Source organism: Pleionea sediminis (genome assembly GCF_007570825.1).
In the GTDB taxonomy this organism is placed as follows: Bacteria; Pseudomonadota; Gammaproteobacteria; order Enterobacterales; family Kangiellaceae; genus Pleionea; species Pleionea sediminis.
On record NZ_SUNB01000003.1, the window covers coordinates 1 to 230,686 of the forward strand.

At 39.9% G+C, this 230,686-nt stretch carries 195 protein-coding genes and 1 tRNA gene (1 of these 196 cut by a window edge); 71 read left to right on the top strand and 125 right to left on the bottom strand.

Translation table 11 applies throughout. The features are described 5' to 3' along the window. A partial coding sequence (locus tag FAX86_RS13945) for a calcium-binding protein (protein WP_281286423.1) occupies positions 1-4,446 on the bottom strand: 4,446 nt, incomplete at its 3' end. Positions 4,447-4,723: 277 nt separating this feature from the next. Between FAX86_RS13945 and FAX86_RS13950 the strand changes: the two genes are divergently transcribed. Genes FAX86_RS13950 through ltaE form a run of 3 tightly spaced genes read left to right on the top strand, consistent with a single transcriptional unit; the run spans position 4,724 to position 6,704 of the window. After that, entirely contained in the window at positions 4,724-5,296 is a 573-nt protein-coding gene (locus FAX86_RS13950) for a tetratricopeptide repeat protein (RefSeq protein WP_144394051.1), read from the top strand. A 2-nt stretch (positions 5,297-5,298) separates the two neighbouring features. After that, the gene (locus tag FAX86_RS13955; protein WP_144394052.1) at positions 5,299-5,667 is read left to right on the top strand and encodes a hypothetical protein; all 369 of its coding nucleotides are present in this window, start codon (positions 5,299-5,301) and stop codon (positions 5,665-5,667) included. 23 nt (positions 5,668-5,690) lie between these two features. Beyond that, positions 5,691-6,704, top strand: a complete 1,014-nt coding sequence (ltaE, locus tag FAX86_RS13960; RefSeq protein ID WP_144394053.1) for a low-specificity L-threonine aldolase — start codon at positions 5,691-5,693, stop codon at positions 6,702-6,704. Between the two features lie 124 nt (positions 6,705-6,828). On the opposite strand, the gene ligA is transcribed toward ltaE, so the two are convergent. Genes ligA through smc form a run of 3 tightly spaced genes read right to left on the bottom strand, consistent with a single transcriptional unit; the run spans position 6,829 to position 13,153 of the window. Next, positions 6,829-8,835, bottom strand: a complete 2,007-nt coding sequence (ligA, locus tag FAX86_RS13965) for an NAD-dependent DNA ligase LigA (RefSeq protein ID WP_144394054.1) — start codon at positions 8,833-8,835, stop codon at positions 6,829-6,831. Positions 8,836-8,858: 23 nt separating this feature from the next. Continuing rightward, the gene (gene zipA, locus FAX86_RS13970; RefSeq protein ID WP_144394055.1) at positions 8,859-9,641 is read right to left on the bottom strand and encodes a cell division protein ZipA; all 783 of its coding nucleotides are present in this window, start codon (positions 9,639-9,641) and stop codon (positions 8,859-8,861) included. A 17-nt stretch (positions 9,642-9,658) separates the two neighbouring features. Beyond that, entirely contained in the window at positions 9,659-13,153 is a 3,495-nt protein-coding gene (smc, locus tag FAX86_RS13975) for a chromosome segregation protein SMC (protein ID WP_144394056.1), read from the bottom strand. Positions 13,154-13,306: 153 nt separating this feature from the next. Here smc and cysZ point away from each other — a divergent pair, with 153 nt between their 5' ends. After that, positions 13,307-14,059: a sulfate transporter CysZ gene (gene cysZ / locus FAX86_RS13980; RefSeq protein ID WP_144394057.1), complete on the top strand. Its 753-nt coding sequence runs from the start codon at positions 13,307-13,309 to the stop codon at positions 14,057-14,059. Between the two features lie 148 nt (positions 14,060-14,207). Here cysZ and FAX86_RS13985 read toward each other — a convergent pair whose 3' ends face one another. The 11 genes from FAX86_RS13985 to FAX86_RS14035 form a co-directional block, all read right to left on the bottom strand. Further along, the gene (locus FAX86_RS13985; protein ID WP_144394058.1) at positions 14,208-14,648 is read right to left on the bottom strand and encodes a hypothetical protein; all 441 of its coding nucleotides are present in this window, start codon (positions 14,646-14,648) and stop codon (positions 14,208-14,210) included. Between the two features lie 166 nt (positions 14,649-14,814). After that, positions 14,815-18,747 (bottom strand): ATP-dependent RNA helicase HrpA, encoded by a 3,933-nt coding sequence (hrpA, locus tag FAX86_RS13990; protein ID WP_144394059.1) that lies wholly within the window; start codon positions 18,745-18,747, stop codon positions 14,815-14,817. 79 nt (positions 18,748-18,826) lie between these two features. Then, on the bottom strand, positions 18,827-19,648 hold the full coding sequence (locus tag FAX86_RS13995; protein WP_144394060.1) for an alpha/beta hydrolase: 822 nt from the start codon (positions 19,646-19,648) through the stop codon (positions 18,827-18,829). 227 nt (positions 19,649-19,875) lie between these two features. Continuing rightward, positions 19,876-19,952 (bottom strand) — tRNA-Asp (locus FAX86_RS14000). A gap of 167 nt (positions 19,953-20,119) precedes the next feature. Beyond that, a complete protein-coding gene (locus FAX86_RS14005) occupies positions 20,120-21,001 on the bottom strand; it encodes a hypothetical protein (RefSeq protein ID WP_144394061.1) in 882 nt (293 codons plus the stop codon). Further along, the gene (locus tag FAX86_RS14010) at positions 21,001-22,926 is read right to left on the bottom strand and encodes a vWA domain-containing protein (protein ID WP_144394062.1); all 1,926 of its coding nucleotides are present in this window, start codon (positions 22,924-22,926) and stop codon (positions 21,001-21,003) included. Before FAX86_RS14010 ends, FAX86_RS14005 begins: the two co-directional genes overlap by 1 nt. A gap of 149 nt (positions 22,927-23,075) precedes the next feature. After that, on the bottom strand, positions 23,076-23,558 hold the full coding sequence (locus FAX86_RS14015) for a YcgN family cysteine cluster protein (RefSeq protein WP_144394063.1): 483 nt from the start codon (positions 23,556-23,558) through the stop codon (positions 23,076-23,078). Further along, positions 23,551-24,225 (bottom strand): fumarylacetoacetate hydrolase family protein, encoded by a 675-nt coding sequence (locus FAX86_RS14020; RefSeq protein ID WP_144394064.1) that lies wholly within the window; start codon positions 24,223-24,225, stop codon positions 23,551-23,553. Before FAX86_RS14020 ends, FAX86_RS14015 begins: the two co-directional genes overlap by 8 nt. Next, positions 24,225-24,485: a YcgL domain-containing protein gene (locus tag FAX86_RS14025; RefSeq protein ID WP_144394065.1), complete on the bottom strand. Its 261-nt coding sequence runs from the start codon at positions 24,483-24,485 to the stop codon at positions 24,225-24,227. Before FAX86_RS14025 ends, FAX86_RS14020 begins: the two co-directional genes overlap by 1 nt. Positions 24,486-24,725: 240 nt before the next feature. Further along, complete coding sequence (locus FAX86_RS14030) at positions 24,726-25,853, bottom strand: ribonuclease D (RefSeq protein WP_144394066.1); 1,128 nt, start codon at positions 25,851-25,853, stop codon at positions 24,726-24,728. 6 nt (positions 25,854-25,859) lie between these two features. Beyond that, positions 25,860-27,527, bottom strand: a complete 1,668-nt coding sequence (locus FAX86_RS14035) for an AMP-binding protein (protein WP_144394067.1) — start codon at positions 27,525-27,527, stop codon at positions 25,860-25,862. A 220-nt stretch (positions 27,528-27,747) separates the two neighbouring features. Here FAX86_RS14035 and FAX86_RS14040 point away from each other — a divergent pair, with 220 nt between their 5' ends. Then, the gene (locus tag FAX86_RS14040) at positions 27,748-28,548 is read left to right on the top strand and encodes a response regulator (RefSeq protein WP_246128614.1); all 801 of its coding nucleotides are present in this window, start codon (positions 27,748-27,750) and stop codon (positions 28,546-28,548) included. A gap of 20 nt (positions 28,549-28,568) precedes the next feature. Here FAX86_RS14040 and FAX86_RS14045 read toward each other — a convergent pair whose 3' ends face one another. The 8 genes from FAX86_RS14045 to FAX86_RS14080 all read right to left on the bottom strand — a co-directional run bounded on the left by FAX86_RS14045 (position 28,569) and on the right by FAX86_RS14080 (position 36,377). Beyond that, a complete protein-coding gene (locus tag FAX86_RS14045; protein ID WP_144394068.1) occupies positions 28,569-29,411 on the bottom strand; it encodes an alpha/beta fold hydrolase in 843 nt (280 codons plus the stop codon). 18 nt (positions 29,412-29,429) lie between these two features. Continuing rightward, complete coding sequence (locus FAX86_RS14050) at positions 29,430-29,726, bottom strand: late competence development ComFB family protein (protein ID WP_144394069.1); 297 nt, start codon at positions 29,724-29,726, stop codon at positions 29,430-29,432. 78 nt (positions 29,727-29,804) lie between these two features. Next, entirely contained in the window at positions 29,805-30,671 is an 867-nt protein-coding gene (locus tag FAX86_RS14055) for an MBL fold metallo-hydrolase (RefSeq protein WP_144394070.1), read from the bottom strand. 33 nt (positions 30,672-30,704) lie between these two features. Next, positions 30,705-32,168, bottom strand: coding sequence for a Na+/H+ antiporter NhaC (nhaC, locus tag FAX86_RS14060; protein ID WP_144394071.1), 1,464 nt, complete (start codon positions 32,166-32,168; stop codon positions 30,705-30,707). 72 nt (positions 32,169-32,240) lie between these two features. After that, on the bottom strand, positions 32,241-33,635 hold the full coding sequence (locus tag FAX86_RS14065; protein WP_144394072.1) for a sodium-dependent transporter: 1,395 nt from the start codon (positions 33,633-33,635) through the stop codon (positions 32,241-32,243). Positions 33,636-33,969: 334 nt separating this feature from the next. Beyond that, positions 33,970-35,166, bottom strand: a complete 1,197-nt coding sequence (gene proB / locus FAX86_RS14070; protein WP_144394073.1) for a glutamate 5-kinase — start codon at positions 35,164-35,166, stop codon at positions 33,970-33,972. A 203-nt stretch (positions 35,167-35,369) separates the two neighbouring features. Further along, on the bottom strand, positions 35,370-35,639 hold the full coding sequence (locus tag FAX86_RS14075; protein WP_144394074.1) for a DUF4404 family protein: 270 nt from the start codon (positions 35,637-35,639) through the stop codon (positions 35,370-35,372). Positions 35,640-35,834: 195 nt separating this feature from the next. Beyond that, positions 35,835-36,377: a DUF3016 domain-containing protein gene (locus FAX86_RS14080; protein WP_144394075.1), complete on the bottom strand. Its 543-nt coding sequence runs from the start codon at positions 36,375-36,377 to the stop codon at positions 35,835-35,837. 214 nt (positions 36,378-36,591) lie between these two features. Here FAX86_RS14080 and FAX86_RS14085 point away from each other — a divergent pair, with 214 nt between their 5' ends. From FAX86_RS14085 to FAX86_RS14095, 3 genes are read left to right on the top strand one after another with little or no spacing between them, the layout of a single operon-like run. After that, complete coding sequence (locus tag FAX86_RS14085; protein ID WP_164503585.1) at positions 36,592-38,643, top strand: tetratricopeptide repeat-containing sensor histidine kinase; 2,052 nt, start codon at positions 36,592-36,594, stop codon at positions 38,641-38,643. Positions 38,644-38,665: 22 nt separating this feature from the next. Next, the gene (locus FAX86_RS14090) at positions 38,666-38,989 is read left to right on the top strand and encodes a DUF2288 family protein (protein WP_164503586.1); all 324 of its coding nucleotides are present in this window, start codon (positions 38,666-38,668) and stop codon (positions 38,987-38,989) included. A gap of 1 nt (position 38,990) precedes the next feature. Then, positions 38,991-39,617, top strand: coding sequence for a GDSL-type esterase/lipase family protein (locus FAX86_RS14095; RefSeq protein WP_164503587.1), 627 nt, complete (start codon positions 38,991-38,993; stop codon positions 39,615-39,617). Positions 39,618-39,786: 169 nt separating this feature from the next. Here the strand turns inward: FAX86_RS14095 and FAX86_RS22220 are convergent, their stop codons facing one another. The 4 genes from FAX86_RS22220 to FAX86_RS14110 form a co-directional block, all read right to left on the bottom strand. Further along, positions 39,787-39,945: a hypothetical protein gene (locus FAX86_RS22220; protein WP_164503588.1), complete on the bottom strand. Its 159-nt coding sequence runs from the start codon at positions 39,943-39,945 to the stop codon at positions 39,787-39,789. 71 nt (positions 39,946-40,016) lie between these two features. Continuing rightward, positions 40,017-40,889 carry a hypothetical protein gene (locus tag FAX86_RS14100; RefSeq protein ID WP_144394079.1) on the bottom strand — a complete coding sequence of 291 codons (873 nt, stop codon included), beginning with the start codon at positions 40,887-40,889 and terminating at the stop codon, positions 40,017-40,019. Next, the gene (locus FAX86_RS14105; RefSeq protein WP_144394080.1) at positions 40,886-41,743 is read right to left on the bottom strand and encodes an ABC transporter ATP-binding protein; all 858 of its coding nucleotides are present in this window, start codon (positions 41,741-41,743) and stop codon (positions 40,886-40,888) included. The genes FAX86_RS14100 and FAX86_RS14105 overlap by 4 nt, the downstream gene beginning before the upstream one ends. After that, positions 41,740-42,117: a GntR family transcriptional regulator gene (locus tag FAX86_RS14110; protein ID WP_144394081.1), complete on the bottom strand. Its 378-nt coding sequence runs from the start codon at positions 42,115-42,117 to the stop codon at positions 41,740-41,742. Before FAX86_RS14110 ends, FAX86_RS14105 begins: the two co-directional genes overlap by 4 nt. A gap of 313 nt (positions 42,118-42,430) precedes the next feature. Here FAX86_RS14110 and FAX86_RS14115 point away from each other — a divergent pair, with 313 nt between their 5' ends. After that, a complete protein-coding gene (locus FAX86_RS14115; RefSeq protein ID WP_164503589.1) occupies positions 42,431-43,366 on the top strand; it encodes a YeiH family protein in 936 nt (311 codons plus the stop codon). 21 nt (positions 43,367-43,387) lie between these two features. Then, a complete protein-coding gene (gene nudC / locus FAX86_RS14120) occupies positions 43,388-44,290 on the top strand; it encodes an NAD(+) diphosphatase (RefSeq protein WP_144394083.1) in 903 nt (300 codons plus the stop codon). A 42-nt stretch (positions 44,291-44,332) separates the two neighbouring features. Here the strand turns inward: nudC and FAX86_RS22225 are convergent, their stop codons facing one another. Next, positions 44,333-44,506: a hypothetical protein gene (locus FAX86_RS22225; RefSeq protein WP_164503590.1), complete on the bottom strand. Its 174-nt coding sequence runs from the start codon at positions 44,504-44,506 to the stop codon at positions 44,333-44,335. Between the two features lie 114 nt (positions 44,507-44,620). Between FAX86_RS22225 and FAX86_RS14125 the strand changes: the two genes are divergently transcribed. The 3 genes from FAX86_RS14125 to FAX86_RS14135 all read left to right on the top strand — a co-directional run bounded on the left by FAX86_RS14125 (position 44,621) and on the right by FAX86_RS14135 (position 47,496). Then, positions 44,621-45,181, top strand: coding sequence for a TlpA family protein disulfide reductase (locus FAX86_RS14125; protein WP_144394084.1), 561 nt, complete (start codon positions 44,621-44,623; stop codon positions 45,179-45,181). Positions 45,182-45,206: 25 nt separating this feature from the next. Next, positions 45,207-46,103, top strand: coding sequence for an ATP-grasp domain-containing protein (locus tag FAX86_RS14130; protein WP_144394085.1), 897 nt, complete (start codon positions 45,207-45,209; stop codon positions 46,101-46,103). Positions 46,104-46,341: 238 nt separating this feature from the next. Further along, positions 46,342-47,496, top strand: a complete 1,155-nt coding sequence (locus FAX86_RS14135; RefSeq protein WP_144394086.1) for a GGDEF domain-containing protein — start codon at positions 46,342-46,344, stop codon at positions 47,494-47,496. 24 nt (positions 47,497-47,520) lie between these two features. Here FAX86_RS14135 and yghU read toward each other — a convergent pair whose 3' ends face one another. From yghU to FAX86_RS14220, 17 genes are all read right to left on the bottom strand, one after another. After that, complete coding sequence (gene yghU, locus FAX86_RS14140; RefSeq protein WP_144394087.1) at positions 47,521-48,396, bottom strand: glutathione-dependent disulfide-bond oxidoreductase; 876 nt, start codon at positions 48,394-48,396, stop codon at positions 47,521-47,523. 188 nt (positions 48,397-48,584) lie between these two features. Further along, on the bottom strand, positions 48,585-49,580 hold the full coding sequence (locus tag FAX86_RS14145) for a hypothetical protein (RefSeq protein WP_144394088.1): 996 nt from the start codon (positions 49,578-49,580) through the stop codon (positions 48,585-48,587). Between the two features lie 367 nt (positions 49,581-49,947). Continuing rightward, on the bottom strand, positions 49,948-52,440 hold the full coding sequence (locus tag FAX86_RS14150; protein WP_144394089.1) for a hypothetical protein: 2,493 nt from the start codon (positions 52,438-52,440) through the stop codon (positions 49,948-49,950). Between the two features lie 351 nt (positions 52,441-52,791). After that, positions 52,792-54,411: a M28 family metallopeptidase gene (locus FAX86_RS14155; RefSeq protein WP_144394090.1), complete on the bottom strand. Its 1,620-nt coding sequence runs from the start codon at positions 54,409-54,411 to the stop codon at positions 52,792-52,794. Between the two features lie 326 nt (positions 54,412-54,737). Continuing rightward, a complete protein-coding gene (locus FAX86_RS14160) occupies positions 54,738-55,169 on the bottom strand; it encodes a 3TM-type holin (RefSeq protein ID WP_164503591.1) in 432 nt (143 codons plus the stop codon). Further along, entirely contained in the window at positions 55,166-55,678 is a 513-nt protein-coding gene (locus FAX86_RS14165) for a glycoside hydrolase family 108 protein (protein ID WP_144394092.1), read from the bottom strand. Before FAX86_RS14165 ends, FAX86_RS14160 begins: the two co-directional genes overlap by 4 nt. A 16-nt stretch (positions 55,679-55,694) precedes the next feature. Next, positions 55,695-56,624, bottom strand: a complete 930-nt coding sequence (locus FAX86_RS14170; protein ID WP_144394093.1) for a hypothetical protein — start codon at positions 56,622-56,624, stop codon at positions 55,695-55,697. Then, positions 56,596-57,216: a PASTA domain-containing protein gene (locus FAX86_RS14175; RefSeq protein WP_144394094.1), complete on the bottom strand. Its 621-nt coding sequence runs from the start codon at positions 57,214-57,216 to the stop codon at positions 56,596-56,598. The genes FAX86_RS14170 and FAX86_RS14175 overlap by 29 nt, the downstream gene beginning before the upstream one ends. A gap of 1 nt (position 57,217) precedes the next feature. Continuing rightward, positions 57,218-58,567: a PASTA domain-containing protein gene (locus FAX86_RS14180; RefSeq protein WP_144394095.1), complete on the bottom strand. Its 1,350-nt coding sequence runs from the start codon at positions 58,565-58,567 to the stop codon at positions 57,218-57,220. Between the two features lie 2 nt (positions 58,568-58,569). Beyond that, positions 58,570-59,244, bottom strand: coding sequence for a hypothetical protein (locus tag FAX86_RS14185; RefSeq protein ID WP_144394096.1), 675 nt, complete (start codon positions 59,242-59,244; stop codon positions 58,570-58,572). Between the two features lie 20 nt (positions 59,245-59,264). Beyond that, positions 59,265-60,287: a hypothetical protein gene (locus tag FAX86_RS14190; protein ID WP_144394097.1), complete on the bottom strand. Its 1,023-nt coding sequence runs from the start codon at positions 60,285-60,287 to the stop codon at positions 59,265-59,267. Positions 60,288-60,311: 24 nt separating this feature from the next. Continuing rightward, positions 60,312-60,848, bottom strand: coding sequence for a hypothetical protein (locus FAX86_RS14195; RefSeq protein WP_205859212.1), 537 nt, complete (start codon positions 60,846-60,848; stop codon positions 60,312-60,314). Between the two features lie 33 nt (positions 60,849-60,881). Further along, positions 60,882-61,586, bottom strand: a complete 705-nt coding sequence (locus FAX86_RS14200) for a hypothetical protein (RefSeq protein ID WP_144394098.1) — start codon at positions 61,584-61,586, stop codon at positions 60,882-60,884. A gap of 57 nt (positions 61,587-61,643) precedes the next feature. After that, on the bottom strand, positions 61,644-62,132 hold the full coding sequence (locus FAX86_RS14205; protein ID WP_144394099.1) for a hypothetical protein: 489 nt from the start codon (positions 62,130-62,132) through the stop codon (positions 61,644-61,646). A gap of 8 nt (positions 62,133-62,140) precedes the next feature. Then, positions 62,141-63,823 carry a hypothetical protein gene (locus tag FAX86_RS14210; protein ID WP_144394100.1) on the bottom strand — a complete coding sequence of 561 codons (1,683 nt, stop codon included), beginning with the start codon at positions 63,821-63,823 and terminating at the stop codon, positions 62,141-62,143. Positions 63,824-63,845: 22 nt separating this feature from the next. Next, a complete protein-coding gene (locus FAX86_RS14215) occupies positions 63,846-64,505 on the bottom strand; it encodes a peptidylprolyl isomerase (RefSeq protein ID WP_144394101.1) in 660 nt (219 codons plus the stop codon). Between the two features lie 16 nt (positions 64,506-64,521). Continuing rightward, positions 64,522-65,637 (bottom strand): hypothetical protein, encoded by a 1,116-nt coding sequence (locus FAX86_RS14220; RefSeq protein ID WP_144394102.1) that lies wholly within the window; start codon positions 65,635-65,637, stop codon positions 64,522-64,524. A 124-nt stretch (positions 65,638-65,761) separates the two neighbouring features. Here FAX86_RS14220 and FAX86_RS14225 point away from each other — a divergent pair, with 124 nt between their 5' ends. From FAX86_RS14225 to FAX86_RS14245, 5 genes are all read left to right on the top strand, one after another. After that, positions 65,762-69,802: a hybrid sensor histidine kinase/response regulator transcription factor gene (locus FAX86_RS14225; RefSeq protein WP_144394103.1), complete on the top strand. Its 4,041-nt coding sequence runs from the start codon at positions 65,762-65,764 to the stop codon at positions 69,800-69,802. 126 nt (positions 69,803-69,928) lie between these two features. Then, positions 69,929-70,654: a response regulator transcription factor gene (locus FAX86_RS14230; RefSeq protein ID WP_205859213.1), complete on the top strand. Its 726-nt coding sequence runs from the start codon at positions 69,929-69,931 to the stop codon at positions 70,652-70,654. A gap of 277 nt (positions 70,655-70,931) precedes the next feature. After that, positions 70,932-71,879: a GAF domain-containing protein gene (locus tag FAX86_RS14235; RefSeq protein ID WP_144394105.1), complete on the top strand. Its 948-nt coding sequence runs from the start codon at positions 70,932-70,934 to the stop codon at positions 71,877-71,879. A 227-nt stretch (positions 71,880-72,106) separates the two neighbouring features. Next, the gene (locus tag FAX86_RS14240) at positions 72,107-73,696 is read left to right on the top strand and encodes a M23 family metallopeptidase (protein ID WP_164503592.1); all 1,590 of its coding nucleotides are present in this window, start codon (positions 72,107-72,109) and stop codon (positions 73,694-73,696) included. A 53-nt stretch (positions 73,697-73,749) separates the two neighbouring features. Next, a complete protein-coding gene (locus FAX86_RS14245) occupies positions 73,750-74,472 on the top strand; it encodes a hypothetical protein (protein ID WP_144394107.1) in 723 nt (240 codons plus the stop codon). Positions 74,473-74,572: 100 nt separating this feature from the next. Here FAX86_RS14245 and FAX86_RS22525 read toward each other — a convergent pair whose 3' ends face one another. The 6 genes from FAX86_RS22525 to FAX86_RS14275 form a co-directional block, all read right to left on the bottom strand. Beyond that, positions 74,573-76,462 (bottom strand): lectin OAA family protein, encoded by a 1,890-nt coding sequence (locus FAX86_RS22525; RefSeq protein ID WP_205859214.1) that lies wholly within the window; start codon positions 76,460-76,462, stop codon positions 74,573-74,575. 281 nt (positions 76,463-76,743) lie between these two features. Further along, complete coding sequence (locus FAX86_RS14255; RefSeq protein WP_144394108.1) at positions 76,744-77,718, bottom strand: fumarylacetoacetate hydrolase family protein; 975 nt, start codon at positions 77,716-77,718, stop codon at positions 76,744-76,746. Between the two features lie 163 nt (positions 77,719-77,881). After that, on the bottom strand, positions 77,882-79,816 hold the full coding sequence (locus FAX86_RS14260; protein WP_144394109.1) for a methyl-accepting chemotaxis protein: 1,935 nt from the start codon (positions 79,814-79,816) through the stop codon (positions 77,882-77,884). Further along, entirely contained in the window at positions 79,806-80,816 is a 1,011-nt protein-coding gene (locus tag FAX86_RS14265; protein WP_144394110.1) for a DUF3616 domain-containing protein, read from the bottom strand. The genes FAX86_RS14260 and FAX86_RS14265 overlap by 11 nt, the downstream gene beginning before the upstream one ends. Beyond that, positions 80,816-82,048, bottom strand: coding sequence for an OprO/OprP family phosphate-selective porin (locus FAX86_RS14270; protein ID WP_144394111.1), 1,233 nt, complete (start codon positions 82,046-82,048; stop codon positions 80,816-80,818). The genes FAX86_RS14265 and FAX86_RS14270 overlap by 1 nt, the downstream gene beginning before the upstream one ends. A gap of 648 nt (positions 82,049-82,696) precedes the next feature. Then, complete coding sequence (locus FAX86_RS14275) at positions 82,697-83,194, bottom strand: hypothetical protein (protein ID WP_144394112.1); 498 nt, start codon at positions 83,192-83,194, stop codon at positions 82,697-82,699. Between the two features lie 335 nt (positions 83,195-83,529). Between FAX86_RS14275 and FAX86_RS14280 the strand changes: the two genes are divergently transcribed. The 3 genes from FAX86_RS14280 to FAX86_RS14290 are packed head-to-tail and all read left to right on the top strand — an operon-like array spanning position 83,530 to position 87,136. Continuing rightward, entirely contained in the window at positions 83,530-85,122 is a 1,593-nt protein-coding gene (locus FAX86_RS14280) for a response regulator (RefSeq protein ID WP_144394113.1), read from the top strand. Then, a complete protein-coding gene (locus FAX86_RS14285) occupies positions 85,119-85,769 on the top strand; it encodes a response regulator transcription factor (RefSeq protein ID WP_144394114.1) in 651 nt (216 codons plus the stop codon). The genes FAX86_RS14280 and FAX86_RS14285 overlap by 4 nt, the downstream gene beginning before the upstream one ends. Further along, positions 85,766-87,136 (top strand): sensor histidine kinase, encoded by a 1,371-nt coding sequence (locus FAX86_RS14290; protein ID WP_144394115.1) that lies wholly within the window; start codon positions 85,766-85,768, stop codon positions 87,134-87,136. Before FAX86_RS14285 ends, FAX86_RS14290 begins: the two co-directional genes overlap by 4 nt. Positions 87,137-87,291: 155 nt before the next feature. On the opposite strand, the gene FAX86_RS14295 is transcribed toward FAX86_RS14290, so the two are convergent. The 5 genes from FAX86_RS14295 to FAX86_RS14315 form a co-directional block, all read right to left on the bottom strand. Continuing rightward, complete coding sequence (locus FAX86_RS14295) at positions 87,292-88,425, bottom strand: porin (RefSeq protein WP_164503593.1); 1,134 nt, start codon at positions 88,423-88,425, stop codon at positions 87,292-87,294. Then, entirely contained in the window at positions 88,418-88,990 is a 573-nt protein-coding gene (locus tag FAX86_RS14300; RefSeq protein WP_144394117.1) for a DUF4956 domain-containing protein, read from the bottom strand. The genes FAX86_RS14295 and FAX86_RS14300 overlap by 8 nt, the downstream gene beginning before the upstream one ends. A gap of 2 nt (positions 88,991-88,992) precedes the next feature. Next, on the bottom strand, positions 88,993-89,772 hold the full coding sequence (locus tag FAX86_RS14305; RefSeq protein WP_164503594.1) for a polyphosphate polymerase domain-containing protein: 780 nt from the start codon (positions 89,770-89,772) through the stop codon (positions 88,993-88,995). Between the two features lie 59 nt (positions 89,773-89,831). Then, positions 89,832-91,595, bottom strand: a complete 1,764-nt coding sequence (locus FAX86_RS14310; RefSeq protein WP_144394120.1) for a CotH kinase family protein — start codon at positions 91,593-91,595, stop codon at positions 89,832-89,834. A gap of 168 nt (positions 91,596-91,763) precedes the next feature. After that, positions 91,764-93,788 (bottom strand): tetratricopeptide repeat-containing diguanylate cyclase, encoded by a 2,025-nt coding sequence (locus FAX86_RS14315; protein ID WP_144394122.1) that lies wholly within the window; start codon positions 93,786-93,788, stop codon positions 91,764-91,766. Positions 93,789-94,334: 546 nt separating this feature from the next. Here FAX86_RS14315 and FAX86_RS14320 point away from each other — a divergent pair. Then, positions 94,335-94,685 carry a DUF6559 family protein gene (locus FAX86_RS14320; RefSeq protein ID WP_144394123.1) on the top strand — a complete coding sequence of 117 codons (351 nt, stop codon included), beginning with the start codon at positions 94,335-94,337 and terminating at the stop codon, positions 94,683-94,685. A 322-nt stretch (positions 94,686-95,007) separates the two neighbouring features. Continuing rightward, complete coding sequence (locus tag FAX86_RS14325) at positions 95,008-95,691, top strand: CatA-like O-acetyltransferase (protein WP_144394124.1); 684 nt, start codon at positions 95,008-95,010, stop codon at positions 95,689-95,691. A 74-nt stretch (positions 95,692-95,765) separates the two neighbouring features. Here FAX86_RS14325 and FAX86_RS14330 read toward each other — a convergent pair whose 3' ends face one another. After that, on the bottom strand, positions 95,766-98,291 hold the full coding sequence (locus FAX86_RS14330) for a PKD domain-containing protein (protein WP_144394126.1): 2,526 nt from the start codon (positions 98,289-98,291) through the stop codon (positions 95,766-95,768). A gap of 523 nt (positions 98,292-98,814) precedes the next feature. Here FAX86_RS14330 and FAX86_RS14335 point away from each other — a divergent pair. Next, positions 98,815-99,384, top strand: coding sequence for an outer membrane beta-barrel protein (locus tag FAX86_RS14335; RefSeq protein WP_144394127.1), 570 nt, complete (start codon positions 98,815-98,817; stop codon positions 99,382-99,384). A 205-nt stretch (positions 99,385-99,589) separates the two neighbouring features. Next, positions 99,590-99,829, top strand: coding sequence for an HP1242/YdcH family protein (locus FAX86_RS14340; protein WP_144394129.1), 240 nt, complete (start codon positions 99,590-99,592; stop codon positions 99,827-99,829). A 345-nt stretch (positions 99,830-100,174) separates the two neighbouring features. On the opposite strand, the gene FAX86_RS14345 is transcribed toward FAX86_RS14340, so the two are convergent. The 8 genes from FAX86_RS14345 to FAX86_RS14380 all read right to left on the bottom strand — a co-directional run bounded on the left by FAX86_RS14345 (position 100,175) and on the right by FAX86_RS14380 (position 109,911). After that, on the bottom strand, positions 100,175-100,717 hold the full coding sequence (locus FAX86_RS14345; protein ID WP_144394131.1) for a hypothetical protein: 543 nt from the start codon (positions 100,715-100,717) through the stop codon (positions 100,175-100,177). Further along, complete coding sequence (locus FAX86_RS14350) at positions 100,708-101,355, bottom strand: lysophospholipid acyltransferase family protein (protein WP_144394132.1); 648 nt, start codon at positions 101,353-101,355, stop codon at positions 100,708-100,710. Before FAX86_RS14350 ends, FAX86_RS14345 begins: the two co-directional genes overlap by 10 nt. Before the next feature lie 14 nt (positions 101,356-101,369). Beyond that, the gene (locus tag FAX86_RS14355; RefSeq protein ID WP_144394134.1) at positions 101,370-102,326 is read right to left on the bottom strand and encodes a phosphatidate cytidylyltransferase; all 957 of its coding nucleotides are present in this window, start codon (positions 102,324-102,326) and stop codon (positions 101,370-101,372) included. Continuing rightward, positions 102,319-102,930, bottom strand: coding sequence for a CDP-alcohol phosphatidyltransferase family protein (locus FAX86_RS14360; protein WP_144394136.1), 612 nt, complete (start codon positions 102,928-102,930; stop codon positions 102,319-102,321). Before FAX86_RS14360 ends, FAX86_RS14355 begins: the two co-directional genes overlap by 8 nt. Before the next feature lie 281 nt (positions 102,931-103,211). After that, complete coding sequence (locus FAX86_RS14365) at positions 103,212-106,301, bottom strand: IPT/TIG domain-containing protein (RefSeq protein ID WP_144394138.1); 3,090 nt, start codon at positions 106,299-106,301, stop codon at positions 103,212-103,214. 301 nt (positions 106,302-106,602) lie between these two features. Continuing rightward, on the bottom strand, positions 106,603-108,087 hold the full coding sequence (locus FAX86_RS14370; RefSeq protein WP_144394139.1) for a M12 family metallopeptidase: 1,485 nt from the start codon (positions 108,085-108,087) through the stop codon (positions 106,603-106,605). A 404-nt stretch (positions 108,088-108,491) separates the two neighbouring features. Then, positions 108,492-108,965, bottom strand: coding sequence for a LabA-like NYN domain-containing protein (locus FAX86_RS14375; protein ID WP_342778960.1), 474 nt, complete (start codon positions 108,963-108,965; stop codon positions 108,492-108,494). Between the two features lie 76 nt (positions 108,966-109,041). Continuing rightward, the gene (locus FAX86_RS14380; protein ID WP_144394141.1) at positions 109,042-109,911 is read right to left on the bottom strand and encodes a hypothetical protein; all 870 of its coding nucleotides are present in this window, start codon (positions 109,909-109,911) and stop codon (positions 109,042-109,044) included. A 345-nt stretch (positions 109,912-110,256) separates the two neighbouring features. On the opposite strand from FAX86_RS14380, the gene FAX86_RS14385 reads away from it, so the two are divergent. The 3 genes from FAX86_RS14385 (at position 110,257) to FAX86_RS14395 (ending at position 112,866) form a co-directional block, all read left to right on the top strand. Then, positions 110,257-110,661 (top strand): hypothetical protein, encoded by a 405-nt coding sequence (locus FAX86_RS14385; RefSeq protein ID WP_144394143.1) that lies wholly within the window; start codon positions 110,257-110,259, stop codon positions 110,659-110,661. 145 nt (positions 110,662-110,806) lie between these two features. After that, the gene (locus tag FAX86_RS14390; RefSeq protein ID WP_144394145.1) at positions 110,807-111,649 is read left to right on the top strand and encodes an AAA family ATPase; all 843 of its coding nucleotides are present in this window, start codon (positions 110,807-110,809) and stop codon (positions 111,647-111,649) included. A 41-nt stretch (positions 111,650-111,690) separates the two neighbouring features. Further along, positions 111,691-112,866, top strand: coding sequence for a vWA domain-containing protein (locus FAX86_RS14395; RefSeq protein WP_144394146.1), 1,176 nt, complete (start codon positions 111,691-111,693; stop codon positions 112,864-112,866). A 38-nt stretch (positions 112,867-112,904) separates the two neighbouring features. Here the strand turns inward: FAX86_RS14395 and FAX86_RS14400 are convergent, their stop codons facing one another. The 4 genes from FAX86_RS14400 to FAX86_RS14415 form a co-directional block, all read right to left on the bottom strand. Further along, complete coding sequence (locus FAX86_RS14400) at positions 112,905-114,320, bottom strand: hypothetical protein (RefSeq protein WP_144394148.1); 1,416 nt, start codon at positions 114,318-114,320, stop codon at positions 112,905-112,907. 99 nt (positions 114,321-114,419) lie between these two features. Next, positions 114,420-115,997 (bottom strand): phospholipase D-like domain-containing protein, encoded by a 1,578-nt coding sequence (locus FAX86_RS14405; protein ID WP_164503595.1) that lies wholly within the window; start codon positions 115,995-115,997, stop codon positions 114,420-114,422. 182 nt (positions 115,998-116,179) lie between these two features. Then, the gene (locus FAX86_RS14410; protein ID WP_144394151.1) at positions 116,180-116,707 is read right to left on the bottom strand and encodes a CIA30 family protein; all 528 of its coding nucleotides are present in this window, start codon (positions 116,705-116,707) and stop codon (positions 116,180-116,182) included. Between the two features lie 71 nt (positions 116,708-116,778). After that, positions 116,779-118,050, bottom strand: coding sequence for an alpha/beta hydrolase (locus tag FAX86_RS14415; RefSeq protein WP_144394152.1), 1,272 nt, complete (start codon positions 118,048-118,050; stop codon positions 116,779-116,781). 602 nt (positions 118,051-118,652) lie between these two features. Between FAX86_RS14415 and FAX86_RS14420 the strand changes: the two genes are divergently transcribed. The 5 genes from FAX86_RS14420 to FAX86_RS14440 all read left to right on the top strand — a co-directional run bounded on the left by FAX86_RS14420 (position 118,653) and on the right by FAX86_RS14440 (position 125,807). Beyond that, positions 118,653-120,236, top strand: a complete 1,584-nt coding sequence (locus FAX86_RS14420; RefSeq protein ID WP_144394388.1) for an ABC-F family ATPase — start codon at positions 118,653-118,655, stop codon at positions 120,234-120,236. Between the two features lie 400 nt (positions 120,237-120,636). Next, the gene (locus FAX86_RS14425; protein ID WP_144394154.1) at positions 120,637-121,107 is read left to right on the top strand and encodes a hypothetical protein; all 471 of its coding nucleotides are present in this window, start codon (positions 120,637-120,639) and stop codon (positions 121,105-121,107) included. Between the two features lie 41 nt (positions 121,108-121,148). Beyond that, positions 121,149-121,523, top strand: a complete 375-nt coding sequence (locus tag FAX86_RS14430; RefSeq protein ID WP_144394156.1) for a hypothetical protein — start codon at positions 121,149-121,151, stop codon at positions 121,521-121,523. A gap of 251 nt (positions 121,524-121,774) precedes the next feature. Next, entirely contained in the window at positions 121,775-123,157 is a 1,383-nt protein-coding gene (gene dbpA, locus FAX86_RS14435) for an ATP-dependent RNA helicase DbpA (RefSeq protein WP_144394157.1), read from the top strand. Between the two features lie 268 nt (positions 123,158-123,425). Further along, entirely contained in the window at positions 123,426-125,807 is a 2,382-nt protein-coding gene (locus tag FAX86_RS14440) for a TonB-dependent receptor (protein WP_164503596.1), read from the top strand. On the opposite strand, the gene FAX86_RS14445 is transcribed toward FAX86_RS14440, so the two are convergent. Beyond that, positions 125,804-127,378 (bottom strand): tetratricopeptide repeat-containing sulfotransferase family protein, encoded by a 1,575-nt coding sequence (locus tag FAX86_RS14445; protein ID WP_144394160.1) that lies wholly within the window; start codon positions 127,376-127,378, stop codon positions 125,804-125,806. The two genes, FAX86_RS14440 and FAX86_RS14445, sit on opposite strands and share 4 nt — an antisense overlap. Positions 127,379-127,642: 264 nt before the next feature. On the opposite strand from FAX86_RS14445, the gene FAX86_RS14450 reads away from it, so the two are divergent. From FAX86_RS14450 to FAX86_RS14465, 4 genes are all read left to right on the top strand, one after another. Next, entirely contained in the window at positions 127,643-127,939 is a 297-nt protein-coding gene (locus tag FAX86_RS14450) for a hypothetical protein (RefSeq protein ID WP_144394161.1), read from the top strand. A gap of 606 nt (positions 127,940-128,545) precedes the next feature. Continuing rightward, entirely contained in the window at positions 128,546-128,980 is a 435-nt protein-coding gene (locus FAX86_RS14455) for a hypothetical protein (protein WP_144394163.1), read from the top strand. A gap of 212 nt (positions 128,981-129,192) precedes the next feature. After that, positions 129,193-129,390 (top strand): hypothetical protein, encoded by a 198-nt coding sequence (locus FAX86_RS14460; RefSeq protein ID WP_144394165.1) that lies wholly within the window; start codon positions 129,193-129,195, stop codon positions 129,388-129,390. 209 nt (positions 129,391-129,599) lie between these two features. Then, positions 129,600-130,364: a GEVED domain-containing protein gene (locus FAX86_RS14465; protein ID WP_144394166.1), complete on the top strand. Its 765-nt coding sequence runs from the start codon at positions 129,600-129,602 to the stop codon at positions 130,362-130,364. Positions 130,365-130,534: 170 nt separating this feature from the next. On the opposite strand, the gene FAX86_RS14470 is transcribed toward FAX86_RS14465, so the two are convergent. Both FAX86_RS14470 and FAX86_RS14475 read right to left on the bottom strand, forming a co-directional pair. Continuing rightward, the gene (locus tag FAX86_RS14470) at positions 130,535-131,452 is read right to left on the bottom strand and encodes a pseudouridine synthase (RefSeq protein ID WP_144394168.1); all 918 of its coding nucleotides are present in this window, start codon (positions 131,450-131,452) and stop codon (positions 130,535-130,537) included. 56 nt (positions 131,453-131,508) lie between these two features. After that, positions 131,509-131,865 carry a hypothetical protein gene (locus tag FAX86_RS14475; RefSeq protein WP_144394170.1) on the bottom strand — a complete coding sequence of 119 codons (357 nt, stop codon included), beginning with the start codon at positions 131,863-131,865 and terminating at the stop codon, positions 131,509-131,511. A gap of 173 nt (positions 131,866-132,038) precedes the next feature. On the opposite strand from FAX86_RS14475, the gene FAX86_RS14480 reads away from it, so the two are divergent. Next, on the top strand, positions 132,039-134,894 hold the full coding sequence (locus FAX86_RS14480; RefSeq protein WP_164503597.1) for a PA14 domain-containing protein: 2,856 nt from the start codon (positions 132,039-132,041) through the stop codon (positions 134,892-134,894). Between the two features lie 271 nt (positions 134,895-135,165). Here the strand turns inward: FAX86_RS14480 and FAX86_RS14485 are convergent, their stop codons facing one another. The 4 genes from FAX86_RS14485 to FAX86_RS14500 form a co-directional block, all read right to left on the bottom strand. Then, entirely contained in the window at positions 135,166-136,266 is a 1,101-nt protein-coding gene (locus tag FAX86_RS14485; protein ID WP_144394173.1) for an aminotransferase class I/II-fold pyridoxal phosphate-dependent enzyme, read from the bottom strand. 5 nt (positions 136,267-136,271) lie between these two features. Then, positions 136,272-136,943: an iron-containing redox enzyme family protein gene (locus tag FAX86_RS14490; protein ID WP_144394175.1), complete on the bottom strand. Its 672-nt coding sequence runs from the start codon at positions 136,941-136,943 to the stop codon at positions 136,272-136,274. Positions 136,944-136,969: 26 nt separating this feature from the next. Then, positions 136,970-137,401, bottom strand: a complete 432-nt coding sequence (locus FAX86_RS14495) for a hypothetical protein (protein WP_144394177.1) — start codon at positions 137,399-137,401, stop codon at positions 136,970-136,972. A gap of 441 nt (positions 137,402-137,842) precedes the next feature. Continuing rightward, on the bottom strand, positions 137,843-138,151 hold the full coding sequence (locus FAX86_RS14500; RefSeq protein ID WP_144394179.1) for a DUF1272 domain-containing protein: 309 nt from the start codon (positions 138,149-138,151) through the stop codon (positions 137,843-137,845). A 452-nt stretch (positions 138,152-138,603) separates the two neighbouring features. Here FAX86_RS14500 and FAX86_RS14505 point away from each other — a divergent pair, with 452 nt between their 5' ends. The 3 genes from FAX86_RS14505 to FAX86_RS14515 are packed head-to-tail and all read left to right on the top strand — an operon-like array spanning position 138,604 to position 141,172. Beyond that, on the top strand, positions 138,604-139,185 hold the full coding sequence (locus FAX86_RS14505) for an RNA polymerase sigma factor (protein ID WP_144394181.1): 582 nt from the start codon (positions 138,604-138,606) through the stop codon (positions 139,183-139,185). A gap of 1 nt (position 139,186) precedes the next feature. Further along, positions 139,187-139,813 carry a hypothetical protein gene (locus FAX86_RS14510; protein WP_144394182.1) on the top strand — a complete coding sequence of 209 codons (627 nt, stop codon included), beginning with the start codon at positions 139,187-139,189 and terminating at the stop codon, positions 139,811-139,813. A 24-nt stretch (positions 139,814-139,837) separates the two neighbouring features. Beyond that, positions 139,838-141,172 carry a S8 family peptidase gene (locus FAX86_RS14515; RefSeq protein ID WP_164503598.1) on the top strand — a complete coding sequence of 445 codons (1,335 nt, stop codon included), beginning with the start codon at positions 139,838-139,840 and terminating at the stop codon, positions 141,170-141,172. A gap of 26 nt (positions 141,173-141,198) precedes the next feature. On the opposite strand, the gene FAX86_RS14520 is transcribed toward FAX86_RS14515, so the two are convergent. Further along, positions 141,199-141,960 carry a hypothetical protein gene (locus FAX86_RS14520; protein ID WP_144394186.1) on the bottom strand — a complete coding sequence of 254 codons (762 nt, stop codon included), beginning with the start codon at positions 141,958-141,960 and terminating at the stop codon, positions 141,199-141,201. 228 nt (positions 141,961-142,188) lie between these two features. On the opposite strand from FAX86_RS14520, the gene FAX86_RS14525 reads away from it, so the two are divergent. The 3 genes from FAX86_RS14525 to FAX86_RS14535 are packed head-to-tail and all read left to right on the top strand — an operon-like array spanning position 142,189 to position 145,701. Further along, positions 142,189-143,781 (top strand): hypothetical protein, encoded by a 1,593-nt coding sequence (locus FAX86_RS14525; protein ID WP_144394187.1) that lies wholly within the window; start codon positions 142,189-142,191, stop codon positions 143,779-143,781. A 32-nt stretch (positions 143,782-143,813) separates the two neighbouring features. Next, positions 143,814-144,629: a hypothetical protein gene (locus tag FAX86_RS14530; RefSeq protein WP_144394188.1), complete on the top strand. Its 816-nt coding sequence runs from the start codon at positions 143,814-143,816 to the stop codon at positions 144,627-144,629. Further along, positions 144,604-145,701 carry a hypothetical protein gene (locus FAX86_RS14535; RefSeq protein WP_144394189.1) on the top strand — a complete coding sequence of 366 codons (1,098 nt, stop codon included), beginning with the start codon at positions 144,604-144,606 and terminating at the stop codon, positions 145,699-145,701. The genes FAX86_RS14530 and FAX86_RS14535 overlap by 26 nt, the downstream gene beginning before the upstream one ends. A gap of 107 nt (positions 145,702-145,808) precedes the next feature. Here FAX86_RS14535 and FAX86_RS14540 read toward each other — a convergent pair whose 3' ends face one another. Both FAX86_RS14540 and FAX86_RS14545 read right to left on the bottom strand, forming a co-directional pair. Next, positions 145,809-147,854: a TonB-dependent receptor plug domain-containing protein gene (locus FAX86_RS14540; RefSeq protein WP_144394190.1), complete on the bottom strand. Its 2,046-nt coding sequence runs from the start codon at positions 147,852-147,854 to the stop codon at positions 145,809-145,811. Between the two features lie 363 nt (positions 147,855-148,217). After that, on the bottom strand, positions 148,218-148,757 hold the full coding sequence (locus FAX86_RS14545; RefSeq protein WP_144394191.1) for a DUF2058 domain-containing protein: 540 nt from the start codon (positions 148,755-148,757) through the stop codon (positions 148,218-148,220). 406 nt (positions 148,758-149,163) lie between these two features. Here FAX86_RS14545 and FAX86_RS14550 point away from each other — a divergent pair, with 406 nt between their 5' ends. The 3 genes from FAX86_RS14550 to FAX86_RS14560 all read left to right on the top strand — a co-directional run bounded on the left by FAX86_RS14550 (position 149,164) and on the right by FAX86_RS14560 (position 154,191). Next, positions 149,164-149,646: a hypothetical protein gene (locus FAX86_RS14550; protein ID WP_144394192.1), complete on the top strand. Its 483-nt coding sequence runs from the start codon at positions 149,164-149,166 to the stop codon at positions 149,644-149,646. 38 nt (positions 149,647-149,684) lie between these two features. Beyond that, a complete protein-coding gene (locus FAX86_RS14555; RefSeq protein WP_144394193.1) occupies positions 149,685-150,062 on the top strand; it encodes a hypothetical protein in 378 nt (125 codons plus the stop codon). A gap of 358 nt (positions 150,063-150,420) precedes the next feature. After that, positions 150,421-154,191 carry a transporter substrate-binding domain-containing protein gene (locus FAX86_RS14560; RefSeq protein ID WP_144394194.1) on the top strand — a complete coding sequence of 1,257 codons (3,771 nt, stop codon included), beginning with the start codon at positions 150,421-150,423 and terminating at the stop codon, positions 154,189-154,191. A gap of 13 nt (positions 154,192-154,204) precedes the next feature. Here the strand turns inward: FAX86_RS14560 and FAX86_RS14565 are convergent, their stop codons facing one another. The 5 genes from FAX86_RS14565 to FAX86_RS14585 form a co-directional block, all read right to left on the bottom strand. Continuing rightward, positions 154,205-156,013 carry a protein kinase domain-containing protein gene (locus tag FAX86_RS14565; RefSeq protein ID WP_144394195.1) on the bottom strand — a complete coding sequence of 603 codons (1,809 nt, stop codon included), beginning with the start codon at positions 156,011-156,013 and terminating at the stop codon, positions 154,205-154,207. Positions 156,014-156,160: 147 nt separating this feature from the next. Beyond that, entirely contained in the window at positions 156,161-156,748 is a 588-nt protein-coding gene (locus FAX86_RS14570) for a hypothetical protein (RefSeq protein WP_144394196.1), read from the bottom strand. 64 nt (positions 156,749-156,812) lie between these two features. After that, positions 156,813-157,712, bottom strand: a complete 900-nt coding sequence (locus FAX86_RS14575; protein ID WP_144394197.1) for an ADP-ribosylglycohydrolase family protein — start codon at positions 157,710-157,712, stop codon at positions 156,813-156,815. Positions 157,713-157,937: 225 nt separating this feature from the next. Next, the gene (locus FAX86_RS14580; protein ID WP_205859215.1) at positions 157,938-158,915 is read right to left on the bottom strand and encodes a hypothetical protein; all 978 of its coding nucleotides are present in this window, start codon (positions 158,913-158,915) and stop codon (positions 157,938-157,940) included. Positions 158,916-159,217: 302 nt separating this feature from the next. Further along, the gene (locus FAX86_RS14585) at positions 159,218-159,787 is read right to left on the bottom strand and encodes a hypothetical protein (protein ID WP_144394198.1); all 570 of its coding nucleotides are present in this window, start codon (positions 159,785-159,787) and stop codon (positions 159,218-159,220) included. A gap of 136 nt (positions 159,788-159,923) precedes the next feature. Here FAX86_RS14585 and FAX86_RS14590 point away from each other — a divergent pair, with 136 nt between their 5' ends. From FAX86_RS14590 to FAX86_RS14600, 3 genes are all read left to right on the top strand, one after another. Next, positions 159,924-160,550, top strand: coding sequence for a hypothetical protein (locus FAX86_RS14590; RefSeq protein ID WP_144394199.1), 627 nt, complete (start codon positions 159,924-159,926; stop codon positions 160,548-160,550). Between the two features lie 401 nt (positions 160,551-160,951). Further along, complete coding sequence (locus FAX86_RS14595; protein ID WP_144394200.1) at positions 160,952-162,697, top strand: C1 family peptidase; 1,746 nt, start codon at positions 160,952-160,954, stop codon at positions 162,695-162,697. Positions 162,698-163,082: 385 nt separating this feature from the next. After that, positions 163,083-164,360 (top strand): receptor L domain-containing protein, encoded by a 1,278-nt coding sequence (locus FAX86_RS14600; RefSeq protein ID WP_144394201.1) that lies wholly within the window; start codon positions 163,083-163,085, stop codon positions 164,358-164,360. 75 nt (positions 164,361-164,435) lie between these two features. Here the strand turns inward: FAX86_RS14600 and FAX86_RS14605 are convergent, their stop codons facing one another. The 3 genes from FAX86_RS14605 to FAX86_RS14615 form a co-directional block, all read right to left on the bottom strand. Beyond that, on the bottom strand, positions 164,436-165,434 hold the full coding sequence (locus FAX86_RS14605; RefSeq protein WP_144394202.1) for a hypothetical protein: 999 nt from the start codon (positions 165,432-165,434) through the stop codon (positions 164,436-164,438). 4 nt (positions 165,435-165,438) lie between these two features. Then, a complete protein-coding gene (locus tag FAX86_RS14610) occupies positions 165,439-166,173 on the bottom strand; it encodes a hypothetical protein (RefSeq protein ID WP_144394203.1) in 735 nt (244 codons plus the stop codon). A gap of 192 nt (positions 166,174-166,365) precedes the next feature. Continuing rightward, positions 166,366-166,932 carry an outer membrane beta-barrel protein gene (locus FAX86_RS14615; RefSeq protein WP_144394204.1) on the bottom strand — a complete coding sequence of 189 codons (567 nt, stop codon included), beginning with the start codon at positions 166,930-166,932 and terminating at the stop codon, positions 166,366-166,368. Positions 166,933-167,278: 346 nt separating this feature from the next. Here FAX86_RS14615 and FAX86_RS14620 point away from each other — a divergent pair, with 346 nt between their 5' ends. Further along, on the top strand, positions 167,279-168,100 hold the full coding sequence (locus tag FAX86_RS14620; RefSeq protein WP_144394205.1) for a CPBP family intramembrane glutamic endopeptidase: 822 nt from the start codon (positions 167,279-167,281) through the stop codon (positions 168,098-168,100). Position 168,101: 1 nt separating this feature from the next. Here FAX86_RS14620 and FAX86_RS14625 read toward each other — a convergent pair whose 3' ends face one another. Then, positions 168,102-168,713, bottom strand: coding sequence for a MarC family protein (locus FAX86_RS14625; protein WP_144394206.1), 612 nt, complete (start codon positions 168,711-168,713; stop codon positions 168,102-168,104). Between the two features lie 258 nt (positions 168,714-168,971). Beyond that, the gene (locus FAX86_RS14630) at positions 168,972-169,715 is read right to left on the bottom strand and encodes a helix-turn-helix domain-containing protein (protein ID WP_144394207.1); all 744 of its coding nucleotides are present in this window, start codon (positions 169,713-169,715) and stop codon (positions 168,972-168,974) included. 192 nt (positions 169,716-169,907) lie between these two features. Between FAX86_RS14630 and FAX86_RS14635 the strand changes: the two genes are divergently transcribed. From FAX86_RS14635 to FAX86_RS14645, 3 genes are all read left to right on the top strand, one after another. Beyond that, complete coding sequence (locus FAX86_RS14635) at positions 169,908-171,434, top strand: FAD-binding protein (protein WP_144394208.1); 1,527 nt, start codon at positions 169,908-169,910, stop codon at positions 171,432-171,434. Further along, entirely contained in the window at positions 171,427-171,858 is a 432-nt protein-coding gene (locus FAX86_RS14640; protein WP_144394209.1) for a hypothetical protein, read from the top strand. The genes FAX86_RS14635 and FAX86_RS14640 overlap by 8 nt, the downstream gene beginning before the upstream one ends. A 209-nt stretch (positions 171,859-172,067) precedes the next feature. Then, positions 172,068-173,900 carry an acetyl-CoA hydrolase/transferase C-terminal domain-containing protein gene (locus FAX86_RS14645; RefSeq protein WP_144394210.1) on the top strand — a complete coding sequence of 611 codons (1,833 nt, stop codon included), beginning with the start codon at positions 172,068-172,070 and terminating at the stop codon, positions 173,898-173,900. Positions 173,901-174,132: 232 nt separating this feature from the next. Here the strand turns inward: FAX86_RS14645 and FAX86_RS14650 are convergent, their stop codons facing one another. Further along, the gene (locus FAX86_RS14650; protein ID WP_164503599.1) at positions 174,133-175,407 is read right to left on the bottom strand and encodes a sulfotransferase family protein; all 1,275 of its coding nucleotides are present in this window, start codon (positions 175,405-175,407) and stop codon (positions 174,133-174,135) included. Positions 175,408-175,541: 134 nt separating this feature from the next. Then, a complete protein-coding gene (locus FAX86_RS14655) occupies positions 175,542-176,600 on the bottom strand; it encodes a serine hydrolase domain-containing protein (RefSeq protein ID WP_205859216.1) in 1,059 nt (352 codons plus the stop codon). A 243-nt stretch (positions 176,601-176,843) separates the two neighbouring features. Here FAX86_RS14655 and FAX86_RS14660 point away from each other — a divergent pair, with 243 nt between their 5' ends. Together FAX86_RS14660 and FAX86_RS14665 are read left to right on the top strand one after the other, a co-directional pair. Beyond that, positions 176,844-177,314: a type III secretion system chaperone gene (locus FAX86_RS14660; RefSeq protein ID WP_144394213.1), complete on the top strand. Its 471-nt coding sequence runs from the start codon at positions 176,844-176,846 to the stop codon at positions 177,312-177,314. Positions 177,315-177,318: 4 nt separating this feature from the next. Beyond that, the gene (locus tag FAX86_RS14665) at positions 177,319-178,002 is read left to right on the top strand and encodes a protein-tyrosine phosphatase family protein (RefSeq protein ID WP_144394214.1); all 684 of its coding nucleotides are present in this window, start codon (positions 177,319-177,321) and stop codon (positions 178,000-178,002) included. A gap of 84 nt (positions 178,003-178,086) precedes the next feature. Here FAX86_RS14665 and FAX86_RS14670 read toward each other — a convergent pair whose 3' ends face one another. Continuing rightward, positions 178,087-178,935: a LytR/AlgR family response regulator transcription factor gene (locus tag FAX86_RS14670; protein ID WP_144394215.1), complete on the bottom strand. Its 849-nt coding sequence runs from the start codon at positions 178,933-178,935 to the stop codon at positions 178,087-178,089. A 172-nt stretch (positions 178,936-179,107) separates the two neighbouring features. Here FAX86_RS14670 and FAX86_RS14675 point away from each other — a divergent pair, with 172 nt between their 5' ends. Beyond that, positions 179,108-180,370, top strand: coding sequence for an acyltransferase family protein (locus tag FAX86_RS14675; protein ID WP_164503600.1), 1,263 nt, complete (start codon positions 179,108-179,110; stop codon positions 180,368-180,370). A gap of 188 nt (positions 180,371-180,558) precedes the next feature. After that, positions 180,559-181,488, top strand: coding sequence for an ankyrin repeat domain-containing protein (locus FAX86_RS14680; protein ID WP_144394217.1), 930 nt, complete (start codon positions 180,559-180,561; stop codon positions 181,486-181,488). 117 nt (positions 181,489-181,605) lie between these two features. On the opposite strand, the gene FAX86_RS14685 is transcribed toward FAX86_RS14680, so the two are convergent. Both FAX86_RS14685 and FAX86_RS14690 read right to left on the bottom strand, forming a co-directional pair. Further along, positions 181,606-181,830 (bottom strand): hypothetical protein, encoded by a 225-nt coding sequence (locus FAX86_RS14685; RefSeq protein WP_144394218.1) that lies wholly within the window; start codon positions 181,828-181,830, stop codon positions 181,606-181,608. 188 nt (positions 181,831-182,018) lie between these two features. After that, a complete protein-coding gene (locus FAX86_RS14690; RefSeq protein WP_342778964.1) occupies positions 182,019-183,728 on the bottom strand; it encodes a peptidase domain-containing ABC transporter in 1,710 nt (569 codons plus the stop codon). Positions 183,729-184,247: 519 nt separating this feature from the next. Here FAX86_RS14690 and FAX86_RS14695 point away from each other — a divergent pair. Both FAX86_RS14695 and FAX86_RS14700 read left to right on the top strand, forming a co-directional pair. Beyond that, positions 184,248-184,574, top strand: coding sequence for a hypothetical protein (locus tag FAX86_RS14695; protein ID WP_144394220.1), 327 nt, complete (start codon positions 184,248-184,250; stop codon positions 184,572-184,574). After that, complete coding sequence (locus FAX86_RS14700) at positions 184,574-186,421, top strand: M4 family metallopeptidase (protein ID WP_144394221.1); 1,848 nt, start codon at positions 184,574-184,576, stop codon at positions 186,419-186,421. Before FAX86_RS14695 ends, FAX86_RS14700 begins: the two co-directional genes overlap by 1 nt. A 57-nt stretch (positions 186,422-186,478) precedes the next feature. Here FAX86_RS14700 and FAX86_RS14705 read toward each other — a convergent pair whose 3' ends face one another. Further along, positions 186,479-188,854 carry a LemA family protein gene (locus tag FAX86_RS14705; RefSeq protein ID WP_144394222.1) on the bottom strand — a complete coding sequence of 792 codons (2,376 nt, stop codon included), beginning with the start codon at positions 188,852-188,854 and terminating at the stop codon, positions 186,479-186,481. 182 nt (positions 188,855-189,036) lie between these two features. Continuing rightward, positions 189,037-189,408, bottom strand: a complete 372-nt coding sequence (locus FAX86_RS14710) for an FAD-dependent oxidoreductase (RefSeq protein WP_205859217.1) — start codon at positions 189,406-189,408, stop codon at positions 189,037-189,039. A 167-nt stretch (positions 189,409-189,575) separates the two neighbouring features. Here FAX86_RS14710 and FAX86_RS14715 point away from each other — a divergent pair, with 167 nt between their 5' ends. The 4 genes from FAX86_RS14715 to FAX86_RS14730 all read left to right on the top strand — a co-directional run bounded on the left by FAX86_RS14715 (position 189,576) and on the right by FAX86_RS14730 (position 192,349). Beyond that, on the top strand, positions 189,576-190,145 hold the full coding sequence (locus FAX86_RS14715) for a TetR/AcrR family transcriptional regulator (protein ID WP_144394223.1): 570 nt from the start codon (positions 189,576-189,578) through the stop codon (positions 190,143-190,145). Further along, complete coding sequence (locus FAX86_RS14720; protein ID WP_144394224.1) at positions 190,135-190,932, top strand: alpha/beta fold hydrolase; 798 nt, start codon at positions 190,135-190,137, stop codon at positions 190,930-190,932. Before FAX86_RS14715 ends, FAX86_RS14720 begins: the two co-directional genes overlap by 11 nt. A gap of 146 nt (positions 190,933-191,078) precedes the next feature. Then, positions 191,079-191,879 (top strand): 3-methyl-2-oxobutanoate hydroxymethyltransferase, encoded by an 801-nt coding sequence (gene panB / locus FAX86_RS14725; RefSeq protein ID WP_246128617.1) that lies wholly within the window; start codon positions 191,079-191,081, stop codon positions 191,877-191,879. Between the two features lie 65 nt (positions 191,880-191,944). Beyond that, entirely contained in the window at positions 191,945-192,349 is a 405-nt protein-coding gene (locus FAX86_RS14730) for a PaaI family thioesterase (protein ID WP_144394226.1), read from the top strand. A gap of 57 nt (positions 192,350-192,406) precedes the next feature. Here the strand turns inward: FAX86_RS14730 and FAX86_RS14735 are convergent, their stop codons facing one another. The 7 genes from FAX86_RS14735 to FAX86_RS14765 form a co-directional block, all read right to left on the bottom strand. Next, positions 192,407-193,465, bottom strand: coding sequence for a glycerol-3-phosphate dehydrogenase/oxidase (locus tag FAX86_RS14735; protein ID WP_144394227.1), 1,059 nt, complete (start codon positions 193,463-193,465; stop codon positions 192,407-192,409). 150 nt (positions 193,466-193,615) lie between these two features. Further along, complete coding sequence (locus tag FAX86_RS14740) at positions 193,616-194,062, bottom strand: DUF2784 domain-containing protein (RefSeq protein WP_144394228.1); 447 nt, start codon at positions 194,060-194,062, stop codon at positions 193,616-193,618. A gap of 40 nt (positions 194,063-194,102) precedes the next feature. Beyond that, positions 194,103-195,188 (bottom strand): serine hydrolase domain-containing protein, encoded by a 1,086-nt coding sequence (locus FAX86_RS14745; RefSeq protein ID WP_144394229.1) that lies wholly within the window; start codon positions 195,186-195,188, stop codon positions 194,103-194,105. Positions 195,189-195,334: 146 nt separating this feature from the next. Beyond that, positions 195,335-195,724, bottom strand: a complete 390-nt coding sequence (locus FAX86_RS14750) for a hypothetical protein (RefSeq protein ID WP_144394230.1) — start codon at positions 195,722-195,724, stop codon at positions 195,335-195,337. Between the two features lie 115 nt (positions 195,725-195,839). Further along, on the bottom strand, positions 195,840-196,220 hold the full coding sequence (locus FAX86_RS14755; protein ID WP_144394231.1) for a TM2 domain-containing protein: 381 nt from the start codon (positions 196,218-196,220) through the stop codon (positions 195,840-195,842). Then, on the bottom strand, positions 196,213-196,452 hold the full coding sequence (gene yidD, locus FAX86_RS14760; protein WP_144394232.1) for a membrane protein insertion efficiency factor YidD: 240 nt from the start codon (positions 196,450-196,452) through the stop codon (positions 196,213-196,215). The genes FAX86_RS14755 and yidD overlap by 8 nt, the downstream gene beginning before the upstream one ends. 29 nt (positions 196,453-196,481) lie before the next feature. Next, positions 196,482-196,697 carry a DUF4177 domain-containing protein gene (locus tag FAX86_RS14765; RefSeq protein ID WP_144394233.1) on the bottom strand — a complete coding sequence of 72 codons (216 nt, stop codon included), beginning with the start codon at positions 196,695-196,697 and terminating at the stop codon, positions 196,482-196,484. 316 nt (positions 196,698-197,013) lie between these two features. Here FAX86_RS14765 and FAX86_RS14770 point away from each other — a divergent pair, with 316 nt between their 5' ends. Then, positions 197,014-197,316, top strand: coding sequence for a polyhydroxyalkanoic acid system family protein (locus tag FAX86_RS14770; RefSeq protein ID WP_144394234.1), 303 nt, complete (start codon positions 197,014-197,016; stop codon positions 197,314-197,316). A gap of 89 nt (positions 197,317-197,405) precedes the next feature. Then, positions 197,406-197,609: a DUF2897 family protein gene (locus tag FAX86_RS14775; RefSeq protein WP_144394235.1), complete on the top strand. Its 204-nt coding sequence runs from the start codon at positions 197,406-197,408 to the stop codon at positions 197,607-197,609. A gap of 89 nt (positions 197,610-197,698) precedes the next feature. Here FAX86_RS14775 and FAX86_RS14780 read toward each other — a convergent pair whose 3' ends face one another. The 11 genes from FAX86_RS14780 to FAX86_RS14830 all read right to left on the bottom strand — a co-directional run bounded on the left by FAX86_RS14780 (position 197,699) and on the right by FAX86_RS14830 (position 210,858). Beyond that, entirely contained in the window at positions 197,699-199,063 is a 1,365-nt protein-coding gene (locus FAX86_RS14780; protein WP_144394236.1) for a prenyltransferase, read from the bottom strand. Positions 199,064-199,151: 88 nt separating this feature from the next. After that, entirely contained in the window at positions 199,152-199,502 is a 351-nt protein-coding gene (locus FAX86_RS14785) for an energy transducer TonB (protein ID WP_164503601.1), read from the bottom strand. A 241-nt stretch (positions 199,503-199,743) separates the two neighbouring features. Beyond that, the gene (locus FAX86_RS14790; protein ID WP_144394238.1) at positions 199,744-200,229 is read right to left on the bottom strand and encodes a DUF6210 family protein; all 486 of its coding nucleotides are present in this window, start codon (positions 200,227-200,229) and stop codon (positions 199,744-199,746) included. Between the two features lie 45 nt (positions 200,230-200,274). Continuing rightward, on the bottom strand, positions 200,275-200,511 hold the full coding sequence (locus FAX86_RS14795; protein WP_144394239.1) for a hypothetical protein: 237 nt from the start codon (positions 200,509-200,511) through the stop codon (positions 200,275-200,277). A gap of 31 nt (positions 200,512-200,542) precedes the next feature. Then, positions 200,543-201,085 (bottom strand): hypothetical protein, encoded by a 543-nt coding sequence (locus FAX86_RS14800; RefSeq protein WP_144394240.1) that lies wholly within the window; start codon positions 201,083-201,085, stop codon positions 200,543-200,545. A 13-nt stretch (positions 201,086-201,098) separates the two neighbouring features. Further along, positions 201,099-201,500, bottom strand: a complete 402-nt coding sequence (locus tag FAX86_RS14805) for a hypothetical protein (protein ID WP_144394241.1) — start codon at positions 201,498-201,500, stop codon at positions 201,099-201,101. Positions 201,501-201,528: 28 nt separating this feature from the next. Next, positions 201,529-202,005, bottom strand: a complete 477-nt coding sequence (locus FAX86_RS14810; RefSeq protein ID WP_144394242.1) for a hypothetical protein — start codon at positions 202,003-202,005, stop codon at positions 201,529-201,531. Positions 202,006-202,023: 18 nt separating this feature from the next. Then, positions 202,024-202,521 (bottom strand): hypothetical protein, encoded by a 498-nt coding sequence (locus FAX86_RS14815; RefSeq protein WP_144394243.1) that lies wholly within the window; start codon positions 202,519-202,521, stop codon positions 202,024-202,026. A gap of 285 nt (positions 202,522-202,806) precedes the next feature. Then, on the bottom strand, positions 202,807-203,139 hold the full coding sequence (locus FAX86_RS14820) for a hypothetical protein (RefSeq protein WP_144394244.1): 333 nt from the start codon (positions 203,137-203,139) through the stop codon (positions 202,807-202,809). A 113-nt stretch (positions 203,140-203,252) separates the two neighbouring features. Further along, positions 203,253-203,786 carry an SMI1/KNR4 family protein gene (locus FAX86_RS14825; protein ID WP_144394245.1) on the bottom strand — a complete coding sequence of 178 codons (534 nt, stop codon included), beginning with the start codon at positions 203,784-203,786 and terminating at the stop codon, positions 203,253-203,255. Between the two features lie 10 nt (positions 203,787-203,796). Further along, on the bottom strand, positions 203,797-210,858 hold the full coding sequence (locus FAX86_RS14830; protein ID WP_144394246.1) for an RHS repeat-associated core domain-containing protein: 7,062 nt from the start codon (positions 210,856-210,858) through the stop codon (positions 203,797-203,799). Positions 210,859-211,368: 510 nt separating this feature from the next. Between FAX86_RS14830 and FAX86_RS14835 the strand changes: the two genes are divergently transcribed. Then, a complete protein-coding gene (locus tag FAX86_RS14835) occupies positions 211,369-213,093 on the top strand; it encodes a DUF5011 domain-containing protein (RefSeq protein WP_144394247.1) in 1,725 nt (574 codons plus the stop codon). A gap of 286 nt (positions 213,094-213,379) precedes the next feature. On the opposite strand, the gene FAX86_RS14840 is transcribed toward FAX86_RS14835, so the two are convergent. The 7 genes from FAX86_RS14840 to FAX86_RS14870 all read right to left on the bottom strand — a co-directional run bounded on the left by FAX86_RS14840 (position 213,380) and on the right by FAX86_RS14870 (position 219,882). Next, a complete protein-coding gene (locus tag FAX86_RS14840; protein WP_144394248.1) occupies positions 213,380-214,006 on the bottom strand; it encodes a hypothetical protein in 627 nt (208 codons plus the stop codon). Positions 214,007-214,327: 321 nt separating this feature from the next. After that, positions 214,328-214,816: a hypothetical protein gene (locus FAX86_RS14845; protein WP_144394249.1), complete on the bottom strand. Its 489-nt coding sequence runs from the start codon at positions 214,814-214,816 to the stop codon at positions 214,328-214,330. 436 nt (positions 214,817-215,252) lie between these two features. Next, positions 215,253-215,774: a DUF4403 family protein gene (locus tag FAX86_RS14850; protein ID WP_205859218.1), complete on the bottom strand. Its 522-nt coding sequence runs from the start codon at positions 215,772-215,774 to the stop codon at positions 215,253-215,255. Positions 215,775-215,879: 105 nt separating this feature from the next. Further along, entirely contained in the window at positions 215,880-216,065 is a 186-nt protein-coding gene (locus tag FAX86_RS14855) for a hypothetical protein (protein ID WP_144394251.1), read from the bottom strand. Beyond that, on the bottom strand, positions 216,062-216,379 hold the full coding sequence (locus tag FAX86_RS14860; RefSeq protein ID WP_144394252.1) for a hypothetical protein: 318 nt from the start codon (positions 216,377-216,379) through the stop codon (positions 216,062-216,064). The genes FAX86_RS14855 and FAX86_RS14860 overlap by 4 nt, the downstream gene beginning before the upstream one ends. Before the next feature lie 27 nt (positions 216,380-216,406). Then, entirely contained in the window at positions 216,407-217,828 is a 1,422-nt protein-coding gene (locus tag FAX86_RS14865) for a S41 family peptidase (protein ID WP_144394253.1), read from the bottom strand. Positions 217,829-218,271: 443 nt separating this feature from the next. Then, positions 218,272-219,882 carry a GMC oxidoreductase gene (locus FAX86_RS14870; protein ID WP_144394254.1) on the bottom strand — a complete coding sequence of 537 codons (1,611 nt, stop codon included), beginning with the start codon at positions 219,880-219,882 and terminating at the stop codon, positions 218,272-218,274. 668 nt (positions 219,883-220,550) lie between these two features. On the opposite strand from FAX86_RS14870, the gene FAX86_RS14875 reads away from it, so the two are divergent. Next, a complete protein-coding gene (locus FAX86_RS14875; RefSeq protein WP_144394255.1) occupies positions 220,551-222,629 on the top strand; it encodes an ankyrin repeat domain-containing protein in 2,079 nt (692 codons plus the stop codon). A 172-nt stretch (positions 222,630-222,801) separates the two neighbouring features. Here the strand turns inward: FAX86_RS14875 and FAX86_RS22230 are convergent, their stop codons facing one another. Further along, positions 222,802-222,996 (bottom strand): hypothetical protein, encoded by a 195-nt coding sequence (locus tag FAX86_RS22230; RefSeq protein WP_164503602.1) that lies wholly within the window; start codon positions 222,994-222,996, stop codon positions 222,802-222,804. A gap of 263 nt (positions 222,997-223,259) precedes the next feature. On the opposite strand from FAX86_RS22230, the gene FAX86_RS14885 reads away from it, so the two are divergent. From FAX86_RS14885 to FAX86_RS14895, 3 genes are read left to right on the top strand one after another with little or no spacing between them, the layout of a single operon-like run. Then, entirely contained in the window at positions 223,260-223,613 is a 354-nt protein-coding gene (locus FAX86_RS14885; protein ID WP_205859219.1) for a GntR family transcriptional regulator, read from the top strand. A gap of 1 nt (position 223,614) precedes the next feature. Next, a complete protein-coding gene (locus FAX86_RS14890; protein WP_144394258.1) occupies positions 223,615-224,541 on the top strand; it encodes an ABC transporter ATP-binding protein in 927 nt (308 codons plus the stop codon). Continuing rightward, a complete protein-coding gene (locus FAX86_RS14895; protein WP_144394259.1) occupies positions 224,538-226,154 on the top strand; it encodes a hypothetical protein in 1,617 nt (538 codons plus the stop codon). The genes FAX86_RS14890 and FAX86_RS14895 overlap by 4 nt, the downstream gene beginning before the upstream one ends. 87 nt (positions 226,155-226,241) lie before the next feature. Here the strand turns inward: FAX86_RS14895 and FAX86_RS14900 are convergent, their stop codons facing one another. The 3 genes from FAX86_RS14900 to FAX86_RS14910 all read right to left on the bottom strand — a co-directional run. Next, positions 226,242-228,854: an FAD-dependent oxidoreductase gene (locus tag FAX86_RS14900; RefSeq protein ID WP_144394260.1), complete on the bottom strand. Its 2,613-nt coding sequence runs from the start codon at positions 228,852-228,854 to the stop codon at positions 226,242-226,244. Further along, positions 228,854-229,339, bottom strand: coding sequence for a cyclic nucleotide-binding domain-containing protein (locus FAX86_RS14905; protein WP_144394261.1), 486 nt, complete (start codon positions 229,337-229,339; stop codon positions 228,854-228,856). Before FAX86_RS14905 ends, FAX86_RS14900 begins: the two co-directional genes overlap by 1 nt. A gap of 244 nt (positions 229,340-229,583) precedes the next feature. Then, positions 229,584-230,686 carry the 3' portion of an ABC transporter substrate-binding protein gene (locus FAX86_RS14910; protein WP_144394262.1) on the bottom strand. Its footprint extends 289 nt past the window's final position, so only the last 1,103 of its 1,392 coding nucleotides appear in the window; its start codon lies off the right edge, out of view; the stop codon is at positions 229,584-229,586.

Genomic DNA, 230,686 nt, shown 5'->3' on the forward strand with positions numbered 1-230,686 from the left:
ACCACCCAAAATCGTATCGTTACCGTCTCCACCAATTAATGTGTCCTGACCGTAACCACCGCTTAACGTATCATTACCGGTGCCACCCTCGATGGTGTCATTGCCGTGCCAGCCTTCAATCGAATCACTGCCGCCGTTGCCTAAAATGGTATCGTCTTGGTACAAGCCCATAATGGTATCGCCGGTGTCGGAACCGATCGCTTTAAAACCAGATTCAAATTGTTCCGTCGTCCACACCGTGCCATCGGCAAACTGAATTTCTTTCGGCCGATAACTGCTGTTGATAAAGTAACTTTTTAAAGTAATGGTATCGGGCTGACCGACAAAACTAACGCGTAAATCGTTGTAATTCACACGCTCAAACACCATTGCGTCTTTACGGTATTGCTCACTGGTGAAAACTAGCGTATCGGCACTGCTGATAACCACGGTATCGTTTCCGAAATTGTCACCGAAGTAATAGGTGTCGGCACCAGCATTCCCATCCAGCGTATCGTCTCCGCGACCTCCGGTAATATGGTCATCACCGTATCCACCCGAAATGTTGTCGTTGCCCTCACGACCCAGCAAATGATCATGGCCATAACTGCCACTAATTGTGTCGTTGCCTGAGTTTCCAACTAAACGATTTGGAAATGAATCACCAGTCAGTGTTTGTCCCGCTTCTGATTCACTCGCATATTCCGTCGTTGAAATTTCCGCTTCAAATTGCGAACTACCGCTATAGCGAGTTTCTTTGACAAGTTGTGAAGCTCCATCGTATTCAAATGCTGTGAAATTGCCCTCAGGATCTTCTGTTAAAACTAGGCGACCCGCTTTGTCGTAAACCTTTTTAGAAACGCGATCTCGATTGTGATCATTTGATAAGTTCAGAGCTTCCAGTGTTAATGTTGATACAACCGATGATCCTTCGTTTTCTGGACTTACGGCTACTACATCAGAAAGATTTATTCCATGCGCAGTTCCATCTTCGAATTGGATCGAAAGCTGACCAGAAGTCAAAGAGTTTGAAGCAAACTTTAAATTAATCTCTGACTCTTGAGTTAAAGTGAAACCAGACTCGATAGTAGCTTTAGTCGCACCCTTTAATAGGATTGTTCGATTATCTGCACTTAACTCTAAATTGCTTCCGGAACCCTCTGTTAGCTCACTTATATCTAGTGAATAATCAACTGAAGTCGATTGAGCCTCTTCTTCATAAATTTTAACATTTTTGAAACTACCATTAGAGTCCGTTGGAGATGCATCCTTATCATTAGCAAGAAACAACCTCGTCATCTTTTTAAGATAATTAGAACCTAACTGCCCAACCGGTATCTTGTATGATTGCCACTCACCAATCGTTTTATAAGATTCAGGCGCATTATGCCAAGTGCTCACATACTGTGTACCAAATAACTTAACATTCAAACCTTCACGCCGGTGATAGTCGACAGTATCGAAACCAATACCGTGAACTTCTGCTTGACTGTCTGTCTTAAAGTCAAATTCAACAACCGTATTTTCAGTAAAATTATAATCGATGGGAATACTGCGCCAGGTGTTCCCAACTAATTCAATTTCATTACCATCGGTAGAAACATTAATTAAACTATGAGTATCTTGACCGACAACGACGTCCAATTGACGGTCATTAAAGTTAATTGAATCTGGCTCGGGAACAACTTCATGAATTTTTACATTACGAAATGCGCTATGGCCACCTGCAACAAGTGCATCATTGTCATTTGCAAAAAATAGGTGAGTTATAGACGGGGCTATTTGACCACTGAGGGAACTTACTGGAATACGGTAAGTTTGCCATTCACCATTAGCTGAATATTGATCTTGGTGTGTTGTCCAACTTGAAGCACTTTGAGTTCCATATAATTTAATAAATTGACTCGATCCTTCATAAGTGCTTTTCGAATCAAATCCTATGCCCTGTATCTCAGCTTGACCATCACTTCTAAACTCAAACTCGATAACTGAGTAGGGAGTTAATTGATAATCAAAAGGAATGGCTTTCCATGTGTTGCCAGTTAACTCTAATGTATTACCATCACTTGATACGATAGCTTCATTCGACGTGTCTTGGCCATCAACGGAAATTAAATCAGCTTCATTAAAAATTAATGCTTGTTCTGCACCACCGACGCTTTTAAATGTGATGTCTTTGAATGCACCTTGAGTATCAATCGAAGCATCATCACCATTGCTCAATGATATTTGAGTAATCTTGCCCTCAGAAACAGCCAGTAAATTAGAAAGTGAGAACGATACATCTTTCCAATCACCGGCACTAAAACCAAATTCATCAATATTAAAAAGCGCGTTCTTTAATTCTCGAGTATTTATGCGATTAAAACGTTCAATAGTTTCAACCAACTGACCTTTCTCGTCGTACTTTAACTCAGTTATTGCACCGACTTCGTCGATTTTAGCAACAACACGATCAAGATCATCATACACGGTATAACTGAACGCACCGCTAGCATCTTGACGCGCTGTTTGACGACCTTTGTCGTCGTAGAAATAATTAACTTTGCCCAGTGAGGTGACTTCATCAGCGCTAAAGCTTTCGCGACTGATCATTTGTCCAAGTGTGTTATAAACCGTTTCTGTAGTAACGCCATTGATAGCTTCTACCGTTACCGTACGATTGGCATCGTCGTAAACCGAGATTTTAATTTCGCCATCGGGACGTGTCGTTGAAGTTAAACGACCCAGTCCATCGTATACGTTAGTGGTTTGAAACGTTAAGGGGTTACCGTCATCATCGGTATCGATGGAAGCATTACCCTCTGCGTCGTAGCTGTAGCGCGTGGGTAAAATGGTTTTTAACAATTGACCCTCTGCACTGTAAACGTAGCGCGTCGTTTCACTGCGTGCTGCGATGCCTGTTCCGTTGGAATCAACGCGATGATGTTGAGTGGTACTGGCCACTTGACCGCGAAAGTCGTAAACATTGCTGATTAAAATTTGTTGTGTTTGGTCGATAGAGGCAACCCAAGTTTCTAAACTCGTTTCACTGGGTAACGCATCAACGCTTAATCCACTGGTATCGAAAAACGCTTGGGTGAAGTGACGGGTATTCTCAAGTAAACCTTCAACAGTATAATCGAACTGTTTAACACGACCTTCTGCAGAAATACTGAATCGAAGATGACCTTCGTCGTCGTACACAAAATAACTGGTTGCTGCATTACCTGCAGTTTGCTCACCCGCTCCGTCAGGATCAGCAACTCGATAAACTGCTTCTGAGGTCATCAAGTTCAAGCTGTTGTAAGTTCGCGTGACGGTATTGCCTTCCGCATCGCGCTGAAGAATCAGATTTCCTTGATCATCGTAGTCAAAGAAAGTGGCATTGTTCTTTGCATCGTATACCGTTTGAACACGGTCGGACCCCGCATAATACTCGAAGCGCGTTTGCTGACGCTGACCATTAATTGTGGGAGATGTAATACTCGTTAAATTACCATCATTTGCGCTATCAAAAGTGACAGTTGTGACTCGACCATGCTGGTCAGTAATATCGGTGGATTCATTATTGTAGGTGAATGTTTGCGAATGGCCTTCGCTGTTAGTAATGGTTTTAACACGGTCGCTGTCATCGTAAGTAATCGATAATTGATGACCGTTACTTTGTGTAATCGATGATATGAAATTTGATGTTTCATCCCGATAGGTATAGGTAGTGGTGTAAACATTGCCATCGGTAATATCACTATCTTCCGGTGTTAAATCAATGGAGACTGCGCTCAATCGATTTTGCGCATCATAACTGTAGTGTGTGGTTTGATAGTCTTTTGGTGACCCAGTTTCAACGTCCTTTGTTACTAATGAGACGCTGCGCAGTAAATTACCGTCATACTGAAAGGTCATGGCTTGTTCTGTTGACTCGATGGATTGAATCAGTCCATTAACATCAAAGTTGAATTGGGTCGCGTTACCATCACGATCGTAAACTCGATTTAAAATACCGTCGCTGGTATAGACTTCACGACGTTGAGTGTTGCCATCCTGCCACTCAAGTTCGCCATTGTCAGTTACTCGAATGGTATCTTGCGCATCTGCCACATCTTCGTTGACATACTCGCCTGTCGCTTCATCATAGTTAAACTGCGTTACACTGCCATCTGCCGCTGTACGGGTGATGGAACTTCCGGCCGTGCCTAAAGTTCCAGTGATATCGAGTCGTCGGTACACGCCCATCATCCACTGGTCATTGTTATCGCCATCAAACTGACCTTGGCTGTTGTACGTCCGCAATGCCTGAGCATTAATGCCCATGCCGACTAAAATTTCATCCTGGTGTTGAATAACCAGGTTACCGGAAGCGGCATTAACGTAAGTTCGTTCGCCAGTTTCTCCGGCCTGTGCGCGCCCTAGTTGTCCTTGATTGCCAAGAATGTTGAGAGAAGAATTCAATAATCCTAAGTCGTTTGAAGTGATGATGGCTGACATTCAAAAATCCTTAAAAGCGATCCAATTTGAGAATTCGAAAAATTGACGGATAAAATGGACGGGTATTGTACGCGAAACTTATTATACTTATGAGATTTTTTGGCGTTTTTGAGGAATATTCACGTCATTTATGCGACGTTCGCGACAGCTAGATGCATAGATAACAACTTTTTATTCCTATCCCTTGCTGCCAACTATTAACACCAGTTTTGGTTGGTGTTTTATCGGACTGTTCGATAAAATAAGGGGATTTTTTATCAGGAGAGAATCCGTACCAATGGAAAACCTAGATTCCGAAGAGTTATTACACTTAGCGATGCATGCATCAAGTCAAAACCGCCATGACGACGCTATCCAACATCTAAAAACGGCTCTCAGCCAAGACACGAATAATGCCTTTGTTAATTACTTGCTAGCTGCAGAATATGCCTCAATTGCATTTTACGACAGAGCACTCACCTATTTTGAAACGACCGCTGAATTAGCACCTGACCTACATGTTGCTCGTTTACAGTGGGGACTGCTACTCACAGCTCTGGATCAAATCGATAAAGCTTCGCTGGTACTCGAGCCTCTCGTCTCGCTAGAAGAAGACAATTTCTATCGACAATTTGCAAACGGGCTCCAGCTATTAATCAAAGAAGACCTCGAATCGTCACGCGATGCGATCAAAAAGGCGATTTCATTGAACGATGAGAACGTTCCACTGAATCAGGATTTTGAAAAAATCGTTAAGGAAATAGAAGCTCGTTTATCGGGTGACAAACAGCAAGCTCAAACTGAAGAAGACGGCGACGACCAAGATAAAAGCGGCGTGAATTCATTTTTATTATCGTCTTACAATAATTAATTATGAGCCGCATCAACCGTACGGATCCAATATCCAGTCTGATAGAATCATTATCTGTGACTAAAAAGTCGGGCGACAGTCCGGCTCGCTCCTCAGAATCACAGGAGCGCATGACTCATGATAACGATATCGAGCAATTGAAAAAAGAAGTGGCAACTTCAGTTTCTAAGTTGTCGACCAAAACCGACGAAGAAAAAAACATTGCTCGAAAATTAGTCATCAACAAAATGATTCAGTGGCGTTTTCAATCCATTATTTCCAATGCGGCGCATATGAGTTATCTTGTTGAATCAGTCAACAAATCAATTCAACAAGATCCTGAAGCTGATAAACTGTTAAACCAATACATCAAAGAAGTTACTAAATCCTAAACACTAACTACAGATAATAACAAATGAAAAAAATTGATCTGCGCAGTGATACCGTAACCCTTCCCTCGCCAGACATGAAAGACGCCATGATGTCAGCTCCTCTCGGCGACGATGTTTATGGCGAAGATCCTACAGTCAATCAACTTGAAAGTTACTGTGCCGCATTGCTCAACAAAGAAGCGGCTATATTTGCTCCCAGTGGTACGCAATCCAATTTATTAGGTTTAATGTCACACTGTGAACGTGGTGATGAATATATTGTTGGACAAGATGCTCACACTTATAAATACGAAGGTGGTGGAGCAGCCGTTCTAGGGAGTATTCAGCCACAACCTCTTGAGTATCAAGCGCCTGGAATTATACCGATAGAAAAAATTAAAGCCGCTATCAAACCGAAAGACAATCACTTCGCTCGAACGCGTTTGGTGTGTCTCGAGAACACTCAGGCGGGTGTTTGTGTTCCGTCTGATTACACAAGTCAAATCGCTGATCTTTGTAAAACAGAAGGCCTTGCTTTTCATCTTGATGGCGCTCGGTTATTTAATGCGGTTGTTGCTACAGGAGAATCTATCGAGTCAATGACCCATACTTTTGACTCTGTGTCTTTATGTTTATCAAAAGGTTTAGGTGCGCCCGCGGGCTCAGTACTTGTTGGTTCCAAAACATTAATTGAAAAAGCTCGTCGCTGGCGGAAAGTGTTAGGTGGCGCAATGCGTCAATCAGGCATGTTAGCTGGTGCTGGACTATACGCGTTACAAAATAATATCGAGCGTTTAGCAGACGATCATCGACGCGCTAAATCGTTAGCTGATGCCTTAAGAAAAATTGGGGCTCTGACAGTCAGCGAGCACAGCGGCGTCACCAATATGGTATTTGTAAATGTTCCCACCGAAAAAGTCGCTCAGCTCCAGTTGAGCGCGCAGGAAAAAAACATTGTATTACCCGAAGGTGAGTCATTAAGACTGGTTACTCACTTAGATATTGATGATAATGCCATCGAAAAAGTGATTAATGTATTTACAAAAACCTTTAATTAATTTTTAGACTAATTAGATTTTGTTTTGAGTCTATAAAAAAGCTTGAGCGATTTAATCTTGTTATACTCAAGCTTTACACTAAGACTCAATAGTCAATTGAACTTTTGAACGTTACACTTCAATACTAAGAAATTACTTTTAATAAAGCTTCTTCGTCTTCCACGGGTATATTTAAGTCTTGTGCTTTTTTTAATTTAGAGCCCGCACCAGGGCCTGCATAAACCACAGAGGTTTTCGAAGACACACTACCACTCACCTTTGCACCGAGTTCGACCAACTTTTCTTTTGCAACATTACGAGACATCGTCTCAAACGTTCCGGTTAAAACAATCGTTTTTCCTTTGAGTGGCATTTCATCCGCAGACTTTTCGACTATCGCAGGCCAATGAACCCCTAATTCGATTAAATCTTCAATTATTTTGACATTTTCATCATTATCGAAAAATGAAACGATATGATGCGCTACCACAGGACCAATATCGCTTAACTCTAAAAGTTGTTCTTCTGTCGCTTGCGTTAATTGCTCAATCGTCTTTAACTCATTTGCTAAGGTTTGTGCTGTAACTTCGCCGACTTCACGAATACCCAAAGCGTAAATAAATTTACCAAAGGTAGTCGACTTGCTTTTTTCGATCGCTGCAATTAAATTCGATGCCGACTTTTCACCCATTCTTTCCATAGATTCGAGTTGTTCTTGCGTTAACCGATACAAGTCAGCCAATGATTTTATAACTTCTGCTTCAGACAGTTGCTCTACTAGTTTATCGCCTAAACCATCAATATCCATTGCCTTACGAGACGCAAAATGTTTGACCGACTCTTTACGTTGCGCAGAACAAAATAAACCACCAGTACAGCGATATATTGCTTGGTCCGCTTCGCGCTCAACCGGAGAATCACAGACAGGACAGTGCGTTGGCATTTCTACAGAACTTGCATTTTCAGGCCGACGCTCTAAAACAACACTCACAACCTGCGGAATGACATCTCCCGCTCGCCGAATAATGACGGTATCGCCCTGATGTACGTCAAGCCGCTTAATTTCATCCATATTGTGCAGTGTTGCATTACTAACGGTCACACCACCGACAAATACCGGCGTTAATCGTGCAACCGGAGTAATGGCTCCGGTACGTCCAACCTGAAACTCAACTTTTTCTAATGTTGTAATTTCTTCTTGCGCAGGAAACTTATGGGCAATCGCCCAGCGAGGTGCCCGTGCAACGAAACCTAGCTTTTCTTGCGCATCAATTGAGTCGACTTTATAAACCACGCCATCAATTTCGTAGGGTAAGTCATTCCGTTTATCTAAAATAGAATGATAATACTTGAGTGTTTCATTTATGCCATTTACGCATTTAATTTCAGGGCAAATAGGCAGTCCCCACTCTTTAATCTGTAGCAAGCGTTGGTAATGACTGTTTGCCAACTCGATACCTTCAGCTAAACCTAAGCTATAAACATAAATGGATAAATTCCGTTTTGCCGAGATGGAAGGATCTTTTTGTCGTAAACTTCCCGCAGCAGCATTTCGGGGATTAGCAAATACCTTTTCGCCCGACTCTCGAGCAAGTGCATTATGTTCTTCAAAAGATTGCTTTGGCATAAAAACTTCACCACGAACTTCAACCAGCTTTGGAAAATCACCGCGCAATGTTAATGGGACATTTTTAATGGTTCTGACGTTGGCCGTAATGTCTTCACCAACGCGTCCGTCACCTCGCGTTGCTGCTTTTACCAATTTTCCCTCTTCATAAATTAAACTAACCGCAGAACCGTCAAGCTTAGGCTCGCAAACATAAGCCACAGGGTCTGACGTAACAAGGCGTTCATTCACTCGTTTGGAAAAAGCATTGAGTTCATCATCGTTAAAAACATTATCCAACGATAGCATTGGCCGCAAGTGCTCGACTTTTTCAAAACTAGTTTCAACTTTAGCCCCAACTCGTTGCGTCGGCGAGTCTGAAGAAATAAGTTCGGGATGTTCTTGTTCTAATGCCTGTAGTTCACGCAGCAGACGATCGTACTCGGCGTCGGGAACTGAAGGTTCATCCAATACGTAATAGGCGTAATTGTGCTCATTGATTGCTTTACGCAATTCATTAACTCGTTGCTCAGGTGATAGCGTCATGAAATTAGTAAACTACTTTTGGATTAAGATTGTGTTAATTGACGGCGTTTGTATTCTTTGATTTGTTCTAATTCGTGCTGACGAGTTTGATCGGTAAACACACTGCGTGAGCTGTCCATTAATTTACCGCCAAACTCATCCTTTAGTGCACGAGCCGTATCAACCATCGTTTGATAAGCCGTGTCTGGTTCGTAACTACCAGGCACACCCATAAAAAAGGAAATGCCTTTGAAAGTTTCGTTTGCCATGGTTTGCACATCAAACGTACCCGGCTCAAATGCATTCGCAATGGAAAAATATTTTTTGTTCGTTGCCTGTGGCGATTTATAACGGTGAAAAATATTCATATCACCAAATCGGCAACCTCTTTCAATAAGAAGTTGCAACAGTTTTTCGCCCGCAAAGCCCTCTTCTGGCGCCAGCAATGTTACCGAAAAAATGAGCTCAGGTTCAACATCGGGATCAACCGGTTCTTCTTCCATAGCACTGAAAGAGTCTTGCTGCGAAGTTACCGTAATGGGATCGTCTCGAGTCGCTACAAGGGATTCAGTAGCTGAATTTTCTGTTTGATGATTTGTCGCAAAATCAGATTCTCGTTCACCCAGTTTTTTTACACGCACCTCACCGATTCCATCCATATCAAAGCCGCCGTTATCTCGAGCTTCTGATACATCCCGTGAATTACGCATTTCCGGAATCGAACTTTTCTGTTTGCCTTTTTGACTGCGACGCCATCCATCGTAGGCAACATAACCCACTACCGCAGCACCCAATACGCCTAAAATAATACGAAGTTCCCACTCCATGTGAAAATGCCTCTTCGTTACATAGCTGCCATAGCAGCAGCTTCATCAATATCTACAGCAACTAGCCGTGATACACCGGGTTCTTGCATGGTAACACCGGCAAGTTGATGCGCCATTTCCATCGCCACTTTATTGTGCGATATGTAAATGAACTGAACTTTTTCTGACATACTTTTTACCAGGTTACAGAAACGTCCAACGTTTGCATCGTCTAATGGAGCGTCAACCTCATCCAACATACAAAACGGTGCTGGATTAAGTTGGAAAATTGAAAACACCAACGCAATCGCTGTTAATGCTTTCTCTCCACCCGATAACAAATGTATCGTTGAATTTCTCTTACCAGGAGGACGTGCCATCACTGCAACACCAGTATCCAGTAAGTCATCTCCGGTCAACTCTAAATAAGCATGACCGCCGCCAAATACTTTGGGGAATAACTCTTTCAAACCCGAATTAATTTTTTCGAACGTCTCTTTAAATCGCGTTCTTGTTTCTTTATCAATTTTACGAATTGCAGACTCTAAAGTCTCCATCGCTTCCAACAAGTCAGCGTGCTGCTCATCTAAATAAACTTTACGCTCCGATTGTTGTTTGTGTTCTTCGATCGCCGCTAGATTGATCGCTCCGAGACGTTGAACCTTGCCATTGATCGCCTCTAACTTTTCTTGCCAATCGTGTTCGTTGGCGTCTTCCGGCAAACTTTCAGCGATAGATTCAATGGATTGCTCATCGTCAGCCAAAGACTCGGCCTGAGTATTTTGCCGAGTTTTGCATTCTTGCCATTCCATTTTCGAGCGCTCAAGTCGACTTCGAATGGCTTGTGCCGCCTGTTCTGCTTCCAAACGCTTTTTATCAATTGCACGAAGTTTGTTATCAGCTTCGGTCACTTTTTCTCGCGCTGTACGTAATTCTTCTTCGACTAACAAACGTTTCTCGAGCGCTTCTTCTAATTCAATCTTTTGATCATCACCCGGTTCTTCAAGTGTACTAATACTATCTTGCAACTCGACTTTACGTTGTTGCAACTGGGCTATTTGTTGATCCATTCTTTGGAAGTTATTCTTAGCGGAATTGATTTCAGTTCGCAAAGATTCCACACGTAACGCTAATTTGTGAGCAACGTCTTTTGCTTCGCGCGCTCGGTTTCGGGCCTGTTCCAGTTCGCTACGAATTTCCTCACGCGTTGCCGTTAAAGATTCCTTTTTATCCGTATCGCTGGCCATGTGTTCTACCAAGCCCTCAATCACTTTACGGCTGGCGACTAACGATTTTTCATCGTCATCCATTTGTCGAACGGCTTCAGCTCGTTCGCGTTTCAGCGTTTCAATTCGTTTGCGGGTTTGTTCCAGCTTGGCTTGTTGACTACCCACACGTGCACGCAACTCGCTGTACTTTTTATTGGCTTCTTTTAGCTCTCGCTGTTTTTGTTCCCAACTATTTTCTAAATCACGAATATTATCGCGAACTTCCGCTTCCTGTTCGTTTAGCTCGTCTAATAACAATTCCTTTTCTTCCAACAATACGACGAGCTCTTTTAATTCTGCTTCGCGTTCAACTAATCCGGCTTCATCTTTTGTCGCACGCGACACACGAATCCAATCCTTGCTAATCCAAAGACCATCTTTAGTGACGGCACTTTCTTTTCCTTCCAATTCATTTTGAATGGCTAACGCATCTTCTAATGTTTCTACACATCGAACAGAATTCAACAACCCCGTTAAATCGGCAGGACCTTGCACTTTACTGGCCAGACTATTGGGCTCACCTGATGAACCATTTGATGTTTTAAAAAATTGAAGAGAACCTTCGGTTAATTCCTCTAAGCGACTGGTTAAAGAAAAATCATCAACCAATACGGCTTGTAACGTTTCACCCAATACCGTCTCAACGGCTTTTTCCCAACCCGTGTCAACCTTTAGCGATTCGACCAAACGAGGTTGTGCTGCTAGGCCAGATTGCTCAAGCCATTGTTTGGTCTTTTTATTTTCACCACCCAATGCTGCGCTTTGTAGCGCTTCTAGCGAGACTTTACGCCCTTGCATTTTTTGCACTTCACGACGCAACTCATCAATTTGTTGACTTTTATTCCGGCGCTTATCGCGAAGATCGGAAATCTTCTCCACAAACTCGTCAACGGTTTCCGACAAGGTTGCGGCTTCTAATTCGACTTTCGATAATTCATTGGAAGCCTCTACCATTGACGCTTCCATCGGTTCAGCAGTCAAGTTTTCGAGTTCGCGATCCATATTGTCGATGCGTGACGACAATCGAGTGGAATGAGATTCCAAATGTTGTATTCGAGTTTTTTCAACTTCGAGCTTTTGCGTATTCCCTGAAGCCCCCTGATTAAATGCATCCCAATCTTGCTGCCATTGATTCATCGACTCTTCTAACTGGCTTAATCGTTCTTGCGAAGCTTCAACGGTTTCATTATGCATTTCGAGTTCCGGCTCAGCTTCCATCAACTCTTGCTGTAGCGTTTCCATGCGATCTTCATCGCTGAGTTTCTGCTCCATTTGTTGGGATAAAGAACTGGAGGTGCTTTGAAGATCTTCTAATAATTGAGTTTTACGCTCAGACTGATGTTTGATGGCTTGCTCTAAACGAGCGATATCGGCACCGATTCCATAGTAACGTCCTTGAACTTCGTTAAAATGGTCACTTAACTCAACGTGTAAATCTCGGGTTTGCTCAATCTCAGCATCCGCCCGACGTTGCTCTGCAATGCGCGACTCGAGTTCTGTTTCAAGCTGGTTAATGAGCGTTTCAAATTCTTTCATTTGCTGGTCAAATCGCTGCCATCTTAAAACTGACAATTGAGATTTCAGCTCACGCTCTTCACTCTTTAACTCTTTGTATTTCATTGCAGCGTTTGCTTGACGTTGCAAATGCGCCAATTGTTTACCCAGCTCTTCTCGAATATCCTCAAGACGCTCAAGATTTTCTCGAGTATGACGAATTCTGGTTTCAGTTTCTCGACGTCGATCTTTGTATTTGGAGATACCTGCGGCTTCTTCAATAAAAACTCTTAATTCCGCAGGTTTCGATTCGATTAAACGAGAGATCATGCCCTGTTCAATAATCGCGTAGGAACGTGGCCCTAGACCGGTGCCAAGGAATATATCGGTAATGTCTTTACGACGACATTTTGTTCCGTTTAAAAAGTAAGTCGATTGACCATCACGGGTGACTGAACGTCGAACAGAAATTTCACTATAAGATGCGTACTCACCAACCAATTTGCCTTCGCTATTATCGAAGACCAATTCAATACTGGCTTGACCAACAGGCTTACGTGCTGTCGACCCATTAAAAATAACGTCGGTCATTGAATCGCCACGCAAGTGCTTGGCAGAGGATTCTCCCATTACCCAGCGAACAGCATCGATCAGATTCGACTTTCCACAGCCGTTTGGCCCCACAATCGCAGTTAGATTTTGCGGAAAAGGCACAACGGTAGGATCAACAAACGATTTAAATCCTGCCAATTTTATCTGTTTTAAGCGCATAACCCTGAAATCTTTGTTTTTTATCTTTACAATGAGGGGATTAAATTTGAGAAAATACGTTAGCTCATTGCTTTATTGTATAGCCTTGTAGTTTAAATTATTTCACTTCTGAAACACACTACTGTTTCAAAAATAAGAGAATATTTTTAGTTTATGGTTAAAACAGGATTTAGTGGTGCTCAATATTTCACCAAAGGGTTGCATTTAGTACGTCAGAAAGGCATTCGGCATTATGTGATATTGCCTTTATTGATAAATTTAGTCTTATTATCGGCGGGCTGTATCTGGCTGTTTACTAGCTTAATGGAATGGAAAGACGATATCTATCAATCCAGTGGCAGCATTGTTCAGTGGTTTTTCGATAATTTGGGCTGGCTCATTTGGCCAATCGCCTTTATCGCTATTTTTATCACTGTGTTTTATTTTTTCGCCATAATCGCGAACTGGCTGGCAGCGCCTTTTAACGGCCTACTCGCCGAAGCCGTCGAAAGGCATCTTTCCGGAGAATCCATTAACGAAGACACCGGTGGATTTGTCGGGGCGATGAAAGACTTACCTAGAATTTTTGGTCGCGAGTGGGCCAAGTTTAAGTATTGGTTACCCAAAGCCATCGGTTGTTTGCTGTTATTTCTCATTCCTGGTGTTAATTTGATTGCACCGGTTGTCTGGTTCATTTTTAGCGCCTGGATGATGTCGGTCCAATACGTCGATTATCCCATGGACAATCATAAAATTAGCTTTCAAACCATGCTCGAACACTTAAGAGCAAAACGAGGTGGTCCACTTGGGTTTGGCTCGATGATTTTATTAGTTACGATGATACCGGTTCTTAATATTTTAGTGATGCCCGTAGCTGTTGCCGGCGCAACCGCACTCTGGTTTGAAAATTACCGCCAGGAATCTTAACCACCTTAATGTTCTAAATTCAGCCAAAGTCTTTTTGAGCGAGACTTTTTTGGGCAATATATTTTTGAACGATATTCAAAAGGTTATATTCTGGGCAAAAAAAAGCCGCTTACTCATGAGTAAGCGGCATAATTAACCAAGTTAAAAGTTAAAAATGTTGCGTAATTGACATTAGAAATCGAGGACGCCGAATCTCATCTTCAAGGCCTTTATCGAAAGAAAAATAATTTCTACCGCCTGGATAAGAATCGAACAAACTGTAGCCTTGAACGGTTATACGAAACACCAATGGCTTGGAATAACTGTAATCATTCAAACTGTAAGCAGCAAAATCATACAAACTCAGCAACGACAGCTCGTACATGTCGACGGGCGTTGGATTATTGTATTCTGCAACTTCAAAACCAAAGCGTTCGCCAATGGGAATCGTTAGGGCCATCGATTCCATCACGAAGGGCTCATAAGCGTGCGTTGGGTAGATGAGAGAATCATCTCCATCACAGTACGCATTTAGGGCAATTATCCCCGAAAATATTGCGACCGCACTCTTCTTCATCCGTGAAACGAGTGCGTTTAATGAATACTTCATAACACTCACACGATAACTCATATTTCGATAATTGAGATAAGTGTAACAAATTTGTTCAAAATTCCAACAATAAAATATTCAATTTGCGACTTATTCTGCAGAATTCCTAAATTTGCGTGATAAAAACAAGTTATTTATGTCGCCATTTAGTATCAAAAGTTAAAGTTCAATCTAAATACCTTAAACTATCCATTTGTTTTAAAAGCCTTTTCTCTGATATTGGATAGGCAGTCTTAATTCCCTGAGCGAATAAAGAGATCCGGTACTCTTGCAGCATCCAAAAGAGCTCTTTCTTAGCCAAAGAGTAGTCTTTATTATGAGGAGAATCAGGAATGCTTAAAATTCGGAGTTTTATGTCACTAAACTCCCTGAGTGAAGCCTCTTCGCGCGGAAAATTAACTTCCATTCGATCTAAACGGCGCTCAAGTGCGCTTAAATAGCGGCCAAAATCGCTTAAATGTTGCAATCCATGTTCAAATAAACAACCTTCAAACCATAAATCGTCCAGTTGCGATCGGATATCTTGATAAGATTTTAAATAACGGGGCTCAACCTTTTCGTACACCTTTTTGCTAATAACTTGCGTTTGTTTTAATAACGATAACAAGTGCGTCAGTTGTTCATTCATTTGTTCGGTAAAGCTTTCTGCAACCTGGGCAGAGAATTCATCAAAATCTTGACGATTTTCAATCGGCAATTGAGGCAATGAAGCAGCGACAACGGCCATTGCCATATCATCGATCAACTCATTATAGTTTTCGACCAAAGTCGACAGACGAGTTAGCTCTTTTCTATTTTGCCAAGACCGCTGAAAATACTTTACGGTCTTATCCAGAGAGAGAACGACCAAACGACAAATTGCTTGAGCATGTTTTTCTTCCGCCTGATATTTTGATTCACAACCGATCACAGTGACATGGTCTCGTCGGTCGCACAACGCTTGCAAAATGCGCGTTTTTTGTCGTTGATGACTGCGTTGCAATTCGAGAGGAAACTCATCGTTTTCAGGCCAAGCGGTAAGTTTTTCAATTTGAGGCTTACGCGACTCGGCAGCAGACGGTGTTGAGGATGTCGTTATATTTTGCAGTGACTGCTTAATTTGTTGATCTAATAATTGTTGTAACTCTTCTAAATTACGTCCTTTTCGAATGGGTTGTTTTCCATCACCAAAAATTTTAAAGTTCGGTGTTAAATGGGCCGGCAAAGCAATTTCTTTCCACAAATCAATATCAATACGAATTCCGGAAATTTGATACAAAACGGTAGCCAACTCCTGAAAAAACTCACCTTCCCCCCATTTATCTTTTAGTCGCTCATAACTGGCTTGAGCGTATTCCGGTGCAGGAATGAAATTTTTACGAATGGCTTTTGGCAGCGCCTTAATCGAGCACAAAATCTTTTCTTGTAATAATCCAGGAACCAACCACTCAAAATCTGATGGTTTAAATTGTTTTAACATTGAAACTGGCAAACAAACCGACACACCATCATCTTCATGACCGGGTTCAAATCGGTATTCGAGTTTTATTTCACTGCCACGAATTAACAGGTACTTAGGAAAAGCGGATTCATCCAATTCGGCTTCTGGATTCAGCACATCATTTTCGGTCAAAGTCAGTTGTTGATTTCTTGCGTGCCAGTCTTTCTTAACCCAACGCTCCAAAGCTTTTTGCGTGACTATCGACTTAGGCAAATGATCATCGAAAAACTCAACCAGCTCTTCATCACTTTTTAAAATATCAGTTCTTCGCTGACGCGTTTCTTCGTCACGATATTCATTGAGTAATTTTTGATTACTCAAAAAACACGGAAGCTTTGACTTCATTTCACCATCAATCAGTCCTTTTTCAATTAACCACTGCCGGCTTAATACTGGATCCTGATCGCTGTAACTCACCAGTCGATTGGCCACAATAATTAAACCAAATAATGATTTCTGCAAGTACGCTGCCGCTTCTCCTTTATTTTTTCGCCAATGAGGATCAAGGTAAGTGACTTTACTAATGTGTTCTGCTGCTGACTCAATCCACTCGACTTCAATGGGTGCTGTTGCACGCGCGTATAATTTACCCGTCTCCATTAGTTCAGCCGATAGTAACCATGCTGGTTTGTTTTTAAAGTTAACCGACGACGGATGAATAAAAACTTTCGTATTACGAGCTCCCTGATAATGAACTTCGGTCGTTTTGGTAATGATATTGGGCAACAACGCAGGAATAAGCGCTCGGTGAAGACCTTCATAATCCGCGGGATTTTTCTTAATTTTGAAACCCATGTCTTGCATTAACTGTTTTAGTTGCCGATACGTATTTCTCCAATCTAACCAGGCAGGAAAATTGATAAAGTGCTCAAAGCAATATTCTTTAAACTCCCGATTAGATCGAGCTTCCTGCTCTTTGTGTAACCCATTCCAAACGTTTAAAAAAGTAGCAAAATCTGACTTTTTGTCATTCCACTGCGCATGCGCCTGATCGGCCTTTTGTGCTTTATCATGGGGTCTTTCTCGTGGATCTCTTACGCTGTACAAACTCGCAATCACCAACATTTCTTGTAATGCGGACTCACGTCCCGAATACAACATGGCCGCAAGCTTAGGATCCACTGGCATTTTTGCAATGCTACGTCCCATTTCCGTCAGTTGGTTGTCCTTATCCAAAGCTCCCAGTTCAAACAACAGTGTCATGCCATCGCGCCAATGTTTGTCCTCTGCGTTTTCTATAAATGGAAACGCTTGTGGCTCATCAATGCCCATCGATTTCATTTGTAAAATAACGGAAGCTAAATTGGTTCGTTTAATTTCTGGTAGCGTAAACTCCAAACGACTGTCAAAATCTTGCTCATCGTACAACCGATAGCAAATTCCAGCAGAAACACGACCACAACGTCCTGCCCTTTGATTAGCACTGGCTTGAGAAATTTTTTCGACCTGCAATCGTTGAATTTTGCTGCGCATACTAAATCGACTGATGCGCGCGGTGCCCGGATCAATCACGAATCGAATTCCTGGTACCGTTAATGACGTTTCAGCAACATTGGTTGCTAATACAATTTTTCTACCTTGAGCCGGCTTGAATACTTTTTGTTGATCGCCAATACTAAGTCGTGCGTACAATGGAAGAATTGTCGTTTGACTTAAATTTAATTTGCGCAATTGCCGTGTGACTTGGCGAATCTCACCTTCACCTGGCAAAAATATTAAAATGTCGCCAGGCCCCTCTTTTACCGCTGCTTTTACCGCATGTTGTACTTGAAATATTTCCGGGCGCTCACCGTAAGGAATAAGATTGGGATCCGCGGGAAAATACTGAATATCGACAGGATAAGTTCGACCTTCGACATTAACGATCGGTGCCTCATTAAAAAATTTCGAAAAGCGTTCAACATCAATGGTGGCGGATGTAATAATAACTTTTAGATCTTTTCGTTTTTTTATTAACTCTTTTAAAAGACCCAACAAAAAATCAATATTGATACTGCGTTCATGCGCTTCATCGATAATAATCGCTTCATAATGACTTAAAAAAGGATCGCGTTGAATTTCAGTCAACAACATTCCATCAGTCATTACTTTGATATAACCATCCGGTGATGTTTTTTCGAAAAAACGAACGCTAACACCAACATCGGTTCCTAGCGGACAGTTCAACTCTTCTGCAATCCGCGATGCAACGGAAGTAGCAGCAACTCGTCTCGGCTGAGTGTGACCAATAAGACCGCGAACTCCCACACCCGCTTTAAGGCAGATTTTCGGTAATTGAGTGGTTTTTCCACTCCCCGTCTCTCCCGCAATAACAACGACTTGATGAGACTTAATTAATTCGGCGATTGGATCGGCCTCTTCACTCACCGGTAATGAAGGAGGGAAACTCACTTTCGGCAATTTTTTCTTGCGTTGAGACAAATGATCTTGCGACTGAGAGTAGTGTTTTTCCAGCTTGCTAATAAGCTGATCAGCCGGTTTTTTACGGCGCAAGTTTTGCTGCACTTTTCGGCGCAAAGACAATAACTTTCCGGCATCACGTGTAGTACACCGATCAATATCTATACGGACTAAACTTGTTTTTTCTGAAGGCGAAGACTTGGAATCAAAATGAGACATGTGAATTATTTTCGTACAACACAAATAAAAAAGCCCGCTTGCAATGCAAACAGGCTATCAATTAATTTTACTGAACAGCCTAATCCCAGATTTCGTGCTTTTCGAGTAACTCAGCAAAAAACTTACTGACTGGGCGGATGAAATCTTTATCTTCCCAATACCCGTTGTGACACGCAGGATTCCAGGAAGTCGCTGGATTACCGACATTTATTTCATAATCACCGGTGACGGCATTTTTATAATCATCGTTAATACCCTGCAATGGATAAGCAACAATGTCATCTTTATCATAAAAATTAAGCCATTTTGCTCTTTGGGCAAAATCTTCAGGTAAAGCTTCACCAGCAACAGTAATAGGCTTATGCAAATCTTCGTGATGGCGCACATAAATAGCTAGAGGGCTACCAAAAGTAACAAATCCGGCTAAGTTTCGCGTTGCTTCAAAATTAGAAATACCCTGTCCCTCGCTACGCATGCGCTTGATGTAATCTTGCATTATGATACTACCGAAAGAATGCGCTAACACGACTAACGGAGTTTTCTCTTCATTTATGCGGCGGTGGCCAGCGAATTGACGTAATGAATCTGCAACTCTATTCTGAACTTTCTCATACAAACGAGAGCCTTTATGATACGCCAATCCCGACCCAAGATAGTCAATAAACATTTTTCGCGTACCTTCATACGCTAAATCATTTTTGTAGTTAATGCTCTTATAAAAATCTGAGAGTTCGTCTTTGATTGCATCAGCCCAGTAAATTTCTTTAAACATCAAATCGTCTTCAAGACGGCCCTCTCCACCGCTAACGTACTCTTCAATAAGTCGATGTTTTAGTTCAACGGAGAAGTGTTGATCTTCCGTACTCATCCCATGAATGATGGCAACCGCAAGTCTTTTCATAATTTTTTCCACTCTCATTGCTTTTGCAAAGGTTTAAGATAAATACTCGCGCAAAATCAACGAGATATCAAGCAAGATTCTAGAAAATTGCAAAGAAAGCTTAGATTAGGCTAAAGCTTGGAAATTTGTAACTGTAAGGTCGAAAATAAAAGTTTTAGAAAATGAGCTAGAAGAGAATTTTGTCACTTTCGACTTGGGTCAATTTTGCCATTTCTTTTAGAAGAAAATGGCGGAGCGGACGGGACTCGAACCCGCGACCCCCGGCGTGACAGGCCGGTATTCTAACCAACTGAACTACCGCTCCATTTGGGTACCCCTTGCGAAGTGGGCGCTATATTACGGATCCACCCTGGGTGTGTCAACAAACTTTTTTAATTTTTTTTAAATTCTATTTAAATCGATTATTAGACATTCATAATGAACGTTTTACGTTCAAAATCAGAGGGTTGTTGAACAAATATTAGCTTACGGCTAATCAGGATCTTTTTCCATTTTGTCTCCCGACTCTGAAAAAGCATCTTCCCAACTGGGCTCTTCCTCATCTTCTTCGTCTTCATCGTCGCCATTACCTATATCTTCTAGAGGCATGTCATCCAATAAACTGGAGGATCCATCATTTTTTTTCTCTTCAGGCTCATCATCCAGCTCCAGATCCGCTGCGGTTTCTGTTTCAACTTGAGGCGAAACATCAGTAGGTTCTTCTGTCGGTTCATCAGACACAAGACTATCAGAACTGCCTGAAAATGATTCCATCGCTTTGATTATTTGCTCAACCGACATATTGGTTTGCGGTATTTCCTCACCGAACATCGAAGAATATTCAGTGAAGATACTGTTTAACGTTCCAAGGGTAATGTGAATTTCCTGTTTGAGAGACTTGTTCTCTTGGCGTAACTCTTCAATTTTTGTCTCTTTCGCTTCTAGCTCGCTGCGTAAAGCGTCGGCTTTTTCTTCTAATTCATCATCATCACTACCAGACCCTAAGGTCGGTTCCAACGCATGATACTTTTCCATGATTCGTGAAAGTTCATCGTCAAGAGTCGCCAAATTTTCAACATCTTTATTAAGAATACTACTAACAAAGGTTCGAATAAAAAATTTACGCTCTCGAATAATATCATTCGATATTTTCTCGACATCGCCCTCTTCGAACCCCAAATTTTCGTGCAAAAATCGTTGTGTCGCTTCTTTCTGAATTGGCTCATTATCCTTAACGTTTATGATCAATTCCCGCATTGCGTCTTTAAAGCGTGATTTATTACGCATCAAAACGACAATTAAAACCGTAGATAACAGCAATAAAGGAAAAACAATTTCTAAAATTAATAACCAGGACAACAATGACTCGCCCATTATTCCTTTTCCTCCGAGACGTTTTTATCTTCTTCTTCGTCATCAAATAATTCTTGTGCCATAGATTCGTTACTTTCGTGTGAACGTTTACGAATAATTCGCCAACCGAGCCAACCAAGCAGAATTAATAACAAATTACCACCAAAGCCTACCGACAACCATAACGTCCAATTCACGGGCTCTTTTTCAGGAGCAGGTTCCAATTCGGGTTCGTCTTTTGGTTCCTCTTTAGGCTCTTCCTTTACTTCCGGCTCAGGTACAGGTTCAGGCTCCGGTTTTTTCTCAGGCTCCGGCTCTGGCTTCTTTTCAGGCTCCGGCTCTGGCTTAATTTCTTCTTTTGGCTCTTCAGGTTCAAAGCCAGGTAGAGGCTCCATTTCAAAGGCAATCTCAGGAATTTCACTGGCGAATTTACGCCCTGTAGGCGATTGTCCCTCAGCTTTTAAATTAACTTTGAATATGCCGCCTTTAGGAAATTGCTTCAACTCAAATGACTGCTTTTTATCGAAACTTTCAAGTACGATAAATTGACTGGTTTCATCCGGATACTTTATTTCACCTGTAACTCGTAAGCTGCTGAGGTCAACAACATCTTCGGCAATTCGCAAATGAACAATATGGGGCTCAGTTTCATTAAAGGATTGTTCGAGATCGGCCTGCACCGGATTACCATAAATATTAATGGCGTGAGTTCGACTGCGTTCAAATGTCGGGCTTTTCACCACCAGTTTAATCTCCAACACACCGTCCTCTTCGCCTGCGAAAAAGACCTGCTTAAACTCACCCGCTTGATCGTTACGCAGCAATGGTGTTGTATTGCTTTGACCTTTGTATTGTGTCTCTAACTTTGCATCAATCAACTTGATAAAATCGGGACGAGTAATCACCTTACCATCCTCAATTAGTTTTACCGCGTATGTGATTTGCTCATTTGCCAAAACATTATTGGGTAACTCATCAACCGACAAACCCAGTTTACTAACCACCATGACCCGATTATCGGGATCGACTGCGGCATCAATTTTCCAGTCACCCGCCGGAGGTTCAGAAATAGTAATTAAGTCGTACGCACTACTGGAAAACCAACGCGTGTCGACTCGCGAGCTGTTTTTATCGATATTTCCGCCGTCAGGTGTTGTCAACCGAGTGGGTGAACTTCCTGCTTCACGAAAAACGAGCAACGTCATTTCTTCAACACTTTTATCAACGGTAAACTGGTTATTTTCTAAAGGTAAACTGTCTCTGGGCGTTGCTTGCTCAAATATCTTTAAAAAAGTGCGTTGCAGATCTTCGGCACTATTAACTTGTTGAAACCAGCCGTCCGTTTGATTCGCCAAAGTTGACAGCAACTCAGAGTCCGCCTCTGGAGAGAGCGCAATGGTATGAATAGTCACTCCAGCCGCTTTAAGCCGCGGCAATACATCGTTGAGAATCCGTTGTCGTTCGGCGGCATCCTTAGCGGGATCTTTTGAAATGTCGACCATGCCATCGGTCAATAAGATCATACTACGAGACTCGGTATCATCAGGGCGATTCCAGTCCCAGGTCGACTTTGTCATCGCATCACCAATATTGGTGTAGAGTCCTGCAGAGTTGATCTTTGCCGCTGCAGCATTGGCACTTTCCTGCCATTCTTTATCAACCGCTTTTAATGGCACGAGCATATTCACATAGCGACCAAAGGTCCAAACGCCAGAATCGGATCCTTTGGGCATTAAGTTGGTCACTATCCTGAGAGCAGGAATCCGTAAATTATTGGGGTCGTTTTTCTTCATTGATCCAGAAATATCAATGAGTAATCGTACGTCCGATCGTTTCTCTTCTGACTTTTCCGCCGCATGGGAAACAGACAAGATCGTCATGGAGACAGCGATAGCCCAAGCCTTGAGCGCAGTACGGAGCAGATTTTTTATTAATGTTCTCTCCATAGGTATATGACCACCTGAGATTCAATAAATGGTTATATTTTCAAAAGTTTAGCTTAAATATCAATAAATTGCTTTAAACTTCTCGAGAGATTGTGAGAGCTGCCTCAAACACTCTTTCTATCAATCAGGCATGAAAATGGTGGTATCGGCTAGGAATCCGCTTCGAAATCCGACAGAGGGTCAGAATCAGGGTCGTCGGGAATTAAAATTGCGATAACGTGGTCTTCAAGATCACCGGCCTGATTTTCAGATATCACCTTTCCACGCGCTGAACGATTGGCTTTGTGAACAGACTCAGGATCACCAGTCACTAACGGATGCCATTCCGGCAAATCTCGACCTTGAGCCAACAATTTATAAGCACAGGTATTCGGCAACCACGCATATTGCCGCGCCGCCTGAGGAGTCACTTGAATGCAGTCTGGAACCAATGTTGATCGGTTTTTGTATTGAGTACATTGGCAAGTTTGCGCATCAAAAAAACGGCAACAAACGTCGGTTTGATAATATTCGCCCTCATCGCCCTCAACCTTATAAGCGCAGCATTTACCACAACCATCACACAGTGATTCCCATTGCTCATCGGTCATATCTTCAAGCGCGGTGGTTTGCCAAAAAGGTTGGTCAGTCACGGGCAGTCACCTCTGAATCAATGGTTAAGCGATTGGCTAATTTAGCTTGTAGATGATCACCTGGATGCAGAGCAGCGACACCAGCGGGAGTTCCAGTCAAAATAATATCGCCGGGCTCCAAACGAAAATACTTTGAAATGTATTGAATCAAGGGTACTACTGGCCAGATCATACTTGAGGTCAATGTGGATTGTCGAAGCGAATCGTTAACCGACAATTCTAATAAGCAATCCGATAATTCTTCGATTGAATTCAACGGCATCCATTGAGCGACCGGGCAAGAACCATCAAAGGCTTTAGCCATTTCCCACGGATGCCCTTTCGCTTTCAAATCACTTTGTAAGTCTCTTAGCGTTAAATCTAATGCGAGGGAAATTCCGACAATTGATTGCTCAACCTCAGTTTCGTAAGCCGAGGATAAGGTTTGGCCAATCAAAACAGCCAGTTCCAGCTCATGATGACATTCTCCTCGATCCGTAGGAATAACAACTTGGTCATTCCAATTGACCAGTGCTGTCGCTGGCTTCATAAATAATACCGGGGATGACGGAACTTCATTCCCAAGCTCTTTAGCATGTGCCGCATAATTACGACCAACACAAACCACTTTACCCGGCTTTAGCCCGGATAGTTTATTTAAAGAGCCATGAAATTGATAGGAAGACATTAATTCACTTTTTTGTTGATATCTGGATGAATGGATGGTGGCATTTGTAAATAAAAGCCCTCATCTTTTAACTTTGCTTTAACATCCTCGATATTCTCACGTGCCAGTTTGTCGCGTTTCGCCAAATTAACTTGTAAAGCAAATTCTGGCTCACCAAACACTTTAAGCAACGCCTCAGGCACCACATCGAATTGGTCGCGTTGTGTCAAATACAGGTACATTTCATCTTTCTTGGGACTTCGATAAACAAAAGCTAACATCTTGCCTTTCTCGTAATGCGGTCAATTTTCGGAAAATAGAGGAATGAATCGTATCAACGCATACATCCTTCAAGATTATTTGAAGCATTATATACCACTCGGTTCTATCGTAGAACCTAAGGCGTTCTCTGATATTCTGAAAAACCGACCTTGCCAGCTCTAAAAACAATGAATACGGAACCGTCCGGCGCGATAAAATGATACACTTAACGGCCCTATTATCGATTGAATTATTTCGGGTTAACCCGTGACAAAAATCGCTTTTATGGATTCGCCCATGCTGCTTTCACGCAACGAAGTCCAGCCACGCGGTGGTGTCGATCGTTTGCCCAGGCAAAATTTGACGTAGTTTCTTAACAGTTTTTTGCTACACAAAACATCAGGGTCGATTCCCAACTCGTTCGCCTTTTTATCGATTAGCTCTCGAGCAAGTTGCATATTATGAGTTTGTTGTTGCCAAAACGATGGGCTTAAAGGTTGAATCAACTTTATGTCTTTAACATCAGCCTCTTCAATTTCCTGAAGCAATTTAAGAATTGCCGCTTGATATTTGCGACGAGATGCAGGATGCCATCCTTTCACTTCCGGCAAATGAGAATCTTTACATCCTTTTTGTGCCAGAGAAAATAAGACTTCATTCCGACAAACAAAAGTTTTAGGTCGGTTTTTTTCACGCGCGGTGGATTCACGCCATTGTGCGAGCTGTTGTAATCGTACTAGCTGTTTTTTATTCAGCTTCCAGGCATTTTTGATATCCAAATACGCCAACTCAATTTCATCAAGTTCATGAATGCGTTGTGCTAACGATTCACATTCTTCCAAGATCCACTGTATGTCGAACGACTTGTCATCTAGTTCTTGCTTTTGCTTGTTATAAGCTTCAGCAAGATAGGTCACATCTTCCAGCGCATAACGAATTTGCTCTTCACTCAAAGGCCGCTTTTGCCAGTCTGAACGCGATAAGCCTTTATCTAAAACGCATTGACAATAGTGTTCAATCAATCGGCTGTAACCAATACTCAAACCATGACCTAAAAAAGCGGCCACAACTTGAGTGTCCCACAAATGATTAATTTGCACATTAAAGTGACGAAATAACACTTCGCAATCTTCAGATGCCGAGTGAAACACTTTGCGTATGCTTGAAGATGTTAATATCTCGCAAAATTTGGAATCGTCGTCAGCGGCCCGAGGCTCAATTAAATAGCATTGTTCTCCATCAAACACTTGAATCAGGGCCAATTCTGGATAAAACGTCTTTTCGCGAATAAATTCAGTATCGATAAAGAGTTCAGAACAAGAAAGCCAGCGTTCTACTGCTGGCTTTAGAGACTCACTGGTAGTTAACCATTGAAATGAAGGTACCAAAATAAATTACTTTTCTTGATCGCGAAGTTCGCGGCGCAAAATTTTACCAACATTAGTTTTTGGTAACTCATCTCGAAACTCAACCAATTTAGGCACCTTATAACCGGTTAAGTTTTCTTTACAAAACGCTAACAATTGTTCTTCGGTTAAGTTCGGATCTTTCTTCACCACAAAGATTTTTACTTTTTCACCCGACGACTCACAGGGTACACCAACGGCTGCGACTTCCAGAATGCCTTCATGAGACGCAACAACATCTTCAATTTCATTGGGATACACATTAAAACCCGAGACCAAAATCATGTCTTTTTTGCGATCAACGATTTTTAAAAAGCCTTTCTTTGTGACGATTGCGATATCGCCAGTGCTCAACCAACCATCATCGCTTAACACTTTAGCAGTTTCTTCTGGTCGGCCTAAATAGCATTCCATAACCTGCGGACCCTTAACCCACAATTCACCAGGCTCATCGCAGCCTAGTTCTTTTCCGCTTTCATCGCGAATCGACACCTCTGTTGAAGGAACCGGTAAACCAATCGTGCCGTTATACTCTTTCAACGTCATAGGATTAATCGTGACAGCAGGTGATGTCTCAGTTAAACCATACGCTTCGAGCAATGGTGATCCAGTTACTTTTTGCCAGCGTTTCGCGACGGCTTCTTGTACCGCCATTCCACCGCCTAAAGTCATTTTTAAACTTGAAAAATCAAGCTTGTCGAAACCTTCTGTGTTTAGTAAACCATTAAATAATGTATTAACACCGGTGATAGCCGAAAATTTAAATCCAGACAACTCTTTAACAAATCCTTTCATGTCACGCGGATTCGTTATTAAAACATTCATCCCACCAAATTTCATAAACGTCATACAATTCGCGGTGAGAGAGAAAATGTGATAAAGCGGTAACGCAGTAATAACGATTTCTTCGCCATCTTTTATAAGCGGCTTTAACCAAGCAGACGCCTGAAGAATGTTCGCCACCATATTACGATGCGACAATACCGCCCCTTTTGCCACCCCGGTTGTGCCGCCAGTGTACTGTAAAAATGCAATATCATCGTGCACAACTTTCACTGGCTTAAATGGGTGTTTTTCGCCTTTGGCTAAGGCATCATTAAACCAAACGGGATTTTTCAACGAATAAGCAGGCACCATTTTTTTGACATGACGAACCACCGTATTCACGATAAATCGTTTTACCAATCCACAGCAATCGCCTATTGCGGTGATCACAACATTCTTAACTGAAGTTTCGCCAATAACTTCTTCTAATGTATGGGCAAAGTTTTCAACGATCACAATGGTTGTTGCTTGGGAATCGTTCAACTGATGTTTCAATTCACGTGCGGTGTACAGTGGATTAACATTTACCACTGTCATTCCTGCGCGCAACGCACCAAAAATGGCGATTGGATATTGCAATAAATTAGGCATCATAATTGCTACACGAGATCCTTTCGGTAACTGTAAATCGTGTTGCAGATAGCTCGCAAATTTAGCAGATTGATTATCAAGATCTGTGTAACTAAGGGTAATTCCGAGATTCGTAAAGGCTGGCCGACTCCCGTAGTTTTCAACACTTTCATTAAAAATGTCGACTATTGACTGATAATCATTGATATCAATCTCAGGGCTGACACCCTCGGGATAACTCTCGAGCCATACTTTTTCCATCACCAACTCCTGTCACTGTGTTGTGGCATGCGCTGTTTGAACAGCTTATTTTAATTTTCGAATAACACGCAATGCTATCAGTTGATCACGCAATAGAAAAGCAGTTGTCGGACCAATTTGACAATATTCCGCACCATTATGATTACAAAGCAAACGGATTGAACAATTTTGGCACATTTTTACTACTGACCTACACTTGTATCCATGAGTTTTAAAACTAGTGACTGCCGTGCTTGATATCCCAGACTTGACCATTTTACTGGTGGAACCTTCATCGACCCAACGGAAAATCATTATGGGCAACTTGGCAAATGCCAATGTTGAAAAAGTCGATCCGGTGACGTCTGGTCGTGAAGCCATCAATTACCTCTCTCGACAAGCTCCTGATCTGGTCATTAGCAGCATGTACTTTCCTGATATGACGGCAACCGAATTGGTCAAATTCATTCGTGACCACGACAATTTGAATCAGACGCCATTCATGCTGATTTCAAGTGAAATTAGCTTTGGTAAGATTGATCCTATCAAACAAGCCGGAGTGGTTGCTGTTTTACCCAAACCCTTTGATTTTCCAGCCCTCGAAACTGCACTTAAAAACACCTTGCAGTTTCTCGAACCCGAAGAGCTTGATCTGGAAAACTACGATCCGACGTCATTGCGCGTATTAGTCGTTGACGATAGCGCACTAGCTCGAAAATTCATCATCAAAACACTAACGGGTCTTGGCATCTCAAATTATCAAGAAGCGGACGATGGTAAAACCGCCATTTCGTTGCTCGAGAAAAATACAGAATTCGATCTCATTGTGTCGGACTATAATATGCCCGAAGTGGACGGCAAAGAACTGGTTCAATTTATAAGAGCCAACGAGTTGCTCGCCCACATTCCTGTTTTAATGGTTACTAGTGAACAAAGTCGCGCCAAACTCAGTAACATTGAACAAACGGGTGTGTCAGCAATCTGCGACAAGCCTTTCGAGCCAGACAATGTTAAACAATTACTCGCTAGTATCCTCAATTAAACCATTACTTGGTTTAGCGATTATCGATGTTGCTCGATAAAATTTTGGATGAGCGCACTGGCAGCTTTTGGCTTTTCCATATGCACATGATGCCCACCCGACAAAACTTCTGTCGTTAAATGCGATAACCACTTTTTACGTTCATGCATCAATGGATTTTTTCCAAACATGCCTTGATCTGCTTCAATTAACAGTACGGGACATTTGATTTGCTGAAGCAACGGTAATAGTTGTTTTTCTGTTAAACGATTAATACTCGCGACTCTTAACCTTGCATCACTCGACCAGCTCACACCGTCATTCAGTTTTGTAATTCCTCGCTCAACAATTGGGCGAATAATATCGGGGTTGATGTTTGAGTGATGCGCGCGCACGGCCAACGCCTTCTCAATGTTCTCATACCTGGGCATGGATTTAGAGCTTAACCATTGCCTTTCGGTAATCGACTTTTGCATCAACGCGACTGTTTCATCTTCAGTAACGGTAAGTGGACCCAACGCCTCAATTAGTATCAAACATTTTACTTTTTCTGAAATAGAACTGTACAAAGTTGAGGCGGCACCACCCATAGAGTGTCCCATGATTATTGGCTCGGCCAGTTTAAAATGAGCAATCACATCTTGAATCACGTAAACCAGATCGAGAAAGTGATAGGCCATGCCGGGAGGCAGATGATCGGACTGCCCGTGCCCCGGAAAATCGACCAGAATAAGCCGGTAATTCGACAAATAGGGAATCAAAGGTTCAAAACTGTTGAGGTTATCCAACCAGCCGTGAAAACATATAACAGCAGGAGCTTCAGTATCACCCATTTCTTTAACGGAACAAGTGACACCGCATAGCGAGATACGATGAGTTTTCATAAAGTCTGTAACTTGAAATTAATCGTGTGGATTAGAGTTCACTTTTTGAATGGCTTTTAGCACCTGACGACGCGCATATTTGCGTAAATCTTGCACTTCTTCCAGTAAATTTGGGCCAGGATTTTGCTTTTCCAAAAAATTACAAATGTATTTGGCGGGCATATTATTAAGTGCAATGGCAGCCACATCCTGAATATTAACATCAGAAAGTGTGAACTTTGGATCGCCTTCCTGAATTATCTCATGAATTTGCTCAAATACGATCTCTTCGGAAAGATTTTCCAAATCATCGTGATAGTACATTTCTTTATACATGAAACCCCCACGCACTTTTATATAAATGTACACCAACCTGCCAAATGCGCAAGCCAGATTAGCTGCGCGCTCAAAAATTTAAGACCACTGTATTAATTCAGACTCTGCTGTGCCAATTTCAAAACGGCCCTTTTCATTTTTTTGGACTGTGGCGCATGCTGTGCTTGGATCGTGTGTGAAATAAATCCAGCCCTTATTGTCACTCAATTCATTCAGAAGTCGTTGCTTTTCTTCAATTAGATGTTCCGGATATCGATCGTATCCCATAGTCACCGGTAAATGAACCCAAGGCGTTCCGGGTATCAAGTCGGCGGCAAAAACCAACGGTCCTTGCGTCGTTTGAATTTCAGTCAACATCATGCCTGGCGTATGACCATCACTAAAATGAAATTGATAATCGTCACCCAATAAATCACACGAGTTACCTTCAATCAGGTGCAAGCGTCCGGATTGTTCGAGTAGCTGATTTAAATGAGGTAGAAATGACGCGCGATCGCGAAAATGAGGTTGATTGGCTCTTTCCCAATGCGCTTTGCCAACAACGAACTGCGCTTTAGGAAATAATAATTCAGGTTCTTTACCTTCTTCCCAACGACTAAGCAGACCGCCAGCGTGATCAAAATGCAAATGTGACAAAACAACAATGTCTATATCGGCGTGTGTCAGACCGATTTTATTTAATGACTCCAACAAGATATGCTCAGACTCATTCACGCCAAAACGTTCTTTATACTTAGGTTCAAAAAAAGCACCTATTCCCGTCTCGAATAATATATTTCGTCCATCATCCTTTACTAATAGTGCTCGACACGACAAATCAATACGGTTGGCATCGTCGACCGACACCCAACTCTCCCACATGGCTTTTGGAACATTGCCAAACATCGCGCCACCATCGAGTTTTTGCGAATTACCCTGAATGGACCAAAGTTGCTTATTACTCATTTTCAATACCTCTAACGTGCGAACGCTTTACCGTTATGCTTTTGCACTGACTTCATTATCGTCTTCAATTCGCTCAATTTTAAAGTTATACAAGCCGTATAACATAGAAATCAATGGATTGATCAAATTGAAAAACGCAAAAGGAAGATACGCTATTGTCGCCACACCTAACGTACTGGCCATATAGGCGCCACACGTATTCCAGGGTATCAGTGGCGAAGTAATGGTCGCTGAATCTTCGAGCGTACGAGATAGGTTTTTGCTATCGAGTTTGCGGCGTTGGAATTCCGCTTTATACATACGTCCCGGCAACACAATGGCAATGTATTGATCAGCAGCGACAATATTAATCCCAATACAGGTAAGAACAACAGTAACGATTAACGATCCCGTACCATGAACCATTTTTAACGCCGACAACACCAACCGCTCCAACATGTGCGTATGCTCTAGTACGGCGCCAAAGGTTAATGCGCATAAGATTAACCACACCGTATTAAGCATGTCACTCATACCGCCACGACTCAACAAATCATTAACACTTTCATCATCTGTTGTTATAGAAAATCCATCAAACAAAGCTCGCCACACGGCATCGACTTTATTCAAGAAAGCACCGTGGTCTGACTCACCGATAAACTGACTGATCGCTTCTGGTTGGAGAACGAATGCAAAAACACCACCCACTAGAGCTCCAGTCATTATGGTCGGAAATGCCGGAAACTTTTTAATCGCCATGGCAAACACCAAAACCAGAGGAATCAGGGTAAAGACAGACACATTAAAATGCTGATCGATAGTGGATAAGGTACCCTCTAATGTTGAAACATCACCTTCAGAACTTTGCATGAGTCCGATAATTAAAAACAAAGTTAAAGCAATTAAAAAACTGGGTGTTGTGGTCCAAACCATGTGCCTGATATGGGTAAATAAATCGGTGCCTGCCACTGCTGGCGCCAAATTAGTGGTATCCGACAAAGGCGACATCTTATCGCCAAAATAGGCCCCGGATATGATCGCACCCGCAGTAATTTCGGGTGACAGACCTAAGCCATTAGCCACACCAATAAGAGCAACACCAATAGTTCCTGCTGTAGTCCAGGAACTCCCTATACTGACCGAAACCAAAGCACATATAAGACAGGCGGCGAAATAAAAAATGGAAGGCTCGAGAATTTGTAGGCCGTAATAGATCATGGTGGGAACCGTTCCCGCCAATAACCAGGTTCCTATCAAAGACCCCACCGCTAATAAAATTAAAATGGCGCCCAGCGCACTGGAAATCCCTTTAACAATTCCCTGTTCAATGGTCTTCCAATTATATCCATTTTTAACGCCAATTAACGCCGCCAAACCTGCCGACAATAATAAAGCTATTTGATTAGCACCCAAGGATGAGTTGTCTTCATAAAAATAGACTGATAAGACAAGTAAACCAATCAGAAATAATACGGGAATTAAAGCGTCCAACAACGACGGCATTCGGTGTTCTGTCATAACTCTCTGCAACCTAACTCGTGATCAAAAAAAGAGCACCTCAGTGCTCTTTCCGATAAATAAATTAATGAATTAACCAAAAACCATCTTAATCAATTCGATTCCAAAGAAACGATCGAGAATCGTCACCACAGCAATTAAGCCCAGCATAAGAGGACAAATATAGCTAATCGCAAAATCGATATACTTTTGTAGCAACGTTCCGCGTATGGCCGGATCACCTGCCGCAAGTTCTTCGTTAAGATTTTCTTTGCGCCATACCCATGCTGCAAATACAGCAATTAAAAATCCGCCCACCGGTAAGAAGGAATCGGCGGCTAAATCTTCGACAAAATCCATAAAGCTGATTGCATTATCGTGACCCGGTAATGTGATAAAAGACGACAACCAAGCGACCGTGCCGTTGGATAACATTGACGGAATACCGATTAAGAAAATTATCGTCGCAATAACCCAAACCGCTTTTTTACGATCAACACCGTGCTCATCAACCACATAAGAAGTTGGCACTTCCAGTAGTGATACGGTTGAAGTTAATGCGGCAAAAGTTAATAACAAGAAAAAGAGCACACCAACAACCACACCGATGTTGGGACCTAATGTTTCGAAAACGCCCGGCAAAGTGATAAAGATTAAGCCAGCACCACCGGCAGGTTCGATTCCCTGACTGAACACAAAAGGAAACATCATGAAGCCCGCTAAAAAGGCGATTCCGACGTCAGCCAAAGTAATAAAGGCACCCGCACTAACAATGTTCTGTTCTCGTGAAACATAACTTCCGTATGTAATTAATGCGCCCATTCCCAAAGACAGTGAGAAAAATGCCTGACCCAAAGCAGAATAAATGACGTCACCGGTCAACTTACTAAAGTCGGGCACTAAATAAAACTTGACCCCTTCCATCGCATTGGGCAGGGTTAATGCGTACATCAACAAACCAATAATAATAACTATTAAACTGGGCATTAATATTTTTGCGGCGCGTTCAATACCACCCGCAATACCATTCGACACAATAAACGCAGTAGTCGCCATAAAGATGATGCCGTACAAACCCACTTTTACCGCATCCGTTATAAAAGAGCCAAATTCCTGGCCAATACCAAAGTTACCTTGAATCATTTCGATGACGTAACCAAACGACCATCCAGCAACGACGTTATAAAAGGAAAGGATCAGAACACCACTCGCCAGTCCTAAATAACCAATAATGGACCAATTACGAAAACCGAGCGCTTTAAACGCTCCGACAGGATTACGTTGAGTTTTCCGTCCTATCGCTATCTCTGTGACTAACACGGGATAACAAAGGATGAAACAGAATGCGAGATACACAACAACAAAAGCTGCGCCACCTCCGTTACCGACTTCAAATGGAAATTTCCAGATATTACCCAATCCAACTGCTGAACCTGCAGCAGCAAGAATAAATCCTAAGCGTGAATTAAACGCACCTCGAGCGGCCATAGAATATGTCTCTTTTTTTATCTTTTATTGATGCTATGTTTTGATCTAAATTTCCTGGAAACAGTCAGGAGAGTCCCTAATATACTGCAGCGCAATATATCACAGCGCTCAGCGAGGTCTAATATCATCACAAACACGCCTACTAAAGCAAGGGGTGTCACCTTGAGATCACACCAGTAAACGCATTAATCTTGTAAATTGATGTTTTTTTCCGCAGAAATGACTTAAATGAAACAGAAACATAAACCTTGAATAAAAAATATATTCCTTAGCGCTGAATAAAAGTTCGACGTCATAAAACAACAAGAGCTTACATTCACTGATAAACGAGGTTTTATTGAACGATAGCGGGAGGAACTTCTCCATTGCTTCTGTTGGTTATCAAAACCAGTTGATTCCGGTGCACCACGACGCCTCTCATTGGTCCTTCCCCGATCGAATCTTGACCGGCGATTGACTTGTCGGCTATCCGTTTTCGAGAATGAGAATGATTGATCAGCCGCTGAATAAATTCTGAACTCATGCGACATATACCTTTAGCGATGAGTTGATGTTCATTATCGCAATAGATATCAACCACTTCTTGTGCATTAAAAGCGCCTGCAATCGCAACAATACCAGGCAACAACAATGATCCTTTACCATCAACAATAGCCGACTTTGCACCGTCATCAATATAAAGGGTTCCCTTAGATTGAGACGATTCCGATAACCATAATTTTTGGCCTGTTCGCTGGGGACGAGACGCCATTATTCGAGTTCCAGCATTTGATCGCCCTTGTATGGTCAACAACAGTGAAGACATTTCATCAACAACATAAGTCACCGTTGCACGGTGAGCGGCAATTTCCGCAGCCCGCAATTTACTGGCCATTCCACCAGTCCCCGTTTTCGATATCGAGTCAGCAATCACCGACTGCGACGACTCATCGCTAAGATCGAATTCGGCCATCCTCTTCTTATTAGCAGGATAATCTTGATAAATGGCACCCACTTCAGTGATTAAAAACAACCAGGGAGCCCCCAACATGTTAGAAATATGTGCTGCTAAGAGATCATTATTACCCAACAAGCGATCGTTCAAGTTTAAAGCATCATTTTCGTTAATGATGGGCAATACTTTAAGCGCCAACATTTTTTCTATTAATCGCTGGGTATGAATGAATGCATGACGATTGCCTAAATGGGCACGATCAACCAAAACTTGTCCAAGCGGATGCTTAAGATAAGTACGCCATAATCGAATCACTTCATCCTGCCCTACTGCTGCAGCCACATAACGATCGACTTTCTTTTTTGATGACGCGTTTGGTGGAGCTTTCTGTTCAAGATCCCCAGCGCCCAAACTACCATGAAAATCTTCCAATCTTCGGTGTCCCATTGCGACGGCACCAGAACTGATCAGTACAACCCGATATCCATGGTTTAACAATTCATCAAGATGAGAGGCTATTAATCGAACTGCGCAGTGACTTTCATCAGTCACCAACTGGCTGCCCACTTTAACAATGACAAATTTAGACTGGTCCATACCATTACCTGATGACCAAACACCCAACAACAAAAACCTATCGCATGCGGTTTAGTTATTTTGATATAAATCGAAGATCAAATAGTTCGAAGGAGCGACGGGACCGATTCTTTAGTGGCTTAAAGCTTAATCGGTTTTAAATCGCCCAGTGCAATCAATTAGTAGTGTGCTAAATGCAATTCCGGTTTGCCAATAGCCGATAGTTATATCCCTATTCGACTGAACAAATCACTCAGTTTACTGACCCATTCTGTTAACACTGGATGTTCGGTTTCAAAATGTTCCGCCACTGCCGCGAGTTGTTCTACCAAAAACTCATCAGGTTCTGGAACCGAGTCTGGGTTGGCGAGAAGTGCACGAATCTGATGACGAGCTTTGCGAATATCAGTGGCCACAGTGGGATCATCTGAATCCAGCTCATTCAATTGCTGCTCAAACGCTTGCAGAATAAAGATTAGATCATTCGACGGCATATGGCTCCCCTAAAAAGTTTTTGGGTTCTCTAGTTAAAATTTAGTCCAGGTTTTGCAGTAAATAAACTCGAAAAACTTAAAAAACAGCATATTCTGTCTTATTATTAACAGAATTGACCAAAATCAAACTTATGAGCATCAAAGCTAAAACATTATCGTCGACAGGCTTAGGTAATCACTATTCTTTCGAAATGCTTATTGATAGAGATCTGACAACCATTTTTCCAGCAAAGCGGTTTCATAATATAAAGTATCTCTACTCCGGCTTCTGCTCTCTATACTATTGACGCGTTCATTTTTTTTCAGCGACTCTTTGCCTTCGCGGATCACTTTTCCAGATTCATCTTTTAAGACATAGTTAAATTCGATGCGTACCCGAACCAAATCTCTAAGTACTCGGTACCCTCTTCCGGTTGAACTGTATTCTATCCGACCCGCCCGATCGACATCAGTGAATTGAATACTCAGTTGATGACCAGATTTTAAATATTGCTCACCTTTATCATGTAAGTAACCATCGAGTTCTTCCTGAATCAAAGTGACGGACTGCTTACGAGATCGCTCGGTGGACTGAATATCGTCAAACTTAATTGGATCAAGATAATCCGTTTTGATCTCGGCCAAACTCCAGCTAGACATCGCCAACATGCTGACCAATGCCAATCCCTTTATCGACCAACCTTTACGATACAATTGTCGACTCTGTATCTGACGAGTTGTTTTGCGGTTGAGTTTCATAATTTACCTCACAAAAAGAATCTCTTCATTCTCAATCTACACCCTATCCCAGCCAATTACAAGAGCACTTTTTCTTTATTAATTAATTACTTACGGTTTGTAAACCTATATTGAGTCATAACGTTAATAGGTCATTAAATGAATATTTGATCTTGAGAATCTTAGCCGTCTCCTTTATTGTTGGCGCAACCAACTTGTCGACACGATGTTTCCAGTGAACAGGCAGCAACTGGCTCTATATTTAATTGTTATTTTGGCTTTCATCTCGGCTCACGCCGATGATGTTGACCTTCTGCACGCCCAAATTTTTGAAACGGCCGATCGCGCTGCAGAACTTATTTACCAAGACCCCAAACAAGCAAGCATGGTGGCGGATCAGGCGATTAATGACTTGAAAAGCTCTCCTAATATTGAGCTTTATTATCGCCTTAATTTAATTAAATCCGATGCCTTCGTTGAGCAAAATTTACTTGAGCAATCGCTTCAAACATTGCAAAACCTGCTTACCCAAGTTCAAAGTAATGATTTACCCATGTACAAAGCGCAAGTTTTATCGCGCATGGGTGAAGTATTCTGGTATCAAGGGAAGATTTATGAAGCCATCGATCATTTGGAACGAAGCCTGAATCTTTATCAGGCAGCTGGATACAAAAAGGAAATCTCAAGTGGGTTAAATAATATTGGTATCATGTATCGTCACTTGGGAGACTATGATAAAGCACTCAATTACTTGTTAAAGTCACTCTCCTACAAAGAGTCGCTGGGTGATAAATCAGCAATGGCATCAACCTTAAATAATATTGGTGTACTCTACTATTTTCTACAAAAATACGATCAAGCAATTGAGCAATACAATAAATCGATTGAGCTCTACCAAGAAGTCAATGAACACGACAATCTAGCTGATCCTTTTAACAATAAAGGCCAAGCTCTTGAAAAACTGGGACAGTTAACCGACGCGATAGAACTCTACCAAAAGTCTTTGGTCATCGAGCAAGATAGCCACAATAAACGCGGCCAAGGGTATTCCCACTCAAATATTGGGGCTGTGTTACGCAAGCTTGGTCGGTTGGAAGAAGCACAAATTCAACTCGAGCGCGCGTTAACTCTTGCCCGTGAATCTAAAGTACCTTCGGTTGAAACGGAGGCCTTATTACAATTAGGACTTTTACACGCCGATCTCGGCGAATCCAATCGAGCTATTGAGAGTTTGCAACAAGGTTTAAGTATTGCACGAGACACGACAGAAAAAGAAAAAATTAAAACCTTTCACTTTCAATTATCGAAATTGTTTGAAACCAAAGGCCTGTATAAAGAGGCACTACAACATTACCGCGACTACAAAGTTATCGCAGACCAACTTTCAAACTCCGATCGCAAAGACCGCATAACTCGACTCGAGTTTAAAAATAAATTGGACAAACGAGAACAAGAGATCCAGCTGTTAAAACAAGAAAACGAAATTAAGTCGTTACAAGTCAAAAATTCTAAGTTTGAAAAACAAATGACACTCGGGCTTAGCGCCTTATCTTTCGTGGTTTTTGCGTTAATGATTGGTATCATTTACCATCGTAAAAAACTCAACCGTGAAAGAGAGATTTCCGATCAACTGGCTCAACTGGATGATTTGAAGTCGCAGTTTTTCTCACAGACGTCGGCCGAGTTGCTAACACCAATTCAACAAATTCATCATCTGTCCGATGAAATGCTGCAATCGCTAAATCAATCATCCAGCGAATTCAAAAAAATGCGGACCATCGATAACCAAAGTTCCAAATTGAACTTGTTGATACGCAACTTACTCGATTTCAGTGCCGATCGTGGCAAGTCACTATCTCTCAATTTAAAACCAGTCAATTTTTACGACATCACTCATCAAGTTGTCGAACTATGTCTCGACAGCCAAAATGACTTATCCATCAGTTTCGTTAATCAAGTGACTAAAGAAATTCCCAAAGTTAAAGCCGATGCAGAGCGTATAAAGCAAGTATTTTTTAATGTTTGCAGTACTGTATTTGGACATATTACCTCGGGAAATATTTACCTTCATGCTATTCCGCTTGATAATCGCTTAATCATTCGAGTATCCAGTCAAGATCTCAGTGAACGAACGAACCAGTTGCACTTTGAGTCGATTGATGTGAATGAGTTAAACAGCTTTCAAATGAAATTATCTTTACGACTGATAGAGCTGCATGAAGGCGAATTATGGATTGAAAATCAACCGCCCGAGTTTACCGTTTGTTTTACCTTACCTATCTACTAGACTTAACCATGAGAACTACATTATGACACATGGCGAACATCATGCCGATGACCCCGAAATTCTCGCAGCAAAAATCAATAGTGAAACCGCCATTGTAGAATGGAAAGAATTAGAAGTTTTATTTGCGCGCGGCAAAGTATTTGTTGTTGATGACTCTCTCGATCTGGTTAAAACTGCCCTGGCAGTAACCAACGACGACAAAAAACTCGTTGAAAGCTACATGAATAAGCGACAGCTGTTTCAACCCGACATCAATTGGGTAAAAAATACTTGCAAGCCTACGACTCCGTTCTGGGCATCCGTTGTTGCGCCATTTGTCTTTATTCAAAAGCAAGGAGAATCATAGCTTGAATTTGCCGCTGACCCCATTCGTAAAAATTGGCTTAATTTTAATTTTTTTCATTGGGCTATGGAGCTGCTCCTCTCAAGAGACGCAACTAAAACCTTTGTATGACAACGACACCATTGTTGCTCTTGGAGATAGTCTAACGTTTGGCACCGGTGCCAAACCCGAATACAGTTATCCAACTCAACTCTCACAGTTAATAGGATGGCAAGTCGTTAATGAAGGAACTCCCGGAGATAAAACTGAAGATATTCTCGCGCGTCTAGATCGAGTGTTAAAGACTCACCAGCCCAAACTGGTCATCCTCTGTATTGGCGGCAATGATTTTTTACGGAAAGTGCCCAAGACAATCATTCGCAGTAATATTGAAAGAATAATCGACACTGTGCGACAGTCAAATAGTCAAATTATGTTGATTGCCGTACCCGAGCCTGGATTATTTCTCAGTGATTCAGAGCTCTACCTTTCCTTGACTGACACTCACAATGTCGCTCTATTGGAAGATGTTTTGTCAGACTATTTATCAGAGGATGACTTAAAAGCGGATGCCATACATTTAAATGCACAAGGTTATAAACAATTGGCTGTAGATATTTTCGATTTTCTTAAAAATCGTGGAGCATTGTAGTTCTAGAGGTTGACTCGCGTTACTTCTATTAAAACCTTGACGTTTATTTTATAGATATCCATTCTTTATTGACTGACTTTCTTTGGTCGTCGTTTTTCTTAGCTTTTAACAGCGATAAAACTGCGGTAATTCAAATAATTTCATCAGCGAAATTAAACACTATTATCAATTAAAATAATACATTCAGCATCAGCGTAACAAATGCTTCACCAGAATTTTCGATCATTTGTGTTTCTGGAAAACGATCAACTGTTGCATAAATAAATAATGAACTTACCGCAAAGATACCCAAGCTCACTCTATCAACCCACTTTCTTACCGACTTCATTTTAAACTCCTTAGTACCTAGAATTATAAAACCGATTAAAAGGTGACCGTCTTCGGTCACCTTTTTTATGTTTAATAGCTATCGTCTCTAAATCGACGAATATAAACTGCAAGACCAATAAACATCGCAGCAACCACAAGTCCAATCCAAAAGCCGCTCGATTGCATCAACGTAAATGGATGACCACTTTCAATAGTACCTTGTACAATATACTCAATCTGAGAAAAGTGTTGTCCTATCAATTTCGCAAAATGAGCAGAGCGCAATATCATCCCTTCGACTAGCATAATACCTAGAGGTGCAAACACTGCGATTAAAAAAGCCGAACGTTTTGCTATTGCTGAGACAAACCACAACCAGCCTAATACCGGAGCCATCCACAATCCGACCATCAACGCGATGGCAATATCATTAAACATAACTGTTAATAATGAAGATTCCGCCCATAAAATTGACCAAGCGGACCCACCATTCATCCAGATCACTGGAGTGAATAAAATAAGTGACAATAATTGTGTTGCTAAAGCAACTAACGCAGTAATTAAGGGTGCAACAACCATCGCCGTAAATACTTTAGACATCACTGTTTGCAAATCAGAAACTGGCATTGATTTCCAAAACAAAATACTCCGGTCCTGGCGATCGTTGTACAAACTGCCTAATGAATAGAAGAACAGTACAAACAACATTCCTATCAATAAGGGACCACCCATCATTGCCTGGATAACCAACGCTATCTTTTTGCCCTCAAATCCTTCCACGTCGGGCATTTCCATTTTTATGACATCATCGAGTCCTTCACCAGAAATAAACATTTGCCCGGAAATCAATCCAACTATCAGTGAAAAGATCATAACTGCACTAATCACCAGAGGAGCCAGAGTCAAACTTTTATTTTCCCATGTTTCGCGTAACACCAAAGTTTTAAACGTGGTTATATTCATGCCTGGGCTCCTTTCATTTTTGCAACAAACAAGTCAGCAACACTAGGGCGATGAATTTCGCCAAGATTTTGCGCAACTTCAGCATCAATGCCATCAAACAAAAAGACCTTCCGTCCAAATACGTCGCGTTCTGCAATTGGATTGTATTGCTTTGCCTGCTCAGCCACTTCTTGAGAAACCATAACTTCAACAAAACGCTCGCTGACTTCGTCCATGGTTGAGTTCAAAATAAACTCGCCATCTTTAATAAACATTAAATCCGTTAATAAATTCTCAACTTCTTCAACCTGATGGGTTGTCACGATTATCGAACGATTTTCATCATAAAACTCACTCAAAAGCTCGTGATAAAATTCTTTGCGATATAAAATATCAAGCCCTAATGTTGGTTCATCTAAAACCAGAAGTTCAACATCGATGGCTAACACCAAAGCAAGATGCAACTGCGTTACCATCCCTTTTGATAACTGCCCAACACGACTGCGCATTGATATTTTTGTTTTACCTAAAAAGCGTTCAGCCTTATGACGGTCAAACATCGGATGAACACCTTCAACAAAATCCAATGCCTGAGAAACTTTCAACCAACGAGGCAGAACGGCAACATCAGCGATAAAACACACTTTTTGCATTAATTTGTGACGCTCTTTACGCGGATCAAAACCAAATACATCGAGATGACCTTGGAAAGTCGTAAGACCTAAAATCGCCTTTAACGCCGTTGTTTTTCCTGCACCGTTAGGACCAATTAGACCAACAATGCGTCCGCGATCCACGGTAAAATCGACGGATTTTAAGGCGTCAAAACTGCCGTATGACTTACTAAGTCCCTTCGCCGTAACGATACGACTCATGCGTTATCTCCTTTCGATTGCTTTGATATTTCATCTAACAGCTCTGAAGCGGTTAAACCTAATCGTAAAATCTTTTCAATGATTAATGGCCATTCGTCTCTTAGAAATTGCTCTCGTTCACGAGAAAGCAATCTTTCGCGCGCACCTTCTTGAACAAACATTCCAACTCCTCGCTTCTTTTCCACCAATTCGTCATCAACTAATTCCTGATAAGCTTTCGATACAGTAATTGGATTCAGCTGAAATTCGGCGGAGATTTGGCGTACTGACGGTAACGCATCCCCCTCTTTCAACTCCCTATCCAGAATCGAAGCAATCACTTTGTCTCTTAGTTGGCGATAAATTGGTTGGTTGTCGTTCCAATTTGCCTGCATGCTCTATTCACCTTTAATATTAAATTGAGTTTGCTCTGGTTATCCGCCCCATTGGCACCGAATTTCAAGAACTAAACCAAATCCACCGAACCGGTGTTGTATTTCACTATAACACCATATCAGTAACACACAAGCTTAAATTGCTTAAATTTTGACATAAGAAAAAGAAAAGGCGACTATCTATCTGTTTTTAAACGATTATTAAACCGTTTCAAATATGTAACAAATGTTATGTTTTACGCCATAGGGTGTGTTAGGATTTGCCCTTTCTGGCCATATAAGCCCTGAAAATATCTCAATGAGTCAAAATTTTGTGAGTAGACAACCAGCCCATCCAATCATTTTTGCAACCCTCATTGTCATTGGGGGGCTGGCAATTTTCTTAGGTTATCTAAATGCTGGACTCGCCTTACTGGTGGGTTTGGTTATTGCGCTAGTCTTAAGGCATTCATTTACGGGGTATTGCCGCAAATATTCTGCTATGGCTTTAAAAACAGCGATCGTCGGTATGGGATTTGGGCTAAATATCCAGCAGGTGATTGCAACAACACAACAGACCTTTCTGGTAACCTTTCTAACGATTGCAATTGCTATTATTGCAGGAATACTGCTGGTTAAGTTATTACGTGTGCATAAAGAAACGGGAATACTGGTGACTTCCGGTACTGCCATTTGTGGCGGGAGTGCCATCGCTGCAGTTTCTCAAGTCATCAAAAGTCGTTCCGATCATACGGCAATGGCTGTGACTGTCGTATTTCTACTCAATATTGTCGCATTATACGCATTTCCCATTCTCGGAGAATTTTTTGAATTAACACAACATCAGTTTGGTATCTGGGCAGCACTGGCCATTCATGATACGAGCTCAGTTTTAGGCGCAGCCGCACAGTTCGGACAGGAAGCATTAGAAATAGCAACGACAACAAAACTATTTCGTGCACTCTGGATAATTCCATTGACGTTGCTTGTTGGGTATTGGAATAAACAACCGGGAGCCAAACCTCATATCCCAATATTTATCGTATTATTCGTCGTTGCTTCTTTGGTCAATAGTTATTTACCATTAGGTGTCATTGCCGATTACACCGCACACTTTAGTAAAAAGCTGATGATATTTGCATTGTTTCTTTTAGGTCTAGGGATCACTCCAGATATTGTAAAAAACTTGGATCCAAAACCTTTACTGCTGGGAACATTATTGTGGATTACAATAGCTGCAGTATCATTAGTCTTAGTGCTCTATCACTAAACCGATTAAATAGGATGACCTATGTGGAAATTCGCACATTCAATGCTTGATAGACAATCCCATTTACGGGGTGAAAGTGCACAACTTAAGTTATGGAAAAAGCAAACAGACACACAACTCATTTTATTCAATGAACACTACCAAATTCTAATGGCTCCCGACGGAGTACATGCTGCCAATGTGTTTCATAACACGAATAAACCCGGACAGCACCACTGGATTTATCTCGGCCACGCGAATAACAAAGCCTGGTTTTGTGCTCAAACCACCCGTCACGATTTCGAGTTAAGTTTTCATCAACAATGGAAAGATCTGCGCCTTGTTTTGCCTATGTTGGCAGAACCTTACTCATCGGTCATTGCCTATGGTAAAGCGATGTTACATTGGCATAATGGGCATAAGTTTTGCGGTCGTTGCGGCGAATCAACTTATTTCCACATGGCGGGACACGAACGGTTTTGCCAATCTTGTGAGCAATCGATTTATCCACGAACCGATCCCGCTATTATTGTGTCCGTCACTTTTGGTCAAGAATTGTTGTTAGCACGTCAAGCCAACTGGCCAGAAGCCCGATATTCGGTCTTGGCAGGATTTGTTGAACCAGGCGAGTCCTTTGAACAAGCTGTCGAAAGAGAAGTACGGGAAGAAAGCCAACTCGACGTTAAACAGATTCAATATTTGGGATCACAACCCTGGCCCTTTCCTTGCTCAATTATGATTGGGTTTACCGCGGTCGCCAAGAGCCAGGACTTTAAACTGTTCGACCAAGAACTCGAACACGCATTGTGGGTTAGTCCCGGCTCAATTGTATCTCAGCTGGAATCCGGCTCAATTAAGTTGCCAACAGGCGGCTCTATTTCAGGTTATTTGATTGAACATTGGGCACAACAACACGATATTAACCTCGCCAAATATCAAATGTGACCACCGATAAGCGAACCTTTAATTAAATAAATCATCGAATGCTTAATTAACAAAGTCGTTAACTTGCGATTCCAATTGCTTTAGTTCGTTCAGAATCTCAAGCTTTCGCCATTTAGGTTCTTCACCCGATTTTTTTAACTCGTCGTAGTTAATTCCTAGTAACTTTCCAAGGGCTTGATAGTCTTTAACAACACCGGAAGATATTTTAGGATGCATCTGTTTAGTCTCCACTCCATTCGCTTGAGGTTATTTATAGCTCCGGTAGATGACAAATTTGCGACGATTTAATGAACAAAAATTGAAAGACATATTGAGAGATAGATAATTGACATGAACCCAAATAAACCCGAACAGACTTCAGCAAAAACAGGTCGACCGACGAAACGCTGGCTTCGATGGTACGACCTATTAATTTTAGCAACTGTCATTATTACTGCTCACTACTGGCAAACTCGAGATAGTTTGAATACCTCGGGAACCTTAATTGCTCCCTCTTTTACCTTACCAACTTTGGATGGCGCAATCATTGATACAACACAGCAAGTAAACGTTCCGACAGTATTTTATTTCTTTGCACCCTGGTGTTCCGTATGCGATTGGTCGATTGACAATTTAAATACGCTGCAAAACGACATTCAAGCAAATAAAATCAATGTTTATGTTGTTGCTCTCGATTGGCGAACAAAAGAAGAAGTTGAATCCTTTATGGCCGAGCGAAACCTTCCAGTTCCTGTTATTTTAGGCACACAGCAGCAAACACTAGACTTTCAAATTAAGGGATTTCCAACCTACTACATTGCTGATGAAAATAATGTTTTAAGATGGGCCAGTGTTGGTTATAGTAGCGGCATCGGTATTCAAGCACGACTTAAACTGCTCGACTTAATGTAAAAAACAAAGCGGCAAAGGAAAAAGTATGTACGACGTTGTTCTACTCACAGAAGATGCTTACATTAATACATCGAAACAAGATTGGTATACCTTACAAGTCTTACTCGAAGATGCTTTAGTTAAGGACGCGTTAGAGCAACAAGGTTTTAATGTCGCAATCAAGTCTTGGTCCGATCCAGCATTTGATTGGTCTACGGCCGACAGTGTTTTGTTTCGCACGACCTGGGATTACTTCGATCGCTTTTCCGAATTTTCCATCTGGCTTGATCACATTCGCCCGCTCACTCGCAGCATAAACTCTATCGAGACACTGTTATGGAATTTAGATAAACGATATCTACTCGATTTGAACAAACGCGGTGTCAACAGTGTCGAAACACACATTCTTCCCAAGAATGACGCTGTAAACCTAACCGAACTTTTAAATCGATTTGAATATCAAGATGCCATTTTAAAACCGGTTGTTTCAGGGGCGGCTCGACATACTTATCGAATTAACCATAAATCATGTAACGAAATTCAACCGTTGCTCGATACTCTGATTCAACACGAAGACTTTATGATACAACCTTTCCAAAATAATATCTTGAAACAAGGCGAACTGTCTTTAATGGTCATGAATGGCAAGTTCACGCATGCGGTGAAAAAAGTTGCGGCTAAAGGAGATTTTCGTGTCCAAGATGATCACGGAGGAACCGTTCACCCTTATCAACCGACAAATACTGAAATTGAATTTGCCGAACGCGCGATTGCCAGCTGCGACCCCATGCCACTCTATGGCCGAGTAGACATGATCTATGATAATCAAAATTCATTGTCTATTATGGAGTTGGAACTGATTGAGCCCGAATTATTTTTTCGGTTTCATCGACCCGCAGCATTTGCATTAGCCGAAGGTGTTAAAGAATATCTCGATAAATAATTCCTTCAATCGTACCAAGGTTTACTTGTATCGAAAATTTCATGAATCTGCACAGGAGATTAAATATCTCTAATCCCAATGTGAAAACTTGTCGAAATACAGGCTATCTACCATAATTACTTCAAAATAAGAACTCTGGCAAAGAAATCGAGCGGCTCTCTCCACTGAATCAAATTGTGTCTTTCAGCTACTGGCCGCTGTATACATGATTATTTGTTAACATCGAGACGGACATTTAATGGAAATACTGCTTTGGCGTTGGAGTACAATCGTTCAGATCTGTTCTGACGTTATGATTGCCATGTTTTTCCTACATTTATCGTATTCCATTAAACGGGCAGAACTTAAGGCCTGGTTAACAGCTTGGCTTTGGAATTTAGTCGCCATTGCGATCACCGTTCTGTTTTGGCTAATTCAACCAGAATCAATATTCTTGTTTAAATTAAGTGTGTTCATATACATTTTTGCAAAAACATTATTTATTTGTTTTTTGGTGTATGGACTCAAAAACTTTATCAAACAACCTTATCGTATTCTCAATCGTAAGCTCCCTTTTATTATTGCAGTGTCATTAGCACTAATTGGGACCTTAATCATCCCTTCAATTCCATGGCTCGGTGTTTTTCAATCAACCACGATTGCAATTATATTGTTAACCGGTACTTTCATCATTACCCGAAGTCGGTCAATAGTCCTCAGCTGGCTAGCCTTCGGTTTTATTGCTCGAGTCATTTTAGCCCTGATTGAAATGATGAGTTATTGGATGACTGGAATGAAAGTCAACATCGGCCAATCAGAAACCATTCAGTTTTTCCTCGCATCGCATTCTTCTTTTGACGCTGCAGCAGAATGGTGGATCGCCTTAGGCTGCGTTATTGCGCTGTATCAAACCATCCAAAAAGAATTAACAAATACCTGTGAGAGCTTAATTAAAGCAAAAGACGAACTTAAAGAGTTGGCTGACAGAGACCCTTTAACCGGCTTAGGGAATCGAAGAAACTTAAGAACAACACTCGATCACGTTAAAAATACTGGCGGAACGATTTTATTTTTTGACTTGGATAACTTTAAAAAAATCAACGACCAATATGGCCACCAAACCGGCGATGATTGTTTAAAATATTTTGCTAATGCATTAACAACCAGTTTTCGACCAAGCGATCATCTATTTCGCTTTGCTGGTGATGAGTTTATTGTCGTTGCAGAAAACGCAATGCCTGAAAACATGTTAGATCATATCGAAAGTGTTAAAACAACGATCCAACAAAAAAAATCAAAAATTCCTATGTTCAACTTTTCTGTAGGCACAGCTTTTCTTGAACCCGGTGGAGAACCCGACGAAGCTATTCGCCGGGCCGACAAGAACATGTACGAAATGAAAAACGACTCATGAAACTCTTGATAAAAACTTAATGCCTTATTGTGAGTTCAATTTATCTTGTGTTCGCATTTCAAAATCGGAGGCATCATGCCTTTCATGAAGTTGTTCAGATTCCTCTCCCCAGGTTTTATTCACAATAACACCACGCTTTACCGCTGGTCGTTCATCAATCATCTGAGACCATCGATTTAAATGTTTATAGCTCCCCGCATCTAAAAATTCGGCTGCATCATACACTTTGTTCAAAACTAACGCTCCGTACCATGGCCATATGGCTATATCCGCGATCGTCAATTCTTCACCCACCATATACTGATGATTTGCCAGGTGCTGATCGAGTACATCCATTTGCCGTTTAACTTCCATGGTGTAACGATTAATAGGGTATTCAAATTTTTCTGGTGCATAAGCATAAAAATGCCCAAAGCCACCACCAAGAATGGGAGCACTCCCCATTTGCCAAAACAACCAAGATAAACATTCTGTTCGGTTAGCGGTATCCGTTGGAATAAACGCCTTAAACTTTTCTGCTAAGTACAACAGAATAGAGCCCGACTCAAAAACACGTTGTGGATGAGTCGTAGAATAATCAACCAAAGCTGGAATTTTCGAATTGGGATTAATATCGACAAATCCACTACCAAACTGCTCGCCTTCCAAAATATTGATCACATAAGCGTCGTATTCAGCATCCTTAAAGCCAGCCGATAATAACTCCTCCAATAAGATCGTAACTTTAACACCATTAGGTGTTGCTAAAGAATACAGCTGCAAAGGATGTTTACCCCGCGGCAATTCCTTTTCAAACTGGGCTCCCGCGGTTGGTCGGTTAATGTTACTGAACTTCCCACCATTGCCTTCTTTCTGAGTCCATACTTTGGGTGGTGTGTAATCATTTTTCGAATCAGTCATAGTGTAACTCCAGTAGCTCTATTTAGTTACTAGAGTATACGACTGAAAAATAGATTGAAACCTTTCATTCCATCAATAATTGAACGCAACACAAACAGCAAGGATTACATCCATATGTAAAAAGCTTACTGCCGCTATGATGTTTAACGGCAGCTATCATTTATTAATAGAGTCACTATCTTTTTTGATTATTTTTCAACTAACAGCGATTGTACGGTATTGCAGTTACCTAATCCCGCGACATCCAGATGAATTCCATAATAAGGACTAAATGGAACAATCAGTTCTGCTGTGGTACTCCCAACAGCCAGGCTGAGTTTATCAGCAAAACGGCCAATTGCAGGATTACCCTTTGGCTCACTGTCATAACCTTGAACTTTTAAGTTTTCATCTTGCTCGGAATCATTCAAGTCATAATAAAAAGTAAAATTATTTTCTAAAAATATCGATATTTTAACCGTATTACCGTCCGTTTCTAACAATGCGTAACCAGCATCCAATCCAATACCATCACCGCCCGCTGCCATAATGTCGACTTGGCATTTTCCGTCGACTATCCCGTCTTGTTCATCACAAGCAAAATAATCGACATACATGGCCCAATTACCTCGAGGTGTATAAGCGTTACCAACCGCCCAAGCGGTTTCTTCTTGATAACAGCGTCCTTCATTTCGATTCCAACAAAATGAAACATGGCTAATATCTCGTGGACCATCGCCATTGACTTTCATTGGTGCATATAATCGACCATCGTTACTGGCACCTGGCTGATAGGTAAAGACATTCGCACCATTACCACCTTTAACCACGACGGCACTTAAAACGTAAGGATCGGCCAACCAGTCAAAATACACCCCATCGCTATTAAAAATGGTCATAAAATTATTATAAGACTCACCAAGTTCACAACTTCCCTGACCATCACACGCCCCCGATAAATAACCATTCGGAGCATTATCATCGAGCTTTAAACCAAAATCGTAACCCAGATTAACGACACATTCTTGACCAGCATCACCACTTGTCCAATTTTCACAATACTGTGGTATCACTCCAAATAACGATGTTGGCGTTCCTATTGAACCGTCCGGTTGCAGTTCACTGCAACTCATTGCTGAGATAGATAAGGAAACAAAAGAACTTAGAATAACAACAAAGAAAGACACAATATTGAAGGACTTCATGACGACACAACACCTCGTAATATGCCAAAGAGACAAAGCTTAAAAATCAGCCGATAATTTAAGTGTAACGAGCTTAAATATTTCTGACATTGTGCTTGAAAATTACTGGGGAGATGAGCATTAAAAAACGCAATTTATCTCGCGTTTCAGATGAAAAATTTGGAATGGGAATACGATAATTCATCAATCGAATGAATTATCTTAAATCTGATTATAAATACGCTCTGTATTACTTAAATAAATTATTAAAGATAAAAAATCTCGCAAGCACAGAGCAAAATAGTTCATATTAGGTCTCACTGAGACATATCTTCTTACTGCGAGATATTTTTCTCAGTGAGATAAACTTCAGGATTTTTAGTAAAACTTAACGAACTCTTACTTTTACATCCAGTGTGTGCGATGTATCCCAGTCACGATGAGTCATCACTAAGTCGTAAGTCTCACCACGAGGAACCGAGCTTGGAATAGTAAATGTCATTTGATCACAAGACCAGTTGTATGGATAAACTCTAAATTTCTGTCCATTATTTACTAGATAAGTTGATCGACTATGACTCGTTAATCCAAAGTCTCCGCGCAAAGTTAAGCGCGTTCCATGGTAACCTGTGTAAACAGGAAGTCCTGCTCCACCGCGAGTAACACTTTGTATTCTGGGTCGTAATGGTACGCCACGATCCCACTCCATGTAACTCACAATTTCATCCAGTGGTGACTTATACATCGATCGAACTCTAACACCAACCTCTTCACCATCAAAATATTTTAAAGGCGTGGATCGACTACTTAGTACATTCATTCGACGTTGCGACAGTGGATCCGTCGTCATCAAAACTGAACGATCTTGCGAACCATCTGCATTAGTAATGATGTTACTTTCATTGTCTCGAGTCCAATTGATGTAATATGGGACAACACCTTTACCAATAAATGTTCTGTCGTAAGGGTGAAAATTTGCTAACTGAACATTATTTCGGTGCTCAAACATATAATATTCTTTTTCCGAACGTGTCGGATCCATTAATAACATCGATTGATCTTGCGCAAAGCGATAAGACGAAGCATTCAAAGCTCGACAGGATCCTTTCATGTTCGCGTATTGAATATCAGGCTTAGTCCAACCAAATCGACTTTTGTTCCAAGGAGAAAAGTCTACCGACTCATCATCGAACATCACCGGATTCGCGAACGCTGTACAGTGACCTAAGATACCCACATCTTGAAGAAAACAACCAGACCCGTAGAGATCTGCTGGTGTAGGGTTATATAAAGCATGAGCAACTTCGTGAACAAAGTTAGCAAAAATTGACTGACCGCCTGCTAAACTGACTGGTAAACACACCTCTACAGAATTTACCGTTCGACACGCTCCACGCGTAGCGCCCCAGCCACGCGTTATGTTATCAATAACAAGCACATTAAGTTCATCGTAAGTCACACGGTTATCATTATTGCGATCAAAGTTTGAAAAATCGATTCCCGATCGCGATGCCGCACGAATAAAGTCGTTGGGTGTTATTGAATCACCCTGTAATGAAACACGAGCGGTTCCTGCATTAGAAAATCGAAATGCATTTTCTGAGCTTGAAGAGAAATAGTCGACAACACTTAAACCCGATTCGTGACCACCAAAAACCAATTGTGAATAGGTGTCTGTAGGCTCCAGTGTGAACTGGCGCGTACCATTAGCACGTCGTACATCGGCAACAATTAATAATAAAGGTCGAGTACCAAACAACGGACGCATTAAGTAACCGGTTTTACGAGCTAAAGCAGTGTCATTAACATCTTCTGACAACAATGCGTCACCAGAAAATAAATGGGCACTTGCAAGTGAAGAATCACGATTAATCATTTTCCAGCCAATGCATACAGAACCGTCGCAGGGAGCACCGGTGTATAACCAAACACTGCCATTATCATGAGTTTGAATTAATCCATCATCAGCAGCTGAAATATCTTTTGTGTGTGGATTACGATCGAGCCTTTCCCAACCATAACAACGGGAGCCCGAGCAAGGCGTTCCGGTATAACGATAAATACTACCACCTTGATGACGTTGAAATAACTCATTCCGGCTGGCAGTCAATTGCACAGTATTCGAATTATTATCAAGTAAGCGCCATCCTGTACAACTTAATCCCACACAAGGAGAGCCCGTGTATTCCCAAATAGCACCATTGGAATGACGTTGATATAATTTATTATCTGTAGCAGCTAACTCAATTGTTAAAGCATTTCGATCGAGCATTTGCCAGCCAGGACAAGACGATCCTGAACAAGGCGTTCCGGTGTATTGATAAATCCGACCATTGCGATGACGTTGATACAATTGATCACCACCAGCAACAATATCGACGGTATTCCAATTATTATCGAGCTTTTGCCAACCCGAGCAGACATTACCTCGACAAGCCTGACCGGTGAATCGATAAATACTTCCGTTATCATGGCGTTGATAAAGCTGACCATCCGCAACAACGATCTGTTTTGTTCTTACATTATTGTCCAATTGAACCCAACCATAACAAAAGTCGGCATCACAGGGTCGTCCAGTAAAACGCCAAATTGCGCCACTATTGTGCATTTGATAAAGCCCACTTTCATCAGCAACAATACTGTCGGTGGCTGGGTTTCTATCCAGCTCGGTCCAGGTACAATCGTTAACGGAACAATTATCATCAACCAAGGCTCGAATGACGCCATCATCACCAAGTGTGTAAGTTTGACCCGCTTGAACTAGCGAAATTGCAGGTGCTAAAAAAGCAACGATAAACACCAAATGCTTGAGACATTTTCCCCAATTAAAATGGTTCGAACCAGATAAAAATGACAAATCTTTACATCGATCATTTAACATGGATATTCCTTTTATTTTTCCAATTATTATATTTTTGATACGTTAAAAGTTTTCATAAGCCAATGGCTTGAATTTCAACGTCAATACAGAACAAAGCTAGGTTAAAAGAGGCAAATAAAAGAAAAAGTAATTGATGCGAAGCGCTCAATCCCTGAGTCTTTAATAAGCCCTTCCAGAGCTTCAATCTGATGACCAATACTTTAATTAAATTGCATAGAACTTGTGAGAGTTAAACTCGAGAGAATCTGTGAGATATTGTCCATAAAGAATATAAAATACTTTTTTGAGATTTGCATAAAAAAGCAGCTTGATCGGTAACAATCAAACTGCTTTTAAAATGAACGCTTAAAATTATTTTCGACTTTGATCGCGCACTAGTTTAAATTCAGTGCCTTCGTACCAATTTGGCCAATCCTTAGACTTTGCGAGTAAAACACCGGTTTCAAAAAATACCTTCACATCGGCTAAAGCACTTTCCAAACTCCAAAGTTCACTGAACTCATCGCAGGGCTGATGATAACAACGATCTTTAAGCTCACTTACTTTCTTTGCTATCTCAGCGTATTCTTCGTTGATTGGCTCACTACCTCCACCGGCATACAACGCAGGAACGCCTTTCTTCGCTAAACTAAAATGATCAGAGCGATAGAATCCACCGCGCTCTGGTTTTGTTTCTGCCACTAAATTTCGGTTTTGTCGTTTCGCAGCTTTCGCAAGATAGGTCTGCAACTCCGACTTATTAAAACCAACCACGGTCATATCCTTCATTAAACCCGCAACATTTAAACTATCCATATTAATCACGCCGACGGTTTTTTCTAACGGATAAACCGGGTTAGCAGCATAATACTTTGAGCCTAATAATCCCTGCTCTTCTGCACCGACAGCAATAAAAGTTACCGAACGCTTTGGCTTATTTTTTAATTGCTTAAATGCATCTGCCAACATTAACAATGCCGTTGTGCCAGTCGCATTATCCAATGCGCCATTATAAATATTATCGCCTTCTTTATTTGGGTTAATACCCAAGTGATCCCAATGCGCCATATAGATGATGTGTTCATCGGGTCGTTGAGTTCCTTTTATTGTTGCCATGATATTTTTTGTTTGCGATCGTTTGATCGTATTCTCAACTGCAATATTGGCTTTCACATTAAGCGCTTTTGCTTTAAACCCTTTTTGCTTAGCTTCCTTTTTTAACTCATCAAAATCAAGTTGGCTTTTCTTAACCAGTTCTCTTGCTTTATCTTCAGTAATCCACATTTCGACATCAACGACAGGCTCACTATTCTTCCCTTTAGGCAACAAGAATTGCGGACCCGACCAACCGCCTTCAACAACGCTCCAACCATAACTGGCCGGCGCAGTTTCATGAACGATGATCGCTGCGGCAGCTCCTTGACGAGCGGCTTCTTCGTATTTATAAGTCCAACGACCATAATACGTCATGGCTTTACCCGTAAATAACTTAGGGTCTTGCGTCGCATAACCAGGATCGTTAACTAAAATAACAACGGTTTTTCCTTTCACGTCAACACCTGCATAGTCGTTCCAGCCAAACTCAGGCGCGACTACACCATAACCCACAAAAACAACTTCAGAGTCACTCACACTAACCGATTCTTTTAGTTGACTGGAAGTCGCCACAAAATCTTTAAGGTATTCAAACGATATATCACCAATGGTTAGTGACTTAGTTGGCTTAGACTCGATTGAAACCAAAGGTACGGTTTGTGTAAAACTGTCACCGTTACCAGGCTCAAGACCGCTGGCTTTAAAATGTTTCACCATATAGTCAATTGTTTTCTTTTCTCCCTCTGAGTCAGGCGCGCGGCCACCAAACTCATCCGAAGACAAAACCTTAACGTGGTCTGCAAATACCTTCGTATCAAAGGATTCATAAACATCTTTAAACTTATTGTCTGCCGATGCATTAAGTACAAACAGAATTAATACAAGATAACGAAACAATTCATCTCTCCTGTCAAAATATGAAAAATTAACGAATCGCTATATTAACGAGGCACCTCGCCATTCACAAGTATTCAAATTTTTCAGAATCAAACGGCGGTATATCGGTTGAAAAAGCTCAAGACAGTACATTATTTATACAAGCAATAACCTTCTATTCAACCTCGATTAAAATGAAATGCTCTGAATGAGGTAAGTTCTAACGTCGGAATGCGTGACCGAAAAACCGTAATACCTAAAATTGACCCATTCAAAAGGTGCGGCAATTGGATTTATCACCGCACAGGTTATAAGGTCTTGTTAGAGACTGATAAGCAAGGAAAAGATTAATAATTTTTTAAACTGTCCGTTTGCGTTTTCTTTAACTTATCGTAACTGCGCATGCCCGCAATGCCCAACATCCCCGAGACAACCACCCACAAGACTTCCGCATCCAACGGCGGCGGTGGTGTAATCCCCGGCTCCACCACGCCTTTCGTTTGCAAAAAATACCACAGCCAAACGAGTAATGGATACATTAAAAATTGATACGCCAGAGCGGCACCACCCACCCAGCCAATAAATGGCCGCCAACCCGCAACAAACACACTTTTATGCTTCGCTTCTTCAACATTAATAATGTGTTGATTTCGAATTAATTGCGTTTCCATTTTCTTGGACTGAAGTTCGATTTTTAATCGCTCTTCATCAGAAGTAAACAAATCATCCGCCAATTTGGTAACACCACTGACAATGGTTGATATACCCGGAATATTCACGACAATGCTCCTATAGAACGGTTTAACCAACCCAATAAAAACTTAGACTGGGTCGTATCACGCTTACAAATTTCCATATATCGCTGCACTTTAGCCAACGCGTAATTGGATAAAAAGATTTCGGGATGAAATGAATTTAACGCATTCAAGGTATTCGGCCCCACAATACCATCGGGTGTACAACCCACCACAATTTGCGACAACTTAATCGCCGTTCGACACCCTGCATTCACCGCAAAATCATAAATCGTATCCGCCATTTCTTGCGAATCGATATAATCCCCTTTAATCACATTCCAAAACTTATTCTGATAAAACTCTTTCACTAACGGCATTAAATGGGTTTGGTTGTGCTCCGACGTCACGTATTCCCAACCGCGCCAGTCGGGATGATACTTTTGGCTAATGCCCGCATAAGTCAGCCCCCCTCTGTCAAAAGGAACCTTATGCAGCTTATAGCCACCTTCATTCAATATGGTTTTCTCATAACAGATATCAAACAAAGCCATCTTATTGCCCCAAAAATTAGCGACTGACGATTTTAGAAAATGGAATACGGTGGAAATACATGCTATCCAGAAACGTATCTAAAATTAATAAATACTGCTTTAACGCTTGAGTATCGCGACCATCCAAATTCAACGACGGGATTAAATCGGGCTCGTTGAACAATTCACCTGCGGAATTATCCAAAGTGATAACATCGGGCAAATAGATTTCTGGAAAACATACCGCTTGTACCTTCTTCTTCAGTTCCAATCGAGCGTACTCGCGTTTCTCGGCGTCATTCAGCTGTTCAACAAATCCAGTTTCCAAATCCAAAACATCGCTCAACTCGGAAATCCCAAAACTATTCAAACGATCTTTCCACTCGATGGGTACTCCAGAAAGAACGGACAATTCAGAACCCAGTAAATAAGAACTCTTCGAAAACAATTCCAAGATGGGAGCGGGACCTTCTAAATCGCTGACTCGGTCATCTTCTTCAACTTCATCCGCAGTGAGTCGATCAATATTCGGCGGCGGCGGCACTGGCTTTACTTTGACATTAATAACGCTCGCACCACGCATATTAAAGTTGTAGCGATTAATGTAAGTTGCATCGATGGGTGTTGTTTCTAAAATACCCATTTCTTCTTCTGCATCACGCAACCGCATACTTACTTTAAGTTCAATTACCGTTTCAACAAACTGATAGAAGGTAGGCACAAAGCCGAGCTCAAACAAACTGTAAAACTCCTGTTTCCGTTTTCCTTCTTCGAATCCTATCGCTATTGGGATCCGCGTATCCAACACCTGACCTTTTTCGTCAAACAGTTTCCCAGACATCATTTCAGTCGAAGTCACACTTGAAGCATCAAGTGCTGCTTGCGCTTCGGCTATACCTGAAACCGTCTGAAACAGTAACTGACTAACTGGTAATGAATTATTCAATTGAGTGTGTGACGTTTGCATGAGTCAAAACCAATGTTTCATTTGCTGTAATTACATCACCCGGGAGATGAGATACATCTGTCACTCTTGCATCTTCATTAACACGTTGATTGCTAAATTGATAAACGATTCCCAACTTCTCCAAAAGCTCTTTCGCTTCTTTCGCTGTTCGCTGTACCAATGAAGGAACAACTTTAGCCTCGCTCGCTTGAGTAGAAGGTGGAACTGGCACCACTTTAAACGACACTTTACTGAATGACTTAATATCATAATCGAAGCTGTTAATATAAGTTGCATTCACCGGCGCAGCATATAAATTAATGGGCGCACTCCCTTGCTTTTTTACGCTATTTGATTGCCCCGAAACAGAAATTGCCATCAATAATTCTGCATTAGCTTCCGGAATTTGATACCAGGTAGGTTGATAACCAATCTTTCTTAAATTATTAACCATTTGATCGTCATTAATATTCAGCGATTCGAGCTGTTGAATAACTTGTTTATCCAACGCTTGCTGTGCCTCGGCAACACCACGCCCAACGGCGGATATAACATCACCCAATGGCGCAGATAAGTTATCGACAAGCTCATTTAGATTAGGATTCGTTGACATGTTACTTTCCTGATTCAATTTCGGTTGATTTTGCGTCTAAGGGTAATTTACCGACCCAAACAGTGACAGTTCCGTTTTGCGGATAGTCCTCTAAGTGCGTTGGAATTTGTTTTAGAATACGCCCATCTTTTGTTTTATCTTTTACCATTTGATTAACCTGTTGCACTTGCAGTCCTAGCGCAGTCAATTTTCGCTTTGCATGCGTTGCGGTCATGTTGCTTAAGTCAATCATTTTCGGCGATGGCGCGCTGTCATCAGTTTGACCTGAGCCAATTGACTTTTGATTTGGCATAAACGTAACGTCAATCGTACTTAAGTGATCATTACTGACCTCTTTTAGATCAGTAAGCTTGGGTAGACTCACGGAATCGCCTTTTGCTCCTGGTAGTACTTTTAGAGACATTTTTATGGGTCCTAAACTATAGGCTCCTCCTCCAGCCTTTAGTTTTTCCTGAACCGCAGCTAAGTTACTGTTGGTTGTTTCGATAAAACTTTGCAAGCTAGACTCTGCACCAGCATCGCGCTTAATCACTTCCATTTCTTTAATAAGATCTTCTTGAGCTTCTTGATAGTCTTTTTGCAGACTTTCCTTTAGCGTTTCAATATTACTAGCGTGGACCTCATTAATATTCTCTAATTCAGAATTCAATGTTTCAATCGCTTCATTTGCCTCAAGCAATTTAGAGTCGGACGTTAAGAGCTCTGCTTCTAACTCACTATTCTTGGTTTCTAAACCAGAAACCTCGCTTTCAAGTGTGACTACTTTATTCGATAAAGCATTCTTTTCTGAAATTGCAATATCTCTTTCAGATATCGCTTGATCGCGTTGAGTTTCTGCCGTGTTCCGCGCAGATGTTAGCTGAGTTATTGTGCTTTGCTTTTGATTATTACTCGATTCAAGCGCCAACTTTTGAGAGTTCAAACTGTCAACTACAGATTGTTTTTGCTGCACAGTTCGACTGAGAGAACTAATATCATTATTGAGAGAACTAATTTCACTATTTTTATCTAGCATAACGCCATCTAATGCATTACGTATATTGATTAGCTTGGTAGCTTGTTCGCGTATGATGGTAATCGCATCAGAACTCGTCGAATATCGAGCACTAGTATTCGTTAATGATTCTCTACTGAGTAATTCAGTACTCGGACGCGATTCATCCGCAATTTCAAGTTCTGCTTTTTTAATATCTTCAATTGGAGTCGGGCCACCACCGCCGCCTCCGGAACCTCCAGAACCACCACTTCCTCCGCCTCCCGTCGGTGTGGGTCCAATTCTAAGCATTTGCAATACATTAATAACTTCATTTAAAGCTTGCTTTTGCAGAGCGTATTGATTTGTAACAGCCATTATTATTCCTTAATTAAAATCGTATCAGTTTGACCCATAGCATCAATAATAAGCGGAATGCCAACGTTGTAATCATTCTCATGAATGTGCAATGTATTGGTCGCCAAGCCAAACCGATTGGTAGTCACAATGCCTGATTCCAAGTAGGTGTCTGACGACATTGTAAAATCACTCGTTGCACCAAAAGGTGTATCCAAGTTGAACTCAACATCAGCATCTTCAACCAGTTCTCCAGCGTCTGACTTAAGCGTTACGAATAATTGAATTTTTTTAACATTACTTTGATTCGAAGCTACCTCTTGAAACTCAGTATATATTCTTGGCATTGGCTTACCACCGTTCACGGGAACAGCAATAAAGCTCCCACGAATAATACTGACGGCAGATTCAGAAGTATCTTGAAACTTATTAATCGTTTGCGCCATGAGCTTGGGTCGAAGCCGACCGATGACATCATTACCTGTTTGAGAAGACGAGTTAACAGACTCCCGATTTTGCATACTTAAACTCATCTTCATTTCAAAATCCAGTTTGGGCAATTGGTACGCAATAGCGGTACCAGAAACATCTTTAACAATATTGCTATTCAACTGACGCTGTGCTTCATTGAGACTGTCTGCCAAACTCAATAGATAGTCATCAATACCCGCTGATAATTCATCATCTAGATCGTTCATCTACTTTTCCTACATTAATGTTATTGAAATCGTTTCGAGTCACGTTTCGCAAATCGATCGGTTCTAGAACCATCACGCTTTTCATCGAATCGAGAGGTAGAGTCATCATCTCTTTTTCGTTTTTTGCGACGCCCAAATTGTTGTGCTAACTCTTTTGCTTCATTTAATTTATTTTTAAGTATTAGTGCTTTCTGTAAATCTTGGCGTTTTTCTTCTTGCTTATTCTCAGCCATTGCAGCACTCAATCGTTGCTGCAGCGAACGCTGCGCCAAAGCCATATTCCGCAATGACTCGAGTTCTGATGTGTCATCACTTGTAGCTGTTGGCATATCAAAGTCAGCATCCATCTCATCTTGCATCTTTTTAATTTCACTCATCAGACGCTGCTGCTTCATCCTAATTGCTTGAAGCTGTTCTAACTTGGCCTTCCCACCCTTATAAGTTCGAGCCAAATTGGGTGGAAGTTTTTCTAACGCCGCTTGCTCCAACAACATTAACCGATGCTTTTTCTCACTTTGGGCAATATCTCGAACCAAATCTCTCGCTTTGCTAAAGTCATCGGCTGACTTTTTAATTTTCCTAAAGCCATTTCGACCTCGAGACACTAAGCTATTCGCTTCATCCAAGCGTCGTTTAATCGCTTTATTTTGTAGAAATTTACGCTTTAATTCTTGCTCTTTTTCATCACGCGCTTTTTCAATAGCTTTCTTTAACTGGCTCTTTTTCAATAATTTATTTTTGGCTTCTTTAAGCTTTTTTATTCGCTTATCTTCGCGTAACGAATCTTTTGTAACACTTTGCACTTTAAACATCGCTTCTTGCCGAAGCTGTTCGGGAGTCTTATCCGTCGACTCTCCCGCTAAAGACTTAAGTTTATTCTCGAGCTTTTTTTGCTTTTTTAAAAGTTTCTGAAACTCATCACTAACTGGAAGCTCATCAACATTTATTTTTTCTTGGTAAGTCTTAGCAACCGTCGACGATTGAGGAGAAACGCTCTCCTCATCGTCTTCGAGCAAGTTTTCCCAACTAATATAATCACTCATTCGATAAACTCGCTGGCTTTTCCATTAAAGAGTATCTTTCTTAGCATATTCTTTTAAAATATCTTCCAGTGTTTGGGGCGGCGGAACAGGCACCAACTTGGTACGCATTAAACTTGAGCCCTCAGCACTGTATTGATATTTCGAAGAGTAAGACGCATTAACTGAAGACACCGAAATCGACGCACTCCCCCTAAAAGGCCTAACTTTTCCAGATATCGTTTTGTTACTTGTTGAACGACTTTGACTCGTTTCGCGTTTAACACTAACCGCCATTTTTACTTCGATAATCGTGTCAACAAACTGATAAAAGGTTGGCGTAAAGCCGAGTTCTAACAAGGAATATTCTGTGGTACCTATATAAACCTTATGCTTAGAATCTTCATCAGCATTACTCTCGTCTTCATCAGTATTCACGGGTTGCCCAGTCATTAACTGGGCAATACGTGTGCTGACCATATCGAGTTCAAGCTGAGCTTCGGCAATACCGACTCCCAAATTCTTAACCATCTCTGGAAAAGGAACATTTAATAATTCTTGACCCAATGACACAGCATTACTCATAACGATAATTCCTTATTGGCCGACACTCTCGCTCTAAGATTCAAGAGTGTTTTCGTTTTCATAAAATTCTTTCTCTTTCTCCATAAGATCTCGAATTCTCTCCTCTAGAATTGATGGTACAGGCACCGGTACCATTTTTGTTCTTAACAAACTGGCACCTTCAACGCTGTAACCGTATTTTTGAGAGTATGACGCATCAACATGCGATGCTGTAGTGTGAGTCGTTTTTGAGTGTCCTCGATTATAACCACCACCCCATCGATTAAATGACCAACCACTCCAACCAAAATGTCGGTTATTATTCTCAACTGAATAGTTAGAATCGTAGGTTCGATCAACACTCTGATTCTCAGTAGATTGAGACTTGATCGCTATTTTCACTTCGATAATCGTATCGACAAATTGATAAAAATTCGGAACAAATCCCAACTCCATCATGCTGACTTTTTTAGGTATTCTTTTGTTCGTTGTTTTGTCGTACTCGTAACCAAAATAAATTCGCGAGTCGAGCACTCCAATATCCGTATCCGACGTTGGAGCCAGTCCATTTTTGTTTAATAGAGCTCCGGTATTAAGATCTCGAAGTGGTCGAGAACCACTCATAAGTTCCGACACAACCATACTCGACTTATCAAGCTCCCACTGAGCGTCAGCAATGGCCAAAGCCATTGAGCTGATCATTTGCCCCATAGGAACATTCAATAGTTCTTGTCCTACTTGTATTCTTTCAATTGACATAACATTTGTCCTATTAATTAGATGTTTATTTTTACTAATGTGCTTCTGGCTAAACGGTTAAGTATCTGCCTCACTATCACCTTGCTCTTCACGCTTGCTTTGCCGTAAATCTTCAATCAAGTCTGCAAGGTATCCTGGCGCTGGAACAGAAACGACTTTCGTCGCAATTTCACTGGATCCTTCTGCTTTGAATGAATATTTATTGGAATAAGAGGCATTAACCGAAGCTGTAAAAATTCCTGGCACGCCTCCGGAAGCAGAAACACCAACAGAAACTTCCCTACTTTTACTCATGCTGAACGCAACTTTTGCGAGCATTTTCGCTTCCGAAAAATGATAAAAAGTGGGAGTAAAGCCAAGCTCTAACATAGAGCGAGGCTTATCTTCTGAAGGTAATGTAACGCCTTTTTCTGCAGCCTTAGCTAACATTTCCAACGCATATGTATCAAGCGCAAATTGTGCGTCAGCTACCGCTTGACCTAAATTTTTGATCAATAAAGGTAAAGGAGCTTCAGCCAGTTGTTTATTAACTTCAGACGCTGACATAGTGATACCTATAAGTTATCAAGTAGCTTATCAACCAAACCTGCAGGAGCCGGAATAGTGACAAGCTTGGCGTCAATACTTGAAGTCGCGCTCATTTCAAAATTATATTTTCGGCTATCACTGACGCTCATACTTCCGGTAATGCCCGCAGAGAAGCGATTGTCGGCATCGACCACATCACGACTGTTTTCTTCGACGCTACTTCCAGAGTTGCTACTCGAATTAACATTATCCTGATATTCAGCTTGTTGACTCTCCAGTTTTTCACCTTCAGTAATCCAGTCAGGTTTCTTTGGTGTCACACTGCGAGGTTGAGGCAACTGTGTAAAAAATGGCGTGTCACCAGTAACATCAAGCTGCTGATAAAAACATCCATGATTGGGTTTACCTTCTTTTCGATGTCCTTTAGGAAAGGGTTTTACAACTAACTTTAACTGGCCATAATTATCAGCTAAAGTTTCAACATCTGGCTTATGTTTACTCATGTCTTCATCTGAAGGAACACTATTGATTATTTCTTCATATTGATGTTTGTTGGTTGGGCTAACACAATCAACGGTAATTTTATTCGCAACCTCAGGGTGATAACCTCGACCAACATCCAACATTCCACCTTTTGTTCCAGGGATAGCCGATTGATCACCAGGACCAGCATTGGTGATTTCTTTTGCGCCTTGCGAGTCGGTATAATAGTCATCCGTTCCTTCATCCACCTTCTCAGAGGCAGGAACATTCGACAAAACACCATTGACAGCATCAAAGACGCCATCCTTAGTAAAACAAACAATACCAAAATGTCTTTCAGTACTAGGAACCGCCACGCCATTATCTTTGGTACGAGTCATAACATTGACTTTGTACTGAATAGGAATGGCCGTCGTTGCATCTTCAGGATCTTCTATATAGGCAACTAAAGGAGCATTACTTGAAGATTCAATCACAGGCCACTTCGATTGAGGATTGTCAGCTGTATCCGTTCTTAAAGTAATCGCATTGCCACCGGATAAAGAATTTCCATCAATATTGCCATCTGTATCCAAGTTTAAAATACAGAGATGAACCGATCCTTCAGGTGTTTCTACGATAATACGGGGGCGCCATAGCTGACCTTCGTGAGCGTAGTTAAAATTATTCACTTGCTCTTGACTTAAATAAACACCCTGAATGGAATGTTGAAAATTACCGCCAGCAACCTCTTTAACAGTACTCGGTATTTCAACTCTCTTAGAAATAAAGTCGACCTCGTTGCCCGAACGCTTTGAGTAATAACGAGAGTAATACCCTCCATTTGCGTTTGATATCATCTCACTGTGCTTATTCTTATTCTTTTTATACTCAGAAATTTTCTCTTCTCGTCCATCGGCATAATTGGCATTTAAATCGACAGCAAAACTTTTTTTGCGTTTGCCGCCTACCTCATGTTTTATATCAACCTTTAGATGAAAATTTGCTTCCGAAAAGTGATAAAAACTCGGTACCATTCCTAAACTCAAAATGGATACACTATTGGTACCACCATTTCCATCAGGCAAATCTAATTTATTTTCCGCCAACTCAATTAAACGCTTAACTGAATTTTGGTCCAGTCGCTCCTGTGTTTCGACAACGTTATGGCATAAGCCATATAACATATCTCCAATAGGAACTTCTTGTAGTGCTTGACCAACTGCTTTGTGATCGAATGTTGCCATAGTTTTCTCCTATGTTTTGGCATTAAAGCATTTTTGCTTGCTTTAGGTTTTCCGGTAATGGAATCGCTTTTTCTGGTCTCACACTGTCCTTAGTGACACTGAAGTAGTTATGTCGATATTGCTCTTGAAGAATTCGCTTTTCATCAATGTGCAAATTGGTTTGCAACCAACGCAATAACGTATCGGCCAATGGAAGTTGATAACCATCAGGTACATTTAACTTAGCTTCTTTGATTTGATTAAGAGCATCTTCTTTATTGCCTTGTTTCATTTGTATGACACCCAACCGCAAATAGATATTGGCTAAATCAAACCTCGCCATGTCATGAGGCGGTGGTGTATTTTCGTAAAGCTCAATTGCTTTATGGCAATAATTAATTACTTCTTCATAATTATTTGATAGCTCCAGAGACTCAATGACGCACTCAAGATAATGTCGAAAAAATACTTCGGGATGACTATTTTGCACAGACAGATGCATCGCATAACGATAATGTTCGAGGGCAGATTCAAACTGCCCTTCAAGGGCTAAAACTTTTCCATGCTCTGCTATTCCCATGTGCAAAATTATATTTGAATCTTGCGATTGAGCTTCGTCAGTGTTTGTTTCTTCACTAATTGTTCCTTGGTTTGATGCTTCATGAAGATCAATATTTTCTAACGTTCGTGTTTCTGAATTCATAAATTTTCCTGGAGTCCTACGCGAGTATTAAATTAATGTGAGTGCCAACGAGCTTAAGTTCATGTGCGAGCCAATGAGCCTGCGTTGCCGTTAACAGTAATGAATCGCTTTTTCGACCTGAACACAGCTCTTTAAGTTGTTCCTGTGTACATCCCGTCATCCATGCAATAATGTCTTCAGTGACTTCACGCTGACCCATTTTAGAAATGGCGATATTGAAGTACTGCATACTGACCGGTAATACCGTAAATTTTGAACGGTTGTCATTAAGCGTGTTGGTTAGTTCTAGTGTTGAGTTAAAACTCGCATTTCGTTTAATAACAATCGGAGCGCGATCAATCACCTTAGATAATAAATGAGTTGGAATATCCGTGTGTTGCTCAAGTATGTTTAATAGGCCGTTATTTTTCTCGGAGAGTTCAAGTTGCACATCGAACTGAGCAAAGTCGGCATTAATAAGTTTCACTTTGGAACCAAAGCGTTTAACGTGAGGCCATATTTTATCCGCCTGCGATCTCGTCAGAGTTTGTTCCAGAAATGCATTATTTTCTAATAAATGCTGTAAATTATGTGGCGTGAGTATCGATTTCAGTTGATGCTTTTCGTGGCCGGTCAAGTTATAGTACAAAAACAAATAATTACTATTGGAAATTCTTGAAGCTTTAACATCGACATTCAACTCCGAAAATCGATCTCTGATAGCCTCAACGGTTGCTCTTGAAACCTGGCCCATAATGACATTAGGACTTTGAAACAACATAGATTTACATTGGTCTTCTTGCACGCCAAGAAATAACTTCAAGACTTCAAGTATTTGTGGCATTTGCTTTTTGTCATTAAGAACTAGACAGACATCGAACAACGCCTTAGCTTCTTCTATCGATTTGCTTTTATGAATTGCTTCAGTTTGTAATCCAATTTTATTGAGCAAGACACTAATTTCATCCGCCATACCTTGGCTTATTTGATTCAGTAACATTGATGGCGCTTGATAGATTTTGCGAGCTATTTGATTTTCAGGAACAGGAATCGCTTTATGCAATGCGCCAATCACATTTGCATTGGTAGTTCCTACAGAATGGACAATGATTCCCCAGTCTTTTGAGTTGTCTATACTTGCGTCAGCTTGCATCAATATTTTTTCCTGTGAATATTATCGTTAATGTTGGCTTGAACAGAAATCGCGGAAAGAGTATAAAAATCGCAAAATTGATAACACTCCCCATCAGGGGGGAGCAAAAGATGGAAGCTTTCACTTGAAATTTAAGATAGATATATTTATCTACGCGGCATTTTTATTGATGACTGGTATAGACATCCTCGCGAGTAACTCCAACAAGACAAAGTTCGACTTTCAATTAATCCCGTCTTTGCAGTTTGAAAAGAAAAATTTTAAAACGCCTTTTACATTGGGAATGATTTCATCAATGGCTCAAGATCAAAAAGGATTTCTTTGGATAAGCTCATCAGAAGGTGTGTTTAGATACGATGGATTCGATTTAAAACCTTACTTAAAGGACGATTCTTATTTTCGTATTTTTGTTAGTTCAAATCATGACATTTGGGCAATGGGTGCCAACTCTATTAAACGTTACAATCCACACCTCGATCAATTTGTTAAAGTGGAATTAAAGTATCTTGCAAATTCTAGCGAAAGTAGCCTCGAACATGCCTATTCAATTGTTGAAACTGAGGATCGTCGGCTTTGGCTTATCTCAAACGGAGGATTGCTACACGAGATACAAAATAATTCAATTATTGAGCATTATGAGTTGCCAACAGACATTCGCTTTAAGGAAAACTTGAATACGGTTGTCCATTCTGGACCCAATTACTTTTTAGCCGCTCTTGGCAATGAAGTTTTTGAATTTTCATCGGAAAAAAATCAGTTTGTAAAAATCTTAACTCTTCCAAAATCTTCGGCGCTAATTACGACAATATCTCACATCAATAATAATCAGTCAGTATTATTTGGAACGAACGAAGGAATTTATCAGTGGAATAAAGCAGAACAAACTTTAAATTTTTATTCTGGTGAACAACTGAATAAGGCGAACCAACCGATTGTTACGAGTTTCATACTTAATGACTCACAAGGTAAAATTTGGGTTACACATGATAGCGGTGTCGCTCTTTTCGATGTTAACCAAGGCCAATTTGTCAACGTGCCACAACTCGATAAATACGAAGTCTTTTCCCATTTGTTTGAAGACAGAAATGGCATACTCTGGTTTAGCTCCATTTCAGGAGTTATCAGTCATTCTATCGATTCGATTGCTTTTTATCTTACAACACCTGAAGACGATAGCAGCTTAGTTAGCTCAGCATTATTTTCGGTACTCATTGACAGTACCAATAGAATATGGATTGGTTCCCATAGTGCGGGGCTTAATATGAAACCTTTAGGTGCAGATAAGTATAAAACCTATGTAGAAGATGGGAAGCCTGGCTCCATAAGTAATAATGGAGTTTTTACACTCTATGAAGACTCTCTAAATCGCATTTGGCTAGGTACGCTGAATGGACTGAACTTGTATACAGAAAATACTGAACAGTTTCAAACCTTTTGGCCTGACGAAACCACACGCAACAGCCCATCAAATTCAATTCTATCGATTGAAGAAGATCCAACTATCAGTAATCGATTTTGGATAGGAACAATTGAGGGATTGCTGCGTTTGGATTTTTCGGAAGATGAAAACGGAATACTAAAAGAAGCCGCTAGAAAAGTATTTTTAAAGAATCAAATAATCTTCGACATTCATATATCCCAGGACAACCAAGTGTGGGTCGGAACCATCAATGGACTTTATCGCTTAGATCTCAGCGGCTCCTTACTCACTCACTATAAGGCATCGGATAAAAATAATACAATCACCGAAGACTGGATTAATACGATATATCAAGATGAAAGTGGTACTATTTGGATTGGTTGTGCAAACGGCTTAGTCCGTTATCGAGAAGAGACGAATGATTTTGTAGTCGTTAATTTTTCACCAGAAAGAAAAGGCTCAGGCATTACCAGAATCTTTGAAAGCCAGAGAGGTGATTTATGGTTAGTTTCAAATGCTCTGTATCGATTAGATCGTAAAACCAATCAGTCCGTCGAACGTTACGATTATATTGATGGTTACAATTTTGATCCAACTTCTTTAGCAATTTCACCAAAAGGAGAAGTTTATCTTTCTACGCTTGCTAACGGATTAGTCTACTTTACTCCGGTAAGTTCAACGACCCAATCAAATGTTGGACTCACCCAAATAATATTCAATTCCGAAATTATTACCCGCTCCATTGAAAGTTTTCCCCTGTCAGAGAATGGTACGCCACAATTACCTTATAACAATAGAAGAATCGAATTTGAATTTACAAATTTTCATTTTTTACGATCCGAATCTCAAGAGTTTCAATACCGTTTAACAGGATTTGATGATCAATGGCAATCAACACCGAATACAGTAAGAAATGCAGTATTCACCAACCTACCACCAGGTGAATATTCGTTCGACTTTCGGTCTCGTTTGCCGCTAGGGCAATGGGGTGAAGAAAGTTTTCAATTTACTATCGCCAAACCATTCTGGATGACAAACTGGGCCTATGCCGTCTATGCACTTTTATTACTTCTACTCATGTGGGGAGCAGCAAAAGTTCAAACAAGATTACTCAAACGTAGAAACATGGCATTGGAAGCTAAAGTTTCTGCAAGAACGCTAGAAATATCAAAGAAGAACGTAGAAATTTCCGAGCTATTAAAAGCGAAAGAAACATTTTATACCAATGTTTCTCACGAATTCAGAACACCATTAACGGTGATGATGTTGCCAATACAGCGAATGATGCGACAAGAAACGAAAAATGGCGAATGGCCTGCAGCTTACCGTCAAGGTTTAAGATTGGTAAGAATGGTCGATCATTTAATCGACCATTCGCGTCAGGATGGTAATAAACTGCATAACATCAAACCAACTCCTATCCGAGATCATGTTTATAACTTATTTGAAGCTTACCTCGCCATCGCTCGAGAAAAGAACCAAACGATGAAATTAGAAATGGATATTAGCCAACAAACTATATATTTAAGTGAAGATTTTATCGAACAGGTTTTAGGCAATTTAATCATCAATGCCATCAAATACACACCTGAGAAAGGAAATATCCAGATTAAGGTTATTGAAAGCCAAGATTGGTTAAACATGTCGGTCGAGGATGATGGTCCCGGCATTGCAAGAACCAAAAGAAATTCAATATTCGAACGCTTTCATCGTTTGGAAAATACAAAAGATCGTGACATCACTGGTTTGGGAATTGGATTGTCGATTGTTAAAGATATTACAGCAGACAATGGCGGTGAAGTTTTCGTCGAAGATGGAGAAAAAACAGGCAGTCGTTTTATTGTTCGTATTCCGATAAAACCAATGTTAGACAATGCGCATGAACCTAATAAACAAGAATTTTTCCAAGCTGACTCGAATGCAACCCATCAAATAACCTATCAGGTCGCTCCTAAATCATCCGAACGAATAAAAGTACTTATTGTTGAAGATAATGAAGATTTAAGAACTATGTTGGTGGACGAACTGAGTTGGTGGTTTGACTGTTTGCAGGCTTCCAACGGAGAAGAAGGCATAACCATTGCAGAAAAGGAAATTCCAGACATCATTGTCAGTGACATCATGATGCCTCAAGTCGATGGTTATGAATTGTGCCAACGATTAAAAGAGTCAAATGCGACCAGCCATATACCTGTTCTGTTATTAACTGCAAAGAGCGATCAAAAAAGTCGAATTAAAGGATGGCAATTTGAAGCCGATGCTTATTTAAACAAACCTTTTAATTTAGATGAACTGAAACAACGCATCGATAATTTACATCGCTCACGCCAACGATTGGCAAAACAATTCAAACAACGTTTCATATCCGATGCGGCTAGTACACCATCACAGATTAGTAACGATTCAACAAACCAAGATCAAACTGAGCTATTTTTAGCTGAGATAAAAAGAATTGTAGAAAAAAACTACAGTAATGCGGCATTCTCGACAGAAAGTATGGCTGAAGAAATGTACCTCAGTAGCCGCCAATTACAACGAAAAATTCAAGCCACAATAGGTATGTCTCCCAAAGAATATTTGAAGCAATATCGATTAAAACAAGCAAAGCTATTTCTTAAACAAAATATGCAAGCAGCGACCGTTGCGCATACGGTGGGTTTTTCATCTCCGGCTTATTTTGGCGCCTGTTTTAAATCTGAGTTTAACCAAACGCCAGTGCAATTTCAGCAGTCAGCCACCGGGTAAACCTTTGATTTAAAAAGAGATATTAGGGTGTCGCAAATTTGATACAGGCCGTCGCAAACTTAATACCGCCCAACATAGACGCCTCATTAAAGTACAACGTATTGAATCAATCATACGGTGCAAATGATGGCTTTAAACTCTTACAAAAGTATCAACAGTGGATCGAACAACCACCCAAATATTCTGTCTGCTGTAAAACAAAACAATCGCTCTGTAACACCGGAGCTTATCAATATTTTATTCGACGAAATGCGAGCGCTAGGTTTCGACCGCACATTTGTAACCAGCAGAGGTCCCGCACAAAAATGCATCACGAACATGTCGAAAAATGAAACACATTTATTTTTCGATCAAGAATGGTTGGTGACGAATCGTACATTAAAAATGAGCACCTATCACCGCCCTACAATTTGGCAAGAACTTGACCAATCCAAACACTGCGTTTTTTTTCTATCGAAGCTACGAACCTTGGGACTGTATAATGGGTTGAGTTTTACGGTTTATAGTAACCGAGGCCAAGGTATTTTTCATTTGTCTTGCGATGAAACTATCGGTAACTTTTCTGATTATTGTCGACAACGATATACCGAAATATATGGATTAGCCCAACTTTACTTTGTCCGCTTGGTCAATAGTCATCCAAGTTTATTATTTGAATTGCCTAAACTAACCCCACGTGAAAATGAATGCTTGAATTTACTTTCCAAAGGGTTGAGTAATCCTGAAATGTCAAAACTGTTATCTATTTCGAAAGATCGTGTGAAAGAATTGGTCAGTTCGATTATCCGCAAGTTGGATGCATCAAATCGTACCGAAGCCGTTCTATTAGCGACTCGCTGCGGTATTTTATGATAGTTATCGAACATTAATTGAGCGGCGATCAGATTATTACGTGAGTCGCTCTGCTACCTAGTCTGTTCTGATAGATTAGAAAAAATATAAAACTTAAAGCAAAATCCTACCAATACTTTATTCTGCACAACTTATGAGCCAATATTTCATATTGATTCTTGAGTTAATTAACCACAAATAAGACATTGCTTACATTGGAAAGAGGAATATTGTCAAAGTTCAATCGTTTACCTTGTGTTAATTTACTATCTAACATATAAGGCAGAACTGTTCGCTAATGGATAACATACTTAAAAACGTTGCTTCACTCAGCCGCCAAGTCGATTCCAGTAAGGATACGAATGAACTGTGTCACCATGCCTGCCAAACGATCATTGACGGACTACAACTTGACGACAATGTGATCTATCTGAGAAATGCCGACAATCGATTCATGCAGTTTGTCGCGCACGGCAATAAACATTGTGAGAATACTGGCGTCCTCTCGCCATTATCTTTATCTGAAGGAGAAGGCGTTGTAGGAGCAGCAGCTCAAACAGCAAGTAATTTAATTATTTCAGACACCTCTCAAACACAAAACTATATTGTTGACGATCAGCAACGGCTATCGGAAATTGCAGTTCCCATTCGATACCAAGGTCAGGTCATTGGTGTTATTGATTCAGAACATCCCGAAGCCCACTTTTTTAAGCAAGAGCACGAATGGTTTATGGAAAGTGTTTCGGCAATCATCGCACCGAGAATAGCCGCTTTTATTGATAAAAAACATCATAATCTGTCTGCAGGTCAGTCTGTTCAATTATCAACGTCCGATGAAGAACATCACGTCGAGAACTTACCAAGGCAACATATACAAAAAAAAGAATTCTTGAATCAGATGGATACGATTATCAAAAATTTTCATCAATCGGATCGCTGGGACACTCAGTTTCTTAAAGATTGTTTGTTGCTAGAGACCACAAACCATTCAATTCTCACAAAGATTGATGTGTTAAGACAAGAAGTTTCAGAAGTTGTTGATGAAATGGCGCAACATTCTAAAACTCAACTGTGGGCACGCTTACTCAATCAGAGATATTTATTAGAGAAAAAATCTCAACTTCAACTGGCTGACGAATTTAATATGGCCTTCAGTACCTTTCGACGACATCAATCTTTGGCAAAAAATCATTTAGTCGCACAACTCTGGTTACGCGAAGAATGCCGACAAACCAAACATCGTTAAATAAAAGTAGCTTTCCTTTCTTGCCCACAATCAATTGAACTTGTTTTTTACTATCGTTCTGTAAAAGTTTATGGTTCGTAACGAACCATTATCCGTTTTTTTTGAAATTATTTCCATCCGATATATTACTCACCCAAATCTTAGCACTTTATGAGCAGTTTTAAATTCTGTGGATTCATACACTGTGCTGGCAATTTAATTGTTTTGCATAAACCATGGAGGAAATAATGAAACTACTAAAACACACAGGTTGTTTGCTGGCGGCAGTACTTTGCGCTTCCGCATCGGCTGAACTTTATAACATGCCATTTAAAGGGCAAAACTTTTCAGATAACGAAAAACTTTATACGCGAGATCACGCAGTAACGACTTCACAGCAACATGGTTACGACATTTCAGCGAGACGCTACGACTTTACTAACGATCGTTGGACATCGGTTTATGGGACTGTTGACGCTTATAAAAACAATCCAACCAACAGTAAAAAAATCGTTTATAACAAACCCATTTACGCAATGCGTAGCGGTAAGATTGTTGGTTGTTGGCGAAACGCACCTGAGAATCCTCGTCCGAAATTATCGGGTGACTCAGACAGAACAAAACCATGGCTACATAGTGACTTCAAAGCTGGATTAATTCCCGGCGGTGGCAACATGTTATGGGTAGAGCACACTGATGGAACACGTATGTTATACGCCCATATGATTCCAGGAACCATCAGCAGTCAACTCTGCCCAAACAATGACTCCATTTACCCGGCCCCGCTTAATGGGCAAGACTCATTTACTTATGTTGGTGTTGATGAAGCCGATCAAGTGACCATTCAAAAAGGCCAGTATTTGGGTCGTGTCGGTAACAGCGGAAGTTCAACGGGACCACACCTGCACATTCACTTGCAAAATAGTAACGGTGTTGGTCAGAAAATTTATTTTTCTCGCGGAATTTCTTCGCCCATTAGTAATAGCAATCCCTATGGAACCTGGACGCGATTTGCCGGTGATACCATTCCTTCAGGTAGTCGATTGTTATGGGCACCAAGAACGGTTGGTTCTCAATACGTTCGCCATGGATTTGGTTCTGCAGGTTTTCAGGCATTGTTTGATCACTTAGCCGATTCTGGATATAAAATGACGTGGGTTGATGGCTATAATGTTGGCAGTCGAACCTATTACAATATGATCTGGCGACCTGCCAATATATCTTGGCGTGCCTATGTTGGTCGATCATCAACGAGCTATCAAAACGCCTTTGATGATGCAATAGAAGATGGTTACGTTCCTGTTCATGTCGACTCTCATAAAAGTGCATATGGACCAAGATTCAGTGTCATCTTTGAGAAGAAAAACAAAACCTTTTTAGCACGACATGATATTTCTTACTCGCAACATATAACTGCAATGAATCAGGCAAAAAATTTAGGTTTAAGTCCCGTCAGTGTTTCTGTGTTATCAAACAATGGTCAGCGACGTTACACCACATTATACGATAAAACAAATATTGGCCAATGGACAATTAGCTCTCAGATCAACTCTTCAAGTTATCAAGACAAAGTAATGCAACAAGATGAGCAAGGTAAACGTCCCGTTTATTTGAATGCGTATATGCACAACAATAACGCGTATTACACCGCTATCTTCGCTCAATATCCATTCAAGCTTTGGACGGCACGACACGGTCAAACGTCAGGCGGCTTCCAAAACTATTTCAATAGTTACACAAGCAATGGCTATCTGACGGATGTTATCGCAGGAATCGACGGATACAACTATCATCGTTTCGCTGGTGTCTGGACGAAAAACTTTATCATACAACTTTAACTTTAATTGGTGGCTGATTTATCAGCCACCCTATTAATTTATGGAATCGCAAAATGCTTAACTACAAATCAATTGGAATCGCCGGGATGTTAATGAGTGCTAGTTTTATTGCTGGCTTTACGATCGCAAAATTCTCAACTCCAACAAATAACGTCTCCGCGGAACACCTTCAGCATTTTCACTCAGATGTAGAAAACCTGATAACGCCATCGAGCGATGCGGACAAACTTAACGCAATCGCTGCCGAAAAAAAACCTGATATCACTCAGCCATCGCTAGAGTTTGCACAGAATACAAAAAAATCAACATCAAAGGGGAAAACAACCAATACAGTTGTGATCCCTCAACAAAACATCTCAGAGCGTGTAAATCAGGAAGCCATTCCTGATGCAAAATTCTTTGTTCAACAAATTGAAAGCTCAGAGTATGAGCAAATGATGCTCGAGTTTAATAATAGTGATCATCTTTCTGACTCAGCATATCAATATGAGTCTCACATTACAGACTTCTTTTATCAGTTTAATGACTCAACCATTGTTCTGGAACATCTAAAATGCAAGTCACGATACTGCACTCTAAATTTACGTACCAATGACGAAGTCCAATTTAAGAAATTTTACCAAAGTATGACTTCGCAACCTTGGTGGGATTCTTATGCGTTTGCGAATTCTAATGACTCATCAGGCGATGCGCTAAAACTGATATTATTAAATAATAATACAGCAGACTATTTCTACGATGGCGAACGAGCTATGGCAGAAGATGGTAGCTTTTAAGTAAGTTTACTTATCGTTGAATTCAAACAAACTCTCTTGCCCAGACTTTTATTCTGGGCAAGAGTGACAACTCTAAACAATTGACATGAGTATTCGATTGTTAAAGTTCTACTTTAACACGAGTTGCTTTGAACCCTATTTCGCCCTCATTGTCATACGTCATACTACCGGATAATGTTGTTCCTTCACTATCTGATTGAATATTAATAGCCACAACATTTTGATCGTCTCTACAACCCATGAACCAGGTACCCGCCGGATGCCATGGCGCATTATCACCACCCCACTGAGTAAAAGTTTTATAAATGTTTTGTTCGAGTCGTTCTGCTTTAAAGGCAATCGGCCCTTCACCCACATAAGTTACGGTTCCTTCCAATGTTTGTCCATTATCAGAACTACTTACCTTTAACATTGTCATCAATTGATCTTTGCGGCATCCCATAACCCATTGACCACCATCGTGCCATGGAGCTTTATCACCGCCCCATTGATTTTCAACTTTATATTGATAATTCGTCAATGGAATACCCAGTTGCCACTCAATAACATCGTTATTGGCAAGATTTAAATCGGGACTAAAAAAAGACCAACGGTCATTAAAAGGAGAGAGATAGCCTTGATTATCCGTAAAAGCTGACAAGGTTGCCCAATAGGGATCGTAGTAGGTTTTATTGGGCCAGGCTTTGTCAAATAGTTTCGATAATGAATCCGCTCGAGTCATGGTATTAAACCAATACATCGTTGATTTTTTATCTGATGCATCATTATATTTATCTAAAAATAATTGACTACCCAATAAGCCTGTTGCCATCGCTGCACTTATGGTTGCTAGAAATGTTGCAACGATATCAACGTAAGTACCATTGTTAGCCGAGTTTTTTGGATCCAATTTAAAATCATCGGTACCAATCACAACTGGTCCCGCACCTATTTCACCCTGCACAGCGGCTCCGGAGTAAATAACAGCATCCGTCCAATCACCTTTTACGTTACTGCTCGCATCGAAAGGAATCGTTGAACCATTCGCTAAAATCGTTATTTTACCGGTTGTTGCTGTGCCAGAGGCAGGATCCATTGCCCAGTTGTTTGCAGCACTTGGACAAGTGTTTACACGAATGTTATGAACTTCCAAACCAAATCCTTTGTTAGCATCCCCCGTTATCGACAAATAACCGGAGTAACCGTTATTACCAGAATAGTCTAGATACCATCCTTTGATCGTCGATTCTTTATTATAAATTTTAATTGTATTCTGTGGCTCTTTGTCTTGTAGGAAGCTTAAATAATTCGAAAAACTTGGCGCATAAATATAAAGGCTTCTCAACTTTTCTTTGTCGGGCCCTGAAACCCAGTATTTCGAAGAACCTACCCAGCGTACCGCTTGAGAATTATCAGAAATTGTATCAACGGCGGGACCGTAACCAACATTCCCTTTGGTAGGATATTCAGCACCTGCAGGACCTACAGGCTCGCCGGATATTTTAAGTTTAAAAGCATCAATTAACTGTTGTGCTTTAGTACCTTGGATAAACGATGAACTCAATTTAACTTTGTTCTGTGAGTCTTTCACAATTAATGAAGTAGGAAAAGAAAATTGGTCAATATAACTGACATCAACATTATCGTAACTATTGCCTTTAATGGTCCACTCTATTACACCATAAGGCGTCGCTTGATCAAATAACCCTGGACCATTCGCATTCGAAAAAGGGCAAGTATTACCTAATCCGACAAAAAGTTTGGTGCTCTCTTCGCCTTTATCCAGAGTTAGTTTATGCCCCTTAATATCGCTAAGCGCAATCGACTTAGAGTCAGCGACTGTTTTTACATCTCCAGATTTTGTATCGGTATAGGTTATTTTTCCGCTTGTATTGAGAAAGAACAGCCAAACTTGATTATCGGAATAATGCTGATTGAAATAGTCAGTACCGTTAGGAACTAACTCATTAAAATTATTCGTTAACTGTAACGTCAAATGATAACCGGACATTTTCCATCTCCCATTGTGTTTTAACTGAAACTCAAATAACCTCTCAAGCTTTGCACGACAATGTGGAAAACCTAAAACAGTCAAAAGACTATTTCTCTAACTCATATCAAAAGAAGAATCAGAACTGCTGGCGCAATTGCTTAAGACGTTTATCTAATTACCAGCTAATAACTTAGTTCATAAATCCATTGAGCCTTTTTCTTTTCCATAAAATATAATAAATTCGTATATCTCAGAGATCTTGAGTCCTTAGAAAAATCTCACTTCATTAGTTAACATTGTTATTTATTGAGCGTCACGGTAATTTCTCCAAGCCACTCAGCACTCACTGTAACGGAATCGCCTTCTTGTAAAAATTGATTCGCAGTATCCTGTACTGCACTTAATTTGGTAAACCGATTGAGACTTAACATTTGCGCTAATCGCGCTTTCCATCGTGGAACGGTTAAAATAACACCGCCAGGAGTCCCTGTTAAAATAACATCGCCACGTTTCATTGACGTAAGTTGATATCGATCAAGAATAAACTGAATCATTTGTCGAGGAGTATAAATAAGATTTTTGGTATTGTCACTTTGTCGCAGCTCACCATTTACCCAGGTCTTCAGCTCAACACAAGGTATACTGTTATGACTTTCATTAACTGGTCGCCATATTGGTTTACTCAGAGGCAAAAAACCATCAAAACTTTTTGAGACTCCCCAGTAGTCGAATCGGTTCTCCTTTCCTTCACCTAGAGCAGCGATACTACGAGCAGACAGATCATTTCCAACGGTAAACCCTAATTTAGGAATAAACGTTTCACTCTGCATTGCCTGAGCAGTAAAATCCTCCAATACAATTAACGCTAACTCCACTTCATGGTCCACCAGTGACTGTAAAACAATGTCTTCGTCATTCAATAAACGTTCAATACCTGGCTCTAAAGGTTGTAAAGCATGAAGTAGAGTAACTTCGTCAGGAATGATGACGCTCGACTGAGAAGAAATTAAACTGGCTGATGATTTTTTAAAAACCGGCGGACTTGCATCAAGCTGAAATCGAGAAGCCGTTTCATTGATATGATTGGCATAAGACAGCCCTATACCATAGATTTGCCCAAACCTGATACTCTCTCCTAAAAATTCACCATCTTGTTCATTCAAACAGTGTAAAGTTGCTGGCATGGCCTGGTTAGGTAAATCTCGGTTCAAGTAAATCAATCCAATTAATACCGTTGTTAAAATAAATAATGCTGATATAAGAACTCGATGCATATTTTAATTTTCACAGATTTAAATTTATTGATTGGGTGATTATAAAGACTTTTGGAGAAAAATCAGCAGGTGACAATTTATTATTTGAGTCAACTAAAATATGTTGCGGCTTTTTTAGATGATTCAAAGTTAAAAATAACTTTAAGAATAGATGGGACTGTTTCTAAATTTTAAAAACGGAGGCAATTTCCTTTAACTCAGAAATTTTACGGGTTAATTCTTTAACCATCGTATCAGAATTAATAACGTTCACTTCATTGGATTCAACATCCGATGTAATATTGTTTAAGTCCCGATTTACTTGATCGATTTTAATCGATTGCTCTTTACTTGACGACTGAATTTCAGCCATCATTTTCGTAACCTCAGTCACCTGAGCCAAAATCAAGTTAAAAGCATCGTAAGTTTCGGCTAAAACCCCCTCACCCAAACCAATCGCGGCATTACTGTCTTCAACGATATTTTTGCTATTACTCGTCGCATCGGTACTATCATTGGCTAACTTTCGTACCTCGTCAGCAACCACAGAAAATCCACGGCCATACTCACCGGCCCGTGCTGATTCAATCGCCGCATTTAACGCAATAAGCGACGTTTGATTGCTTATATCATCAATAACCCCCATTGTTGCTACCAACTTTTTACCTGACTCTCGAATTCGATCAATAGCTTCTTTCAACTCATTCAACTTTTCATTACCCGAGACAGCTAAGTCGTACGCTTTCTCAGCGGCTTGTCCAGAAGAAGTGGACAAATTAACACCGGTACTTGCATCTTCTCTTATTTCTTCTAATACTGAGTTCAATCGATTAACCATCAGTTTTTCTTCAGCAAACGATTCCGTTAACGAGAGACTGTTTCGAGAGAGCTTTTCGGCTTCATTTTCGACAAATACAATGAGATTAATTACCGAGGCAAGTAAGTCGTGTAAGTTGTTTGCCATCTTTTGTATTGAGTTACCTAAGATATCCGAGTCTGAATTAGGCGTGCAATCCACTGTTAAGTTACCTGAGGCAATCGCATCCAAAACTATCGAGCGTTGTTTCATGGATTCAATAAGTAATTGAGTCGACTGAGCGATAATTGAAATTTCATCCGCTCGTCGGCAAATACCTTCCATCGTTTTTTCTTCTTTTTGACTCAGCCGAATATCACCGCGGCTTAATCGGTCTAATGTTTTAGCCAGCGTTTGAATGGGTGCCATAGAGTGAGTAGTAAGACGGTGCAACACCAAACCCAAAACAATCATGGTTATAAGGCTAACGACACTGATACGATAAGTTTCTTCGTACACTGATTTCGATATCGACTTTTTATCGTACGCCACTAAAATTTTCCAGTCGGTTAACTCAACTTGAGTGACTGTACCTAAATAGTCATTTTCGGCATAAGAAAATTCAAAGTTTTCATTCGCTGACTGACAAACCTGTGTCGCTTCGTTGTCGTCAGACAGCACTTTTTTCGGGTTTTGATGCGCTAAAACTTCACAGCTTTTCGTAAATACCATATACAATTGATTACTGTTTTGCGTCTCGTTAGGTTGCACATAACGTTCATAAAAATCGCCCAAGGGTAACGAGCCGAACATAACACCATTACCTTCAACGGGAAATGCAAAAGTAACAAGAGGAGCATTGTCGACTCGGCTTAGACGAGGATCGGTAATCAAAGGACGTTGAGTTCTTAACACTTCATTAAAATAATCTAGCTTCGCATAGCTCGTTCCATATTTATTATCATTAGAAGTGGCGGCAACATTACCTTGCTCATCAAGCAAGGCGATATGACGAAACTTTAATTGTTGCTTTGATCGCTTTAACCATTCAACCAGGCGTTCTTTTGCATCACTGTCATTATTAAGTGCCTTGGCACTGTCAGAGCTTTTTGCCAGGCTTTCAAGGGTCGAATAAGACCAGGATATCCAGGTACTGACGTTTTTATTGATTAAGTCGGATTTATCGTGGTTATTTTTTGCGACTGAGTCGATAATAAGCTGGGTATTTTGCTCCACCGAAAAGAACAGCTGAACAGCAAGCCCAATAAATATTATGGGTAATAATATTATCGTTAATTTGTTCGATAATCGCTTAATCGCCATAGGCTACTTTTAAGTAAGTGACTGTTGAATTTTGACAAGCTTTGCCTGACTCCTCGCTTAGGATATAAAAATAAGACTCTTCATCAACAACTGCAATCGCTTCTGGACGACACAAATTGTCAAAGCCTTTAACTTTAAGTTCAGTTAATGAAAAAGATGACCGATCGAGCAACCAAAGTCGATAAAGATTTCCTTTCTCTGCCATTCCAGAAATAATAATGTAGGCATCCAACTTTGCAGAGTACTCCATACCTCGAATGCCTTGCCCTTTTAAATCAATCGTTTTAACAGATACCTTACTCTCGGCATCGAAAGGATCGTCATAAAAAACTAAAATGGCTTCACCAACATTAAGTTTCATCGATGGACCAAAACTTGGAGCACCAAAGTTTTTGTGCCAAAGCGGCGATCTTAATCCAATCACCAACTGCCCTTTTTTATCGCTGGCTGATAAACCTTCAACATTCAGTCCACCCAACTTTCCAAAAGACGAAGAGATTCGACTAAACCAGGCATCGTTCTTAAATTCTTTTCCCAGAATTGACAAAAGTCTCTCCCTTAAATAAACATACTCTTCAGATGCAACCTCTGTCGCATCATCATTTAAAGTCATCTTCGATAAAATTCGGAAATCTTTTGTTTCTTCGCTGGTCTGACTCAAGCTCGATATCAAATAAACACGATCATTAATAAAAGTCATACCTTCGATATCTTTTTGAACAATCTGTCGATCAAGTAACAAAGCTTTCTTATTCGGCTTAGTAACGTCGACAACACGGACTTCAGGATGTTGTGCGTTTCGCCCACCATCAAATCCTAAAACTAATCGCCCATTACCATTATAAGCTGCACTACTTAAATCTTGCAGTTCCACGCCGTAATACTCATAAAGCGCCGTTTTACCAGAAGCAACCACCTTAAATTCTTTCGCTGTCGCCAAAGAAATCAGAGAGCAGCTCACTACAATGAGCTGCGCATAAACAATGTAAATACCTCTCATTAAAACATCACCTGAACTCGAGCCGTTAGCATGTTAACTTTATCGTTACCGACAAAATCGCCGTCACCATCAGCATTTTCATTGAGATCAGCCATGATATAGTTGGTTCGTATAACAATGTTGGTATTTAAATACCAATTAAATCCCAAAGTAATAATATCGGATTGTCCACCTAATATTCCGGCACCACTGTCATCAAGATCAGAAACGCTGTAACGTAATGCTATTTCCATGTCAGACTGACCATTAGCAGGTTTCACTGCGCCAAGCTCTGCATCATCAAACCCATAGGAGCGTCCACTGCCAGTTAAAAAATAACTGCCTTGAACATAATAGCCCGTCGAGTCAAAACTGGGATCACCATTTGTAAAAGACACTTCGCTGCTAAAATATTCACTTTGAACAAACCAATTGTCGTGCAGGTAAAGCACTTCAATCCCATTGACAGTTGAATCATCGACATTACCCATATTTCCAGTATCAAGGAATCGATAATCGCCCACCTTTGATTCCAACCGACTGCGTAATCGAAATTCATCTTCATCTTCCGATTGTGGTTTGTTCAACATATGATTTATGGCCAGATGGAGTACTCGCTTGGCATCATTCGAGTTAAAGTTAAATGGTCGAATGGCGGCACGGAACGAATAACCGAACCGTTCTGACACACCATCATTGTCATCTTCTAAATCGGAAGCATTGACATCCGCCTCATCGCCAAATATCGACAAACCGGCGAAGAAACCGGATTGCCAATGATTCGCACTAACTCCTATTCTTCGGCTTGGGCCATACATCTCAACAGCGGTCGGTACTTCCATAAAAGTGTACCAACGAGAGGTGGTAACCTCGGCAATACTAAAATTAGGTTTGTGATGACCAATCTTAAAATTCCAGTTATCAATTCCCATATAAGATAACCACATATCTTTGGTATCAACCTCATTACCTTCAAAGTCGAGATCGAATTCTGCAGCCCAATCTTTAAATAACATGGTTTTAATAGATAATCTTAGACGACGAAAATCGGTATCTGCAATAATATCGGGATTTTCATCACTATCGACCGTTCCAAAATCCAACATAATTCGTCCATCAAGCTTAAACTGATAGTTGCCATCGGCTGAATTAAATATCATGTAACTGTCTTTGAACTCTCCTTTTATCGACGATGATGAATGGGCCAAAGTACTGAGCATTACCAATATGCTCGAAATTACTATCGCTTTCATAATTACCTCGGTTGTCAGTTATATTTTGTTTTTAAATTTTGATACATCAAGACTCCATAAACTATAGAACAACTTTCAATTTATTCCCTAAATATCAGTCTGATAATGCAGATAGCTCAACTGAATATGAGTAGTTTACAAACAATACGAAAAGGAGAGTTTTTGCGGCTTTATTCTGTTTGATATATATCAAAAATAGATTTAATTACCTGACTGTCTAAACCAAAAGCGAAAGCTTAAACAATCCCAGTATAAATATCTCATTAATTTATTTATCAAGAAATCAGATAATCGATAGGTCATACATTTAGTGTAATTCACCAATAGTTTTCAAATTACTGCTATGACTTTTAATAACCCAGTATCTGAGGGAAACCGTAACGGATATTGAAGACGGTTCTGCTCAAATCGATGAGGCAAACTCACCTTTTTAACACGACCTGGCATTCCAACAAAGAGAGAAATTTGGGAAAAATGAACAAGAAATACGAATTCGGATTTAAACTCCTTCAAACACACCATAATTCTCGGAGCTGTTGATATTGATGGCGAAGTTGGTACTGCAATATTTTTATCGGACACGACGGACCTTACTATTAATGTTAGCCTAGAATATATCAGAGACGGCACGACCGAGTCTCAGGGCAGTTACTCTTTATCAGCATTGCTTTTCGTGCTTTTAGATTTTGTATTGTTACTTTTCCCTTTTGGATTCATTTTATCGAATAGTGATTGATAGTGTTTGAGACTGTTTTCGGGGTCTTGTCTTGTTAATAAAACTCCACCAGATAAGCGCTCACCAATTCGCCAAAAACCTCTCATTAATCCGCCTTTATATGATAGGTTGTAGGTAACCTCGTGCGACCGTCCTCCGGTGCCATCGTAACGCTTTGTAAACAGTAAATTATCACCAGAAATAAATCCTTTTACATCTGCAACTAATGCTGATGCCTTTCCTTCGGGATCCGGCTCTATGATTTTGCCATTAAATTCATTGCCTTTGCGCAGTACAACTAGTGAAAACATTCCAACCGGTGCATTTTCAGCGTGCGAATAAGTAAAAAAGCCCGTCCATAATCCGGACACATCGTTTGCTGAAACCAGTGGTGAAAATAAGATTAAAAGTGTTGCTATTCGTTTAATCATTTCAGCCCCAATCTATCATTTACAATTTAACAAGTGTAGAGCATCTCATTATGGTAGCAAATTCATCACTGAACGGCGTTTCGACATTACGTTATAAACTATGTCCTGTTATTAATTATGTCCTGCTATTAATTAAGTCCTGCTTTCAATGACGACTCGGCAGTTGCTAATCCAATCAAAAATATCGAAGCTTCGATTTCTGAAAATTTCGCTGACGGATTGCTAAATCTGTAGGAATTTCTTACACAACTCTAGCCAGTCTTTGATATTATGGCAAATTATCCCAAATTTTAACAAAACAAAGCTTTATTTAAGCTAAACACAACCGGTGGCCGATGAGCGCATTCGATGAAAAACCGACGCTAGTATATCGTTACGACAATCAAATCGATCGAGATTGGTTTTTAGAACAGTTTTCACTCGACTTTACGATTCATTTTTGTACCGACGACGAACAAGCACTGCAATTAATCGATACATCAACGAATTACTGTTGTCTATTTTTAGATTACGATAATACCGACAACCTACTCCAATCACCTCTTCTAAACGCAACAAGCACGCAGTCGTCGTTACCCATCTTTATTATGGGTAAGTCCATTAATATTAATACGATTGAACAGCTATTGCGGCACCATAACATTAAGAAATGCTATTCCGCGCCCTATGATCTTGGTCGGATTCGATCCGATGTCTATGAAGCTAAATTTAATCTATCATCCACTTCAGTCGTGAATCGACATTGTGAGCCCCTTACCAATCCCGGTGTACTCATCGTCGACGATGAAATTCTGGCAACAAAATACCTTGTTAAGCAGCTGCAAGAACGTGAACCTGATATTCCTTTTTTAACAGCTTCGAGTGCTGTAGAAGCGCTAGCTCAGTTGCGCGAAGTCAATCATGACATTGCCGTCGTCATCAGTGACCAACGGATGCCAGGAATGAAAGGTGATGAACTGCTAAAAGAAATACGGAAGGCCAATCCAAATATCATTCGAGTCCTAACTTCAGCCTATCAAGATGTCGATGTCGCTCTTAGCGCTATTAATGAAGGTCAAATCTATCAGTATTTAAAAAAACCCTGGCAAGCCGATGCCGTTCAAACACTGATTCGAGACGCATTGTCGCTTTATGAGAGAGAATGTGAGCAGAATAAGCAACAACAAGACAAAGCTGTGACCGCCTATCAAATAATCTATCAAACTCGGTTGGAACGCTTATCAACTTGCATTGGACAGCTAATTGACGAGTTTTGTGAATCCGAGGTTTTTGAACAATGTCATCGATTCTTCAAACAGATTCAGACGGATTCGACACTTCGCAATATTCAATCAGCTGTTCGCGCCAGCGAAAACACATCTCTTGAAAACCAATTAATCGAAGAGATCACCACTCAGGTAAAGACTATAATCTCACTCCTCACTCCGTTGAAAACGATGAGTCAAACGCAAATAAAGCAACTAATGTCTGACCTTGTAAACGAAGCATCAATCCATTTTTTACCCAGTCACCATCAAACATCGGAACTGAGACAACTCCAATCCAAGTTAAGTGAAGAAAGAATAACTGAAGAGCAAAGTTTCTCCTTAAATGAGTCGCATAACGCCATAATCAGGAAAGCTCTCACGATCTTTCAAATTCTATCTGCACAGTCAGATTCACATACAACGTCATTTAGTCCGCTCTCTCAACAAGGCTCGTTCGGACTCTCAACCAATACTGAAAATCCGATTCGCTGCTATAAGGGATTGTTTGATCCTATCACTCAAGTATCAAAACCGTTTATCGAATATCAAACGGCTGTTATATTTTTGATAATACTCAAATCTCTAACCAACAATATCATCGAGCTCATTCCGGACACAGGCAGCTTCAGGTTAAATATTCGGCTGCCTAAAGACGATGACTCTGGGAAACAGCCGCTATGAGCTCACACTCTAAGAATCGGCTTTATGTGACAGTTGATAAACTTTTATACCGCGAAGCTTTAATGTATCAACTATTGTTGCAACCAGATTTTGAAATAGTGGGCGAGTCGAATAGCGGTGTAGAAACCATTTCTCAATTACCCAGAAGCCAAGCATCCATTCTTCTGATAGAGGAAGATTTAAGAGACAATGATGGCCTAACCATTTCCGAAGTATTACTCGAACGCATTCCTGAGCTATCGATTGTACTTTTAGTCGACAAAAAGTTTAGCCAACAACGGCTTTCTATTTATTTAGAGGCGGGTATTAAATCGGTAGTTTCAAAAACTCAGCCCATCAAAGATTTAATCACGACATTATTTTATGTCCAATCAGGTCAAGTCTATATTGATGCAGAGCAATTTAGAGAACCCAATACGGATCCAATATTAGACCACGGCAAGTTTCTCGATTTATCAGAACGCGAACAAGAAGTTGCAAAGTTAATTGCTCAACGCGTTTCCATAAAAGACATTGCCGACTCACTGGGCGTTTCTAACAAAACAATTCACACTTACAAAGAACGTATTCTGGTAAAAATGGGTTTTGAGCGAATTCCTGAGCTCATGTTATTTATGCACCGATACACTAGAAACATTAGCCTATGATCTTTTTTACCGCCAGCCAACAACTCAATGCGTTATCCCATGAAAAGCGACAAGAGTTTGAAGATTATTTTTCTCGTAACCTTCAATTAAGACTACGTCCTCTATTCGGAGATTTGTCTTTATTCATTTCCATTATTGGGGCGATTCTATTTGTCCTTATGCAAGCACAGACCCTTGGCAGCTGGGAAAAAATTCATCCGCTTGTCTATGTTTATATTTTCTCATTAGTAGTTCTTGCTGTAGCACACCGCACCACGAAACTCCGATTAAAGTCGCCCTTAATTGTCTATCTTATGTTTTTTACCATGGCGTTCTTTGGCTACCTGGAATACTGGGCAAAAAAAGGAGAAGTCGCTCCTTTACTCGGTTTATTTTTCTTCCTGTCTTCCGTTGGGTTTATTACCTTATCGCTATTTCACAGTTTAATCTTAGTCATGATAAGTTTACTACTACTAGTAGTCGTTACCCTGTTGATTCCAGACATAATAACGCCCTATACCCATGTAGCTAAACTTTTGTCCAACTGGTTAATGACAAGCGCTATCATCGTATCACCGGCTTCAGCCCTTTTTAATCGCTGGTTATTCCGAAATATTTTAGCGTTACAGTTTTTATTAAAAAATACCAACGATGAGCTAAAGCAAGTACTACAGACCTTAAAAGCGACGGAAGAACAATTAATTCAACAACAAAAGCATCAAGCTCTTAGTCACATGGCTTCAGGCCTGCTTCACGAAATAATCAACCCTGTTAACAGCTCAATTCAAGCCATTCAATATGCAAAGGGTATTAATAAAATTAAAGAACTCGATGAAGCTCTCAACGATGCATACCAGCAACAAAACCGAGTTATTAATATTGTGGAGGAGTTAAAATCCTTTGCCAAAGAAAAGCCGGATCAAGAAAAGAAACCAGCCAACTTCAATACTTTACTCAAGGACGCGCTGAGCCTCTGTCGAAATGAGCTCTCGAATATTAAAATAGTCAACAAAACGGCAAAAAACTTAACCATAAACTGCTACCCAACTGCTTTTACGCAATTAATAGTTAACCTGTTGCAAAACTCAATAAAAGCATTATCGGTTAAGAGCAATAACAATGAACCCGAAATACAAATTGATTCTAAAGTCATATCCAATGAACTCACACTAAGTTTTCAAGACAATGGAATTGGTATTACAGATGACGCTTTACAGCGTATCATGGATCCATTTTACACCTCAAGCGACACCCCTGAGCGACTTGGGCTTGGATTGAGCATTTGCCAAACTATTATGAGACATCACAATGGCCAATTAAATATTTACAGCAAGTCGGGACATTGGACGAAAGTACAGCTTTCTCTGCCATGCTCAGCAGATTATTAAACTATTCATGCTTATAAAATCTAGCTTACAGGATTTGTCGGTTTAAAACTTATCGAAATACTTGGAGCAACTCTTTAGCCCTTATAAATAAGGGCTAATCTATCTCAAAGTATCGCATTAATGGCTATTAGTTATCATATTGTTACGGTAAACAATTACCATAAATAAGTTATACGCCAATTAACTCCTTTACCATTACTCTCTGGACTAAACCGTTGCCCTTCTATATTAGAGGCTATTAATGCCAGTTTAGAAATGGCGAAATCTCCGAAGTAAGTATTGACGCCGACTTCATAAGTATCATTAACGTTGCCAGAATCCAAATCACGTAAATCGGTCCAGTTAAATCGCATGTACCATTCCCAACTAATATCAGAAGCAGGTTTTACTGATTTCAATTTCCCTTTTTTATAGCGTAACTTAGTATCATCAGCAAAAAAACTACTTTGAATATAACCGCCATGCAAATACCCATCTCGTCCATCTATGTATGTTACTGACTGATTAAAAAGCTCTGAAATAATGGTCAACTGACTGGATTGAAACATCCACTCCAATCCTAATAAATTGGATTTATCAGCGACAAATTCAATACTTCGATATACATTATCTGCAGTCACAAAACCACCTCGATCCTTTACTTCAAATACCGACTGGTTAAGATCCCTGTGAGAAGTCGCAATACCAAAGTGCATAAACGTTGTGTCACTCATTGTTAAGACGGTCGTTAAACGACCAGTTAATGCATTAACTCGAATATTATCTATTTCATCTTGATAGAAACCAAATTCGCTGGTCCACGACTTTTTATTGAAACTCCAGGAGAAACCTAAGTTTCTTCCTGGTGAAAAAGCATTGGTCGATATTGAACGTTCCGCCGCATGCACCTTGGTAATTCCGGTCAATCGCTCAAACCCGAACGGTTCTTTTATATAGCCCAGAGTTATCTCAGTGTTTTTTAGACCTCTATATTCAAGATAAACATCACCAAACTCTGTTTCATAGTCATCTTCATTTTGTTCAACTTTACCTTCAATCTGTGCTTTCCAGTTTTTATTGAAGTCAATATCAATGCCCAGTTTTCCTCGTCGCAACACCAACTCTTGTTGACTCTCCCCTTCCCGATTGTAGAATCCATTAAAAATTTCTGCACCAAGAATTATATCACCATCTATTTTTATAAAAGACTTTTCCTTGTTATTTTTATTATTGTCAACTCTTTCCGGTTCAGCGTATGCGACCGATAAGCTCGTTATTAAAACTCCATATAAAATATAATTGTTAATCACTGTCTTTTCCCGCTGCATAGTGAAGCCTTAAAATAGCTGTGTCCTTTAGAAAGTTAATAGAAATAATTTTAACTCTAATAATATCAAGTCCCGTTCGTTCTCTGAGATCACTTATCAATAGACTTTTATTTTCTGGTTTAATGTTAGAGATAACATCATACTCAACCTCTTTTTCTAGAAATGCGGGAAGCAACCAGCGAGTTTCCAGAACAAAAGCTACAACGATGATAAAAATATTCAACCCGACGAGCTCCCAGTGTTGAATTTTCCCAACAGCTGATAGCAGAGCAATGGTGATAACCAAAAATAAATAGGTCATATCTTTAATGTCAATGGCTTCTGTTCGATACCGAAGCATTGAAAATATAGCAAATAAGCCAAACGCAAACCCCATCGAAACATCAGCGTTATGCAGCAAACTGGTCACCAAAAAAACACCAATGCCAAATAGAGTAAATGCTGCGGTATTATTTCTATGCTGTGAATAATGAAAATAACAACGAACGAGAATAATAATTGATATGGAGGATATCGTTAGCCGCCATAAAAAGTCAGAATCGAACACCTTTACCTCCCTTGATATATAGTGGATAACATTTCTTGATTATCTTCTGTGCTAAAATCACGGTTTAGATCCATATCGGATCTAGTTTCCCCGCTTACTCTTTCATGCTTCATTGACTTGATTCTATTCAATATTCGTTTGAACCGATTAATCTTAATATTTCCGGTTTGAGTTAAGCCAGAACCGATACAATACTTACTTAGAGACACTTCACGAAACCCACGTTTTCTAAGTAATTGGTAAGCGAGAGAATCCTTGGTATTTTTCTCTCTTTTCACCTCAACAATGACATTATTGGTTAGTTGGTGTGATTTGAAATTTCTTAATGAACCAAATGAAACATTTAGATCAATGGTGACACGCTCTTTATCAACCATACTCATTAAAGTCATTCGTTGATATTGAATATTTATTGACGGTTGCAATAAAGAAAGTTCAACTGGACAGACGTTCGAGATCCATTCGTCTAATGAATGTATCGCTGTTTGAGCAATTAGCGACCGCCGGCTCTTGGTACATACTCCCTTATTGTCCTTCTTTTTTACTTCCAGATACCGAGCACCTGTCGAAAGGTAGTGACGGACTCGTACTTTGTATCTTGAATAGGCGCCATTATGATGCATATTATAAAATTTCATATCCGATGTATCAAAATAGGTTGAGTTGTATAAAAACATGTAATCTTTATTTATAGCCAACAAACTGTATTGCTTTGAAAGCTCACTTAAATATGAGCTCAGTATATCGAGTGGCAATAAGAACTTACTTTCCTGCCTTTTCATCAGAGCAGCTTTATTTTGCTGCTCCAAGTTGTGTTTTTTAAAATTCGGAAGAACAATCATTATTCAGATACATTTTCATTAAATTCAATATTACCATCGATATGTAAGTTAATATCGGTTTGATTTTCACCTATAAAAACAGATTCGATAATGAACTCTCCTGTTCCACCAAGAGCTATTGTTTTAACGCCCATAGGTAATGACTCATCAACCTCGAACAAAATGATATTGTTGGCAAAAGCATGAAACTTGTGAGTACCTTCAATAAACTGAGGTTCCTCAATAAAAGCTTGTAATACGTAAGGTTTATAAAAGTCATTGCTATCTGCACCAATCATCAAAATGCTCATCACAGCTGGATTAGTTAACTGCTCCTTCTGAATTACAATGCTATCCACATTTAAACTCGCTAAATTTATACTTGCATTAACTTGATGTCCCGAGGGAAGTGTAAAGCGGAACTCACCTGTATCAGTACCATTATTCGCTACTGCGTGTGCAGTTAAGTTATACTTAACAGGGGCCTCACAGTTAAGAGGCTCATCTTTTAACAATTCAGGTTCACTACCAATATCTTGTCCGGTTATGGCTAAGTTAAGACGTTCTCGTTGTGATATAGAAACTGAAGCGTCGTCTGTTGATACATCGGAGCCATTAATAAAACGCAATAAAGTTTCAAGATTTTCGGTCGGCGTATTTGTCAGCTGAGCGATACGTTTAGCTTCTAAAGTTAACGCTTCTTCATCCCAATATAAATTCATAAATTCAGTTAATGTTTGAATATATTGATTACGATACATCTCAATGGAATAAAGTCGTTCAGCCAACCTAAAATTTCGATACACAGGTCCCGTTCCGGGTCTCGTAAAGTGAATAGGAGAAAAGCTTGCGTCAGCGCCCCACGGAATAAAATGAAACTTATTATCAATAGGAGAAAAGTAAATGTAAAAATTATTCGCATTGCCACTGGCTGAATCCCAATGACCAATTAATGTTTCAATAGCCCAGAATGAAATGAATTCATCAATATCAATAACCTGTTCGACCTCTTCAACAAAAGCTTCATTAGACAGAGAAAATAAGTTAGAAATACGCGTCAAATCACTTCTATCATTTTCACGTTCATTAGTTTTCTTTTCAAATTTGTCATTTAAGTACTCACCAAAATCGGCCAATTGCGCTTCATATAAATTACCTTCATCGTTACCAAAAGCCCTTTCCAAAAATGGTTTTTTAATAGGTTCAACATGAGTATAAACACCAAAGTCCTCGCCATTTACGGTCACTCGGGCAAAGTTGCATCGTGGTGCCTTTATTCCTGCTGCATCGAACATCGCATAAGAAAGACATTGTCTGGCATTCGAAACATCTTGGCGATTATTATTTAATGTCATTCGTTTCCGATTTTGATAGGTTTGCCCTGAAACACGATCGTCAAAATCGATTTTCAGTGATGGTCGAGTCGGGCTCAACGATCCCAAAAAGCCTTTTTTTCGAACAGTAACCTTCGGTACGGTGACACCATCGATGACGACCTTGGCCTTAAATTCTGTGTATTCAAATTCAGGAACGCAATCTCGAGAAGCGCTGGCTAGCGTTCGCCCTTCACTCTTCAGTTCGGAAAAATTTTTCTCGGACATAAATATTTCAATATTTAGTAATCGATCTTTTTCGAAAACATCACCATCTCCACCAAGGTTTTGTCCGGTAGCCTGCGAACTCTCGCCTTCAGTGCACCCTGCCAACAAGACGGTTATTGAAGGTATCAGAATGATAATTTTGGTGATTGAACTTAATGCCTTTAATATTTGATACATATTCATAATGGCTTCCATTTTTTTGATTGTAGCAAGAAGTATTACGAGGATATGACAATCTGTATGTAGGAATGTATGACAACATTAACCCAATAAATAAGAGCAAATACGATCATTCACAAAAACTTATTTAATTCAAATTTGGGATGCAAGGATGATGGCTTAGACGCTCATTTATTGCTGTTTCATTTCATATACGAGATCCAGCTCAATCGCATTTGAAAGTTCTAACTTTTTGTTTAGGATGTTTTCCAAGTCTTGTACGTCACGAATATTAGAGTTTCCAATAACAATCCACTGTCGTCTGCCGGCATTTTTTGCTCGATATAATGCCAGATCGGCAAGCGCCAAAAGTTTTTCCCATCGGGGTTCTTTTTCTCGAGTATTAAAAAAAGGAAAAATGGTTCCACCTATAGAACAGGTTACCTGTATATAAAGACCATCTCTTATTTTATAAGGCTCTTTATTGACTTCGCTTAATACGCGGCTGGTATAGGCAGCCACTTCATGTTTATTTTTTACTCTTCCAATTACAATGAATTCTTCTCCTCCCCAACGAGCAAGCAGATCGGTTTCGCGAGTTACATGGCCAAGTCGAGAGGCAAATTCAATTAACACTCGATCACCTGCATCATGACCGTAGTTATCATTAAGGTCTTTAAAATAATCGATGTCGATGGCAAGAATAGCGAGCTTTTCTTCCGAGTGTCGATCGCGCTCACGGAGCACTCTAGCTAACTCTCGTTCAATATTCTCATTCAAATATGAACGATTACCTATCTTTGTTAATGCATCAATATAACTCATTTTCTGATATTGCTGAGAAAGTTGATGCTTGGCTCTGAGTCGTCCCCATATAATGAGTATGATAAGCACTGCGAATACAAGTGATGCAGCCAACGCTTGATTTCGGTAAGTAAGCTTCAATTCAGAAAGTCGATTTTTTTCTTCGAGAATCATGATTTCCTTTTCTCGAAGCTTCGCATTATTTCGCTCTTGCTCAATACTTAATATCGTTGTTCGCTTATCATTAAACGTTTCACTTAACAAATCGGCGTACTTCTTTTGATATTCAAGACTCTGCTGATAGTCACCATTTCTTTCATGCACCCAACTTAATTCTCGCAACGTACTAAGCGCTTTATCAGTCTTGTTATTCTTTAGATAATAATCAAGCGCGGCAACGTATAAATCTAACGCATCGGAATATTGATCTTTTAAAACTAATAAATACGCTTCTAGCTCTTCTACTTGCTTTTGATAACTGTCTTCATTTCTATTATTAATACTTTTATAAAGACGCTCCAAATAGACTTCACTTTTATCCAAGTTACCATCATCCAGATATAAATACGTTAACCAATATAAAATATCGCTTTGAATTCTGGGATAGGATTCTATACGAGGATCATTTAAAGTGTTTAGTAAACTTGACTCGACCTCATCCCTAATCGATTTGGAACGAACAGAGTGCTTATTGTTCGGTAACTTTTCATAACTGCTCTTACTTAATAGATACCCCGCTTGATTGGCAATGCCATGAAAGTATCCATACATTGACTGTGTCTCTTTGGCGATGTCAATGGCTCGACGATTATAATTAATTGCTGAATCAATATCGCCAATAGAAGAATAAACAGTCGCCAAATTACCGTAAATAACAGCAATTTCATCGGTCTGCTTGGCTTTCTCATATATTTCGAGAGCCTTACTAAATCGTCTTATTGCTTCATCGTAAAGCCCCAAATCACGTTCGGCAATCCCTATTAGATTTAATACATCAGCAACATCGGTCATCGTAAAGTCATATTCAATCGTCAGTGGATCCTCATCAAACTTTAACGACTCAATATCAATACTATTGATTAGAGCTTCACCCCGCCGTTTTATTAAAATAGATTCAAGTTGATAAAATAATCGAGTGACTTCGAGTTTCTCAATAAAAAGCTTATTTTGTGTTGAGGGAAATTCCTTATTGTAGTCATAATATTGACTTAACCATTCTTGGTAAGCTCGATATTGCTGAGAATAAAGTAAATTCAAACCTCGAAAATAAAGCGTTAGACCAATTAACTCTTTATTTTCAACGGCTCTTGCTTGTTCAAACAATTGCTCCAATTGTCGGGCTTTTTCTTTTGCATCGCTCTTTTTATTTCGAATAACTTGATTGAATTGATCGTACAAGCTTAAACCTGTCAAATTCTCGGCACTATGTATCTTTAGCCACCCTAAATGGGAGACGATGATCACTGCAATTATTAATCGGGAACTCACTCTCAACAGACTAACCTATAAATCGAATCATCAAACTCGATAAATTCATAAGATATTGGGCATTATTCTCAATTGGTTGACACCTTCGCCATGAAACAGGCAATAAGCTTTGAACAAAAACTAAGTTTTAGACTAAACCAACACCATAAATTGTAGACCATCTCCCTATTTTCACCCGAAAAACAGCCAGTTAGTGAGTACGACTTGAAGGAAAATTCATACGACGCCACGGAGCTCAACCAATAATCGACTCTAAGAACCACTTGAGAAGAACCTCAAGTGCAATGCCGTATGTCAACTAACCCACATAATCAAATATTGGCGTTAATTATGCATTGAGATTTGCGACATATGTCTGATTTTTGACCATGTCTATTTGATACATTCTCGCCATACAGATGCTTATATAGCGGTTCAGGCATCTATAAGACGAGTAGAAATTAGTATATACAAGCTAACAAGGAGTCTGCGGTGTTTGCCCAACGTTACGCAATTAAACAATATATGAAACATTTGCCGGAATTGTTAACCCAGCTTTTCGGAAAACAAGCTCATTACTCACAAATTCAGGTGAGCCAAGCTGTCGAATACGCAGGTTTAAGTGGACGACACATTCACTACGCCTTTCTTATTTTTGCTGACAAAAAAGCCATCATCCGCGAACTGAATCTATCGCAAGAAACGGTTTCTCATATGGTTAAAGCCATTGAACACGTCAGTCGTGGCGACGCAATTGATGCTTTAGCAATCAGCACTTTTGAAAATGCCAATTCTTCAATGATGAATTCGACGTCTTCTTACAAACAGTATTATCGAGGGTAAACGCTTCGCGTAAACATTTCCAAATAGCCAATGTATTATCGCAAAGGTAGGAATAGACAAATCACGGCACAAATCTGATGTAATATAGGATAGTGACTGATAGCTAGATAACAACTTGAAGCTTTCTAAATTCTTTACTGAGAGCGGTCAATTTAAACTTCCCTGCTTCTTATTTTCTCTTAACCTCTTTTTCATCTATACTACAGCTCTGTAACTTCATAGAAGTACAAAATCTTATATTGAAGGATTCATTGATCCGAAAACTCAATCGAATACAAACCAACCATATCTATCATCATGGATCGTTTTTGAGCATTATCCTATGAGACCTGAAAAAACAACATTAGCGTCAATCGATCTAACCCCAATTGACCGAGAGCAACTGTGTAACTACGAACTATGGGCGCAAGACTTTTTTACCGATACCAACGCGATTGAAAATCCTTATTTGGATATCACGCTTCAGCTCGATATAACTCAAGCAAGACTATGCTACGAAGCTCAATCCATTGGTACTTTTACTGCGTATTTATATTTTCATTTAATACAGGCTTTAAAAAAACACCCTGAATTTTTTTATCGGAAAATCAACAATCAATGGATGAAGGTTGAAAACCCTCCTCTCTTTTATCCCATTGCTCGCGGGAGTAAACGAGACCGTTTCTATGAAGCACTAATTCCTAATGTATTACAATTGAGTTGGCCTGAATTTACCCAACTTTACCAAACAGAAATTGAAAACAGTAAATTGAATACCAACTTAATTGGCAATGAGTTATACACTTACACTTTATTTATTGGTAACTTGCCAAATCTTCCCTTTACCGGTTTAACCATGCATGTAAATGATAGAATTAGTTGCCAACCCTTTTTCTATTTCGGTCAGCGCCAGACAATAGGTAATCAACTATTCGTAAGTTTGTGCATTAAATTTCATCACTCATGTGTGGATCCTTACATTATCGATTTATTGATTAAAGATTTTCAACGGCAGTTTGAAGATTGAATCGATATTTAATATTAAAAGGCTACTCATAAAGTAGCCTTCTTTCGCATGTATTTTAAGCAAGTAGTAAGTATTTATCTTACTGCTCTCAATCCTACATAAATATCGTTATTTTCGGTATATTCAACTTTTATGTAGTAGCGTGTGTACCGATTAGAAAATCGAATCGATTCATTAGCGCCGGGCCGATCCGAAATGACATCCCAATCATCTGTGGATGGCTGACCATCAAGTGGTCCACCAAAGGGATCTGCGGCTCTTAAATAAATCGTTGCATCGCCTTGCCGACCTGTGGTGTAAACTTCGTAATTCTGAGTATCACGTGTATAAGGTAAATCCACTTGATAGAACTTTACTCGTCGAAATTGAAGCTCTCCTCCGGCATGGCCTCCAATTAATTCAAATTCAGAGCCAACACTTAACGTTTCCCATTGCATGTCGCGAATTCGAATCGTTCGACTTACCGAGTCTGACTGCCCAGCAGCATTAGTAACGGTAAGAGTCGCTCGATAATCACCTTGACGAAAATAATGGTGCGTTGTGTTTGCAGCTGAAGATCGCGTACCATCACCGAAATCCCATCGATAGTCGACAACGTCAAGATCAGAGCGAGTATTATTCATAAAGGTTACATCGTGACCATTCATTTGAATAACATAGGAAAAATCGGCTTCTGGTGGCTCAGGCTCAGCTACTACCGTAACTGTTTTCGAATAAGTACTTCGAAAGCCATCGTTATCGACTACCGTTAATGAAACGCTGTAGGATCCCTCAGAAGCATAACGATGGGACGGATTTTGTGAGTTTGAATGGTTACCATCTCCGAAACTCCAGGACCAAGACTGAATATAACCATCGCTATCAGTACTAAGGTCATTAAAATCGACAGTTTGGTAATCAACAGAATAAGTAAATTCAGCCTCTGGTTTAGCTACAACATTGATATCCTTTTGGATCCATTGACCATTAAACTGGCGCCCCAAACTGTCCCCTGTCATTTTTGCCTTTATTTGCTTATTACCGGCTGTTGAATAAATGTAATGAAAGGCGTCGCCAGAAGGAGAAATTGACTTCGATTCTTGAGCACCATCATCCCAATCAATTAACAAATTAATAGTATTAGTAAATGGGTAACAGCTTCGCGCTGAAAAAGTTACAAAGTCTCCTTCACTTGAAAACTCATCGGCAACATTAATGACAGGATCAAAAATGTTCGAACCACCATCAATAAAGTCTTTGAAGTAAAGTGACTTTCCATACAAGGAAACATTGTCACAACCACCCATAGTATCTACAATCCACGAAGAGCAACTTAGCAACACCGACTCATCGTCACGTTCATCCCAACCACCTAAATTGCCCAAGTCGACAGGATAAGTACTTTCTCGATTAATTAATCTAAATTTGTAATACATATAAATTTCTGCGGCAACATCAATCATTGACGCAGTAACTTCTTCATTTCGACCATCACCGTCAGCATCACTGCACATATTGCCAAAATAACCGTAATAGCGAATAGGTATGGAACCCACAACACCAACTTCAACCTTTGCAATATCGATAAGCCCCCAATATAGATCAACCGCTACATCAGCTATCAACTTTATATAGGGTCGTAAAGTAACATCAGCAATTAATTCAAAGTTTCGTTCAGTATTCGATGTAAATTCATACTCCACATCATTAACGTCTTTACGACAACCATCATTAGTGCAATGCCAATCAATATTTACATGGCCTGTCATCGGTTGCTCCACCTCAAATGCAGCTGAAAGTTTTGCATCCAGACTTACGTTATATTTTGCATAGACCTCCAGATCGACCCCGATTTCAAAAATATAAACCCACCAAGAATTATCATAACGTAACAATGGAATCTTTACATCTTCATCAAACAGCTTTTTATTAAATTCGTAGGCAACATTAGCTTCCAAGCCAATTCCGCTGCCCGCTAAATTAGAGTTTGCTCTGACACGAGTGTACAAATATTCAACTTTGTAGTAGATCCCAATACACTTGTTTTTTTTCATTTTATAATGAATATCAAGAATCACTGAACCATTAGAATTTAAATTAACGTTCAATGAACCCGTTACACCGTTTTGAGCAAAGTCAAAAACTTCACTCGATTGAGGCGTTAATACTTTTGAAATGGTCTTACTCTTATTCTTCCAAACTTTGTCACATAACCCTCGTTGTTCCGAATTTTCAGAAGCTAATGCAGCTTCAAGATCCAAAGCTATGGTAGTCTTAGCATTAAGTTCTCTTTGTGAAATTTCTGACCAACGACGGAATCCTTTATCGTGTATAATTTCATCTTTTAGAGATTGAGGAATATCAGAATCTCTTACACCCGCCAAGGAGTAAAAAGCGTAGATTTCCTTATCTTCCATGAGCTTCGGATGACTCAAACCTTCATCTTCAGAACTATTCGCTCGAAAGAGTTCATTGTATTTTCTTTCGTCTATTTTAAGTTTTAAGTAATCATTCCCTTGGTACAACACATTCATTTCATTTTCAGGGGTAATTTCAGCATTAGCTGACTGAACCGCAATCCCCATAAATAGAGCACCTAAGGCGAGTTTTAATTTTTTCATTGAATACTCCAGTAACTGATTTAGTCGTATATAAAGCGAACGCTCTGTACAAACAGCTCGATTCCGCAGTCATCGGAAGAGTATTCGGTCGAGGATGGCTAGAAGTAGTGCCTATGAGACAAACACTATGACAATGGAGACGAGTAGAACATAACAGACATCATTGGAAAAATATGACCGATTATTTCCACTCAAAGTTATTATTTTAATAAATCAGCCATTAATTAATTGACCTCGACTACTAGCAATATGCAATTATCAATCTATTATTTTATCGATATTCATCCAGCAACCATCCTTTACCATTCCTTTACTAATTATGGCAATATTCACACTATCTCCCATTGATATTTTTAGTTATTCACACAATAATTGCCGTAATTTAAGGAATGGAATTAATTAATTTACCAACCGCGAATTAACACAAAAAATAACGTTAAACTCGTCACAAAATTGGTCGGAGAACTCGATACCGATTCTTTCTCCTATCAGCAGATTGATATTGATTTTAAGGAACTAAATAATGAAATTATCAAAATTAACAGGAATAATTCTAGCAACCTCAATGACTTGTTCTGTGCTAGCAGACGACCGAGGCTGGTACGCGGGCTTAGATATTGGCTCCACTAGCTACAGCGAGCAAGGATTCGAAGACAGTGCATCAAGCGGAAGCGCACTAGGTGGATGGAAATTTAATAAATATTTTAAATTGCAAGGCAATCTTTATAGCTTAGGTGAATATTCGAGCAATAGCGATATTGTAGATTCAGTAGAAATGAACGGACTCGCAATTACGGCTATCGGGACGTTACCACTTGGAGAAGCCGGATTCGAACTCTATGGTCGTGCAGGCCTTAGTATTATGAATTACATACAAAACATTGCTATTGGCGACGATACATTTGAAAACAAATCCACAGGTGATGCTATCGTCACAGGCTTTGGTGCTACATTTACTCACCCCGGCTTCCAACGTCTGACGTTTCATGTTGGCTTTGAAAATTATTACTTTGAAACGACAAACTTTTCTTCATCAGATAACAATTCGCATTCAATAAATAACGTTGTATTAGGAGCCAGATTTAATTTCTAATATAAGAAAACTAGGCTGATCGAAAAACACATGATCAGCCTTTCTTTTAAATATGAACCGATAATCAATAACAACCTACTCCAGATATCTCATTCTAAAGCAGACCTCTTAATTCATTAAGCCAATAACTTGTCGTAGATCAAATTTCTACTTCCGTGATTTCGTTAGGATATTCCCACAGTTTAACTGAGCGAGAGAAGAAAACATGAAAATTGACCGTCACAGTCTAGCCATTGAATTGCCCGAGTATAAAGAGCAAATACATCAACTCAAAATGGAAAATGCCCATTTCAGCAAGTTATTTGATGACTATCACGAAATCGATCATCAAGTCATTCGAATCGAAAAAGGCATTGAAAACACTAGCGATGAATTTCTAGAAAAACTAAAGAAGCAACGATTGTCTCTAAAAGATCAATTATTTGATATGTTAAAAGCAGCCTGAAAAACTGAATTAATCCAATAACATTACTATTTATTAAGAATAAAAGATAGTAGAACTCATAGGTTTTGATTCTACTATCTTTTAAAATTGCGAACTCACTTAAAGCGGAAGTCAACTTCTAGTAATCATTCACTCTAAAGTAGCCGGCGCGACCGATACACTTTATCTTCTGACCTAGAATGTAACATCAACCGTTCGTCAGCACCTTCTCCACCAGAATAGTCCCAGCGAGTGTATTTAACACCTTGTCTCAAACGTTTATTTAATCGTCTACTTCACCAAGATTCGAATAATGTCATTTGCATTAAGCTTTTATCTTACTTATCTAAAATTTGCTTAGGGTAATTAAAAGCCGAAATAATAAAAGTAAAAACTGTAAAACATTAACCAAATAATGCCCCACAGAAAAACAACTCTAGTTCGATTCATCGTTTGAAATAATAGATTCGTTACCCATTTGGTAAAATAAGAGAGCAAAATAAAGCGAAGACAACGAGCAGGTATCGAGATTAATAGGAATAAAAGTGGGCTCAAAGATAAATTTGCAGATTCAACAGCAAATATTTTATAAGGAATTCCAACAAGAGGACCAACAAATAATCCTAACAACCCCTGACTCTCGATTAATTGCTGTACTTTTTGAATCATCAAACTATCAATCGCCGGGATGGATAGTAACAACTGATAGCTCGACTCATAATAATAAGCTCCCATGACAAACATTAAACATCCACCGGCTAAAGCACCGACTGTTGAGGCAACAATCGCGGGTTTTAATGGCTGATTTTTCTGGGTAGCCAAGTACGTTAAAAAAACATCGGGAACGATAAAAAACAAGGTTGCCTCAAAGAATCCCCATAAAGCAGCTATTCGTACCTTTAATCCCATGATGGGGCCTTAACCTTATCCTTTAATTGCTCAAATGTTTTTACTAAGGCATTTTGAAAATCGCGACGTTCTCCCCCAAAAAGCAAGGGAGGATGAAAAGCAATGTCACAAAAAAATGGAACAAGAACAAACTTTCCTTTGGGTAAAGCTTTACCAAGTCCATGCATATAAATAGGGTAGACAGGAACTTCTGGGCACTGACTCGCCAACTTCGCAATGCCAAACTTGAACTCGGTTAACTTTTCAGGTTCACCACGAGATCCTTCTGGAAAAAAGATCAATATTTTTCCATCATTTAATGCACTTCGACAATCCGCTAATGGATCACTCTGACAACTTTTCTCTCGAGATATCGGTAAAATTCCAATGATACTCTTTGCAAACCAGGCTTTAATTGGATTCGATAAAAAATAATCAGCTGCCGCAACGGGTTGCACCTGACTTAGAAGCCGTATTGGTAATAATGAAATAAGTACCATGGTATCTAAGTGACTGTTATGGTTAGCGACAATAATTCCAGGACCTGACTTAGGCAAACTCGGCAAGTTACGGTAGTTTAGCCCAATAATTATTTTGACCAAAGGTCGAACAATCACAATAAAAAATAAGAGTCTTAAAGTATGATTAATTAACTTCATGTTTTCGTCCTTAATTAAAACGCAGTGTAGCGAACAAAATGAAAAAACAATGGCGCCGTGAATGTTAGACTGTCCAGCCGATCTAAAATACCCCCATGGCCGGGTATCATTGCGCTGGTATCTTTAATATCCAGCTCTCTTTTCAACGCAGAAACTGTGATATCACCAATAAAACCTGCAATACCAATAATGGCACCCGCTAGAAATCCATACCAAGCTTCAAGTGGCGTTAAAAACGGTGCAACCAAAGTACCTAATAGCGCAGTAGTAAAAACACCACCAAGAAAACCTTCCCAGGTTTTGTTCGGACTAATATGTGGAACAATCGCTCTTTTTCCTAACGACTTACCCCACAAATATTGGGCAACATCATTTAACTGCGTTAGCAAAACCGTAAATAAAATCAGTCCAGGTCCTGAAAAAGAAGTTGTGTTAGCGTTGGCTTCTGTTGCAGGAAGAATCGTTAAAAAAGCCAAATGACTGATAGAAAATACAGTAATCATTAATCCCCAATGAATGCTTCCGGCGGCCCGTAGAAAGTGTTTTGTTTCTCCTAAAAGAACCAGCCGGAAAGGTATAAATAAAAGCATGTACACCGGAATGAAAATAATAAACATTCCATACCAACCAATACTGGCCCAATAAAACTGTAAGGGAATACTTAAGTAAGCCCAAAATAAAACACGGCGGTCAACTTTTCGTGTCGGTATAATTGAAAAATATTCTTTCAGCGCTAAAAAGCTGATAAAACCGAAGAAGATAATTGACGCCGTTACCCCGGAAAGTAATGCGAATGCAAACATAGCAACCATTACCCACCAAGAGTTAATGCGCTGTTTCAACTCAGTGTAATCATGTTCACTATTTTTCTTACGTAAAATATAACTAATTATGGTTGCTACAATTAGCAAACCAAGAATCACTACAAAAACAATAACGACAGGATTATCTGAAAAAAATAGATTAAACATGCTCAACCTCCTTGATAGCATTTCGAATTCTTTGCACGACAGTAATAACGGTTAATAAAGACAAGCAAAGGAAGGTCCAATTACCCCAATAAATTATGTCATTAAACAAATTGATCACAATAATAAATAAGCTAATGTAAAGCGCTCGGTCACTCTTTCCCATTGGACCATCATACCGACGGGAAGCTCCAATTTGAGGTGCGATTAAACCAACGACCTCAGTGATAATGAATAAAAATAATGTGACAAGAATTAATGTCGAAGACAGTTCGGGTATCAATAACAAAGGCAAAAACAAAACCACATCAGCAACGACATCGCATAATTCATTGAGAAAGCATCCTAAGTTGGATTTCTGTCCATGCTCTCGTGCCAACATGCCGTCAATCGCATTAAGCGCCATGCGGACCAACCAAATAACTGGCAATACCAGTAATTGAGTTAAATTAAATGGTGCTAGAAAGATAAAAAGGCTGGTGACTATAGAGAGTAGTAATGCGAATACGGTGACTTGATTCGCGGTCACACCGCAATTGGCTAATGTTTGAACCAAAGGACGTAAGAGCGATTGAAATCTAGGTTTAAGCTCATACACACTCATCATTGCTTTTCCTTAAATATTGTTGACTGAGAGCAAGATTAGCGTCAGATGATTAAAGAACAATGATTACGATACTTGTAGTCAAAAGGTATAACATTAGTACACCAATGCTATACTTTACTAGATGTAAATGGAGCTCTCGAGTGCCTCTATCAACTCATAGAATTCAAATAACAAGGCATTCAATATTCATTAAAAGGGTTTTAAATATGTGAGAGCATGCTCAGACACAAACAAAAAAGCCCCATTAAAGGGGCTTTTTTAATGTTAATACGGATAAAAAATCACTCAATATTTTTAACGACCATTTTATACTGAAAGCTCGTATAATTACCCGTGATTAAAAAGATAAATGCCGTCTTACCGTCCAGTGAAAATTTGATCTCTTGTGCTGAAACTTGATCTTCAACATTCAAATTTATCGATTCACCAATCTTAGGGAACGGACCTTGCTCCATCGATAAGTCGTGAATACTTAACATACCGTCTTCGTACATAGCGGCTTTCAAACCATCAGGAGTCGGTTGTGTTGTCGCTAAATATTGGTTATCGCTTTCGAGAGAACCGATATAATTTAAGTTCTCATCGTAAACGGATTTTCCATGCAACATTCGCGAACCGTCTGCATCAAATGAAAGATATCGACGTGTAAAATAATCTTCACCATTAATCAATACCGATTGAAAGCTATTCGTTTTCGAATAGTAGACATAAAGTTCTCTTGCACCAGAGATTGATGGACTCTCAGCCCAAATAAACTTATCGCGCAGAAGATTACTTTTAACGACAGGGTTGTGAACCGATGGTGCATTTCGGGCTGAAAACCAAGGATAAGAATAAAGTGTTGGCCATTGATTAGTATCAGCGACAAAAACTTGATCGTTATTCAACCACTCAATCATACCTAACGTTTCATAATAGCATCGTGGTTTACTTCTGCTTTCCAACAAACGAAGTGTTTGTGGCTCGTAATGTCTAACGATACAGTTCTCCGCCGTAACTAATAATTCACTTCCATCAGGACTGAGTGTTAATGCCTTCGCACCGGCAATATCAATATTCTGAATAAGCCATTCATCATCTTCAAAATAAATTTTTGCAGCAGTCATTACATTACTATTAGAGTTCCAAAATACTCCATAAAAAGCTTCATGCTCTTCGTCATAAACGAGGCTCGAAGGATTCCCCGGCAATTCAACAATAGCATCTGAGTAAGACAACTCGGGTTTTACGATAAATCGTCCGCCGGGACGCTCCAAATCTAGATTATTTGAAATTTGAATACGATAGTCACCTGGTGGCAATGCAGGACTGTTCAACTTAATTTGTTGATTGTCGATGATGATTGGATCTTCCACCTCGACTCCCGCAACCGTCAATTTGGCACTTTCAGTTAAATCGAAACGTTCACCATTAACAACAATATCAAACGACTGATTTTCGTAAATCACATAGGGTAATACATTCGATATTTGCGGGAAGCTAACATCAAGAATGACACGAATGCCTCGTACCGTTGGCTCAACATACTCGCCTTGATAGGTCACCGTCACCGATGTTTCATAAATATTATTTTCAAGCGTCGCCAGTTGTTCTTTAATCAACTCAAAAGAAGCGGTCGCCACTGTCTCACGATCATTACTTAATTTTTTAACCGATAGCCAGTTGTCACGACTCTCAATTTCCCACTCTAACAATTCACCGGTGTGCTCAAATGTAATCGTCTGCAACAATTCTTCTAAGTTGGTTTCGGCGGTGATATACCAGCTCACTTCTTCAGGAAGCAACAATTGCGGAGGCTCGAGTACGTACATGACTTCATAGACATACACAGCACCGGTATCAGAAACGATTTCAACATAGGCGGTGTACATGTTAGGTTCAAGATTTGCCGTATTTGGAAACAAGCGATACGTATTCGAATTATCATCTAAGACAATATTCAACCAGTCGCTTGTTTGCCCAGAATATCGAATCGATACTGAATAGGCATCTGCCGGAACATCACCGTTAAAAAACATGAGCGTTTCACCGCTGGTAATATTTTCGCTGCCACTTGCTTCAATAAACTCTTGAAAATGCGTTGTCAGCCCATTGTCAGGAAGATTCACTTTAATAGAAATAACGAGCGGATCGTTGTCAGAGTATCCATTATCATAATTCACAACAATATTTTCGTTTTGTTGACCGGACAAGTTCATTAAAGACTCATGGCTTAATTCAACTTTATAAGTTGAGACTCCGTCAGACTCCACTTCTCCTATTTTTATCCAATCGGCACTGGGAACAAAGTCTAACGGCATTTGTTTACCATTAAATTCAAAATTGATGGATTGAGAAAATGTGCTTAATGACAATTCGCCCTGCAAATCAAAAATCAGTTCTGATGGACCAGAAACCATTGGGCGTTCAACTTTGTAGTCAACGATTAATGTCGTTTGCTCACCATTTGCATAAGTGTGTTTTACTTTCGCCCTGTAAGTACCTTCCGATAACTCCGTGGTATTCGGTTGCAAATAATAGCGACCACCATCCAAGATTGTCGAAAGCCAATCTTCACCTTCAGTTTCATACTCAGTCTCAATTGAATCACCTTCATTTGCTGAGAGTATGGCATTACGATTTGTGACGACTTCTCTCTCAGGTAAACTTTCGGCACCCTCTCCTGTCTCGAAAGAAACAAAGGTCGGCATATTGCTATAGTCATAGAGAAGAGACTCTGCGTATCCATTATCAACGCGCTGTGCCACTCCAATTTCATCAACCAACCATAAAACAGTATCGATTGGAAAACTAAAAGACTGACCCGAGACTTTTGTACTTAGTCGTAAGTTGACTCGAATCTTTTTCGCATAAAATTCTCCGGTCGGAGTTTGGATATTCTCAGAGCCCAAAAATGTTACAGAGCCAGAATAAGACAAAGCTCGCTTCCCATATTTAGGTTTAATGTTTATCTTGCCCTTTCCATTAACGCGATTTACGTAACCAACAGACCAATCACTGGAATAGTACGTCACCGGCTCTGAGAAGACAGCATCAGCTTTGAATACTTGAGTTCCCGAATTCGTTGATGCAAGAATTTCGGGAATGTACAAGCCTAAGAATTCGATCGAACTTTCTGTTGTATGAAAATATTCTTTAGCACCTGTAGAGTATCGGAAAGGATAGACTTCATAGCCGGAAAGGTTGATTGGCGTTTCATTCTTTACCGTACCAAGAAAATCAGTGTAGACCCACTCTTTATCTTCACCGACGGGAAACAATGAAAAGTGCTTGTTCTCTTGGACTGATTTGCCACCGGAGCCACCGCCACAAGCAGAAAGAACAAATATTGAGCAAAGTAAAAACGTTTTTAAAGAAAATATCGCGCGCATGAACAAATAGTCCTTCAACAATCCAATGGTTGAAACATCCAAAACAAAATATCGCGCGATTGTATATATCGACCTGCGTTAATTCAAGAACCATTATTGTTACTAATCACTTTTTCCTTAGAGAAACGCTCGAATATTAACTTTCTCTTAAATTAGTGCTTGGTGAAAGGAAACTCCGTCATCGACTGATTGTTTTTTATCCGCTTTTTCTTTAATTAGGAGCGACAAAAAGACTTAAATCCTGTTGCTCGTCCCAATGGCGAATTTACAGCTCACGGAACGAGCGATTTTTACTGTTTAATTAATCAACAACTCGAAAGTCAGTTTCTGCTTCTAAGCGATAACTGTCATTAAAGAACAGTCGAGCTGAATAATTACCCGCCGGTAAAGCGTTAAATGTCGCAGAACCCCGTTTTTGTTGACGCAAATAGACCCAGGTAATGTATTCAGAATTGGATGCGCCTCGGCGGTAAAGCCCTATCCAATCGTATTCATCACCCGATGCGTTATCAAAACGAACCAGTATATTCTCTCTCGTTGAAAATGTTGTTTTATCCGTCGTCACGACCGGGTCTGTTTGATTTGCGGAAATCACCGTAAATCTTGCCGAAGCTTCAACCGTGTAACTGTCGTTAAAAAATAATCGAGCTTCATATCTCCCGGCTGGTAATGATGAAAACTGTCGCGCACCGCGAGTCGCGCCGTTCAAATACTGCCAGTCAAGGTACTCAGTCACCGGAGTTCCTTCGCGATACAAACCAATCCAATCGTATTGATCGCCAGAAGCACCACTAAATCTAACCTCTATATTTTCTGTATCTTCATAGGTTGATTTGCTTAGAGAAACTGAACCGTCTGGATCAGGATCGGGTCCTGGACCCGAACCACCATAAATTGCGGCGGCGGCTGCGATATCTCCATTAGACAGTTTTGTTCCATTTCCCATATAACGCGTGTCCACACCATCTTGCTTAGGCCAAATAGTGGTTGCACCGTTAATCCCAAACGCGGTAGTTCGATAATGCATGATCGAGCGATAATCATAAGTACCATGATTTTGCCCTTGACGCGTAGAAAACTTTTCAAAGTTGTATCGCATATCGCTTTGAATGTTGTTCCAATAGATGGTTACGTAGTTATCTCTATCCGTACGAGTTTGCTCGTGAAAAAATCCAACCGCATGCCCAAGCTCATGAACCGCAGCGCCACGTCCGCAACCCCGCGCCAAGTTTACAATTTGTCGGCCACCCTGCTTACCAATCCAGGAACTACAACCGCCGCCATTTTGAATGTAAATATAATCTTGTTGATTCGTGCGCGAAACAAATCGTACATTCGTATTTTGATGCCAATGATTAAATGCATACTGCATATCTTGACGAGCTTGACTCGTCAGGTTGGAAGCAAAAACATAAGGCACAACACCATTGGGCCATTTATAACCCGAGGATGGATATCGAATTGCGCCTAAAGAACTCACACCATCATCTTCTGGAAACTCTTCTCCAGTAACAATTTTTAAACCATGTTGCTTAAGATCACTGGTGTATCCCAGTATCATGTCACCCGAATAAGCAACGCCATCAACATCAACGACGGTAATCGACTCACCACTATCCGTAACCACTTCAAAAAGCTCTCTTCCTTTACTGCTATGCGCCCATAAGGAATCTTTGGTATAGCTCGGTTGTAAAGATTCGCTATCGACACTGACTTTTTGTGAGCTATTCACTGAAAAGCTCGATAATATAAATAAAACTAATATCAAACGATACACTGTACTCATGACATCTCCTAACTTAAACCAATACGAATTAAAAGCACTTTAAAATGCTACGAATACTACGGTTATTCAGAGTCTTTTGTTGCTACATCGAGTAATAGCATGGTTGGTAAACTTGACGAATTCAAATTAAATCAACAAGAAAATTATTGGGTAAAACGAAGCGAAAAAAGCCATTAAAATGTTCAAGTAATTTTTGTTATGCAGTTCATTAATTTTAATAATTTAAAATTTAATTTGTTATAAGCAATTAAGTTAAAAGATCAAATACGATCTATCTCGCTAATGATATTGATTTATTTAAAAATCGCTCAGAGGAATAGTAAAAGAACTATTTTTCTTATATACGTTATCGAAGATTTTTAAATCCATTGAGCTTTAAGCTTTGAGATTAAATAAAAACTTTCCTAACGAATTAACAAGTCTTGTCCAATGAGCATAAACTTATCGACAGTCTCCTTAAGTTCGTCGGAGGTTAATGCAGGGACACCGTAAACTTGGGTTTCACACTGAAAGAGCTTCTTAACTCGATTCATTAAGATTGAAAAGTCACCATCACCAGAAACCAGAACAATACGGTCAAGATCCCGCGCATGTTCCATAATATCGACCGCAATGCCAACGTCCCAATCGCCTTTGGTTGAACCATCCCTGCGCTGAATATAAGGTTTCAGTTGAACTTTAAAACCGATCGCTCGTAATATATTTTGAAACTGTCGCTGCTTTTCATCACCCCGATCGATCGCATAAGCGTGCGCCTGAACAACGGTACAATCGGCCGTAACCGCACGCCAAAATTTATTGTAATCAAAATGACGCTTATACGACTGCAAGCAGGTGTAATAAACATTTTGTACATCTACATAAACACCTAATTTCATCAGCAATTTCTCTTAGTAATTTCTATTAGTCCTATAGCGGCATTCATTCAATCGGCTTTCATGACACCGAATGCGACTACACGCTGTAGGCAATGCTCAACGAATGATCGGCCAATCGTCGCCGACAGTCTTTAATTGCCGCCTTAAAAAAGCCTCGAAGATGCTTATTGAGATGTCGCTTAACCATGCGCTTATCAATATCTTTCAACTGACAAAAAAGAGCCAATGCATAAGTTGCTTCATCTTGATTTAAAATAACTTGCCTTACCGGCGATTGCCCTCCACCACAACCGCCGCATCCTCCAGCTCTGGCGACAATGGCACTATTAGCAAAAACTATCCCAAAGCCCATAAATATTCCGACCAACTCACTCGCCATAGGCAAATAGTCTCGGCCGCCAGGTGGTAATTGGTTTGAGGCTCGCAATAAGTGATTCGATAAACCTTGAGCAAAGTGAGCAATAATCCCTTCTGGGCTTCGCAATTGCTGTGGATGAAAGGTGAATGTCAGTGTCGGATCGGACGACGCGGTCTCGGGCATTGAATAAAAAGGAGCAGAGTCGCCCGACACAGAAAAAGTTGGTGATGTTGTTGCAGTTATCGATTGAGAGCTGAATGTCGCAGTCGCTTTTTCGCCACGAAGCTGTCCATTCACGATGATGTTTCCTTGAGGTGGCACTTTACCTGATGTCTCAACATTCAATAATTGAGTCGGCCAATGCGACATACCCGCATAAGTCTTCACCTGTTTTAAAATTAAGTCTGCCATTCCATCAGCAGAGTTTTGTGCACCGGGAAAGTAATCGTTATTCGGTAATATAAGCCTCGTTTCATTATCAAATACATCTTTATCAAGGTGTTCTATCGCCCATGCAAAAGTATCGAAAATCCATTCGATACTTTCTTCATCGAGAAGCTGTTTATTGCGACCAAATAAATGAAACATGCTAGAAATCTTATACTATCAACTCAAATTTTCACTAGTATGGCAATACTACTACAAAGAAATATAAATATCAGAATAAACCAAGAAGTTTTACCTTCACACTCTTCTTCGCTTTCGGGTTTTCCGCCCCTTGATGTCGTTGACATGTTGCATAAAACCTTTAGACTGAACTCACCTTTAAGAATGCCTTCGATTTGAAGCTCTCTCGGCATCGACTCACCGAGCTAAACTGGCTCTCAACACTCACCAAGTCATTTCTAAAGCTAAATCACCTATTACTCATAGGTCCATTTAATCATTAATAGCGCAAAAATGGATTTAGCCTGCCACTAAGGTGTATTTATCATGAAAGGTATTAGCGATTTAAAGCTGGTTGGCATCGATGCGAGCCGTCCTCCGGTAATTAGAAAAGAGCCTTATATAGAATTGTATTTTAAACTCAATCAAGAAGCACCTCTCGATTGGCTTAAAGAGTTTAACGACTTTGTAAAAAATGGGCCTTACCCAATTAAAATTAAACCCGATGATAGTTCAACCATCGAAACCTGGGTTCGAACCTCTGCCGAAGTTAAGCCTGCCTTCAATGAAATAAAAAATGCGGTTCATACGTGCATTAAAACCTACGTCGACCGCGCTTTAGCACAAAAACAAACCGAGCAAGTCGAGACGGGAGTTAGCCTGAGCAAAGAACAACTCGAACTCAATAAAATCATCGAAAGTCTAGATTTTGATCAAGAAGAGGCTCGTTGATAAGTTTAATGTAAAAATCTCAATGCTTTGAAATTGATTAAATAAATGCTCAATTATTGTTCCTGGCATTGAGCGTACTTTTTCAACTCTGGTTTGGGTTATGTTAAACTAACCGAATTAAACGTTTGTCCAATTCGGGGAAAGCATGAGCTTTACAGGTACTGAAAACTATATTGCAACGGAAGAGCTGCAAATGGCGGTTAACGCAGCCAAAACTTTAGAACGCCCACTTTTGATCAAAGGTGAGCCCGGCACCGGCAAAACAATGCTCGCCGAAGAAGTCGCTGCAGCTCTGGATATGCCATTGGTACAGTGGCATATCAAATCGACCACAAAAGCGCATCAGGGGTTGTACGAATACGATGCGGTATCACGTCTTCGTGATTCACAACTTGGGGTCGACAAAATTCACGATATAAAAAATTACATCAAGAAAGGAAAGCTCTGGGAAGCTTTTGCTTCCGAGCAACAAGTTGTATTGCTGATCGATGAAATCGATAAAGCCGATATTGAGTTCCCAAATGATTTGCTACAAGAGCTCGATAAAATGGAATTTTTTGTCTATGAAACAGGTGAAACAATTAAAGCGATTCATCGCCCGATTATCATTATAACCAGCAACAATGAAAAAGAACTTCCGGATGCATTTTTGCGTCGCTGTTTTTTCCACTACATTAACTTCCCCGACCGGGAAACGATGCAACAAATCGTCAATGTCCACTTTCCTGATTTAAAATCATCATTGATAAAAGAAGCCATGGATATATTCTTTCAAGTTCGCGAAACCCGTGGATTAAAGAAAAAGCCCTCTACATCAGAGCTGATTGATTGGTTGAAGTTGTTAGCTGCCGATGATTTATCCGAGCAAGCTTTAAAAGAACGCGATCCCTCGAAAGCCATTCCGCCCTTATATGGTGCGTTATTGAAAAATGAACAAGACGTGCACTTGTTACAAAAACTTGCGTTCATGTTAAAACGCGAATCATAAGTCATGAATTACTTTGTCAAACACGGTATCTATAAATAATAATGCTTATTGATTTCTTTTATACATTGCGAAAAGTCGGGCTTCCTGTCTCGATAAAAGAGTTGCTGCACCTATTAGAAGCGCTTGAAAAGAGAGTGACGTTTGGCAACCTGGAAGACTTTTATGTTCTTGCAAGGCTTTGTCTCATCAAAGATGAAAAATACTTTGATCGTTTTGATAAAGCATTCGGATTGTACTTCAATGAGCTTGAAAGTATCGATGACATTCTAGAAGCGCTGATTCCCGAAGATTGGCTGCGAGCTGAATTTATGAAGCACCTCTCTGAAGAAGAGAAAGCAGAAATAAAGTCACTGGGTGGCCTTGATAAGTTGTTGGAAACTTTTAAAGAGCGTCTAAAAGAACAACAAAAACGCCATGCCGGTGGCAATAAATGGATTGGAACAGGCGGCACATCACCGTTTGGTCACAGTGGCTATCACCCCGAAGGAATTCGCGTGGGTGGACAGAGTCGAAATAAAAGCGCTGCGAAAGTATGGGAAAAACGCCAATTTCGCGATCTTGACGATAGCGTCGAAGTCGGCACCCGGAACATGCAGGTTGCGTTAAGAAAATTGCGCAAGTTTGCCCGAACGGGAGCACATGAAGAACTCGATTTAGATGAAACCATCAGCTCAACTGCTAAAAATGCCGGTTTACTTGATATAAAAATGGTACCCGAGCGTCATAACGCCGTTAAGGTATTGCTGTTTTTGGATGTTGGCGGCTCGATGGATCCTTACATTCAAATTTGCGAAGAATTATTTTCTGCTTGTAAAACTGAATTTAAGCATTTAGAACATTTCTATTTTCACAACTTTATTTATGAAAATGTCTGGAAAGAAAACGCACGTCGCGACACTGACTACATTCCACTCATTGACGTTTTGCACACTTACAGTAACGATTATAAGGTCATTTTTATTGGCGATGCCTCTATGTCGCCCTACGAAATTTCCCACCCCTTTGGAAGTGTTGAGCATATGAATGAGGAACCAGGATACGTTTGGATGCAACGCCTGAAAGCTCAATTTGATAAAGTTGTTTGGCTAAACCCGGTAGAGCCTGAATATTGGCGCTACACTCACAGTATAGGCATGACAAACGAGTTGCTCGAAGGTGAAATGTACCCCTTAACGCTGGCAGGAATGGAGCAAGCAATTAAGTCGCTCAGTGATTAAATGATCATCTTTAATTTTAAATGTTGGTAATCAAGATATTAAAAACAAACAGACTGAACTATCTTATTTAATTCTAATATTTGATTGTTTTCCTTTTTCATCTTGGCATCAACAGCGCGCAAATTCGCTACAAATTCAATAGCGTACTTCTCGAGCTCAGATCCTTTTTCAAACTGATAACTGTGATAATTCTCAATGCGCTGATCGAGAATTTTAGACGGATTAAATCGACCAAACACATTTAAAAAGCAACGTAATTTGTAGCGATTGTAATTAGATACCTCATCTATTTTAAAACACTCTGAAATCGGATATTTAAGTTCAGTAAATCCATAGTCTTTAGCAAGATCGTAGTAAGACATATGTTCTGTGGTATGCAGTACAGACACCTGCCAAATTAAAATAGACAGGCACTTAACTTTATCGCACTGACTAAATCCAGGAATAACTGACTCAATAAATGTTTGAATGCGTTCGTAATCATCTTCATCAATATAATCAGTCACTTTATTTACAAAGTTTTCAATCACATCATAATAGTGCTTTAAAAAGTCAAAGTAAGGAATGCGTGTGTCCATCCGTTCGGGAAAACGACAATGATTCTCAAACTCATCGTAATGATTTGCCGTATTTTCTAATACGCCCTCTCGAAATTCACTCCCATAAACGGGAAAGCATTTCCAAGGAGTGATTTTATTTTTAAAGGATGGCGAATTATCCGTCGATTTTTGAACATATACGGCTTGATTATTGATGCGATTAGTAAATCGAGTGTGAGGATAAAGCAATTTATATAAGACACTATCACGATTAAGCTTTTTAAACACTGCAGCAGCAAAACTGTCGGGGTAAGTAAAGTGAACCCAATTGTGGGATGCCATCGGTATAACAACGGAATATTGGTACACAAGATGATTCAATGCAGTTGACCAGCGCGCATGGTCAGGTTCATAAGTATTACCCTGCACGTCCTTTATCAAATAATAATCCTTTTCGGGATTAAACTTAAATGACTCAATATCAAATGAATACCCTTGCCAAACAGGCGCTTTCATCACTTTAAAATCAACGAAATAACAGCTCTCTTCATCTAACCAGCGAGTCATCAAAGCGCCGGCCGATGACAAAAACATTCGACTCACAACTTCGTTAGTCGGAGGTTTGGGTCTATTTTTACCGCAGACCATTAAAGCTAATTCATGCGCAACACCACTTGTCATTGGTTTAAGATAAGTTTCACTTCGATAATTAAGAAAATCGAGCTCTAACTCTCTAGGAACCTCAAGCGTCATAGCAATTTTACGGCCTTTTGGCTCATCGACTCGATGAATAAAGTCCAACGTATTATCCGAACGTTTTGCCCGCTTTATCGCCTTAGCGATCGCTTCTTTCAACAATAATTTCAAAGGATAAAATAAAACTTTAAATACAAATGACGTTAGCGGCACTAACATTGTTTCTCTCCGGTTAACAACTTCCCTAAAAACAGGGTAAATTTAAACCTAGATTGAGTTTAGCACAGAGGATTTTTAACGCTACGGACAGACATCGAACTACAGCACATCCTTTGGGATTATATAGCGCGTATAGGTTTTAAGACGTTTTGATAAATCAACCTTGTCATCGGGATTCCAGTTCGGTGTTATTTTCCAGGCATTTTCAGGCTTAAACTCTTCCTCAATTCCTTGAAGAACCTTTTCAGCAATCGTTCTATCGTCAATAATGGCTAGACATTCGGTATTTAAATAAGCACTTCGTGGATCTAAATTGAAACTACCAATAACAGTAACCTTTTCATCGACAACCAAGGTTTTGGCATGTGTTCCAAAAATCGCGGTATGACCTAACTCTTCTTGTAACTCACTCGAAGCTAATTCGAGCCTTACTTTTGCATCAGGCCGAAACTCAAAAACATGAACACCCGTTGCTAATAGTTCATCTCTGTCCCTTTGGTAACCACTGAAAGCTTCAACATTATCAGTTGACGCCAAACTGTTGGTAAGAATACGAACGTTCACACCTTTATCAACTGCTGCTTTAAATAACATTCGTGTCGATTCAGAGGTCACCAGATAAGGCGTTTGAATATCAACCGATTGTTTTGCATTAGCAATTAAATCAATTAACTTAGCAGCGGTGTTACTGCCACTCTCCCCCATCTTATTTGGTGAGTCACACACCATGTTCGCACTCTCAGTCCAAACTAAATCCCCCGACTTTTGTATTGAGTGAAATACTCTGGACAAATTTCTAACTTGCTCGCGTATTTGAGGCCAATAATTTTGAGGGTTACACGCATACTCATGCAGTCGTTCAAATTGGTGAGAAATTTCCCTTCCTTCTTTTTCATCCTCAAGTATTTTAGTCACATCAACACTTAATTGATGATTCCAATATTGATTAAAAATACGTTGCCCTTGCTCAGCAGCTTGCCCTAACAATAAAACGTCTCGGTCTCGAAAGTTGTATCGATGGTTAAAGTCGAAATACATGCCTTCAATATTACGACCTCCTGTGATTAACACTTGTCCATCGACAATAAATAGTTTGTTATGCATTCGCTGATTCGCACCGTCAAAATCTGTGGCGAACTTTTTGATTTTTTCAAAGAAATTTTTTCCAAGATTAACGCCTGGATTATAAATTTTTATCGAGATGTTGGGATGCGATGCCATAGCGAGTATTTCTCGTTCTTCAAACTCCACCATAAAATCGTCAACCAATACACGGACTTGGATACCGCGATCCGCTGCGTGAACCAGGTAGTCGAAAGCAATCAAGCCAACATTATCTTTCGAGAAAATAAAATACTGGACATCGATAGATTTTTCCGCTGCATCAGACAACCAAGCTCGAGTTAAGATGGCACTCGTGCCCGTCTCTAGCGGAAAAACTCCTGTACTTTTTGCCAACTTGTCCCTAAAAGGCCGTAAAACATCAGAAAGCTTTTCAGAATGGTTTTTCTCTAATCCATCACAATAATGAGTAGTTGGCTTTAAAGATGGTGAGTCATCACGCAGAAAAAACCAAGTCGTAGCCAAAGTAACCAAAAGTAGACAGACAAAAAGGATAAACCTGATATACAAAACGCCATAACACTTCGTCGGCTTGAACTGTCGTTTCCCAACCACTTTCATATCCTACTAAATTTTATTTCCCTTAGCTTAGCGTCTCACGAATAATAAATCGAACATTCGCAGCGCACGATCCCACCATGATCGAAGCTTGACGGCCGTCATACAACCTTACAAGGGCTTAGTTTTAGGAGTTTGTAAAGCTTATCGATGTAATCTCGTTATTTGATGAGTATTCACTAATTCTTAAAAGTCACGGATTTTACAACCAAGCGAAATGGCTCCTCATTTTTATCGGCAATTAAAAATCCCATTTGCCGTATTTCATCAAATGATAACCGTCGAGGGTCACTAATTGCATATCCGCGATAGGTCGCTTGAAAGTCCTTCGAAGAGTATTCGAAACGCATCAACTGATCTTTTTCAGTCGAGAATTTTACTGCATAGGCCGGACCATCGAGTCTACGATTAGTACGAAAACGTAATTGATATTCTCGACCATCGCCCTCCACCTCGATAAGCACCTTGGTAATCCGCTCCGAAAACCTTGGCTCAAATGCAGCTCGAGTAGAAGCGAAACCACCGTTGTTATCCAGAGACAACGCCCCTGAAAATACCAGACTTCCTTCTTTCGACTCAACGTTACTCTGAGATAAGCCACCCATTACTGTGTCATTGACAATCAGCCAAGGGCCAAGTTGATACTCCTGCTTTGCAGCTAACGGAATCACCATCGCGAGAAGAAAACCAAAAATGATGCTATTCATAATTACTATTTACGTTTCCGACAAGGCGTTAGAGCAACACTAGAATTAGTAAAAAAACAACCTAATACAATTTAGCGAGTCGTTTCCAGTAGAGAGATGAGACCATCGGCAACATCATGTCGCCAATTTAAATAAGCGTGGCCGCCTTTGTATTCACGGTAATCTACTGAATACCCCTTGACGAGTAAAATATCACGCAATTGACGGTTTGTACCGATAATAGCAGCTCCCAGGTCATATAAACCTGCACTTAAATAAAACCTTATTGGTAGCTGCTTTTTGCTTTTATACTGCTTAGTGATCGTTCCCTCAAACTCAGGATAAATAGGCCAATTCTCTTTTGATTGATTGGTAATCCAAAAAGCGCCTGATTGAGATAATACAGCATCGATCCGATCAGGATAATGAAATGCAATATTCGCGGCTGCAAAACCACCCCGACTTGATCCGGCCAAGATTACTTGGCTCTCCTTTCCTATCTTATATTGTCTGTTCGCCCAGTCGATGACTTCTTCTGCCACAAATTTAGCAAGCCTGGCGTCCGTTAAGAAAGAATTTCGATTATCGTCCGACGGAATAAAGATCGCCATTGTTGGTGGAATCTTACCCTCACCTATTATGTTGTCTAAAATCGTTGGCGTTGGAACCCAGCTTTGCCATAAATCACCTGCATTGGCAGGTGCGGCATATTCGTTACCATCAAATAAAATCACTAAATTCATTTTTCGGTATTGTCTATAATCGTGGGGCAAATAAATATTAAGTGTTTTCTTCGTTCCGAATACCAAACTATTAATTTCTACCTCAAACGTTTCACCTAACGGAACACTTTGGTTTGGTGTTATGTACGGCGAAATTGGAGCTTCAGGTCCAATGACACTATTGTCATATATATGTCTCATATCAGACCGATTAACTTTGCCTAAATTACTTTTCGCAAACTCATTATATCCATAATTGAACATCGCATCTTTGGGCACCTTCTGGGTGCAAAAATACAGATTCGATTGACCAATTTGTTTAAAGCGCAAGCCATAAAAGTCGGGACCTCCTGCCTGCAAAATATAATCGGTTTCATCACTCCCCAGTGCAAAATATGTTACAAGAACATTCTCATCATCATTAGTGATAGCTTCAATAATATGTTTTGGGTTCAGTTTCTGATAAAAGGTATTAGTTGACTTTGGGTTTTCAAGCCAAGACTCCCACAATCCAAATAAAGTCTCTGTAGGATATTCTTTTAATGCAATTTTTCGAATTTCATCGCGCGAAACATCACTAGTACATAAGGCCTTAATTGAAAGGAATAATATCAGTAAAAACAAACCGTATTTTATATGCATAAAAGTCCTTCGATTTACTTTTTAAAACTTCAAAAATAATAATGTAGTCAGAGTTCACGATCGGACTGTTGCTAAGTCCATGTAACCTATAGTAGCTTATTAATCGTTTTCATAATAGTTATTGACAGATTCAAGTTTATAATTCTTTGAACGAGTAAATATATCCCGACAAAGAGTTTTCCGAAAGCATAGACGACCATAATTTTCATCATAAATTATACATTCACAATGCCTTGCTCAAGCTGGCACATCCTCAACACCTTCAAGAATTACAAGACAGAGAATAATCCATTCCCCAATATACAGATTTTCCTAGCCATGAACTATTAGACTCTAACTAATCATTCGATACATTTAAATATTGCTACCTCTCTCATGCCCGCCCGACAGGCCAACATCGATTTACAGAATTTGAGTCCATTATTCCTAACACAATTACCTTAATACTGTTTAAAAAAGCAGAGTTATTGACCCAGTTACTGGAAAATTGATTAGAAAGTTATTATCCACTGCGTTTTAGTCGCGACTAATGGTTTCTATCAATGCTATATTCCGTTAAACTTGCGCATCATTTTTATAGCACAATACGGATAAGTTTACTCTTGATCGCAACAGCCAACATCGCCATGCAATTTGGCGCCAAACCTTTATTTGAAAATGTCTCAGTAAAATTCAACAACGGCAATCGTTATGGCCTGATTGGTGCCAACGGTTGCGGAAAGTCCACCTTTATGAAAATTCTGGGTGGCGACCTAGAGCCGTCGGCCGGAAATGTCATGTTAGGTGACAATATAACCCTCGGTAAACTGAGACAGGATCAATTTGCTTTCGAAGAATACAGTGTTATGGATACCGTTCTCATGGGTAACACCGAACTGTGGGAAGTCAAGAAAGAGCGTGATCGTATTTATAGCCTTCCTGAAATGAGTGAACAAGACGGAATGGACGTGGCCGACCTTGAAGTAAAATTTGCTGAGATGGACGGTTACACAGCGGAATCTCGCGCTGGTGAGTTATTGCTAGGATTAGAAATTCCTACCGAACAACACTTTGGTCCAATGACCGATGTTGCGCCTGGTTGGAAACTGCGAGTGTTATTGGCTCAGGCCTTATTTTCGGATCCCGATGTACTATTGCTGGACGAACCAACGAATAACCTGGATATCAATACCATTCGCTGGTTAGAACAAGTGTTAGTCGAAAGAAACAGTACCATGGTTATCATTTCGCACGATCGACACTTTCTAAATACGGTGTGCACTCACATGGCCGATTTGGATTATGGAGAAATAACCCTTTTTCCAGGCAACTATGACGAATATATGATGGCGGCAACGCAAGCACGCGAGAAAATGCTGAACGAAAACGCCAAGAAAAAAGCTCAAATCGCCGAACTACAGAGTTTTGTAAGTCGCTTCTCGGCGAATGCATCCAAAGCCAAGCAAGCAACATCACGTGCCAAACAAATTGAAAAAATTCAATTGGCAGAAGTGAAACCATCGAGTCGAGTGAGCCCATACATCAAATTCGATCAAGAGAAAAAGTTACATCGTCTGGCTGTTACCGTAGAAGGTCTCGCTAAGTCATTTGATCACACCTTATTTAAAGGCCTGAACTTACAAGTAGAAGCTGGTGAGCGCATTGGTATAATTGGCCAAAATGGTGCCGGTAAAACAACGCTACTACGATGTCTATTAGGCGAAGTGCCTGCCGATGAAGGTAAAGTTAAATGGGCTGAGCAAGCAGATATTGGATACATTGCTCAAGATCATGCTAACGACTTTAAAGAAGACACAACTCTATTCGATTGGATGAAGCAATGGACCACCGGTGACGATCAATTGGTACGCGGTGCACTCGGCCGAATGTTATTTTCAAACGATGATGTAAAAAAGAATGTAAAAGTTTTATCGGGTGGTGAAAAAGGACGCATGTTATTTGGAAAGATGACATTACTCAATCCTAATGTATTAGTTTTGGATGAACCCACTAACCACTTGGATATGGAATCTATCGAAGCATTAAATCTAGCACTCGAAAACTATCCAGGAACTTTATTTTTCGTCAGTCACGATCGCGAGTTTGTCTCATCGATTGCAACTCGTATCATAGACATTACACCTGAGGGCATTGTTGATTTTCAGGGGAATTATGAAGAATATCTAAAAAGCCAGGGAGTTAATTAAAACTCAGCCCATTTTGAAGAAAGTTATGGTTTTGACGACAATTACTTTTTAATGTAATGACTCCCAAGCCCAAACACCAAGCTTGGGAGTTCTTATTTCTCGCCTGAAAAGCGACTTCTCCTACTCCCTCTATACCTTCTCAGAACTTCACATTGTTATAAAACGCGTTTCTTTTTAATGTCAAAATTAATAATCAATCTGCAACATTTATTGAATGTAATGATACCAACCACATTTTCTTTTCGAGATAATTAATAACCTCATCTTTAAAAGATCATCAACAAATAAAAACTATTTTGATTTATAATCCGAGAAATTAGAGTAATCTTAAATTAAATCTTAGACTTTTAAATCTTCGTAAAGCGTTCAAAAATACACTTTCAGGAATATTACAATAATAATGAATAAAGTAATTCACACACTGATAACTATTCAAACGATATTAATTATCTTCCTAACCATCGTTGTTGCTAATCTGGATAAAAAAATCACGACTCTTAGCAATAATACTTCTCAACTCCAGAAAGTACCCGACACTGTGACTCAAACCGAAAACAACCTATTAAAGTCGCGTTTTCATGCAGCACACTGTGACCAAAAGAACTTACAACCTATTATTAACCAGCTGAAAAAACTATTGGCATTTCATCAAAAAGACAGTCAGCCAACATCAAACTCAAAAGCAACTGACGCTTATCACAATAATAGTGAAATACTTCAACAAGTCGAAGCAAAAATTAACCACTTTATCAGTCTTGGTTCAATTTCTAACGAAGATTTCTTTTTATTATCAAAAGAGTCATCTCAATTACCTAAAGAAGAGCGAGACAAGTTATTTAAAAAGCTCGCTAAAGCACTTAACAAACTTTAATAAAAAGAGTTCATCACAACAACAAAAACCAGGAGAAGAAAATGAAATTATTACCAATAATAACTCTGATAACTATTGTTCTGTTAACCTCAGCCGTTCATGCGGTTACTGTCGTTAAATACTCCGATGGTAGTGGCTATGCTTATGGCATTTTTAAAAGCAACGCAGCTACGTCGGAAAGTTTAACTTGTGCCCGAGCTGAAGCTGTAGCAACCAATAATTCGATCGGATATAGCAATGTTTGGTGTTCAGCCTACGATTCAAATGGCAATCGCGCTTATTGCTCGAGCACCAATCCAGAGTTTGCTCAAAGAATCAAAGGACTGAGCGATTATGGCCGACTGTTAATACGCTGGACGGCGGATGGTGAATGCTATGCAATGCAATTCGTCAATGCCACTTATTATACGGAATAAAAGAATTACCCGGTTAAAAGCATCCTAACTGGATCTGAATGGGTTGATCATAATCTTACTTGTTTATGGTCAACACCCATTAACTTTCCTTTAATAACTGCCCTTTTTTGCTCAGATATTTCAGGCGATCCTGACTTTTAACTATCATTATCTCATTATCAGCGTATAATCGCTCACAATTTATTCCGTCTTTCCCGAGCTCAACATAGACTTACGATTCGGTATTGACTCCCTCTTTTAGGATCTCAGCTGTGACCTCATCATTATTTTCTTCATTGCCTTTATCAAAAGCAATGTTAGCCAATTTACAAGCGCTCGATTATTCAGAAATGACGCCTATTCAAGAGCACAGCTTGCCCATCATTTTAGAAGGCAACGACCTAATTGCTCAGGCGAAAACAGGCAGTGGGAAAACAGCCGCATTTGGTATTGGCTTACTGCATTCATTGGATGTCGGGCAATTTGTGACTCAAGCATTAGTTATTTGCCCAACTCGAGAGCTTTCCGACCAGGTGTGTAACGAATTACGGCGCTTAGCCCGTGCAATTCCGAATACAAAAATCACGGCACTGTGTGGTGGAAAACCCATGGGTGGACAACTTGCATCACTCGAGCGTCCTCCACATATTGTGGTTGGCACGCCCGGTCGGTTATTAAAACATTTAGCCAAAGCAACATTGAACCTCGACTATTTGAAAACTTTAGTTCTTGATGAGGCCGATCGCATGTTGGATATGGGATTTATTGATGATATAAAATCCATTATCGAACGAACTCCCGAAAAAAGACAAACCTTGCTTTTTTCCGCGACTTATCCCGAAGAAATTAAACACATCAGTTCAAGCGTTCAACACGAACCTCAAGATGTTCGTGTTGAAACGCATCATGAAAACAATAAGATTGAGCAAGTGTTTTATGAAGTTGAAAAAGACACTCGTACCGACGCATTATTTAATGTTCTGGGCGAAACACAACCCAATGCCTGTGTTATCTTTTGTAATCGAAAGCAGCAGTGCGACGATGTTGCGCGTCAACTAAGTTCTCGCGGTATCGCCGCAAAAGCATTGCATGGCGATTTAGAACAAAAGGATCGTGACCGAGTATTAAGTCAATTTTCGAATCAAAGTTGTAATGTATTAATCGCGACCGATGTCGCGGCACGTGGCTTGGATATTAAAGAATTGCCGCTCGTTATCAATTATGAGTTATCGCATGATCCTGAAGTACACGTTCATCGCGTTGGCCGAACTGGGCGCGCAGGAGCAAAAGGCAAAGCCATCAGTTTATTTAAAACTTCAGAAATGCCAAAAGTCCTTGCTATAGAAAATCAAAGTCAACAAACTTTAGTAATTAAATCTTATCGCGATATTGCTGGTGCTCAAGTCTACGCAGTTAGACCGAATAAAGTCACACTGGAAATTAATGGCGGACGTAAAGATAAATTGCGTGCTGGAGATATTTTAGGAGCCCTGACAGCAACAAAAGAACTCTCAGGAGATGACATTGGAAAAATTGATCGATTTGAGCGATTAACCTACGTGGCAGTCAATGCCAAGAAAGCGGCCGTCGCTCTAAACCAATTAAACAATGGAAAAATCAAAGGGCGAATGTTTAAAGCTCGACAAGTGAATTGATTAAAAAGCTATTGTAAGGGTATTGTTGAATACCCTTACTTATCAATCCCCTTAAAGCCCCAGTTCCCATCAAATCTCACTAGCGCATCCCCATTTACATCCTTAATGCACCTTTTATCTGCTTTAGATTCCGCTCTTAGCCCACAAACTTACCAGATTTCCTCATACTTAATAGGATTTAGCCCTCATAAAGAACCTTAATTTGCCATATAAGAAAACCCGTACTAATTTAATTGTTATATAACAAAAGTCTGTACGGATGATTGACATGAAGCCTTCCAGAGTTGCCTTAGCGGTGAGTACCGCTTTAGCTTGCCCTTTTCCACTCATAGCGGCAGAGAATGATGAATTAAGAAACGAGATTAGCCTTGAAGATTTGTTAAATCTCGATATCACTGTAACTGCAACACGTCGTAGCTCATCGATTCAAGATATTCCCTTTAATATTACGGCACTCAGTGGAACCCAACTCGAAGCGCGGGATGTAACCAATTTACTCGAACTCTCACGTTGGGTCCCTGGACTAACGGTTGTTGAGCAAGGCCGACGCGACCGCGAAACCGCCATTATCATGCGGGGTTTAAACACCAGTGCAACCCCGGAAGCCGGTCAAGATGGTACCGTTGCTAGTTATTATGGTGATGTACCAATGACCGTCGATCTCTATATGCATGACATTGATCGAATTGAAGTGTTAATCGGTCCGCAAGGAACACTATACGGTGCAGGTACTTTGGGTGGAGCCGTTCGTTACATTCCGACCCAGCCGGATTTAGAACAACAAGTTACTGAGTTTTCAGCCGCTTTAGAAACCAACGAAGAGAGTTCGAATATTGGTTACACAACACAAATATTAAGTAATTTTTCACTTATCCCTTCAGAATTAGCGTTTCGATTCAGTCTAGTCGGTGAAGAAACGTCGGGGTATGTTGATTATCCACATTTGGTTCGTACGATTGGTCAGTCGAATCCCGAGCCGGATTTCAGCGATCCAAACGACGTTGCCGCAAACCTACGTTCTGAAGATGACAGCGACCGATCAACATTAATGAGCGGCCGATTAGCATTACGCTGGAAACCTACAGAAACTTTTGACTCGTTATTTACCTATGTCTTTCAACATGAAGACTTGGACGCACGTTCAATGATTCATTTCGATGCGCTGGCAGAAGAGTCAACCATTCCTATTGGAAAATACGAATCGGCGTTACGATTGTTAGAGCCTGTGGACAAAGAATACAGCTTATTCAGTATTGAAATGACATGGTCACTGGGATTTGCCGATTTAACTTCTGTTACTGGGCACAGTGAATACGAAGAAGAAGGCTGGCGTGATCAAACTGACTTACTACTCGACTTTGAGTATGGCTACGAAGACTACCCCGCATTCACAGCGTTTACTCGTGACACCGAAGATGAAGAGTTAACAACACAAGAAATCCGTCTGGTATCAACCAGTGACTCCAAATTAAGTTGGATAGCAGGAGTTTATTACAGTGATTTCGAAGAAGACGTATGGTCTTATGAATTCACTCCAGGCATCCCAGAATTTTTTGGCGTTATCCGACCCGATAACCTCGAATACGTATCTCGTGATGTCAAAGAGCTTACGGAAACCGCTTTATTTGGTGAATTAAGTTATCAGTTTACCGACGACTGGCAAATAACTTTAGGAACACGCTATTTCAAATACAAAGATGTTTCTGCCGGCGCACAAGATCTTCCACTGTTAAACACCTTGGAAGGCAATGCTGGTCCTACAGAAGTAAATTTGGATCTGGAGTCTCATGAAGCTGACGATAACGGCACCCTATTCAAACTCAACAGTTCTTATAAGTTTGAAGATAATTTAATGAGTTATATTACCGTAAGTAACGGCTATCGAGTCGGAGGTGTTAACGGTGTGCGTCCCTGTACGCCCGACGATTTAGCCAATCCAGGTCAAGCCTTGTGTGGCTTACCCAACGAAGAGGCCTTTAAAGAAGATTTAACGTTAAATCAGGAAATCGGTATTCGCTCTAAATGGTTAGACAATCAGCTCACCTTAAATGCCGCTTTATATCAAGTCAATTGGGAAGATATCCAGTTGGCAGGACGAACTGAAAATGGTGGCATAAACATTACAACGAATGCTGGTGAAGCCGTAACTCGCGGTTTCGAAATTACGGCTCAATACAACGCCGGTAGTAACTTTCAAATTAACAGTACCTTTGCTTTTAACGATGCACAACTTAAAGGCGATGCTGAAGGTCTAGGTGCAGAAGATGGTGATCGTCTTCCAGCAACACCGGAACAAAATTTAACGTCTGAGTTTCGTTACATTGGAGACGATGGTAAATTTTCCGCTGCTTACAGCTTTTTCTATCAAAGTGATGTGCTCACATCCGTTGCAGAAGTTAATGGCGGGCAAAAACTACCAAGTTTTACACTTCACAACTTAACCGCTCGGTATAAAAAAGACGACTGGAGTGTTTCATTTTATATCAATAATTTATTGAATGAATATGCGGTTACCTCCGTTCGCCAAAACTTAACGAAAGTAAGAATGATTGAGGACGATCTCGGTAACCCACTATTTACACTCCGTTACCATGGACGATACATCACACAGCCGCGGACCATGGGCGCAGTCTTTCATATGAACTTTTAATCAGAATAAGCGATTCCAGCAGAGTCTAGAATCGCCTTTACTTCAGTTAAATAATTCTCGTAATTTTTCCATTTGTTCACTGACCGATTATGAATCGGTTCTCTTACCTGAACAGCACTAGCAGTCGCGACAGGTGTTATATTTGACTCGATCGCCACGCATTGCGGTTCCCACTCTAAGTCACAATGCTTTAAAATTTTTCTCGCTTCAGACTCTGACTGATTGACCAACTCCTGATAATCAACCACAAAGAAATTATTAGGATACTTTTTGGCCCACAATTGTTGCAATCGCTTGAAAAGAACAAAGTACTGAGCCGTCGTTTCTAACGCAAATGCATAATTGTAATACGAATAGTTCACCGCGAAGAGCTGAGTAAAATTACTGATAATGGTATCCAATGGATGCCGATCCAAGCATATAATCTTAGCGTTAGGCATTGCTTGTAAAATAAAACCCACATATAAAATATTTAGTGGCATTTTATCGACAAACTTTTTTTCTTTAAGATTTACAATGTTTGTACTTTCTAAGTATTTTTCACCCAGCACAGAGAAATTAACAGAAATGGCTGCTTGAATCGTTTCTTTATCTAGCAGTTTTTTCGTCTGTGTTTTCGTTAGTTGTTTCAGTAACATACCGAAGTTTTGCAATTCGCCAAAAGAAACCACATCCGAATGATTAGAAATGATTCTTTCGACCAGTGTCGTTCCTGTTCGAGGCATACCGACTACAAACAAAGCTGCGTCACTTTTACACTGACTCCGTCGAAATGAATGTTCGTCACTGAATTTTTCCATTAACTCATTAAACATGACTTCATCGTCAACAAATGAATATTGAGTAACTGCCAACTTTTTTTGTTTGGCAAGTTTCAGATATTCGATAACCTTAGAATATTCGCCAAGAGTTTGATATTCCGAAGCAATCGCATGACATAATCGTAAACGATCATCAACTGTTAATTCATTATTTAAGAGTAACTCTAACCGTTGAATGTGATTATTTTCTGCTGATATTCCTCCTAAACCGGACAATGCGACATGGGCTTTATAACAAGAAATATCGAGCTCGATAGCTCGTTCAAAACACTTCCGAGCCTCATCAATATCGCCGAGAATACGTAACGCCGCGCCCAAGTTATACAGAAAGTGCGTGTGCCGAGGTGATTTTTCTACCGCTTGTTTAAAAAACCTCAGCGATTCTGAATAGAGTCCTATGCGGGTCAATGCTGATCCCAGAGTATCTATCGTCAGCGCGCTTAACGGCGGTAAAGCCTCAGCTCGAGCGACCAGTTCTTGTACTTTTTCTTGTTCACCCCGTAATGCATAACATTTTGCTAAATGGGCCCAATATTCAGATTCATCAGAATTAAATTTAATAGCTTTTTCTATCAAAGCAATGGCTTTCGATATTTTTTGCGTTTCAGCAGCAATAATTCCCAATAAAAAATAAGCATCCGCATGCTCACTATCACGTTGAATAATTTGCACACATAGCTCGTGGGCTTGTCGATATTTTCCGTCGTTTACAAGCTGCTGGGCTTTTTTGTGAATGGCATCGATTTGCATTTTTGAAGGTATCGCACTTATCTCAGCACTATGATCGTATTAAAACTAACTTAGCAGAAGATGACGCAAAAAAGAAACAAATACCCTGAGTCTCCAATATTAAACCAGCATTGTGATTCATATTTTACAAATCAATCCGCTTCAATTTGAGAATCTCCAATAGGCAATTTATACTCTCTCCCTGAGTTAGAACACACAGCAATCACTGAGTTTACAGCCTCGTCTTATTTCACCGAATGACTCAATACAAAGAGAGGGAAGTTAATGCTTGAAAAGTTGTCTTTAGTTTTGGCAGTACTGAGTGCGGTTTGCATTGGCTACGCGAAGTGGTGGGGAATCTTTGACCTAACAACAAGCACTCCCCCATCGCCAAACGATACCGTACCAGAACTCGAAACCACCTATTATATATTAATAACTGGTTATGGCTGTTTGGGCCTGGCATTTTTAACCGGTCTCATCTCAACGCTTCGACTTGGCTCGGCAAATTTCAAATATTCGGGGCTCATAACCAGCTTTTTGGTTGGGGCTTATTTAGCCTATGAAATTTTAAAGCGATGAACTGAGCCGTTTACCAGTTCATTTTCCGGTTTATATTCACGAGCTGAATCGTCAATGGCCATAGCAAAGATCACCAAAATGTTTAATATTTGCTCAGAAAGAGTTAATTGACTCTCTTAAATCTTAATCAAAAACCTGCTTTTATTTCAAACTCCCTCCTTTGGTTTTTATGATTGCTTATTAAGTTTTCAATAATCAATCTTAGACTCAAAATGTCAAAATTCGCGAAATAGTATGCTTTTTAGCCAAACCTCCCAAAAAACAGATTGTTTATTAACCTATGTCGCATTTTTAAAATACCTTGTCGTGTTTTTAAACCTCAAATTCCTCGTCCTAAAAATCCAATCTCGATAAGATATTCAGCGTTGACGATGAGGAATTGATCAGCCAAGGAGACTGAGCGACAAAGGCACTAAGGATTGAATACATTTTGCCCTAAGGAAGGAAACGCTCACAGCATTGATGGAAATAATGGCCAAGGAGAATGAGCAACACGGCGACAGGGATTGAATGTTTTACCCTAAGGATGGAAACGCTCACTGTTTAACTAATTTAAAAAATGCGTCGAATAAATAGACCTAACATCAGTATTTAAAAGGAAGAAACATGACCCTAGGAAATCGTTTAATTGCAGCCTGTTTATTATTGATACTTGCGAATTTCGTTAGTGCCGACGACTCAAATAGATTTGGGTTATATCAAGGAAATATCGATTTCAGTCCAGGCGCGGAATCTAAGACAGGCATTATTTATGAACATAAGACCAGTGAAAAAGTAGGATTCATGTTCAATCACGATCAATACAAATATAAAGACCGTGAAAATCGCGCCCATACCATGGCTGCTATACATTATTATCCTGTGGGAGGATTACAGCTGGGTGCCGGAATCGGTATCGAAACATCTAATGATGGCACCAGTGGTGGAATTAGGCTCAGCTTAGGTTATGTATTTGAAATTGGCTCAGTCGCTATAACACCAATATTTCGACAGTATGGCAATGCGAGTGAAACAGGTATCGCTGTCCAGCTAATATTTTAAATCAACAACAACCTGCACTATAAGAATATTAACCAGACTTTTGAGCTAAGAACAAATTGAATTGCAACTTTGCGCTTAGCTCTAATTAACACTCACCGTGGCAAAAGCATCCGGAAAACTTAAGTTCGATATACTCTTTCATTTTTGAAATCCCACTCATCGAATTTAAAGCAAAATGAGCGGCGATAGATTGCAAAAGGAGCCTCAATAATATGTTATTCAATAAAACCCTCTACCTTAAAATCCAATACCTCAAAACCGTTTTTAGCTTTGGTCTAATCAGTACATTTTGTGCAATGACCAATGCCAGTGAGAATAATCGCGAACTGGGTACACTCAATGAAAAGGGTGAGCAATTAAACGAAAGTGTTATCAATAAAGGTTACCTTTCGGGCACAGGCGATTTCTAGAGTTTTCAAACAATGGTAAATATTTAGCCTTTACTTCTGCCGCCAATAATTTAATTCCCGAGGTCGATCTTAATTTCTATCCAGACATTTATCTTTTCTCGCTGGAGCAACAAGCCTTAAGTTTACTCTCTGCCGGTTTATCCGGAAAAGCAGTTGGAGCCTCAGATACGGGAACCTCATTTGCAACAGACAGCAATCATGTTTTATTTGTGTCTTACTCAAGCCAACTGGTTGACTCAGACACTAATGATAGATCCGACATTTTTCTAAAACAAACTTTAACACCCGCAACCGATATTGAAATTCTCAATATGAAAGACGGTCAAGTTTTTTTTGCTGATGAACTGATCACTATCGAAGCAGTCGCTTATGATGAAGAAGATGGTGATATCACACATCTTATTCGCTATTTTTCGAGTTTAGACGGCGAAATTAACAATCCCGCTTACCTCTCTGTCGGAGAACATCAACTCATTGCTTCAGTGACTGACAGTTCAGGCAACGAATCGTATGACTCGGTTAATGTTATTGTACAAGAGCCAGAAGCGCCGGTATTAAATTACTGCGAAGCGCAAGGACAAAATACAAATTATGAATGGATAGAATCGGTGACTCTCGGACAAACACCCTATCATTCTGGTAACAACCAAGGTTTTTTTGATCATGAAAGCACAATAGACTTTCACAAAAGTGGCGAAGCCATCACCTTTACACCGGGTTTTGCTTATAGCAATTATCAAGAAAATTGGACTCTATGGATTGATGCTAATAGAGATGGAGAGTTTTCATCGAATGAAGTTTATTTTGAAAGCGCATCACGCTACGAAACGACCACAACGGTCGTTTTAGACTCATCCGATTCAGTTGGTAAAACTAAAATGCGCATCGCGATGCGATACGGGAGACCAGCGTCACCCTGTGGCAACTTTTATTACGGTGAAGTAGAAGACTTTACGATTAATATTATTGAGTAACAGTTTTTGCCCCGCATTCATTTCGAATGCGGGCTTTTAATTTTTAATCGATAAACTGTTCTTTCACTTTTGCTAAACCAAAGTTAAATGCTTGTTTAAGATCAATCTTTGGTGACATTACCCAATCATTCAGGTCAATATAAATATTGAACATGAGCGAATTAAATATGTCAACTTCTTTTAGAAACGCACTTTAGCTTTAAGCTAGAGGCGAATTGATAATGTCTTCCATGAACAGGATCTTGAAAAGAGAGTGAATTTGCCTGTAATTGCAATGGGTTATCGTAATCTTCTGCTGATTCTCTTGGTTTTAAGACTGGATAATAGCGATCATTTAATATCGGCATGCCAATACTCAACATGTGAAGTCTAAGCTGATGTGTTTTGCCCGTATGCGGTGTCAGTTTAAATAATCCCAACTCAGAAAATATTTCGACTAACTCAATATCACTCTTTGCATTAATTTCTTTGCCAGCCTTCACTTTAAACTGCTGAAACACTCTCTCCTGTTGACTGGGTTCAATGCGGTTTTCAACTCTCCAACTCAAAGGCAGTTTATTTACCGTATTAGTTAAAGCGGCAACGGCATAGTAAGTCTTTTTAACCCTTTGTTTGGCAAATAATTCATAATAACTTGCTCGACTTTTCGGATTAAGAGAAAACATTACCAATCCCGCAGTATCACGATCAAGCCGATGAACGGGTACAATATCGTTTAAATTCAATTGTCTTCGCAACCGAGCCAACAAACACTCATTGACGAATTGGCCTCCTGGTGTCACTTGTAAAAAATGCGGTTTATCAGCAATTAAGAAATGTTCATTTTGATAAATAATGTCATGCTCAAAAGGAATAGACGGCTCATTCATCACCTCTCGGTAATAGCAAACCACTTTTCCTTTCGTAAAAGCAGAGTTATCGTTGATTGTCGAGCCATCAAGCCAATGAACTTTGCCATCTGCTATCCTTTGCTGCCATTGCTCGATAGAAACATGCGGGAATTTATCGATTAAAAAATCAAGCACCGTCTTCCATCTATTTGAATCAGCCGGTAAGGTTATCTTCGATGGCTTTGTAGCAATACTCATAATCAATACTCAAACTTCGGAGTTACTTCAGGAAACTTAGCGTTAAATAATTGGAATCAATACAGAAAAGCATCAGAATTAACTTTCAACTGAAGAACTTTGATCTGAGAAGATTCAAACTCCAAACCAAAAAATATTGTCCCACTTCCCTTTACATAAATCGCACTGACTAAATAATTGCAACGCTCAACAGTGCCTGAGGAGACATCGGAAAATGATGAGCAACCTTTAAATACCTTTTTTGAACTGGACGGTTTTGCTTGAACATGCCCATCTGGTTGTCCCGGCTGATAAGGATTACTTGCCATATAGAGTGCCCAAATTTGTGTTTTAAAGAAAAAGCTCGCTAAAAAGCCAAGAATATCACCGTCAGTCAAAATAATATGACGATTAATACGTGATACAGATCTCATACTCAGTGTGAATATTACTCACTAATAGAATAGCCAATTTATTGAGTGTTTGAACAAAGTATCAGAATGCACTCGCCTCATTGGTTATGCTGCTGCTCATAAAAGTAACAATCAACTTGAGTAAATTCATCATTAGGATAGCTTACTCAGTACAGTGTCAGGAAGCAAAAATCATGGTTTTATCTGGGACTTTTCAAGGATTTACTGAAGTAATGAAGAAGGTATTTCTGCTTTTCATCCTGTCGGGCATGCTCACTGCTTGCGGAGGTAGCGATACCGACGAAGAAAACACGAATAACGGTGATGACGACGATACGCCAGAAGTCATCGACAGTGGCTTATGGGCACACAAATACAATGGAAGTTGGACACAAGTTCCTGATTTTACGACATTGACTGCAGAATCGAGTGAAGTGGTCGGAACGGTTGGAACCCACAATTTAGGCGAAACAAATTACGGACTCGTCCTCAGTGGATTAATCACTTTAGAAACCGCCGGTAACTACCGATTTCACTTAAATTCGGACGATGGCTCCAAACTTTATATCGACGGTCAATTAATTACTGACAATGACGGCACCCATTCTGCAGAAACAATTATCTCCGAACCAATCAGCCTGCAGCAAGGCGAACATGAACTTCGCGTCGAATATTTTCAAGGTCGTGGCTCTCAAACCCTGTCGTTAAGCTATCAATTAAATAGTGGCAGCGTCGATTTGGTTCCTTCTACAGCTTTATCACACACGGATGACCATCAAGATCCAAACTATGGCGCAGTAACTGATGATACCGGAGACGATGATTCTGACGATGGAACTGATGATGATACAGGAAACGACGACACAAATAATTTAATAACCTTGCCCGTCGAAGTGCTGGGCCCTGAAGGAACCACTCAAAGCGTTTCTTTTGAACTGACCGATCCCAGTGCAATTACTCATTTATATCTGCGTTGTAATTCATGTGGCTATCACGATATCGACCTCGACAAAAACACTAATAAAATAAAAGCCACCGTGCGTGTTAATGGCGGCAATGCAATTTCTTTAAAACATTTTACGGAAAAAGGTAACGTCTACGGAAATTCAGAAATCGACATTATTGGTGGTGAAGCAAATTACGGTGCTGCTGGCGGAGGTTTTCGAACGGTTAGAATGAAATTGCCTATCAATGGTCTCGTTGCGGGTGAAAATACATTAACTTTTGAACATCGTGATTTTGGCGCACCCAGCATTGGTTTTCGAATTATCGAACTCAATTTGTTAGAAAATAATGACCTCAATCAAAAGGTATTTGCAGACAATGCTTTTCAAGATGATGATCCGACTGATTGGACTCCGCCGCGAAATACCACAAGTGACATCAATCAAGGTGCCGCATTGTGGCGTGAGCGAAATAAATTGTATGATCCCTGGTTGGACAGCCTCGATGGTGACGGCAATGGCCAAGGTTCCATGTCTGGCGACATGCGAGCATCCTGTGCGGACTGTCATGCCGAAGACGGGCGCGATTTAAAATACTTTAATTTCTCCAATCGCTCCATTATAGAACGTTCAAAGTTTCACGGCTTAAGTCAAGAAGAAAGCGAACAAGTCGCTTCTTATATTCGCAGCCTCGATATTCCTCTCGTTGAACAAGCCCGTCCTTGGCATCCAACGTATCAACCAGGAGCGAACTTGGATGATCGCCCAGTTTATGAATGGGCAGCAGGTGCCGGTATTGATGCCATTTTAGATCGCGACGACCAAATAGAGTCCTATTTATTTCCCAATGGGACTTCTGATGCAGCGGTAAAAGCAGTGGTTGATCGTTACGCAACGCTCAACTTTCGCGAACTTCCCATGACAATCCCAATGCCAGAATGGAACCAATGGTTGCCTATCATTCATCCTGACGATGCGTTTGATATTTCAGCGTCAGCCATTCGTTCCGATTACGATGGTCGCGATGTCGGTATGCCCTACTACAAAAAACTTTACAATGACGCCATTGCAAATCCAAACCCAGAAACGATTGGAGCACTGGCCAAAGATGTAAAACGATGGTTGCGCAGTGGCTTAACTTGTCAACAAGGTGAACCGATGCGCGCTATCAATGGTGATATTCTTCGTACTATTCGTTTACCCATGCCATCGGTGAACTGGAATGACTGTGACGATATTGAAACGTCTGACACTGCGTTAGAAATTATCGAAATTGCCAAACGCGGTTTAACGGGATGGACATCGGTTAAAATGTGGGAAGTGATGCATTCCAACAATCTGGAGGAAGCGTCACAAACACAAAATCAGTCCGTGTGTTCTGATGGTCGGTGTATTGATGCCAGTGAAGCGCGCGGCTGGGTCGCAGAAGGCCGAAACGTTTTTGATCGAGCACCACATTTTATCGGTACAGGTGGTGGACGCAAATTTTTTACGCAAAGTGAAATGTTGGGTATTTTCGAAAGCAATTCCTGGTATCACCTCAATATGATTCTTAACCCAGGTTACCGCAATAGCATGCCTTCTCATTTCGCATATACATACAGCCATGTTGAATTGCTGCAACGCTATTCCGATATTGATCAAGGTTTTCGCTTTTGGGCGACGATGATCAAACAGCGTCAATTACAAACCAATGGTAAATATGGCGTAGAAGCAGGACTCGACTTACGAACGGCGCAACCTTATGTTTACTTTGGTACCGCACGGCGAACCACCAACACAGATGCGCAATCCAGTGTCGGTAACACGCTCTGGCGAAAATTAATTAATGCGATGCTCGAAGACTTCGTGGCCGATGCCGATAACGCGACTGCCGAAGACTGGGCTAACGCGAATCAAAACAGAAAAGTACAGCCAAGAGACAGTACCGACTTTTCAGGTTGCGACGGCACATGCAGTTTTGAATTAGGACCTTACCAGGGTAAAAACACTTATCGTGTTATTCCTGAGTTTAGAAACTTAGGTGTCGACGAAAGTATTCTTCAAGATCTGATTGATTGGTGCGAGAAGACCTGGCCCAGAGGCCCATGGGATAACATTCGATAATTAACTCTTCTTTATTTAAAAGCATCATGTCTTTTTCGAGTCGCTTCTACTTTGTTAGAGCGACTCAACTTGTTCACTTTCAACATTCTATATTTTCAAACTTCTTCAACGTAAGTCTGACGCTGCGAGTGCCTATTACACATCACTCTTGTTCTTGTCAAAATTCCAAAATTCTCAATGTTAGAGGTTAATGTCTAGATTACCGACAAACCATCCTGACAATTCAAATTTGGCAGGATGGATACCGGAATAACGATGTAACTCTAAAGCTCTAATTTGCGACACTGTCAACTAAACAATCGATCTGTTCCGAGCTATGAGCTGCGTTTATTAAGACGCGAAGACGTTCATAGTCTTTCGGAACGGCAGGATAAAGCAATGGCTGAACTAAAATGCCTTGTTCTAACATCGATAAATACTTATCAGCACAAGATGACTTTGGAAAGATAGTAAACACAGGACTCTCTGTATCACTCATTCCTAAATCAACACCCAGCTCTTTAGCTAAAGAACGAAAATAAGCAATATTTTTTGCCAACTTCTCATGTCGATTATTTTTAGAAAGAACATTAAGACATGCTAATGAAGCAGCAATATTACTCGGCGTGATTCCGGTTGAGAATATGTACTCACGACTCATTCTAATACGTTCAATCAATTGACGATTAGACACAATAAATCCACCGGTCGAACATAATGCTTTACTTAGTGAGCCCGAAATAATATCAACAACGCCCTCATCAAGGTCGGTAAATATCTGCGACACATTGTTCTGTTGACTCGAAATCACGAACGAATGTGCCTCATCGACATACAGAGTAAAATTAAAGTTCTTTTTCAGGTTGGCAAGCCCTGGTAAATCTACAAAATCACCGTCGGCGCTATACAGACCTTCGGTAATAACTACAGGATTTTTTCCGTAATATTTATCCAACTTAGCCGCCAGATCAGATAGGTTATTATGTTTGAAAGGCTCAGCAGTAACACCTGAGTTTTTAATCGCACTCACAATACTGGCGTGACAATACTTATCAAATAAAAACACCGTATCATCAATCTTTGAAAGTACCCCAATTGCTCCAAGGTTGGCAGTATAACAAGATGTAAAAATACAACTGGCTTCCATTCCGGCAACGGCAGATAATTTTTTTTCTAACTGCTTTAGGTGCGGACTTCGATCAGAAAATTGACCCACACTCAATGATGTTCCATAGGTTTCGATTGCCTTGATGGCGGCTTCTTTCACATCAGGATGCGAGTTCAGCGAGTAATAGTCGGCACTAATGAATGAATGGTAATCTTTACCATTCATTCTTGCCGTTGCAGCAATATGCCGCTCATGCTCTTTAAAATATAAGTCTGATAAATCCATAACTATTAATCTCGAACGAAGGCATCCAGCATAGCGACTTGATATTCAGCGACTTCCTTCGCGCCCTTCTCAAATAATGCTAATGCACCTTCATCCTCTAATAATGGATAGATCATTTTTCGTAATTGCTCGTCATGCTTAACGTCGGCAACCATATGTTCTTTAAAGTGAATCAATTGCTCATCTGTAAAACGAGCACTTAAAACGTTATACATGCGTTTAGCGATTTCTGGAAAAATGGCTTCCATACCTGCAGCGATATAGGCAATCGATTCAATAAATGGCTTATTAAGATACCCTTCATTTAAAAAGTCGATATATTTTTGTGTCTCAGTAAGTGGCGTAATCGAGTGAAGGTCGTTATCAGTAAAACCTAACCCCTTCATTAATCCACCCAGCAAGTTAACGTGCAACCCAGAAAAATCGAGTGATTCGAGCTTATCAGCACCGCCTAGCTCATCCACCAAATTATCACCGAGCGTAAATAACGCATCATTGTTAGGCGCATTAAAAATTAGTAGACCGAGCTGTCTGGGAAATTGTCCGACAATGTAATAGAAGTTGGAGAAAAAGGTTTGAAGCTGGTCATCGGATAGCTCGTCAAACTGACGAATGGCTTTTGTTTCTAATAAACGGTCCAGACAGTACTTACAAATTTCATCGTATTGCTTTTGCATTAGTTTTTCCTTTAATAATCGTTATTTTAAAAAACTGCAATGCCGTGACCAACAATTGCATCACTCACATTAATATCGAATTTATATTGAATTTGGCCTTTACTGGTTGTTCTTTTCTCGGAAACTGTGGCGCTCACAACAATGTTATCGGCAGGAACCGGTTTTTTATAGGTTACAAACTTTTCTTGCAAAATAATTTCTTTGGAATTTTCTGTGAGATCATTATCAAGATGCGCTAAAACAACACACGCTTGGTAAATCCAAACTTCCGCAGTAATTCCCGAAAAAAAGATTCCATATTTGGAAGACATAAAGGTTTCATTTATTTTTAAATGAAACGAAAATTTGTTTTTTCCATCTTCTTCATCAAAAGTAACCCGATCAATCTCAATCACATCTTGTTTATATCCATCCAAGAGATAAATCGACATGAGATTTTTTATATCCAACTCGTTCATTGTGCATTCCTTCCCTACTATTAAATTATTATTGTTTTATTTAAGAGTGTGGATGCTAGCACTTTAGAATTTTACGGGTAAAGCAGCGAAGGTAACTAAATCAAAAAATAACTCAATTCGAGCAGTTTTTCATAAAATGAATTAATCGCATCATTTTTAGAAATAAAATCATCTCAAGATTTAGTCATCAATGAATAGATCTTGCTCAAACAACTAAAGTTTAAAAGAACATCAATATTGGTTTTGAATTGTTTAGATAATCAAGAGGTTTAATTTCGATCTATAAAGTTACAATTAAGTTTTTATACGTTTTGCTTTTCGAAAATTTAAAAATTAATGAACATCGATGAAATGAGCTTTTCATTTTATTAGAAAACGATGTCGAATACAGGCGAGTAATTACTTTGCTACGCTGTACCGACACCTTGAGTAAGGAGTTACCTATCGGTTTTCAGGTGGAATATGTGTAATCGTTGCTGCAAAATCTCTAAGTTCTTCTTTTGTGTATTGAGTGAGAATCCGTTTCTGAGAGACCGGATGATATTGAGTGCTCACGCCTTTGCGCCATGCAGTCTTGGGTCGAATCGGACGAAAAACAAATCCTCCACCACAATTTGGGCACACATTATCCAATACCGACTCAACACAGGACTGACAAAATGTACACTCATAACTACAAATCATAGCTTCCACGGAATCAGCGGGTAAATCTTTGTCGCACAGTTCACAATTGGGTCTTATTTCTAACATTCACAAAATTCCTTGATTGATAAATTCATTTTCATCATGGTTGTCGTCGATATACCTCAGTTAAGAAAGTATTTCGTTTAAACAAAAGTCGATTTACCGCTGATCTGTTGATTTGCAGTAAAAAGTGATCTGTAAACTCACACATTTGCCTCTTGATTAGAGTTCAAAAACTTAGCGATAATAGGATCTTGAGCACAGTACAGCCCTTGTAACAATAATAACGACAACGCAGCATGGGTCGATAGAACTATCTCTATACTATCTCATTGTTTTACAAGACTATTTTACCCAGTTCCTGCCTAAACTTTCAGAGAAAATTTGAATGACACTTAAAAATAGCGGTGGATTTTGAACCTTTTCTTCTAAATCAGGCATTAATACTGTAATCAATAAGCAAGCTATTAGCTTATTTTTAAGACTAATAATTATTTAGCTAAATCGAGGAGCTTCGATTGCCAAGTGCAGCGCCGATTTCCAGTGATGAAAATCTTGAACGAGAGTTATTAAATCGAATTAATCACTCTCGCGATAAACTGGCCATGTCTGAAATTTATCAACGATATCGAAGCCGGTTAGGCTCTTTTTTGATGAATATGCTATCAGATTCGGCACTCGTGGATGAGGTGTATAACGACACCATGATGGTGGTGTGGCGCAAAGCGATGACGTTTCAAGAAACGTGTAAAGTATCAACCTGGATATACTCGATTGCTTTCAGAACCGGATTAAAAGCACGCTCCAGAAGTCAGCGCTTTTCGTTTGAAGAGTGCGATGAGAACATGGAGCAGAAAAACCCGTCTGATCAACTGCGTTATGAAAGCCAGCAATTGTTGACTAAAGCCTTGTCGGAATTATCTCCAGAGCATCGGGCTGCAGTCGACTTAGCCTATTTTCAGGGTTACAACTACCAAGAAATTGCTGAGATTACCGATTCCGTCGAAAGTACGATCAAAACGAGAATTTACTACGCTCGTCAGAAACTAAAGCAAACTATCAGCCGTTTTAATTTAAAGCTGTCTGATATGGAGAAGTGATATGAGTCATCAAGTGATTAAAATGACCAGTCGAGACGCAATAGACGAGTCATTATTGGTTAGTCAATATGTCAATGAACAATTAAGTCCGGAACAAAAACGCGACTTTGAACTTAGACTGAAAGATGATACCAAACTTCAAAAAGCATTGGCTGAAGAATTAAACTTTAAATCATCACTCGATGATGCGCGCCAAGATTACACCATATCAGACAATGCATTTTCTGCTTTCTCAGAACAACTTGCTGATGAACCTATCGTAAAACGAAAAGGAGCTAAGAATTACTTTCAATTGTTTGGCGCAGTCGCCGCAGGAGTATTAGTTTCTGTTACGGTATTTTTGGCTATGCCAATGTTTGATACTCAGCCTGAGTACAAAACGTTAACCAACACCCATGACAAACCCTTTAGTCATACTTCTCAGGCGGTTTATCGAGTTATCTTAAATTCATCACTTCCCCAAGACGAATACGAAAAGAAAATTGAAGAACTGGGATTTACTATTATTCAAGGTCCAGAAGTTGCTAACTCTTATTTAGTAGAAAGTAACGAAGTGCTCGATACCAAAAAGATTAAAGAGGTTCAATCAAATCCATTGATTGCATTTTTTGAACCGGTAAACCAGTAAGCCATGAAAAATTTTGGATTATTAATGATCAAACAAGGCTTGTTCATTTTATTGATATTCGGCATACAAAGTATTTATGCATCGACTAACGAGAATCGCCTTACACCTAAAGCAACACAGACGAGTACTACCAAGAACTTATCGGGTACAGGCTTCTCTAAGTGGGTTATCGTATTGGAAGATCCTCGCAGTCCGCGCCGTAAACGATTGCACCGGGGTGTCGGTTATCAAAGTCTTAAAAACTACGATAACGATCGTATTTTAGAGCGGCTTACCGAATCGATTGTCTCGGAATATCGGTTGGAACTCGATACACAGTGGCCTATTATTAGTTTGAATGTACATTGTTTAATCGTTACATTAGACAATCGTCGTCAGTCAGTATTAAAAAAATTATCGGATGATGAACGTGTGCGATGGGTACAGCCCTACAATGAATTCACTGGCACACTATCCGAAGATTTAAAGACAAGTTCAGATAATTCAAAGACAAACAAAACAACGCCAACGAAAGCTTCAAATCAGCTTGTTAATCAATTTTCCGATCCCTATTTCAAATTACAATCTTCTTTTAAACAGCTTCGTCTGGAAAAATTATTAATGCAGCTCGATGGCGACGGTGTTACGGTCGCGGTTGTGGACTCCGGAGTTTCTGTTAATCACCCGGATCTAAAATCTGCAAAAATACATCACCTAAATTTTGTAGATGCTCAAAGTGATAATCCCAAACTTGAGTCTCATTTAGAAAATGAGTACCACGGCACCGCCGTAGCGAGTTTAATTGTTGCACAAAGAAATAATCAAGAAGGCATGGTTGGCATTGCGCCATCAGCAACTCTCTATGGTTACCGCGGCTGCTGGCAAGAGTCGAGCTCACTAACAAAGTGCAATAGTTTAAGTTTATCACGGGCACTCGATGAAGCCGTTCGCCTATCACCCGATATTATCAATTTAAGTTTAACAGGCCCTCAAGATCGCCTGTTAAACAATTTGCTAAACATGTTAATTTCACAAGGTACGTTAGTTGTCACAGCCTACGATAAAGAGCGATTAAGAGATCGTTTTCCAAAACCTCAACCCGGCGTTTATGTGGCAGGAGATCCTTCGGTCGATTCAATCAACATGGATGACGTATCATTTGTCCCTGGTAACCAGATTCTTACAGCTTCTCCAGGCACAGGCTACGATTTTCGCACAGGACATTCCCTGTCTGCAGCACAATTAACGGGCATTTTAGCGTTAATTAAACAACACACCCGAGTCAATAAAGTAAAAGCTAACTTATTAAAGTTGTATCGAGGAAATGAGTTTTTAAATGTTGGTGAATTATTTTGCGAATTAAAAAGTGCGAGCTGTTAGAACCATTGAAAAATTTATTTAAGAATTTAATAAAGTTGATAACTTAGTGAGAGAATCCAGCGACCACCTGCATTACCATCACCAATAGCGCGCTCTGCATTTCTCTGCGAGTAAGCTTTTAATATTTGAAAACTCCAGCGTGAAATATTATAAGTTGCCGACAAACTATAAAAAAGAATATCTTCTTGATAAATCGCATCCGGAACATTATTTTCACCTAACTCGGCTTGCAAAAACCAATGTTGGTTAAGCTGAGAATGCCAGTTAACAATAAATGATTCCTTTTTAAAGTTTTTACCATAATAGCTATCACTTATCGCATAACTGATCGTTATTGCATCTCTAAAATGTAAGTCAACTTGTGCTTCGGTGTAATTTTTAGACTCTTCAAAGTCTGCATCAAACTGATAAGCACTGACGGAAAACGAAGTTGCCCAATTATTCTTGAATTCAGAATAGAAACCGGCATAAACATTTTGCCATCCACGCTGGTCAAAAAGACCGCCTGATTGATGACGGAATAAACCGATACCACCAAACAATGAATCTGAATAGTTGTAATCAATCGATAGGCTTGCTGTTGGTTCCTCATAGGACAAGGATCCCCCTCGATAAACACCCTCACTGCTCAAGGCGGCTTCCACAACAGGCTCTTCAGCAAATATACGATTCGTTACTATCATCAATATAACAGGCAACAAATATTTTAAAGCAAGACCTTTCGAAAGAGCTCTAAAAGAAGCAACCTGTTGTTCAGACATAATTTTTATAGCTAACACAAAATTCATACAGAAGAATTCGTTAAAAAGGTTTTATTCCGTCGATTGCATTCATGGAGTGCAAATTCTGAGATACCATGAATCTACTTTATTGATTTATACTTTAACCGGCTTCAGAGTAATCAAATTTTACCACGATTACTAATTTAATTGTGATTTGTGACATAGTTCAAATTCACATTGAACCTTTCCCCTACTTTTTGACATTCATTAATAACATTTAGTGGAGGAAAAACAATGAGTGGTTTGAATAATCAATGGTATTTGAAATTAATTAGCGTTGGCATTTTGAGTCTAACGGTTGGCTGTGGTGGTGGGAGCGGCGGTAATGGCTCACCTGATGTTGATGACGACGACGATACACCGGATGTCGTTACTTTTACAGCAAAACCTGAAACCAGAGATACTGTACTAGGGACTGTTTTTGTTAATGCTGATAACATTACTTTATACACCTTTGAAAATGATAGAAACGATAGCGGCGGTGATGGCGCAGGTGATTCTGATTGTAATAATTCTTGCGCAGTGACCTGGCCACCTATGTTAGCTTCATCAACAGCAGAAGCTGAAGAACCCTTTTCGATCATTACTCGCGATAGTGGTGAACGCCAATGGGCATTTCGAGGTTTACCTCTGTACATGTTTGCCAGCGATACTCAAGCCGGTGATGTGAATGGCGAGGGAATGGGCAATGTTTGGTTTGTGGCTCGTCCCGATCCATTAAAACTCGATATTTCTGATGATAGTGCTGTTGGCGAAATTTTGATTGGCCAATTCACGCAGCTTGGTACTAATGGCAGCGGAGAACCTTCGACCGATAGATTGGATCGTAACGGATTCTCGTTATACACCTTTAAAAATGATCGTGATGATACCAGCGGTGACGGCGTCAATGATTCCGATTGTAACGCAAGCTGTGCAGAAGCATGGCCACCATTATTTGCTGATGCAGCAGCAACCGAGTTTGGGAATTATACGATTATCGAACGAGATGATGGAAACTTGCAGTGGACTTATGCCGGACAACCTCTTTATTTTTATGCAGGTGATAGCAATGCTGGCGATGTCAACGGCGATGGGCTCGGTGGAACTTGGTATTTAGCAAGACCACACACGGTGTCGCTCGAAGACAATATACTAAAAAGTGCAACACCCACCTTTGCAACCGATGGCTCAGGCGCACTCGATGATTCACAAACTATAAAGTCAGGTTTTGCACTATATGTTTTCGATAATGATGACACTGATGAATCTAACTGCAATGGCAGTTGTGCTGTAAACTGGCCACCTTTATACGCTTTTCCTGGCGTAACTCCAAAAGAAAACTTTAGTATAATCGAGCGAGATGATGGCTCACTTCAATGGGCTTTTAAAGGTCAGCCACTCTATTATTTCGCGGGAGATTCATCAGCATCTGACACCAATGGTGACCAAGCTGGCGGCACCTGGCATTTAGCAAGAACCGCTCCGGTCCAACTATTCAATGATTCAGAGTTGGGTGATGTATTCGCTGCTCGTGGCAATATTGAAGATGTTAATGCATCGGGCAATCCTGCCGGTACTTTTACCGACCGAACAGGCTTTACCGTTTATTTGTTTGATGAAGATGGTACCGATGTTTCTAACTGTAATAACAGTTGCGCAGTGACTTGGCCACCACTCTACGCAAGCGAATCTGATGTTGCAGGCGGCGACTTTTCCATTTTTACTCGTGAAGACGGATCACTGCAATGGTCCTACAAAGGTGCCCCTCTCTATTTTTATATTGATGATTCCGCACCAGGACAATTCAATGGCATTTACGGAACCTGGCACGAAGTAACACCCTAACGACTCGTAAATAAATTGATAGGACTTATACTATGAATCCACATAAACTAATCTGTGGATTGTTAATGGCGCTACTCGTTAGCGCCTGTTCTCCTGGCACCGGAGAGTTCTCAGAACCGGTTCAAGATAACGACGACAACAATCCTGACAACACTGAAGTTTCATTAACCTCTATTCAAGAAACTATTTTTACACCCATCTGCAGCCAATGCCACTTTGGAAGCCGAGCGCCAAGAGGCTTACGTTTAGATAGTGAAGCGTTGGCTTACGATAATCTGGTTAATATTGTTGCAGAGGGAAATTCGAGTTTTTTAAGAGTCGAACCAGAAAATGCGGACGACTCGTTTCTTATGATGAAAATATTGGGTGATCCAATAGCCGGTCAACGCATGCCGTTAGGTTTATCCCCTTTAACCTCTTCTGAAATTAATTTAATACGTCAATGGATAAATCAAGGTGCATTACCCTCCGATAATGCAAAAGATTTCAAAATCAGCTCGTTCAAAGTTCTCGCCAGCCAAAACTTGCTGCAGTTAAAGATTATTTTTAACCAGAGAATATTTGAGAAAGATTTATTTGAACAAGACATTAGTAAACATAATGTACGAATATACAACGTTACATCAGCTGGTGAACGAACAATCGTAAGTAAATATGGAGTTAAACGCTTATCAACTAACCAAATTGAGGTAAAAATAGATACTTCAAACCTTCGATCAAAATCGATAGAAATTCATCTATCCGACAACACCGCATTGCCATTGCACAGTACTTCTGGGCAAACGCTTTTGAAAACACAGTTACAACACCAGGACAATCACTATGGCTATTTTATTAAAGTTCAGTAAGCAACTTTGTACCGTGGCATTTGCTATATTTTGCATAACTCTATCTGCAGAACCCTATATTTCCGTTCAAACTCAAATGCCTTGTTCATCGTGCCATGTAAATCCAACGGGCGGTGGAATGCGAACCGATTATGGGATTTATTATGGAGCAAATACCTTACCCGCCAGTCAAAATAAGATGGTCAACCCAGACATTGGAAAAATTTCATCATTTTTAAAACTGGGTGGAGATTTTCGATATAATTTTGACGCACAACAAACCGATGTCGAAGATTCGAAAGCGCAAGGATTTTCCGTCAACTCAGCGCAAACCTATTTATTACTTAGTAACGAAAAATCCGATTGGCAGTTTTATCTCGATCAACAAGTCGCTCCTGGTGGAGCAATTAATCGAGAAGCGTTATTAATTAAAAAGTTTGATAACGGTGATTACGTTAAAGTCGGAAAAATGGTACCCGCTTTTGGACTGAAACTGGAAGATGACCTTGCTTTTACTCGCCGATTTACAGGAATTAATTTCGATTCCAGTGACAATGGCGTTGAATACGGTTTTCAAGGTTCTTCACATTTAACCAATCTTTTCATTACCAATGGAACCAATGCTGTTGAAAACAATAATGATCGATTTCAAATTGGCGCACGTACCGAATGGTTTCTTGGAAAGTTTCGAGTCGGAGGTGCCATTATTGCCAACGATAGCATTGATATTGAGCGTATTATGTACTCTATGTTTGCCGGTTATGTCTACGAGTCACTGACTTTTCTCGCAGAAATCGTAACCATTGACCAACAAACTTTTGAACCGGCTTTCATCGATGAGCAGCAAGATATTGCGTTATTCGAAGTCAACTGGTTAATCAATCCCGGGCACAACCTGAAGTTTACCGAAGAATTCTATGATCCCGATAAAAATCTGAATGAAGATCATTTTGTGAGACACTCTCTGGTCTATGAATTCACACCCACCGCAAATGTTCAAATACGAGGTGGATTTAGAATTAATGAAGCACCGCCACAGGAATTAAGAGAAAATGGGGAACGAATATTTGCTCAACTTCACTTTTACTTTTAGTTAAAATTGTTTGGCAAGTCCTGGCCCAGCCTGCAAGACGACGGGTAATACTTACCCGTCGTCCCTTCAACTTTTATGACCAAATACTCATTAAAAAACAAATATTTTTAGATTTCAAATGTGTACCCAAGGTGTACAGTAAAGCCTCTTAACGGAACAAACAATTCATCAACACTAAGCGGAACGTTATTCTTTTCATCAAATAAATTACTCAAATTCAAATACACTTTTGACTCGCCTTGAAAGTAGTAGGCTATATTCAAATCCGTTTTTTTATGAGCTCCTGAAGAATAACGAATATTTGAAGCAAGTTCTTCTGGCAGCGTTCGTTTTGAACGATAGTAACTGGACAAGTTAACATTAAAGTTAAAAATTCGGTAATTAGCGCCAAAACTCAGATACTCATTAGGAAGGAAATAGGTATCTCGATCACTTGCCTCATCACGACTTTTAAATTTTGAGTGTTTAATAAATAAATAATTCTTTTTACTAAAATAATAATTGAATTCCGTATCTATACCAGCAACTGTCGTTTTGCCATTATTTCTAGCAATGAATGAGTTATTTTCTGGAAGGTATTCAATCTTATCATTAAATATCAAATAGAATGGTGTCAGTTGTGCACGATAGTCATTACCTTGATAGATCCAACTCAACTCAAAAGTTTCAATTTTCTCCGGCTTAACATCGCGAGAACCCTGTAATGGAAATAACGCTGTACCTAAAGTTTCGTAAATAGAAGGAGGCCTGACAGCTGAAGCATAAAGACCTTTGAATATCGACTGATTATTACGCCATGTAAATGCGACTCTCGGATTAAAGACCCTTTCCGATGTTTTAGAAAAGCCTTCAAAAGCATCAATCCGGCCACCAAGGACAACGGAGAGTGTATCGCTTATTTGCCAATTATCTTCAACAAAGAAAGCAAAAACATTTCGACTTTTGTTGGGAGCAAATATTTGAGACTCATCCTCGCTAATATCAAATCCGCTTCCATTCCATAAGTAGACCTTAGCGTCATACTGACCTTCTCGCTCTACTTTAAACCCCAGCAATAGCGAATGCTCATCTACCTCTTTTTCATATAGAGATTCAATAAAAATATCATAATTTGCTACAGAACCACCGTAGGGTTCACCCGCCAAATCAATAAAGTTAACAAACTCTGATGTCATGGTTCCAAAAGTTATATTCCATTGCTCACTTAAAGTGTATTTTAAATTACCGTGCCATTGACTACCTTCGTAACTGTATAGATCGAGACTTTGCGAAGGTACTTGACCAGACAAAAAAGCATCTTGAACATTAAATTTGTACCATGTTTGAAAAACGAAGGCGTTATCTAACGATCGTAATGAAAAAGTAAAATTTCCCGCTCCCTTTGTTCCATCTCTTAAAGTTTCCCTATCAAACCCATAACTCCCCTGACCTTTCGGTTGACCGTGCGCCTGGCCATCATCCTGATAATACTGAACAGAACCACCGATATGCCATTGATCTAAGTTTTTGCCAAATAGAGTCGTAAATTTATAAGCTTGCATTAAGTTTTGAGAAGTCTGCCGCTGACTTAAAGTTGATTCTGCACGATATTCGAAACCCAGAAATGTCTGTTCCCGAGTTATCAGATTTATAATAGTTATCGCACTACTTCCATAAAGCGGTACTGGAGACCGACTGATTTCAATTCTTTCAATATTATCAAGCGTAAATTCGACTGCAGGAAATGCAGAACCGAAAGTCGTTTCATTAAACTTTGTTTTACCATTAAATAAAATCAGCACCTGTTGAGAAAAATCTGACAGCAGACCTCTGGAATAGATACCTTCATTGACTCTATCGCCATAACGAAAGTAAGTAGGAACAACATCCATTCCTGGTACATAAATATTCAACACGTCTCGCAAAGTCCGCGCATTCATATTTTCTATTTGCTCGCGTGAAATCAGAGTGATAGAACCCGGTGCTTCGTTAATTGACTCACTTCTCTTAGAGGCTACTTGAACGCGCACTTTCAAAAGCTCAACTAAATTTAAGTCGAATAAACTGGATTCATTGGGTAAAGACTTGGACTCATCAGACCAACAAACGTTGATTAACAGGGAGCTAAGAAAAATAAGAATTAAAACATGTCGAATTGATAATAAATCAACCATATTCCATCTCAAAAATGGAGCTGAATCTCGTAAACTTTCAGAGTCAATATTGTTATAGAGTTCAAAGAGTTAGATGTTAAGCATAGCTCAAAGAAAGAATGCGTCAATTTTAAAATTATTAAGAAATGATCTTTTCACAATACCTAGAATATTTTTTATGGATAGATAGAAAGAGTCAACAGAATGGTTAGAGGAGTTGTAATAAAAATACCAACTCCAAAATAATGGTCATTGCCTGGTGATAATCAATTGATAATATACCAAAGCAATGACCGAACATAGTTGGTTAATTATCCCTATTTTCGACAGGGTGAATATTTTAAAACGGCTGTCGTAATTCTCTAACACGAGAATACATTTCAACTACCAAATTAAATCATCGGGTACCTGATACTCAGCGTAAGGATCATCCTCGTCAATTTCTTGTTTGCTCATTCGATCGTGCATTACAAGAACGACTTCCGGATCAACCGTTTGTAATTTCCGAGCAATCACATCGGGAACTAACCTAACTTTGCCGTCCATCGCACAGATGGCTAAAGTTCCTTTCGCCAAACACTGCTTAATCGTTTCATTTACCTTTAACGTTTTGGTCAGTCCATCGTGAATATAGTTGTAGGGAACCTCACCTTTAAATTCATCGACTCCGTGATGCTCGAGCATTTGCTTTAACATGGCACGTTGCTCTTTGGCTTTTAACTCAGCTTGTCGTTGCTCATTCAGGACTCGGTCTTGTTCTGCTTTTTTGCGCTTTTCAGCCTCAATTTGCTCTTTGAGCTCGTCCTTGACCTTGTGACCTTTTGGTTGCTGTTTAGCCTTTTTACGCTTCTCATGCTTTATTTTGGTTGCTTTCTTTTTATCCGCTAAACCCGCTTTCATCAATTGTTCTTGAAGTGAGCTCATATCTTTCTACTCTCGATTTTTGTTACTGTTTCGGAGTATACCAAAATCTACTCCTGGGATAAATTATCTCAATTAGCATCTAGAGGGGATATTTGAAATAGAAAACATAATCCAATCCTTGCCGACTGATGCATCAAACCTACTGACTAAATCAATCGGTTAAGATTCACTCCAAATCTGAAACATTGATAGAGTCCTCTATCCCTCTAACTTTAAGCCAAATTCTCCATGCGAGATAAAAACAAACTGGTATGTAAAAATTCGATAATAACTCACGCTCCATTGCCCAATATTCTGACATCAAAATAAGCGGTCCTCGTTTGTCTCTAAATACAACTCAGTTAAAAATAGGAAAAGTTTTTCATCACATCGCAAGAACCACTCACAAACGTAAGGAGTGACTATTTTGAACAAATCCATTGTGTGGTTAGTCTTGTTGCAAACCCTTGTTATATTTTGTTTGCTGATCTTTATTAGCAATCTCGATAATAAAATTAACCAACTAACTCGAGAGCTAACCTCTCCCGTAAAAGCGAGTTACACTCGCGTCGATAACGACGGTTTAAATCCAACAAAAACGCTCCCCCCAGTAACGATTAGGCAAGTATGCAGCGAAGAAACCTTAAAACAACTGACTCGTCAGTTGGAGAAATACTTTACATCTCATCCGATTGAAAGCACTAACGAATTAGAATCCAAAACTCAGCAAGATCCGTTGGAGTACAGCAATACTTACAGCCAGGTTGCTGCCAAGATAGATCATTTTATTAGTCTCGGTTCTATTTCCAATGAAGACTTTATGCTCCTATCTCAAGAAGCCTCAACACTTCCTCGAACGCAAAGAGATAGCTTACTTAAAAAACTGGCAAGGGAACTCAACCGTCGTTAATACCAACGACTTTTATTACACCGAAAAAGGAGAGCATCATGAATAAATTAACTAGCCTTTCGCTTGTTACAGCTATGGCTCTAAGTTCAGCGGCACAAGCTGTTAATGTTGTTAAATATTCCGATGGCAGAGGCTACGCTTATGGCGTTTTACAGCATAATACCACATCGGCTCACATCACCTGCGCTCGGTCACACGCCGTACCAAATGGAACTTCAAGTGGTTATGATGAAGTTTGGTGTTCTGCAAGAGATCTCGATGGAAACAGTGGATTCTGCTTTACCAGTAATGCTGACTTTACCGCCATGATGCAGGGACTCAGTGACCATGGCCGACTGTTATTCCGATGGAATTCATCCGGAGAATGCTATGCAATGCAATTGACGAACTCAACCAATTATCTCCCTGCACCTTAGGTCGACTCTATATTGTATATAAATTTTGATGTCCCGGTGGTTAATGGCAATGACATAATTGCCATTAACCACCTTTAAACGATGACTACGACAAAAGTCTCGACTCCCAGATTTTCGAGGATATATTCCGAATATAACGACATTTAGCAACTTTTCACTCAAAAACGATTCTCTCATCGCAACATCAAAAAGTATCTTTGATTCTTTAGCACCCATTGAACATTGAGATTATTCCTAAAAATTAGGAACTTATGTGCATAAGTCGAGTAAAAAAGCCAAAACAGCCTATACTGTAACTTTGAATATGGTTAAAAACCATTCAATTTGTGGGTAGCTTATTCGACGGTAGGTTGTATTCGTGGTCGAAGTTTCAAAACAATCACTCTTTTGCGGTAATAGCAATAGATCTATTTGCCATATCCTAAGCGTTTTTAACTCTTGGGTTATCCTATTTGCTTGCCTGCTCTACACTTCCTGTTTGCTTGCTGCCGATAATCAAACCTTCGAATTAACCGAAACGGAAAGTCAATGGCTCGCCCAAAAAGAGCAGATTCGAATTGGCGCCATGAAAGCCTGGCCTCCGTTTAATTTTGTCGATCAATACGGTAAGTCCACAGGCATTGGCGCCGATTACATTACAGCTCTAAATAAACGACTCAATGGAAAGCTCGTTATCGAATCGGGGAACTGGAATGAATTATTTGACGCAGTGAAGACTCAACAACTCGACGCCATTTTAGATATCAATCGAAAGCCAGAGCGTGAACATTACTTCCTGTTTACAAAACCATATTTGCAAGTACCTCATGTTATCGTCGCGCCCAAAAACGCCCCCTTCTTACGCGATGAGCAAGATTTAAAAGGAAAAGTAATCGCTTTAGAACGCGGTTTTGGCAATGTGACTTATTTTGAAGAAACCTTTCCAGAGACAACAATAAAACTTTATAAAAATACGGCCCTTGCGCTAGATGCAGTCTCTCGTGGCCAAGCCGATGCGTATGCTGGAAATCGAAGTGCCGCCTTATATTGGATTGGCAAAGAAGTCATGGTCAATTTAAAAGTTCATGGACGTCTCAATACTGAAGGATCGCAATTGAGTATTGGCGTGCGCACTGACGAGCCTATCTTAGTTAAAATTTTAGACCGAGCTTTAGCCGACATACGGCAAGAAGAAGTTCGAATGATCCAAAATCGTTGGGTGGGCAACAACGATAACAACAAACAAGTTCTACTTACTGAGCAGGAACAACAGTGGATTAAAGAAAATCCAATCATTAAAATTGCATTCGATCAAAATTATCCTCCTTACAGCTTTAAAAACGAGCAAGGAAATTTTGAAGGTGTTGCTGTCGATATTGCTTTTGAGTTAGCAAATCGCATAGGCGTTGAACTCAATATTCATCCTGAAGGCCAATGGCTCAATTTATATCAAGATGCCATAGCAGGAAAAGTTGATGTGGTCGCAACCTTGGTCAAAACACCGGATAGAGAAGATAACTTCAATTTTACCCAACCCTATATATCCCTTTCACGATTTATCGTTACCAAAAAAGAGGACCGCGAAAATATTGCTAGCACAGACGATCTTCGAGGAAAAACCATTGCTCTAATTGAAGGCTACTCAACATCAAGTCAAGTGATTGCCAAATATCCCAGCATTACACCCTATTATGTAAAAAATATTCAAGAAAGTTTAAAAGCCGTCTCAGCGGGACTGGCGGATGCTGCGATCGCAGATATAGGAATGGCGCAACATGCTATGACGTTACTTGGATTGACCAATCTTGGTTTTGCCAGTGTTTATGTCGATAATGATCTTGATGAACGCTATGGCGTTCATATCGACAAACCCATTCTAGCTTCGATATTAGACAAAGCACTTGAGTCATTAAGCTACCAGGAATATTTGGCATTTTATTCAAATTGGTCAGTTCCTTACACCGAAAAAATCATATCGGGCGTTCAATCAAAAAACTTTAAACTCACAGAAAGTGAAAAAGCCTGGTTAGACAAACATAAAGTCATTCGCTTAGCATCGGATTATTCTTGGCCACCATTTGAGTACATAGAAAAAGACGGCACTTATCATGGTATTGGTGCCGATTATATGGCGCTTATCGAACAGCGTTTAGGTATTCGATTTGAAGTTTCACCTCGGCGTGCTTGGCAAGAAATTACCGATATGGTTGCTAACAAAGAGCTCGATATACTGTCTTGTGCTATGGAAACCGAACAGCGGCAAAAATATGCAATCTTTACCCAACCTTATATTTCTCACCCAATGATTATTGTAACACGCGACAATATTGACTTTGTTGAGGGCATCGATGGACTCGCTGGTAAAAAAGTTTCTATAGAAAAGGGTTATGGATCTTATGACTTAATGTTAGATCGACACCCAGAAGTTAACATCATACCCTACACAGACTCCTTGTCGGCAATGATGGCCGTATCGAATGGCGAAGTGTTTGCTTATATAGGTAACATTGCGACCATGAGTTATGTTGCTCGCCAGAACGGAATTACCAACATTAAAATATCCGGGCAAGTTCCTTACCGTTTTGATTTGTCCATAGGTGTTCGTGACGACTGGCCGGAGTTCATTCCAATTCTTCAAAAAGCATTGAACTCCATTACGCGCGAAGAGCACAATCAAATACGCAATAAGTGGATCGCTATCGACGTTGAAAAGCCGTTTAACTATACCATCATTTGGCAAGTTGGTAGCCTTGTCATCATAATTTTAGTCTCCTTCCTATTTTGGAACTTATCGCTGAATAAACGAGTGAAAGAACGAACCCAACAATTAACGTATCAAGCAAACTATGACTCATTGACGCAATTACCTAATCGAGCTTATGTCTTAAAACAACTTAATGACTTATTAGAAAAAGCCGTAGAATCTCGTGACAAACTGGCCGTACTCTTTCTCGATTTAGATGACTTTAAAATTATTAACGACACCATGGGACACGATGCTGGAGATCAACTATTAATTGAAGCGTCTCAACGAATGAAAAAGTCATTAGGAGAGAATCATATCGTTGGACGTATGGGTGGAGATGAGTTTATCGCTATTATTCGAGACTATGATGACGATAGTCAAACAACCTTATTAGCCGATCGTTTAATCGACAACTTTAAGAATAAATTTGAAATTGATAATCAAGAAATCAAAATGTCAACCAGCATCGGAATCGCGACTTATCCTGAAGACGGAACATCCTCTTCAACATTACTCAGTCATGCCGATGCGGCTATGTATCATTCAAAACGACAAGGCCGCAGTACTTATTCTCATTTTACCGAAGAGATGAATCGCGAAGTCGAACGTCGCATTGAAATTGAAAAAAATATGCAAGGCGCTCTGGAGCGCAATGAGTTTTCACTGGTCTATCAACCCAAAGTTGATATCGCAAGCCGTCGAATTATTGGTGTTGAAGCTTTGTTACGATGGCATTCACCTCAACTGGGCTCTGTGGCCCCCGATGAATTCATCCCAATTGCAGAAAATAATGGTCATATATTACCGATTGGTGAATTCGTTTTAAAAACGGCTATTGAGAGGCTGAATGAATGGCAAAACAAATTTGATTTATCCTTAACAATGGCTGTGAACTTATCTCCGATACAGTTTCGTGATCCTAACTTATCCCGAAATATTCGCGAATCGATGGAGCAAATTGGCATTCAATTATCATCGTTAGAACTTGAAGTTACAGAAGGTGTTTTATTAAAAGGTCATAACTTTGTCCAAAAAGCCATTAGCGAACTGAAGTCTTTAGGTGTTCATTTATCAATGGATGACTTCGGAACTGGCTATTCATCGTTAAGCTACTTACGAAAATATCCTTTCGATCGCATTAAAATTGATCGTGAATTTATCAAAGGCATTACCGATAACGAAACTGACCGACAATTAGTCTACGCATCGATTGAAATGGCACACGGCTTAAACTTGTCCGTCGTTGCTGAAGGTGTTGAGACAGACTCTCAACTGTCGATACTGGCTGAACGCTATTGTGACATTGCGCAAGGCTATTTATTTAGCAAACCCCTTCCTTACGAACAAATGACACAATTTTTACAGGACCATTTTTCATCTTTCAATATCGACCAATCGGCCTAAAGGTAGATGTCATTTATTTTCTTCGTGCGGTTTCGAGCAACTTTTTCGCTGATTGATAAGAATATTTATCTTTCAGTAAACGACGACTATGAGAAAGATGCTTTTCGGTTGTCGCAAGATCGCCGCGATTAGCCGCTCTTTGCGCTAGCTTCCAATGCATATTTCCAAGCTCAATCAGTTTTTTCTCGGCACTGACTTGATTGGGATCCGCTTTAAGAATCGCTAAATAGGCTTCTTCAGCATTATTGCCTGTCGGCGAACTCAACTGATTTTTATCAATCAAGGATTGGGCTTTCTTATACAAGTTTTTAATCGGTATCCAATCTCGAGGATAAAAAGCCATTTTTCCGGTGACAAGCTGAGGCTTAATACTGCGTACTTTCCCATGATGAACCTCAACCGCAAGTTCTTGCCCTAGATATTCTTTGCCCAATAATAGATGATGAACCCCAGTCGTAAGATTGTCTATTTTATGAGGCGTTGTTTCGGGCAACCGCTCTCCATCCAACTCTATCCAGGCACCCGAAGGAACGGACTCGATTAGTAACGAACCGGTGCCAACTTCTAACTTAAGTTGCTTATTGACAATTTTGTTGTCCAAAACTTCGATTGTCGCGCTCGCATCAGAAAACAAAGGGTGTGTTAATTTAAGGCGATGTTCTCCAGTACGAATCGATTGACCGAGATAGGGAGTTTGCCCTACTTCTTGACCGTTTAAAAATACGGTTGCACCTGAAGGCTCTGAATCAATTTTAATAACACCTTTTGGCTGGTCTCCATCGACCGTATTGCTATTAATTAGCGCCATTGCCCAATCATAGCTACGGCTCAAATTTTCAGAAACCAAGTCTTTTTGCCAATATCCAAGTGATACGACGCCAACTAATACTATCGCAATACCCCAAAACCATAATCTCGAACTCGGTTCAACGGTATCTGAAATACCGCCGAAATTTAAAACATCGGCTTGCTGCTCCCTTCGTTTTTCATAAAATTCTTCTAGCTTGAATTCTTGGTCTACTTCTAATAATTCAATCGCCTCAATTAACTCATCGGCCGAGGCAAATCGGTCTTCTTTCGATTTTGCCAGCAAAACTTCGATAAAATCTTGATAAGGTGACAACTCCATTGGTAGCTGAGGTATGGGTTCATTAATGTGAGCCAAAGCAATAGCGATAGGCTTATCTGCGTCGTAAGGAACCTCACCCAATAGCATTTCATAAAAAACAATGCCCAGACTGTACAAATCACTGCGTTCATCTAAGGAATCGCCCTGCGCCTGCTCAGGACTGATGTATCGAGGTGTACCAATACTTTCACGGGCATTAGAGATTGTCGCCTCACTACTGAGCGTCGTAACGATACCCAAATCAGTTAATTTGGCATTACCATCTTCATCAAACAAAATATTTTCTGGCTTAATATCTCGATGAATAAATCCTTTGTTATGAGCATACTTAAGTGCTTTCGCTATCTGCTTCAAGTATTGCAACGACTCGACCACGGAGAGCCCTTCATCAATGCGTTGCTTCAAATCGCCATTGGGCAAGTATTCCATGAGATAAAAGTGAATATTGTCCTCTTCACCGACGTCGTAAACAGTCACAATATGAGGATGGAAAAGATTGGCTGTCGCTCGAACTTCACGATTAAACCGCGCCAACCAGTCCTTATCACGCGCCATCTCGGGTGGTAATACTTTAATCGCAACGTTACGCCCCAATACCGTATCTTCAGCAAGATAAACATCGGCCATTCCGCCTTTGCCTATCTGACGAATAATGCGAAGCTTACCTAGTCGTGTATCGGGTTTAATCATCATTTATAGCATTCTCACTGGGACTACCTTTTTCTTAGCAATCGATCGTTTAAAAGTATAGGTAACAATTCAATCGAACTCATCCATTTTAACTAAATGCTCGATTAAATAAATAGCTATCAGTAGCTTCTGATACTTCCTTCACATCGACTAATGCACATTTCGCTCTTTTTCTGGCGACATTTCAGTCGTGTAAAGTTGTTTAACCTGTCTAACAAAATCATCGTACTCTTGAGGACTTATCGCTTCTTCATTTTTTAAATAATTAAATTTCCCTATCTCAGACTCTAAGTCCGATTCTGTATCGATAAATGCATAATAATCTTTAAGAAGCTGTTTTTTCTTCGCATACAAAGCTTCAATAATTTGGTCATGCTGCTTGTCCTTCAAGATACTCACTTCGTCACTATCGGTTAGATACAAAGTAAATTTCGCTTTTTTCTTAAAGTACAATATTACAAAGATCAAACTGATAGAAAACATAGAATATTTTGGAGACCCCGTTAAAATCTCCATTGCCGTATATTGAATACCACCAACGAGTAAAAAACAGACAGCGCCAATGAAAAACAGCATATTCTTTTCATGCATCTCATGAAAATCATCTCTCGCTGGCAATGATAAGTATTTTATTTTTTTTGTGGTTCCAATTGACTCGTCAGCTTGGTAATAGGTGAAGTGATCGTTAAATAACTTAAACCTTCTTTTTATACCCATCGTTTTTTGATTAAACATCATAATTATTTAATTCCCTATTTTCTCTAAACTACACCCTAAAATGATTCGCTATTAAGAGTGTCATTTATTTTCCATACTTTAGATACAACTTGCGACTTATTTGCAAAATATCCGAAGCCATATAAAGACGTTCGACCCAATGCTTTGGTATTTGATTGAATCCATAATAGGCTCCTGCGATTTGCCCCGTAATCGCAGCCGTCGTATCGGCATCATCACCAAGATTGACGGCTGCAAGAATGGCTTCTTCATAAGTGTTCGTTTCAAAAAAGCACCACAAAGCCGCTTCTAAAGAATCGACACAGTAGCCAGAACCAACGAGACCGGCATAAGACTTATTCAGAAAGTCACCGGAAACTAATCTTTTTATTTTTGGTTGATAAAAAGAATGATCAATTGTTTTCATCAGCTCTGATTTATTCAATCCCGACAGAGCACGATAAATTAAAAACGCTAATAATTGACAGCTTTCAATCGCTTCTGCTGCACCATGCGTGGTACGAGAACTCTTTGCCGCTAAATCAGCTAATTTATCGGGTGTTTGAAATGAATATAGAACGATTGGTGCCAATCGCATTAATGAACCATTGCCCGCGCTGTTTGGATCAGTCGAACCACAATAGGGTTCTCCAGTTTGCTGAAATTTATTTAATGCATCTCTCACGGTATTTCCAATGTCAAAACAAACACCGGTAGAACTTAAATATCCCCATTGCCACCAATTTAAATAACGCGCCATTTGATCTCTAGCATCGAAAGTCGATTTCTCGAGCAAACTCTCCGCCAAACATAATGCCATTGACGTATCGTCTGTCCATTGACCCGGTTTCAAATGAAAAGGTCCTCCGCCTGTCAAATCAGTGACAGGTTTAAAGCTTCCTCGAGGTGAAAACTCAACGGTCGTTCCCACCGCATCTCCGCAGGCCAGTCCAACCAGAGCTCCTTTAAATTTATCTTCGGTCATAACTTACTTTCTTCTTGCTCTTCTAATACGGATCCAGGAATAAACTGAATTGGATAAGTAAAAACTTTAGGGAGCATAAATATACTCTGCGTTATTATCGAAAACAGCTTGGATCTTTTCTCTATCACTCCCAAATAGACTTTCCGGTTCTGCTTTTAACACCTGACAGTTTATTACCAATGCACAGAGAACATACACTTGAATAACTTCCATAGTAACGAAAACTTAATTTAAATTAACGCTCAAGCCAATTAACTTCCAACGAATCCCTTCAAAAATATACTTAAACTCAAAAGAGACGTTTATTTGCTTCGTCGGGTATTGTCCTTCCACTAATAATACGCCCTCTGAGTTTACCTGAGGTTTTTTCGTGAACTGAGGACTCATATTTGAAAGTCCCCTTAAGTCGATATTTTTTCCATAGAAACTCGAAAAGCCTTCATCGAGTTTGTCGGGTGACGATTGCTTTTGCCACAATTGAGACGTGTAATTATAAAGCTTGCTCATATCACTGTCATAGACAGATTCAGCAAAAACTGCCATAGTTTCACTGGCTAGTCGCACAAGCTCATCCTCAGAAGGCATCACAGCGGTAACCAACTCGTCTTTAATGCCCGATGTTGGCATTTGAATCGCAAAAATTTTCCATGCCTCAGCACTTTTAACAAAACTCAAAGATACCGGAACCACGCCGCCAGATTCGGTGGTAATTGATCCCGTTAATAAACCCCGATTGCCATTTCTCGAACGATTACTCCAATTAGCGTCAACAAATTGATCTAACGAAGTCTTCTTTAAATACGTCATCAACTCCGCTTTACTGGTTTGCGCTTTAAAATCTTCCGAGAGGAAAGTGTAAGCCTTTTCGATGTCATTATTTTTCACAGACTGAAAAAATTCATTCGCGGTTTTCGTTAAGTCGGCCGTTAAAATAAAAACAGCACTGAATATCAAACCGATGACGACGGCAATCCCGCCCAAAACTTTGGGCCAAACAGGCTTTTTATTCGTTGCAATAGCCTTCTCGTTATTTTGCTGGTGATTGTCTGGAGTATTTTGCTCAAGAGCTTGTAATTTTGTTTCTCTCCGGTACATGACACCACCGGCGATCAGAAGCAAAGGCCCAATAAACAAACCCGCCCAACCGATAGAAAACGTTAAGATAAGTCCCGCGACCTGCATCAAAACAGCAATGTTTTTCATAAAAATCCTTATTGCATATAAAGTAGACTGATACAGGTGAAATTATGACCCTTCTGGATAGATATATCAATTAGCAATACCGAAATTGATTATTTTACAACCAGCCCCTCATCGATTGTTATCAATTAATGGTCAGTCTTTGTTGTCGCTATGATTGTTTCAATTTGATTAAGCTTGTCACAGATTGAAAACAAAACCCTTGCTCTGGTTGTTTATTGTACACCATCAAAGTTACAGCCTTTGTCATGGCCAAGCGAATGGATAATTACATTCGATTAAATTGCATCAAATGTATGTTTCAATTATTCATTACAACGTTTCAATTTTTCACCATTCGGATAACTAATGTGTTCTTTTAAAAATCGAGAAAACCAACGAAATTCTCCAATGGTCATAATAAACTGCATGGAGGCAAATGCTTGATTTTCATTATCCATAATCAATTCAATAGCGGAACACAATTCTTCCAATTTTATAAATAGCTCAGCAGAATTAATGTTTCTTTTAGGCAGATATGCCTCAAACTGATCCAATCGGTTGATAATATTTTTTGCAGGCTGTTTATATTGTTTTAATGTCGCTTTATCGGAAAGAATTATGTCTTGCGATTTTTTCCTTAATTTCTTTGGAAGTGCAATACTTTCCCACCAAGTATTCACTTGCATTTCATTAGCATTAATACGATATAAAGATTGTTCTTCTCCCTCTTCCAAACTGTCTAACATTTCTCGCGTTAAAAAATCATCTTGTTGAACCAGCGCGGGTTTTAAAAGTAATACCGCAATCGTCTTATCACTATCCGAGACAAGTTCCTTTCCACAACCGGTCAAGTTAATTAGAAAGGCCAGCGTTAAACAGATTTTTATTGTCATTTAATTCGCCCTTAAATTATTTAAGCCGTAGTTTATCATCAATCTCAATGACTAATAACTCATCGATTATTACTTGAACATCTTTTCAGTTGGCGATACCTTCTAATCTCTTCATTTGTTTAAAAAGGATAATATAATGAGAAAACGAATTTCGCTATTAACCCTAACGGCTGTTTCACTAGCTTCACAACTAGCGATAGCTCATCACAACGATCAAGACTATACCTGTACTACTCAAGAGTTCACTCAAAATGTTTATTCAGGTTGGGCTTCTTGTACTGCCTATGACAGTAATAATCGCCCTAATTATCTGACAGAATATGTGAGTGTCAGCTACACTTCATTCTATAGAATTAATCAATATCAATCGGGTGAATGGTTGAGTTGTCACGCTTCTGTTCCATTCTCTCACGTAGAAACCCGAACTCAAGAGGTTTGTACTCATACTCCGCGCGAACCTTATGTCTCTTATGTCAATTACGAGTACGGCGCTTGTCGTTATTACACACGACACGGTTTCTTGACATGGCAACGTAAAAATACCGCAACCAGTTATCAAGTTCAGGAAAAATCTGGAACCCGCTGGAATAACATTTATTCAGGTAGTGGCACCGCCATGAATTATTCGAAACAACCGGGTAATACCAATCGTTCGTATCAATTACGGGTAAGAGCGAAAAGCGGTTCCGATGCTGGCTCGTGGAATTACTTTACCGCGTCTGTTCCAAGATGCTGGAATGGTGGAGGTCCTCACCCTCAATAAGATGATGTAAAAAATCAATCAATAATTTGGGGAACTAAGAGTCATAACATTGGTTAAAACTCAAGGTTCCCTACTTCGAACTATTTTCAGTAACGCATATGCTACTGGGCGTGTACTTTTGCGTCTAGCTTTTCTCAAATATCAAACTCTAAAAGTATTCGGTAATATTTACCAAGTTGACAATCCTAACAATGATTCAACTCAATCACCCTATAAACACAAAGGATCTGAGTAAAAATACAATTTATTGACAGCACTTTATGTCCTACCTTGCACAAAAAATTGTCCTCTCTTGCACTATATTTCCGTCAATCACAAAGGTAAAACAAACGTCGGCAATATTGCTCAGATACCTTGCCATTAAAAGAATCGAGTCAACTTATCATGTATGAGGCAAAACAATGACAATTAAAAATAGCTTTTTGCAAAAGCTGAGTACGAACAAATCAAGATTTAAAAAAGGACTGATTAGTACTCTTCTCGCAGCTGCTCTACCATATCAGGCACATACCGCAGACGCAGATTTTCAATATAATTACATTAACGATCAAGGAAAGAAAATCGTCGTCGATATTCGGGAAATTAATCAATCGAATACAGAGTCGATGCTGTCGAACATTGAAGAAATTTCTACAGATGAAGACTTATCAAAATCTAATATTTTGCTTTCGCCAAAAATTGAAAGTCTAATTCCTCCGCGAAAGGTTCTATGGGATGAGTACCAAACGCCAATCAGAAACCAGCGCGACCGGAATACCTGCTCTATCTTTGCAATGACCGCTGCGATTGAAGCAAGATATAAACGCGACCATGGATTGTCTTTAGATTTATCTGAGCAATATTACTGGCATGTGTATAAATCCTCAGGACTGTCTAACAGCAATGGACGACAATATGAAAACCAATCTTCATTTTGGGGTGGTGGCAATGCGAATGGAGTTTCACGCTCAGTTAACTTCGCAATTCCCGAAGAACGGTATCAAAGATATCTAACCCAAAATCAAATGAACAATGTACTTTCCAATATTCCAGCTGCTGGTACCCTGGTCTGGAATTCGAACCCATCACTGGATAATAATACACAACAAAACCTGGATGCATTTGAATATTCTCCTCTCTACATATCCACACATGCTCGGCAACAATCACGTTATGGCATTACAGGCTTTGATTTGATCAACCGTTCCGATATTCGCAACACTTACAAAATGCGAAAGCTCATTGCGGCAGGTAACGAAGTCTTAGTAAATGTTCCGTTAAAATGGAAAAGAAACTCAACAACCGGAATCTACGAGTACGACTCCACCGTTAATGGCGGATGGCATGTATTTTTAATTGTTGGTTACGATGCGAATAACGATTATTACTATGTCAAAAATTCCTGGGGAGAATCGGGTCTGATTAAAGTTGATTTTGATTTAATTGAAAACGAAGCCAGTTCCGGATCGGTTGTTACCGCTGTTGCTAATCCCGGTTCGCAAACTATAAAAACGCGCTTCATTGGTGAGTGGAATATGGACCACGATGGTTGGAAAGGCAAGCTCATTATTCGAAGAGGAACTGACACAGGTAATGCCATCACCCGTCTAGGTCACTATATTAATCATCGTGGTGATCGATTTGCGGTAAATGGTAGTTATTATAATAATGGTCGAAGTGTTCGTTTCTGGATTACCAATAGTGAAAATGCAAGTTTTACGCAAACCACAGCAAAAGCCTACTACGTTAATTTGTATTCTTGGGATGCGGGCTACGCCTCGGGTTATTCCTATGAAAATGGAAAAATCTACGGCATACATTTAAACAAGAAAAACTTTACGGCACGTTATGGCAATAGCTACACACCCCGTAAATGGAAAGGACAATGGAATGTTAATGAAGATGGCTGGCGCGGTCGTTTATACATTACTAGTGTCTATCAAAGTTCTGGCACCTGGCGCGCATATGGTTACTTTATTAATCATGCCGGAGAAAGAAAATCGATAACAACAACCATTGATAATAACATCAATCGGAAACTCACCGTTCGATTCTCAGGAACTTCAAAATCATTAATTCTCTACTTTCATAGTTGGGATGACAACTTAGCCAGTGGATACAGTTATAACTCTGGAAGAGTTTATGGCACACATGCGATTAAACAATAATTGAAATTTTCATTAATTAGGACGACTCTATCAAAATAATATTATGATAGAGTCGTCTATTTATATTGCTGATAGTTTCCAGCTTATACATTAAATATTTCTTATTTTGATACAATTTTTCGAACCACAGTCTTTGCAATAATTAATACTTGTTCTCAGTAATAATACATCGTTTACCAATACTTTAAACACTCTATCGGATCGTTTTTTACCCAACCTGATTATTCAATGCTCACTTTCCGAAAATGAATTGATAAAAATTAATTTTTCAACATGATATTGCACTCATGAGATTAATATCTCGCTTTAATATCTTGTGTTGTAATTTTTTAAAATATAGTGAGAATATGCGCTGCTTTTTGGCAACCATAAAAAGAGAATAAAAATGACAATAAAAAACTTAATTTTAATGATCACTGTTTCTGGCTTAGCAGCTCCTGCTTTTTCAGGAGACGCAAAATCAAATACGTTAGAGAGTAGCCACTCTAGTAAAACGTACTGTAAAGATATGACCTACTTTGGTGATGTTTTAAGAGATTCAGACAATGACCGTCCTTGTACTATTATAAAAGGAGATCTTGAAATCGACTCATCGGTAACCAGCTTAAGCAATTTGTCGTCAATTAAAGAAGTTCGAGGTTCTGTTTATATCAAAGATTTACTAGTTGAGTCATTAGAAGGACTCGATAACCTGGAGTCGATCGAAGACGATCTAATAATCTCTGATAACGACTATCTTACCAATTTTGAAGGCCTTGACGATTTGGAGGAAATTGGTGGAGATTTAGTGATTGATAGCAATAACGATTTAAAAAACTTCGAAGGACTCGACCATCTTGAAGAAATTGGAAATGACCTATTGATTACGGACAATGAAAGTCTCGAGGACTTTGAAGGTTTTGGTATCGAAGATATTGGTGATGATGTTGAAATTTCAGGTAACGAAAGTTTGGAAAGCTTTTATCGAGGCAAGCATCATAAATCAGAATTCTCCATTGGTGATGAACTCATTATTCGCGACAATGACCGACTGAGAGACTTAGATGGATTGGAAGAGCTCGAATCTGTAACAGAAGTCATCATCGAAGACATGAGAAGACTTAGAGATCTTGATGGATTAGAGATATCAGAACTGCAAGATTTAATTTTAAGAAACAATCGAGATCTTTCCGATATTTCAGCTATCGATGGTATTGAAATTACACGTACCATAGAAATCGAAAATAATAGCTCTCTTGAAAATATTGATGTTTTCGGCGGTACTGAAGAACTAGAAGAAAGTTTAATCATCAAAGATAATGATGACCTCGAGAGTTTAGAGGGCCTTGAAAATCTACGTATCGCTAAAGATATCCTAATTGAAGACAACAACGATCTAACAAGCCTGAGCGGTTTATCTGGATTAGAATTTATCGAAAATGACTTTTCAATTGTCGATAATAAGGATCTGGAATCCTTAGACGGCTTAGAAAACCTAGTAGAAATCAGCGACGACATTGTGATTGAAGACAACGACTCATTGATTAATATTGATGCGCTCCAAGTTCAAGGTTTTGACTCAATGGAAATCCGTAAAAATAAATCACTATGTGTTAGTCAGGAATTTTTCGAACAATATCAAGACAGTGATATAAAAATAGAAAAAAATCACGACTGCGAATAAATCTAGACGTTTACTGCTCTACTTTATATCGTTGCTCACCAGAGCAACGATATTTTATTAAACGGATAAGTCAGATTAATTTTCTTTTATCGCTGTAGAAATTTCGCGCATGGCATTTAACGTTTTACTATCCAGCGACTTTACGGTAACAATCGTATCGATATCATCTTTTAGTTTTAGTTGATCACATCCGTCACAACTATTAATAATATCGGAATATTTATCACTGAGTGTTTGCGTGTTATTTAGATAATCTGTCAATGATGGTGTAACCTTTACCAGCGTATCCGAAGAATTTGGAGATACTTTTTTTTCCAATCGAGCCAAGTAATGATTGGCAGCCAGTGCAGAATAACGCTCGAATGACTTCGCTTTAGCTTGATACATTTTGTACTCTTCACTCCCTTGAGGGTAGGACTTCGCAATATTAACGTACAGGTCAATCATATTGTTAATATCACTCGAAAAATCAATCAAGCTCTTAGACGCTTGCTCACTCGCATAAGAGTTGAACTGCGTTATCTTTTTTGCATCGGAATCCGTCTGTAGATCAATTCCAAATTGCCAATCATCATTCACTCTCCAGTGCCTTTTTAGCTGATTATATGACTTTCGGTAAACTGAAATTTGGCGATGTTGATATACATACTCATATTCTCGTGGCGGAACAAAGCTGCATTGCTTTACTTCGAGCAGCAATTCATTATCGTTCAACTGATAACCATTCACCTCGTTATCCAGCTCCAATATGTATTTTTTATTGGTAGTTTCTGTCGGCTCGCAGCTCTCTAGAACCAGTTGGCATTCAGAGACCATTGAAAAGTCACCCGACCTAGTGCAAACAATATCGGTAACTTTTCCATTTTGTGTTTTAGTTACCTGTAACGATACACCTCTTAATGGATGCTTACTTTCTGGATTAAATGGATCGATATGAACGGTTCTAACATCGACTTGAGTTACAGCCGATTCTGGAGCGATATCAGTAGACATTATCGGTAATGATAATATTGCTACGCCTATAATGACCCATTGTGTATTCAATAACATCTTTCGGGTTGTACCCATAAACATGTATTTATTCCAACTTGGACTCAGCACTATGATTCTCTGTGTTTTTTTTTAAAATCAAAATTAGCCAATAAATAATGGTCATGATGATTAATAGCACCAAAACCGATAACCACGTTGGCCACCAAACCCAAAAGTTTAGGTAATTCGCTTGTTCAACCCGGCAAACTGATAATTCTTTTGAATTAACCAGGTAGGTTTTAAAGGTCTCAGTATTGAGTGGCTTTTCTTGCAGTTGAAAATCAACCTTAAATACGGCACTTATATTTGAGCTAAAGTTACTGAGCTGCCATTTAATTTGCGGGTATAACTGAGTCTCTTGCTCAATGGTTTTACAGTACTCCGACTCCGTTTTTGCATGGGGACAAAATTGTGTAACATGGCGGTGCAATAGATAATTGTTTTCAGCGGGATGCTGCATTTCTACACTGGTCATCGGTACAACACTCTCAAATTGTAGTGTGACTACTGGCGGGACATCACCAAAAGCAAACAATTGCACAAATGCCGATGAGACTTTCTTATTGTTATTTATTGTTTCAGTTCTAAAATCAGTATCAATAACAATCCGACAGCTCTCAAACCAACTCGAAAACAGCTTTTCGTACAGCGATTTATTAGAGGTTGCCAACAATATGAGAAAAGCAATGAGAACAGTAGCGAACGACTTGAAAGCAGTTGAACGTTTGTATTCGATTAAGTTTTTGAAGAAATCTCGCATAATAGTCTTAACGAGTCTCACTCTAGTCCTTTGTTAATTTTACAACTCAATACCCTACAAGTTGCATCAAAGAACATCCTAATACTGGTGAATATTAATGTCTAGCTGGGATAAAAAGGAAGGTGCTTTTAATCTCAGAATATGGATAGAAATACTCTTTTGTCCATATTCTGAGGACAGTCTAAATAGATTCAACAATGTCTAGATCAAGTATTATAGAGAAAAAATCAGACTTAAATCTGTAGATTCAACTTTTCCAAAGTCGTAATTACCAGTGCTGTAAGCCAACTCCAACCCTAATCTGTGTGTGAAGTTGAATTGAAGCGCAATACCGGCAAACATGTCAGAACCACTTGAGCGGAAAGTCTCTTCATCACCAGGATTTGCAAATATTCCCTCATCGGCTTGAAATTTCCAAAAAGAGTATCCAACACTAGGCTTGATAGAAAACTTACCCATTTCGAAATTATAAGCAAGAGTTACAACAGTTTCATCAAGATCATAATCATCAAATGCATCGATGAAATCCAACCAATGAAGGTCCGAATAATGATTAAATCCAAGAGACACATCTAAATTTTCAGTTGGATAATAGCCTATTGCAAATCCAAGTTTTGCTGAATTTTCTTCGTCTTCTTGTTGGTCAATCAAAGAAAACTCTTCTTTTACATTAATTTGGGCTCCGCCAAAGCCAAATTTAAGAAACATCCCCTGATCTCCGGCAGTCACCATGCCTGAAAAGCTGGCCGCCAGAGCCAAAGATAACGCAATAGCCTTCATAACCCCAATCTCCCTAACCTAAATTTATAAGTAACACTCAAGTGAAATAAGCCATCAATAAACGGAATTATTAACTAGCTTATTATATCGACACAATCTGAAAAGACGGTGAATATTAACTTTAAATCATTAAGGTTAAATTCAGCTTGTGAGCTATTGACGCTAACTCTAAGAACTCGATTTTAAGACTTAGCTTGTATATACATAAAAACATACACAGACTCAACTTAAAACACCGTAATTCAAAGCCGCATTACTTTGTTAACCATCAATTAAATTATTTATTGTAATAAAATCCTTAGATATAGACTAAATGACTATCAAATAACAATAACTAAGCAATAAAATGATTTCTAATGACCACTCATCACGACTTAGAGTTTTGAATAAAAATTTGAACGCTCAAGTTTTGACCTTTTCAGCGAGTGTGTTTGTCATCTTTGCAATTGCCATCAATCTACCTATTTTTGCTGGCCCTTGGCATTTCCTGGTGCGTGGCCTTCTTGTTTCACTTGGAGTTATAGCAGTCACAACCTTTTTGATGAAGGCAGAAAAAGCCTCCCTGTCTGAATACGGCCTACATTGGCGTAAGGATATTATAAAACACTCAATCATTGGATTGAGTACCGGTATTTTGACAATGTTGCTCATTTTTATCTTACTATTAACGTTCAGCAATCTCGACTTTGTCGCCCTTTCATCAGCGTCGCTTGTTAGTTTCTTATTAACCTCGATTCCCATTTTACTGATGCTTGCGTTTATGGAAGAAGTGGCTTTTCGTGGATACTTACTGTTTAAATTGAAACAACAATTTGGCGTTCGTACATCAGTTTACTTAACTGCCCTGGCCTTTGGCTTGTATCATGGATTAGTTATAGAGTCGTTAATTGGTCCCGCCGTTTGGGGATTGATATTCGCGTTATTCGCTCTGTATTCAAAAGGATTAGCCCTGCCTACTCTGTTTCATTTTGCATTAAACTGGATGCAAGCATTGTTTAACATGAAACAAAAATACACACCTGGACTGTATGAGTTTATTCAAATTGATGGGTTACCCATTATCGATGAAAGAGCACTCGGCTTAATCATACAAGGTATTATTCTAATCTTGGCTATTATTCTAATTGAAGCTTATTGTCGCCAGAACAGAAAAAACATTAATTGTTGAGTTAAAACTTAGTTAACCAAGAGCCAATACCTCGCATTATCATATCAACCGCAATGGTGCCAACAACCAATGCCGTGACTCGACCAGCAATCTCAATATAGCGTTCAACCAGAGATTCATTACGAGGTTTGACAATATCATGAATATACTTCAATAACGCTAAAATGACGGCGCATAAAAACACCATAGAAATAACAATAAAGCAAGCAGTTAATGGCTCGTGCTTTTTGCCAATAATGACGCTCGCACTAATCGTTCCAGGTCCGATAAAGACCGGCATGGCGACAGCGCCGGCTAAGTGCTTCGATTCACCTTGAAGTATCTCAACAGCTGTTGGGCCTTTAAATACAAACTGAAGACCAATTAAAAGGAATACGACTCCGCCAAATATTTGAAAAGAAGCGAACTCTACTTGCATATAGCGGACAAAAACAGCGTCGCCTAAAATAGAAAAAACACAAAACACACCTGACGCAATCAAGCTCGCTCTAATGATTACGGCATTAAAATTTCGTCGCTTCAGTTTTTCGACAATATCGATCAAGTAAACAATCAGCAAAAAAGGATTGAGAAGTACCATCAATAATGCCGCTGATTTCAAAACTTCGTTCATGCCTAAACGCTCTTCTTACGCACACTTTAGGAAACTGTATAACAGTTTTAATGAATATCAACTAATTTTTACCGACTCTCACTGAATCTTGCAGCAATGACTTATTAAGTCATCTAATCATAATTTCGCTTTATCGCTTCATTGTTAGGATATCACTCCGAATTTCAATCGAAATGGCATTCTTTCATTTTTCCCAAGCGTCCCATTATTCTCCTGGTATTGTTTATTTGAATCAAATAGCGGCTATCGACCAATATTTTACAAGCCATCGGCTCGCAGAAGCTCAACTACGGAGAACACCCAGCGGCGAGATGCTAGAAATAAACCAACACTTTCTTTTTCTTCGGGCGGCAAGTGTAGATCGACATCAATCAAATCGTTGAATTCTTTCTCTACTTTCGTCAGTTTTCGTTTTAACAACGCCATTGAGGCGGTAGATAATTCACCAAATTGAAAACTGTAATGATCATCACTGCTTTTAAACAGGTTAGAAACAAATTCCGTAATGGCCTGAGACTCATAGCGTTTTCGAATAGGGCCGTTTGGCCGCCAGGCAATGTATCGTGCGGTTAAACAACGAACCTTGTTTCTAGGTAAAAGCTCTACCAATTTCAACCTATCTAACTTGGCTAATAACTGTGTGCTTTTCGTCGATTCAACCTGATATTTGCGCTCGATACGCTTTGCTGTCCAACCATTATTTAACAAATAAAAGTAAAGAAATAGCAATGGGTTTTCGGCTAAAGCCTGTTCTTGATCAACACTCAACACGCTAGTTTGCGCCTCTTCTGCCAGCCGAGTTTGCTTGGTTAAATCAAAAATAGCGATTCCCAAAAAGTCACAAATCGCTTCTATCCGTTTTAAAGAAAAGCTTTGTTCAGAAAACAATCGTTTCACACTGGCTTCGCTGATATCTAATGCCCTGGCGACATCTAAATAAGTTAAACCACGAGATCGAATTTGCTTCTTTAATGCATCGAGTATTTCTTCGGTTTGTGTCATCGGTATTGTCCCGCAAAGGGTTAGGTATTGTATTTCAATACGCTTTCAATAGGTATCGAAATAATAACTTAGCCCATCTATTCTGTAAATCCGTTGCTGAATCTTCTCTATCACTTAGCACAAAGTCAGCGGCAGACACAATAAACCCAGACATGAGCGGACAACCAGCCGCGCAGTAACCAGGAGAAAGCTGTGAACACTGTGAATAAAAGTATTGAACGACAAGATCATCAAGTCGAAATAATAGGCATCGTTGAGCGACAAGATCACCAAGAACTGGCCAACACAAACTATGAAAATGTGAATGATGTTCATTCGAAACTCAATGCAACCGCTGTGCGAAAAGTCATTAAAATCAAGTCGACTGAGGACATTGTTCGTACCGTTCAATTAGCGAACAAACACCAGCGAATCATCGCTGTCGCCGGCGGTCGTCATGCGATGGGTGGTCAACAGTTTGCCAACGATGAGTGGCTACTGGATATGACAGAATACAATCAGGTTATAGAATTCGATCACTCATCAGGCCAAATTAAAGTTCAGGCCGGTATTCAATGGCCCGAATTGATACGCCGTTATCATGTTCTGCAACATAACGACGGAATAAAATGGGGAATAGCGCAAAAACAAACGGGTGCTGATCGCCTTACTATTGGCGGTGCTATCGCAGCTAATATCCATGGCCGAGGACTTGCTATGAAACCCTTTATTCAAGATGTAGTCGAACTCACGCTGGTGAATGCCAATGGAAACTTAGTGCGCTGCAGTCGCGATGAAAACTACGCCCTGTTTAAACGCGTGATTGGTGGTTATGGTTTGTTTGGCGTCGTTGCTGAAGTCACAATACAATTGCAACAACGTCAGAAAGTAAAACGCATTGTCGAGGCATTAAACCTCAATCAACTACCTGACTTCATTAATCAAAGAATTCGCGAAGGAGCTTTGTATGGCGACTTTCAGTTTGCCATTGATCCTGAGTCGGACGACTTTCTAACAGTAGGCATTTGTTCATGTTATCTCCCCGTCAGAAACGAAACGCCCATTCCCAAAAAGCAATTGCGATTATCCAAGAAACGATGGATGCAACTGCTTGGTTTGGCGCATCATCAAAAAACGAAAGCCTTCGAACAATTTAAAGAATTCTATTTAAAATCAAACAATCAACTCTATTGGTCAGACACTCATCAACTCAGTATCTATCTTGATGATTATCACACCGCGCTGGATAAACAAATGGACTCTTGTTGTCCCGGAAGCGAAATGATCACAGAGCTTTATGTCCCCAAAGATCAACTCATTTCATTTATGGAAAACTGTAAAGAGAAGCTGCGTGAATTATCGGCCGATATTGTTTACGGAACCGTCCGCTTCATAAAACAGGATGATGAATCATCGCTCGCTTGGGCCAAAGAGGACTTCGCATGTATCATTTTTAATGTACACACCGATCATAACGCAGAGGGTATTGAGAAAAGTAAAGTTGTATTGAAAACGCTCATTGATAATGCCATCGAGCATCAGGGTAACTACTTTCTGACTTATCATCGCTTTGCCGATAAAAATCAGGTAACCAAGTGTTATCCGCAAATGCCGAACTTTCTAGCTGATAAATTACGATGGGATCCGAAAGAGCGATTCCAAAGCGATTGGTATAACCATTACAAAACTATGTTTGCATCAGAAATACTGAAAGTATCGAAAGGAGCAGAGTATGACTAACTTGTTTCGGGTCACTTTATTATGGACAATAACCTCATTATTCTTCTGTCGTGTCTATGGCCAGTTTTTAGTGACCTATATGGAGCCGGACTGGCTCCCAGCTCTACCCTATTGGTTTTCTGGTTATCTTGAATATCAGTATCTATTGGGTGCACAAATTTTAATTCTTATGTTAATGGCTGTGATCAATGTCGATTATTTTCGGAAAGCAGGCTATTTCTACATCCAATCCAATAAGAAACGTGTATGGCTAAAAAGGTTCTGTGGTGTGTATTTAACGGTCATGACTTTAAGATTAATTCTGCACTTTACGCTCTTTACCGAGCAAGTTTGGTACATCAATATCATACCTATCAGTTTTCATTGGTTACTTGCAGGATATCTATGGCTACTCAGTGTTGATCTGGAAAAACTTCAAAAATAGACTTCAAGCATGACTTGCCCACTCAGCTTTAATGTACGAATCGCTTTTTACGTCGTCTTAAAGCTGTGGTGGTTGCTTATTTCAACCGAGTTGTTTACTGTTTATACTCAAACCAGACAAAAATAGGCATTCGATTATTTGTCACCTCTCGTACAGGTCTTTAAGTGTTTGCGAGTGTCGAATAGATGTTATAAGGAGTTTACCGAACCTTGAATACAGCTCGAGATATTGCTCACGATATCGTTAAACGTGTCGGCAAAAATATTGTACTCGGTCTTCCCTTAGGTGCAGGCAAAGCGCCCGACATAGCAAATGCTTTAACACAACTCGCATTAGAAGATGAGTCTATCCATCTCAATATTTTCACTGCATTAACCTTAGTTAAACCCAAGCCAAAAAATGAATTACAGAAGCGCTTTTTAGAACCAGCAGCCGATCGTCTATTTGGGCGCTCACCAGAACTTCTTTATGCACAAAAACTTCAACGCAATGAGCTGCCAAAAAATATCGAGGTCAATGAATTCTTTTTAATGTCTGGTCAATGGATAGGATGCGAGCGTGTTCAACAAAACTATATTCCAGCCAATTACACCCATGCTCTAAATGTCTTAATTGATAAAGGTTTGAATGTATTGGCTCAATCCATAAGCAGTGACGGGGAGAACTATAGTTTGTCATGCAACCCAGATATTACGGTTGACCTATTAAAAAATAGAGCATCTGGTAATGCGGACTTTGTATTTGCCGCTGAAATAAATAAAGGGTTACCTTTTATGTACGGAGCAGCACAAATCGACACAAACGAAATCGACTATCTTCTACAAAACAATCAGGATACAAATACCGTCTTTAGTATACCCAAAACACCGCTTTGCCAGGCCGATCATATTATTGGTTTACATGCCGCACGTTTAATAAAAGACGGTGGTACGTTACAAATTGGTATTGGTGCAATTGGCGATGCCATTTGTCACGCCCTGACATTACGTCAAAACAATAATGAATTATTTAATGCGCTGATTAGTCAATTAACCGTTGATGAAACTAAAACTTCCCGCCTACTTCCTTACAATGAAGGTCTATACGCATTAAGTGAAATGTTTGTCGATGGTTTTCTAAAACTATTCGAGCACCGTATTCTTGCTCGGAAAGTTAATGGAGTACTATTACATGGTGGCTTCTTCCTCGGCAGCCAAAGTTTTTATAAGAAACTTCGTTCAATGCCGCTAGAAATTCGGCAGTTGTTTCATATGATGCCCGTGAGCTTTACTAACAAGCTCGAAGGCGACGTTACTAATAAAATCAATCAGCGTCGCGATGCTCGCTTTATTAACTCAGCGATGATGGTGACGTTGCGCGGAGCAGTAATTTCTGACGCACTTGAAAATGGCCAAGTGATTAGTGGTGTGGGTGGGCAATTTGATTTTGTATCACAAGCGTTCGCATTACCTGGAGCACGCTCGATAATCACACTTAACGCAACTCGTATCAGTAAAGGAAAAGTAGTTTCTAATATTGTATGGAACTATGGGCATCAAACAGTACCATGGCATTTACGCGATACAGTAATCACGGAATATGGTATTGCCGATCTCAGGGGAAAAACAGAAGCAGAAGCCATTAAAGCGATGTTAAACATTGCCGATTCTCGCTTTCAGAGCAAACTATTACAACAGGCTAAAAAAGCCGGAAAGATCGAAAAGTCCTATCAAATACCAAAGTTCCATCAACAGAACACACCTAAATTCTTAACCGAACAAATAGATAGCATAACAACGCAATATAAAGAGTATGATCTTTTTCCTAAATTCCCTTTGGGCAGTGATTTTACCGAAGTAGAAGAATACCTTATTCCCGCACTAGAAATAATAAAGAATAACTCACATAAAAAACTCGATCTATTAAAACTCTTGATAAGTGGGGTAATGGCTCAGCCAACAACAAAAGAACAGAAAGAATGTCTCGAACGTATGCAACTATCAAATGTCCAAACATTGAAAGACAGACTTTACCGGATCTTGCTACTCGGCGCTATGAAATAATGTCGCCAGCAGTAATGCTCAAGATAGACTCTTAAAATAGTTTGCTAGTGATATACTCGCTCGATTCGCACTTTAATAATTTAAACTCACTGCAATCAAGCTGCTTTCCGAAAACTTTTCCACTCTCGATTAAAACAAGCAATCCCTAAAAGTGGTGAAAACAAGTAGAGCTCAATGCTTCCGCATTGAGCGGTTTACTCTGAACTCTCAAAAGTTTACGGGAAGCTATTTATTAAGATGCAGTTTCTTCCTCAGCTTTTTTCTGCGAGGCTTTGGAAGGATTGGGATTCAAACGAGAGCCAAACTCCGCAAGGTAGGAAGCAAATGCCTGCTCTACTTTTGCTCTGTCCAAACCATAGTCCGACAGCGCATAATGATGGCGCTTTCGATTCTTCGATCGGTTAGCGATCCGCATCCGCATCGCCGATTCGGCTTCTGGCGATAAGGTTAAACCTATTTGATTATAAGCACTGCGAACTGTGCCGATCGTATCAGCAATAAGTTCCGGATAAAAAATATCAACAATACGATCGGAAGGAATATTCTCGCGCGCTTTGGCACATTTTTCGAGAGACTCGGGCCAAAGCTCCAATTGCTCTTTACCACAAACTATCGGATCAATAGGCCCAGCCACCAATTCCTGAAACTTCTGCGTTAAACTACAGATAGAAGCAATAACATCCCGAGGGTCGCGATGCATCTGAATAAACTTTGCGTCAGGAAATACTTTAATAATCGCTTCCATTCCATGAGTATGCATAGGTGATTTTAATAACCATTGTCCTTTGTACTGCGAAGAATATTGCAGAATCTGCAATTGAGTTTTATAAAACTCATAGCTGGAGGTCGTGTCTCGGTTACGTGTCCAACGGCTGAATTCCATATCGGTATTGAAAAAATTACTCACGATGGTATCGAAACTATTGGCCAACAGTCCTAAGCATTCTTCTGGTCCAGTAACCGAAACTGGATGAATCGGTTTAAGTCGAGGTTCCATAATATCCATTAAAGTGACAGCAGCTCGTACACTGGCAATTTTACGGTCTCGACTTTTATTATCAACCGGTGGTACCACACCATGAGACTCCCAACCACGTAACCAACGTAAAGCAGGATCGCAAGCCAGCAATCGATGTAGCATAGTACTTCCAGTACGAGGCAACCCAACGATAAAAATCGGCTCTTTAATCACTTCGTCTTTAACTTTGGGATGTTTCTTTAAATAATCATTAATTTCCAGTCGGTTACTCAACAGCTTTATTTTTCCTTCACGCTGTATCACTGTACCTTTTCGGTGCAATATTTTCTTTTCCACCGCTTCCTCTAAATTTCGGTGCAACGGCTCCAAAAAACTTTCATCTCCAAAATCAATAAGTCCCGTTTTTTTGCGAGCTTGTTTGACTAAGTCATCAACATCCAAGGGATTTTTTGAGATAAACAGATACTTTATTTCAATAATTGAGTTTACGATAAAACGGATAATAGACTGGCCCATGGTCTTCAACATAAACATACCTTTTAGCAATTAATTTTTTTTTTATTATAAGCAATGCTACTTCAATGTACGCTTTATAAACTACAGGGTCAATATGACCATCGCTGTAAATCTCGTTTTATTAATTTATACATTTCCAAAGTTAATTAAGAGCTAAACTCCGCAGATTCATCGTTTGTAAACAAGTCAAATATTCCAAAGGTTGTTCTTGAGGTATGATCATAACCATCGCGATTCACCATAACTGCAACGGTTAAATTTCTTTTTGGATCGTGTATTAAGAACGACTCGAATCCATTAATCGCTCCGCCATGAGAAACGAGCTTAATACCATTTCGAGAAATCCATTCCCATCCGTACGCTCGATCAGGCGCAACCTTTGGAAATGGAATTGACCACATTAACAGTTTTGTTTTTGGTTTAACTAGTCGGCCATCATTTAATGCAATCATCATTGATACTAAATCGGTGGGCGTTGTTATCATACCACCTCCAACGTATTTGTTACTCACATTAATATTCTTAACCGGCAAAGACGTCAAAAAGCTTCGGTAACCCACGGCAAAATTCGGATAGGTCTTATCGTGAAACTCGAGTGCGGTATTCTTCATGGATGCTTTACTAAATAGAGTTGCTTCCAGAAATTCGGATAACGTTTTACCCGTTGTCTTTTCTATGATTCCTTGTATTAAATTAATGCCATAAGTTGAATAGGTGTACCCTGTTCCGGGCTGAAACAATAAATCATCATCCCGAAAAACTTTCGTCGCCTCCTCGAGTGTTGGATAATGCGTATTCGATCCGTACTCACCAAAATTATAATGCCGTATGCCACTCGTGTGAGTTAATATATGCGCAATGGAATATGGCCAACGCTTTTTAGGGAGATAGCTTAAATAGCTTCTTACATCATCTTCCAGCGTTACCTTACCCTGTTCAACCAATGTCATAAAAGCCGTGGTGGCAATTACTTTAGCCACTGAGCCCGTTCGATATTGCGTGTCAGTTGTCGCTGGTAGCTTCTTTTCAGTATTTGCATAACCCGACGCAGCGGCAAAGATTTTGCCATCTACCGCAACAGCTGCCGATAGAGACGGTGCATCCGTTTCCTTAACCATCTTATCTAAAAATGCTTGCAACTCTTCATTGGTAGAAGCTTGCAACGCAAGTGGCAGTAAAAAGACAACACTTAATAACCAATACATTAAAGACCTAATTGCCATTTCTCTTGTACCAACTTAATTTCCAGAACGACTAGAATAGATCTTAAAAACAAACTTTGCAGTCAGTAATTGTAACGAACCGAGAATTTGTTGAATGGCCCAAAATTAGAACAAGGTGTCTTAAAAACTGACTGTTTTCTAAAAAGCCAAGATTACAATTGATAGAGTCGTATCGAAACTTGAGTGATTATTTCCAAACTAATCATCGATTTAACGAGAATTATTATGCTCGAAGAGCAATTTACCACCTTAATACAAGGTTACGGAAAATCCGTAGGAATTAATAATCTATTGATACACGATGGCTATAAGATATTTCTAACTTTTAAACCCAATATTAAAATCGACTTTCAATGGCGTTCAAAAACAGAAGATATACTCGTATTCTCCAATTTATTACGAATTTCAAACTATAATCAAGATTTTTTAGTAGAGCTCTTGAATGCGAACTATTTTTGGAGCAAGTCCAATGGCGCGACTCTATCTATTGATTCAGCGACCGACTGCATTTTCCTTACTGATCGCTGGACACTCCAAGCGTTAGAATCAATTGAGTCACTGACTGCAGCCATTAATCGCTTTGTAGCTACAGCAAAACATTGGAAATCCATAGCACAAGACAATGAATACTCTGAATCAAGAGCCAATCACGACAACTCTTCTTTTTACTTACAAAATAACTTTATAAGGGGTTAAAACCATGACTGGTATTAGTGGCTTACCGAATGGTGCAGCAAATAATATTGATAATGCAAATTTCGAAGGTATACATAATCGACAAGATCATCCACAAAGCGGAGATGAATCTGTTGAACAACGCCAAAGTGGACAAGAAGTCACTCATGTCGGAGGCGGTATAGAAATAGAGAGTGTCGCAAGCGCAGAAGTGCTCAATAATCCCTTAGAAGGATCAAAGATTTTTGAACGCTCGGAACGCGTTGATGACAATCTTATACGAAGTTCAGCACCTCATTATAATTCGGGTGGACCGAGATTTGATGAAGTAGCCATTAATGAATTAATATCGGCTGGAGTTACTCATGTCATTAGTTTTAATGAAAATGAAAAACCAGATGTAGAAGCTCTTGAGAAAGCTGGAATTAAGTTTTCCCACTTTAAAACAAAGGACTTTACTGCGCCAGATATAGAGAATTTAAAAGAAGCAGCAAGTCTAATATCCGAGGGAGAGTTGACTGAATTGTATTGTGGGTATGGTCATGGTCGTACAGGAACAGCAGTAACGGCTTATCAAATATACAATGGCGATATTAAAACTGAAGCTCAATTAGATCAAAAAATGAGTGATAATCACGTTGAAACATCAGCACAGAAAGCCGTTCTCAAAGAATTATTAGAACAAAGACTCAACGGCGCTTGGAAATAAACAACATCGAATAGCTCAATACGAAGTCTTGTAATACTCAATTATCAGACTTCACTTCAGCTTAGATTTTAATCCATTTCAAAACTACAACAAATGGCCTTTCAGTTGGTCCTTATACCGACGCGACATGTTCAACACTTTTCCACTTAATAACTTAACCTCGCTGTCGCCACTACTGAATGGGGTAATAGTCTCTATAGCATCAAGATTGATAGCGTGCGACCGATGTATACGACAAAATCCCTTTTCAGCAATATTATCTACTAATGCAGACAAAGTTGTACGCATTGGATACACACGCCCTTTCACATGGAGATTTACATAATTACCTGATGACTCCATCCACTCTATATCGGAAACTCGAATAATGAATTCTTTACCCAGTTTCTTAACCAACAGTCGATCACTTAAATTGTTTGGCACAGATTCCTCACCCGCTTGTACCAAATTGGCCTCACCGGTAAGTTGCCGAATGATAAATAGGTAACTGTGATATGCGGCAATGATAAATATAAAGGACCAAAGATCCTTGCGGTATTCATAAAGCAACTCAAAACCGAGTGAACCAAAATCGTAAGTGCCACCCTGGATAAAGTATATAACTTTTCGAAGAGCCACCATAATGGCGACATGGAATAACGAAAAAACAATAGAGGCAAAGAAGTAAATGAAGCCACTTCGCAGTAGCTTTTCCCACACAATGGGGTACCGCGAAATAAAACGGAATAATGGCCACAATAGAATAACAGTGCTCATTGCACTGGTATATTCCCAAACAAAAGGCTCCCACAATTGAAAGTTCCTTTCGCCACTACGCTTGGCTTCCATAAGGATAGAAGTTGCCAAAATCGAATTATTGATGAGAAAAAATAAGGCGATCAAACCTACTTCATACCACCGCTGATATTTTTGAAAGTGTTCAAGTCGATTCATGGTCACTACTGTACAAAGGACAGATTCGAAAAGCTTGTATTTTCATCCCAGTATACCACCGTTTATCACAGTTCTTTGTTTTTTAAACACATTATATGCTTTTTGTCACCAGTCATTGGCACACTTAAGGTTGATTGCTGAGTTCTTTAAATCAAGAATAATTGGAGATTCTATGGTGGACAACCGACGTTACGATATTGACTGGCTCAGAACTTTAGCCTTTTTATTGCTCATTTTTTATCACATAGGGATGTTCTATGTGTTCGACTGGGGTTGGCACGTTAAAAGCCAACATCAAAGCGAGTTTTTACAAAATCTGATGTTACTGTCCAATCGATGGCGTATGCCATTGATCTTCTTAATCTCGGGTATGGCTTTGGCGTTAGTCGAACCCAAACTCAAAGCTAGCCAATTGTTGAAATTACGCTCACTCCGTGTCTTTATCCCCCTCGTTATAGGTATGTACATAATTGTTCCGCCCCAACTGTATTACGAACTTGTTCATAACGCTGGATTCCAGGGCAGTTACATTGAGTTTATGAACTTTTATATCAATCCAAACACGACGCATTTTAAGGACTATCAATACAGCCCTTTGGGTTTACTAACCTGGAATCATTTGTGGTATCTTGCATACCTTTTCGCCTACACTCTCATTTATTTGGCGATACGTCCGGCATTAATGTACATCACCAATAACACTTCAATGATTAAGTTAAGCATCTGGGTTTTACTCATCACACTCACGACCTGGATTGGCATTGCGATGTATTGGATTAAACCACTTTTTCCAACAACCCATGCATTGGTCGACGACTGGTTTTCACATGCCATTTACTTCCCAATATTTTTTCTTGGCTATTTATTGCCTAAATGTACTCTCGCTTGGAAACAAGCCATTCAACATCGTCGTACATGGTTGATAGGAGCCATAATCGGCTACGTATGCACACTGATTTTACATAATGGTCGTTTAGACCACTGGTTAATCCACCATGGATTCGATTTGCAATGGCTTGCCGCACAAGGTGAAACCTATTTTATTATCTTTTCGATCCGAGCGTTAAATTTGATGTGTTGGCTTTTTATGCTGGTCGGCTACGCTGGGCATTATTTACGTCAAAACAATCGATTTTTGCAGTATATGAACGAAGCGGTATTACCCTTCTACATTTTGCACCAAACCATCACCATTATTGTGGCAATGCAACTTCAATCGTTTGCTCTTGGTCCATTTTGGGAACCACTCACATTAATCATTTTAACATTTGCGGGTTGTGCAATGAGTTACGAAGTAATCCGCCGAAATGCTATAACACGCTTCATGTTTGGTATGAAATTAAATGCTTATCCCGGAAAAGCCCAAGCACTACCGCTATCGCCCGCTAACGCGAGCTCTCAAAAGAGAATTCGTGATGAAGTAGAGCTGCTGTAGCCCTACTCATTCTTGCTGTTTGGGCTTATTTCTACTTTGGAAATAAGCTCGATGAATACAACGAATCTCAAATAGAAGAAGAATCAAAAGCGATTATTGAACGAAATAAATCGAATACTTCCGACTTAACCAACAAACCCGAGCTCATAAAACGTTACGAAAATACCTGCTTAAAATATACCGGACTGGTGAAAGAAGGTAGTGCCAAAACGCTATGTTCGAAAGCCGCAGAGCTACTCTACGAAAAATCCATCAAACAAAATATGAGTACCTACACTGCGGTGCAAACCGCCATTGATATTTGCATCAACGAATCGGATAACCATGATGGATGCAAGGAAGGGTCGGTATACGATGAGCGCATTATTTATCATCATGCACTTGCCTTGGCTTTTTGTGAGTTTGATTCCGCATGGATTTATGATGCCGAGTACCACAAGCGACTAACCAAACGCGGAAATTTCGTCTATCGCGATGGCGATGTCCACGTAGATTGTCAAACCCGTCAATTTGAAAACGTCGATAGCTTTCTATTTTTTCAAGGTTTAGATAAGCCTGATGAAGAGCTAACCGATAGTGAGTATGAAAAACGCTATCAAGAATCCTTTTATGCCGCTCCTGAAAAAGGCCTAAAATTGTTTGAACAATTAATTACTCAAGGGCTCGATATGTCCAAAACTTACAAAAGCGGCTGGCATTACGGACACCAAGCCGTAGTACACTACGCACCCAATTTTATCTTAGCGGAAAATGATGACGCATCTATAAACGATCAAAAGTGGCGCAATGCATTTGTTAAACGAGTTATCGAAGAAATACTCAAAACGGGTATCGACATCAATTCGCACCAGGAAAAACAACAAACCATGCTTCACAGTGCTGCTAAAAAAGGCAACTATGCGATCGTGCAATTTCTACTGGAGAATAAAGCGGGTCCTAAATTAAAAGACGCCAATGGTCATACTCCTTTAGACTTATCCATCGGTAGTGCAAAGCGTTTCTTAAAGTTTTGGAAAAATAAAAAGTCGATTAGCGATGCTTATTTAAAAACCATCGTACTTTTGGGTGGTAGCCCAGAAGATATCATTGTTAAAACATCGACAAAGCAGACTCAATAACCTTTATTTTCAAAAGCTCTGTATTAATCGACTTTAGTCAAAACCAAAGCGCAAGTGTGCTTTGGTATGCTTAAAATGCTCAATATTAAGTCAAATAACTTGAGTATTACTGCTAACTTACGCTTGTTGAGGTTCTTCAGAAATACAAATTAAACGATATATCGGACAACCACCACGAACTTCAATGCGAATATAACGACATCCTTCGGGTGGTGGAGCCAAAACAGGTAACTCACAATCAATGGGATTGAGTTCAGGTGCTGGACTAATAGCGGCATTAACGGCGCTAGCGCCAACTAGAGACAACAGTGCGACTGACAATATAATTATTAATTTTTTCATTAATAAACGATCCTTTTGTTTATGTTTTTAGAAATCGATAGGATTCGTTGAACCCCAAACCATTCTGCACTATCTCAACTGCAAATCCAAACCTCCTTTTGAGATGATCATTCAACCAACTGGCTTACCCTAAATAGGTTCCGAAATTTTTTTGAATATAATTTCAAAAGCAAACTCTTTCTTGTAGGTTAGATTTCGTACTTTTTCAATGTAACAACCCGATCGGCAGATTTAATGGTTTCTGACCGGTGAGCAATAAACAGTCGTGTTATATTCATCTTCTTGATATTATGACTGATTAGCTTTTCTAACTTTTCATCCAGATGAGAAGTTGCTTCATCCAACAATAACATTTTAGGTTTTCGATAAAGTGCCCGAGCAAGTAACAACCGTTGCTGTTGACCGCCTGACAAAGTAGTCCCCATATCACCAATCAATGTATTGAAGCCCATAGGCATGCTCTTAATATCTTCCAGGAAACCTGATATTTCAGCACATCTTTCTATTTCTTCATGATTAGGCGTCTCTGAAAAAAAAGATATATTCTCTGCAAAAGAACCACTTAATAGAGTGTCATCGTGCATCACCGTACCGTATTGATTTCGAAGAAATCGCTTATCCCATTTCGAGACAGGCCTATCATCAATAAAGATTTCGCCTTCTGTTGGTTCCATTAAACCTAAAATAATTTTTAATAATGTTGACTTACCTACTCCAGAAGGCCCCGTCAAAGCAACTGACTCTCCGGGCTCCACAATCATACTCAAGTTACGAAACAGGAAAGGCTCGTTATCAGAATATCGAAACCCGACATTTTTAAGTTCAATCTTACCCTTCACACTATGCGTTGTACTTTCAGTATTCTGTTCTAACAAGTCCTCTTGTTTTGACAATGCAATATCGCCGAGCCGTTGCAAATGAAGACCCAACATTCGATATTGAATCATTTTCTCAATAAAACTGACGGCCTTTCCTGTGAATTGTCGTTTGTAAGCAATGAAGGCAAACAACATTCCAACTGAAAATACATTATCGACTATTGCTAAAGCTGAAAAGTAAATAACCAGAACATTCTTTAAACCAAACAATAAATTATTTACCGTCTCGAAACTGATGTTTAGTTTACCCAAACGAATTGAGCTATTGATTGAGTCAGCATATCGATTTTGCCAAAGTGTTTGGCGATGATTTTCGGCACCAAATATTTTTATACTTTGAACGGCACGGATACTTTCTATTGTATTCGTATCTTGCTTGGCATGGGCTACAATAGTTTCTTCGGTACGCTGACGCATCATCGGAAAGAGCAGCATTCTGATGATGGTATAAATAATTACCACCGTAATAACGATAAAACTTAATGTTGAATTGTAAACTAACATCATTATTAACGTACCAATGACCATAACGCCATCAACAATAGCTTCAACAACTCCTGAGGTCAGAAGCTTTTTGACTTCCTCCAGCGAGGTAAACCGCGAAACAATATCTCCAACATGTCTCTTTTGGAAGTAATCGATCGGAAGACGCAGCAAATGTCGAAATAAATTGGCGCCAATTTGTAGACTAATTTGAGAGCCCATTAACAGGAGAACCAATGATCGTAAGGCTTTGGTTAACGTCTCAAACAGTACGAGCATCCCAAACCCAATGGCCAAAATCACGAGAAGATCCATGTCTTGACTTACTACAACATCATCAACGACAAGTTGGGTATAAAAAGGTGCAATCATTGCAAACGTCTGCAGCAAAAGCGATAGCCCGAAAAGTTGTATGAGCGTGCGTTTGATTCCGCGAATATGACTCCAAAAATCGCTTAGTTTTAGTCTGGTTCGCCCCTCCTCTGGCTTAAAGTCATTCGTCGGAATTAATTCAAAAGAAGTAGTATCAAAACGCAGGCATTAAACTTTTATGAACGTAACGATAATTGCTTTACCTTTCGACTCAAAACAACTAGTAAACACCAAATAAAAAGGCCAAGAATACAAAAACCGTTTTTTTGTAAACGATAATAATCATTACGCCAATTTATAAATCTCTTTCCCACACCCTTTCATTCAAGGTGCTCTAGATAATTTCAGAAGCCAATTTACACACTGTATTTAGTAGTAAGTTCACTATTAAAGCGACAACAACATTCGTGCATTCTTTTAGATCCATTTTTTGCAATAACATCCATATGTTTTTCCCCAAATATCGGATTATATCGATAGTAACTTTTATTATATTTCTAAATACGACCATTCATAAACGTGACTCGATTCATTTTTAGCTATTATCGATTTGTAATATTTAATAAATAATCTTTGGTAATTATACCAATTTCATTGTGATGCAAATATTTGACAACTAATCTACAAAAGCTTTAACAACTCTTGCTAAAGCAAAAAAACGTTCTAACCACAATTGGAGATACTATGAATAATACTAAATACATCTCTCTTTGTGCGTTTGTTGGTGTCATTGTTTCTACAAATGTAACGAGTGCTGAAAGAGAAAAATTAACCGATCAAATTGAATATTTGAAAACCCTGTCTAAATCATCGTCTGTCGTCAGTCATTCCCCGGCTCGACTGTTAGGACTATCGACTTCAAATGAATTAACCTTAACTCGAGAATATCAAGAAGACGGTTCGATTTACTCCCGCTATCATCAATATTACAAAGAGCTTCCTGTCATTAATGAGTCGGTCGTTCTAAAAAAAATCAAAAAGGAGAAATTTCAAATGCCTTCGGCTCGATAATGAGCGGTATAGATAATGACTATATCAATCTAGAACCGACACTTTCTGATAAAGAAGCTCTAAACTTAGCACAACACTGGCTGACTGACAGTGAGAATGTAGAGGTAGAATTTAGTAACCTTGAAAACTTAAAACAACAGTTAGCGATCGGGTTTGATGCAAGTAAGAAAGCTCACTTAGTCTATCAGATATCATTTTTACTTCACGATCCTCTTCCCTCTCAGCCTTATTTTGAAGTTGATGCTCATAGTGGAGAAATACTCAATTATCACGATTCGCTAAAGCACTTTAATGCAACAGGATCCGGTGGCAATGAACGTATTGGACGATATCGATATGGTCTAAATTATGGCTATTTAAAAGTGCGACAAGAAGGCGCCCAATGCATCATGGAGAATGACGAGGTGCAAACCATCGATTTAAAAGGCGCTACTAGTGGCGGTGAAACTTATAGTTTTCAATGCCCCGATAACAGTCCTCCTCCGATTAATGGTGCTTATTCTCCTGTTAATGATGCCCACTATATTGCAGGCAAAGTTTATAAGTTTTATCGCAATTGGTTAGGCGTCGAAGTTTTACCTTTCAAAGTAAAAATGAAACTTAACTACGGTCAAAACTATCAAAATGCTTTTTGGGCCGGCGATTCATTTTATATGGGCGATGGGGGTCAACAATTATTTAGTTTTACTTCACGGGATATTATTGCTCATGAAATGTCTCATGGTTTTACAGAACAATATTCCAATTTACATCATGAAGGACAGTCTGGTGCATTAAGTGAAAGTTACTCGGACTTGGCCGGTGAGGCCTTTGAGTATTACGCATACGGATATGCCGATTGGGTGATCGGTGCTGACATATTCAAGGAATCGGGGAATGCTTTTCGTTACATATATGATCCCACTCGCGATGGACATTCCATTGATCACGCTTCCGATTACACAGATGATATGGATATCCATCATGCCGCAGGTGTCTTTAACAAAGCATTTTCCTTGATGTCCAATTATAGCTTTTGGAATATCGAACAAACCTTTCAAGTCTTTGCTCGAGCCAATATGTACTATTGGACTGAGCGAATCGATTGGATTGATGCTGCAGAGGCGATCCGATTAGCAACACAAGATTTGGGCTACGACACCTGCGCAGTCGACTTAGCATTCTATCAAGTTGGCATACTACCTGATCGCGCGGCGGGTTATTGTCGAGCAACCAGTTTATCTCACAATAGACCCGTCACCGGAATATCGGGTAATGCAAATGATGAAATTTACTATTTGCTTTGGGTTTCCCCGGATGAAACACACGTTACATTTACCATTTCAGGAGGCCGTGGCGATGTCGACTTATATGTAAAAAAAGATGGCTTTCCAACGACGAGCGATTACGATTGTCGCCCATATCGTAGTGGTAATAATGAGACCTGTACTTTATCATTGTATGAAAACTCGGCTAAATTATCAGAGCCATTATTGCCAGTTTATGTGATGTTAAAAGGCTATAGGAACTTTTCAAACGTTACTTTATTGGGTCGCTATGATGTTGTTCATGACATGGTTTATTCCGATATTTCTTTAACTCAAGACGAGTGGAAATATTATTATTTTTGGCTCCCTGAAGGTTCCGGAAACTTGTCAATTAAAACTTTCGGTGGGAATGGCGATGTCGATTTATACGTAGGTAAAAATTATAAACCAACACTCACTGAATACGTTTGCCGCCCCTATCGCTGGGGCAATAGGGAATCTTGCGAAATTTCTGAACCTGATGGTGTTATTTACGTTGGACTCAGAGGTTATTCGGATAGTTCTGGTATAACATTGGAAGTCAAAGGCAGCCTTCCTTAGTCTTAAAGATGGCAAAGTGCTGATTCAGTGCTTTGCCAGTACTGACTTATTCATTGATTAAAAACTAATTCGCTTAAATTTTTTGGTTTCGAAATTTAATAGACTCAGTTCTTTAAAACCGAAGAGTCGTGCATAAAAGACATCTGGCACCGATAAAATACGGGTATTGTAATACTCCACGGCATCGTTATACCCTTCTCTCATCAACGCAATTTCATTTTCCAAATCTACCAAGTTATTCATCAATTTTTTGGCCAGCGCATTAGCTTTCAAGTCAGGATACCGTTCGACTCGAGCAATCACTGACGAAACCACCTTCTGCTCATATTCAACGACCTCTCCTAAAGTGTCAGGCTTCAGTGCATTTGAGTTGAGTGCTTTTCTTAATTTGACGATCGCTTTTAGAAGTTTGCGCTCGTGCTCCATAAATCGCTCAACGATCGATTGTAAGTTAGGAATTAAATCAAATCGCTTTTGCATCGATACTTCAATATTCGCGTAGTTTCGAGTGGCTCGTTGTCGCAGAAAAACTAGATCGTTGTAGTGAAAGATTAATATCAAAACAAGCATATATGTCGGTGCGATGAGCGCCGCAATCAAATAATCGATCGGCGCAAAACTTCCACTGGCGCCTAATAAAAATAAAGCTCCAAACATGAGTGCTGCAAATGCAACCGTCAAGCTCAACATTCCACCATAAGCTTTGCGATACATGATCGCATCTTCAGTTTCATTGGTAATTAAAAATGGGCTTTGTTGGTCGTGCCGAATTTCTAAGGTATCGCCAGAACTGACATCAACTTGGGCAGGCCCAATGAGGTAGAGTTTATCATTCAATTGAACTCGGTATTCGGTGTAGCGTCTATCGCCACGGCGTTGTACTTTTTTCCGATTGCTGATCACCTCAGCGGATTGAGGGTTTACCTTAACCTTGCCAAAAGGATCTTGACACACAAATGGCGTATGTTCGGTAATGTCTTCAATGGTTACCCACTCTTTATCTTTTCCGCTCCCTTGCTTCTCTTCAATAATATAACGATACCAACAACAAGATTTAGACGTTAATGGAGCTTCCAACATAGGCATTTCAGATAAAAATTTCACTCGTCCCTTTAACTCTGATAGACCAAACATCAACCCTGTCGTTTTACTGGTCGGTAAATTCTCAATATGTCGCTTAAGTCTTATCAAACGAAAACCAAACCAAGTGAAGCCCACACACAGTAATGCGCCGCAAATCACAATTAAATTCGACAAAAACCCCGACGTTTTAGTCGTTTGAAACTGAGCGAGTTTTTCATTGACCTGAATTTGCAACTCATTGGGTAACCACTCATAAAGCGATTGTTCTTTAACGTCCCTCCACCAAGCGATCACATTATTAGGAAAAGGCGTTATTTGACGATTAAATTGCTGCTGTAAAAAAGCCGTGTCAATCAAAGTTTGATCAAACGAAGAGTCATTTAAATCCAATTGATTTATAGCTTCAGAAATTCGTGACCAATCGAACATCAACTCTGAGTTGATATCACTCAAACGCTTACTATCGTCCTGCTTTTCTTCACTTAAGAAATGTTCTCGAATGAATGAACCTTCGTCGCCGGAGAGCAACACCAACTTTTCGATGAGTTGTTGATTACGCTGCTGAAGCATCCGCTCCGTTTGAGAGATGTCGTCGTTTAACATCACTAAACCGTGCTCCACTAATGGAACGACCACGGACAATGTGAGTATGATTAAAAATGCAAGAATGCGATGAATGCCTAATGTGATGACCAAGCAAAGTGCCGCTAAAGCAAATAAAGACATGCCGCCACACACTTTAATGATAACGGATGTACCAATTCCGGATTTCTCTTCCGATTCGTCAAACTTCGATATTAAAGGCAATATGCTACCGTCGGCCCAAAAATCGACCTCAGGAATCGACGATCCAATCTCTATTTGACCAAGAATAAACAATCGATCTCCCCGCTCAATACGCCACTCAGTATGACGTGTTGTGCCAGAGGTTAACTGCTGAGATACAGGTAATGAGAATTCAATATCCGGATTTGATTGAGTACGGATTAAAACTTTTCCCGAAGCGTCTGAGGCATAAAAGTTTTTAGAATCCGTATGAATGAACTTGGTGTCCCAGTAAGTATTGCCGTCAGAATCCGTTTCTTCTTCTTCATACCGATAACGATAATAAACCGAAGGTTGTTTAAAATATTCACTCACTAAAGTTTCCTGGAATGACTCAACCGACACTTGCAACTTTACATCACCTTCGAGCGCAGCGGCGACCTGACTGGTAGGCAAACGTTCAATTTGACGCAAGGATTTAATCTCGGCAAAGCCCGATTGAGTTAACCACCAACCAACGATCGCCAAAATAACGGTTAACAGACCAAATAAGACTTTTTGCAGGACACTGCCATGTAATAGCAAGTGGAAAACTCTCCATTAGTGAAATGGCATCTAAGATATGAATTTAGAGTAAGTTGTAACGTTCAGAAAGGCAAATTTTGACGACCATTAATCCAGGCAAAACACTAAAGCTTTTTAATCACCATTTTTGCCAGTGCTCGAGCAGTGGTCCACTTGCCACCAAATACTGAAATGATATTCCCTTAGCGAATAATTCGATACTCACTACTGGCGCGACTTGCTAATTGACTGCCAGAGAGTAATGGTCGCAACCCGGCAAAAGATCGAGTCACGTCTTTCAATTCGCGATCCGGTTCAAAATAATGGTTATACAGCTTCAGGAGATCAGTGGATTCATCCGTCGAACAGGCGATCGGCTCATCAATCTTTTGCCGTACCTCTGTGGTACCTAACAAAGTTTCACCTTTAAAAGGCAATACAAACACCACTCGCTCTTCTCCCGGAACCTCCAATAAATGACCAAACTTACTGACGTGAGGTAGTAAGAGATGGCTTCCGTGTACCAGGTCGAGTCGTTGTTCAAACTCAACATCGGACTGCTCTAACAATTGCACACTCCAAGTGTCCAACAATATTAACCATTATCCCTGCACACAGGTCCTCTTATTTACCCCCCTACTATAAAAATCGTCTTTACACTTAATACTTAACAAGAGTATGATATATTCATCATTTTTATTGATACATTTATCACTCAACTTTAACAACGCATGATTAAACAATGAGCACTAAGCAAAAAATTATTGATGCAGGGATTCATCTATTTAATACCGAAGGTTACTTTAACGTTAACAGTAACGTTATTGCTACGCATGCAGGAGTCTCAGTAGGCTCCTTTTATAATTATTTTGAAGATAAATCTGAGTTATTTTTAGAAATATACAAACTTTGGCACGAATCTCAAAGACAGGATATCTTTAACCTGGTGTTAGAATCACCGTCCGATAAAAACTTCACTTTGAAGTTTGTCGAGGCAATTCTTCCTTATTATAAATCTCAAATCCTATTTCGCAGTGCCATCAATATATTAAGAAATCAGTCTGAAGCGGTTCGTGAATTTCGTTTAGAACAACAACAGAAAATCATTGATGCCATTATTAAACTCTGTAATTTGAGAAATATTGAAAAATCGAAGGAAGAAGCCGTTGTCTTTCAAATGCAGATAGAACGACTCTTCGATGCTTACGCATCAAACGAATTCAAAGATCTGGGATTTAAAGTAAAAGAATCAAAACACATATTACTTAATTTTGTTCATCAATTTACAACAGGAACCAATTTTGAAGATTAATGATTTAACCATTAACTTTGTCGGTAACAACAACTCAAACGAGGTGCTAATTATTCATAGCGCAATGGCTGCACCGTCAAAAATTTATAAAGAGATGGCAAAGTTTCTATCTTCCAAAGGTATTAACGTGGTGTATTATGATCCTCGAGGTGTGGGTGAAAACGGTCAATTTAAAACGGCCAGTTTGCAAGATTGGTGTACCGATATTGAAAATATTGGTAACCACTTTATAGCTCAAGGAAAAAATATCCACTTTCTTGGTCACAGTATTGGCGGTCAAATTTATGGCCGACTCAAAAATCCCGACATGTTTCAAAAAGTCATATTTCTTTGCACATCATCCGGTGTCTGGTGGAAAAATCAACATATACCCACCCTGCTGCAATCAGCATTTGTTATGAATATATACATTCCGGTTTCCAATTTTATTTTTGGATATACCAATGCCAAACTCGTTGGCATGGGAGAAAACCTTCCTTCGAAAGCCGCTTCGGAATGGGCTAAATGGTGTCGCTCACAAAACTATCTGGACGATCATAGAAAAAGTTTTCAGTACGATCATTACAAAAACCTAGATAGAGATATACTCAACATTGTGGTTGCAGACGATCCTATCGCTAACAAACAATCAAACCTTCACTTAAAGCGCATATATTCCAATTGTGACTTTGATGATTATGTTGTGCAGTCGGATAAACCTATCGGTCACTTAGGCTTTTCAAAACCTCACCTTAAAGAACGTTGGGAAATAGTCGCGAATTATGTCATGGACAACCCAGATGAATAGTAACTTAAACCCACTAAAGAAGATCATGCAGTAGTGGCTATGACTACATGCTCTAACAAAAACAGGATAATCATAGCATTGGAAATTGTGAAGACACTCTTATTGAACTGGACTATCTGATGAGCACACATACTTCAAGTATAAAAATGACAACGAAAACAATTCAAACTATGAAAGGTAAAGGAAGCATTGTTTCATTAACCGCCTATACCAAGCCAATGGCACAATTGATGGACCCTTTTGTTGATCTCATTATTGTCGGAGACTCAACGGGCATCATTGCTTATGGTTTTGACTCAACGTTGCCAGTCACACTAAACATGATGATTGCGCATGGCGCGGCTGTCGTTAAAGGAGCGAAAAAAGCGTGCGTTGTCATTGATATGCCATTTGGAACTTATCAAGAATCTAAAGAATTTGCGTTTCGAAATGCCTCGAAAGTCTTAATTGAAACAGGTGCGCAAGCCATCAAAATGGAAGGCGGATTAGAATTAGTTGATACTGTAGAGTTTCTTGTTCAACGAGGTATTCCAGTCATGCCTCATATAGGATTACGGCCACAATACGCCAACACCATCGGTGGTTTCAAAGTACAAGCGCGTGACGACGCAGCGACTCAGCAACTAATTCAAGAAGCAAAAGCGTTTGAAAAAGCTGGAGCGTTCTCGCTTTTAGTTGAAGGCGTTTTTGAAGCAGCCGCACGACAAGTGACTCAATCGGTTCAAATCCCTACGATTGGAATTGGAGCCTCTCCTGAATGCGATGGTCAGGTATTAGTAACAGAAGATATGCTAGGCCTATTTTCAGACTTTACGCCCAAATTTGCCAAGCAATATGTCGACCTTAGTGAAACAATAAAAGATGTGTTTTCAGAATTTGAGCATGATGTTAGGACAGGTAATTTCCCTACAAGCCAACACTGTTTTGGCGTAAAGAACCAAGCTTAAATTACAAGATCAAACAAGATTCATTAAAGCCATCAAAAAGAACACACTAAATACTTGAGTCTTATATGAATGCAAAACTCGAACAATTGAAATATCATCCCTATCATCAATATCTGGGTGTTGTCGATATCGTTAACGAGAATAATTCGGTAGAACTGCATGCCAATGTCAGTGAAAACACCATCAATTTTTCTGGTGTCTATCATGGCGGAGCAATTTATTCCTTATGTGATGTGTGTGCATACGCTTCCTTGGTAAGTTCTCTTGAAAATAATCAGGAAGCGGTCACCCATGATATTCATGTATCCCTTCTTAGGCCGGTGGTTGAAAACGAACGCGTTATTTACAAGTCAACCATTCGGAAATTAGGAAGAAGCTTATGCTTCATTGATGTCGAAGTAACGGCAAATGGCAAATTGATTGCGACAGCAAGAGTTACCAAAAGCATAGTTATTAAAATTGAAAGTTAGAAAGGTAAAAACACGTATATGACAATCTAAATCTCAAATACATTCTTTCATGAAAATTCAAAGCTTTTTAATCACCATTTTTGCCAGTGCTCGAGCAGTGGTCCACTTGCCACCAAATACCGAAATGATGTTCCCTTTGCGAATAATTCGATATTCACGACTGGCGCGACTTGCTAATTGACTGCCAGTGAGTAATGGTCGCAACCCGGCAAAAGATCGAGTCACGTCTTTCAATTCGCGATCCGGTTCAAAATAATGGTTATACAGCTTCAGGAGATAAGTGGATTCATCCGTCGAACAGGCGATCGGCTCATCAATCTTTTGCCGTACCTCTGTGGTACCTAACAAAGTTTCACCTTTAAAAGGCAATACAAACACCACTCGCTCTTCTCCCGGAACTTCCAATAAATGACCAAACTTACTGACGTGAGGTAGTAAGAGATGGCTTCCGCGTACCAGGTCGAGTCGTTGTTCAAACTCAACATCGGATTGCTCCAACAATTGCACACTCCAAGGCCCGGCTACATTGATAATACGATCGAAAGCTTCAACTTTTTGTTGTGTGGTTATGTCGCCCATTGCAGAAATCTTTTGTACTGGTGTATGTTCTCGTATCGAAACACCCAGCGATTGGCACTGCTCTGCTACCCATAAGCCCAAGGCGTGATCATCCATTTGACCATCAGAAAATAAATAAGCGCCCTTTAGCCCCTCTTGTATTAACATGGGCGAACAACGTTTTACTTGCTTTGGTGTAAGCCATCGGTGCTTACCCAATCCTTTTTGTCCGGCAAGCCAGTCATACAACATCATGCCCAGTTTAACTTTCCAACGCGGACGGGTATGTTCGTAAAGCGGATAAAGAATGGGAAGTCGGCGAGTAAAACCCGGAACTTGCTCTAGCCACCATTGGCGTTCGTGTAAAGCCTCGCGCACTAAGCGAAACTCAAAGTGCTCGAGATAACGTAAACCACCGTGTAATAACTTAGTGGAAGCAATACTGGTTTTGCCCATTAGCGTGTCACTTTCGAAAAGCGTTAACTCATGCCCTTCGAGTGCTAACTGCCAGGCGCAACACAATCCGTTAATACCACCACCAATTACCGCAATTTTCATCGTTATCTAATTATCAGCTCTTATATAAATTGATTTTCAGGTATAAATACTATAGTTCATAGAGAATCAAAGTTAAGAACCCTTTCGTTTTAAACTGTCTTTGTGTTGAATTTAATATTAACGAGATAAATCAAAAATGGAGGGATGTTTTCAATTTTTCATCAGACTTTCCGAAGTTTCTTGCTTAGCTTGTGAGTCAAATGACCCTGACTTTCCTCGAACAGGTCTCACCCAATACCAACTCAGAACTACCAATAGACCAAATAAAGTGTAGATTACAACAAATACCCAGTCAGGTGCTTGGTAGTACAACAGCTTATGCAGCCAGTGAGCAATAAATGAATCGTTGTAGGTCACCTCACCGGCTTTGTGTCGTAGCTGCATTTCCCAGATAGTTAACGGGCAGTTAGCTCCCAACCAGGACTGAACCACCACAAAAGCAATAGCGCCCAAGTGCGTAATTCGAAACCAAAATTGTCTAACCCATAACCAATCTCGCCAACCACCGATTAAAATAAGCATTAACCCAACAACGACAAACACAACAAAGCTGGTGTGAAGGATTAAGATACTGTCCGCAAGCAATGAATAGATCATGAAAGCACATTCGCGTGTATGAGAACTAAAATAGAGTGTGTTACTTAAGCTTTCCCGACTCTATTAACTCGATAAAGTGGTTTCGAATATCGAGAATAAGTGTTTGATAATCAAGTTCTGTTTGGTTACTTGCAGAAGCGATTACCAAGTCATACTTTGGAATAATCCAGAATTGTGATGTCCCTCCAATACTACCTCCACCATGACCTATCCAATCACCATAATCTTTATCCTCAACTACACGAAATCCAATACCATATTGATTATCCTGTCCAGAATCTGTTTTATAACTACGCCAAAATAAATCTTTTGATTCCTTATTAAAATATTTTTCAGTTAGTAATGATAATCCAAACAAAACCATATCATTTGTAGTACTCAAATATCCACCTGCAGGAAGCTTGTAGTAATTATCAACCTCCTTTTCATTGAAAAATACAGAGTTTTCATTTCGGTAATAACGAACCCTATTGGGTATAATATTAGCAAGAGAATCAGCAACCGTATTCTTCATACCCAGGGGACGAAATAGTTCTTCATTCATTAACTCGTCAAAGTCTTGACCTGAAGCAGCTTCTAAAGCAGCACCAAGAAGAACATAGCCATACGAAGAATATCGATAAGCTGTACCAGGCTTATGAATTAAAGCATCGTTCTTAAATATAGAGAGCGAACTATTTAAGTCCGGATAATGAACGTCTGAATAAGGTTCGTTATCTCTATAATGGCGTATTCCAGCCAAATGAGTTGCGACTTGAAGAACTGTAAAGCTATTTTCCTTCTTTGGAAAACTTGGCACATACTTTCTTATATCTTTATATAGATCTATCTTACTATCTTTATAGAGTTCATTAAGCACAAATCCGGTGAAAGGCTTAGCGACACTTCCGATTCGAAATTTACTTTTACTGGGATTAACTGAAACTTTCTGCTCTAAATCAGCTAAACCTAACCCTATCGACCAAACGATTCTATCTTGGTAACCAATTGACAATGATAAACCTGGTGGTTTAACCTCTTCAAAGTATTCGGTTACAATAGCCCTTGCTTCATTAAAAGGTTTATCTTTGCTATCGCCAAATACCGAAATTGGTAACAATAAGATCAAAGTAATAATACGAGCCACTACAAGCCACCTATAAAAGAGTCTAGAAAAATACGTATACTAACTATCGGTTTCTAATTTAAACTATTCGCTTTCATTTTAGAGTATTTCTCTTGAGTTCGCTTAATAATACGTATTTAAATTTCAATATTGTCAAAACAAGTTCTTTAGTTTCGTATAAATAACCAGATCATAAAAACTACGACCCCGATAAAAAATATGGCTTGGGCAACGTTTTGATTTGGCTCTTCGTAAAGCATATTTTGCAAATCTTCTTTTCTTCTAGCTTCTTTCTCCCGCTCTAATTCTTCTGGTATTTTGACACGTTTTCTCTGCAGATCATTTTCAACTCTTTTAATCTGATACATTACGATATTGCCGCGAATAACACGCAAAACAATCATCGATAAGAAGCCACTAAAAATGGCGGCCCATAATGGATATTCCAAATACCAAATTATTCGAAACGTCACAAAACCAATCGTTACAACTAGAATAGAAAATCCAAACGACGCTGAATGTTGGTTTAGGTGATGTCCATCTTGCTCATTCATCACAACTAATCTCAACCGAGTACTACCTATTAGAAAACCATCTAAATCTCTAACCTTTATATCCCCAACTACAAAACATCCAGTTTTTTAATTCAGTATAAATGGGTTAAATATCAAACTATAAGAACTGCTTTAACTTTTCTTTTATAAGATCATTATTATACTGAAACACCACCACTTGAGCTCGGAAAAGCTCATAGATTTCAACCAAGGTTACTGCTGCCACAAGTATCCACCCCAAAAGATTACCAGCTACGACTATCCAGATACCTAAAACAAATATGAGCAGTTCTGAAATGGCTCGCCCTACTCTACCAAGATAAAAGTGATGTAGACCCGCAAATAGACCAAAATTAAGCGCGGCGTAAGTATCGGGATCTTTAAGTTCGTTTTTCAACTCAGAATAGATGCGAGCGCGATCATCATCTGAAAGTTGTGAAATAAGCTTCCGCAGTTCATCTTGGTCATTTTCAAGTTTATCTAACAAGGTTTTATTCATAGTCGAGTACTTTTGGCACGGGATCCTGCTTTCTTTCAATGCAGTGACGATCATTACAACGACAAAGACGTCGCCAACCTAACTTCACTCCCGTCAACACACCATGATGTTCAATCGCCTGCTTCATGTATTCAGAACAGGACGGTGTAAAGTTACAAGCAACGTTGAATCGTCTCTCTCCACCGCGGGCTTGATAGCGGTTGATCATCCGGATTATTAGCGACTTTAACATGTTCAGAAACTTCTAACTAATGGACAACATTAACGTCCCAGAGTGACAATGACCGCTTCACGCGACCAGAACAACCAGAAGCGTTTGTTCTCAAGCACTTGAAAAACCACCTGCCAGCCTTTGGCGGCTTCTTCGTTCAACGTCGCTTCCAGCTTTTGTAATGGTAACCCAGAAGAACCGAGCAATATGGTCCCACACCCACCTTCGACAACGTAAATGACTTTATATTCTTTAAACTGCGCCATGTTTACTCCTATCTGTTTTATTTTTGGACGAAAATGATGGTCTTCTTATTTTTGGTGATTACAATAAATCGCAAATAAGATATGTGACTTAATCATGTTTTATAGAGTGTAGCACAGCGAAATTCGGCCTAGTTTATTGCTCATAAGAGAGATAAGACTGACACGTTAAACATTAAGTCCCTCTACGGCGTTTTGCATGTCACTCCCTATCTTGAACAATATCTATTCGTAAACCTAGATCTATTCGTGAACCTAGGTCTCTCCGTAAATCTAGACTTCCCAACACAATATCATTATATTGGCCTTGAAATCTTTAATGAAAATGGAACTAAGAACGGCAATGGCAGATATTCAAATATCAAAAACACACCAAATGACACAACAACAAGTCCGCACGAAAGTGGATGAGATGACGCAAGATCTCAAAAATGATCTTGGTTTAACCACTCAATGGCTTGACGATAACCGACTGAGTTTCGAACGAAGTGGTGCCAGTGGCCTGTTAACATTGTCGGATCAGAAAGTAACCGTTGAAGTGAAACTCAACTTCCTATTAAGAGCAATGAAAGGTACCATCGAACAAGAGCTCCAAAAAGCGTTGACTAAAACATTCGACTAATTCCACTGGCTTGAATTATTTAAACCACTGCCTCTTTCAAGCCAACACTCAGGCTTATAATCTGAGGCAGATAATCTTAGGCAAACAACATGACGACAGCAATAATTATCATCATTTTGGTCTTCGCCTTTATCATCGGCGGCATGATCACACTACTCAAGTCGGCCAAGCATAAATTTCCCAATACTTACGATAAATCCAAAGTCGGTTTTGACGATGAAGATGACTGGCCAAAGAAAAAGTCTGAAAACCCTAATAAGAACGCGGACGAAGATGAAGACGAAAAAAGTTAACAAAAACTTCTAAATACATCTATTACTCTGCACATACTCAATTATAGTTTGTTTCGCCCGCTATCTGGATTACAAATGATGGTCTTCATTCAATTTTGATTTAATTCGTTTAATTGATTGAAAACCAGAGTCTCTCTTTCAGCTCTTTCTTTTTGCCCTGCAAGCTCTGCAAGATGCGGTGAATAAAATTTACATTCTGTGAGCCCGCTTAGAGCATTATCAATCTGCGAAAGCAATACACTTGGACTAATGTCTGGATGAGCAGCAACTTTTCCTGCAACTATGTTTTTAGTTTCGTCTGAATGATGAGTGTGATCTGAATTCTCATCGTTCCAACACTCATCACATAACACACGATAATTTTCTGTGTGCACATAGACAATTGAGTCTCTTTCAAGTGATGTGCTTATATTAGCAATCTTATTTTTTTCGTCTTGCACAGCAACAAAATCATACAGTTGATAATTAAACTTAATCAAAGTCGATAAGTGAGGAAACACGGCAATTTTCTCATCACCATATTTATGGTAAGTAATGGGAGCGCCATCAGTTAAAATCACATCGCCATAATTAACTCCCAAATCTTGATATAGAACACTTCTTATAATCCCATGGCATGGGCTTAAACGCTCAATCCATATAGTTTCTTCTAAACCAGGATCATCAGAAGTTGAATTTCGCTCTGCCAAAGGCCGTTCTGCCAATTTAACCTTGCAGTCAGGAAATCCACCTTCTGGTAGATCAAATCGACCTAATTCAATCTTGCAACCAATTTTCTTCCATATATCAAGTGCTACCTCGCCATTTCTAGCTCCTGTTGCGCAGATTCCTAAGTTCCACAAATAACTTTCGGCTGGTTCCTCGAGTAAACTAAGTCCTTTTTGATTTGCTACCATACCTTCAGAAAAGTAACCGCGAGTTTTACAAAATAATCCAAAGCGATAGTGATACGGAGGATACTCAGGGTCTATAGCTATCAGTTGTTTACAAGTATCATAAGCCATTTCGTCATACTGACGTCCTATCAAGCGAGTCGTTGTTGCAAGCGCGCTCAGGATATACTTCCTCCACTCTTCACCACATTCTTTCAATTCGAAAGATAGCTTTTGAACTAGCTGTTTGAATAACGGGCTCTCTGACGGGCTAGAATTTAAATCATCTATATCGCGAGCTGCTTCTAATGCTTCAGCGACTAAACATATCATCCTAATATCATTACAGTATGAATTAAAAATTTTACTTAAAATATCTAAAGACTGATCAAATGGAAGCAAGAATTGGTTGACGATATTAATTAAACTTTGTGCAGCTTTTTCTTGACTCTCTTGCATATTCATTAGCTCGTCAATCGCTACCTGAGCAACTTCATCATTTTCTTCCTTGAGCATCGTGACAACTTTTTCTTCAAGAGTGGTTATTTGATCTTTGGTAAGAACGCTTTTGACTTCTGACATGTATTCTTATCCTTGATAATCTGATACTTGATTGTATCAAAACAACATACTTTTGTTCATCAATAAACTCGGGTTCATAAACCCTTAATTACTTTGGGGGTGTCGCTCTCTCATAACACCTTTCCTTAGGCTTATGACTAACAGTTGAATTTCCGGAAAAAAGCTTATCAACTTCTTCTTTCTTGTAACTACTAAACATGCTCACACTAAAGACTGTTTCAGAATGAACCGCTTTTCGAGATTTATTGAACGAAGTCGGTTTAAACTTCCATTTTTTTATAGCCTGAATAGCAGACTTAGAGAAACGCTTTGACTGGGGATAGATCCACTCTACTTCCGGATTTACTACATTGCCATCTGAATCGATTATATAAGATACTTTTACACAACCATCAATCTTTCTATCAATTAATTCAGAATAAAAATCAGGATATTCCATTTTATAATCCACCCAGTATTTATTGTTATCGTTAAATAGTAACGACTCCTTATTATATTTAGGTTTATCATCAAATTGGGTGTAATTAACAACACAACTTGACATCAAAAACAAAGAAACTACAATCACAATAGTTCTAAAACACATAATATATTCAACTACCACTCTTATTAAATTTCAAATTCATTTTAGAAAGCCAACCCGTCTAACCTTCTCATATTTATTTCGTGAAAAAATCAACTTAATCACTATTTTCCCAAGTCAAAATACCTTTTTTACCATTTATCCCATAAATTACAGACCCCATATCCGGTGTCCATTCAGCAGGTAACTTAGGGAATCTTTCAGGATGCGATCCTATCTCAACATATATCCAAGCTTCATGGCTATTCTTCAGATTTGCTCTATCGACTTTGAAGATTTTCGAGATAAAGGACAACGCCAGGATTCGGTCAATCTCAATAGCGTCTTTCTCGTCTATTCCATCAAAACAAAACCCTTGGTGTTTAGGCCCAGTAAAATAATCGATGAGCATTTTTTCCTGATCTATATATTCATCAACTATCGGGAGATAACAACCTTCAATAGTTGGATATAAGCAATTAACGCCTCCAGTTTGATTGGTATAAACCAAGCCGGAATTCAATTGGATGATGACTCCCAATCCTCCAGTACCAGAGAGATTTATTAATGGCTTTTTAATTGCGTTTAGTTCAGGATATTTCATGGTCAACCTACTATTTATATTCCTACTTGCAGAAAATAAAGATCATTAATGCTTAACAGGAAGAACTCCCTTCTCATATTGTTCAATAAAATAAACCTGCTTTCCTATGCCGGCGTACAACACGTGTTCACTTCTACTATCAATTACAAGCTGAACTTTTTCTCCGCTTAACTGTTGGTATTTTCCACCTACTAGCAAATCATAGATTTTATAGAAATCATCGCTATTCTTAGGTCGAACAACTAATCTTTCATCCTTCGGCTGATAAGAATAAATTTTCATAGTAACTGTATCATTTCTGGCTCACTTGCTATCATTTGACGGTTCCTTTTAGAGTAAACTTAAGCCCTTTCAAATCGTGCTTGTTCACAAAACCAACAAACTCTTCCGTAACTAGTGGATAATCAGTAGGAATTAGACTTAATCGAAAAATTGGGTATTTCGAATAATCTAAATTTTTAAATACATACTTATCAACCCCAAAGATCATGCCATCGTCTTCAATAACTTTCGATTTCACTTGATCTAATGCATCTAAACAAATAGTTGTACTAAAGTAATAAAGAGCTTCTTCTTTATAGGTCATTTTATTCCAAAAACCACAATTCTTTATTATTTCAGAGATCAAGCTATATGCATTCTTGGTACACAGCAAACCATCAGAGTAAATCCAGGGAAAATCATATAATTCTAAACTTTTATCAAATTTTTCAGATGGTGACAATCCCATCAAATTCTCGGGTAGCCTTTCATACTTACCATGACCTATTTTTTCAGTAAGAATTTCTAAATTTTCACTACGCTCAAGAATAAAACAACTTTTTTCATCAGCAAGATCAAATGAGTAGATATTCACAAGAAACACATCCTTAATTCTCTACAAACTTGAGCTTTTTGCCGAATCTTTGCTTTAATACACTCCATGACTCTAAAGTTAACTCCCCAAACTCCAAAACTTCAATATCCCCTTTAGATTTCCATTTCATGGAAAAAATACCACTATTGTCATTCGATTGGTGGTAATAAAAGTACTCAACTTTGTTCCAAGATATAACAAACTTTGTATCACTGGTTTTTACCGAAATTAAATCTGGCTCTGATATTCCAATTGAAGAATTATTACTTTCATTATGAAATGAAATCAAAATTCCACTGTCATCATCCATAATATTGAATTCTTTGGGCTTAAGCTCCCCATCAGAGCATCCGTTCAAACAGAAAGTCAGAAGAAAAAGAATGCTGATCGAAATATTGCTCACTTTAGACGCCATAATAGATTCGTTAAATATTTATGCATAATTAAATCCTTTTCAAAGGTAAATCCAGTTGTTTTCTTATTGCTGTATCATATATTGATACTTTGCCATCAAAGTATTCTTTCAATCTCTCTTCCACATGGACTGAAAACCAAACGGTTAGAATCTCTAAAGATTCAATATCACTATCCGTCGCTTGAAAAAGCTCCCCATTTTGATAAACATAGGACTCCGTTGATCCAATGGGTTTATTGAGATATCTACCGGGCTCAGCAAGCTCAGCGGGTACTTTAATGACTCCAACTATAGGCCAACATAAATTTTCTAACTCATCAGTAGCCACAGGAACTCGAAAGGCAAGTTTTTTACCTAGCAAATCTTCTGGTAATGAATCGGAATTTGATACAAAATCATAAAATGCAACTTCGTTTCCATAACATAGCACACCAAATGCATCCCCTTTTTCTTCAAGATGAATTTTGAATACGCTTCCTATCACTAACTTACGTTTAGACTTCATTTCTATTTACATCAACGATCATTTATTGGATGAGATGTTCCTAACAAAGTAACTTTGATTATGTTTTTTTAGCTCAAAGCCTTTCGCATATGCTAATGCGCTATGTTCTTCTAAAAAGCACTGCATATCAATCTCATTTCCATTGTCATCAACTCGATAAACCAACCAAGAAGGTTTAGATAAATTATCTTTTACATCGGTCAAGTCGTTCGAAGATATATCCATTGCGCTATATAATAGATTTAAACAAGACTCTGGATTAGATTCGAAACTACGTATATAAACAGAAACTCCTATATCTTTGCTCTCTTTACTAAAACAATCTAAGAAGCTGTAAAAACACTCATTAATTTTGACATAACAGGAAAAACAGGTTCCAAGACCATCTTCAACATACTCATTAAAATTAAGGTCGTATTTTTCCTCTAGTTCTTGAACAGAGCATTGTATAACACAAAGTAAAACACTACTCGAAATTTCATTCCACTCATTACTGTCTATCTGAATTAGTTGCATATTTTTTCCAATGCTTCGTAAGGCTTCGCTTCGAAGCCTCTTCTCCCACCAGTCTTCACCAATAACAAATTACTTACATTAAAGAGATTGCTGTTAAATCCGTTACTAACTTGACTTTAAATGTAATTAGACATCTATAGTACCAAAATTTTGATAGGAAAGAGCTAAACTAATTTCTTCATTGATATTAAATTAAAATATATTTTCCATATAATAAATGAAATACGTAGGCGTTCAGCAATATATAAATACGTTACTTTTCATTTTCTTTTTCATTTTTAGAAATTAACTTATATGATAAGTGTCGAGTGCTCTGACTATTTTTTTATTCTCACTAAATTCTTTTAATGCGGTAATAACATTATCATCCAAAAGATGACGGTCAAGCTGAACAAGCCACTCTACTGCTCGATGTTGGCTAGACGCCCCTCCCCTAGTAAGACCAACCCTCGCTATTGAGTATAATAAGTCATCATTTATAATAACTGGGGCTGATTGACTATTTTTATTGAGTTGTTCTCTGACAAAATCTAAGTCATATTCTAGTAAAAGTGTCCAACCAAAACTTGGACTTTCAATAGAGGATAAAATATATTCTCCTTGAATCTCTTCTACCAATTGAGAAGAATGTATAAAACCAAAGCTCTTAAAATTATCTTTTGAAGAGATTAAATGAATATTCCATCTAGCAACCTATATTATTGACCCGATACCACCTGAATTAACTAAAACTAGACTTCCCATGGATATGCGATATTTTGCGACTTTTCTACATCTGGATCTCTAGCTAAAACACCGTCTTTGTCAAATGGCCAACCTTCCTGATTTCTTTCTTCATTAATTAACCCCTGAAGAAAAGCCCATATATTAGAACTCACAATAAAACTTGGCTTGGACGTACTTTCCATAGTATCTATAAAAACTACACAATTTAATATATTAAACTCATTATTGGTAACGACTGCATAATAATTTCCACAACCATCTGTTGCAATAGGAATCCATCCCTTTTCTTTCCACTCAGGATATAACTTATATACTTCTATAATGTCTAAAAAGTCCTGAGGAGTATTAATTCCAAAGATTCCTCCAGGAGGAATTGATGTTCCATTAACTGAATGTAAAAGTAGCTTTAAGTCATCCGGTATCGCTACACCTATATCGTTTTGTGCTTTAAAAAATTCTGTATTCGTTAAGCCATCATTAACTCCTACAGAATTCTCGCTTGCAAAACTTTTTATCATTTTAACTATTATATTTGACATGCTTTACTCTTCATTTCATATATTTAAAAGTAGAACCATATTTTTTATCTATTTCAACCGCCTGTTTTATTATTTGTACTCTAGTTGGAGACTTTCCATTTAGTCCTTTTTCCCAAGTTCTCCAAGCATTAGTTATTTGGGAATGTGATCTCTGGTTAACACCAACTAGATTGGCTAACCTATTTGGATGAGCTTTCGGGAATTTATGAGACCACTGTAAGGGTACCCTATGATGTATCTGTAAACCATGAGAAGAAGCCTTAGAGCCTGTATTTTTTTCCCAAAGATTTCTAGCTTGTGCTCTAAGTTTCGCTTTTTGCTTAGAATTTAGCGGGTTTGCTGTTTTCTTGTCATTAGAATTTCTAAAATTGAATATATCCTCTTCTGGATCTTCAGGCGGTTGTGACATTGGAGTCGATACGCCTATATCACCGATAGGAGGAACTAAGCCCCCTCCAAGTATTCTACCTCCAGAAACCTCAACCCATGCATCGGTTAAAGGTTTTAACGAAATATATATACCACCAATTGCGATGCCGACCACACCTCCTTCAGCAACTACAGCCCCCGTTTCACCTAACAATGGTAAAACTCTAGAGGTTAATACCACGCCCCCGCCGAGTGTCGATAAATCTAAACTTCCAGCAGATGTTTCATCTTCATCGTCATCCTTTGAATCCTTTGCAGTTTCCTTTTTGCGATTCGATTCATTCTTCCCATTGGGGCTTTTCGAATTCGAGTCGTTGCCGTTACCACCCAGTGGTATAGACAAAGGTTTGTTATAGTTCTCGTCATTCCATTGTTCTTGAGAACAAACAATAAAGGTTTGACATACCGTTAAATACCCACTCGGATCGGTTCCCGCCAAGGGGTTATTCATGATGTATGAGTACGGATTCAAGCTTTGCGAGTTATCGGGGCTTTGAATAAAGGGGTCAACGTTTAAAAAGCGACCGGTGTTGTAATCATACACTCGTCCATTCATATGGATCAGCTGGCTGCCATTGAGATGTTCGTGATCGGTGTAACCTCGAGTGGTGTAGGACGAATTTAACGTCTGTTGCAATTGCGATTGCAGACTCGCCGTACGCGGCCGGCCAAACACATCGAAGCTGTGCCCTTCAACAACGCGACCTGAGTTATTGACCACGGCAATCATCGAGCCCAAGCGGTCACGATGGAAGAAGCCAATCTTATTGGAGGTTCCACTGGAGGTGACCTCTTCCGTCAAGACGGCGGTATCACCAAGGTAGGTTTTGTGCTGAACTTTGGTGGTGCTGCCGCTGCGCGTAGTGATTTTCTCGTACAGCTTACCGACGTAAATAGTCGTAACAATTTCACCGTTTTTATTCGCCACTTGCTTGTACCGCATTTGCCCGGCGTCGTAGAAAAACTGGCTGTTATTGTTGCCGGTATTTTGCGCATCCAACTTAGGATTAATGCGACCATTAAAGGTTTGAATTTGCGTCGGCTTGTTGAACGCATTGTAGGTAATGGTACGCAGGCCATCGGTTTCTAAATTACCGGCTTTGTCGTAGCGATACTGCCGTGTGGTACCGTTACTGAGTTTTATCGAACGTACGGCATTCGGCCCCGCCCAGTTGTTGCTGTTGGAACGCTCAACGTTAACGCCGTTGTAGGTGTAGGCGCTGGTTGAGTTGGCACTAAAATCGGATTTCCGTTTTAAATTACCCGAGGCATCGTAATCGTAAGTGACTGGCGTATTCTGAACACCGTTAATAAACAAGGTGCTCGACTTAATGCGATCCAGATCGTCAAAGGTGTAAATTTCGCGCGAGACATCACTCATACTTAAGTACGGATTGGTCATTTCCATCGCGGTTAAGTTGCTGTAGCGATCGTACTCGTACGTCACCTGCTGTGAATCGATGGAGCCTCGAACTAACGTGGTCGATGCCATTTGTCCATTTTCAGCAAAGAAGGTGCGATCGATTCCGGCATGACCATTGGCAATATTCGCTGCAATCCAATTGCCGCTCGAATCCATCTCTAACAACTGGCTGTACTCATAACCCGAAACCGGATTTTTGGTTGTCTCAAGATAGCCGCGTTCGTTGTAATTGTACTCAACGGTTAAACCATTGGGATACTTCATTCCTTTTAAACGACCGTAATTGGCATCGTAATGTTGCGTGACGCGATAATTCGTACCATCAATGGTTGTATCGGTCGTCACCACACGACAACGCGCATCGTAGCCGTAAGTTTTACTAAAATTTTCGCCGCTGCGTTTTACCGATTCGCTCTCGAGAAGCCCTTGACACACTTTGCCATTCGAAGCGACGGCAGTATCAAACTCAAATTGAGAATCGAGCACATCGTTAACGTACACATGAGTTTTACGACCGAGCTTATCGTAGGTGTAACGCAATGTTTGATCGTTGGCATCGGTCTCAGAATACACCTCACCGAATCCGGTGTAGTTGAAAGTTTTTAATCCCATATTGGGATCGTTGGTCCATAACTTTTGCCCGAGCGAATTGTATTTGGCAGTAATTAACGCACCGTTCGCATCTTTTAAAACAATGGGATTACCGGCGGCGTCATACACATAAAAGGTTTCGCCTTCCTCGGCGTCTTCCGTTTTAATCAATTGCCCATTGCCCGCATGGGTGCGGAACACCACACGGTCACCATCGTTCACATTAATGCGCGTGGTAAAACGATCGCCCGAACCGTATTGGTATTTTACATCGAAGGTTCGGTTGTAAGGCTGATCAATAATTTTGTGAGTTAATCGCCCTTTCACATCAAAGGACTCGTAATGCACACCGCGTGTTTCGAAAGCGTTGTCGGAAGCAATTGACTCAAACCGTTTGCGGCCTTGCGCATCGTACTCTACCGATGAATAAATGAGTGACCCATCGAAGTTTTCGGTGCTCGACACAATCACACGGTTCATCGCATCGCGATACTCAGTGACCGTGGGACTGCCCGCAGAAGTCTTCACCACTTTATAAACAATGTTGCTGTTGGATACATCACAGCCATCACACCAGTAATACCGAATGTATTGATGTGGCGTGCCGGCCGACTCAATACGTTTAACACGACCAAAGGCATCGTAAAATTGTTTCACTTGATTGCCGTTTACATCGGTTGTAACGGTGGGTTTACCTAAGTAAGCATCAATGACCGATGTTGACTCGGTAAAATAATCGTTTTCGGTTGACTCAGCAAAGTAAGCATCGCTGGTGTAATCGATGGTTTTTGTTCGGCTTTGTCCACCGGCTGTCGTCGTTACCGTTTTGGTTTGACCGTAAGTGGTGTAGGTCGTATCCGTCGTTACGGTTTTACCTTCACCCGACACGGTACGAACTTTACTGGGACTTCTGAATAACTCACGATACTCATCAATAAACATCGACACGGTCTTAGTTGAATCGAGCGATGCATCGTAATCACTCAAATTATTCGAGAGTGTTTTTGACGTCGTCACGGTGGACGTTAATTTGTTTAACCACCAGGCATCGACATCCGGCTCAAAGGTACTCGTTATCGTTTTTTGAACCTCCGAAAATCCATTGTCCACCTTAGAGACTTGCTTGGTTAAATTACCATAGGTATCAAAGTCACTTGGGTTAACTAACAACTCGGTTCGGTTAATCTCTTGGCCCCATTGGGCCAAACTAAATGAACGATTCAGCTCTCGTTTAGCAAATACCGAATAGGTCGAGTTATCAATAAAGCCATTGCCTGCACGGCGTGAGGTGATGGATTCATTAGCAAGCGGTAATGAAGGACCAAACCAACCGTACTCAATGTCTTTGCTCGACAATAGTTGGCCGGTGTAATACTGATAGGTTCGAACGGATTTGACTTTACCCGTTAGCGGAAAGCTTTGTTCAAAATCGGTGATGACTTTGGTGTTTAAATAAGGCGCTTTAGTAATGATGGTTTCAAAGCCTAAATAACCGCGGCCCAAATAATTTTGTCGTCCGTTTTGATATTGGTACTCGGTGGTATTCATGGCACCGGTACCCGAGTCTTGATGAAACGCTTTCACCACGACCGATGAGTTTCTCACCAAAGGCTCTGGATACTGTGGTTCTTCAGTAACGATGTACATGCCTGGATCACTGAGTTTGGCGTAATCGAATTGCGCAACACTGCCAAATGCATTGGTGGCCTTGTACAGTTTTTCAAAACCGTTCGGTACTTGTCGTTGATGAACGGTTAACTGCCCCGATACCGGCCACATATCATCGTCGTAGGGTTCTTGATATTCGTAAATATCCAAGTTGCCGTCGAGATCGTAATCTTCAAAGGTTAATAAACGCGAAGAACGAATGCCCGAATTTTCAACCACGAGTGCATTTTGTGAAGCGTCGTAACGAATGCGATTCCAGGTGTAAACATGAAGGTTATCTTCGATAGAAATGCCACACAAAGGACTGGGAATACTTCCCGTGTCGCAAGGATCAATCGCTCCTGAGGTATAAGTGTAAACGGGCGTTCGACTGCTGACGACGTACAATTCATCTTTACCGTTTAAATTTAAGTCCGCCACTTTTTGATGCGGTGGTACTTCATGTTTTGTGGACGCCAAATACGGAAATTGCGACGACGTGAGCGATAAGCCACTCGAGACAAATAAGCTACCCAGCTTTCCGGTGTTCCAATACAATTGCCGGTTACAAATATAATCTTTTAAACCATCACCGTTGATATCTAACAACGCCGAGGTCCATTTATTACAGCTCAAAGGAATATTAACCGACTGCAAGTTTGAGTAGTCGGATGAAAACTGAAATAGCTGAGTGATAGAACTTGTGCTCCAGCGGTAAAAGGCCAATTCGGCATAACCATCGCCATTAAAGTCTTCGGCTTGAAACGAACCTTGACTCCACAATGCTTGTTCAAAATAAAAGGTTTTACTTGGCGTGCTTATAAAAGAGCCGCCTTGATTCATAAAAATACCAATGCGGAATTCATCGGGTGCATTGGTGCGATAACGAACGCCAATAGGCACTAACAAATCGTCGAGACCATCGGCATTCACATCGGTGTGCAATATTCGAGCGCCCCACAACACTTCAACAGGAGTACTTGACACATCAATCGAGTTATTCGCACGATTAAAGTTTGCCAGCTGTAATACATCGACACGACGTCCTTCGTTATTTTCACGATCAGGATCGGTATCTAATACCAAAAACGTCGGCACGCCATTGCCATTAATATTGGCGAGTCCTAATATTTTTTTGTTGTTGTCGGAGCTACTGGTTTTTAACGAATATTGAAGCTCTTCAGTGACGCCATCATTCGACCAATCAATATACACTCGCGACTGGTAACTGGTTTCATACCGAATGCGATCGTCGCTACCATCACTGTTAACATCCATATACACGGGCTTATTCCAACCGATGATTTTTTTCATCGCAATACCGCCTGCGGTATTTTTATCAAGACTCACATCCAATTCAGCTATCGCGGTGTCTTCCGAATACCAATCGAACGTGGTCGGCTCTAAACAGGTTTCATCGCGATTGTTTGTTGCACACACTTCGACCGACTTTAATAATGATGCGCCCGACGTCGCCGCAGTTGTATAAGTTAAATTATATTGCTGTGCCAGTTCATTACCGATATAAGTTTCTATCGACGCAACTCGTTGGGTACGCGAAAAGAGACTGCCCGCAAAATACCCTTGAACCGTTTCGGCATCGGTTTCCCAATTAATGGTTACGCGACGATTACCAAGCGAACTATTAAAACCGGTGTAATAAATATGCTTTAAATAAAATTCGCCATTGGACAGGTTGGCGGTATAACGGTAATCCACCCGATTACTGGCCAAATCTTGGTGCGTTTCTAACGCCCAACCCAGTGGTTTGCTGTTGCCTTTATAGATTTTACTGTTATTACTTTTACCAAAGGTGCGCGTTGAACCGTTGGCCATGGTTTCAATAAAATAACGCGAGCCGCCCGAACCAATTTGTCGAATGAGTGAAAAAGATTCTTTTTCGGTACGATATTCAGCACCCGCTGCGCCATAAGACATTCCATTCACAACCACCAAACGCTCACCGCCCAAACAAAGCTTGTCGTTACTCGCGTATTGAATGCCCAAACGTTTGCCATCTTGTACGTAAGTTTGCTGGCAACGCTCAATACTTGCCCAAGCCGATAACGACCAACCCAAACCGGCATCGCGCGCACCACTTTTACTGGAGTAATCTAACGAGACGCTCGGTTGTAAACCGTTACGTCCTGGCGGTAAATCAATCGGAATTGAATAGGTTGCCGCACCACCTTGTGCCGATGCACCGCCTTTTAATGCGCCGACATTATCCGACTCGGTCGGTGCCGTATTGGTTAATGGTTGATTACTCAATGTGGTCGATGAGCTTTTTGAATCAAACCCTGTCGTGCTGCCCGCCTCACTCACCGGACGCGACACAATCACCGATTTCACCGAACTGAAGGAACTGCAATCGGCCGGACTTAACGAGCGACACGCGCGTGCTCGATAGGAATAGGTTCCGTTGGTTTTTCCAGACAAGGATTTTGAACGTGAACTCGACGTTTGAACCGTACTCCACGAGCCACTGTTTACTCGTTCTTGCAATTGATATTGAGACGCGCCAGAAATTGCATTCCAACTCACGCTGTAATTGCCGTTGGTACTTTTTGAGGTGGAAAGTGAAACCGTCGGTGGCAGTAACGCCCCCTGCACTTCAATAAAATAATCACTGTTGCGATAAGTGGAACAACCACCCAGTCCGCACACGCGCACTCGATAATCGTAAGTACCCGGTGCTTTTCCGGAAACGGAAAAACTTTTATTCAATCCCCGATAAATCTGAACGTAAGACGACCCGCTGGAAACATTGCGCTCTTCCAACTCGAAATTACCGTAATCCGCACTCGACCAACTGATGGTGTAATTGCCATCTTTATCTTTGTGGTCAGAAAAAGTAAGGCTACTCGGTGCTGGAGGTTTTGGAATGACAATCGGCTTTGTTGGAACTAAAAAAGCCTGAGTGGCAAATGAAACGATCGAAAGAAAAAAGAAAAGTACAACGCGCAATGACAGGTTTTGCATAACGTTCCTTAGTTAATTAATCCGTAAATATCCTGAGAAGTATATCAAATTTGAATTAATTGCATCAATCGAATGGTTTTATTACCCATCAGATATTCACAAAAACGGTTGCCATTAAAACACATTGAGCAATATTTGATCTGTTGATTTAAAATGATCCAATTGAGTTGCTTTTTAGAAACCTGATGATTGTGAAATAACCTGATGATTAGGAAAGTGATGACTTTGAAATAAGGTATTGGCTTGGAAATATCGTTTGAATTTTGAAGAAACCTATTAACTTTAAAATAACTTTTTAACCTTGAAATATGGCAAGCAGTATCAAAAACTCTCAGAAAACAAAAAACAGATTAACTAAAAAAATTATGAACTAAAAACTTTGAACTGCATTCCATTTAATCGTGCTGACCGTGTAAATGCGGTAATAAGTCCATGCCTAGAAGCTTACATTAGATCACCTTATTTGGTACTCTCAAATTACGATTATCTTTTTTAAACATACACTCAACGATGAAAAATTTTCTATTACTGTTAATGGCAATGCTGTTAGTGGCTTGTGGCGGATCGAGTTCAAGTCCGGAACCAGGTCCCGATACGACACCACCAACCATCGAAATTAAGGGACCAACAACGGTTTATCATGAAGTGGGTACCGCCTACTCTGACGCGGGCGCCGATTATTCAGACAATTCAGGCGAGGCCCCTACCACCAGCCAACAAAGCAATATCAATGTTGATGTTATGGACACCTACACTGTCACCTACACTGCTACGGATGCTGCCGGCAATGAAGCTTCGGCAACACGAACGGTTGTAGTGACAGGAAAAAGTTTTGTGGAATTTTTCAATTTCACTCGAGATGAATTAGGCGCCAATCGATCCGACTTTAGAGACTCCTACTTAAAAGCTATTGAAGCTTTTATTTATGCTGAAGAAGCTCTTAAAGAGCAAGACTACTCAAGTGCAAAAACAATTGTAGAAAATGTTTTTCAGGAACAACCTTTGTACGACAACATCTGGCGAAATGGCGCCGCTGATTTTGGACTGCATAATGGTGATCCCGTCGCTTATTATGGGCTAAGAATGATCGATAAAATTACCCAAGAGTTACCACTCGATGATACTGGTACCTTGCAATTAACCGCCGTTATCGTTGAATGCTCGCAAGTCACTCGCCCCATCAATACAGACTATGAGTTAGAAACCGTCAATCTGGATGTTGATGAGAGATTGCTTGCCAATGATTATAAAGCGTTACGTGAAGCGACCTATCTTTTTAGACAATGGATTAAAGCCATTACACAAGGATTAGCGGTTGAATTAGTGATACATCGACAAGAAGAATGCACAACCACAAGTTTCGATAGAAATGAAGCCGCCGGTTTTATAACAAGCTATCCCAATACAAGTGAAATAATCAGTCGGGTTCCAAACGAAATTGCAAAAGCAACCAATATTTGGCTCGTGATATCTCCATCAGGCGTACAAGGCGATGGCACAGGATATCCATACTGGATCACCGGCGGTATGGGTTTATCACCCAAAGGTACACCGTTAATCATTGGCGACGATTTGTGGTTTGTCAGAAAACCGGTTCATCTAGGCAGTGGTGAGTGGACGCCTGTTGAACGAAGAGTTTACCACCCGCAATGGTTTCAACATGAGTTTATGCATCATATCTATCGAACATGGCCAGAATTTCAGCTGGAAATTGAAGGACATGATTGGTTTAACAGAGCTTTTTGGCCTGATGATTTTGAAGGCCGATGGGAACCCGATTTTTATTGGGAGTCCATTGAAAAACGATTAATGAATGCCAATCCATCCTTAAGTGACGGCCTTAATATTTCAGACTGGGTCGGTGGAGATATTAATGAACTAGGATTTGATGCTCTATTAGGAAGTTATGAAAGACGTCCCGTTACCAATGGTTACCATGAAGTTGAGATTGTAAAGAATGGGGATAGTTATTTTTGGACGAACGCAGCAGGAGTCGAATGGCTCCTCTACGAAGAAGATGGAAAATTACGAGTCAATAGTAGTTATGGCAATCTGGAGATCATTATTAAGTTGTCAGATTCAGATGCAATCGAAGCGCTTCACTTCAACGGAGAGCCGTACGTAAGCACTCAAAATAAGAGCGCCCAGAATATTCTTGCTAAAGCTCTTAAGAATAATTCACAAAACCATACAACAAAGCAACACAGTGAAAAAATCTTTCACTGTTCTCACTAAGCTCATCATGTTTGGTATTAAGTGAAGTAATTTTGTGAAGTAATTTTTTGTAGTCGTTCAGACTTGATGTAACCGTTACTTGTTTTGAAAATGGTAACGGTTAGGTCAAGTCTCGTTTACAACGATTTTTCGAGCCTACTTAATAGTTAAACAACCTTTTCAATAATTCCTTTTCCTATTTATTCCATGTTGCTTCGGTACCACGCGAAACGGAGTAGCAAAATCTTTACAGATCTTATTTTTTAACCTTATTATCAAGAGCTCACTTAGACTTAACTCCTCTACTTTATTTCTTTTTAAGGTTAAGCAACAAATAAAAACGTCTAGATCCGATAACCAAAGTTAAAAGCTTAATCCATACATACATTACGATAAACAACAAAATCAGCGTTAAATAAGGCTGCCACCCAGGGAAATAAGTAATTTGTTGATCGTATCGATAGCCGTTTCCGTTAGTAAATATTTCTGAGAAATCTGTAAACATGGTAAGATTTTCCACTGGTCCCTTGGAATATTCTTTAGAGCAACCACTTTTTGCATTACAATTTTCGTTAACATAAATAGTTGCATCAAGAGACTTACTAAAACAATGCACTAAAGTAATCATCGGCAGCGCCAGAAATAAAACCGTAGAAAATTTCTGATTTCTTCTTCTAAAGGTGTTTTCGCTCGGTAAATTCGTCTCAAAAACAGGTGGTAACTTTTGGTACCAACCCTTATCATTTGTTAATCTAACTATTTGAATTGAGAACGAATAAACATAAATACTCAAAGGAATTAGAAACAAAAGTCCATACACTGCGGCCGTATAAGGACTTGTTTTTTTATCCAAAGAAATACCAAAAAACGATGAATGAGAGCCTTGTGTAAAAAGGTAAAAACCTACCGATAAAACAAGTAATGTTACTGCCATAGCTCGCCAAGACTTGTAAATTTTCTCGAGCTTATCTTCATCAATTAATTTAACTGTCTCGTTGTTACCCATTGAATTGACTCTCCAATCTATCTTTAAGATCTTTCTCCCACTTAACCTTTTCTTTATTAACTAATTCTTGTATAGCGCTTTGAATTGATAACTTTACACCGTCACAATCTAGATAAGTAAGCGGTAGAACAACATTGTCGTTTATTTTAAGTATCGGTTAAAATGGGGGAACTTCAAACTGCCCGCTTAGAACATGGTGGTTAGTTCCAGAAAGGCTAGTTTAACTTTGCCTTCCTGGTATTTACATTGTTAAGTGCCAGACACATAAGCCAATGCTAGCTTAATAATTTCTTCTTTACCTAGTTGTTCTATCTTTTTCATTAATTCATTCGGGTCAAACTTAGTTTTTACTTTGTGCCAGTGAACACCAACATCACCTGTACAATCAGTTTTAAACGTGTAGCGGTGTACCATAGTCTTCAAGGATGGTCCCATATGATCGATAACATGCTTATAACCTGTAATTTTACCATCTTCTGTACACGCTAAAGTAGCTGCTACAGTATGGTCGCCTCCACTTCCATCTGAGAATTTTAAGCGAAGATAGCGATTACCGTTTACCTTATGCTCATGCAAGTATCCCCAAATCTTCGTTCCATTTTTTAGCCGTTGTTCGATGAAAGGCGGAGTCTCTAGGTTAAAATCACTCGGACCGTCATTCACGTAGAACTCGGCTGACCAGATAGAGTTTGAAATAAATAAAGTTACTAGTGTTAATAGAAGGTTTGTAAGTCGCATTATATGCTCCTTTAACTTTAAGTTTATTGGCATTATATTTAGATAAGCACGACAAACAGACTTCCATGCTGGTTATTATTATATGAATAAAGCTTAAAAAGTACAGTTAATTAAAAGAGATTAATACAGCACGATACTTATATTTTCTTGCGATTTTTTATTTATCCCTCTAACTAAGCTTCCATTTCGGCAATGTACTAATGCATATCCGTGTAAACGTGACCTGATCCCATATTTCTTTCCATGATTTCCCATGCCCAGACCTTTTACACGAGGTACCCATAGATTTTTTATATTGCCCGTATTTTACACTAATTTATCTGGTTGCTTTATGCCTAGATAAATTAAAGTGAAAATTTTAAACTATATTCAATAGGCTTGCCCCCTTCGTTTCTTCTCGAGCTTATCTTCATCAATTAATTTCACGGTTTCTTTGTTACCCATTGAATTGACTTTCCAGTCTATCTTTAAGATCTTTCTCCCACTTAACCTTTTTTTTATTAACTAATTCTTGTAAAGCGCCTTGAATTGATAACTTTACACCGTCACAATCGAGATGTGTAGGAGGTATATCGACGCTTAGCTTAACTAGAAAGTCAACTTCACCTTCAGAAAATCTAGGAGATAATACCGCTAAAGGTGTTGTAACAAACTGAGAGCTGCAACCAACAGTTAATTTAATACCAAGTAAATTCTTCTTTGCTTTTCCTGTTAGCTGTATGTTAACTGGGAGCCTTAACTCTATATTTTTTTCATTAGAAGTTAGAGAAATCTTACCGGCCTTTATAACCCTGGTTGAATAATAACCATGTTCCCAATCTATATTACCAGACGAGTATATTTCTCCGTTCATATTTTTATCAACATAATGGACAATTAGCTTTTCTGTTACGCTTTGCGAACCAAAAGCAATCGGAGCAATAAAAGTCAACACCAAAAAGAGATACTTATACCGCATCATTTTATCCTTTCATATTATAGATATTGCGTAACTGCTATTACTTAGTCAGTAAAACCCATTAAATTGTTCAATATTCAGATTAATGTACTTTTAGTTAATCGACTACAAATCATACACATCGACTTCAATGCCATGTTTAAGCTTCATAAACTCGATAACGGCTGTTCTACTGGGCTTTTTTGCATTTCTTTTCGCCGCCAGGTTTAGATATAAAAACCAGCTTTTCGACTTTATGATCGGCTTTAATTCTTTGTCTTTTATCTGTAACCAGCCCCCATATTGCTTCATCTTAATTCGACATTTTTACTTTCATCAATATACGTGTAAGCAGAAGGATTGGAGAAACTCCAGTCTGAACCAGTTTTTTCAACATCTCCCTTTGAGAGTTGAACATTAATGTCTTGACGAACTTCCTTAGTAACATGAAGAAACAATCCCATCCAAGACACAAAACTAATAAAGAAGAATAGTGCCAATATATTGAATCCTGCATATACAGAAAAAGAAATCATCAATAACAAGAACAGTGCCACCCACTTAACTAATGACGAAAAACTGACTTTTACTTTATTATTAGAAATGTATTCTTTTTTATAAAACATCTATTTTGCCATTCTTTAGCTTTTGATTCATGGCAGAGTCTTCGACAGCAAGACTTTAAGTTTCGACTCGGAAAAAAAGTCTGTATTGAAAGGACTCGTTTCTATTTGTATATCCGGCATAATCCCGTCTTTGTTATTGGAACATAAACTTTGAGCGTGCTTTATATGAACATAAGGGATTTCCATTTTTGTCTTAGTGACAGGTAGTTCGTAAGTTAACGTTAAATCTCCATTGTGCTGCATACAATTCCCACCTGTTTCCATACCAGCAACAATAATTTTGGGATTTTCTTTCGCAAGCAATGCAAACTCAGCGCCAGCAGAGTAAGTACCATTATCGACAAGCACGACTACCTCTCCCTTATATGGGTTTGCTTGTGGTTTCATATTTTTAGACAAATGGTCTTTACTTTGCTCTAACTGCTTCGAATACCGATTACTCAGTAACTCCATTACTTTGTCATAATACTGCTCATTAGGTTTTACTAAGTTATTGAAAGATGGCTTCAATCCCTTAATTCTTGTTATTTGGCGCTGTTCAAAACTATGGGTTGTTAAATAGCTAAATAACTCAACGCTTAGCGCACGAGATCCGCCGCCATTACCCATCACATCGATAATCAAACGTTTCACATTCTTTTTCTTTAGTGACTCAAAAGCCTGACTAAGAAATGACTTAAACAGCTTTTCTGCTTCTCCTTGAAAAGCAAAACTTCTTACGCTGAGAAGTGAGAAATCTTGGTAATGCTTTAGTTGGTATTGATTTCCATTTTCCAGCCCATATTTAAGCTGTTGTCGACTTCCGTTTGTTTGAGCGACCTTTTGAATTCTCTCTCCTTTATAAACGGTTTTACCGACTATACCCTTGTTATCCACCCACTCAACAACATAGTTTTCTGCACTCAGTCCAGACAAGTATAGATAGGTGAAAAATCGACTAGAAATTAGATGGTTTTTTAATGCTAAACTTCGAGCATCTGAAGATGCAAGGTCATAAACAGAATCTAATATTGTTTCTGAAGACTCATTATTAATCGTTTTTACCCTAAGGACTTTGCTGGCATTTTCATCATACACATACAAAGCACCTTGCCAAACCTCGACAGCTAAAGGGAAAAAATAGGGATAACTCAGCAAGTCTTGAGTAAAGCTATCAGAAGCCTCTATTCTTGTATGACCACACCCGATTTTTTCTATCAAGCTCGCTAAGGTTCGAGTAAAAAGATGAATATTATCAGGTTGTTGTTTTATGACTTCTTCCGCAACGCTATAATATTTCGTAAATTCTTCTTTAGAGGTGTATTCGTAAAGTCCCGGATGATTCTCTTCTAATATTTTTTTAAAGGATTTCAAATCGGATAACTGAGAGCCATAGGATGCTAACGATATCACTAACAAGCCAAATACTACAAAGTTTCTCAACCTCATATTTACCTCAATCGCTGCCATAAGAACCCTCGAATATATCACTCGTACTTGCGAAAAGAATACATAAAATTGCTATGAGTATAAATCAAAAAACTGTAGCTAAGTATTACATTTAGCCAATCTAACCTTCTGTCCTATTAACAGTGGTGTTTGCTAAAGTCAGTTTGATTTTCTATGAATCTTAAATTGAATCCATCGAGGACTAAATCTATCGAGTATACTAAACGATAATAATGATTATTGCCTGCACACTCTTTATCTGTACCAGAAAAATAATAACACGATAAATCATTTATATTTGTTTTCTGATATCTATTAAAAGCTTGACAGTTTAAATTCAAGACACCCAGTGAAACTCAGATAAATGCCGTCGCTCTCAATAATGCAACGGCTCGCAAAGTTTAAATGCGATGGAACGATAAATATGTACTTCTAATGTTGATCTATTTGCAAACTATCGACTCTTAAATAAAATCCGTTTTTAATAAGTGATCGATATTCCGCTCGGCAATGGCAGCAATGGTAAAACTCGGATTGGTGCAGGCGGAAGATCCTGGCATCATCGAGCCATCGTTAACATACAAGCCAGGATAGTTTTTTACCCGACCGTAAAAATCACAAGCTTTGCCCAGCACACAACCGCCTAGCGGATGATAAATAGAATCGTCTTTGGTCTCGGATCGAAAGTTATCGAGTAATCTCGAATTAAAACCACCATTCACTTCATTCAAACGATCCAGGTTCGCTAACAAGGCTTGATTAACCCGCGCTTGCCCCGGATCAATGCGCGGCCATTCCAATTCGACTTTTCGTCGCCATGCATTATATGTAAAACGCCCGCGAGTCGGAGTAATGCCGACACCGAAATACAACAAACCACGAATATCAATACCTAACGGTAACTGAGGATGCTCGATAAACAGTGGTGTAATGTCGTTATTGTAATCTCTTATACCAATTGAAGGTGGACCACCTTGCCATCGACCGGTCGATTCTAAACCCAGCCGAAGTCCGTATACGTTTCCGTTATTGCCAAAACCCTCGCCCACGTCTTCATTGAGCAGCGGGAGTTTCCCTTTGGCTTTTGCCGCAACCAATAATTCATTCGTGCCCATAGTGCCGGCGGATAAAATTAAATGACGCGTGATTATTTTGCCGGTGGCTTCGGTCGCACCGCGCGTGTTAATAATTTTATAATCCAGAAGATAACGCCCATCCGGTAAGTGCTCGATACTTTCAATTTCATGCAGGGTTTTTACTTCAAGCAGCCCTGTTTGTTCGGCTTCTTTTAAATAGGTATTGTCTAACGTGGCTTTCGCGCCGCTGTTAACACCGTAAACGGCTTCGCCATGAATGCTGGACGGTGCAATATCGCCGCTGATTTCGCGCTCTACCCGATCCCAATAACTGGCCGTTTCAATGGGCTCCCAGTCGATGTTAGCGCGTTCGCAGTGTTCTCGGCATAATCTTACATGTTTAAAATAGTCCGTCGCCTCAATTTCTGGCGGTAAGGTTGATCGGCTAAGCCGTTGCGCAACCTCTTGATAAAATGGCTGCAACTCAGTGAAGCTCACCTCACGCGGAAAGACTTGATTGAATACCGCTTCTTCTGGCTTTTTTAAAATGCCGCCATAAACGATAGAACCCCCGCCGTAAGCTGCGCCACTCAGAATACGAAACCCAGCCATATCGCGACCTTGCAAAACGCCGGTGTAACGGCGAATGGGTAATGGTGGACCAATCGGAATAACGGTTGTGTTACTTAACCAGGTGGATCGGCGATCGGGATACAAATTTTTAGAAAATCGGGAGTCGCCCTGTATCGGTCCGTCCCAACGCCTGCCTTTCTCAACCAGGGTGACCGCTCTTCCCGCTTGAGTTAACCGCATTGCGGAAACCGCACCACCAAATCCACTGCCAATAATCACAATGTCTTTTTCTTCGGTGGGTCGTTCACGGGGAAATAATGCAGCGTGTGTTAGGGGTGTGGCCAAACCAAGCCCGGTAATTCCGCCCATCTTTATTAACTGCCGACGACTTAACTTTGAAAGATCACATTTATTTTTTTTAGTCATTATGATTTCTCCATTATTCGCGATACGTTTAAGTTGACTTACTTGTTATACGTCTTAAAATTTTGGTCTTTCATTATTAATACGTCATTCAAAGTTCTTATAGATATTTATTTTTTATAGCTCTGTAAATTATTGTTGCGCCATCTGTTGATAGAACGACTGCTCACTAAAATGACTTCACGCTAAGATGAAACCTCGCGCTAATTGATACTCATTAAATAATGAGAGGATTAAGAAACGTAGTTTTATTCAACCAATTTGAGAACTGTTTAAGCCTTTTATCGAAAATATTGATTTTTATTATCGATTTAAGCTCATATATTTTTAATCAACACTATAAAAGCAACGCTGACTATTGACTAAAATTTTATAATGACAAGATAAGTGGAAAAAATATTTCTTTATTAAATTATTTCCTAAAAAGTTCAAGCCCTCTCGCTTGCTTTTCATTTTTGGATCTTATCGGAGACATTGTTTTTTTCGATCCCCCATTTAATGACGGTATTTTTCAAATTGGGAACACCCAATAAGATGGCACCGAGCCGCGTCACTTCTGGCAATAACGACGATATTAACTATTAGTAACTTCTCTTATTTTTGGTAACAGAAAACTAAGATCAGCTCTTTAAACCCAACTCTCTCGGAAGAGAGTCCAATTTTGAGATAATATGAAGTACAATAGGGCAATTTTTTCAGCAGTGTGGTATCGGATGAACAAAAGTAAACTCACAATATTGACAGCGACAATCACAGCAATAGGCATTGCTGTCTATTTTTTGATTTTTACTGGCAACAGCAATAACAACGTCTCTAAAACGGTGGATGCAGCGAATAAAAAGCAACCCGTTAGTATTCAATCACTGAAACCCGAAGTTGAAGATTGGGCCAACCGTAAAACGGCTTTCTTGAGTGGCCAGGACTTCAAACGTTGTATGAGCGTTATTCAGAGCGTCAAATCCGCTGCCTCAAACATTCAGGAAGGTCATATCAAACTTTCCGAATCATTCATTAACCAATACCCCATAGAACAACTGGCCTTAGCAATCTATGCTGTCGATCTCCGTCCAACCGACCAACTGGACCTAAAAAAAAGACTGCCGAGTGTACGAGTGGATCACTATCGACAAACTCAGATTGCTAACGACGAAAAAATCGATCTTACACTCCAAAATAATTATATGGGCCGATTTTTAGAAGCTTCCGAAGATGAAAGACAACGCATGAAAGCAAAACATCTTATAACGCCCAGAGACGTTTCTACAATGCTGCGCTCTCACGACCGATATAAAGATGTGTACAAAGGAAGAAGGTCTAAGATTACAAGCATCTATGATACCAACGGCAAAGAGTACAAATACTATTACTTTAACAATGAACAGATAAAGTTAGCCATTGACCATCTGGATAAATTAAACTCTGTGTTTCAAAGCGATATCCCTTACTCGAGAGTCACTTTATTAGAGATTGCTGTAGCCACTTCAAATGCTGAAATGGTCGAGTATTTATTAAATCGGGGAGTGATCCCTGAAAATACTTACACTCGCCCAAACGCTCTAGAAGTGGCATTAATTCAAAGTGATTTTGAGCGATATCCCGAAGAAGTGAAACGCATTGTTCAGTTACTTTCAAAATACAATCTCTCTTATCGAATGACCGATGATACCATGTACAGTCAAATGATTGGTGATTACGGACTATGGGTTGAGGTTGATAAGTTAAAGCCCGAACGAATCGCATTTTTTTCAAAGTTAGGCTTTGACATTACTGAAGTAAAGCCAATTGAATACTTTCAAGAACTGGCCGATGAAAAGATAACACATGATCTGTTGACATTTTATGAGCAGAAAATGTATGCCGCCAGTGATACTTCCAAACCAGAAGTGGAAGATTGTATTGCCTATGTTCAGCAAACCTATCAAAAGCTGTCGTCAAACGATTTAAAAGATGCTTTAGATCACACGTTTAACAGCGCTGAAAAAAAGCTCGAATATTTGCATGAACTAGAGCCTGGGTTGGTCGATGCTTATCGGCACTTAGAAAATAATAAGACGGTCGAACAAGTTGGGTTTGTTATCCATTGGCAAAATAGTACGGCTGCTGACCACTTGATTAAAGGCGAATTCAAACAGTTTGAGGCATTATATAAAAAAGAAACGGACAATATTGACTTTAAGACAGTATTTAATCGCGTTGCTCATGAATCATTAGAAGGCGTGACTTACCTGTTAGATAATGGGTTTGCTCCCGCATCGATTGAATTACACAAAGCGGTCGATTACGACCTTGACGTCATTGACTACTTAGTTGAGCGAGAAGTTCTAACGATTGATCGAGATCCCTTCAATCGAACCCTGGTTTATTACGCCGCACAGCAATGCAACTTAGAATTGATTCAACATTTGGCAGAAAAAAGTGTGCCCTATCACTTGGGTGAATATGGCTCCGATCCGGTGGGTGCCGTTTTAAGAGCCAGTGCGTATCCAGGTAGTTATTGTTCTCGTAACCAGCAAGATGAGGAAAAACCAACAAAAGAATCGGACATTATTAATGCATTAGTCACTGCGTATCAACCTCCGATAAAAGACTATCACTTGCAACGTCTGGGTGAAGTGCAACTGTTAAATTATGACCTCTTTTTGGACATCACGAATAACACGGACGCCTTTAAGTCAGTGTCGCCATCACCTATTTCGGGCTACTACATCGAACCAGGTCAAAAAATGAATGGAGTGCCCATTTGGCGTTAGAATAAGTAATTGCCCAAAGAATTAGTTTTCATTAAAAGAGCGGTTTAAAAAATCTGACTGCAAGACCAGTGACAGCAAACTGAATCGTTTATTGAATGAATTATTCCTTTCTTAAACAGCTTATTTTTGTTAACCAGTTCAGGGCCACTCATCTGCTTTTAGCTTTTAGCTTTTAGCTTTTGACTTTTGGCTTTTGGCTTTTGGCTTTTGGCTTTTGGCTTTTGGCTTTTGGCTTTTGGCTTTTGGCTTTTGGCTTTTGGCTTTTGGCTTTTGGCTTTTGGCTTTTGGCTTTTGGCTTTTGGCTTTTGGCTTTTCGGCTTTTCGGCTTTTCGGCTTTATCAGAAACATCAATTTTCCAATCACCCACATAGTTACCGCATTGTTAAATCGAAGCACCTTCTTAAAGTCAGAGCGAAACAAAGCTCGGGCACTTGCTTAATATTTTATAAAAAATTCAATAGGTTATGGTAACAACCATACGAATCCCTCCTATCACCCTTTCAAACAGAGTCTCATTATCACCACTTAACTGTTGATCTTTTGCTCACAATTGTATTATTGTATTAATACAATAATTACTGAGAGTTAATTACATTGATCATTCATCTGTCTCAACAAGACGGAGTACCGGTGTATTTGCAAATTATCCAGCAGATAAAGCAAATGATCGCCGTTGAACGGCTGTTACCGAATCAGGAGTTACCTCCGATACGCGTGCTCGCCGAGCAATTATTAATTAACCCGAACACGGTCGCCCGCGCGTATCGCGAACTTGAACACGAAGGTTGGGTGTATAAAAAACGAGGGGCTGGCACCTTTGTTTCGGAATCTCACACCACCATGTCGGAAGAGGTTTGTCGAAAACAATTGCAAGAGCGTATTGATGCTCTGCTCGCCGAAGCCGATCACATGAACATTGATGTGGAACAACTGGTGTCCATGTTGCAACAACGCGCCTTAGATAAGGCAAAAGAGGAATCTTAATATGACGTCATCGAACTCAACTACGCAGCTCCCGGTTTCTATCGAGTCGCTGAGTCGTCAATTTGGCAACAAAAACGCATTGAATAATGTGTCGTTAAACATTCAGGCCGGTCAAGTATTTGGCATAGTCGGTGAAAACGGCGCGGGTAAAACGACGTTAATTAAACACTTGCTGGGTTTGTATAAAGCGCAACAAGGCAGCGTAAAAATATTTGGCCTGGATCCGGTTGAGTCGCCCGAGCAAGTCCTATCGCGCATTGGTTATTTGTCGGAAGAACCGGACATGCCCGCCTGGATGACGGTTTCGGAACTGTTAAATTATACAGCGTCGTTTTATCCAAGTTGGGACATGACTTACGCTAATGAATTAATTGACATGTTTGAAGTGTCGCCCAATAAAAAAGTAAAAGATTTATCAAAAGGACAAAAAGCGCGTGTGGGATTGTGTTTGGCGCAAGCGCATCGTCCCGATTTATTACTGTTGGACGAACCGTCTTCGGGGCTTGATCCCAATGTACGAAACGATATTTTAGCGGCCATTATCCGAACCGTGGTTGATGAAGGTCGAACGGTTATTTTTTCTTCTCATTTGTTAGAAGAAGTCGAACGTGTGAGCGATCATTTGTTAATGCTGAGTCATGGTCACGTGCTTTTATCAGACTCGATGGACAACGTACTCACACAACACCATCGCTTTGTTATCAATAAAACGTTTAATGAATTAACAACGCAAAACCTGCCGCCGATTATTCGCTCCGATTCGAATGGTAAAGAATGTGTGATTGATGTATTTGGCGATAAACAAGCCATTGAGGCCGAGCTGGCAGCGCAAGGCAGTAAAGTATTAAGTTATAAATCGATGACCTTGAATGATATTTTTGTCGCGCGCAGTAAGCAACAACACCCAACCGCGGAGACAATGCAATGAACACCCGCATGATAAGATCGTTATTGTGGGAAATTGTTTTTCGCGACAAGTTACGTTTTTTATTGTTGCTTGCTGGCAGTTTGTTAGCCGTAACGGTATTTAATGTCGGTGTTGATTATTTTCCCAATCTCTCAGAATTTACACACTTTTTAATTGGCTTTTATTTTTTAAGTGGCTTGTATTTTGTTTCGGCCTTTAGTTATGCGCAGTTTAACCAACAAACCTTTGAGTCTGAATTTCCGGCACATTTGCACCGGCTGCCCTTATCCACTCGAATGCTGGTTGCTCTGCCATTAATCTCTGGCTGGTTGTTTTTATTCGGTTATTCCGAACTGTGGTTGGCTATTTTACCGACCGACGAAGCCACAGTAACCAATCATTTCAGTCTGTTGTTGGTCTGCGGTATTGCAGTGAGTTGGTTTCAATCGCTCAGTTGGGGATTAAACCGATCGTTTTTAGTCAGTGGTCCCATTTTAGTGACGGTCATTACCTTAACCGTGGTGTGTTTTACCAACACAAAACCCTTTTCCGATACTTTAATACCTTATTCCGTTGCCTACAGTGGACTGATTGTCATATTAATAATCGGCTGTGGTGTTTCTTATCTTGCCGTTAAACAGGCGCGCCAAGGCAGCTCGCTCTCGAAAAAACTGTCGTTTTCTCTGTCGCGATTTTTCGTGCGTACTTTAACTCAGCCACATCAAGATGGCCTGACTGCTCAAGTATGGTACGAATCGCGACTGTTCGGTTGGATGCTACCGGCGTTTGCGACCGCCGCCAGTATTGTCATGCTCGTGCTATTGATCAATGCGACCGATCCACAAAATATTCTTCAAGCGATCATTATGTTGTGTTTCAGTTTAATTTACCTGTCGGGTATTGCCGGCTTTAACTTTGCTCGTTCGCACCCCACTAACGGCGATTTTTCGATGATGTCTTTTTGGGCCACACGACCGCTCTCGAGCGTTAAGTTGGCAAATGCAAAATTATTGATGGCGTTTAAAAGTATTGTTTACTCTCTATCGATTTTTATCGGCTTGATGATATTGTCTTTATTGGCCGCGAGCGAAACGTCGGCCGTAAATCAACTTTGGCAATCCACCATAAACACAATAGGATGGACTGACGCGATTAGTGTGATTGCATTAGCAATAATTCTTGTTAGCTTACTTGCCTGGATTACTTGCAGTTTAGCTATGAGTGTTTCACTGTTAGGCAATAAAAAAATTAATCGAATCATTACGATGATGTTTGTGGTGGTGATGATTGGTGTTTTTGGAATATCCATTCAATGGAATGTCACCACTTGGCTTAAACCGCTCATTTTACAGTTTGGTACAGTATTAATTATTGTGCCGGGTATTTCTGCCATGATCGTTTTGGCTGTTTTGTCGGATCATTTTAAGAGCTTAGCGCCCTTGTCAGTACTCAAGAAACCAGTGTTAAGTATTATTTTCTTATTAAGTGGTTTAATCACTTTTATTCTTGTATTAAATTTACCAACGGCCATGACTTATCTTCTGTTGTTAATCGCCGCAACGCTCACACTTTTGGCGGCACTCCCGCTATTAGCGGCCCCTATCGCACTCGCTAAAAATCGACATGTGGCATAGTTTGCTACTGCAACTTTCAACCTCGGTCAATCACAAAGTTCCCAATGCCATTCTTTGTGATTGAACCGAATATTTAACCTTAAATTCCTATACCCACTCACCTGCTTTTAGTTTATCAATAGTATCGGAGACATTAGTTTTCTCGTTCACCCATTTAATGACCGCTTTTTTTAAATCGGGATAACCCAATAAAATGGCGCCCACAACAATACCCTCACGAATCACTAACTTGCGGTAACGCCCTTCGTCTTCCAACACAATAAGAGTGTCAGTCTCCTGGCCATTAAAGTCGCCCATCGATAACAACTCAACGCCCACCACTTTTAATGCAGTAGGTTGTGGATGATGATGAAACTCATTGTGATCACCTAACGCATTTAAGGCAGCGGTTTTACCTTGCTCAACAGCGACGGTCCATAACCCAGGAATGGCACCCGGTTGATCGGCTAACTCAGCCAGATCGCCGGCAACATAAATATCGTCACTCGCTTGCAGCTGCGCATTAACCACCACGCCGCGATTGGTTTTTAAACCGGCTTTTTCGGCAATGGTGGTATTGGGTGCAATACCGGCGGCGACCAACAAAACATCGCACTTTTCGCTGTCACCATTTTTTAATTGAATGGATTTGATTTTTGATTCGCCAGCTACGCTCGCCACTTCCGCTTGATATTGAATGTGTAAACCCAAACCATCTAAATAACCGTGCAATATTTTTGCTGCGGCGGCATCGAGTTGGCGTTTGAGTAAATGTTCCGATCGTTCTAAAACCGTTACCCGCAAACCAATTTTTAACAGCGCGTAAGCCGCTTCTAACCCCAGTAATCCACCACCGGCGACAACCGCAAATCGCGAATCGTTCGCTTGCACATAATCGCGAATGATCATGGCATCGTCGGCACTGCGTAAACTAAAACAACCGTCGCAACCAAACCCCTCAATGCCGGGAATGTTTGCTTCGCTACCCGCAGTTAAAATTAATTTATCGTATTGCAAAGTTTCGCCCGTGGCTAACTGCACTTGTTTCTTTTCTGTATCGATGGATTTGGCGCGCGTGTTTAACCAGTTTTTGATCATGCGCGTGGTGTACCAATCTTCGGGTAACAACATTAATCCTTGCATGCCACTGCTGGTGTAAATCAATTTTGAAATGGCCATACGATTGTACAACGGATATTTTTCGGAACCGACTAAATCAATTTCCAAAGTTGGATGAAACCGTCGTAAATAATCGGCCGCGGTAACACCGGCAATACCATTACCAATAATCACCACGTGTTTGACGGCATCGTCGACATTGAACTTGGGCACTAAGGTTTGTTGCGACGCCGATGCTGCCGGATCGAGATCGATCGTGACATTACCATTGACCGACGCACTGCACGCCATACGCACCCGTTTAAAATAACCGAGGCGTTCTAAGGTGGATTGTTCTTCGGCACCCTTTTCCGATAAGTTTTCTTCGCCATCAAGAATAGCCACCGGATCGGCACCACAGGCGCCCATGCGACAACCGGAATTTATTTTCTCGCCATTGTTTTCCAGTAAATCGAGTAAGGTTATGCCGGGTTCTGCCACCAATTGCACACCACTGGGTTTCACTTCAACAACGGGATTGTTCGACTGTTGCGATCGCTTGCGCGTTAGTGGGCTGTTGGAACCCACTTTGGCAGTGCTGGAAGCAAACAGTTGCGAGAGAAACGCTTTTTCTTTATCGAAGGTGCGCAATATCCATTGAATAGATAGCACGGCAACAACCGTACGCCCGGACCATACGGCCCATTCCGGAATGGTTATTTCGACCAACTGTTCGACACTGGAAAAAATAATGGGCAAAGCAAACCAGTAAAATAAATTAATACTGATCATCGCGTAAATGGTGGTGATTTTATGCGGTGAGACTTTGATAAAAGTTTCTAAAACCTGGTAGCTACCAATACCAACCAAACAATAAAAACCGAATTGTAAATACAATTCCCACCAGGCCACGTCGGGCGTGTAATCCAAGGTAAAAAACGCCAAGATTAATCCGGGCATGAGTCCGGCAAAAAACTTTCTGTCGGCGCCGTACACCGGATCTTTATCATAAAGATCGGCAAGGTACGCCACTTTAGGATTGAAGTCGTAACAATTACGGGTACAACCGACGCAGGGTTGGCAATGACTGTTGGGAATGAGCACAGCGGGCGTTTGCGCGTACAAACGTTGCACCGGCAACAATGGGCAAAAACTTCCACACCAACCACTTTTACCTTTAAAAATAATGCCGCCAACGAAAGCCAACGACATGGCAATTAAAACTAACAGTGCAACGGCAAAGGCATCGTGATTTAACACAATTTTTCGCAACGGAATGGCAGTGAATAATAAAAGAATGCCAATCACTGTGGCGTAACGGCGTAAGCCTTGTGGTAATTCAAATTCGAAACTAAAACGAAATAGTCGTGGTAATTGATTGGTCGCTGCCAGCGGACATAAGTTGCGCCACAAGCCCGGCATTAACCAAAAGACAATAGGTAACACAGGAACGGCAATCCCCCAAAATAAAACCAGTGCCAGCTCAGGCTGGTACCAACACAAAACAACAAAACCCGCAACGGTTGCAAAACTGCCTAACCGAAAAATATGCCAACACCAGATCGGTAGCCAGCGTTTTTGTTGCATATAGTTGGGAAAGATCACATCGTCCTTGTTGCTCACTAGCGATTCCCCTGTGCTAAGAACTCCGTTGTTTGTCGCAAGCGCAGCGAGACCACTTTGCCTAAATCGAGTAATAGATTGCGCGCTAATGCGGGATGCTTGGCCGACATCACCATAAAGTTGGCGCGATTTAATCGATACAGTTCGCCATCGGTGTTAGCGCGGCAAGTTAACGAGCGTGGTTGCTCATCGAAAAACGATTGTTCACCAATGACCGAACCGGCGGTAATCATGGTTAAACGCTTGAGTGATTTGTTGCGACCGACAGGAATTAACACTTCTAACTCACCTTCGGCAATGAGAAACAAGGAGTCAGCTTCATCACCCGCGACAATCACAAAGTCGCCCGCTTTAAAGCGTTGTGTCGAGGTGAATGACAGTAAGGTGTCCCAGTCTTGTTCGGTAGCGTCTTTCAGCAGAATAAGCCCCTCTTGAGAGGTGACTGTACCATCGTCGGAAAAATCGAAAAAATTGGAAGTGTCCATGTTACTTCTCGCTATGCTGGGTCCTGTGACTGTCTCTATCTTATGCGATCGAAGGAAATAATCAATTCAAAAGAGAGATTCCTTACTTTGAGTCAAGCGATTTGCGACTTCTGTCGTGTTTGATTCTTGGCAGAAGCTATGGGATTCATACCTTGCTTTTAATGGTACTTACTATTTTTAATCATACTTACTGTTTTTAATTATACTTACTGTTTTTAATTATACTTACGGTCTTCAATTATTCTTACTGTTTTTGCAAACACGATGGATTAAGCTTGTTCGCGGCAATAGGATAAATTTTCATATACGCCGATAAGTTTTCACCCTGCTGATTAAAGTGGACCCGACCGCTGTAACCGTTAAATTGAAATTGTTTATGTTTTTTATAAAGCTCTACAATATTGGGAAAGTCTTTATAGTCGATGGGATGTCCATTATCAGCAACGATGGTAACCGCTTCCCTCATGGATAAATCAAACTGTTCAGCTAAGGTCTGCGCCATAGCAAAAATAACCGTGGCATCAAAAATGTAAGCGGCATCGAACATGGAAGTATCAACGTCGAATAATGTCATGATGGTGTCTTTTAATTCCGTCGACAATTCTTTGGGTGATGCAACGTAAGTTAGGATGCATTGAGAAATTGTACCTAGTTGCGCATCGACTAAATATTTGGGCGTCACATTGTCACCCAAAACAATGAGTGGAAAGTCGCCCTGCCAATGTGCTTTAATTTTTTCTAACATTGGGATCACTTGTGCATTTTGCAGTGTGATCACCAATGCCGTTGTACCACTGGCCTGAATGGCTTGGATTTCATCTTTCATATCCATATTGGGCAACAACACTCGATTACTGATGGCCAAAAAATCGATAAGCGCGTCGTTACGCGCCTTGTAATAGTCCAACAAACCATTGCGAATTTCGCGACTGTAAAGCTCGCGGCCGGAAATTATGAAAACCTTTTTATGGCCTTGTTGTTGGTACAAAAAGTCGCCCATAATTTGCACTTGCTGATTATTGTTAGCCACCATTCGCCAAAAGGCATGTTGCCCGCCAATTTCGGTGAGTTTCATGGAGGATGCCGCGTGACTGATAATGGGTATATTTTGAGGTATTGCAACTTTCTTTAATACATCAGCCACACTGTCGGACGTGGCCGGCCCCAATAAAGCCTCGACTTTAAACTCATTGGCCAACCGCTCCGCCAATTGAGCGGATACCGGTGTATTTTCATGATCGTCGGCGCGCAACAACACCAAACGGCGCCCATTGATTCCGCCGTGTTGATTGATAAAACTGGCGGCACTATCGGCCGCGGCCACCACTTCGGATGAATACACTGGAA

What these genes read in the sequence shown, in the direction of transcription:
- FAX86_RS13950 (WP_144394051.1), top strand. Translation starts at nt 4,724, where the DNA reads ATGGAAAACCTAGATTCCGAAGAGTTATTACACTTAGCGATGCATGCA.
- FAX86_RS13955 (WP_144394052.1), top strand. Translation starts at nt 5,299, where the DNA reads ATGAGCCGCATCAACCGTACGGATCCAATATCCAGTCTGATAGAATCA.
- ltaE (WP_144394053.1), top strand. Translation starts at nt 5,691, where the DNA reads ATGAAAAAAATTGATCTGCGCAGTGATACCGTAACCCTTCCCTCGCCA.
- ligA (WP_144394054.1), bottom strand. Translation starts at nt 8,835, where the DNA reads ATGACGCTATCACCTGAGCAACGAGTTAATGAATTGCGTAAAGCAATC.
- zipA (WP_144394055.1), bottom strand. Translation starts at nt 9,641, where the DNA reads ATGGAGTGGGAACTTCGTATTATTTTAGGCGTATTGGGTGCTGCGGTA.
- smc (WP_144394056.1), bottom strand. Translation starts at nt 13,153, where the DNA reads ATGCGCTTAAAACAGATAAAATTGGCAGGATTTAAATCGTTTGTTGAT.
- cysZ (WP_144394057.1), top strand. Translation starts at nt 13,307, where the DNA reads ATGGTTAAAACAGGATTTAGTGGTGCTCAATATTTCACCAAAGGGTTG.
- FAX86_RS13985 (WP_144394058.1), bottom strand. Translation starts at nt 14,648, where the DNA reads ATGAAGTATTCATTAAACGCACTCGTTTCACGGATGAAGAAGAGTGCG.
- hrpA (WP_144394059.1), bottom strand. Translation starts at nt 18,747, where the DNA reads ATGTCTCATTTTGATTCCAAGTCTTCGCCTTCAGAAAAAACAAGTTTA.
- FAX86_RS13995 (WP_144394060.1), bottom strand. Translation starts at nt 19,648, where the DNA reads ATGAAAAGACTTGCGGTTGCCATCATTCATGGGATGAGTACGGAAGAT.
- FAX86_RS14005 (WP_144394061.1), bottom strand. Translation starts at nt 21,001, where the DNA reads ATGGGCGAGTCATTGTTGTCCTGGTTATTAATTTTAGAAATTGTTTTT.
- FAX86_RS14010 (WP_144394062.1), bottom strand. Translation starts at nt 22,926, where the DNA reads ATGGAGAGAACATTAATAAAAAATCTGCTCCGTACTGCGCTCAAGGCT.
- FAX86_RS14020 (WP_144394064.1), bottom strand. Translation starts at nt 24,225, where the DNA reads ATGTCTTCCTATCAATTTCATGGCTCTTTAAATAAACTATCCGGGCTA.
- FAX86_RS14025 (WP_144394065.1), bottom strand. Translation starts at nt 24,485, where the DNA reads ATGTTAGCTTTTGTTTATCGAAGTCCCAAGAAAGATGAAATGTACCTG.
- FAX86_RS14035 (WP_144394067.1), bottom strand. Translation starts at nt 27,527, where the DNA reads ATGGAAAAAGTATGGCTCGAGAGTTATCCCGAGGGTGTCAGCCCTGAG.
- FAX86_RS14045 (WP_144394068.1), bottom strand. Translation starts at nt 29,411, where the DNA reads ATGAAAACTCATCGTATCTCGCTATGCGGTGTCACTTGTTCCGTTAAA.
- FAX86_RS14050 (WP_144394069.1), bottom strand. Translation starts at nt 29,726, where the DNA reads ATGTATAAAGAAATGTACTATCACGATGATTTGGAAAATCTTTCCGAA.
- FAX86_RS14055 (WP_144394070.1), bottom strand. Translation starts at nt 30,671, where the DNA reads ATGAGTAATAAGCAACTTTGGTCCATTCAGGGTAATTCGCAAAAACTC.
- nhaC (WP_144394071.1), bottom strand. Translation starts at nt 32,168, where the DNA reads ATGACAGAACACCGAATGCCGTCGTTGTTGGACGCTTTAATTCCCGTA.
- FAX86_RS14065 (WP_144394072.1), bottom strand. Translation starts at nt 33,635, where the DNA reads ATGGCCGCTCGAGGTGCGTTTAATTCACGCTTAGGATTTATTCTTGCT.
- proB (WP_144394073.1), bottom strand. Translation starts at nt 35,166, where the DNA reads ATGGACCAGTCTAAATTTGTCATTGTTAAAGTGGGCAGCCAGTTGGTG.
- FAX86_RS14075 (WP_144394074.1), bottom strand. Translation starts at nt 35,639, where the DNA reads ATGCCGTCGAATGATCTAATCTTTATTCTGCAAGCGTTTGAGCAGCAA.
- FAX86_RS14080 (WP_144394075.1), bottom strand. Translation starts at nt 36,377, where the DNA reads ATGAAACTCAACCGCAAAACAACTCGTCAGATACAGAGTCGACAATTG.
- FAX86_RS14090 (WP_164503586.1), top strand. Translation starts at nt 38,666, where the DNA reads ATGACACATGGCGAACATCATGCCGATGACCCCGAAATTCTCGCAGCA.
- FAX86_RS22220 (WP_164503588.1), bottom strand. Translation starts at nt 39,945, where the DNA reads ATGAAGTCGGTAAGAAAGTGGGTTGATAGAGTGAGCTTGGGTATCTTT.
- FAX86_RS14100 (WP_144394079.1), bottom strand. Translation starts at nt 40,889, where the DNA reads ATGAATATAACCACGTTTAAAACTTTGGTGTTACGCGAAACATGGGAA.
- FAX86_RS14105 (WP_144394080.1), bottom strand. Translation starts at nt 41,743, where the DNA reads ATGAGTCGTATCGTTACGGCGAAGGGACTTAGTAAGTCATACGGCAGT.
- FAX86_RS14110 (WP_144394081.1), bottom strand. Translation starts at nt 42,117, where the DNA reads ATGCAGGCAAATTGGAACGACAACCAACCAATTTATCGCCAACTAAGA.
- nudC (WP_144394083.1), top strand. Translation starts at nt 43,388, where the DNA reads ATGTGGAAATTCGCACATTCAATGCTTGATAGACAATCCCATTTACGG.
- FAX86_RS22225 (WP_164503590.1), bottom strand. Translation starts at nt 44,506, where the DNA reads ATGCATCCTAAAATATCTTCCGGTGTTGTTAAAGACTATCAAGCCCTT.
- FAX86_RS14125 (WP_144394084.1), top strand. Translation starts at nt 44,621, where the DNA reads ATGAACCCAAATAAACCCGAACAGACTTCAGCAAAAACAGGTCGACCG.
- FAX86_RS14130 (WP_144394085.1), top strand. Translation starts at nt 45,207, where the DNA reads ATGTACGACGTTGTTCTACTCACAGAAGATGCTTACATTAATACATCG.
- FAX86_RS14135 (WP_144394086.1), top strand. Translation starts at nt 46,342, where the DNA reads ATGGAAATACTGCTTTGGCGTTGGAGTACAATCGTTCAGATCTGTTCT.
- yghU (WP_144394087.1), bottom strand. Translation starts at nt 48,396, where the DNA reads ATGACTGATTCGAAAAATGATTACACACCACCCAAAGTATGGACTCAG.
- FAX86_RS14145 (WP_144394088.1), bottom strand. Translation starts at nt 49,580, where the DNA reads ATGAAGTCCTTCAATATTGTGTCTTTCTTTGTTGTTATTCTAAGTTCT.
- FAX86_RS14150 (WP_144394089.1), bottom strand. Translation starts at nt 52,440, where the DNA reads ATGTTAAATGATCGATGTAAAGATTTGTCATTTTTATCTGGTTCGAAC.
- FAX86_RS14165 (WP_144394092.1), bottom strand. Translation starts at nt 55,678, where the DNA reads ATGGCTTTGTTTGATATCTGTTATGAGAAAACCATATTGAATGAAGGT.
- FAX86_RS14170 (WP_144394093.1), bottom strand. Translation starts at nt 56,624, where the DNA reads ATGCAAACGTCACACACTCAATTGAATAATTCATTACCAGTTAGTCAG.
- FAX86_RS14175 (WP_144394094.1), bottom strand. Translation starts at nt 57,216, where the DNA reads ATGTCAACGAATCCTAATCTAAATGAGCTTGTCGATAACTTATCTGCG.
- FAX86_RS14180 (WP_144394095.1), bottom strand. Translation starts at nt 58,567, where the DNA reads ATGGCTGTTACAAATCAATACGCTCTGCAAAAGCAAGCTTTAAATGAA.
- FAX86_RS14185 (WP_144394096.1), bottom strand. Translation starts at nt 59,244, where the DNA reads ATGAACGATCTAGATGATGAATTATCAGCGGGTATTGATGACTATCTA.
- FAX86_RS14190 (WP_144394097.1), bottom strand. Translation starts at nt 60,287, where the DNA reads ATGAGTGATTATATTAGTTGGGAAAACTTGCTCGAAGACGATGAGGAG.
- FAX86_RS14195 (WP_205859212.1), bottom strand. Translation starts at nt 60,848, where the DNA reads ATGAGTAATGCTGTGTCATTGGGTCAAGAATTATTAAATGTTCCTTTT.
- FAX86_RS14200 (WP_144394098.1), bottom strand. Translation starts at nt 61,586, where the DNA reads ATGTCAATTGAAAGAATACAAGTAGGACAAGAACTATTGAATGTTCCT.
- FAX86_RS14205 (WP_144394099.1), bottom strand. Translation starts at nt 62,132, where the DNA reads ATGTCAGCGTCTGAAGTTAATAAACAACTGGCTGAAGCTCCTTTACCT.
- FAX86_RS14210 (WP_144394100.1), bottom strand. Translation starts at nt 63,823, where the DNA reads ATGGCAACATTCGATCACAAAGCAGTTGGTCAAGCACTACAAGAAGTT.
- FAX86_RS14215 (WP_144394101.1), bottom strand. Translation starts at nt 64,505, where the DNA reads ATGAATTCAGAAACACGAACGTTAGAAAATATTGATCTTCATGAAGCA.
- FAX86_RS14220 (WP_144394102.1), bottom strand. Translation starts at nt 65,637, where the DNA reads ATGCAAGCTGACGCAAGTATAGACAACTCAAAAGACTGGGGAATCATT.
- FAX86_RS14230 (WP_205859213.1), top strand. Translation starts at nt 69,929, where the DNA reads ATGGCTTTAAACTCTTACAAAAGTATCAACAGTGGATCGAACAACCAC.
- FAX86_RS14235 (WP_144394105.1), top strand. Translation starts at nt 70,932, where the DNA reads ATGGATAACATACTTAAAAACGTTGCTTCACTCAGCCGCCAAGTCGAT.
- FAX86_RS14240 (WP_164503592.1), top strand. Translation starts at nt 72,107, where the DNA reads ATGAAACTACTAAAACACACAGGTTGTTTGCTGGCGGCAGTACTTTGC.
- FAX86_RS14245 (WP_144394107.1), top strand. Translation starts at nt 73,750, where the DNA reads ATGCTTAACTACAAATCAATTGGAATCGCCGGGATGTTAATGAGTGCT.
- FAX86_RS22525 (WP_205859214.1), bottom strand. Translation starts at nt 76,462, where the DNA reads ATGTCCGGTTATCATTTGACGTTACAGTTAACGAATAATTTTAATGAG.
- FAX86_RS14255 (WP_144394108.1), bottom strand. Translation starts at nt 77,718, where the DNA reads ATGCATCGAGTTCTTATATCAGCATTATTTATTTTAACAACGGTATTA.
- FAX86_RS14260 (WP_144394109.1), bottom strand. Translation starts at nt 79,816, where the DNA reads ATGGCGATTAAGCGATTATCGAACAAATTAACGATAATATTATTACCC.
- FAX86_RS14265 (WP_144394110.1), bottom strand. Translation starts at nt 80,816, where the DNA reads ATGAGAGGTATTTACATTGTTTATGCGCAGCTCATTGTAGTGAGCTGC.
- FAX86_RS14270 (WP_144394111.1), bottom strand. Translation starts at nt 82,048, where the DNA reads ATGAAAGCGATAGTAATTTCGAGCATATTGGTAATGCTCAGTACTTTG.
- FAX86_RS14275 (WP_144394112.1), bottom strand. Translation starts at nt 83,194, where the DNA reads ATGATTAAACGAATAGCAACACTTTTAATCTTATTTTCACCACTGGTT.
- FAX86_RS14280 (WP_144394113.1), top strand. Translation starts at nt 83,530, where the DNA reads ATGAGCGCATTCGATGAAAAACCGACGCTAGTATATCGTTACGACAAT.
- FAX86_RS14285 (WP_144394114.1), top strand. Translation starts at nt 85,119, where the DNA reads ATGAGCTCACACTCTAAGAATCGGCTTTATGTGACAGTTGATAAACTT.
- FAX86_RS14290 (WP_144394115.1), top strand. Translation starts at nt 85,766, where the DNA reads ATGATCTTTTTTACCGCCAGCCAACAACTCAATGCGTTATCCCATGAA.
- FAX86_RS14305 (WP_164503594.1), bottom strand. Translation starts at nt 89,772, where the DNA reads ATGAAAAGGCAGGAAAGTAAGTTCTTATTGCCACTCGATATACTGAGC.
- FAX86_RS14310 (WP_144394120.1), bottom strand. Translation starts at nt 91,595, where the DNA reads ATGAATATGTATCAAATATTAAAGGCATTAAGTTCAATCACCAAAATT.
- FAX86_RS14325 (WP_144394124.1), top strand. Translation starts at nt 95,008, where the DNA reads ATGAGACCTGAAAAAACAACATTAGCGTCAATCGATCTAACCCCAATT.
- FAX86_RS14330 (WP_144394126.1), bottom strand. Translation starts at nt 98,291, where the DNA reads ATGAAAAAATTAAAACTCGCCTTAGGTGCTCTATTTATGGGGATTGCG.
- FAX86_RS14335 (WP_144394127.1), top strand. Translation starts at nt 98,815, where the DNA reads ATGAAATTATCAAAATTAACAGGAATAATTCTAGCAACCTCAATGACT.
- FAX86_RS14340 (WP_144394129.1), top strand. Translation starts at nt 99,590, where the DNA reads ATGAAAATTGACCGTCACAGTCTAGCCATTGAATTGCCCGAGTATAAA.
- FAX86_RS14345 (WP_144394131.1), bottom strand. Translation starts at nt 100,717, where the DNA reads ATGGGATTAAAGGTACGAATAGCTGCTTTATGGGGATTCTTTGAGGCA.
- FAX86_RS14350 (WP_144394132.1), bottom strand. Translation starts at nt 101,355, where the DNA reads ATGAAGTTAATTAATCATACTTTAAGACTCTTATTTTTTATTGTGATT.
- FAX86_RS14355 (WP_144394134.1), bottom strand. Translation starts at nt 102,326, where the DNA reads ATGTTTAATCTATTTTTTTCAGATAATCCTGTCGTTATTGTTTTTGTA.
- FAX86_RS14360 (WP_144394136.1), bottom strand. Translation starts at nt 102,930, where the DNA reads ATGATGAGTGTGTATGAGCTTAAACCTAGATTTCAATCGCTCTTACGT.
- FAX86_RS14365 (WP_144394138.1), bottom strand. Translation starts at nt 106,301, where the DNA reads ATGCGCGCGATATTTTCTTTAAAAACGTTTTTACTTTGCTCAATATTT.
- FAX86_RS14370 (WP_144394139.1), bottom strand. Translation starts at nt 108,087, where the DNA reads ATGAGTACAGTGTATCGTTTGATATTAGTTTTATTTATATTATCGAGC.
- FAX86_RS14375 (WP_342778960.1), bottom strand. Translation starts at nt 108,965, where the DNA reads ATGAAATTAGGTGTTTATGTAGATGTACAAAATGTTTATTACACCTGC.
- FAX86_RS14380 (WP_144394141.1), bottom strand. Translation starts at nt 109,911, where the DNA reads ATGTTTCATTTATTTGGTCGCAATAAACAGCTTCTCGATGAAGAAAGT.
- FAX86_RS14385 (WP_144394143.1), top strand. Translation starts at nt 110,257, where the DNA reads ATGAAAGGTATTAGCGATTTAAAGCTGGTTGGCATCGATGCGAGCCGT.
- FAX86_RS14390 (WP_144394145.1), top strand. Translation starts at nt 110,807, where the DNA reads ATGAGCTTTACAGGTACTGAAAACTATATTGCAACGGAAGAGCTGCAA.
- FAX86_RS14395 (WP_144394146.1), top strand. Translation starts at nt 111,691, where the DNA reads ATGCTTATTGATTTCTTTTATACATTGCGAAAAGTCGGGCTTCCTGTC.
- FAX86_RS14400 (WP_144394148.1), bottom strand. Translation starts at nt 114,320, where the DNA reads ATGTTAGTGCCGCTAACGTCATTTGTATTTAAAGTTTTATTTTATCCT.
- FAX86_RS14410 (WP_144394151.1), bottom strand. Translation starts at nt 116,707, where the DNA reads ATGAATAGCATCATTTTTGGTTTTCTTCTCGCGATGGTGATTCCGTTA.
- FAX86_RS14415 (WP_144394152.1), bottom strand. Translation starts at nt 118,050, where the DNA reads ATGCATATAAAATACGGTTTGTTTTTACTGATATTATTCCTTTCAATT.
- FAX86_RS14425 (WP_144394154.1), top strand. Translation starts at nt 120,637, where the DNA reads ATGAATAAAGTAATTCACACACTGATAACTATTCAAACGATATTAATT.
- FAX86_RS14430 (WP_144394156.1), top strand. Translation starts at nt 121,149, where the DNA reads ATGAAATTATTACCAATAATAACTCTGATAACTATTGTTCTGTTAACC.
- FAX86_RS14440 (WP_164503596.1), top strand. Translation starts at nt 123,426, where the DNA reads ATGAAGCCTTCCAGAGTTGCCTTAGCGGTGAGTACCGCTTTAGCTTGC.
- FAX86_RS14445 (WP_144394160.1), bottom strand. Translation starts at nt 127,378, where the DNA reads ATGCAAATCGATGCCATTCACAAAAAAGCCCAGCAGCTTGTAAACGAC.
- FAX86_RS14450 (WP_144394161.1), top strand. Translation starts at nt 127,643, where the DNA reads ATGCTTGAAAAGTTGTCTTTAGTTTTGGCAGTACTGAGTGCGGTTTGC.
- FAX86_RS14455 (WP_144394163.1), top strand. Translation starts at nt 128,546, where the DNA reads ATGACCCTAGGAAATCGTTTAATTGCAGCCTGTTTATTATTGATACTT.
- FAX86_RS14460 (WP_144394165.1), top strand. Translation starts at nt 129,193, where the DNA reads ATGTTATTCAATAAAACCCTCTACCTTAAAATCCAATACCTCAAAACC.
- FAX86_RS14470 (WP_144394168.1), bottom strand. Translation starts at nt 131,452, where the DNA reads ATGAGTATTGCTACAAAGCCATCGAAGATAACCTTACCGGCTGATTCA.
- FAX86_RS14475 (WP_144394170.1), bottom strand. Translation starts at nt 131,865, where the DNA reads ATGAGATCTGTATCACGTATTAATCGTCATATTATTTTGACTGACGGT.
- FAX86_RS14480 (WP_164503597.1), top strand. Translation starts at nt 132,039, where the DNA reads ATGGTTTTATCTGGGACTTTTCAAGGATTTACTGAAGTAATGAAGAAG.
- FAX86_RS14485 (WP_144394173.1), bottom strand. Translation starts at nt 136,266, where the DNA reads ATGGATTTATCAGACTTATATTTTAAAGAGCATGAGCGGCATATTGCT.
- FAX86_RS14490 (WP_144394175.1), bottom strand. Translation starts at nt 136,943, where the DNA reads ATGCAAAAGCAATACGATGAAATTTGTAAGTACTGTCTGGACCGTTTA.
- FAX86_RS14495 (WP_144394177.1), bottom strand. Translation starts at nt 137,401, where the DNA reads ATGAACGAGTTGGATATAAAAAATCTCATGTCGATTTATCTCTTGGAT.
- FAX86_RS14500 (WP_144394179.1), bottom strand. Translation starts at nt 138,151, where the DNA reads ATGTTAGAAATAAGACCCAATTGTGAACTGTGCGACAAAGATTTACCC.
- FAX86_RS14510 (WP_144394182.1), top strand. Translation starts at nt 139,187, where the DNA reads ATGAGTCATCAAGTGATTAAAATGACCAGTCGAGACGCAATAGACGAG.
- FAX86_RS14515 (WP_164503598.1), top strand. Translation starts at nt 139,838, where the DNA reads ATGATCAAACAAGGCTTGTTCATTTTATTGATATTCGGCATACAAAGT.
- FAX86_RS14520 (WP_144394186.1), bottom strand. Translation starts at nt 141,960, where the DNA reads ATGAATTTTGTGTTAGCTATAAAAATTATGTCTGAACAACAGGTTGCT.
- FAX86_RS14525 (WP_144394187.1), top strand. Translation starts at nt 142,189, where the DNA reads ATGAGTGGTTTGAATAATCAATGGTATTTGAAATTAATTAGCGTTGGC.
- FAX86_RS14530 (WP_144394188.1), top strand. Translation starts at nt 143,814, where the DNA reads ATGAATCCACATAAACTAATCTGTGGATTGTTAATGGCGCTACTCGTT.
- FAX86_RS14535 (WP_144394189.1), top strand. Translation starts at nt 144,604, where the DNA reads ATGGCTATTTTATTAAAGTTCAGTAAGCAACTTTGTACCGTGGCATTT.
- FAX86_RS14540 (WP_144394190.1), bottom strand. Translation starts at nt 147,854, where the DNA reads ATGGTTGATTTATTATCAATTCGACATGTTTTAATTCTTATTTTTCTT.
- FAX86_RS14545 (WP_144394191.1), bottom strand. Translation starts at nt 148,757, where the DNA reads ATGAGCTCACTTCAAGAACAATTGATGAAAGCGGGTTTAGCGGATAAA.
- FAX86_RS14555 (WP_144394193.1), top strand. Translation starts at nt 149,685, where the DNA reads ATGAATAAATTAACTAGCCTTTCGCTTGTTACAGCTATGGCTCTAAGT.
- FAX86_RS14565 (WP_144394195.1), bottom strand. Translation starts at nt 156,013, where the DNA reads ATGATGATTAAACCCGATACACGACTAGGTAAGCTTCGCATTATTCGT.
- FAX86_RS14570 (WP_144394196.1), bottom strand. Translation starts at nt 156,748, where the DNA reads ATGATGTTTAATCAAAAAACGATGGGTATAAAAAGAAGGTTTAAGTTA.
- FAX86_RS14575 (WP_144394197.1), bottom strand. Translation starts at nt 157,712, where the DNA reads ATGACCGAAGATAAATTTAAAGGAGCTCTGGTTGGACTGGCCTGCGGA.
- FAX86_RS14580 (WP_205859215.1), bottom strand. Translation starts at nt 158,915, where the DNA reads ATGAAAAACATTGCTGTTTTGATGCAGGTCGCGGGACTTATCTTAACG.
- FAX86_RS14585 (WP_144394198.1), bottom strand. Translation starts at nt 159,787, where the DNA reads ATGACAATAAAAATCTGTTTAACGCTGGCCTTTCTAATTAACTTGACC.
- FAX86_RS14590 (WP_144394199.1), top strand. Translation starts at nt 159,924, where the DNA reads ATGAGAAAACGAATTTCGCTATTAACCCTAACGGCTGTTTCACTAGCT.
- FAX86_RS14595 (WP_144394200.1), top strand. Translation starts at nt 160,952, where the DNA reads ATGACAATTAAAAATAGCTTTTTGCAAAAGCTGAGTACGAACAAATCA.
- FAX86_RS14600 (WP_144394201.1), top strand. Translation starts at nt 163,083, where the DNA reads ATGACAATAAAAAACTTAATTTTAATGATCACTGTTTCTGGCTTAGCA.
- FAX86_RS14605 (WP_144394202.1), bottom strand. Translation starts at nt 165,434, where the DNA reads ATGTTTATGGGTACAACCCGAAAGATGTTATTGAATACACAATGGGTC.
- FAX86_RS14615 (WP_144394204.1), bottom strand. Translation starts at nt 166,932, where the DNA reads ATGAAGGCTATTGCGTTATCTTTGGCTCTGGCGGCCAGCTTTTCAGGC.
- FAX86_RS14620 (WP_144394205.1), top strand. Translation starts at nt 167,279, where the DNA reads ATGATTTCTAATGACCACTCATCACGACTTAGAGTTTTGAATAAAAAT.
- FAX86_RS14625 (WP_144394206.1), bottom strand. Translation starts at nt 168,713, where the DNA reads ATGAACGAAGTTTTGAAATCAGCGGCATTATTGATGGTACTTCTCAAT.
- FAX86_RS14630 (WP_144394207.1), bottom strand. Translation starts at nt 169,715, where the DNA reads ATGACACAAACCGAAGAAATACTCGATGCATTAAAGAAGCAAATTCGA.
- FAX86_RS14640 (WP_144394209.1), top strand. Translation starts at nt 171,427, where the DNA reads ATGACTAACTTGTTTCGGGTCACTTTATTATGGACAATAACCTCATTA.
- FAX86_RS14650 (WP_164503599.1), bottom strand. Translation starts at nt 175,407, where the DNA reads ATGTTGAAGACCATGGGCCAGTCTATTATCCGTTTTATCGTAAACTCA.
- FAX86_RS14655 (WP_205859216.1), bottom strand. Translation starts at nt 176,600, where the DNA reads ATGTATTGGTTATTAAGTGTTGTCTTTTTACTGCCACTTGCGTTGCAA.
- FAX86_RS14660 (WP_144394213.1), top strand. Translation starts at nt 176,844, where the DNA reads ATGCTCGAAGAGCAATTTACCACCTTAATACAAGGTTACGGAAAATCC.
- FAX86_RS14665 (WP_144394214.1), top strand. Translation starts at nt 177,319, where the DNA reads ATGACTGGTATTAGTGGCTTACCGAATGGTGCAGCAAATAATATTGAT.
- FAX86_RS14670 (WP_144394215.1), bottom strand. Translation starts at nt 178,935, where the DNA reads ATGAATCGACTTGAACACTTTCAAAAATATCAGCGGTGGTATGAAGTA.
- FAX86_RS14675 (WP_164503600.1), top strand. Translation starts at nt 179,108, where the DNA reads ATGGTGGACAACCGACGTTACGATATTGACTGGCTCAGAACTTTAGCC.
- FAX86_RS14685 (WP_144394218.1), bottom strand. Translation starts at nt 181,830, where the DNA reads ATGAAAAAATTAATAATTATATTGTCAGTCGCACTGTTGTCTCTAGTT.
- FAX86_RS14695 (WP_144394220.1), top strand. Translation starts at nt 184,248, where the DNA reads ATGAATAATACTAAATACATCTCTCTTTGTGCGTTTGTTGGTGTCATT.
- FAX86_RS14700 (WP_144394221.1), top strand. Translation starts at nt 184,574, where the DNA reads ATGAGCGGTATAGATAATGACTATATCAATCTAGAACCGACACTTTCT.
- FAX86_RS14715 (WP_144394223.1), top strand. Translation starts at nt 189,576, where the DNA reads ATGAGCACTAAGCAAAAAATTATTGATGCAGGGATTCATCTATTTAAT.
- panB (WP_246128617.1), top strand. Translation starts at nt 191,079, where the DNA reads ATGACAACGAAAACAATTCAAACTATGAAAGGTAAAGGAAGCATTGTT.
- FAX86_RS14730 (WP_144394226.1), top strand. Translation starts at nt 191,945, where the DNA reads ATGAATGCAAAACTCGAACAATTGAAATATCATCCCTATCATCAATAT.
- FAX86_RS14735 (WP_144394227.1), bottom strand. Translation starts at nt 193,465, where the DNA reads ATGAAAATTGCGGTAATTGGTGGTGGTATTAACGGATTGTGTTGCGCC.
- FAX86_RS14740 (WP_144394228.1), bottom strand. Translation starts at nt 194,062, where the DNA reads ATGATCTATTCATTGCTTGCGGACAGTATCTTAATCCTTCACACCAGC.
- FAX86_RS14755 (WP_144394231.1), bottom strand. Translation starts at nt 196,220, where the DNA reads ATGAATAAAACCTTGTTAGATAAACTTGAAAATGACCAAGATGAACTG.
- yidD (WP_144394232.1), bottom strand. Translation starts at nt 196,452, where the DNA reads ATGTTAAAGTCGCTAATAATCCGGATGATCAACCGCTATCAAGCCCGC.
- FAX86_RS14765 (WP_144394233.1), bottom strand. Translation starts at nt 196,697, where the DNA reads ATGGCGCAGTTTAAAGAATATAAAGTCATTTACGTTGTCGAAGGTGGG.
- FAX86_RS14770 (WP_144394234.1), top strand. Translation starts at nt 197,014, where the DNA reads ATGAAAATGGAACTAAGAACGGCAATGGCAGATATTCAAATATCAAAA.
- FAX86_RS14775 (WP_144394235.1), top strand. Translation starts at nt 197,406, where the DNA reads ATGACGACAGCAATAATTATCATCATTTTGGTCTTCGCCTTTATCATC.
- FAX86_RS14780 (WP_144394236.1), bottom strand. Translation starts at nt 199,063, where the DNA reads ATGTCAGAAGTCAAAAGCGTTCTTACCAAAGATCAAATAACCACTCTT.
- FAX86_RS14785 (WP_164503601.1), bottom strand. Translation starts at nt 199,502, where the DNA reads ATGGAATATCCTGATTTTTATTCTGAATTAATTGATAGAAAGATTGAT.
- FAX86_RS14790 (WP_144394238.1), bottom strand. Translation starts at nt 200,229, where the DNA reads ATGAAATATCCTGAACTAAACGCAATTAAAAAGCCATTAATAAATCTC.
- FAX86_RS14795 (WP_144394239.1), bottom strand. Translation starts at nt 200,511, where the DNA reads ATGAAAATTTATTCTTATCAGCCGAAGGATGAAAGATTAGTTGTTCGA.
- FAX86_RS14805 (WP_144394241.1), bottom strand. Translation starts at nt 201,500, where the DNA reads ATGGCGTCTAAAGTGAGCAATATTTCGATCAGCATTCTTTTTCTTCTG.
- FAX86_RS14810 (WP_144394242.1), bottom strand. Translation starts at nt 202,005, where the DNA reads ATGAAGTCTAAACGTAAGTTAGTGATAGGAAGCGTATTCAAAATTCAT.
- FAX86_RS14815 (WP_144394243.1), bottom strand. Translation starts at nt 202,521, where the DNA reads ATGCAACTAATTCAGATAGACAGTAATGAGTGGAATGAAATTTCGAGT.
- FAX86_RS14825 (WP_144394245.1), bottom strand. Translation starts at nt 203,786, where the DNA reads ATGTCAAATATAATAGTTAAAATGATAAAAAGTTTTGCAAGCGAGAAT.
- FAX86_RS14830 (WP_144394246.1), bottom strand. Translation starts at nt 210,858, where the DNA reads ATGCAAAACCTGTCATTGCGCGTTGTACTTTTCTTTTTTCTTTCGATC.
- FAX86_RS14835 (WP_144394247.1), top strand. Translation starts at nt 211,369, where the DNA reads ATGAAAAATTTTCTATTACTGTTAATGGCAATGCTGTTAGTGGCTTGT.
- FAX86_RS14840 (WP_144394248.1), bottom strand. Translation starts at nt 214,006, where the DNA reads ATGGCAGTAACATTACTTGTTTTATCGGTAGGTTTTTACCTTTTTACA.
- FAX86_RS14845 (WP_144394249.1), bottom strand. Translation starts at nt 214,816, where the DNA reads ATGCGACTTACAAACCTTCTATTAACACTAGTAACTTTATTTATTTCA.
- FAX86_RS14850 (WP_205859218.1), bottom strand. Translation starts at nt 215,774, where the DNA reads ATGCGGTATAAGTATCTCTTTTTGGTGTTGACTTTTATTGCTCCGATT.
- FAX86_RS14855 (WP_144394251.1), bottom strand. Translation starts at nt 216,065, where the DNA reads ATGAAGCAATATGGGGGCTGGTTACAGATAAAAGACAAAGAATTAAAG.
- FAX86_RS14860 (WP_144394252.1), bottom strand. Translation starts at nt 216,379, where the DNA reads ATGTTTTATAAAAAAGAATACATTTCTAATAATAAAGTAAAAGTCAGT.
- FAX86_RS14865 (WP_144394253.1), bottom strand. Translation starts at nt 217,828, where the DNA reads ATGGCAGCGATTGAGGTAAATATGAGGTTGAGAAACTTTGTAGTATTT.
- FAX86_RS14870 (WP_144394254.1), bottom strand. Translation starts at nt 219,882, where the DNA reads ATGACTAAAAAAAATAAATGTGATCTTTCAAAGTTAAGTCGTCGGCAG.
- FAX86_RS14875 (WP_144394255.1), top strand. Translation starts at nt 220,551, where the DNA reads ATGAAGTACAATAGGGCAATTTTTTCAGCAGTGTGGTATCGGATGAAC.
- FAX86_RS14890 (WP_144394258.1), top strand. Translation starts at nt 223,615, where the DNA reads ATGACGTCATCGAACTCAACTACGCAGCTCCCGGTTTCTATCGAGTCG.
- FAX86_RS14895 (WP_144394259.1), top strand. Translation starts at nt 224,538, where the DNA reads ATGAACACCCGCATGATAAGATCGTTATTGTGGGAAATTGTTTTTCGC.
- FAX86_RS14905 (WP_144394261.1), bottom strand. Translation starts at nt 229,339, where the DNA reads ATGGACACTTCCAATTTTTTCGATTTTTCCGACGATGGTACAGTCACC.